Source organism: Roseomonas sp. E05 (assembly GCF_030063475.1).
Lineage (GTDB): Bacteria > Pseudomonadota > Alphaproteobacteria > Acetobacterales > Acetobacteraceae > Pseudoroseomonas.
The window spans coordinates 1-222,221 of sequence record NZ_JASIRT010000002.1; the positions used below are offsets into that span (position 1 = coordinate 1).

Annotated in this window: 206 protein-coding genes, 2 pseudogenes and 1 riboswitch (1 of these 209 running past the window's edge); of the genes and pseudogenes, 87 read left to right on the forward strand and 121 right to left on the reverse strand. The window is 70.8% G+C overall.

Annotated elements, in window-relative coordinates; all coding sequences use genetic code 11:
* A pseudogene (locus tag QMO56_RS02445) lies at positions 1–102 on the forward strand (IS5/IS1182 family transposase); the annotation flags it as partial.
* 79 nt (positions 103–181) lie between these two features.
* Here the strand turns inward: QMO56_RS02445 and pcaB are convergent.
* Positions 182–1,558: a 3-carboxy-cis,cis-muconate cycloisomerase gene (pcaB, locus tag QMO56_RS02450; protein ID WP_283523448.1), complete on the reverse strand. Its 1,377-nt coding sequence runs from the start codon at positions 1,556–1,558 to the stop codon at positions 182–184.
* A 72-nt stretch (positions 1,559–1,630) separates the two neighbouring features.
* On the opposite strand from pcaB, the gene QMO56_RS02455 reads away from it, so the two are divergent.
* Positions 1,631–2,392 carry a GntR family transcriptional regulator gene (locus QMO56_RS02455; protein ID WP_283523449.1) on the forward strand — a complete coding sequence of 254 codons (762 nt, stop codon included), beginning with the start codon at positions 1,631–1,633 and terminating at the stop codon, positions 2,390–2,392.
* Positions 2,393–2,532: 140 nt separating this feature from the next.
* Complete coding sequence (locus tag QMO56_RS02460) at positions 2,533–3,624, forward strand: FkbM family methyltransferase (RefSeq protein WP_283523450.1); 1,092 nt, start codon at positions 2,533–2,535, stop codon at positions 3,622–3,624.
* A 356-nt stretch (positions 3,625–3,980) separates the two neighbouring features.
* Here the strand turns inward: QMO56_RS02460 and QMO56_RS02465 are convergent, their stop codons facing one another.
* From QMO56_RS02465 to QMO56_RS02500, 7 genes are all read right to left on the reverse strand, one after another.
* Positions 3,981–5,603, reverse strand: coding sequence for a serine hydrolase (locus QMO56_RS02465; RefSeq protein ID WP_283523451.1), 1,623 nt, complete (start codon positions 5,601–5,603; stop codon positions 3,981–3,983).
* Positions 5,604–5,666: 63 nt separating this feature from the next.
* Positions 5,667–6,683, reverse strand: coding sequence for an ABC transporter ATP-binding protein (locus QMO56_RS02470; RefSeq protein ID WP_283523452.1), 1,017 nt, complete (start codon positions 6,681–6,683; stop codon positions 5,667–5,669).
* Positions 6,683–7,705, reverse strand: a complete 1,023-nt coding sequence (locus tag QMO56_RS02475; RefSeq protein WP_283523453.1) for an ABC transporter ATP-binding protein — start codon at positions 7,703–7,705, stop codon at positions 6,683–6,685. Before QMO56_RS02475 ends, QMO56_RS02470 begins: the two co-directional genes overlap by 1 nt.
* Positions 7,698–8,615: an ABC transporter permease gene (locus QMO56_RS02480; protein ID WP_283523454.1), complete on the reverse strand. Its 918-nt coding sequence runs from the start codon at positions 8,613–8,615 to the stop codon at positions 7,698–7,700. Before QMO56_RS02480 ends, QMO56_RS02475 begins: the two co-directional genes overlap by 8 nt.
* Entirely contained in the window at positions 8,612–9,544 is a 933-nt protein-coding gene (locus tag QMO56_RS02485) for an ABC transporter permease (RefSeq protein ID WP_283523455.1), read from the reverse strand. The genes QMO56_RS02480 and QMO56_RS02485 overlap by 4 nt, the downstream gene beginning before the upstream one ends.
* The gene (locus QMO56_RS02490; RefSeq protein WP_283523456.1) at positions 9,541–11,115 is read right to left on the reverse strand and encodes an ABC transporter substrate-binding protein; all 1,575 of its coding nucleotides are present in this window, start codon (positions 11,113–11,115) and stop codon (positions 9,541–9,543) included. Before QMO56_RS02490 ends, QMO56_RS02485 begins: the two co-directional genes overlap by 4 nt.
* 943 nt (positions 11,116–12,058) lie before the next feature.
* A complete protein-coding gene (locus tag QMO56_RS02500) occupies positions 12,059–12,586 on the reverse strand; it encodes a hypothetical protein (RefSeq protein ID WP_283523457.1) in 528 nt (175 codons plus the stop codon).
* Between the two features lie 273 nt (positions 12,587–12,859).
* Here QMO56_RS02500 and QMO56_RS02505 point away from each other — a divergent pair, with 273 nt between their 5' ends.
* Positions 12,860–13,645, forward strand: coding sequence for a GGDEF domain-containing protein (locus tag QMO56_RS02505; protein ID WP_283523458.1), 786 nt, complete (start codon positions 12,860–12,862; stop codon positions 13,643–13,645).
* Positions 13,646–13,900: 255 nt separating this feature from the next.
* Here the strand turns inward: QMO56_RS02505 and QMO56_RS02510 are convergent, their stop codons facing one another.
* Positions 13,901–14,617: a hypothetical protein gene (locus QMO56_RS02510; protein ID WP_283523459.1), complete on the reverse strand. Its 717-nt coding sequence runs from the start codon at positions 14,615–14,617 to the stop codon at positions 13,901–13,903.
* 221 nt (positions 14,618–14,838) lie between these two features.
* On the opposite strand from QMO56_RS02510, the gene QMO56_RS02515 reads away from it, so the two are divergent.
* The 3 genes from QMO56_RS02515 (at position 14,839) to QMO56_RS02525 (ending at position 16,623) form a co-directional block, all read left to right on the forward strand.
* Positions 14,839–15,459, forward strand: a complete 621-nt coding sequence (locus tag QMO56_RS02515) for a CreA family protein (protein WP_283523460.1) — start codon at positions 14,839–14,841, stop codon at positions 15,457–15,459.
* A 161-nt stretch (positions 15,460–15,620) separates the two neighbouring features.
* Positions 15,621–15,899, forward strand: a complete 279-nt coding sequence (locus QMO56_RS02520; protein ID WP_283523461.1) for a putative quinol monooxygenase — start codon at positions 15,621–15,623, stop codon at positions 15,897–15,899.
* A 37-nt stretch (positions 15,900–15,936) separates the two neighbouring features.
* Complete coding sequence (locus tag QMO56_RS02525) at positions 15,937–16,623, forward strand: MBL fold metallo-hydrolase (protein ID WP_283523462.1); 687 nt, start codon at positions 15,937–15,939, stop codon at positions 16,621–16,623.
* Here QMO56_RS02525 and opgC read toward each other — a convergent pair.
* Positions 16,620–16,898, reverse strand: coding sequence for an OpgC domain-containing protein (gene opgC, locus QMO56_RS02530; protein WP_283523463.1), 279 nt, complete (start codon positions 16,896–16,898; stop codon positions 16,620–16,622). The two genes, QMO56_RS02525 and opgC, sit on opposite strands and share 4 nt — an antisense overlap.
* A 224-nt stretch (positions 16,899–17,122) precedes the next feature.
* Here opgC and nth point away from each other — a divergent pair, with 224 nt between their 5' ends.
* Entirely contained in the window at positions 17,123–17,794 is a 672-nt protein-coding gene (gene nth / locus QMO56_RS02535; RefSeq protein ID WP_283523464.1) for an endonuclease III, read from the forward strand.
* A gap of 109 nt (positions 17,795–17,903) precedes the next feature.
* On the opposite strand, the gene QMO56_RS02540 is transcribed toward nth, so the two are convergent.
* From QMO56_RS02540 to QMO56_RS02595, 12 genes are all read right to left on the reverse strand, one after another.
* Positions 17,904–18,938: a 5-methyltetrahydropteroyltriglutamate--homocysteine methyltransferase gene (locus QMO56_RS02540; RefSeq protein ID WP_283523465.1), complete on the reverse strand. Its 1,035-nt coding sequence runs from the start codon at positions 18,936–18,938 to the stop codon at positions 17,904–17,906.
* 3 nt (positions 18,939–18,941) lie between these two features.
* A complete protein-coding gene (locus QMO56_RS02545) occupies positions 18,942–19,322 on the reverse strand; it encodes a nuclear transport factor 2 family protein (RefSeq protein WP_283523466.1) in 381 nt (126 codons plus the stop codon).
* Positions 19,323–19,342: 20 nt separating this feature from the next.
* A complete protein-coding gene (locus tag QMO56_RS02550) occupies positions 19,343–20,353 on the reverse strand; it encodes an NAD(P)-dependent oxidoreductase (RefSeq protein WP_349362336.1) in 1,011 nt (336 codons plus the stop codon).
* Positions 20,259–20,990, reverse strand: coding sequence for an ABC transporter ATP-binding protein (locus QMO56_RS02555; protein ID WP_283523468.1), 732 nt, complete (start codon positions 20,988–20,990; stop codon positions 20,259–20,261). Before QMO56_RS02555 ends, QMO56_RS02550 begins: the two co-directional genes overlap by 95 nt.
* The gene (locus QMO56_RS02560) at positions 20,980–21,693 is read right to left on the reverse strand and encodes an ABC transporter ATP-binding protein (RefSeq protein ID WP_283523469.1); all 714 of its coding nucleotides are present in this window, start codon (positions 21,691–21,693) and stop codon (positions 20,980–20,982) included. The genes QMO56_RS02555 and QMO56_RS02560 overlap by 11 nt, the downstream gene beginning before the upstream one ends.
* Complete coding sequence (locus tag QMO56_RS02565; RefSeq protein WP_283523470.1) at positions 21,690–22,670, reverse strand: branched-chain amino acid ABC transporter permease; 981 nt, start codon at positions 22,668–22,670, stop codon at positions 21,690–21,692. Before QMO56_RS02565 ends, QMO56_RS02560 begins: the two co-directional genes overlap by 4 nt.
* Positions 22,667–23,548, reverse strand: coding sequence for a branched-chain amino acid ABC transporter permease (locus tag QMO56_RS02570; protein ID WP_283523471.1), 882 nt, complete (start codon positions 23,546–23,548; stop codon positions 22,667–22,669). Before QMO56_RS02570 ends, QMO56_RS02565 begins: the two co-directional genes overlap by 4 nt.
* Positions 23,548–24,693: an amino acid ABC transporter substrate-binding protein gene (locus tag QMO56_RS02575; RefSeq protein WP_283523472.1), complete on the reverse strand. Its 1,146-nt coding sequence runs from the start codon at positions 24,691–24,693 to the stop codon at positions 23,548–23,550. The genes QMO56_RS02570 and QMO56_RS02575 overlap by 1 nt, the downstream gene beginning before the upstream one ends.
* Before the next feature lie 181 nt (positions 24,694–24,874).
* Positions 24,875–25,780: a dioxygenase gene (locus tag QMO56_RS02580; protein ID WP_283523473.1), complete on the reverse strand. Its 906-nt coding sequence runs from the start codon at positions 25,778–25,780 to the stop codon at positions 24,875–24,877.
* Between the two features lie 77 nt (positions 25,781–25,857).
* Entirely contained in the window at positions 25,858–26,838 is a 981-nt protein-coding gene (locus QMO56_RS02585) for a tripartite tricarboxylate transporter substrate binding protein (RefSeq protein ID WP_283523474.1), read from the reverse strand.
* Positions 26,835–27,497: a polysaccharide deacetylase family protein gene (locus tag QMO56_RS02590; protein WP_283523475.1), complete on the reverse strand. Its 663-nt coding sequence runs from the start codon at positions 27,495–27,497 to the stop codon at positions 26,835–26,837. Before QMO56_RS02590 ends, QMO56_RS02585 begins: the two co-directional genes overlap by 4 nt.
* 87 nt (positions 27,498–27,584) lie before the next feature.
* Complete coding sequence (locus tag QMO56_RS02595) at positions 27,585–28,448, reverse strand: fumarylacetoacetate hydrolase family protein (protein ID WP_283523476.1); 864 nt, start codon at positions 28,446–28,448, stop codon at positions 27,585–27,587.
* Between the two features lie 115 nt (positions 28,449–28,563).
* Between QMO56_RS02595 and QMO56_RS02600 the strand changes: the two genes are divergently transcribed.
* From QMO56_RS02600 to QMO56_RS02610, 3 genes and pseudogenes are all read left to right on the forward strand, one after another.
* Complete coding sequence (locus QMO56_RS02600; RefSeq protein WP_283523477.1) at positions 28,564–29,259, forward strand: GntR family transcriptional regulator; 696 nt, start codon at positions 28,564–28,566, stop codon at positions 29,257–29,259.
* Between the two features lie 526 nt (positions 29,260–29,785).
* A pseudogene (locus QMO56_RS26955) lies at positions 29,786–29,957 on the forward strand (DapH/DapD/GlmU-related protein); the annotation flags it as partial.
* A gap of 314 nt (positions 29,958–30,271) precedes the next feature.
* Positions 30,272–31,108 carry an alpha/beta fold hydrolase gene (locus QMO56_RS02610; protein ID WP_283523479.1) on the forward strand — a complete coding sequence of 279 codons (837 nt, stop codon included), beginning with the start codon at positions 30,272–30,274 and terminating at the stop codon, positions 31,106–31,108.
* Positions 31,109–31,151: 43 nt separating this feature from the next.
* On the opposite strand, the gene QMO56_RS02615 is transcribed toward QMO56_RS02610, so the two are convergent.
* Positions 31,152–33,503 (reverse strand): xanthine dehydrogenase family protein molybdopterin-binding subunit, encoded by a 2,352-nt coding sequence (locus tag QMO56_RS02615; RefSeq protein WP_283523480.1) that lies wholly within the window; start codon positions 33,501–33,503, stop codon positions 31,152–31,154.
* Between the two features lie 304 nt (positions 33,504–33,807).
* On the opposite strand from QMO56_RS02615, the gene QMO56_RS02620 reads away from it, so the two are divergent.
* Positions 33,808–35,016: an LLM class flavin-dependent oxidoreductase gene (locus QMO56_RS02620; RefSeq protein ID WP_283523481.1), complete on the forward strand. Its 1,209-nt coding sequence runs from the start codon at positions 33,808–33,810 to the stop codon at positions 35,014–35,016.
* A gap of 9 nt (positions 35,017–35,025) precedes the next feature.
* Here the strand turns inward: QMO56_RS02620 and QMO56_RS02625 are convergent, their stop codons facing one another.
* The 8 genes from QMO56_RS02625 to acnA all read right to left on the reverse strand — a co-directional run bounded on the left by QMO56_RS02625 (position 35,026) and on the right by acnA (position 45,852).
* Entirely contained in the window at positions 35,026–36,060 is a 1,035-nt protein-coding gene (locus tag QMO56_RS02625; RefSeq protein WP_283523482.1) for a GTP-binding protein, read from the reverse strand.
* Positions 36,057–37,658 (reverse strand): amidohydrolase family protein, encoded by a 1,602-nt coding sequence (locus QMO56_RS02630; protein WP_283523483.1) that lies wholly within the window; start codon positions 37,656–37,658, stop codon positions 36,057–36,059. The genes QMO56_RS02625 and QMO56_RS02630 overlap by 4 nt, the downstream gene beginning before the upstream one ends.
* Positions 37,659–37,778: 120 nt before the next feature.
* Entirely contained in the window at positions 37,779–38,606 is an 828-nt protein-coding gene (locus tag QMO56_RS02635) for an ABC transporter permease (RefSeq protein ID WP_283523484.1), read from the reverse strand.
* A 3-nt stretch (positions 38,607–38,609) separates the two neighbouring features.
* Positions 38,610–39,641 (reverse strand): extracellular solute-binding protein, encoded by a 1,032-nt coding sequence (locus tag QMO56_RS02640; protein ID WP_283523485.1) that lies wholly within the window; start codon positions 39,639–39,641, stop codon positions 38,610–38,612.
* A 27-nt stretch (positions 39,642–39,668) separates the two neighbouring features.
* Positions 39,669–40,727: an ABC transporter ATP-binding protein gene (locus tag QMO56_RS02645; protein ID WP_283523486.1), complete on the reverse strand. Its 1,059-nt coding sequence runs from the start codon at positions 40,725–40,727 to the stop codon at positions 39,669–39,671.
* A gap of 34 nt (positions 40,728–40,761) precedes the next feature.
* Positions 40,762–41,571, reverse strand: a complete 810-nt coding sequence (locus tag QMO56_RS02650) for an ABC transporter permease (protein ID WP_283523785.1) — start codon at positions 41,569–41,571, stop codon at positions 40,762–40,764.
* 69 nt (positions 41,572–41,640) lie between these two features.
* Positions 41,641–42,873: an amidohydrolase family protein gene (locus tag QMO56_RS02655; protein WP_283523487.1), complete on the reverse strand. Its 1,233-nt coding sequence runs from the start codon at positions 42,871–42,873 to the stop codon at positions 41,641–41,643.
* A 327-nt stretch (positions 42,874–43,200) separates the two neighbouring features.
* Positions 43,201–45,852 carry an aconitate hydratase AcnA gene (gene acnA / locus QMO56_RS02660; protein WP_283523488.1) on the reverse strand — a complete coding sequence of 884 codons (2,652 nt, stop codon included), beginning with the start codon at positions 45,850–45,852 and terminating at the stop codon, positions 43,201–43,203.
* A gap of 118 nt (positions 45,853–45,970) precedes the next feature.
* On the opposite strand from acnA, the gene QMO56_RS02665 reads away from it, so the two are divergent.
* Together QMO56_RS02665 and QMO56_RS02670 are read left to right on the forward strand one after the other, a co-directional pair.
* On the forward strand, positions 45,971–46,891 hold the full coding sequence (locus QMO56_RS02665) for a GntR family transcriptional regulator (RefSeq protein WP_283523489.1): 921 nt from the start codon (positions 45,971–45,973) through the stop codon (positions 46,889–46,891).
* A gap of 87 nt (positions 46,892–46,978) precedes the next feature.
* Positions 46,979–47,365, forward strand: a complete 387-nt coding sequence (locus tag QMO56_RS02670) for a VOC family protein (RefSeq protein WP_283523490.1) — start codon at positions 46,979–46,981, stop codon at positions 47,363–47,365.
* 50 nt (positions 47,366–47,415) lie between these two features.
* Here the strand turns inward: QMO56_RS02670 and QMO56_RS02675 are convergent, their stop codons facing one another.
* From QMO56_RS02675 to QMO56_RS02685, 3 genes are all read right to left on the reverse strand, one after another.
* The gene (locus QMO56_RS02675; RefSeq protein ID WP_283523491.1) at positions 47,416–47,766 is read right to left on the reverse strand and encodes a hypothetical protein; all 351 of its coding nucleotides are present in this window, start codon (positions 47,764–47,766) and stop codon (positions 47,416–47,418) included.
* Positions 47,767–47,918: 152 nt separating this feature from the next.
* Complete coding sequence (locus QMO56_RS02680; RefSeq protein WP_283523492.1) at positions 47,919–51,218, reverse strand: PAS domain S-box protein; 3,300 nt, start codon at positions 51,216–51,218, stop codon at positions 47,919–47,921.
* Between the two features lie 419 nt (positions 51,219–51,637).
* The gene (locus QMO56_RS02685; protein ID WP_283523493.1) at positions 51,638–53,134 is read right to left on the reverse strand and encodes an SH3 domain-containing protein; all 1,497 of its coding nucleotides are present in this window, start codon (positions 53,132–53,134) and stop codon (positions 51,638–51,640) included.
* A gap of 711 nt (positions 53,135–53,845) precedes the next feature.
* On the opposite strand from QMO56_RS02685, the gene QMO56_RS02690 reads away from it, so the two are divergent.
* From QMO56_RS02690 to QMO56_RS02700, 3 genes are all read left to right on the forward strand, one after another.
* The gene (locus QMO56_RS02690; protein WP_283523494.1) at positions 53,846–54,763 is read left to right on the forward strand and encodes a hypothetical protein; all 918 of its coding nucleotides are present in this window, start codon (positions 53,846–53,848) and stop codon (positions 54,761–54,763) included.
* Between the two features lie 5 nt (positions 54,764–54,768).
* A complete protein-coding gene (locus QMO56_RS02695) occupies positions 54,769–56,292 on the forward strand; it encodes an MBOAT family protein (protein ID WP_283523495.1) in 1,524 nt (507 codons plus the stop codon).
* A gap of 142 nt (positions 56,293–56,434) precedes the next feature.
* The gene (locus QMO56_RS02700) at positions 56,435–57,853 is read left to right on the forward strand and encodes an MFS transporter (RefSeq protein WP_283523496.1); all 1,419 of its coding nucleotides are present in this window, start codon (positions 56,435–56,437) and stop codon (positions 57,851–57,853) included.
* A 10-nt stretch (positions 57,854–57,863) separates the two neighbouring features.
* Here QMO56_RS02700 and QMO56_RS02705 read toward each other — a convergent pair whose 3' ends face one another.
* From QMO56_RS02705 to rpsU, 4 genes are all read right to left on the reverse strand, one after another.
* A complete protein-coding gene (locus tag QMO56_RS02705) occupies positions 57,864–59,462 on the reverse strand; it encodes a glycosyltransferase family 39 protein (RefSeq protein WP_283523497.1) in 1,599 nt (532 codons plus the stop codon).
* 402 nt (positions 59,463–59,864) lie between these two features.
* Positions 59,865–62,945: an efflux RND transporter permease subunit gene (locus QMO56_RS02710; RefSeq protein WP_283523498.1), complete on the reverse strand. Its 3,081-nt coding sequence runs from the start codon at positions 62,943–62,945 to the stop codon at positions 59,865–59,867.
* A 13-nt stretch (positions 62,946–62,958) separates the two neighbouring features.
* Positions 62,959–64,098, reverse strand: a complete 1,140-nt coding sequence (locus tag QMO56_RS02715; RefSeq protein ID WP_283523499.1) for an efflux RND transporter periplasmic adaptor subunit — start codon at positions 64,096–64,098, stop codon at positions 62,959–62,961.
* Positions 64,099–64,398: 300 nt separating this feature from the next.
* Positions 64,399–64,602 carry a 30S ribosomal protein S21 gene (gene rpsU / locus QMO56_RS02720; RefSeq protein WP_007006360.1) on the reverse strand — a complete coding sequence of 68 codons (204 nt, stop codon included), beginning with the start codon at positions 64,600–64,602 and terminating at the stop codon, positions 64,399–64,401.
* Between the two features lie 192 nt (positions 64,603–64,794).
* Here rpsU and def point away from each other — a divergent pair, with 192 nt between their 5' ends.
* The 5 genes from def (at position 64,795) to QMO56_RS02745 (ending at position 68,943) form a co-directional block, all read left to right on the forward strand.
* Positions 64,795–65,331 (forward strand): peptide deformylase, encoded by a 537-nt coding sequence (def, locus tag QMO56_RS02725; protein WP_283523500.1) that lies wholly within the window; start codon positions 64,795–64,797, stop codon positions 65,329–65,331.
* Entirely contained in the window at positions 65,328–65,912 is a 585-nt protein-coding gene (locus QMO56_RS02730) for a COQ9 family protein (protein ID WP_283523501.1), read from the forward strand. Before def ends, QMO56_RS02730 begins: the two co-directional genes overlap by 4 nt.
* 140 nt (positions 65,913–66,052) lie before the next feature.
* Complete coding sequence (gene purE, locus QMO56_RS02735; protein WP_283523786.1) at positions 66,053–66,508, forward strand: 5-(carboxyamino)imidazole ribonucleotide mutase; 456 nt, start codon at positions 66,053–66,055, stop codon at positions 66,506–66,508.
* A complete protein-coding gene (locus tag QMO56_RS02740; RefSeq protein ID WP_283523502.1) occupies positions 66,505–67,659 on the forward strand; it encodes a 5-(carboxyamino)imidazole ribonucleotide synthase in 1,155 nt (384 codons plus the stop codon). The genes purE and QMO56_RS02740 overlap by 4 nt, the downstream gene beginning before the upstream one ends.
* Before the next feature lie 168 nt (positions 67,660–67,827).
* Complete coding sequence (locus QMO56_RS02745; protein ID WP_283523503.1) at positions 67,828–68,943, forward strand: OmpA family protein; 1,116 nt, start codon at positions 67,828–67,830, stop codon at positions 68,941–68,943.
* A gap of 124 nt (positions 68,944–69,067) precedes the next feature.
* On the opposite strand, the gene QMO56_RS02750 is transcribed toward QMO56_RS02745, so the two are convergent.
* A complete protein-coding gene (locus QMO56_RS02750; RefSeq protein ID WP_283523787.1) occupies positions 69,068–69,268 on the reverse strand; it encodes a DUF465 domain-containing protein in 201 nt (66 codons plus the stop codon).
* Between the two features lie 228 nt (positions 69,269–69,496).
* Between QMO56_RS02750 and QMO56_RS02755 the strand changes: the two genes are divergently transcribed.
* Both QMO56_RS02755 and QMO56_RS02760 read left to right on the forward strand, forming a co-directional pair.
* Positions 69,497–69,667, forward strand: a complete 171-nt coding sequence (locus QMO56_RS02755) for a YdcH family protein (RefSeq protein ID WP_283523504.1) — start codon at positions 69,497–69,499, stop codon at positions 69,665–69,667.
* A gap of 197 nt (positions 69,668–69,864) precedes the next feature.
* Entirely contained in the window at positions 69,865–70,119 is a 255-nt protein-coding gene (locus tag QMO56_RS02760) for a DUF3126 family protein (RefSeq protein WP_283523505.1), read from the forward strand.
* Between the two features lie 66 nt (positions 70,120–70,185).
* Here QMO56_RS02760 and QMO56_RS02765 read toward each other — a convergent pair whose 3' ends face one another.
* Positions 70,186–70,749 carry a DUF1013 domain-containing protein gene (locus tag QMO56_RS02765; protein WP_283523506.1) on the reverse strand — a complete coding sequence of 188 codons (564 nt, stop codon included), beginning with the start codon at positions 70,747–70,749 and terminating at the stop codon, positions 70,186–70,188.
* 172 nt (positions 70,750–70,921) lie between these two features.
* On the opposite strand from QMO56_RS02765, the gene QMO56_RS02770 reads away from it, so the two are divergent.
* From QMO56_RS02770 to QMO56_RS02785, 4 genes are all read left to right on the forward strand, one after another.
* Positions 70,922–71,875 carry a complex I NDUFA9 subunit family protein gene (locus tag QMO56_RS02770; protein ID WP_283523507.1) on the forward strand — a complete coding sequence of 318 codons (954 nt, stop codon included), beginning with the start codon at positions 70,922–70,924 and terminating at the stop codon, positions 71,873–71,875.
* Positions 71,876–72,112: 237 nt separating this feature from the next.
* Positions 72,113–73,555: an NAD(P)-dependent oxidoreductase gene (locus QMO56_RS02775; RefSeq protein ID WP_283523508.1), complete on the forward strand. Its 1,443-nt coding sequence runs from the start codon at positions 72,113–72,115 to the stop codon at positions 73,553–73,555.
* 5 nt (positions 73,556–73,560) lie between these two features.
* Complete coding sequence (gltB, locus tag QMO56_RS02780; protein ID WP_283523509.1) at positions 73,561–78,102, forward strand: glutamate synthase large subunit; 4,542 nt, start codon at positions 73,561–73,563, stop codon at positions 78,100–78,102.
* A 137-nt stretch (positions 78,103–78,239) separates the two neighbouring features.
* Entirely contained in the window at positions 78,240–78,908 is a 669-nt protein-coding gene (locus QMO56_RS02785) for a glutathione S-transferase family protein (RefSeq protein ID WP_283523510.1), read from the forward strand.
* Between the two features lie 13 nt (positions 78,909–78,921).
* Here QMO56_RS02785 and QMO56_RS02790 read toward each other — a convergent pair whose 3' ends face one another.
* Complete coding sequence (locus QMO56_RS02790) at positions 78,922–79,809, reverse strand: polysaccharide deacetylase family protein (protein ID WP_283523511.1); 888 nt, start codon at positions 79,807–79,809, stop codon at positions 78,922–78,924.
* A gap of 99 nt (positions 79,810–79,908) precedes the next feature.
* Here QMO56_RS02790 and cydD point away from each other — a divergent pair, with 99 nt between their 5' ends.
* From cydD to QMO56_RS02805, 3 genes are all read left to right on the forward strand, one after another.
* Entirely contained in the window at positions 79,909–81,591 is a 1,683-nt protein-coding gene (cydD, locus tag QMO56_RS02795; protein ID WP_283523512.1) for a thiol reductant ABC exporter subunit CydD, read from the forward strand.
* Entirely contained in the window at positions 81,588–83,252 is a 1,665-nt protein-coding gene (gene cydC, locus QMO56_RS02800; protein WP_283523513.1) for a thiol reductant ABC exporter subunit CydC, read from the forward strand. The genes cydD and cydC overlap by 4 nt, the downstream gene beginning before the upstream one ends.
* 82 nt (positions 83,253–83,334) lie before the next feature.
* Entirely contained in the window at positions 83,335–83,931 is a 597-nt protein-coding gene (locus QMO56_RS02805; RefSeq protein WP_283523514.1) for a YidB family protein, read from the forward strand.
* Between the two features lie 31 nt (positions 83,932–83,962).
* Here QMO56_RS02805 and QMO56_RS02810 read toward each other — a convergent pair whose 3' ends face one another.
* The 3 genes from QMO56_RS02810 to QMO56_RS02820 are packed head-to-tail and all read right to left on the reverse strand — an operon-like array spanning position 83,963 to position 86,949.
* Positions 83,963–84,751, reverse strand: coding sequence for a tetratricopeptide repeat protein (locus QMO56_RS02810; RefSeq protein WP_283523515.1), 789 nt, complete (start codon positions 84,749–84,751; stop codon positions 83,963–83,965).
* A 57-nt stretch (positions 84,752–84,808) separates the two neighbouring features.
* A complete protein-coding gene (locus QMO56_RS02815; RefSeq protein ID WP_283523516.1) occupies positions 84,809–85,750 on the reverse strand; it encodes a hydroxymethylglutaryl-CoA lyase in 942 nt (313 codons plus the stop codon).
* Positions 85,747–86,949, reverse strand: coding sequence for a CaiB/BaiF CoA-transferase family protein (locus QMO56_RS02820; protein ID WP_283523517.1), 1,203 nt, complete (start codon positions 86,947–86,949; stop codon positions 85,747–85,749). Before QMO56_RS02820 ends, QMO56_RS02815 begins: the two co-directional genes overlap by 4 nt.
* Before the next feature lie 55 nt (positions 86,950–87,004).
* Here QMO56_RS02820 and QMO56_RS02825 point away from each other — a divergent pair, with 55 nt between their 5' ends.
* Positions 87,005–87,670 (forward strand): IclR family transcriptional regulator, encoded by a 666-nt coding sequence (locus QMO56_RS02825; RefSeq protein ID WP_283523518.1) that lies wholly within the window; start codon positions 87,005–87,007, stop codon positions 87,668–87,670.
* A gap of 9 nt (positions 87,671–87,679) precedes the next feature.
* On the opposite strand, the gene QMO56_RS02830 is transcribed toward QMO56_RS02825, so the two are convergent.
* The 5 genes from QMO56_RS02830 to QMO56_RS02850 all read right to left on the reverse strand — a co-directional run bounded on the left by QMO56_RS02830 (position 87,680) and on the right by QMO56_RS02850 (position 93,371).
* The gene (locus QMO56_RS02830; RefSeq protein WP_283523519.1) at positions 87,680–88,501 is read right to left on the reverse strand and encodes an ABC transporter permease; all 822 of its coding nucleotides are present in this window, start codon (positions 88,499–88,501) and stop codon (positions 87,680–87,682) included.
* The gene (locus tag QMO56_RS02835) at positions 88,498–89,442 is read right to left on the reverse strand and encodes an ABC transporter permease (protein ID WP_283523520.1); all 945 of its coding nucleotides are present in this window, start codon (positions 89,440–89,442) and stop codon (positions 88,498–88,500) included. Before QMO56_RS02835 ends, QMO56_RS02830 begins: the two co-directional genes overlap by 4 nt.
* Positions 89,427–91,088, reverse strand: coding sequence for a peptide ABC transporter substrate-binding protein (locus QMO56_RS02840; RefSeq protein ID WP_283523521.1), 1,662 nt, complete (start codon positions 91,086–91,088; stop codon positions 89,427–89,429). Before QMO56_RS02840 ends, QMO56_RS02835 begins: the two co-directional genes overlap by 16 nt.
* A 64-nt stretch (positions 91,089–91,152) precedes the next feature.
* Positions 91,153–92,496 (reverse strand): Nramp family divalent metal transporter, encoded by a 1,344-nt coding sequence (locus QMO56_RS02845; protein ID WP_283523522.1) that lies wholly within the window; start codon positions 92,494–92,496, stop codon positions 91,153–91,155.
* Positions 92,497–92,645: 149 nt separating this feature from the next.
* On the reverse strand, positions 92,646–93,371 hold the full coding sequence (locus QMO56_RS02850) for an orotate phosphoribosyltransferase (protein WP_283523523.1): 726 nt from the start codon (positions 93,369–93,371) through the stop codon (positions 92,646–92,648).
* 51 nt (positions 93,372–93,422) lie between these two features.
* On the opposite strand from QMO56_RS02850, the gene QMO56_RS02855 reads away from it, so the two are divergent.
* From QMO56_RS02855 to QMO56_RS02865, 3 genes are all read left to right on the forward strand, one after another.
* A complete protein-coding gene (locus tag QMO56_RS02855; protein ID WP_283523524.1) occupies positions 93,423–94,352 on the forward strand; it encodes a mitochondrial fission ELM1 family protein in 930 nt (309 codons plus the stop codon).
* Between the two features lie 192 nt (positions 94,353–94,544).
* The gene (locus tag QMO56_RS02860; RefSeq protein WP_283523525.1) at positions 94,545–95,618 is read left to right on the forward strand and encodes a tartrate dehydrogenase; all 1,074 of its coding nucleotides are present in this window, start codon (positions 94,545–94,547) and stop codon (positions 95,616–95,618) included.
* Between the two features lie 99 nt (positions 95,619–95,717).
* Complete coding sequence (locus tag QMO56_RS02865) at positions 95,718–95,957, forward strand: hypothetical protein (RefSeq protein WP_283523526.1); 240 nt, start codon at positions 95,718–95,720, stop codon at positions 95,955–95,957.
* A 63-nt stretch (positions 95,958–96,020) separates the two neighbouring features.
* On the opposite strand, the gene ggt is transcribed toward QMO56_RS02865, so the two are convergent.
* Positions 96,021–97,706 (reverse strand): gamma-glutamyltransferase, encoded by a 1,686-nt coding sequence (gene ggt / locus QMO56_RS02870; protein WP_283523527.1) that lies wholly within the window; start codon positions 97,704–97,706, stop codon positions 96,021–96,023.
* Entirely contained in the window at positions 97,703–98,443 is a 741-nt protein-coding gene (locus tag QMO56_RS02875) for a gamma-glutamyl-gamma-aminobutyrate hydrolase family protein (RefSeq protein ID WP_408906500.1), read from the reverse strand. The genes ggt and QMO56_RS02875 overlap by 4 nt, the downstream gene beginning before the upstream one ends.
* 157 nt (positions 98,444–98,600) lie before the next feature.
* On the opposite strand from QMO56_RS02875, the gene QMO56_RS02880 reads away from it, so the two are divergent.
* The gene (locus tag QMO56_RS02880) at positions 98,601–99,128 is read left to right on the forward strand and encodes an ankyrin repeat domain-containing protein (protein WP_283523529.1); all 528 of its coding nucleotides are present in this window, start codon (positions 98,601–98,603) and stop codon (positions 99,126–99,128) included.
* Positions 99,129–99,173: 45 nt separating this feature from the next.
* Here the strand turns inward: QMO56_RS02880 and QMO56_RS02885 are convergent, their stop codons facing one another.
* Both QMO56_RS02885 and QMO56_RS02890 read right to left on the reverse strand, forming a co-directional pair.
* A complete protein-coding gene (locus QMO56_RS02885; RefSeq protein ID WP_283523530.1) occupies positions 99,174–99,914 on the reverse strand; it encodes an aspartate/glutamate racemase family protein in 741 nt (246 codons plus the stop codon).
* Positions 99,911–100,723, reverse strand: coding sequence for a sulfite exporter TauE/SafE family protein (locus tag QMO56_RS02890; protein ID WP_283523531.1), 813 nt, complete (start codon positions 100,721–100,723; stop codon positions 99,911–99,913). Before QMO56_RS02890 ends, QMO56_RS02885 begins: the two co-directional genes overlap by 4 nt.
* A gap of 41 nt (positions 100,724–100,764) precedes the next feature.
* On the opposite strand from QMO56_RS02890, the gene QMO56_RS02895 reads away from it, so the two are divergent.
* Positions 100,765–101,595, forward strand: coding sequence for a sulfite exporter TauE/SafE family protein (locus QMO56_RS02895; RefSeq protein ID WP_283523532.1), 831 nt, complete (start codon positions 100,765–100,767; stop codon positions 101,593–101,595).
* Positions 101,596–101,728: 133 nt separating this feature from the next.
* Here the strand turns inward: QMO56_RS02895 and QMO56_RS02900 are convergent, their stop codons facing one another.
* Positions 101,729–103,054 (reverse strand): FAD-binding oxidoreductase, encoded by a 1,326-nt coding sequence (locus QMO56_RS02900; RefSeq protein ID WP_283523533.1) that lies wholly within the window; start codon positions 103,052–103,054, stop codon positions 101,729–101,731.
* 220 nt (positions 103,055–103,274) lie between these two features.
* On the opposite strand from QMO56_RS02900, the gene QMO56_RS02905 reads away from it, so the two are divergent.
* The 12 genes from QMO56_RS02905 to QMO56_RS02960 all read left to right on the forward strand — a co-directional run bounded on the left by QMO56_RS02905 (position 103,275) and on the right by QMO56_RS02960 (position 116,500).
* The gene (locus QMO56_RS02905; RefSeq protein WP_283523534.1) at positions 103,275–104,216 is read left to right on the forward strand and encodes a glyoxylate/hydroxypyruvate reductase A; all 942 of its coding nucleotides are present in this window, start codon (positions 103,275–103,277) and stop codon (positions 104,214–104,216) included.
* Positions 104,216–104,998: a class II aldolase/adducin family protein gene (locus QMO56_RS02910; protein ID WP_283523535.1), complete on the forward strand. Its 783-nt coding sequence runs from the start codon at positions 104,216–104,218 to the stop codon at positions 104,996–104,998. Before QMO56_RS02905 ends, QMO56_RS02910 begins: the two co-directional genes overlap by 1 nt.
* Before the next feature lie 6 nt (positions 104,999–105,004).
* A complete protein-coding gene (locus QMO56_RS02915; RefSeq protein WP_283523536.1) occupies positions 105,005–106,084 on the forward strand; it encodes an ABC transporter ATP-binding protein in 1,080 nt (359 codons plus the stop codon).
* A 109-nt stretch (positions 106,085–106,193) separates the two neighbouring features.
* The gene (locus QMO56_RS02920) at positions 106,194–106,790 is read left to right on the forward strand and encodes a hypothetical protein (RefSeq protein WP_283523537.1); all 597 of its coding nucleotides are present in this window, start codon (positions 106,194–106,196) and stop codon (positions 106,788–106,790) included.
* 270 nt (positions 106,791–107,060) lie between these two features.
* Complete coding sequence (locus tag QMO56_RS02925; protein WP_283523538.1) at positions 107,061–107,837, forward strand: class II aldolase/adducin family protein; 777 nt, start codon at positions 107,061–107,063, stop codon at positions 107,835–107,837.
* Positions 107,834–109,495, forward strand: coding sequence for an amidohydrolase (locus QMO56_RS02930; protein ID WP_283523539.1), 1,662 nt, complete (start codon positions 107,834–107,836; stop codon positions 109,493–109,495). The genes QMO56_RS02925 and QMO56_RS02930 overlap by 4 nt, the downstream gene beginning before the upstream one ends.
* Before the next feature lie 4 nt (positions 109,496–109,499).
* The gene (locus tag QMO56_RS02935; RefSeq protein ID WP_283523540.1) at positions 109,500–110,441 is read left to right on the forward strand and encodes an ABC transporter permease; all 942 of its coding nucleotides are present in this window, start codon (positions 109,500–109,502) and stop codon (positions 110,439–110,441) included.
* Positions 110,442–110,443: 2 nt separating this feature from the next.
* Positions 110,444–111,337: an ABC transporter permease gene (locus tag QMO56_RS02940; RefSeq protein ID WP_283523541.1), complete on the forward strand. Its 894-nt coding sequence runs from the start codon at positions 110,444–110,446 to the stop codon at positions 111,335–111,337.
* Positions 111,338–111,359: 22 nt separating this feature from the next.
* Positions 111,360–112,985 (forward strand): ABC transporter substrate-binding protein, encoded by a 1,626-nt coding sequence (locus tag QMO56_RS02945; protein WP_283523542.1) that lies wholly within the window; start codon positions 111,360–111,362, stop codon positions 112,983–112,985.
* A gap of 16 nt (positions 112,986–113,001) precedes the next feature.
* On the forward strand, positions 113,002–114,435 hold the full coding sequence (locus QMO56_RS02950) for an amidohydrolase family protein (RefSeq protein WP_283523543.1): 1,434 nt from the start codon (positions 113,002–113,004) through the stop codon (positions 114,433–114,435).
* On the forward strand, positions 114,435–115,436 hold the full coding sequence (locus QMO56_RS02955; RefSeq protein ID WP_283523544.1) for an ABC transporter ATP-binding protein: 1,002 nt from the start codon (positions 114,435–114,437) through the stop codon (positions 115,434–115,436). The genes QMO56_RS02950 and QMO56_RS02955 overlap by 1 nt, the downstream gene beginning before the upstream one ends.
* Complete coding sequence (locus QMO56_RS02960) at positions 115,433–116,500, forward strand: ABC transporter ATP-binding protein (protein WP_283523545.1); 1,068 nt, start codon at positions 115,433–115,435, stop codon at positions 116,498–116,500. Before QMO56_RS02955 ends, QMO56_RS02960 begins: the two co-directional genes overlap by 4 nt.
* 67 nt (positions 116,501–116,567) lie before the next feature.
* Here the strand turns inward: QMO56_RS02960 and QMO56_RS02965 are convergent, their stop codons facing one another.
* The 5 genes from QMO56_RS02965 to QMO56_RS02985 all read right to left on the reverse strand — a co-directional run bounded on the left by QMO56_RS02965 (position 116,568) and on the right by QMO56_RS02985 (position 121,418).
* Entirely contained in the window at positions 116,568–116,951 is a 384-nt protein-coding gene (locus tag QMO56_RS02965) for a response regulator (protein ID WP_283523546.1), read from the reverse strand.
* Between the two features lie 30 nt (positions 116,952–116,981).
* On the reverse strand, positions 116,982–118,430 hold the full coding sequence (locus QMO56_RS02970; RefSeq protein WP_283523547.1) for an ATPase domain-containing protein: 1,449 nt from the start codon (positions 118,428–118,430) through the stop codon (positions 116,982–116,984).
* Between the two features lie 232 nt (positions 118,431–118,662).
* Positions 118,663–119,841 carry a lipid-A-disaccharide synthase gene (lpxB, locus tag QMO56_RS02975; protein ID WP_283523548.1) on the reverse strand — a complete coding sequence of 393 codons (1,179 nt, stop codon included), beginning with the start codon at positions 119,839–119,841 and terminating at the stop codon, positions 118,663–118,665.
* The gene (locus QMO56_RS02980) at positions 119,838–120,737 is read right to left on the reverse strand and encodes a carbon-nitrogen hydrolase family protein (protein ID WP_283523549.1); all 900 of its coding nucleotides are present in this window, start codon (positions 120,735–120,737) and stop codon (positions 119,838–119,840) included. The genes lpxB and QMO56_RS02980 overlap by 4 nt, the downstream gene beginning before the upstream one ends.
* An 84-nt stretch (positions 120,738–120,821) precedes the next feature.
* Positions 120,822–121,418, reverse strand: coding sequence for a GNAT family N-acetyltransferase (locus tag QMO56_RS02985; RefSeq protein WP_283523550.1), 597 nt, complete (start codon positions 121,416–121,418; stop codon positions 120,822–120,824).
* Positions 121,419–121,571: 153 nt separating this feature from the next.
* Here QMO56_RS02985 and QMO56_RS02990 point away from each other — a divergent pair, with 153 nt between their 5' ends.
* The gene (locus QMO56_RS02990; protein WP_283523551.1) at positions 121,572–122,327 is read left to right on the forward strand and encodes a carbonic anhydrase; all 756 of its coding nucleotides are present in this window, start codon (positions 121,572–121,574) and stop codon (positions 122,325–122,327) included.
* Between the two features lie 30 nt (positions 122,328–122,357).
* Here QMO56_RS02990 and QMO56_RS02995 read toward each other — a convergent pair whose 3' ends face one another.
* Entirely contained in the window at positions 122,358–123,065 is a 708-nt protein-coding gene (locus QMO56_RS02995) for an SDR family oxidoreductase (protein ID WP_283523552.1), read from the reverse strand.
* Positions 123,066–123,202: 137 nt separating this feature from the next.
* Here QMO56_RS02995 and QMO56_RS03000 point away from each other — a divergent pair, with 137 nt between their 5' ends.
* Entirely contained in the window at positions 123,203–124,000 is a 798-nt protein-coding gene (locus tag QMO56_RS03000; RefSeq protein ID WP_283523553.1) for an amidohydrolase family protein, read from the forward strand.
* On the opposite strand, the gene QMO56_RS03005 is transcribed toward QMO56_RS03000, so the two are convergent.
* The 3 genes from QMO56_RS03005 to hisI form a co-directional block, all read right to left on the reverse strand.
* Positions 123,966–124,616, reverse strand: a complete 651-nt coding sequence (locus tag QMO56_RS03005; protein ID WP_283523554.1) for a GPP34 family phosphoprotein — start codon at positions 124,614–124,616, stop codon at positions 123,966–123,968. The two genes, QMO56_RS03000 and QMO56_RS03005, sit on opposite strands and share 35 nt — an antisense overlap.
* Before the next feature lie 70 nt (positions 124,617–124,686).
* Entirely contained in the window at positions 124,687–125,775 is a 1,089-nt protein-coding gene (locus tag QMO56_RS03010; protein WP_283523555.1) for a GTP-binding protein, read from the reverse strand.
* Positions 125,765–126,172, reverse strand: a complete 408-nt coding sequence (gene hisI / locus QMO56_RS03015; protein WP_283523556.1) for a phosphoribosyl-AMP cyclohydrolase — start codon at positions 126,170–126,172, stop codon at positions 125,765–125,767. Before hisI ends, QMO56_RS03010 begins: the two co-directional genes overlap by 11 nt.
* A gap of 65 nt (positions 126,173–126,237) precedes the next feature.
* Here hisI and QMO56_RS03020 point away from each other — a divergent pair, with 65 nt between their 5' ends.
* Entirely contained in the window at positions 126,238–126,756 is a 519-nt protein-coding gene (locus tag QMO56_RS03020; RefSeq protein ID WP_283523557.1) for a Fur family transcriptional regulator, read from the forward strand.
* A gap of 30 nt (positions 126,757–126,786) precedes the next feature.
* On the opposite strand, the gene glgX is transcribed toward QMO56_RS03020, so the two are convergent.
* The 5 genes from glgX to QMO56_RS03045 all read right to left on the reverse strand — a co-directional run bounded on the left by glgX (position 126,787) and on the right by QMO56_RS03045 (position 132,552).
* Complete coding sequence (gene glgX, locus QMO56_RS03025) at positions 126,787–128,991, reverse strand: glycogen debranching protein GlgX (RefSeq protein WP_283523558.1); 2,205 nt, start codon at positions 128,989–128,991, stop codon at positions 126,787–126,789.
* Between the two features lie 129 nt (positions 128,992–129,120).
* Positions 129,121–130,332: a cystathionine beta-lyase gene (gene metC, locus QMO56_RS03030; protein WP_283523559.1), complete on the reverse strand. Its 1,212-nt coding sequence runs from the start codon at positions 130,330–130,332 to the stop codon at positions 129,121–129,123.
* Positions 130,332–131,174, reverse strand: a complete 843-nt coding sequence (locus QMO56_RS03035; protein WP_283523560.1) for a sulfurtransferase — start codon at positions 131,172–131,174, stop codon at positions 130,332–130,334. The genes metC and QMO56_RS03035 overlap by 1 nt, the downstream gene beginning before the upstream one ends.
* Positions 131,175–131,179: 5 nt before the next feature.
* On the reverse strand, positions 131,180–131,908 hold the full coding sequence (locus QMO56_RS03040) for an alanyl-tRNA editing protein (protein ID WP_283523561.1): 729 nt from the start codon (positions 131,906–131,908) through the stop codon (positions 131,180–131,182).
* Positions 131,908–132,552: an NUDIX domain-containing protein gene (locus tag QMO56_RS03045; protein WP_283523562.1), complete on the reverse strand. Its 645-nt coding sequence runs from the start codon at positions 132,550–132,552 to the stop codon at positions 131,908–131,910. The genes QMO56_RS03040 and QMO56_RS03045 overlap by 1 nt, the downstream gene beginning before the upstream one ends.
* Before the next feature lie 40 nt (positions 132,553–132,592).
* On the opposite strand from QMO56_RS03045, the gene QMO56_RS03050 reads away from it, so the two are divergent.
* Positions 132,593–133,525, forward strand: a complete 933-nt coding sequence (locus tag QMO56_RS03050) for a DMT family transporter (protein ID WP_283523563.1) — start codon at positions 132,593–132,595, stop codon at positions 133,523–133,525.
* Between the two features lie 36 nt (positions 133,526–133,561).
* Here the strand turns inward: QMO56_RS03050 and parC are convergent, their stop codons facing one another.
* Positions 133,562–135,799, reverse strand: coding sequence for a DNA topoisomerase IV subunit A (parC, locus tag QMO56_RS03055; RefSeq protein ID WP_283523564.1), 2,238 nt, complete (start codon positions 135,797–135,799; stop codon positions 133,562–133,564).
* Positions 135,800–136,055: 256 nt separating this feature from the next.
* Between parC and QMO56_RS03060 the strand changes: the two genes are divergently transcribed.
* Positions 136,056–137,474, forward strand: a complete 1,419-nt coding sequence (locus QMO56_RS03060) for an Nramp family divalent metal transporter (protein ID WP_283523565.1) — start codon at positions 136,056–136,058, stop codon at positions 137,472–137,474.
* Positions 137,475–137,597: 123 nt separating this feature from the next.
* Here the strand turns inward: QMO56_RS03060 and QMO56_RS03065 are convergent, their stop codons facing one another.
* A complete protein-coding gene (locus QMO56_RS03065) occupies positions 137,598–139,073 on the reverse strand; it encodes a PLP-dependent aminotransferase family protein (protein ID WP_283523566.1) in 1,476 nt (491 codons plus the stop codon).
* A gap of 75 nt (positions 139,074–139,148) precedes the next feature.
* Here QMO56_RS03065 and QMO56_RS03070 point away from each other — a divergent pair, with 75 nt between their 5' ends.
* A complete protein-coding gene (locus QMO56_RS03070; protein ID WP_283523567.1) occupies positions 139,149–139,772 on the forward strand; it encodes an FMN-binding negative transcriptional regulator in 624 nt (207 codons plus the stop codon).
* Positions 139,773–139,800: 28 nt separating this feature from the next.
* Here QMO56_RS03070 and QMO56_RS03075 read toward each other — a convergent pair whose 3' ends face one another.
* Positions 139,801–140,358: a DUF1003 domain-containing protein gene (locus QMO56_RS03075; protein WP_283523568.1), complete on the reverse strand. Its 558-nt coding sequence runs from the start codon at positions 140,356–140,358 to the stop codon at positions 139,801–139,803.
* Positions 140,359–140,598: 240 nt separating this feature from the next.
* Between QMO56_RS03075 and QMO56_RS03080 the strand changes: the two genes are divergently transcribed.
* Positions 140,599–141,129, forward strand: coding sequence for a DsrE family protein (locus QMO56_RS03080; RefSeq protein WP_283523569.1), 531 nt, complete (start codon positions 140,599–140,601; stop codon positions 141,127–141,129).
* A 35-nt stretch (positions 141,130–141,164) separates the two neighbouring features.
* Here QMO56_RS03080 and QMO56_RS03085 read toward each other — a convergent pair whose 3' ends face one another.
* The 8 genes from QMO56_RS03085 to QMO56_RS03120 form a co-directional block, all read right to left on the reverse strand.
* Positions 141,165–141,689, reverse strand: coding sequence for a mismatch-specific DNA-glycosylase (locus tag QMO56_RS03085; protein WP_283523570.1), 525 nt, complete (start codon positions 141,687–141,689; stop codon positions 141,165–141,167).
* On the reverse strand, positions 141,682–142,443 hold the full coding sequence (gene recO / locus QMO56_RS03090; RefSeq protein ID WP_283523571.1) for a DNA repair protein RecO: 762 nt from the start codon (positions 142,441–142,443) through the stop codon (positions 141,682–141,684). The genes QMO56_RS03085 and recO overlap by 8 nt, the downstream gene beginning before the upstream one ends.
* Positions 142,444–142,580: 137 nt before the next feature.
* On the reverse strand, positions 142,581–143,519 hold the full coding sequence (gene era, locus QMO56_RS03095; RefSeq protein WP_283523572.1) for a GTPase Era: 939 nt from the start codon (positions 143,517–143,519) through the stop codon (positions 142,581–142,583).
* The gene (rnc, locus tag QMO56_RS03100) at positions 143,516–144,232 is read right to left on the reverse strand and encodes a ribonuclease III (RefSeq protein ID WP_283523573.1); all 717 of its coding nucleotides are present in this window, start codon (positions 144,230–144,232) and stop codon (positions 143,516–143,518) included. Before rnc ends, era begins: the two co-directional genes overlap by 4 nt.
* Positions 144,233–144,245: 13 nt before the next feature.
* On the reverse strand, positions 144,246–144,998 hold the full coding sequence (gene lepB / locus QMO56_RS03105; RefSeq protein ID WP_283523574.1) for a signal peptidase I: 753 nt from the start codon (positions 144,996–144,998) through the stop codon (positions 144,246–144,248).
* 87 nt (positions 144,999–145,085) lie between these two features.
* Positions 145,086–146,123, reverse strand: a complete 1,038-nt coding sequence (locus QMO56_RS03110) for an LLM class flavin-dependent oxidoreductase (RefSeq protein WP_283523575.1) — start codon at positions 146,121–146,123, stop codon at positions 145,086–145,088.
* A 56-nt stretch (positions 146,124–146,179) separates the two neighbouring features.
* Positions 146,180–146,818, reverse strand: a complete 639-nt coding sequence (bluB, locus tag QMO56_RS03115) for a 5,6-dimethylbenzimidazole synthase (RefSeq protein ID WP_283523576.1) — start codon at positions 146,816–146,818, stop codon at positions 146,180–146,182.
* Between the two features lie 3 nt (positions 146,819–146,821).
* Complete coding sequence (locus tag QMO56_RS03120; RefSeq protein WP_283523577.1) at positions 146,822–147,889, reverse strand: lysine-2,3-aminomutase-like protein; 1,068 nt, start codon at positions 147,887–147,889, stop codon at positions 146,822–146,824.
* Between the two features lie 37 nt (positions 147,890–147,926).
* On the opposite strand from QMO56_RS03120, the gene epmA reads away from it, so the two are divergent.
* A complete protein-coding gene (epmA, locus tag QMO56_RS03125; protein ID WP_283523578.1) occupies positions 147,927–148,988 on the forward strand; it encodes an EF-P lysine aminoacylase EpmA in 1,062 nt (353 codons plus the stop codon).
* A 4-nt stretch (positions 148,989–148,992) separates the two neighbouring features.
* Here epmA and QMO56_RS03130 read toward each other — a convergent pair whose 3' ends face one another.
* On the reverse strand, positions 148,993–149,754 hold the full coding sequence (locus QMO56_RS03130) for an arginyltransferase (RefSeq protein WP_283523579.1): 762 nt from the start codon (positions 149,752–149,754) through the stop codon (positions 148,993–148,995).
* Positions 149,755–149,820: 66 nt separating this feature from the next.
* Positions 149,821–152,223: a penicillin acylase family protein gene (locus QMO56_RS03135; protein WP_283523580.1), complete on the reverse strand. Its 2,403-nt coding sequence runs from the start codon at positions 152,221–152,223 to the stop codon at positions 149,821–149,823.
* A 77-nt stretch (positions 152,224–152,300) separates the two neighbouring features.
* Here QMO56_RS03135 and QMO56_RS03140 point away from each other — a divergent pair, with 77 nt between their 5' ends.
* Positions 152,301–152,705 carry a YraN family protein gene (locus QMO56_RS03140; protein WP_283523581.1) on the forward strand — a complete coding sequence of 135 codons (405 nt, stop codon included), beginning with the start codon at positions 152,301–152,303 and terminating at the stop codon, positions 152,703–152,705.
* A gap of 114 nt (positions 152,706–152,819) precedes the next feature.
* On the opposite strand, the gene QMO56_RS03145 is transcribed toward QMO56_RS03140, so the two are convergent.
* Positions 152,820–153,203, reverse strand: coding sequence for a lysozyme inhibitor LprI family protein (locus tag QMO56_RS03145; protein WP_283523582.1), 384 nt, complete (start codon positions 153,201–153,203; stop codon positions 152,820–152,822).
* Between the two features lie 217 nt (positions 153,204–153,420).
* Here QMO56_RS03145 and QMO56_RS03150 point away from each other — a divergent pair, with 217 nt between their 5' ends.
* Positions 153,421–154,350, forward strand: a complete 930-nt coding sequence (locus QMO56_RS03150) for a bifunctional helix-turn-helix transcriptional regulator/GNAT family N-acetyltransferase (protein ID WP_283523788.1) — start codon at positions 153,421–153,423, stop codon at positions 154,348–154,350.
* Between the two features lie 9 nt (positions 154,351–154,359).
* Here QMO56_RS03150 and acpS read toward each other — a convergent pair whose 3' ends face one another.
* The 10 genes from acpS to QMO56_RS03200 all read right to left on the reverse strand — a co-directional run bounded on the left by acpS (position 154,360) and on the right by QMO56_RS03200 (position 163,666).
* The gene (gene acpS / locus QMO56_RS03155; RefSeq protein ID WP_283523583.1) at positions 154,360–154,773 is read right to left on the reverse strand and encodes a holo-ACP synthase; all 414 of its coding nucleotides are present in this window, start codon (positions 154,771–154,773) and stop codon (positions 154,360–154,362) included.
* A 31-nt stretch (positions 154,774–154,804) separates the two neighbouring features.
* Positions 154,805–157,171: a bifunctional (p)ppGpp synthetase/guanosine-3',5'-bis(diphosphate) 3'-pyrophosphohydrolase gene (locus tag QMO56_RS03160; protein ID WP_283523584.1), complete on the reverse strand. Its 2,367-nt coding sequence runs from the start codon at positions 157,169–157,171 to the stop codon at positions 154,805–154,807.
* A complete protein-coding gene (rpoZ, locus tag QMO56_RS03165) occupies positions 157,086–157,487 on the reverse strand; it encodes a DNA-directed RNA polymerase subunit omega (protein WP_283523585.1) in 402 nt (133 codons plus the stop codon). The genes QMO56_RS03160 and rpoZ overlap by 86 nt, the downstream gene beginning before the upstream one ends.
* Before the next feature lie 87 nt (positions 157,488–157,574).
* The gene (folK, locus tag QMO56_RS03170) at positions 157,575–158,060 is read right to left on the reverse strand and encodes a 2-amino-4-hydroxy-6-hydroxymethyldihydropteridine diphosphokinase (RefSeq protein WP_283523586.1); all 486 of its coding nucleotides are present in this window, start codon (positions 158,058–158,060) and stop codon (positions 157,575–157,577) included.
* A 30-nt stretch (positions 158,061–158,090) separates the two neighbouring features.
* The gene (locus QMO56_RS03175; RefSeq protein ID WP_283523587.1) at positions 158,091–159,737 is read right to left on the reverse strand and encodes a molybdopterin-binding/glycosyltransferase family 2 protein; all 1,647 of its coding nucleotides are present in this window, start codon (positions 159,735–159,737) and stop codon (positions 158,091–158,093) included.
* Positions 159,734–160,435: an XdhC family protein gene (locus QMO56_RS03180; RefSeq protein ID WP_283523588.1), complete on the reverse strand. Its 702-nt coding sequence runs from the start codon at positions 160,433–160,435 to the stop codon at positions 159,734–159,736. The genes QMO56_RS03175 and QMO56_RS03180 overlap by 4 nt, the downstream gene beginning before the upstream one ends.
* 1 nt (position 160,436) lies before the next feature.
* Positions 160,437–160,766: an XdhC family protein gene (locus QMO56_RS03185; protein ID WP_283523589.1), complete on the reverse strand. Its 330-nt coding sequence runs from the start codon at positions 160,764–160,766 to the stop codon at positions 160,437–160,439.
* Positions 160,763–161,953, reverse strand: coding sequence for a VWA domain-containing protein (locus QMO56_RS03190; protein WP_283523590.1), 1,191 nt, complete (start codon positions 161,951–161,953; stop codon positions 160,763–160,765). Before QMO56_RS03190 ends, QMO56_RS03185 begins: the two co-directional genes overlap by 4 nt.
* Before the next feature lie 34 nt (positions 161,954–161,987).
* The gene (locus tag QMO56_RS03195; RefSeq protein WP_283523591.1) at positions 161,988–162,920 is read right to left on the reverse strand and encodes a MoxR family ATPase; all 933 of its coding nucleotides are present in this window, start codon (positions 162,918–162,920) and stop codon (positions 161,988–161,990) included.
* Positions 162,921–162,922: 2 nt separating this feature from the next.
* Positions 162,923–163,666 carry a carbon monoxide dehydrogenase subunit G gene (locus tag QMO56_RS03200; protein WP_283523592.1) on the reverse strand — a complete coding sequence of 248 codons (744 nt, stop codon included), beginning with the start codon at positions 163,664–163,666 and terminating at the stop codon, positions 162,923–162,925.
* A gap of 201 nt (positions 163,667–163,867) precedes the next feature.
* Between QMO56_RS03200 and QMO56_RS03205 the strand changes: the two genes are divergently transcribed.
* From QMO56_RS03205 to QMO56_RS03215, 3 genes are all read left to right on the forward strand, one after another.
* Positions 163,868–165,325 carry a sodium:proton antiporter gene (locus tag QMO56_RS03205; protein ID WP_283523593.1) on the forward strand — a complete coding sequence of 486 codons (1,458 nt, stop codon included), beginning with the start codon at positions 163,868–163,870 and terminating at the stop codon, positions 165,323–165,325.
* A 19-nt stretch (positions 165,326–165,344) separates the two neighbouring features.
* Entirely contained in the window at positions 165,345–166,271 is a 927-nt protein-coding gene (prpB, locus tag QMO56_RS03210; RefSeq protein WP_283523594.1) for a methylisocitrate lyase, read from the forward strand.
* Between the two features lie 164 nt (positions 166,272–166,435).
* Complete coding sequence (locus QMO56_RS03215; protein WP_408906495.1) at positions 166,436–166,993, forward strand: ABC transporter ATP-binding protein; 558 nt, start codon at positions 166,436–166,438, stop codon at positions 166,991–166,993.
* Positions 166,994–167,035: 42 nt separating this feature from the next.
* Here QMO56_RS03215 and QMO56_RS03220 read toward each other — a convergent pair whose 3' ends face one another.
* The gene (locus tag QMO56_RS03220) at positions 167,036–167,854 is read right to left on the reverse strand and encodes a glycoside hydrolase family 19 protein (protein ID WP_283523595.1); all 819 of its coding nucleotides are present in this window, start codon (positions 167,852–167,854) and stop codon (positions 167,036–167,038) included.
* Between the two features lie 205 nt (positions 167,855–168,059).
* Here QMO56_RS03220 and QMO56_RS03225 point away from each other — a divergent pair, with 205 nt between their 5' ends.
* Positions 168,060–169,775, forward strand: a complete 1,716-nt coding sequence (locus QMO56_RS03225) for a PAS domain-containing methyl-accepting chemotaxis protein (RefSeq protein WP_283523596.1) — start codon at positions 168,060–168,062, stop codon at positions 169,773–169,775.
* A gap of 72 nt (positions 169,776–169,847) precedes the next feature.
* Here the strand turns inward: QMO56_RS03225 and QMO56_RS03230 are convergent, their stop codons facing one another.
* The 3 genes from QMO56_RS03230 to QMO56_RS03240 all read right to left on the reverse strand — a co-directional run bounded on the left by QMO56_RS03230 (position 169,848) and on the right by QMO56_RS03240 (position 172,329).
* The gene (locus tag QMO56_RS03230) at positions 169,848–170,846 is read right to left on the reverse strand and encodes an ABC transporter substrate-binding protein (RefSeq protein WP_283523597.1); all 999 of its coding nucleotides are present in this window, start codon (positions 170,844–170,846) and stop codon (positions 169,848–169,850) included.
* The gene (locus tag QMO56_RS03235; protein WP_283523598.1) at positions 170,843–171,601 is read right to left on the reverse strand and encodes an ABC transporter permease; all 759 of its coding nucleotides are present in this window, start codon (positions 171,599–171,601) and stop codon (positions 170,843–170,845) included. The genes QMO56_RS03230 and QMO56_RS03235 overlap by 4 nt, the downstream gene beginning before the upstream one ends.
* A complete protein-coding gene (locus tag QMO56_RS03240) occupies positions 171,598–172,329 on the reverse strand; it encodes an ATP-binding cassette domain-containing protein (protein ID WP_283523599.1) in 732 nt (243 codons plus the stop codon). Before QMO56_RS03240 ends, QMO56_RS03235 begins: the two co-directional genes overlap by 4 nt.
* Positions 172,324–172,435: riboswitch (TPP riboswitch) on the reverse strand. Its footprint overlaps the gene before it by 6 nt.
* Before the next feature lie 90 nt (positions 172,436–172,525).
* Between QMO56_RS03240 and QMO56_RS03245 the strand changes: the two genes are divergently transcribed.
* On the forward strand, positions 172,526–173,662 hold the full coding sequence (locus QMO56_RS03245; RefSeq protein ID WP_283523600.1) for an acetoin utilization protein AcuC: 1,137 nt from the start codon (positions 172,526–172,528) through the stop codon (positions 173,660–173,662).
* Between the two features lie 8 nt (positions 173,663–173,670).
* Positions 173,671–174,150: a DUF192 domain-containing protein gene (locus tag QMO56_RS03250; protein WP_283523601.1), complete on the forward strand. Its 480-nt coding sequence runs from the start codon at positions 173,671–173,673 to the stop codon at positions 174,148–174,150.
* A gap of 153 nt (positions 174,151–174,303) precedes the next feature.
* On the opposite strand, the gene QMO56_RS03255 is transcribed toward QMO56_RS03250, so the two are convergent.
* Together QMO56_RS03255 and QMO56_RS03260 are read right to left on the reverse strand one after the other, a co-directional pair.
* Complete coding sequence (locus QMO56_RS03255; protein WP_283523602.1) at positions 174,304–175,314, reverse strand: MBL fold metallo-hydrolase; 1,011 nt, start codon at positions 175,312–175,314, stop codon at positions 174,304–174,306.
* Complete coding sequence (locus QMO56_RS03260; protein WP_408906496.1) at positions 175,311–176,192, reverse strand: ATP-binding protein; 882 nt, start codon at positions 176,190–176,192, stop codon at positions 175,311–175,313. Before QMO56_RS03260 ends, QMO56_RS03255 begins: the two co-directional genes overlap by 4 nt.
* 117 nt (positions 176,193–176,309) lie before the next feature.
* Between QMO56_RS03260 and yajC the strand changes: the two genes are divergently transcribed.
* A complete protein-coding gene (gene yajC / locus QMO56_RS03265) occupies positions 176,310–176,657 on the forward strand; it encodes a preprotein translocase subunit YajC (RefSeq protein WP_283523603.1) in 348 nt (115 codons plus the stop codon).
* 96 nt (positions 176,658–176,753) lie between these two features.
* Here yajC and QMO56_RS03270 read toward each other — a convergent pair whose 3' ends face one another.
* On the reverse strand, positions 176,754–177,392 hold the full coding sequence (locus QMO56_RS03270) for a superoxide dismutase (RefSeq protein WP_283523604.1): 639 nt from the start codon (positions 177,390–177,392) through the stop codon (positions 176,754–176,756).
* A gap of 156 nt (positions 177,393–177,548) precedes the next feature.
* Here QMO56_RS03270 and QMO56_RS03275 point away from each other — a divergent pair, with 156 nt between their 5' ends.
* Positions 177,549–178,388, forward strand: a complete 840-nt coding sequence (locus QMO56_RS03275) for a squalene/phytoene synthase family protein (RefSeq protein ID WP_283523605.1) — start codon at positions 177,549–177,551, stop codon at positions 178,386–178,388.
* A 31-nt stretch (positions 178,389–178,419) separates the two neighbouring features.
* Here the strand turns inward: QMO56_RS03275 and QMO56_RS03280 are convergent, their stop codons facing one another.
* The gene (locus QMO56_RS03280; RefSeq protein WP_283523606.1) at positions 178,420–178,893 is read right to left on the reverse strand and encodes an Lrp/AsnC family transcriptional regulator; all 474 of its coding nucleotides are present in this window, start codon (positions 178,891–178,893) and stop codon (positions 178,420–178,422) included.
* Positions 178,894–179,041: 148 nt separating this feature from the next.
* Here QMO56_RS03280 and QMO56_RS03285 point away from each other — a divergent pair, with 148 nt between their 5' ends.
* Positions 179,042–180,298, forward strand: a complete 1,257-nt coding sequence (locus QMO56_RS03285; protein ID WP_283523607.1) for a D-amino acid dehydrogenase — start codon at positions 179,042–179,044, stop codon at positions 180,296–180,298.
* 12 nt (positions 180,299–180,310) lie between these two features.
* On the opposite strand, the gene QMO56_RS03290 is transcribed toward QMO56_RS03285, so the two are convergent.
* The 5 genes from QMO56_RS03290 to QMO56_RS03310 all read right to left on the reverse strand — a co-directional run bounded on the left by QMO56_RS03290 (position 180,311) and on the right by QMO56_RS03310 (position 184,596).
* Positions 180,311–181,039: a hypothetical protein gene (locus tag QMO56_RS03290; RefSeq protein ID WP_283523608.1), complete on the reverse strand. Its 729-nt coding sequence runs from the start codon at positions 181,037–181,039 to the stop codon at positions 180,311–180,313.
* Positions 181,040–181,170: 131 nt separating this feature from the next.
* The gene (locus tag QMO56_RS03295; protein ID WP_283523609.1) at positions 181,171–182,001 is read right to left on the reverse strand and encodes a MetQ/NlpA family ABC transporter substrate-binding protein; all 831 of its coding nucleotides are present in this window, start codon (positions 181,999–182,001) and stop codon (positions 181,171–181,173) included.
* Positions 182,002–182,012: 11 nt separating this feature from the next.
* Positions 182,013–182,816: a MetQ/NlpA family ABC transporter substrate-binding protein gene (locus QMO56_RS03300; RefSeq protein ID WP_283523610.1), complete on the reverse strand. Its 804-nt coding sequence runs from the start codon at positions 182,814–182,816 to the stop codon at positions 182,013–182,015.
* 23 nt (positions 182,817–182,839) lie between these two features.
* On the reverse strand, positions 182,840–183,505 hold the full coding sequence (locus QMO56_RS03305; protein WP_283523611.1) for a methionine ABC transporter permease: 666 nt from the start codon (positions 183,503–183,505) through the stop codon (positions 182,840–182,842).
* A gap of 2 nt (positions 183,506–183,507) precedes the next feature.
* On the reverse strand, positions 183,508–184,596 hold the full coding sequence (locus tag QMO56_RS03310) for a methionine ABC transporter ATP-binding protein (RefSeq protein ID WP_283523612.1): 1,089 nt from the start codon (positions 184,594–184,596) through the stop codon (positions 183,508–183,510).
* Positions 184,597–185,117: 521 nt separating this feature from the next.
* Between QMO56_RS03310 and QMO56_RS03315 the strand changes: the two genes are divergently transcribed.
* Together QMO56_RS03315 and QMO56_RS03320 are read left to right on the forward strand one after the other, a co-directional pair.
* The gene (locus QMO56_RS03315; protein WP_408906497.1) at positions 185,118–186,791 is read left to right on the forward strand and encodes a DEAD/DEAH box helicase; all 1,674 of its coding nucleotides are present in this window, start codon (positions 185,118–185,120) and stop codon (positions 186,789–186,791) included.
* A gap of 159 nt (positions 186,792–186,950) precedes the next feature.
* Positions 186,951–188,249, forward strand: coding sequence for a M20 family metallopeptidase (locus QMO56_RS03320; RefSeq protein WP_283523614.1), 1,299 nt, complete (start codon positions 186,951–186,953; stop codon positions 188,247–188,249).
* Between the two features lie 39 nt (positions 188,250–188,288).
* Here QMO56_RS03320 and QMO56_RS03325 read toward each other — a convergent pair whose 3' ends face one another.
* Both QMO56_RS03325 and QMO56_RS03330 read right to left on the reverse strand, forming a co-directional pair.
* Complete coding sequence (locus QMO56_RS03325) at positions 188,289–189,059, reverse strand: FadR/GntR family transcriptional regulator (RefSeq protein WP_283523615.1); 771 nt, start codon at positions 189,057–189,059, stop codon at positions 188,289–188,291.
* A 173-nt stretch (positions 189,060–189,232) separates the two neighbouring features.
* Positions 189,233–190,801 carry an ABC transporter substrate-binding protein gene (locus tag QMO56_RS03330; RefSeq protein WP_283523616.1) on the reverse strand — a complete coding sequence of 523 codons (1,569 nt, stop codon included), beginning with the start codon at positions 190,799–190,801 and terminating at the stop codon, positions 189,233–189,235.
* 105 nt (positions 190,802–190,906) lie between these two features.
* On the opposite strand from QMO56_RS03330, the gene QMO56_RS03335 reads away from it, so the two are divergent.
* Together QMO56_RS03335 and QMO56_RS03340 are read left to right on the forward strand one after the other, a co-directional pair.
* On the forward strand, positions 190,907–192,112 hold the full coding sequence (locus tag QMO56_RS03335) for an amidohydrolase (protein ID WP_283523617.1): 1,206 nt from the start codon (positions 190,907–190,909) through the stop codon (positions 192,110–192,112).
* Complete coding sequence (locus QMO56_RS03340; protein WP_283523618.1) at positions 192,109–193,032, forward strand: nucleoside hydrolase; 924 nt, start codon at positions 192,109–192,111, stop codon at positions 193,030–193,032. The genes QMO56_RS03335 and QMO56_RS03340 overlap by 4 nt, the downstream gene beginning before the upstream one ends.
* 126 nt (positions 193,033–193,158) lie before the next feature.
* Here QMO56_RS03340 and QMO56_RS03345 read toward each other — a convergent pair whose 3' ends face one another.
* The 4 genes from QMO56_RS03345 to QMO56_RS03360 form a co-directional block, all read right to left on the reverse strand.
* Positions 193,159–194,301 (reverse strand): hybrid sensor histidine kinase/response regulator, encoded by a 1,143-nt coding sequence (locus QMO56_RS03345; protein ID WP_283523619.1) that lies wholly within the window; start codon positions 194,299–194,301, stop codon positions 193,159–193,161.
* Positions 194,298–196,091: a PAS-domain containing protein gene (locus tag QMO56_RS03350; RefSeq protein WP_283523620.1), complete on the reverse strand. Its 1,794-nt coding sequence runs from the start codon at positions 196,089–196,091 to the stop codon at positions 194,298–194,300. Before QMO56_RS03350 ends, QMO56_RS03345 begins: the two co-directional genes overlap by 4 nt.
* Position 196,092: 1 nt before the next feature.
* Entirely contained in the window at positions 196,093–197,172 is a 1,080-nt protein-coding gene (locus QMO56_RS03355; RefSeq protein ID WP_283523621.1) for a TRAP transporter substrate-binding protein, read from the reverse strand.
* 77 nt (positions 197,173–197,249) lie between these two features.
* Positions 197,250–197,522 (reverse strand): hypothetical protein, encoded by a 273-nt coding sequence (locus tag QMO56_RS03360; RefSeq protein ID WP_283523622.1) that lies wholly within the window; start codon positions 197,520–197,522, stop codon positions 197,250–197,252.
* Positions 197,523–197,607: 85 nt separating this feature from the next.
* On the opposite strand from QMO56_RS03360, the gene QMO56_RS03365 reads away from it, so the two are divergent.
* A complete protein-coding gene (locus QMO56_RS03365; protein ID WP_283523623.1) occupies positions 197,608–198,357 on the forward strand; it encodes a glycerophosphodiester phosphodiesterase family protein in 750 nt (249 codons plus the stop codon).
* Positions 198,358–198,370: 13 nt separating this feature from the next.
* On the opposite strand, the gene mepA is transcribed toward QMO56_RS03365, so the two are convergent.
* The 6 genes from mepA to QMO56_RS03395 all read right to left on the reverse strand — a co-directional run bounded on the left by mepA (position 198,371) and on the right by QMO56_RS03395 (position 203,694).
* On the reverse strand, positions 198,371–199,216 hold the full coding sequence (gene mepA, locus QMO56_RS03370) for a penicillin-insensitive murein endopeptidase (RefSeq protein ID WP_283523624.1): 846 nt from the start codon (positions 199,214–199,216) through the stop codon (positions 198,371–198,373).
* A 12-nt stretch (positions 199,217–199,228) separates the two neighbouring features.
* The gene (locus QMO56_RS03375; RefSeq protein ID WP_283523625.1) at positions 199,229–199,528 is read right to left on the reverse strand and encodes a hypothetical protein; all 300 of its coding nucleotides are present in this window, start codon (positions 199,526–199,528) and stop codon (positions 199,229–199,231) included.
* Positions 199,529–199,546: 18 nt separating this feature from the next.
* Positions 199,547–200,935, reverse strand: a complete 1,389-nt coding sequence (locus tag QMO56_RS03380; protein ID WP_283523626.1) for an HlyD family type I secretion periplasmic adaptor subunit — start codon at positions 200,933–200,935, stop codon at positions 199,547–199,549.
* Positions 200,932–202,704, reverse strand: a complete 1,773-nt coding sequence (locus QMO56_RS03385) for a type I secretion system permease/ATPase (RefSeq protein WP_283523627.1) — start codon at positions 202,702–202,704, stop codon at positions 200,932–200,934. Before QMO56_RS03385 ends, QMO56_RS03380 begins: the two co-directional genes overlap by 4 nt.
* Positions 202,705–202,711: 7 nt before the next feature.
* On the reverse strand, positions 202,712–203,140 hold the full coding sequence (locus QMO56_RS03390; RefSeq protein WP_283523628.1) for a hypothetical protein: 429 nt from the start codon (positions 203,138–203,140) through the stop codon (positions 202,712–202,714).
* Between the two features lie 128 nt (positions 203,141–203,268).
* Positions 203,269–203,694, reverse strand: a complete 426-nt coding sequence (locus tag QMO56_RS03395) for a GtrA family protein (protein ID WP_283523629.1) — start codon at positions 203,692–203,694, stop codon at positions 203,269–203,271.
* Positions 203,695–203,860: 166 nt separating this feature from the next.
* Between QMO56_RS03395 and QMO56_RS03400 the strand changes: the two genes are divergently transcribed.
* From QMO56_RS03400 to QMO56_RS03425, 6 genes are all read left to right on the forward strand, one after another.
* Positions 203,861–205,453: an ABC transporter substrate-binding protein gene (locus tag QMO56_RS03400; protein ID WP_283523630.1), complete on the forward strand. Its 1,593-nt coding sequence runs from the start codon at positions 203,861–203,863 to the stop codon at positions 205,451–205,453.
* 651 nt (positions 205,454–206,104) lie between these two features.
* Positions 206,105–207,706, forward strand: coding sequence for an ABC transporter substrate-binding protein (locus QMO56_RS03405; protein ID WP_283523790.1), 1,602 nt, complete (start codon positions 206,105–206,107; stop codon positions 207,704–207,706).
* A gap of 9 nt (positions 207,707–207,715) precedes the next feature.
* The gene (locus tag QMO56_RS03410; RefSeq protein ID WP_283523631.1) at positions 207,716–208,657 is read left to right on the forward strand and encodes an ABC transporter permease; all 942 of its coding nucleotides are present in this window, start codon (positions 207,716–207,718) and stop codon (positions 208,655–208,657) included.
* 59 nt (positions 208,658–208,716) lie between these two features.
* Positions 208,717–209,580 (forward strand): ABC transporter permease, encoded by an 864-nt coding sequence (locus QMO56_RS03415; protein ID WP_408906501.1) that lies wholly within the window; start codon positions 208,717–208,719, stop codon positions 209,578–209,580.
* 4 nt (positions 209,581–209,584) lie between these two features.
* Entirely contained in the window at positions 209,585–210,577 is a 993-nt protein-coding gene (locus QMO56_RS03420) for an ABC transporter ATP-binding protein (RefSeq protein WP_283523633.1), read from the forward strand.
* Positions 210,574–211,629 carry an ABC transporter ATP-binding protein gene (locus tag QMO56_RS03425; protein ID WP_283523634.1) on the forward strand — a complete coding sequence of 352 codons (1,056 nt, stop codon included), beginning with the start codon at positions 210,574–210,576 and terminating at the stop codon, positions 211,627–211,629. Before QMO56_RS03420 ends, QMO56_RS03425 begins: the two co-directional genes overlap by 4 nt.
* Before the next feature lie 45 nt (positions 211,630–211,674).
* Here QMO56_RS03425 and QMO56_RS03430 read toward each other — a convergent pair whose 3' ends face one another.
* Positions 211,675–212,610, reverse strand: coding sequence for an isopenicillin N synthase family oxygenase (locus QMO56_RS03430; protein WP_283523635.1), 936 nt, complete (start codon positions 212,608–212,610; stop codon positions 211,675–211,677).
* 232 nt (positions 212,611–212,842) lie between these two features.
* On the opposite strand from QMO56_RS03430, the gene QMO56_RS03435 reads away from it, so the two are divergent.
* The 7 genes from QMO56_RS03435 (at position 212,843) to QMO56_RS03465 (ending at position 220,786) form a co-directional block, all read left to right on the forward strand.
* Positions 212,843–213,346 carry a (2Fe-2S)-binding protein gene (locus tag QMO56_RS03435; protein ID WP_283523636.1) on the forward strand — a complete coding sequence of 168 codons (504 nt, stop codon included), beginning with the start codon at positions 212,843–212,845 and terminating at the stop codon, positions 213,344–213,346.
* Between the two features lie 83 nt (positions 213,347–213,429).
* Entirely contained in the window at positions 213,430–215,835 is a 2,406-nt protein-coding gene (locus tag QMO56_RS03440) for a xanthine dehydrogenase family protein molybdopterin-binding subunit (RefSeq protein ID WP_283523637.1), read from the forward strand.
* A gap of 13 nt (positions 215,836–215,848) precedes the next feature.
* Positions 215,849–216,643: a xanthine dehydrogenase family protein subunit M gene (locus QMO56_RS03445; RefSeq protein ID WP_283523638.1), complete on the forward strand. Its 795-nt coding sequence runs from the start codon at positions 215,849–215,851 to the stop codon at positions 216,641–216,643.
* 88 nt (positions 216,644–216,731) lie between these two features.
* The gene (locus QMO56_RS03450) at positions 216,732–218,024 is read left to right on the forward strand and encodes an FAD-binding oxidoreductase (RefSeq protein ID WP_283523639.1); all 1,293 of its coding nucleotides are present in this window, start codon (positions 216,732–216,734) and stop codon (positions 218,022–218,024) included.
* Positions 218,025–218,108: 84 nt separating this feature from the next.
* Positions 218,109–218,873, forward strand: coding sequence for a cold-shock protein (locus tag QMO56_RS03455; protein WP_283523640.1), 765 nt, complete (start codon positions 218,109–218,111; stop codon positions 218,871–218,873).
* A 158-nt stretch (positions 218,874–219,031) separates the two neighbouring features.
* Positions 219,032–219,712 (forward strand): hypothetical protein, encoded by a 681-nt coding sequence (locus QMO56_RS03460; RefSeq protein WP_283523641.1) that lies wholly within the window; start codon positions 219,032–219,034, stop codon positions 219,710–219,712.
* 84 nt (positions 219,713–219,796) lie between these two features.
* A complete protein-coding gene (locus QMO56_RS03465; RefSeq protein ID WP_283523642.1) occupies positions 219,797–220,786 on the forward strand; it encodes a tripartite tricarboxylate transporter substrate binding protein in 990 nt (329 codons plus the stop codon).
* 52 nt (positions 220,787–220,838) lie between these two features.
* On the opposite strand, the gene QMO56_RS03470 is transcribed toward QMO56_RS03465, so the two are convergent.
* From QMO56_RS03470 to QMO56_RS03480, 3 genes are all read right to left on the reverse strand, one after another.
* Positions 220,839–220,973, reverse strand: coding sequence for a hypothetical protein (locus QMO56_RS03470; RefSeq protein WP_283523643.1), 135 nt, complete (start codon positions 220,971–220,973; stop codon positions 220,839–220,841).
* A gap of 6 nt (positions 220,974–220,979) precedes the next feature.
* Positions 220,980–221,126, reverse strand: a complete 147-nt coding sequence (locus QMO56_RS03475; RefSeq protein ID WP_283523644.1) for a hypothetical protein — start codon at positions 221,124–221,126, stop codon at positions 220,980–220,982.
* Positions 221,127–221,261: 135 nt separating this feature from the next.
* Positions 221,262–222,011, reverse strand: coding sequence for an SDR family oxidoreductase (locus QMO56_RS03480; protein ID WP_283523645.1), 750 nt, complete (start codon positions 222,009–222,011; stop codon positions 221,262–221,264).
* Positions 222,012–222,110: 99 nt separating this feature from the next.
* Between QMO56_RS03480 and QMO56_RS03485 the strand changes: the two genes are divergently transcribed.
* Positions 222,111–222,221 carry the beginning of a hypothetical protein gene (locus QMO56_RS03485; RefSeq protein WP_283523646.1) on the forward strand. It continues 495 nt past the right edge of the window, so only the first 111 of its 606 coding nucleotides appear in the window; it begins with the start codon at positions 222,111–222,113; the stop codon falls past the right edge of the window.

The window sequence follows — 222,221 nt, forward strand, 5'->3', positions numbered from 1 at the left end:
AACCTCAAGCAGTTCCGTCGCGTCGCAACCCGCTACGACAAGCTCCTCGCCAACTTCCGCGGCTTCGTTCTGCTCGCCTCAATCGCCATCCTACTCCGCTGAAATCGTCACCACCGCCTGGCCGATTATTTTGACGAGCATCTTCACCCGTCCCGATGATGCCATCGGAACGGGATCTGCTCTAGGAAGCCTGCCGCCGCGAGGCGGCGACGGCGCGGTCCACCATCCGCGGCGCCATGCCGAGATAGTTGGCGGGGTCGGTCAGGCGGTCGATGGCGGCGCGATCCAGGTGGCGGGTGACCTCGGGATGGCGCGCCAGCGCCTCGGCCAGGGTGCCGCCCTGCTCGTTCACCGCGCGGCAGACGTCATAGACGATGTCATGCGCCGCATCGCGGCCGGTATGGGGCGCGAGCCCCATCATCACGGCCTCGGCGACGATCAGGCCTTTGCTGGCGGCAAGGTTCTGCCGCATCCGCGCCTCGTCCACGATCAGGCCGCCCAGCGCAAACTTCGCCTGGTGCAGCGCGCTGGCTGTGAGAAGGAAGCTCTCGGGAATGGCCATCCACTCGGCGTGCCAGGGTCCGGTGGCGCGCTCGAAGTCCTGGATCATCGCGTCCATCATCAGCCCCGCATGCTGGCGGACGCCCTTGGCGGCGGCGAGCATCAGCTCGGAGGAGATGGGGTTGCGCTTCTGCGGCATGGTCGAGGAGGCGCCGCGGCCCTTGACGAAGGGCTCATAGACCTCGGCGAACTCGGTGGAGGCCATCAGCATGATGTCGTAGGCGATCTTGCCGAGCGAGCCGGTGATCAGGCCCAGCAGGTTCACCGCCTCGGCGAAGCCGTCGCGGGCGACATGCCAGGTGGTGACCGGCACGCCAAGGCCCAGCTCCTCGCAGAGCGCCTGCTGCACCTCCAGCCCCTTGTCGCCGAGCGAGGCCAGCGTGCCCGCCGCGCCGGCGAACTCGCCCACCAGCACGCGGGGCTTGAGCTGCTGCAGGCGCTCGGCATGGCGGTCGAACATCGCCAGCCAGATTGCCGCCTTGTAGCCGAAGGTGACCGGCAGGGCCTGCTGCAGATGGGTGCGCCCGGCCATCGGCGTGTCGCGGTGCCGGGTCGCCAGCTCCGCCAGGATGCGCCGGAGGGCGGCGATGTCCTCCTCGACGATCTCCAGTCCGGCGCGGACCCGCAGCACGTCGGCCGTGTCCATGATGTCCTGGGTGGTGGCGCCCCAGTGGACGTAGCGGCCAGCCTCCCCGCACTGCTTCACCAGCTGGTGCACCAGGGGCAGGATGGGATAGCCGACATTGTCGGTCTCCTGGCGCAGCAGCTCGAAATCCAGCGCCGCGATGTCGCAACGCGCGGCGATCTGCTCGGCCGCTTCGGCCGGGATGACGCCGCAACGCGCCTCCGCCTGTGCCAGGGCGATCTCGACCTCGATGTAACGGGCGATCAGGGCATGGTCCGAGAAGACCTCCCGCATGCGCGGGGTGCCGAAGGCGTCGCGGAACAGGGCAGAGTCGAATACGGTGGTGGCGGAGGCTGGGCTTGCCGGGGGCACGGAGCGTCTCCTTGAGAGTTGCCGGCTGAGGGCTTGGATCTTGTATATGTTCGAACAAAACGGCAGCTAAATATGTCCGAACAAACCGTCAAGGAGAAATCCGCCACCGGCACTCAGCACGCTGCGCTCACGCGCGAGTTGATGGAGGGGATCTCGTCGGGCCGGTTCCCGATCGGCTCCCTTCTGCCGACCGAGTTCGAACTCTGCGACCTCTACGGCGCCAGCCGCTATGCAGTCCGCGTTGCCATCAACGAGCTTGTCGAGCTTGGCCTCGTCTCGCGGCGCAAGCGGGCAGGCACGCGGGTCGAAGCCCGCACGGCGCCGCGGAACTACCGGCAGTCGCTGGCCTCGCTGGACGATCTGGTACAGTTCGGCACCTCCCATGTCCGCGCGGTGCAGGAAACTGGCGAGGCGGTGCTGGACCGCGCCCTGGCGGAGACGTTCGGGGCCACAGAGGGGACGCGCTGGCTGCGCATCTCCAGCCTCCGGCTCGACGGCGGCCCGAAGGCCGTCCCGCTCGGCTGGACGGACGTCTACCTCGACCCGGCTTACCCCGACATCATCGACCTGGTGCGCGCCTCCCCTGACACCCTGGTCGTCTCCCTCGTCGAGGCGCGGCATGGGCGGCATGTCGCCGAGATCCGCCAGGACATCACCGCAGCGACCGTGCCGGAGCGGATCGCGGCGCCCCTTCAGGTCGACCCGGGCTCACCCGCCCTGCGCATCATCCGGCGCTATCTCGACCACGCCGGCGTCGCCTTCGAGATCTCCGACACCATCCATCCGGCCGGGCGCTTCACGGCGTCGAGCCGTCTGCTGCGCAGCCGGGAATAGGCGGTCGGGGCTATTGGTTCTGGGGTTGGTCAGGGTGGAAGCCCCATCAGGAATCGCCTTGGGTGGGGGGGCCTGGGAGGAGCCAGCCTCTGGAGTGCCAAGACATCGGACCGAGCGGAGGGCGCCATGCGGGCCCATCCGTGTTCCGGCCTTGGCCTTGCACTTTCACCGGCGCTCCGCTGCTGGTCGGCCTCGATGCCGGTCGGGTCACGATCATCCTGCCCGACACCGGACGGCGCTTCATGTCGATGCAGGTCGTGTCGGAAGATCACCACATGCCCGATGTCGTCTATGCGCCGGGCCGCTTCACGATCACCAGGAACGAGATCGGAACGCGCGAGGTCCAAGGCCTTGACGCCTACTCGGTCAACAGCGTGACCACGATGCCGGGCGTGGACAAATCTTTCGCCGCCCAATTCTCTGATTGGGACCCCACCGGATTGAGGGGCTTGTGTTGCCTGATCCGGCAACGCCAAACTACGGTGCAAAGGATCGGGACGGGCGCGATGGATGAGCTTCGTTTCCTGACAGCCTTGCACCGGCCCGGCAGCCTGGTGGATGTCGGCGCGCATGACGGCCTGATCGCCTTGCCGCTGAGCCGCCTTCCCGGAGCGCATGTCCTGGCCTTCGAGCCGCTCCCCGCCGCCTTCGTCCGGCTCTCCGCCGCTTGTGCAGGCGTCACGTCGATCAGGCCGATCCCGCTGGCACTGGGTGATGCACCCGGCCGGCTGACGCTCTCCGTGCCGGTGGTGGAGGGTGTCCGGCAGGAGCAATGGGCTTCCCTGCTCAAGACCTTCGAGGGCTATGGCCCGCATGTCGGTGCCGAGCAGGTCCAGGTGCCGGTTGCCACGCTGGACAGCTTCGGCCTGCGTGACCTGACTGCGATGAAAATCGACGCGGAAGGTGCGGAGTACGAGGTCCTGCGGGGCGCACGCGACACCCTGCTGCGCTGTCGTCCGGTCCTGACGCTGGAACTGGAAGAACGACACAGGGAAGGCTCCACCTGGGCGGTGCCCGCCTTCCTGGATGCGCTGGACTACACCACCCGCTTTGCCCTGGAGGGGCGATGGTGGCCAGCCTCCGTTCTGAACCGCGCGACCATGCAGCGGGCCAGCCCGGATCCCTCCGACTATGCGGCGTCCGACCCTTACGTCTTCAATTTCTTCGCCTGGCCGCGGGAGCGGGAAGCCGAGGTCCGGCAGTGCCTGCCGGAGATCCAGGCTGCGGTTTGAGAGCCTTCACGCTCCTTTGGCCAATGCACCGCGCTGTCTGGCCGCTCCCCTTGCCCGGACGAGACCGGATGCGCTCCGCTTCCTCATCCCACCAGGGCCCCGCGAGCCCCGCTCTCCACCAGATCACGGGCGGCTGCATTCGCCTCCTCCGGGGGCGCAGTTGTGCGTCGGAGGCATCCCTGTGAGAGGCAGCCACGAAGCGCATCGTCGTCGGACTCCTCGACAAAGATCCACCTCCGCACCAACGCCCATGGGTTGCCGATCGGCCTGACGCTGGCGCCGCGTCGCCACCCGCTACGACCACACCGCCAGCAGCTTTCTCGGCCTCGTCCAACTGGCCGCCATCCGCCTATGGATCAGCTTTGTCCACGCCGCCCAGGGCTTTCGGCAGCGTCAGGCTCGTGGCGGGTATAGCGCGCGCGCTTGACGCGGCCGCCGCTCGCTTCCAGCCCGGCGATCCGCCCGCCCTCGCGCAGCACGCGCACGTCCAGCCAGCCGCGGAACAGCGTGCCCGGCACATGCACGCGGAAGAGATCACCCTGGACCGGCTCGAGCTCCCAGAGCGGCCCCGTCACCACCGGACCGGCGGCGCGGATGCAGGTCTTGCCCTCGGCCTCCGTCACGGTCCAGGTCGTCGCCATCTCTGGGCTGTGATAGATGCCGGGCAGCCCTTCCGGCAGGCTGCTTCCGGGCGTGACGCGGCGCCAGATGCCGACCACCCCGGCATCCTGCTCGACCTCGAGGGCATCCGGCCCCGCCGCCCGCAGCGCGAAGACGCTGCTGCCGCGCGGCGAGGCGAAGCGGCCATCCTCCGTGGCCTCGGCGGTCACGGTCAGGCCGTTGGTCGTCATCGTCAGCTTGCTGCGGTCCGAGACCGCCAATTCCAGAGTCGCGCCGGTCTCCGGGTCCAGGTAGCGGCCGGCCAGCTTCTCCAGTGCCTCCCGTCCGGGCAGGGCGGGCACGGGGTGCACGCCCGGGCGCCCCTCCAGCACCGCGTCCAGCGCCTGGTGCGCCAGCAGGTTGGGGTCGGAGGCGCCGGAATTGGAGATGGCGATCACCGTCACCTCCTGCGCCGGCACGCGCAGGAATTCGGTGCGGTAGCCCGGCCACAACCCGCCATGGCTGATGGTCTCCAGCCAGCGATAGGGCCGCACCACCAGGCCGCGCGCATAGCGGTTGACGGTGCCGTTGTTGAAGGGCGTCTGCCGCGCCAGCTCGTCCAGCCAGCCAGCGCCGATGCGCCGGGTGGTGAAGTTGCGCGCCCAGAGCGCAAGGTCCTGGACCGAGGAGGCCAGCCCACCTTCCCCATGCAGCGGGAAGGCGTGCGGGGCGCGCACCCAGCCGCACTCGTCGTCCGGGAAGTAGCCGGTCGCGAGGTTCGGGATCGCCGCCTGGACGTTCTGCGTCACCCGGGTGTCGCGCATGCCCAGCGGGGCGAAGATGCGCGCCTCCAGGAAATCGTCCAGCGTCTGGCCGGAGAGGCGCTCGACGATCAGCCCCAGCAGCAGGAAGTTGGAATTGCTGTAGAGGAAGCGGCTGCCGGGGGTGAAGTTCAGGGTGCGCTGGCGGCAGATGCCGTCCACCAGGTCCTGCAGCCGGATCGGCGTGCCGAGGTCGGCGCCGCCGTGCCGCATGATCTCCAGCATGTCGCGGATGCCGGAGCTGTTGTGCATGAGGTGCGCGACCGTCACGCGCTGCGGGTATTCCGGCAACTCGGGCAGGTAGCGGCGCGCCTCCTCCTCCAGCGACAGCTTGCCCTCGGCCGCCAGCATCAGGATGGCGGCGCAGGTGAACTGCTTGGAGACGGAGGCGATGCGGAAGCGCGTGGCCGGGCCGATCGGCACGCCGTGCTCGACGCTGGCCAGGCCGGCATGGCGGTGCACGGCGAGCCGGCCCTCCAGCACCACGCCGATGGTGACGCCGGGGCCGCGCCCGCCGGCCCAGGGGGCCAGCAGCGCGTCCACGCGGCGTTCGATCAAGCTCAGATCCAGATCAGTCACGGCGCCATGCGTCCTTTGTCCTGGCGGGGTCCCGGCAATCTCTCAGGCCCCGCGCGCGGCCCAGCAGGCGGCGCGGTGGCCCTGGCCGAGGTCGAGCAGCGGCGGCTCCTCCGCCGCGCAGCGCGGCATGGCCAGCGGGCAGCGCGAGCGGAAGCGGCAGCCGCTGGGCAGGCGCGCCGGGTCCGGCGGCTCGCCGGCCGGCGCCGCCACGCCACCGCGCTGCGCCGGGTCGGGCGAGGGCACGGCGGCCAGCAGGGCGCGGGTATAGGGGTGCTGCGGATCGGCGTAGAGCATCTCACGCGACGCCAGCTCGACGATGCGGCCGTAGTACATCACGGCCACGCGGTCGGCCATGTGCTCGACCACCGCGAGGTTGTGCGAGATGAACACCATGCCGAGGCCGCGCTCCGCCTGCACGTCCTTCAGCAGGTTCAGGATCTGCGCCTGCACGGAGACGTCGAGCGCCGAGACCGGCTCGTCGCAGACCAGCAGGCGGGGTTCCAGCACCAGGGCGCGGGCGATGCCGACGCGCTGCCGCTGGCCGCCGGAGAATTCGTGCGGGAAGCGTTCCGCGTGCTCCGGCCGCAGCCCGACGCGGCGCAGCACCTGCGCCACCGCCGCCTCCCGCTCCGCCCGCGTGCCGATGCCGTGCAGGTCCAGCCCCATGCGCACGGAGCTGCCGACGGTGCGGCGCGGGTCCAGCGAGGCGACGGGGTCCTGGAACACCATCTGGGCGTGGCGGCGCAGCGCCTTCAGCTTCGCGGGCGGCAGCTCGAAGACGCGCTGGCCCTCGATCTCGACCGAGCCTTCATCGGCCCGGCGCAGCGCCAGCAGGGTGCGGCCGAGGGTGGACTTGCCGCAGCCGGATTCGCCCACCAGCCCCAGCGTCTCCCCGGCCTGCACGGTGAGATCGACGCCGTCCACCGCATGCACCCAGGCCTTCGGCCGGCCCATGACGCCGGCGCGGACGGGAAAGCGCACCACCAGCCCGGCGGCGCGCAGCAGCGGCACGCGGCTGGCGGCGCCGCCCGGGCGCGCGGGGGAGAGGGCCGCGCTCATCACGACCACCCCGCCGGCGCCGGCTGCGCGGCCGGCGCGCCATCCTGCAGCCAGCAGCGCGCCTCCCGCCCAGGGGCGGGGATGAAGGGGGGCGGGGTCTGCCCGTCGCAGCGGGCGGGGCCGGCCTGGCGCCGGCCGTCGCAGCGCGGCGCGAAGGCGCAGCCGCGCAGCGGGCGCGTCAGGTCGGGAATGCCGCCGGGGATCTCCTGCAGCCGCGCCTGCACCGCGCCCATCACCGGGGCGGAGCGCATCAGGCCGCGGGTATAGGGGTGCGCCGGGTCGCCCAGGATGCGCGCGACCGGCGCGTTCTCCACCACCCGCCCGGCGTACATCACCGCCACCCGGTCGGCCATCTGGGCGATCACGCCGATATCGTGCGTGACCAGGATCAGCGCGGTGCCGAGCGCGCGGCAGCGCTCCCGCAGCAGCTCCAGGATCTGCGCCTGCACCGTCACGTCGAGCGCCGTGGTCGGCTCGTCGGCGATCAGCAGGCGCGGCTTCAGCGCCAGCGCCGTCGCGATCATCACGCGCTGCGCCTGGCCGCCGGAGATCTCGTGCGGATAGGCGCGCGCCTTCTCCTCGGGGTTGGGGATGCCGACGGCGCCCAGCAGCTCCACCGCCTCCCGCCAGGCCTCGGCGCGGGTGCGGCCGCCGCGCAGCCGCAGCGGCTCGGCGATCTGCTGGCCGATGCGCATCACCGGGTCGAGGCTCGCCTTGGGCTGCTGGAAGATCATGGCGATGTCGCGTCCGCGCAGCGCCGTCAGCGCGCGCGGGCGCATGGCCAGCACGTCCTGCCCCTCGAACAGCACCTGGCCGGAGACGATGCGCCCGGGCGCGTCCACCAGCCGCAGGATGGACAGCGCCAGCACCGTCTTGCCGCAGCCGGATTCGCCGACGATGCCCAGCACCTCGCCGCGATCGACGGAGAGGTCGACGCCGTTCACCGCCCGCACGGCGTCCGGGCCGGTGCCGAAATGCGTGCGCAGATCGCGCACCTGCAGCAGGGGGGCGTTCTCAGACATCGCGCGGGTCCAGCACATCGCGCAGGCCATTGCCCAGCAGGTTCATGGCGAAAATGGCCACGAAGATCGCCAGGCCCGGCGCCGCGACCGCCCACCAGGCGGTGAACAGGAAGGAGCGGGAATTGACCAGCATGGCGCCCCATTCCGGCGTCGGCGGCTGCGCGCCGAGGCCCAGGAAGGACAGCGCCGCCGCCGAAAGCGCCGCGATCGGCGTGGCATAGGAGAGATAGACGATCAGCGGCGAGATGGTGTTGGGCAGCACCGTGCCGAGGATGATCTGCGCCTCGGAGGCGCCGAGCGCACGGGCGGCCTCGACATATTCCTCGCGCTTCACGGTGAGCGCCACGGAGCGGATCAGCCGCGCATAGCCGGGAATTCCGGCCACCCCCACCGCCGCCATGGCGGTCCAGAGGCTGGGGCCGAGGATCGCCACGATGGCCAGCACCAGCAGGATGTAGGGGAAGGCCAACAGCATGTCGGTGAAGCGCATGATGACCGTATCGGCCAGCGCCGAGCCGGCGCCGGCCACCAGTCCCAGCAGGATGCCGAAGCCCGCCGAGATGGAGGCGGCGATCGCGCAGATCAGCAGGAAGTAGCGCGTGCCGAAGATCAGCCGGCTGGCGAGGTCACGGCCGACCTCGTCGGTGCCGAGCCAGTTGACGGCGCTCGGCGGCTTCAACCGGCCGAGCGTGTTCACTGCCAGCGGGTCGTGCGGCGCGATCCAGGGCGCGAAGGCGGCGCAGAACAGGATCAGCAGCAGCACGCCGCCGCCGATCCGCGCCGAGGGGTTGCGCAGCAGCCGCCCCAGCAGCCAGCGCCAGCCGCCGCGGCGCGGGCGGGGCGCGGCAGCCTCGGCGGCGGGCAGCGCCTCGGCACCCGCCGTCTCGGTTTCCCCATGCAGCAGACTCACGTGTCGTAATCCACTCTGGGGTCGATCCAGGCATAGAGCACGTCGACCACGAGGTTGGCGCCGATATGCGCGCCGGCGCTGATCAGGATGATGGCCTGCGTCAGCGCGAAGTCGCGCCACTGGATGGCCTTCACGCCCAGCTCGCCGATGCCGCGCCAGCCGAAGATGACCTCGATGATGAAGGCACCGCCGAGCAGGTTGCCGAACTGCAGGCCGATCACCGTCATGACGGCCAGCAGCGTGCCCGGCAGGGCGTGCCGCAGGATGACCGACATCTCCCCCATCCCGCGCGAGCGGGCGGCGCGGATATGGTCGCGCCGGAGGAGCTCGATCATGGCCGAGCGGGCGATGCGCGACAGCGGCGCCGCCTCGATCAGGCCCAGCGTCAGCGCCGGCAGCAGCAGCGCCGCGCCGCCGCGCGGCACCACCGGGATCCATTGCAGCCAGACCGCGAAAACCAGGATCAGCAGCAGGCCGAAGAAGAAGGCGGGCATGGAGATGCCGAGCAGCCCCACCGTCATCGCCCCCAGGTCAAGCCAGGTGTCCTTCTTGGCGGCCGAAAGGATGCCCATGGGCACGCCGACCAGGATGCCGATCAGCAGCGCCGCGCCGGTCAGTTGCAGCGTGTTGATGAAGCGGTAGCCGATCTCTTCCGAGACCGGCCGGCGCAGGCGGATGGATTCGCCGAAATCGCCATGCAGCACATTCCCGGCGTAGCGGGTGAACTGGATGTACCAGGGCTGGTCCAGGCCATAACGCTCGCGCATCGCGGCGATGGCCTCGGCCGCCTCCTCCTCCGTCGTCTGCCCCTCATACATGGCGGAGACGGCATCGGTCGGGATCACCGCCTGGATCATGAAGGTGACCAGCAGGATGCCGATCACCACAGGCAGCGCCATCAGGAGGCGGCGCAGGACGTAGCGGCTCACCAGTCGCTCATGCGGACATCGCCGTGCAGCACCTGGTTCAGGTAGTCGAACCGGTAGTTCTGCAGGCCGGCCTGGGTGATGGTGACCTGGTGGTTGGTCAGGATCGGCACCATCAGCCGCCGCTCCAGGATCGCCTTCTGCGCCTCGGAGACCACCTTCTGCCGCTCGGCCGGGTCGAGGGTGGAGTCGACCGCGGTCAGGATGCGGGTCAGCTCCGCATCCTCCGGCAGGGTGCGGCGGTGTCCCGGTGGGCGGAACAGGTTGGTCAGCACCAGCGGGTCGCTATAGGTCCAGCGGTTGAGGTCCATGTCCCAGCCCTCGCGCAGCAGCGAGGGATAGAAGGTGCCCCAGTCGGCGGTGGAGATGCTGATCCCGACGCCGAGATCCGCGAGGTTGCTCTGGATCACCGCCAGCGCGCGGTCGGTGACGGGGTTGGCGTAGGAGCGGACGGCGAACTTCGCCTCCTTGCCGTCCTTGACGCGCAGGCCCTCGGGGCCGGGCTTCCAGCCCGCCTCGTCCAGCAGTGCCTTGGCCTTGGCGGGGTCGTAGGGCGTGCCGTACTGGTCGGCCACCGCCTGGTCGTAGCCAGGGATGCCGCGCGAGAGCGGGCTGAGGTCGATGGCGCCGTAGCCGCTGTAGGAGGCGCGCAGGATCGCCTCGCGGTCGATGGCGTGGCTGATGGCGTCGCGCATCGCCCGCTCGTCGAAGGGCGGGCGGAAGGAGAATTCCAGGAACAGGATGTTCTTCGCCTTCTCGTCGATGACGACGGCGAAGCGCTTGTCCTGCCGCAGCCGCTCCACCGTGTCGGTCTGGAGCTCCGCCGCGCTCAGCTCGCCGGTCTGCAGGGCGGAGAAGGCGACGCCCTCCTCCGGCAGCACGCTCAGCGTGATCTGGTCGGCATAGGGGGCGCCCTTGTTCACCGCGTCCGGCCGTAGCTGGCGGTAGTGCGGATTGCGCACCAGCACCAGCTCGGTGCCGGCCGACCAGGACTTGAACATGTAGGGCCCGGTGCCGACGGGGCGGCGGCCGTATTGCCGCCCCGCCTTCTGCACCGCGGTGGGCGAGTTGACGCCATAGGTGGCGCTGGAGAGCAGGATCATCGCCGCGGCGAAGGGGCGACTGAAGGTGAGGCGGAAGCGCAGCGGGTCCAGCACCTCGCAGCTTTCCAGCGCCGAAATCTGGCCGCGCACCGGCGAGGCCATCTTCGGGTCGAGGATGCTGTCGAAGTGGAACTTCACCGCGGCGGCGTCGAGCTCGGTACCGTCGTGGAACTTGGTGCCGGGCCGCAGCGTGAAGGTGATCTGCCTGTTGTCCTCGCTGAAGGACCAGGACTCCGCCAGCCAGGGCTGCGGCTTGCCCTCGTTGTCGATGTAGATCAGGCGGTCGTGCAGGAAGTTGAGGCAGGTGTTGACGGTGAGCGAAACGCTCTGGCCGCTGTGGAGCGACTCCGGGTCCTCGGTCAGGCGGTAGCGCAGCTCCTTCAGCGGCGCGGCGCCGGCGCGCCGCGGCAAGGCAGCCAGACTGGGGGCGGCCAGGGCGGACAAGGCCATGAAAGAGCGGCGAGTCGGCATTGGCAGCAGTTCTCCCGGATTCGGCGCTCGGCTGCGAAGGACAAGGTGCAGCCGGCTGCACAGAGAGAAGCAACATGCGTGCCATTGCGCGCAGTGCCGCCTTCCCTTGGAACGCGACCACTTTGGAAAGCGGGGAGGGGATATGCGTGCTCCGCAAATAGGCGGGGCTGGTGCTCCTGGGCATCCATGCGGCAAGCCGGGCACTGTATTCGCCAGGGTCCAGCCAGGGGGGCGATACAACCCGCTGGATTTCTCTGGATTTTCTTCGCCCGAACGGGCTTGGGGGGCGGGGGGACTGGGACGGTGCGGTTGTTCCTGGCTGTCGGATGAAGTCTGGGCGGCAATCAATCCGCACCTGCCATATTGCCGGGCCGATGATCGCCGCCGGCCCTTCACCTTACGTCCCGCGGCGCCGGTGTCCGGGCCACTTTTCGCCTGAGGTCCGGGACCGGCGGTGCGGATGGTGCCGGAGCCAGACCTCACGGGAGGCGATCGGCTCGATTGCAGTCAAGCTGCCGTTGCCCGGCGGAGGCGCTGCGGCAATGGGCCGGGCAAGCCGAGCGTGACGGTGGCCCGTGCCCTGAGCCAACGGCAGCGGGGCGCGAGCGCGTCAAGGCACTGGAACGCGAGAATCGTGAGCGCACCAGTGAGATTCTGAAGGCGCCCGCCTATTTCGCGATGGCGGAGCTCGACCCCCGCTCGAAGCCATGCTCGCCGTCACTGACCATCAGCATGCGCCCTGGGTGTTGGGCGGCATGGAAAGCCGGACCCCTGACGATGTGGGGAACAGGCCCCTTTCCTGAGCGAGGAGATCCTGATGGACGTGACGATGATGGACCCTGCTGGCGTTGGAGAGGTCAGTCAGGGGGCTGACCGGCTTCACGAGAGAAGGCCGGGGGCATTCAGCGGATGCGCCTGAGCGGCGGCTCACGAATTCAGCGCCTCAGGGCGCTGCCGTCCTGATCCTCTCCAGGTCCAACTCGCCCTTGGCGCCCCAGCCCCGGACATCGGTCGGCACCTCGGGGCGGAAGTGCTCATAGAGCCTGAAGCCGATGCGGTTCAGGTCCTCCGGTCCGTATTGAATGGCCAGCGCCTCCATGGCCGCGCGGACCTCCTCCAGGCGCTTGCCGAACGCCCGGGCGACATAGGCCTGCGCCGGGGCGGCGGGGGCGGGCTTGCCCCCGCCCGCATCGGCCAGCACCACGCCATCCGCGTCGTGGGTCAGCACCACCTCCTTGCCGAGAAGCCTGGTTGTCTCGCTCGGCTTCACCGGTGCCGCCTCCTTCTGGTGCTCGCCCTCATCGGCGATGCCGAGGCGTCGTGCCTTGGCCCGGGCGGCAGTGCCCGCCACATGGCTGGCGAGGCTGAAAGCGGTGTCTGGCGGGTGGCCCAGGCGCTCTGCCACCACCGCGGCCCACAGGGTCAGGACGGGCGCCCGGTTGACGCGGATGAGTGTTCCGGAAGGGCTCATGAAGGCGGGCACCGTAAAATGTCATTCTGGAGGGAACGGCATAGGTCGGCCCAGGTTGTTCGGCGCGCCATCCGGCGCTCAGTCCGGGCCTCTCAGGAATTCCTTCTCCGTCCTGCCGGCAGAGGGGGCGCCTCCATGGCGATTCCGACGGCACATGCTACGGGGCTCCACCCCGGAGGCGTCATTCGGTGGCGGCTTCACCTTCCCGTGTGCTAAATGCCTTCGGCTCCACGGCCCTGAGGCGGAGCTGACCCAAGTATGCGGGGTAGACCTGTGAGCAGGCTGTGGAAGCTCGTAACGGCACCGGAAATCAAGGATCGCCGGGACCTGGTCCGGTATGTCTTCCTGGCAACAGCGCTCTCGGTGGCCATGGCGCTGGCGCTGGACGTGGCCAATCAGCTCACCTTCTTCTTGGGCTGGCCCGCCGCGTTCAGGTCGTGGATCGTCACGATCGGCGTTGCGCTGGTGATCGCCGTTCCGATCCTGTCTTGGATCGGGAGAGCGCATCTGGCCCTTTACCACGCCAAGCAGCAGGTTGAGACCCTCAGCCGCACGGATCCGCTTACGAGCCTGCCGAACCGGCGGGCGCTGCTGGAAAGGGCAGAGCAGTCGGATGTGACCTTGATGGTGCTGGTCATCCTCGATATCGACCACTTCAAGAAGGTGAATGACATCTACGGCCACCGGGTCGGCGACGCGGTCTTGCGCGAAGTGAGCCGGATCATGGCGGCGTCCCTGAAGGGCCTCGGCATGCTCGCCCGCATTGGCGGAGAGGAGTTCGCGCTGGTTTCCAGCGGCGTCTCTCCCGAGGATGTCATAGAGCGCCTGAAAGCGCTGCGCCGCCAGGTCGCGGCTCACCCGCTTTTGGCAGCAGGGCAGGCGGTCGCGGTGACCATTTCGGCAGGAGTGGCGGTGCGGAACAGCAAGACGCTGGACGAGTTGTACACGGAGGCTGACCGCGCCCTTTATGTCGCAAAGCATGGCGGCCGGAATCAGATCCGGTTGTCGGACGAGTTGCGGGCGATGCTCGGCATTGAGGCACCGCGCTCTGTAGCCTGAACCGGCGGCCGACGGAGGGAGTGTATCCGGGCAAGGAGGGCATTCTCCAGGCGGCTGCGCAGGCCTGCGCGACCCGGACAATCCCGGTTCCGTCAAATTGTGCCTGCAAGGCATCCGAGAGCCTCGTCTGCGTCAGCCTCTGCCGCGAGCGGTTTTTTCGCGGGCATTTCCTCCGGCACCCCTGCAGAGTCCCAGCCCTCATCCGCGCTTCAGCCGGCAGGCAGGCGGCACCACCGCGGCTGCCAGCCAGCTGTGTCATCCCAGCACGAGCAGGAGCGCCCCATAGGCCACGACGCCGAGCAGGAAGGCATTGAAGCGGCTCTTCCGTTCCTCCGGCAGTTCTTCCTTCATGACGTTCAGGACCACGCCGCCCGCCAAAAAGGCGAAGAGCCCATCCACGATCGGGCGCGGCACCTCGATCAGCCGTCCCGCCAGCCAGCCCAGGAGAATGGCCGCAGCCAGGATCCAGCGTGCAGTGCGGTTGTAGGCCTGCGGATGATCAAGCTGCATGCCGTAATCATTGGACAGGAAATGCAGGCCCATGGCGCTGCCATACAGCAGGAGGGAGGCGAGGCCGGCTTCCTCGCGGTGCAGCAGCAGATAGCCGATGATGAGGTTGTAGAGGGTCAGGCTTCCTGCATGCAGCCAGAATACCCCCGCGGCACTGTCATCGGCTCCCGCATGCCCGGCGGGCGCCCTGGCGAGGCGCACCCGGCGCTCCACGCCGTAGAAGGCGACCAGTCCGACCAGGGCAATGACGAAGTAGACGGTTTCCGACTCAACCCCGGCGCGCCGGTGGGCCGCTGCCAGGTCCGGCAGCAGGTGCAGGAAGATATAGGCCACCGCCGCACCGCCCGCGGCGGAGAGCCAGCGGCTGCGCGGGACGCCCCGCAGGATTCGCATGCGGCTGACGAAAAGGTGGATCGCCGCGAGGCAGGCGGCGATCAGCAGGGCGGTGAAGGAAAGGGTCATCGGGCTCTCTCCGCCAGGGGAGGAGAAGCCAACCCTGGCGGAAGCCGGCGGTTGCGGCACGGCGCCCGAAGGGCCAGCGTCCGGCTCAGGACAGAGTGCGGCGAAACCCTGGCAGGCCGCTGCGGTTAGCCCGGCATGCAGCGTCGGGGGCTGCACGGCACCGGCTAGGGCAGGTGGCACGACCGCGCACCGGCACGGCAGGATCCGGGAAGCCAAGCGTCATGGCCATTCCCGTCAGGCGACCGCACGGGAGGTCCGGCCATTTCTGGAATCCGCCCGCAACCGGCACAGCCGGCACCTGGCGCCGTAGCAGTGATTTTCACCGGCGCCGCGGCGCCAAAGCCATGCGAGAGCAAACCATGAAGCGCCTTGTCCTTGCCGCTGCAGCCGTGTTGCTCGCCGCCGCTCCGGCCGGAGCCAAGCAGGTCGGCGAGATCAGCACTGACTGGACGGGCAATGACATCGTCGTGGAGGCGGTCAACGATCCGCAAGTGCAGGGCGTGACCTGTCATCTGACCTATTTCAGCCGCGGCCTCATCGACCGCATGTCGAAGGGCAACTGGTTCGAGGATCCTTCCAACTCCTCGATCGCCTGTCGTCAGACCGGGCCGATCACTATCGGCGACATCGAGACGGACGAAAATGGAGAGGAGGTCTTCAGCGAAGGCCGCAGCCTCATCTTCAAGTCGCTACGGGTCCGCCGCATCTACGACCGTGAGAACAACACGCTGATCTACGTCTCCTATTCCCGTCAGATCAAGGATAGCAGCGCGAAGATGGCCATCTCGACCGTGCCGCTGTTCGATCGGCAGGTTTCCTGGAGCAAGGGGCGGCCCGAGTAAGCTGAAGTTCGCGGCACCGGCCTGCTGCCGTCGTGCACCAGGTGTGTTCATCGCCTTGTGGCAATTTCCGCACGCTCCCTTACATGGACACTGCATCGCCGGACGAGGCGTCCAGAGAGGGGCCTCCACGAACAACAGGCAAGGGAGGAGAGATGATGCCGTTGGCTGTTGTCGCCAAGCTCAAGGCAAAGCAGGGATGCGAGGAGCAGCTCGGCGCGATGCTGAAAGGGCTCGTCCAGCCGACCAGGGCTGAGCGAGGCTGCATCAACTACGACCTGCACCGGTCACACGAGGATCCCGGCCTCTTTGTCTTCTACGAGAACTGGGAGGACCGGCCGCTCTGGGAGGCTCACATGAACTCTCCGCATCTGGTGGAATTCAATGAAAAGCAGGGCGCCGTGACGGAGAGCTGGGAATTGTTCGTGGGCGAGAAAATCTAGTCCGCGCGCCGTGGCCTGATCATTTTCGGAGGCAACCGTGAAGATCACGTTCTATGCTCATGCGAGCTTTCGCCTGGAAGCGAACGGCCTGGTGGTCATCACCGACCCTTACACGCCCGGCAAAAGCGGCTTCGATCCCATCAACGAACCCGCCGACATCGTGATCATGAGCTCGGCCACGGACGACTTCCATTCCGATCCGAGCCATGTGGAGGGCGCGCCGGTTGTCGTCAACGCACTGGAACTCCCGCCGGAAGGCGCCGAGATGCGCGGGATCACCATCCGCCCCTTTCCGGCTTACGAGAGCCTGACCTTCGACTACCAGGCGGCAGCCGGGCGGGACCCGGATGCCAATGCCCTCTATCACTTCACCCTGGGTGGACTGCGCGTGCTCCACATGGGCGACATCGGCAATCCGGTCGCGCCCGAGCATCTGGAGGCGCTGCGCGGGCAGGTCGATATCCTGTTGGCCCTGACGGGCGAGCACGCGACCATCGCGCTCGACGACCTGGATCAGGCGATCAAGGCAATCGGGCCGCGCGTTATCATCCCCATGCACTATTTCAGTCCGCGCGGTGTGCTGAAGATCGAACCGGTGGACCGGTTCATCGCGCGCTTCCCGCCGGAAGCCGTCACGCGGGTCGGCGGCCCGGAACTGGAACTGACGCCCGAGACGCTGCCAAGCGATGCCCCGCACATCTATGTGCTGGAACAGTCCCGTTAGAAAAGACTTTTTCTGGTGGAGCGGCTTTCGGGGGGGGGGGCATAGCCCAGCACGCGCCCCGCGAAGAACAGGACCTGCCAGGCCAGCGGGTTCAGGAACCAGCCGCCGCCGATCCGGTTCGGCAGGTTCACCCCGCTGACCCGCACCGCGATGTAGCCGGCGCCCGACAGCGCCATCAGCAGGATAGGGCGCCGCCGCAGCGCCACGCCACGCGCCAGATCGACGCGCAGGTCCCGATGGGCGCTGATGCCGTACTGTCGGCCGATGGGATGCACCACAATGGCCGGGGCTATGAATGCCTCGCCGCGGCGGTGACGGACGCCATCCTGGCCGCGACCGGCGGGCCGGAGATCGCCTCGCCGCGCTAGGCATCATCCCCATGGGCGCTTTCGCCCGACCAGGCGCCTCCACGGGCGGGAACCGCCGTCTGCCCTGCTGAGGCTGAACCACGGCGCCCGAACGGCGTTCATCTCCCATGACCTCCGCAGCACCAGCCGCCTTGGCCCCGCAGAAGGAGCCTTTTGATTTCGACGAGGTGTTCCGCCGCCTGCGCGCCGCCGTCGCCAGCCTGCGCAAGGCCGCAATGTTCGAACTGCAGGACCGCGGCCATGGCAGCCTGTTCGAACAGCTCGTGGCCAGCCTCATCTCGGCGCGCACCCGCGACGAGACGACAATTCCCGTCTGCCTGCGCCTCTTCGCCGTGGCGCGCACACCCGAGCGAATGGCCTCCCTGGACGAGCCGGCGCTTGTGCGCCTCCTGCACGGCGCCACTTTCCCCGAACCCAAGGCGCGCGACATCCTCGCTTTGTCGCGGCGCATCATGGGCGAGCTCGGCGGGGTGGTGCCGGACACGTCCGAGGGGCTGATGGCCTTCCACGGCGTCGGCCCGAAGATCGCGGCGCTCACGCTCGGGGTTGCGCTCGGCCAACCGCGTATCGCCGTGGATGTCCATGTCCACCGCATCACCAACCGGTGGGGGATCGTGGCGGCATCCACGCCCGAGCGCACGCAGGCTGCGCTGGCGGCGGTGCTGCCCGAGCGCTACCGGGTGGAGATCAATGAGCGCCTGGTTCCCTTCGGCAAGCATGTCTGCACCGGCGAGCGGCCGCATTGTTCCCGCTGCGCACTGCTGAGCATGTGCCGCCAGGTCGGCGTGACCGCGCATCGCTGATCCCGGGGGCGAGACTTGGCTGCGCGGAAGACGGCGGGCATCCGGACCCGCGCATCGCTCCGGAAGAGGGGAGGGGGGCCTCCCGCGCGGGCGGCCCGCCCGGCTCCCCTCAGCCCTGCAATTCGCGCCGGACGATCGCCGCGCCCTCCACCATGGCCCGCAGCTTGCCGAAGGCACGGGGCCGGGGCAGGTACTTCATGCCGCAATCCGGCGCAACGACCAGCCGCTCCGCCGGCAGCCTTTGCAGCCCGGCCCGGATGCGCTGAGCCACCGTCTCCGGCGTCTCCACATCGGTGCTGCCGAGGTCGATCACCCCGAGCATGATCCTCTTGCCCGGCAGGCCGTCGAGCACGGCGAGGTCGAGCTTCGGCTGCGCCGCCTCGATGGAAATGGTGCCGGCGGTGCAGTCGGCGAGCTGCGGCAGGAAGGAATAGCCGGAGGGCTTGTCCTTCACGACGGCCGCATAGCCGAAGCAGACATGCACGACCGTTTCGCCCTCCAGCCCCTCCAGCGCGCGGTTGAGGGCCTTCACGCCGAAGCGGGCGGCGGCCTCGGGCCGGGCCTGCATCCAGGGCTCGTCGAACTGGATGACGTCCACGCCGGCGGCCAGCAGGTCCTTCGCCTCCTCGTTCACCGCGGCGGCATAGTCCATCGCCATGGCTTCCTCGTCCCGGTAGTACTCGTCCGAGGCCTGCTGGGACAGGGTGAAGGCGCCGGGCAGGGTGATCTTGGTGCGGCGATCGGTGCTGGCGACGAGGAACTCGACGTCCCGCACCTCCACCGGGCGGTTGCGGCGGATTTTCCCGATGACGCGCGGCACCAGCGTCTCCTTGCCGGCGCGGCCCATGGTGCGGGCGGGGTTGTCGACGTCCACCCCATCCAGCGCCAGGGCGAAGCGGTTGGAGTAGCTCTCCCGCCGGATCTCGCCATCGGTGATGATGTCGAGCCCGGCGCGCTCCATGTCGCGGATGGCGACCAGGGTCGCATCATCCTGCGCCTGTTCCAGCGCATCCTCGGCGACGCGCCACATCTGCTTCATCCGCACGCGGGGGACGAGGTTCTGCGCCAGCACGTTGCGATCCACCAGCCAGTCCGGCTGCGGGTAGCTGCCGACGACGGTGGTGGGCAGGAGGGTATTGGTCATGCGTCAGACCTTCAGGCCAGGGGGCAGAGCGGTGGGCTGGTAGGCGAGGAGGCGCCATTCGCCGCCCTCCCGCGCCCAGAGCGCGAGGGTGAGGCTGGCGATACGCTTCTCTGCGCCGTTGCGGATGATGCGGGCGCTCATGCGGCCAAGCGCGGCGGCGCTGTCCGGCCCCGCTTCGAGCACCGTCTCCGTCTCGTGCCCGACCTCGAGATAGCGGAGGCTGCCGTCGGAAAGGCTGGCGAGGTATTCGGCCTTGCTGTCGCGCGTCGCGTCGGAATGCGCGTAGACGGCACGCTCGGAGAGCAGCGCGGCAAGGGCCGCGACATCCCCGCGCAGCATGGCGTCATAGCGCCGCGCCTCCAGGGCGCGGATCTCGTCCTGCATGGGCACCTCCCATCATGGGTTTAACGTGGGTTGGGCGCGAGCAGCCGCTCGGGCCAGGTGGCGAGACGGAAGAAATCAAGCTCGCCCTCGCCGCTGGCCTGATAGGCCGTGGCGAACTGGCGCGCGAGCGCGGCGAGCGGCATCGGCGCGCCCTCCCGCTGCCCCACGGCGAGCGCGAGGTCGAGATCCTTGGCGATGAGGTCGAGATCGGCGGTGGGCGTCCAGTCGCGCGCCTTCAGCATCTCGGCCTTGTAGGCCAGCAGCGGCGAGGCGATGACGCTGTGCGACAGCGCCTCCACCATCGGCTCCCAGCCGAGCCCGAGCCGCCCACCGAAGGCCAGCGCCTCGCCGATCACCGCCGGGGTGAGGGCGACCACCAGGTTCACCATCAGCTTGACGGCCCGTGCCTCCTCGGCGGCGCCGCAGCGCAGCGTCTCCTTGCCCAGCACGCCGAGCAGTGGCGCGCAGCGCTCCAGCGCGATCTCGGGGCCGGAGGCGAAGAGGGTCAGCGCGCCGGCCGCCGCCGTGCTGGTGCTGCCGGAGACGGGGCAGCGCAGATAATCCGCCCCGCGCGCCGCCATCGCCTCCGCCACCTGCGCGGAACTGGCCGGCGAAACAGTGCTGAGGTCGATGAAAACCTGACTTGGCCGGATCGTCTCGGTGAGGCCGCCAGGGCCGAGGGTCACCGCCAGCAGCGCGGCATCGTTCGGCACCATGGAGAGGATGATGTCGGCCTCATCCGCCAGGGCCGCCGCGGTGGCGGCGGGGCGCAGGCCGGCACCGGCCAGGGCGGCGAGGCGCGCGGGTTCGGTATCCGTCGCCGTGACGCTCGCCCCCGCCTCCAGCAGGCGGCGGCAGAGCGGCGTGCCCATCCTCCCGACGCCGATCCAGCCCAGCTTCCAGCCCTGCAGCGCGCCCATGCTCACCGCCTCCCTCTCACAGGCCGAGATAGAATTTGCGGACCAGCTCGCTGTCCCCGAGCGCGGCCGGGGAGTCGCCCTGGAACGCCACCTGGCCGTGTACCAGGACATAGCCGCGGTCGGCGATGCGGATGGCCTGGTGGAAGTTCTGCTCGGCCATCAGCACGGTCAGTCCCAGCTTCTCCTTCAGCTCACCGATCTTCTCGATGGTGCGCGCCACGAGGATGGGCGCGAGACCGACGGAAGGCTCGTCCACCAGCAGGATCTTCGGCGCGCACATCACGGCGCGGCCGAGCGCCACCATCTGCTGCTCGCCCCCGCTCATGCTGCCCACCGGCTGCGCGCGCCGTTCCTTCAGCCGCGGAAAGGCGTCGTAGCAGAAGTCCAGGTTGCGCCGGATGGCCGCGCGGGCGGTGCGGCGATAGGCGCCGAGCAGCAGGTTCTCCTCCACCGAAAGCCGTGGAAACAGCCGCCGCCCCTCCGGCACCAGGGCGATGCCGAGATCGACGATCTCCTCCGGCGAGCGGCCCACCAGCTCCACCTGCCGGCCCTCGATGGTGGCGAGGATGCGCCCGCGCGCCGGTCGCAGCAGGCCGAGGATGCAGCGCATCAGCGTCGTCTTGCCATTGCCGTTGGTGCCGAGCAGAGCGACCGTCTCGCCTGCCGCCACGGAGAGGGAGACGCCGTCCAGCGCGCGCACCGCGCCATAGCCGGCATCCAGATCCTCGATGAGCAGGCTAGCGGCCAAGATAGGCCTCCTCCACCTCGGGCAGGGCAAGCACGGCGCGCGGCTCGCCATCCGCCACCTTGCGCCCGGCCACCAGCACCGCAAGACGCTGGGAGAATTCGGTGACGGCGCGCATGACGTGCTCGATCATGATGATGGTGGTGCCGCCCGCGTTCAGCCGGAACAGCAGGGCGAGGATCTGGTCCACCTCGGTGTGGGACAGCCCGGCCATGGCCTCGTCGGCGATCAGCAGTTCCGGCCGCAGGGCGGTGGCACGGGCAAGTTCCAGGCGGCGCAGTTCGACCTGGGTCAGTTCCTTCGGCATCCGGTGCGCCTTGCCGGCCAGTTCAACGGCCTCCAGGCATTCCATGGCCCGCGCCTCGGTGGCGGCCTCGCGCCCCGCATAGGCGAGGGGGACGCGGATATTCTCGATCACCGTCAGGCCGCGGAAGGGGCGCGGAAGCTGGAAGGTGCGCGCCAGCCCGCGCCGGGCGCGCTCATGCGGCTTCAGCCCGGCGAGCTTCTGGCCCTGGAAGGTGAAGGCGCCGTCATGGCTGGCGAAGGCGCCGGCGAGGCAATTGGTGAAGGTGCTCTTGCCCGAGCCGTTCGGCCCGATCAGCCCCAGCCGCTCCCCGGCGCGAACTTCCAGGTCGACGCCGGACAGTGCGGTGAAGCCGCCGAAGCGCTTGCCGACACCCTCGGCGCGCAGGACGATATCGTTCATCGCCGCCCCCGGAACAGCCCGATGATGCCGTGCGGTGCGATGCAGACGAAGACCACCAGCACGCCACCCACGATCAGCAGGTTGGCGGCGGAGGAAATCGTCACCGTCGCTGCCTGCTGCAGCGAGGCGAGCAGCACGGCGCCGATCAGCGGCCCCGCCCAGCTCGCGGTACCGCCGATCAGCGGCATGGCGATGGCGTTCACCGCATAGGCCAGGCCGAAGGCCGAGTTGGGCTCCACATAGGAACCGAGATAGGGCAGGGGAGCGCCGGCCACCGCCATCATGGCGCCGCTGATCGTCGTCGCCACCAGCTTGAGGCGCAGCGTCGGCACGCCGGCTGCTTCCGCCGCCGCCTCATCGTCGCGCAGGGCGGCGAGGCCGAGGCCGAGGCGGGACTTCTCGATGGTCCGCGCGATGGCGACGGCCAGCGCTGCCAGCACCACCGCCACGGCGCAGAGAAGCCCGCTGTAGCTGTCGAAGCCGAGCGGCACCTCGCGCGGCCGCAGCACATAGGCGCCGCGCGATCCGCCGACATAGCTCCAGTTCACCACCAGGGTCTGCAGCACCACGGCGAGGCAGAGCGTGGCGATGGCGAAATAGGCGCCGCGCAGCCGCAATGTCAGCACGCCGGTGCCGAGGCCGAGCGCACCGCCCACCACCGCTGCGAAGCCGATGCAGGGCAGCAACCCCAAGCCCAAGGCCTTGCCGATGGCGACGGTGGTATAGGCGCCGGCGGCGAAGAAGGCGGCGGCGCCGAAATTCACATAGCCCGCATAGCCGCCCAGGATGTTCCAGGCGGTGGCGAGCACGACGTATTGCAGCACGAAGGTGGCGGCGAAATAGGCATATTCGCTGCCGAGGCCGCGCAGCGCCAGGATCAGCAGCAGCGCCGCGACGGCGGCGGCCAGCCAGAAGCCGGCATGGCCCAGGCGGCGCGGGGCCGCCAGCGGCACGGCACGGAGCGCGGCGCCGCTCATGCCGCGCGCCCGAACAGGCCCTGCGGCCGGATCGCCAGCACCAGCAGCAGGCAGCCGAAGGCCACGGCAGGCGACCAGGAGGGGCCGTAGAAGGTGGCCGTCACGTTCTCCACCACGCCGAAGGCCAGCGCCGCCAGCACGCAGCCGCCCAGCGAGGCCAGCCCGCCCATGATGACGATGGCGAAGACGCGGCCGATGAAGACATGGCCGGACCAGGCATCCACCGGCTGCACCACCACCAGCGCACCGCCGGCCAGCGCCGCCATGGCGATCGAGATGCCGAAGGCGAGGCGCTTGATGCGCACGGGATCGATGGCCAGAAGCCGCAGCGCCTCGCGGTCCTGCGCCACGGCGGCGATGGCGCGGCCGGTGAAGGTCCGGCGCAGGAAGAGCGCCAGCGCACCGATCGCCGCGAGCGCTACCGCTGCCGGCACCAGCATGCGCAGCGGCAGGTCGATCTCCCCCAGACGCCAGGTGGTGCCGGCATAGGCAGCGTCGGCGAAGTGCTGCTCCGGCCCGACCGCGAGCACCAGCCCGACCTCGATCAGGAACATCACGCCGAAGAAGAAGGCGAGGCCCTGGATGGCCTCGTCGCCGCGCCGCTCGAAGAAGTGGTGGTAGGCGACGTAGATCGCCGCGCCCAGTGCCCAGAAGGCCGGCGCCAGCAGCAGGGAGAGCAGCAGCGGGTCGAGCCCTGTCGCCGACCAGAGCAGCGCAACGAGCAGCGCGCCCAGCACCATGAAGGCGGGATGGGCGATGTTGACCACGTCCAGCATGCCGAAGGAGACGGAGAGGCCCGCCGCCGCCGCGGCATAAAGGCCGCCCAGCAGCAGGCCCGAGACGACCCCGTTCAGGAGGAGGGCGAGGCCCGGGTCCATCAGGCGCCCGCCGTATAGGGCTTGCGCAGCTCGCCGGACTTGTAGCGCGGCGGGTAGAGGATCACCTGCGTGCCCGGCTTGCGGAACTGCTCGATGCCGTTGCCCTGTACGCCCTGATACTGGGTGTAGAGATTGCGCTCCTCGGTCCATTCGCCCATTGCGTCGAAGCGCAGAGGGCCGATCACCGTGTCGAACTGGTTGGCGTGCATGTCGGCCGCGAGCGCCGCCTGGTCCAGGCTGCCGACGCGCCGCACGGCCTGTTCCAGCACCTGCATCTGGGTATAGGCCAGCGGCGGCACGTAATGGCCGAGCGCGTCGGCGCCTTCCTTGGCCGCCAGCGGCTGGTAGCGCTCGATCAGTGCCTGGGTGCCGGGAAACTGCAGCGTCGGCTCCGGCGCATAGACGTCCCAGACCACCAGGTTGTTCAGGATCGGCCCGAGCTGCAGCTTCTGCGCGGTGATGTGCGGCCCGATCATCGGCCCGCCGAACAACTGGAAGTTCACCCGCAGCTCACTCGCCGCGCGCAGCATGCCCGCGGTGTCCGGCGGGTAGGAGCCGACGAAGACGATATCCGGCCGCGCCGCCTGCACCGAGCGCAGGATGGGCGTGAAATCCACCGTGCTCGGCGGATAGGCGCGGTCATAGACCACGCGCAGCCCATGCTGCTTCGCCAGGTAGCGCGCGCTCTCGGCGGTGCGCTGGTGGAAGTCGCTGTCCAGGTTCACCAGCGCAATGCTGCGCGGCTTCGGGTCCATCGCCATGGCGATGTCGAGAAAGCCCCTGGCGAAGGTCTCCTTCACGTCGGAGCCGGCAGGATTGATGGAGAAGTAGCGGTCGTACTTGAAGTCGCTGTTCACGCCGGTGCCGAAGAGCGACACGAAGGTCATGTTCCGCTGCATCACGACCGGCATGGCCGGCGCGATGATGGCGGTGGCATAGCCGGAGACGACGAGGTCCACTTTGTCCACGTCGAGCAGCTTGGTGTAGATGCCCGGCACCTGGGCGCCGGTGCTCTGGTCGTCGTAATAGACCAGCTCGACGGGGCGGCCGAGCAGTCCGCCCCTGGCGTTCACCTCCTCCGCCCAGATTCGGTGCGCCAGCAGGGCAGGGCGCCCATTGCCGGCCAGCCCGCCCGAGAGCGACATGGAATAGCCGATGCGGATCGGCGGACCCGAAGGCGCCGTCTGCGCGCACAGTGGCCGGCACGGCCGCCGCCGCCGCCAGGGCGAGGCGGCCCAGGTCGCGCCTGCTGATGTCTCTCATGGAACCTCCTCCTGCGGCCCGGTTTCTCTGCCCGTGGCTCGCGTGTCGTGTCGGGTGGCGCGGCTACTCCGCCGCGACTTTCGAGGGGTCCGCCCCCACGCGGGCCGAGGTGTCGTGCGGGGCGCGGCGCGCGATGCGGAAGTCGTAGCGCACGCTCGGCAGATCCGGCGCGGGCGAGCCTTCCAGGCCGGTTTGCAGCCGCACGACAAGGGATTCCGAGACGCCGAAGACCGTGTCGGAATCGATATGCGGATCGTCGCCGAGATAGAGCGCCGTCACCAGCTCGCGGTAGCCCTCGGCACCGATCAGCATGTGGATGTGGGCGGGGCGGAAGCCGTGGCGGCCCTGCTTCCGCACCAGTTCGCCCACCGGCCCGTCCATCGGGATCGAATAGCCGAGCGGGACGAGCGTGCGGATGGCGTAGCGGCCCTCGGCATCCGTGCGGAACTGGCCGCGCATGTCCATCACATCGGGGTCGTTGGTTTGCAGGTCGTAGGCGCCGTCGGCATCGGTCTGCCAGATCTCGACTACGGCATTGGGCACGCCTTCGCCGGCCTCGTTCAGCACCCGCCCGAAGAGCATCATCTCCGGCCCCTTGGCATGCGCGGCGATGCTCTCGCCATAGCCGTATTGCGGCGAGGCCTCGCGGTAGAAGGGGCCGAGCAGGCTGGTCTCGGTGGCTTCGCCGGTGCGGTTGGCCTGGTCGTCCATCAGGTTGACCAGCCGTGACAGGCCGAGCGTGTCCGAGAGCAGGATGAACTCCTGCCGGATCGGCGTGCAGGCCTGACCCACGCGGGTGAGGAAGCCGATGGCGGCGAGCCATTCGGCGGGGGTGAGTTTCACCTCGCGGGCGAAGTCGTGCAGGTGCCGGACGAGGCTTTCCATCACCTCCCGCAGGCGCGGGTCGGAGGTGGAGGCCATCTGTGCGATCACCGCGTCCGTGACGGTGCTCTGGTCCAGGTCAGCCATCTCTTGTGTCCTCCATCCGGGGCGGCTTCTCCGGCTCGCCCTCGGTCGCACGTCTTGGTGGGGCGCGTGCCCTGCCCTCAGTCCGGCCGGATGTTGGCCGCGGCGATCACCGGCCGCCACTTGGCGATTTCGTCCCGCGTCATCGCCGCGAGCTGTTCCGGCGAGCCACCCACCGGCTCCACGCCCTGCATGCGAAGATGCGCCAGCGCCTCGGGGTCGGCCAGCAGGGCGTTGATGGTGCGGTTCAGCCGGGCGACGATCTCCGCCGGCATCCCGGCCGGACCGTAGACCGACCAGCGCCCCTCCACCACGAAATCCTGCACCCCGCCCTCCTGCATGGTCGGCACGTCCGGCAGGATGCTGATGCGCTTGGGCGAGGTGACGGCCAGCGCCTTCAGCGTGCCGGCCTCCAGGTGGGGCTTCAGGCCGAGCGGATGGTAGAACATCGCGTCCACCCGCCCGGCGATCAGGTCGGTGATCGCCTGGCTGGCGTTGCGATAGGGAATGTGCTGCGTCTCCAGGCCCGCCCGCAGGTTGAACAGCGCCTGGGAGAGATGCCCGGTGGTGCCGTTGCCCGCCGAGGCGAAGCTCAGCGGCTTGGCCTTGGCCAGGGCGATCAGCTCCGCCAGCGAGTTGGCCTTGAGGGCGACGGGCACGCCCAGTACGGAGGGCGTGGTGACATAGGGCGCGATCGGGGTGAAGTCCTTCACCGGATCGAAGCCCAGGTTGGGGAACAGGCTGCTGTTGATGCCGTGCGTGCCGTTGGTGCCGAGCAGCAGCGTATAGCCATCACCCGGCGCCTGCGCGACGGCCTGCGCGCCGACATTGCCGCCCGCGCCGGCGCGGTTCTCGACCACGACAGGCTGCCCCGCCTCCTTCGCCAGCGCATCGGCGAGGATGCGGCCGAGCGCGTCGGTGGTTGTCCCGGCGCCGAAGGGCACCACGAGCCGGATCGGGCGGTCCGGCCAGGTGGCCTTGTCCTGCGCGAAGGCGCGGCGGCCCAGCAGCGGCACGGCGGCGAGGGCGCCCAGCAGGGCGCGGCGCGAGGCGAGGGTCATACGGAGGCTCCTGCGCGATGGGTGACGTAGTCCGCGACCGGTCCTGTCGCCACGCCGCGGCGCAGCGGGACGCAGACAGCGGGAAAATCCTGCGTGAAGCGGGCGCCCTGATCGGCGAGGCGGCCGAGAAAGCGGTCCAGGTGGCGCATGGCGCCGTTCGGCAGGTCATGCAGCACCAGCGCCACCGGCGCCGGGCCGCGGCACAGGTCCAGCGCCCGCTCCACCCAGCCTTCCGGGTCGCGGAAGTCGCCCGGCACGGCGTTCCACAGCACGCAGGTGAAGCGGCCGCGCGTCAGGAGATCCAGCGCGGCGCTGCTCAGCAGGTGCGGGCCGAGCGCGCCGCCGCCACCCTGCGGACGGAACAGCCGGTCAGGGTGCGAGAGGTCGCCGATGACGTCCTGGGTGCGGCTGATCTCCGCCTCGGCCTCCTCGGGCGGCCTCTCGCCCAGCGGGCCGGAATGATTCCAGCTGTGGTTGCCGATCCAGTGGCCCTCGGCATGGGCGCGTTCGGCCAGCGCGCGATGCGGCGCCAGCTTGCGGCCGATGACGAAGAAGGTGGCGTGGAGGCCGCGCGCGCGAAGAACATCCAGAACGCCCGGCGTCGCCTCCGGCTCGGGGCCGTTGTCGAAAGACAGGGTGACGCAGGGCGCTCCGGTCATGACCCGCCGGGCTCCCCGGCGGGGCACGGAAGAGCGCGGCCCCGGAGGCGAAGCAGCCCACTGCCTGCTGCCGTGCCGCGCATCGCCTCAGGCCTCGTCCTCGACCGGATTGACGAGGGTGCCGATGCCCTCGATCTCGATCTCCACCGTGTCGCCCGCCTTCATGAAGACCGGCGGCTTGCGCGCATAGCCCACCCCGCTCGGCGTGCCGGTGGCGATCACGTCGCCCGGCTCCAGCGTCATCACCTCGGAGAGGATGGCGAGGATGCGCGGCACGGAAAAGATCATGTCCGAGGTGTGGCTGTCCTGCATCGTCTCGCCGTTCAGGCGCGAGGTGATGCGCAGCGCGTTCGGCCCCTGCGGCAGCTCGTCCGGCGTGACGATCTCGGGGCCGAGGCCGCCGGTGCGGTCGAAGTTCTTGCCCATCGTCCACTGCGCCGACTTGCGCTGGTAGTCGCGGATCGAGCCTTCGTTCATGCAGGTGTAGCCGGCGACGCAGGCCAGCGCATTCGCCTCCGTCAGGTGCCGCGCCCGCTGGCCGATCACGATGGCCAGTTCGGCCTCATAGTCGAACTTGTCGGAAACCCTGGGGCGGATCAGCGCCTCGCCATGCGCGGCGAGCGAGGTGGGGCCGCGGAAGAACACCGCCGGGTATTCGGGGATCGGGTTGTTCCCCTCCTTGGCGTGCAGCGCGTAGTTCAGGCCGATGCAGATCACCTTGCCCGGGCGTGGCACCGCCGGCAGCAGGGTCAGCCCCTTCAGAGGCCGGCGCGGGGCGCCTTCCAGCTTCGCCGCCAGGGCCGGGGCGGCCTCGGGCAGGCCAAGGGCGGCCAGGGCCTGGACGGGGTCCTGCGGCAGGCCCGGCACCACATCGGCCAGGGCCACGACGTCCTCGCCCAGACGGGCGCCGAGGGCCGCACGGCCCTCATGCTCAAACGCGATCAGGCGCACGCGCCGTTTCCTCCGAAGTTCTTCACGAGAGGTTTTATCGAAATTCCCACAGCGTCAAGCCGGATTTCCGCAAAGTCTTGCGCGGCCCGGGCGGCCGGCCGATGATGGCCATGCCATGTCTCAGGCCATGCCTCTCGCCGATGCGCGCGACCCCACCCTCGCCACCGCCGTCCATCGCCGGCTGCGCGAGGACATCCTCTCCGGACGGCTGGCGCCGGGACAGAAGCTCAAATTGCGCGACCTCGCCGAGAGCTATGGCGCCGGCGCCTCACCGATGCGGGAAGCCCTCTCCAAGCTGGCCGCGGAGGGACTGGCGGAGCGGCTGGAGCATCGCGGCTTCCGCGTGGCGGCGGCGGCGCCGGGCCAGCTCGACGGGCTGATCCGCAGCCGCGTGCTGGCGGAGTGCGCGGCGCTGCGGGAATCCATCCGGCGTGGCGACGCCGCCTGGGAGGAGGCGCTGGTCCTGGCCGAGCACCGGCTGAACCGCATCGCCCGCTCGCTGGACCCGTACCGCTTCGTCGCGAATCCCGAATGGGAGGCCTGCCATCTGCGCTTCCATCAGGCGCTGCTGGCTGCCTGCGGCGCGCCGCCCCTGCTGGCCTTCTGCGACCGGCTGCGGGAAGAGGCGCGGCGCTACCGGGCGCTTTCCAACACCCTGGCCTATCCGGGCCGCGACGTGGCGGCCGAACATGCCGCGATCGCCCGTGCCACGCTGGATCGCGATGCGGAGAAGGCGGCCGCCCTGCTGGCGCAGCACTATGAGCGGACCGGCGCTTTCGTCGGCGCTGATCTGGGCCGCGGCATGGAGTGAGGGCGGCGGGCCGCCTGTCCCGCAGGGTGACCTGCCGGCTGCCTGGGTTCTTCGTCCCGGCTTGGCCCTGGCCGTCATTGTCGCCTTCCCCGGGCCTGCTCTATCCTGACCGGCAGCTAGGAGGCGGCGCATGAAGATCAACCTTACCGAGGCGGCGATCACCTGGCTTCGTGACCGAAGGGTGTTCTTCGAGAACAAGCTGGAAGTCCGCCGCCTGCGGCCGGGGCAGATCATCCACTTCAAGGACGACACGGAAGTCGAGCCGCATACCGGCTTTCTCAGCGGGAACGCCCTCTGCGAGATGGGAGCCTTCTCCTATTCCTGGAGCCATCTTCCGCCCGGGCTGCGCGTCGGGCGCTACTGCTCCATCGCGTCTGACCTCTCGATCCCGCGGCCCAGGCATCCGCTGGACCGGGTCAGCACCTCGTCCTTCATGTACGACAGGAACTTCTCCATCATCCGCTCGCATGTCGAGGACACGGGGAAGCCGTTCCACAACGCCCAGCCGAACCCGCAGAAGGCGCTGCCGGTGATCGGCAACGACGTGTGGATCGGGGCGGGCTGCACCCTGATGCCGGGGATCGCCATCGGCGACGGTGCGGTGATCGCGGCCGGCGCCGTCGTGACCCGGAGCGTCGAGCCCTACACGATTGTCGGCGGCAACCCGGCGAAGCCCATCCGGCTGCGCTTCCCGGTGCCCGTGGTCGCCAGGCTGATGGCCTCGAAGTGGTGGCGCTACAGCTTCACGGACTTCGCCGACCTGCCGCTGAGCGATCCGGAGGCCTTCGCCGAGCGCATCCTCGCCCTGGGCGACACCCTGCAGCCCTATGAGCCGGAGCGCATCCGGCTCAGGGATTTGCAGCAGTTCCAGGAGGGGGCGGCCTTGCCGGCGGGCGCTCTCCATGTGCCCGGAGCGGCCTAGACTGAAGGGAGGGCGGTCCATTCGCGGCCGCTGGAAGGAGGCATGTTGGACCGGGATGAGACGAGGCTCGCTTCAGGCTGGAGCGGCGGGATGGACGAGGTTCCCCCCCTGGTGGCGCGCCTGGAGGCGGCATCCCGCCGCGCCGAGACACCCTGCGGCAGGGGCGGCATGGTCTGGCATCTCTGGGGCGAGGGGCCGCCGCTGGTGCTGCTGCATGGCGGCGCCGGCTCCTGGCGGCACTGGGCGCGGAACATCGAGGCCCTGTCGCGCAACCGGCTGGTGCTGGCGGCGGACCTGCCCGGGCTGGGCGAATCCGACCTGCCGCCGCTGCCGCCGACGCCGCAGGGCGTCACCGCCGTGCTCTCCGCCGGCCTGGACGCGCTGCTCGGCCCCGGCACGCGCTTCGACCTGATGGGCTTTTCCTTCGGCGCAGTGCTCTCCGGCGGGCTGGCCGCGCTGCGCGACCGCGACCTGCGCTCGCTGACCCTGGTGGGGGCGGGCGGCCTCGGCCTGCCGCGCCCGCCGGTGGTGCTGGAGAAGATCCGCGACAAGCGGGGCGAGGAGCGCGCCGCGGCGCACCGGACCAACCTGGCGCGGCTGATGCTGGCCGACCCGGCGCGGATTGACGCCACCGCGCTGGCCATCCAGAGCTGGAACAGCGACCACACCCGGATCAACTCGCGCAGCTTCATGTCGCCGACCTGGCTGCGCGATGCGCTGCCGGGCGTCACGGCGCCGCTGAACGTCATCTTCGGCGAGCGCGACGCCATCGCCTGGCCGCAGCTGGAGGCACGCTTCGACCTGATCCGCGGCATCCGGCCGGATGCCCGCTGCCGGGCCATTCCCGGCGCCGGCCACTGGGTCGCCTATGAGGCGGCCGAGGCCTTCAACCAGGCGGTGGAGGGCATGCTGCCACCCGCCGCATAGCGGTCCCGGCGGGAGGGCGGCGCGGCGCCGCCCTCTCATCCTCTCAGGCCGCGGGGACGCCGCCCCGCTCCTGGATCGCCTGCCAGATCTTCGTCGGCGTCGCCGGCATGTCGATGTGGTGGGTGCCCCGCTCCGCGAGGGCATCCACCACCGCGTTCATCACCGCCGGCAGCGACCCCGCGCAGCCCGCCTCGCCACAGCCCTTGGCCCCGAGCGCATTGGTCCGCGCCGGCACGGGATGGCTGTGGAACTCGAAGAGCGGCGCATGGACGGCACGCGGCAGGCCGTAGTCCATGAAGGAGCCGGTGAGCATCTGGCCCTCCGTGTCATAGGCGGTCAGCTCGGTCAGCGCCTGGCCGATGCCCTGCACGATGCCGCCATGCGCCTGCCCCTCGACCAGCAGCGGGTTCACGATCACGCCGAAGTCGTTGACCATGACGTAGCGCACCACCTCGGTCTCGCCGGTCTCCGGGTCGATCTCCACCTCGGCGACGTGGCAACCGTTGGGGAAGGCCGAGTCCTCGTATTGCTCGGCATGCGAGACGTCGAGCGTGCGGGGCAGGCCGCTTGGCAGGTCGCCCGCCGTGCGCAGCCGCTCCGCCAGCTCCATGATGCCGATGCCGCGGTCGGTGCCGGCGATGGTGAAGCGGCCGCCGGAGAACTCGATGTCCTCCGCCGAGGCCTCCAGGAAGTGCCCGGCGAGCTGCCGGCCCTTCTCGATGACCAGCGCGCTGGCGCCGGCGATGGACTGGCCACTGGCCATGATCGAGCGCGAGCCGCCGGTGCCGCCGCCGGCGATCAGCTCGTCGCTGTCGCCCTGCAGCAGGTTGATCTTCTCGAAGGGAACGCCGAGCCGGTCCACCAGCACCTGCGCGAAGGGCGAGGCGTGGCCCTGGCCGTAGTCCAGCGTGCCGGTGATGATGGTCACGCTGCCATCCGGCTCGAAGCGGATGCCGCCCATCTCCTTCGAGGGCGGCGCGGTCACTTCCAGGTAGTGGCCGATGCCGCGCCCGCGCAGCTTGCCGTTGCGGCGGCTCTCGGCGCGGCGGGCGGCGAAGCCGTCCCAGTCGGCGGCGGCCAGCGCCTCGTCCAGGATGGCCGGGAAGTCGCCGCTGTCATAGGTGGTGCCGGCCGGGGTCTTGTAGGGGATCTGGTCGGGCTGGATCTGGTTGCGGCGGCGCAGCTCGACGCGGTCGATGCCCATCTCGCGGGCCGCCGTGTCGATCAGGCGCTCCATGTAGTAGTTCCCCTCCGGCCGCCCGGCGCCGCGATAGGCGCCGACCGGCGTGGTGTTGGTGAACATGCAGCGCGTGGCGACCTCCACCAGCGGCGTGCGATAGACGCCGACGACGTTCTTCACCGTGTTTCCGGTGGAGGGCAGGGTGGTGGCGTTGCTGAGATAGGCGCCGAGGTTGGCGTGGCCGCTGATGCGTACCGCGAGGAAGTGCCCCTCCGCGTCCAGCGCCAGCTCGCCGGTCATGTCGTGGTCGCGGCCGTGGCTGTCGGAGAGGAAGCTGCCCGAGCGCTCGTCGGTCCACTTCACCGGGCGGCCCAGGGTGCGGGCGGCATGCAGCAGCGCGATGTACTCGGGATAGACGGAGGCCTTCATGCCGAAGGAGCCGCCGACATTGCCGGTCAGGATGCGCAGCTTCTCCGGCTCGATCCCCATCACCTTGGCGATGTTGCCGCGCATGCCGAACACGCCCTGGCTGCCCATGCGCAGGACGTAGCGGTCCTCGCCCGGCTCGAAGGTGGCCAGCGCCGAGCGCGGCTCCATCGGCGCGACGACCACCCGGCTGTTGCGCAGCGGCACCTTCGTGACATGCGCGGCGCGGGCGAAGGCCTCGGCCACCTTCCCGGCGTCGCCGTAGTGGAAGTCCACCACCACGTTGCCGGGCACGTCGTCGTAGAGGGCCGGGGCCTCGGCGGCCTCGCGCGCCTCGGTGACGGCCGGCAGCGGCTCGATGTCGAGGATCACCGCCTCGGCGGCGTCGCGTGCCTGCTCGACCGTCTCGGCCACCACGATCGCCACGGGGTCGCCGACATAGCGGACGCGGTCGGTGGTCAGCGGCGCCTGGCGCGGCGTGCGGGCCTCGGAGCCGTCGCGGTTCTTCTGGCTGACCGCCGCCAGCATCGGGCCAAGGCCCGCCGCCTCCAGGTCGTGCCCGGTGTAGATCGCCAGGACACCGGGCATGCCCTTCGCCTCGGCGGTGTCGATGCCGCGCAACACGCCATGCGCATAGGGGCTGCGCACCATCACGGCACGCGCCTGGCCGGGGAGGTTCAGGTCGTCGCTGTAGCGGCCCTCGCCGCGCAGCAGGACGGGGTCCTCCTTGCGGGAGACCGGCTGACCAATGCCAAACTTCACCTGGGCCGGATCAAAGGGAGAGTTCATGCGTCTCGGCTCGCTTGATGTCTGGGGGCGGCCCGGAGCCAGGGGGCGGCGGGCGGCCGGGAAGGAAGGAATGACCCGCCCAGAATGGACGCCATGGGCGCGGCTGAAAAGCCCGCCGGGCCGGATGGCGGGGTCGGCGGCAGGGGGCGCCGCTCACGTTGTCGAGCCGCCGCAGGCCGCTCCGGCCCGGTCCAGGGCCGGCGGAACGGTGCGGATGGCCTCTTCCGCCCGGGCGGCGCGGCCTGTGCTTGGCAGCGACCCGCATCTGCGCGAAGCTTCCCACAACCGGGGAGAACGGACAACCATGGCGAAGCGTGGCCTGCAATTCGGCATCTTTCTCGCGCCCTTCCACCGGCTCGGGGACAATCCCACCCTCGCCATGGCGCGGGACATCGAGATGATCGAGTGGCTCGACCGGCTCGGCTATGACGAAGCCTGGATCGGCGAGCACCATTCCGCCGGCTGGGAGATCATCGCCTCGCCCGAGCTGGTCATCGCCGCCGCCGCCGAGCGGACGAAGCACATCCGCCTCGGCTCGGGCGTGACGAGTCTGCCCTACCACCACCCCTTCCTGGTGGCACAGCGCTTCGTGCAACTCGACCACATGACGCGCGGCCGCGCCATGCTGGGCTGCGGCCCCGGCGCCCTGGTCTCCGACGCCTACATGCTGGGCATCGACCCCGCCACGCAGCGCCGCCGCATGGACGAGGCGCTGGAAGCCATCATGGCCCTGCTGGCCTGCGACAGGCCGGTGACGCGCAAGACGGACTGGTTCGAGATGAACGAGGCCCGCCTCCATCTCCGCCCCTACAGCGACCCGCATTTCCCGATCGCGGTAGCCAGCACCCTAACCCCGTCCGGCCCCACCGTGGCGGGCAAGCACGGCGTCGGCATCCTCTCGCTCGGCGCCGGCATGCCGGGCGGACCGGCGGCCTTGCCTGGCCAGTGGCGCATCGCCGAGGAGGCGGCGGCGAAGCATGGCAAGACCGTCAGCCGCGCCGACTGGCGGCTGGTGATGAACGTCCATGTCGCCGAGACCGACGAGAAGGCGATGGAGGAGGTGCGCGTCGGCGAGCGCATGGAGACCGTCACCTATTTCGAGGATGCGCTCGGCCGCCCCCCCGGCCGCTCGGAGGACCCGCTGACCGATGGCGTGAAGTCCGGCAGCACCCTGGTCGGCTCGCCGGAGACGGTGGCGCGCGGCATCGAGAACCTGATCGAGAAGAGCGGGGGCGGCTTCGGCGGCTTCCTGTTCCGCGCCAATGACTGGGCGGACCGGGAGCAGACCTGGCGCAGCTATGAGCTTTTCGCCCGCTGGGTGATGCCGCGCTTCCAGCAGTCGCTCGACACCGTCCGCTCCTCCCATGCCTGGGCGGTGGAGAACCGCAAGACCATCTTCAGCCCGAACGTGGAGGCGCTGCGCAAGGCCTTCACCGACGAGGGGCGCGCGGTGCCGGAGGGCTTCGACGCCCGCGCCTCCGGCGCGCGGGACAGCAGCCGCGCGGCGGATTGAGGCGCCGCCTCAGTCCAAGGAGGGGGCGGCCGCCTGCGCGCGCAGCGGCGGTCGGCCGGGCTGCAACCCGCTGAAGCTGACGGGCGCGCCGGCGAAGGCCGCGCGCAGCTCGGAAAGCGGCAGGTCGCGGCTGATCAGCACCACCGCCTCCTCGGCGCCCTTGGCGGCGGGAAGGGTGGCGGGCGGGGTGAACAGGCTGCCCACCGCCTGCACCAGCAGCGGCGCTGCCGAGGCGTGGGGATAGAGGAAGCCCTTCACCCGCAGCAGCCGCTCCCCGGCGAAGGCGGCGAGGTTCTCCAGGAAGTCGAACTTGTCGTCCAGCGTCGCCGCATCGGTGAAGCGCGCCAGGGCGGTGGCGATGCGCGGATGCGGCTGCGCGGCCGCCGCCGTGGGGGAAAGCGCCGCCCCGGAGGGCAGCGGCGCGGTGAAGGCCAGGGCGGCGCGGCGGGCGCGGTCCGCCTCCTCCACCAGCGTGGCGAAGGGGTTGGCCGTGCCGACCAGGGCGCGCGCCTCGGCCAGCGCCTGCGGCGCCGCGAGGTCGAGCCGCGTCAGCACGATGGTCGCCGCGGCGGCGAGCTGCGCCGCCACCTCCTCGAAATGCTTCGCCCGCTCGGCGGCCTGGCCGGCGTCGCAGGTGGCCAGCACCCGCACGCGCATGCCGAGCGGCGCCAGCGCGCCCAGCGTTCGCAGGATGGGGCCGGGCATGGAGAGGCCGCTGCATTCCAGCACGATCCGCCGGAAAGGCGGCGCGCTGCTCTCCGCCCGCGCCTCCAGCAGCGCGCCCACCGTCTCCACGAGGTCGTTGTTCAGCGAGCAGCAGACGCAGCCATTGGAGAGCATCGCCATCGGCAGGCGGCCGCTGGTGGCGATCACCGCGCCGTCGATGTCGATCTCGCCGGCCTCGTTGACGATGACCGCGGTGTCGGCCGCCTCCGGCAGCGCCAGCCAGTCCAGCAGCAGGCTGGTCTTGCCACTGCCGAGGAAGCCGGCCAGCAGCACGAACTCGCCCGGGGGAGCGAGCGCCAGGGCAGGGGCCTCGCTCATGCCTGTTCCGTCTCGCGCTCCTTCTGCGCCGCCACCGCGTCGCGGATATCGGCCAGCAGCGCATGCACGTCGAACACCACGCCGGCGCGGATGGTGTGGCGCAGCGCCTGCCGCCATTCCACCTGGCCGGTCTCGTCGTTCAGCCGCATCGCGCCGGTGCCGTAGAGCAGCTTGAAGTCGTTGAGCGGGTTCTCGTCCAGCACCAGCAGGTCAGCGGCCTTGCCGACCTCGATGCTGCCCGTCTCGTGCTCCAGCCCGCAGAGCGCGGCGCCCTGGATGGTGGCGCTGCGCAGCACCTCCAGCGGATTGAAGCCGGCCTCCTGCAGCAGCTCCAGCTCCCGCACATAGCCGAAGCCGAAGGTCTGGTAGATGAAGCCGGAATCGCTGCCGGTGCAGACGCGGCCGCCGCGATTCTTGTACTCGTTGAGGAACTGCATCCAGAGCCGGTAGTGCTGCTTCCACTCGATCTCGTTGGTGGTGGACCAGCGGAACCAGTAGGAGCCATGCCCGCCGCGCGCCGGCTGGAAGAAGCGCCACATCGAGGGCCAGGTGTAGGTATCGTGCCAGTCGGCGCGGCGGTAGCGCATCACGTCGCGGTTGGCGTCGTAGATGGTGTAGGTGGGCACGAAGGTGAAGTCGAGCTCCAGGAACTGCTCCATCACCTCGTTCCACTTGGCGCTGCCGGGCTCGGCGGCCTGCGGGAAGGTGCGGCCCGCGGTGGAGAAGCGGTAGTACTCGTCGTTGTAGTTGTACTCGGGCGCGTAGTCGCCGACGATGCGGCGCTCGTAGAGTGCTTCCGGCAGGCCGTAATAGTGCTCGGCGCTGGTCATGCCCCAGCGCGCGGTGGTCAGCGCGTTCATCCGCGTCACCGCCTGCTGCGCGTGGTGGCAGCCGGTGCGCAGGCCGAGCGCCTTGGCCTCGGCCAGCGCCGCCTGCATCAGCGCGGGCGGCGCGCCGAAGAACTTCACGCCATCGGCGCCGCGCTCGCGGATCGCCGCCAGCCAGGCGCGCGCCTGGTCCGGCGTGTGGATCGTCTTGAGCATGTCGTTGACGCCGGGGAAGTAGGGATGCGCCAGGATGCGCGGCGCGGCGATCTCGTTGGCCGCCGAGGCCTGCTTCTGCTGCAGCACCCAGCCCAGGCCGTTGAAGCAGCCCATCTCGCGGATGGTGGTGACGCCGTGCGCCAGCCACAGCTTGTAGACGTAGCTCGCCGGGGAGGCGCCGCCATGCAGCCCGTGATAGGGCACGCCGATATGCGCGTGGCAGTCGATCAGCCCGGGCGTGACGAAGCGGCCATGGCAGTCGATCTCCTCGGCGCCATCGGCGGGCGGGCGGCGCGTCGGGCTGATCGGCTTGCCCGGCACGCCGACCGGCACGATGGCGGCGATGCGGTCGCCCTCGATGACGATGTCGGCCGGACCCCAGGGCGGCGCGCCGGTGCCGTCGATGACCGTGGCGCCGCGCAGGATCAGCCGGCGGAAGGGACCGGTGCCGTGCTCCATCGCGGTGGCCGGCGCCAGCGGCGGCATGCCGTTCTTCGCGTTGCGGGCGGTCATTTCCTCGCCGGGAGCGGCGGCGGCGATCGGGTCGTCGGTCATGGACGGTTCCTCCAGAACTAAGGCCGGGGCCAGGGGCGCTGCCCCTGGACTCCGCTGGGGGAACTGAGTTCCCCAGCCCCCAGCGGGGAAGTTCAGAAGGGGCGGTGCCCCTTCTGGTGGTCAGCGCCGGTAGCGGCGCCCGATCAGTGCCGAGCCGACCAGCGTCAGCACCATGGTGGCGAAGAGCAGGATGAAGGCCAGTGCCGCGCCGAAGGGCCAGTTGTTGCCACGCACGAACTGGTCGTACACCGCCGGCGCCATCATCTTGAACTGCGGCCCGCCGAGCAGCACGGGCGTGGCATAGGCGTTCATGCACAGGATGAACACCAGCACCGAGCCCGCCGCCACGCCTGGGATCGCCAGCGGCAGCACCACGCGGCGGAAGGCGGTGAGCGGCCGCGCGCCGAGATTGGCCGCCGCCTCCTCCGTCTGCCGCGGGATGCCCTCGATCACCGCCGAGAGCGTGAGGATCATGTACGGCAGCACCACCGCGACGATGCCCACCACCACCGCGAAGGCGTTGTAGAGCAGCGGCAGCGGCGCTTCGATCAGGTGCAGCCCGCGCAGCGCGGCGTTGATCGCGCCCTCGTTGCCGAGCAGCGCGATCCAACCGGCCGAGCGCACGACATTGCCGACCAGCAGCGGAAACAGGATCAGAATGGTGGCGATGCTCTTCCAACGGCTCTGCATCCGCGCCAGCCAATAGGCGGTGGGGAAGCCGAGCGCGAGGCAGAGCAGTGTGCAGCCCAGCGCCACCACCATCGTGGTGAGCAGGACCGAGCGGTAATAGGGGTCCTGCACCGCACGGATGTAGTTCTCGGGGCTCATCGCCTCCACCATCATCTCGGTGGGGCTAAACTGGTTCAGCGAGATGCGGGCCAGCAGCAGCATGGGCGCCACCATGAGCAGCACCACCAGCAGCCCCGCGGGGAGGATGAGCGCCGCCATGCCTCAGGCCTTGAACTGCTTGTTCCAGAAGTCGAGATACTCGTTCAGGTGCTGCTGGAGATATTCGTAATCCGGCGTCACCAGGCGGTTCTGCTCCTCCTCGGAGAGGCTGATCTCCTGCGCCAGGTCCGCGTCCAGCTTGGCGTCCTTCACCGTCGGCAGATAGCCCATCTGGCGGGCGAAGCCGGTCTGTGCCTTCGCGTCCAGCATGGCGTCGAGATAGGTGTAGGCGTTGTCCAGGTTGCGGGCGTTCTTCGGAATGGCCGCCTCGAAGACGATGGAATAGGCGCCTTCCTTCGGCACCACATGCTTCACCGGAATGCCGCTCTGCTTCCACATGAAGCCGCGCGCCAGCCACATCGGCGTCAGCCAGACCTCCTCGGACTTCAGCGCGGCCGCCAGCGCCTCGTTCGACGGATAGACCTTCGCGTCGAGCTTGCGCATCTCCATCAGCATCTTCTCGGCGGGCTTGTAGTCGTGCACGCCGCCGCCGCCGGCCATCGCCGCCGCCAGGGTGTTGGTGTTGTAGAGGATGTCCGAGAAGCCGACGCGGCCCTTGTACTTCGGGTCCCACATGTCGGCGAAGGCGGTCGGCTTGGTCGTCACCTTGGCCGGGTTGTAGAGCAGCACCAGCGCCGAATAGATGTGCGGGATGGCGTAGGGCTTCTTCAGTGCCGGGATGATCGCGTCCGCGCGGCTCAGCTTGCCCATCTCCAGCGGCTGCAGCGCGTTCTGCTGCGAGATCAGGTACATGTCGGTGTCGGAGAGGCAGGCCACGTCGAAGGTGCCGCGGCGCGTCTGGCGCTCGGCCAGCAGCTTGGTCTTGCGCGGGTCGGCATTGGCGACGTCCTGCAGCACCTCGATGCCCTTGGGCTGCACGATCGGCTCGTCGATGTTCTGGCGCAGCAGGTTGCCGTAGTCGCCACCCCAGGTGCCGATGACGACGCGGCCATCGGCGGCGCGGGCGATGCCCGGCAGGCCGGCGGTGAGGGCGGCGGCGCCCCCGGAAAGTGCCAGACGGCGGGTGATGGTCATGTCTCTTGTCTCCCTGTTATCGGCGATTCATTGGGCCGGCAGCAGCCGGGCGGCGGCGGGATCCCAGGTGAGCGCGACGGCATCGCCCGGGGCCAGGCGGCGCAGCGGGTCGCCCTCCGGCGGGGTCGCCCGGATCACCACGAGCGACGTCCCGGCATAGTCCACCACATATTCAGTCTGCGCGCCCAGATAGGTGACGGCTTCCAGCCGCGCGGCGCCCTCGCCGGGCGCGGCGGCGGCCAGGGCGATGCGCTCCGGCCGCAGGGCCAGTACCCCGCCGGTGCCGACGGGCGCCGCGGCGGTGGTGCAGGGCAGCAGGGCGCCGCCCCTGGCGCGGAACCCGGCTGTGCCCTCGGGCTGGCCCTCGATCAGGTTGCAGCGGCCGACAAAGCCGGCGACGAAGGGGTCGCGCGGGCTTTCGTACAGTTCCTCGGCGGTGCCGACCTGCCGCACCCGGCCGCGCTCCATCACCACCAGACGGTCGGCCATGGTCAGCGCCTCCTCCTGGTCGTGCGTGACGATCAGGGTGGTCAGGCCGAGGCGCTGCTGCAGGCTGCGGATCTCCATCCGCACCTCGCCGCGCAGCTTGGCGTCCAGGTTGGAGAGCGGCTCGTCCAGCAGGAACACGGCAGGGTTCACCACCAGGGCGCGGGCCAGCGCCACGCGCTGCTGCTGCCCGCCCGAGAGCTGGCCGGGCAGGCGGTCGGCCAGGTGGTCGAGCCGGACCAGCCGCAGCGCCTCCATCACCCGCGTCTCGCGCTCGGTCCGGCCGACGCGGCGCATCTCCAGCCCGAAGGCAACGTTCTGCGCCACGCTCATATGCGGGAACAGCGCGTAGGACTGGAACACCATGCCGGTGTCGCGCGCATAGGGCGGCCGGCGCGTCACGTCCTGCCCGGCGATGCGCACATGGCCTGCACTCGGGGTGATGAAGCCGGCCACCATGCGCAGCGTCGTCGTCTTGCCGCAGCCGGAGGGGCCGAGCAGAGCGACCATCTCGCCCTGCCGCACCTCCAGATCGACGTCCTCCACCGCCACCGTGCCGCCATACCGCTTGGTCAGCGCCTCCAGCACCAGATCTCCCATCAGCGCGCTCCTTTGGTGCGGGTCACGGGGCCGGTCATACGACCCTCGACAGTTTCACGAAGCGGTCGGTCAGCAGCATCAGCGCGGCCACCAGCACGATCTGCACGGTGGCGACGGCGGAGAGCGTCGGGTCCATGCGGAACTCCAGGTAGCTCAGCATGGCGACCGGCAGGGTGGTGCGCCCGGGCCCGACCAGCAGCAGCGTCAGCTCCAGGTTCTCGAAGCTCTGGATGAAGGAGAACAGCGCGGCGGCGACGATGCCGGGCCGCATCATCGGCAGCGTCACGCGCCAGAACACCGTCAGCGGCCGGGCGCCGAGATTGGCCGCCGCCTCCTCGGCCGAGCGGTCAAGCCCGGTGAGGCTGGCCGAGACCAGCCGCACCGACCAGGGGATGGTCAGCAGCACATGCGCGGCGACCAGCCCCTCCAGCGTGGCGGTGATGTCGCGGTCGAGCCAGAACTCGGCGCGCAGGTAGAACATGAACAGCGCCGTGCCGCCGACCACGCCGGGCACCGCCAGCGGCCCGAGCAGCAGCGCGTTCAGCGCGCCCTTGCCGCGGATGCGGCTGCGCTGCAGCGCCAGCGCGGCGGCGGTGCCGAGCGGCACGCCGATCAGCGTCGCCAGCGCCGCCACTTGCAGGCTGGTGACGAAACCGCGGGCGAATTCCTGCTGGCTCCACGCATTGACGTACCAGCGCAGCGTCAGCGCCTCCGGCGGAAAGGTGACGATCTCCTGCCGGAAGAAGCTGATGGTGATGACGGTCAGGACCGGCGCCAGCATCAGCAGGAAGGCGAAGGCGATGCTGCCGCGATAGAACGCGCGGCGGAGCAGGAGCGAGCCCATCACGGCCGCTCCCGCACGACCGGGCCACGCGGTGCAAAGGGCTGCTTCGTCATCGGCTGCACTTCCGCCTCACCACCGCGCCTGCTTGACCACGGCGCCGCCCTTCAGGATCAGCGGCATGTGGCGGCCCTGACCGGTCAGCAGCGAAAGGTCCGCCAGCGGGTCGCCGTCCACCACGATCAGGTCGGCATGCGCGCCAGGCGCGACGCAGCCGATCTCGCCCTCCATGCGGCAGAGCCGCGCGGCAATCCAGGTCGCCGAGGCGATCACCGCCTGCGCCGGCATCACCCGGCCGCGGATGACGAATTCCTCGGACTGGTGGCGGTGCATCGGCCCGAGCAGGTCGCTGCCATAGGCCATGGGCAGTCCGGCGCGCTGCATGATGGCAAGCGATTCCATCCCGGCGAGCCGCACGTCGTCCACTTTCGCCACCGCCTCCGGGCCGATGCCCAGCGCCTCGCCCTCCTCGGAGAGCTTGTCGTAGGTGACGAGGGTCGGCACCGCCACCGCACCGCGCTCGGCGGCGAGGCGCGCTGTCGCCGCGGTAATCAGGTTGCAGTGCTCCAGCGAATGCACGCCGCACTCGACGGCGCGGCGGATCGCCGCGTCGGTGTAGAGATGCGCCGAGACATAGGTGCCGGCATTGCTTGCCTCCTCCACCACCGCCGTGATCTCCTCGCGGGAGAAGCCGAGGAAGTGGATCGGGTCGGTGGGCGAGGCGACGCCGCCATTGGCCATGATCTTCACGAAGCGGGCGCCGGCCTTGATCTCCTCGCGCGCCGCCTGCCGCACGGCCGGCACGCCGTCGCAGAGCCGGCCGAGCGCGCCGAGGCGGCGGGAGAAGCGCGGCGGCGTGTCGTCGAAGGGGCCGCGGAAGTCGCAATGGCCGCCGGTCTGGCTCAGCGCCTTGCCGGAGATGATCAGGCGCGGGCCGAGCACCGTGCCTTCCTCCACCGCCAGCGCTTGGCCGAGATCGGCGCCGCCGACATCGCGCACGGTGGTGAAGCCGCGCATCAGCATTTCGCCCTGCAGGCGGATGGAGCGGGCAGCCACCAGCGAATCCGGTAGCATGGCGTTGCGTGCCAGGCTGGCCTCGACCGCCACAACATGCACGTGGCAGTCGATCAGCCCGGGCATCAGCACACGACCGCCGAGGTCGATCGTCTCGGCCCCCGCCGGCGGGCGCGCGCCGGGCGAGACCTCACGGATACGGCCGCCTTCGATCACCACCCCCTGCGGGGGAGTCGGCTCGGGCGCGGTGCCGTCAACGATGCGGGCATTGGCAAGAAACATGGCGGGCATGAGCAGACTCTGTCTTCCGAAGTCAATGGGCCGGGATGAAGCAGGGCGTGCGGCGGACGATTCGCCCGCCGTGCTTCCGCTCCGCCCGTCATTCCCTGTCCTCTTGCCTGCCTCCCTGGCGGGCGGGCCGCATGGGAGCCGCCGGGACACAAAGAGGCAAGCCGGTTTTTCCCTTTTGAGGCGCTTTCGCGGGCGGGCTTTGCCACAAGGCTGGGCACCGGCTGCGCCGGATGGAGGCAGCCGGGCGCCTGGAGGGTCTGTACGCCCCGGGGCAGCGGCGCCGGAGCACACTGCCCGGCGGCCGCCTCGCTGCAGCCGGCCCGGCGGTCAGGCCGGGCGAGCTGCAGCGGCCCGGCTGGCCTCCAGTGCCCGGCGGAGAATCAGCGGGATCATGCCGCCGGCCTGCACCAGCGTGACCTCGCGGGCGGTGTCGAGCAGGGCGGTGGCGACCGCCGCCCGCCGCTCGCCGGAGGCACGCCGCAGGACGATCGGAACCTCCGCACGCGGCGCGAGCGCCGCCAGATCCCAGCGCAGCTCGATCGTGTCGCCGGGTGCGAGACCCAGCGCCTCGGGGTGCCAGTCGGCGGGGAGCTTCAGCGGCAGCACGCCCATGCCCACCAGGTTGGCGCGGTGAATGCGCTCGAAGCTGCTGGCCAGCACCGCGCGGGCGCCGAGCAGCTGCGCGCCCTTCGCCGCCCAGTCGCGCGAGGAGCCGGTGCCGTAGCGCTCGCCGGCCAGCAGCACCACGGGCAGCCCGGCCTCGGCATAGCGGGCGGCGGCACGCCAGACCGGCAGCACCTCGCCGCTGGGGGCAAACACCGTCTGGCCCGGCTTCAGCCCGGCGCGCAGATGGTTGACCACCGTGCGGTTCACGAACAGCCCGCGCAACATCACCTCCCAGTTGCCGCGGCGGGCAGCATAGACATTGAGGTCGCGCGGGTCCTCGCCATGCTCCACCAGCCAGGCCGCCGCATCGCTCGTGGGCGCGATGGCGCCGGCGGGGGAGATGTGATCGGTGGTGATGTCGTCGCCGAGCACCATCAAGGGGTGCGCCTGCAGTGTGCCGCTCGCCGCAGCCTCACCCCGGGCGAAGCGCACGAAGGGCGGACGGCGCAGATAGGTCGAGGCCGGGTCCCAGGGAAAGCGCGGCGTCGCCGGGGCCTCCAGCGCCGCCCAGCTGGCGGAGGCATCGGCCGCGGCCCCGGCCTGGGCGATGTCGGCCGGGTCGAGCCCGGCGGTGGCGGCCTCGATCTCGCTGCTGTGCGGCCAGAGATCGCGCAGAAAGACCGGGTGCCCGCCGGCGTCCCGCGCCAGCGGATCGCGGGTGACGTCGAGGCACGCCCTGCCGGCCAGCGCATAGGCCACCACCAACGGCGGGGAGGCGAGCAGCCCCGCTTCCAGTTGCGCGTGCACGCGGCCAGGGAAGTTGCGGTTGCCGGAGAGCACCGCAACCGGCTTCAGGCCGTTCTGCTCCATCGCCCGCTGCAGGGCGGGCAGCAGCGGGCCGGAATTGCCGATGCAGGTGGCGCAGCCATAGCCGGCGATGCCGAAGCCCAGCGCCTCGAGGTCCGCCAGCAGCCCCGCCCGCCGCAGCCGCCGCTCGGCCGAGGGCGAGCCGGGGGTGAGGGAGGTCTTCACCCAGTCCGGCACCGCCAGCCCCCGTTCCCGCGCGCGCCGGGCCACCAGCCCGGCGGCGGCCAGCAATGCGAAGTCGGAGGTGTTGGTGCAGGAGGTGATCGCCGCGATCGCCACGGCATCGGAGGGAATGCCGCCGGACGGCTCGCCACTGGCGGCGGTGCCGTTCGCCGCCAGCGCGGCGGGCACTTCGGCGGGCGCCAGGCGGTCCTGCGGCCGGCGCGGCCCGGCGAGGGAAGGGCCCAGCGTCGAGAGGTCCAGCTCCAGGGTCCTCGTGTAGCGTGGCGCATTGGCCGGGTCGTGCCAGAGGCCCTGCGCCTTCGCATAGGTCTCGACCAGGGCGACCTGTGCGGCGTCCCGCCCGGTGGCGCGCAGATAGGCCAGGGTTTGCCCGTCGATCGGGAATATGCCGGTCGTGGCACCGTATTCCGGCGCCATGTTGGCCACCACCGCGCGCTGCCCGGCCGTCAATGAGCCCAGCCCCGGCCCGAAGAACTCGACGAACTCGCCTGCAACCCCTGCCTTGCGCAGCAATGCCGTCACCGCGAGCGCCAAGTCGGTGGCGAAGCTGCCCTCCGGCAGCGCGCCGCTCAGCCGCACGCCGAACACTTCGGGCACCCGCAGCGAGACCGGCACGCCGAACATCACCCCCTCGGCCTCGATGCCGCCGACGCCCCAGCCCAGCACGCCGATGCCGTTGATCATCGGCGTGTGGCTATCGGTGCCGACGAGCGTGTCCGGCACCGCCCAGGTGGCGCCGTCCCGCTGCTCGGTGGTGATGACGGTGGCCAGCCGCTCCAGGTTGATGGTGTGCATGATGCCGGTGCCCGGCGGAAAGACGCGGAAGCCGCGCACCGCCTGCGCCGCCCACTTCATGAATCGGTAGCGCTCGGCGTTGCGCTCCATCTCGCGCGCCATGTTGCACGCGAGCGCATCCGGCGCGGCGGAGATGTCCACCGCCAGCGAGTGGTCGGTCGAGGTCGCGACCGGCACGGAAGGGTTGAGCAGGGCGGGATCGCCGCCGGCCTCGGCCAGCGCGTCGCGCATGGCGGCGATGTCCACCAGCGCCGGGCCGCAGGTGGTGTCGTGCATCAGGATGCGGAGCGGCGCGAAGGGGATCTCCGCCGCGCTGGTGCCGGTCTCCAGCCAGTCCAGCAGCGCTTGGCGGCCGGTGGTGCGCACCTCCGGCTCGGGTTGCCGCAGCAGGTTCTCCAGCAGAACGCGGTGGCACCAGGGCATGCGCGTCAGGGCAGGGCCGGCGGCGGCGCGCAGGTCCACGATCCGGCACCGGCCGAAGATGCCCTCCAGAAGGGTGGTGGGAACGGCGGATGGGCTGGACGGCATGCTTCCTCCGGGGCGGGCCTCGGCGGCCGCATCGCTGGCATCCTGTAGTTTATCGGTATAGAAGGCACAAGGCGGTGGCGGCATGCGTCGCCCGCGCCGCCGATCCGCCGGGGCTTTCATGTCGCGTCCGCCTGCCGTCACGTTGCACCGCAAGCTCGCCCGCGCCATCCTCGCGCATCTGCGGACCAGTGCGGCCGAGCCCGGCCTGCGGCTGACCGAGACCATGCTCGCCGGCGCCGTCGGCACCTCCCGCGCACCGGTGCGCGGCGCCATTGCCCTGCTGGCCGAACTGGGCGTGCTGGAGCGGGAGGCGCGCCGGCTGGTGCTGCGGCGGCTGCCCGAGGCGGGCGAGGCGGCCATTCCGCTGGATGCGGAGGAAGCGGAGGCGGAACGCCTCTACTGGCGGCTGGCGCGGGAGCGGCTGGCCGGCGCACTGCCGGAGCTGGTCGGCGCCGCCGATCTCGCGCGTCGCTACGGCGCCCCGCGCGCCGTCATCGAGCGCGTGCTGCAACAGGCGGCGGGCGAGGGATGGATCGAGCGCAGCCCGGCGGGCGGCTGGCGCTTCCTGCCGCTGATCGAGGGGCAGGCGGGCCAGGACGAGGCCTACCGCTTCCGTCGCGCCATCGAGCCCGCGGCGCTGCTGGACCCCGGCTTCGCCCTGCCGGCCGCTGTCGCCGCGCGGCTGCGGCGGGAGCAGGCGGCGCTGGCGGCGCGGGACCCCCGCAGCCTCGGGCCGCGTGAGGCCTTCGAGGCCAATTCCGGCTTCCACCTGGCGCTGATGCAGGCCTCCAACAACCGCTTTTTCGCCGATGCGGCGCAGCGCCTGACGCGGCTGCGGCGGCTGATCGGCTATGTCATCGCCGCCGACCAGGAGCGGCTGGTGAGCCAGTTCCGCGAGCACCTGGCCATCCTCGACCGGGTGGAGGCAAGGGAGATGGAGGCCGCGGCCGCGCTGATGCGGCGGCACCTCGACGCCGGCCGCGCCGCCAAGGACCGCCTGCTGGCCCAGGGGCTGCCGGAACCGCGCGGCGGTGCCTGAACGCGGCGGCGGCTTCCCATCCGGCCCGATCGCCGGGACACTCGCCGGGCGAATCCGCCAGTCCCACCCCACGGAAGGAACCGCCGCATGGCACGCTTCAAGAGCGATCACATCCATCTCCGCAGCCCCGACCCGGAGGCGGCGGCCCGCTTCTACGCCGAGGTGCTGGAGGCCACCGAGGTCACCCGGGTGAAGAACGGCGAGGCGCTGCGCATCGTCATGGACCTGGGCGGCCTGGCGCTGTTCATCGAGCAGGTGCCGGCCAGCACGGTGGCGGCACCGCCCGCGCCCTTTGTCGGCATCGAGCATATCGGCCTCGCCGTCACCGGCTTCGACGGCATCGTCGCCGAGCTGAAGGGCAGGGGCGTGCGCTTCCTCGCCGAGCCGAGCAGCCCGCGCCCCGGGATCAAGATCGCCTTCATCGAGGGCCCGGATGGCGTTCGCATCGAGTTGCTGGAGCGCAGCGCCGGCTAGTGTCCCGATCGCGAAGTTCGCGTAGTCCGAAGGACTGTGCGATCAGGACACTAGGGTTCCGGCGCCACCCGCGTCGGCAGCAGGGCACCCGCGCTGCGCAGCACCGGATAAGCCGCGGCCTCCACCAGATGCGCGTTGACGCGCTTGAGGTCGCGGATCAGGTCCAGGTGCAACGTATCCACCTCGGCGAGGCCGCCACGGCCGCCACGCAGGGCGGCGAAATGCGCCTGCATCGCCGCCAGCTCGATGGTGCGGAACTGCTCCTTTTCCTCCGCCAGCCGCCGCGCCGCCCGTTGATCCTCGGTCAGGAACAGCGAGGCGGCGAGACCGAGATTGGCGCCCAGCACCAGCACCGCCTCCGGTCCCACCACGCCACGCCCGCCCAGCGCCGAGGCCAGCACCCCCCCCAGAGCAGCAGCGCCACGATGCCCGCCAGGTCCAGCAGCGTCAGGATGATGGTCATGCGCGCCTCCCGCTCCGCCGGCCCCCCCCCCGGAGGGGCCGTGCCATGAACCCAGGCGCTGCGGCGAGGCCGGCGCGGTCCGGGCGGCGGTCAGCGCCGGCTTCGCCGCAGCGCTGCGCCTATCTTCGCCGCGAGGTCCCGCATGGTGAAGGGCTTGGTCATCACCTCCATGCCAGGGTCCAGCGTGGCGCTGCCGACTGCCGCCTTCTCGGCAAAGCCGGTGATGAACACCACCTTCAGCTCGGGGCGCCGCACCCGCGCGGCATCGGCGAGCTGCCGTCCGTTCATTCCCCCGGGCAGGCCGACATCGGTCAGCAGCAGATCCACCCGTGCATCCCCTTCCAGGATGAGCTGGGCGGCCGCCCCGTCCTGCGCCTCGAGAACCGTGTGGCCAACCTCGCGCAGCGCTTCCGCCATCAGGATGCGGATGACCGGTTCGTCATCCACGATCAGCACGGTCTCGTTGCGCCGGGCCCGCCCGAGGGGTGCCGCGCCCTTGCCGCTGCCCTGATCGCCGGCGGTGCCGCGGTAGCGCGGCAGGTCAATCTCCACCATGGTGCCGCGGCCCGGCTCGCTGGCGATATGGACCTGCCCGCCGCTCTGCCGCGCGAAGCCGTAGACCATGGAGAGCCCGAGCCCGGTGCCCTGGCCGAGCGGCTTGGTGGTGTAGAAGGGGTCGAAGGCGCGCTCGACCACCTCCGGCGGCATGCCGGTGCCGGTGTCGGTCACGCGGAGGGCGACATACTGCCCGGGCTTCAGGTCCCGCGCCGGCGGCCTGCCATAGCGGAAATCGGCGTTCTCCGTGCCGATGACCAGCCGGCCGCCGTCCGGCATGGCATCGCGCGCGTTGATGCAGAGGTTCAGCAGGGCGTTCTCGATCTGGTGCCGGTCGCAGTGCGTCAGCCAGAGATCCGCGGCGGTGGCGATCTCGACCCTGATGGCCGGCCCCACGGTGCGGCGGATCAGCTCCTCGATCTCCCTTACCAGCCGGTTCAGGTCCGTCGGCTGGGGATCGAGCGCCTGCCGCCGCGAGAAGGCGAGGAGGCGATGGGTGAGGGCGGCAGCGCGGTCGGCGGCACCGCGGGCGAGGCGGATGTAACGGTCCAGCTCCTTGAACCGCTCCTGGGCGACGCGCGTCTGCAGCATCTCCAGCCCGGCGATGATGCCGGCGAGCAGGTTGTTGAAGTCGTGCGCCAGCCCGCCGGTGAGCTGGCCCACCGCCTCCATCTTCTGCGAGTGCCGGAGCTGCTCCTCGGCCTGGGCCAGGGCGAGCGCCTGGTCCTTTTCCGCCGTGACGTCCCGCCCGACCAGGTAGAGCAGCCCGCTCTCGGCGGAAGCGCTCCAGGAGACCCAGCGATAGTCGCCGGAGGCGGTGCGCAGACGGCTCTCGTGGTGCAGCGCCTCCTCGCCGGCCAGGAGGCGCGCGATCTCGGCATGCATCGCCGCGCGGTCCTCCGGATGGGTCAGGCAGTCCGGGTTGCGCCCGAGAAGCTCGGCCTCGCCCCAGCCGAGAATCCGCGTCCAGGCCGGGTTGACGCTGAGCAGGGTGCCGCGCGCATCGGCGATGCCGAGCATGTCGCGGCTGAGCCGCCAGATGCGGTCGCGTTCCCGGGTGCGCTCCTCGACGCGCTCTTCCAGCGTGTCCTTGAGTTGCCGGATGGTTTCCTGCGCGCGGTGCTCCGCATCCACATCGGTCGAGCCGCCGAACCAGCGCAGGATCTCGCCGGTATGCGGGTCGCGGTGGGGTTCGCCGACAGTGAGCAGCCAGCGATAGTCGCCGGTGGCGGTGCGCAGGCGGTGGTTGACGCGGAAGCCGCCGCCCGCCGCCTGCGCTTCCCGCCAGGCATCCAGCGTCGGCGCCACGTCGTCGGGATGCAGGAGGTCGAGCAGGCAACGGCCCGCGAGGCCCTCCTCGACCGAGAGGCCGGTGAACTCCGTCCAGCGCCGGTTGAGGAAGTCCAGCCGCCCCTCCGCGTCCGCCTGCCAGACGATCTGCGGCACGCTGTCGGCCATCAGGCGCAGCCGCGTCTCGCTGTTCCGCAGCGCCTGGAGGAAGTGCTCCTCGGCCAGGCTGCTCAAGCCGCCGCTGATGATGCCGACCAGGAGTTGCGCCAGCGCGGCATCCTGCTCGGTGAAGGCGTCGCGCCGGCTGGAGGCCAGCTTCAGCACCGCGGCGAAGCCGTCGCGGCGTGGCACGGGCACGGCGATGACCGCGCTGATCGCGAGCTTCCGGTGCAGGGCGTGGTCGAGGCGCGCATCGGCCAGGACATCGTTGCACAGCAGCATGCGGCGTTCGTCCAGGCAGCGGCCGGACAGGGTTCCCTGGCGGGGGATGCGCGTCCCCACGGCGCAGGGACCGCCCACCGCGCGGTAGATCAGCTCGTCACCTTCCGGCGTCTCCACGCAGGCGCTTTCCGCCGCGCCGATCACCCCCATGGCGGCGGAGACCACCGCCCGCCAGATCGTCAGTGCGCTTCCAGGGCCGCGCATCACCACCTGCTGGGCGGCGAGGAGCGTTTCGTAGTCCGCCGTCCGCGGCGCCTCGCCGCCGGCATGCAGCATCTTGACGTGGCCGGCATGCTCGCCTTCCGCACTGCGCAGCGACGTCACCTCGCTCCCGGCCCAGAAGCGGCCGCGATCCTGCCGCAGGCGCCGGTCGTGCTCTGCGCGCGCGCCTTCCTCGGCAGCCCGGCGCATCCCGGCCTGCGGCCGGTCTTCCTCGACATCCTCGGCACTGAAGAGGCGGCTGATGCCGCGCCCCAGCATCTCCGCACGGCTCCAGCCGAAGAGCTGCTCCGCGCCGGGGTTCCAGCCCGTCACGCGGCCGTCCAGGTCGGTGGTGATGATGGCGTACTCGGATGCGCTGGCGGAGCGGGGCTGCCCCGGCACCGCGGGTTCGGCGCCGCGCTGCGGCGCGAGCAGAGTGCTGGCCTGCGCAGCGAGGCCCCGCAGCAGCCGGACCTGCCGTGCGCTCAGGCCGCCGGGGCGTGGCTGCGTATCGAAGACGCAGAGGGCGCCGACCGGCTGCCCCTCCCGCTCCAACGGTGCCCCCGCGCAGAAGCGGATGGCCGGCACGCCGGCCGCCTGGGAATTCGTGGCCCGGCGGGGACCCTGCCCGGCGTCGGTCACGACCAGGAGCTTCGCCTCGCGCAGGACCCGTGCGGCGAAGGCGGCCGCCTCCGGCAGGTCGGCCTGATGCAGCCCGACCCAGGCCAGCACGGCCGGCCTCGCCCCGGGAGGCAGATGGATGGCGGCCATCGACAGATCGAAGGCGTCGGCGGCCAGTTGCGCCAGTGCGCCGAAGGCGGCCTCGCCGGGTGTTCCTGGCGGGCCGGATCGCCCACCCCGGGCGGGGTGCTGCGCCCCGGTGGCGGCCGATGAGGAGCGCAACCCTATCATCCGCGGCCACCCCGCAGGCCGGGCCACACCTTGGCGGGACTCTGTAGGGCAGGAGAGCCGGGCATGTCCCCCATGGAAACTTCTGGACCTCCCCGGACTGTGTGTACCCGCGATCGCCGCTTCCCCCGCAGGGCGGAGCCGCCTTGTGGCCTCCTTGCGACGCGCGACGCACGCCGCGCATTGCGCTGAGCCCCCTTCGGGCGGTCCCGTAAAAGCTGGCCGGGGCGGGAGTCTCTGCTGCCTTCCCCGGCGTGCTGGGAAGTGTAACGGATTCGTGGGCCGTTGAGGCAGAGAATCATGACCCCATCGGGGTAGCCCGCATGGGATTCGCCGCCGGTGGCGGCGCGAGCACCAGTCTCCTTCGCTGCCGGAGGCGAGGAACTCGCCGCCCCAGGCGCCTGGCCTGCCCCCTACTGGATCAGGCCGCCATAAACCCAGCCAAGCATGGTCCCATCCGGCAAGGCGACACGCAGCCAGCCCTCGCTGTTCTCGATGATGCGGACCGGGGTTCCGCCCGGCACGACCCGCAGGATCGGCGCTCCCCCGAAGGGCGCCGCGCGCACGTTCGAGTCCTGGGTGACGATCCCGGGGCGCCACATGCCGCCGAGCTGGCCGCTGACAGGGGCCTGGGCAGCCGGGGGCGGCTCGCTGGCAGGAGTCTGGGCGGCCGGGGGTGAGGACGGCGCCGGCTCGGGTTGCACCGGCGCCGGGCTGGGCGCGGGGGCCGGGCTGGGTGCCCCCGTGGCGAGATCGGGTGGGGGAGGCGCGGGCGGGGGCGGCAGCGGAAGATCCGCCTCGCCGCCGCGCGACGAGGGCGGCGTGGCCAGGGTTGCTTCCGGCGCGGTGGGCGGCGCCGCGGGGCGCTCGGGCTCGGCCGGCAGCGCGCGCGGCGGCGGCGCTTCAGCGGCGGGCGGCCGCGCGGGCACGGCGGGGGCGGGCGGGGCGTCCTGGCCGGTGGCCAGCATTCCCAGCAGATAGGCGGCGGCCAGGGCGGGAGGCACGGCCAGCCAGCCCCAGACCAGGCCGGGGTGGCGGCCAGGCTCCGGGGTGGAGCGGCGCGCGCTCAGGGGGGCCGCCGGGCGCGGGGGCGCAGGCCGCGGCGGCTGCGGTTGCTGCGGCTGCACCTGGCTGGCCGCAGGCACGGCGACGGGCGCGCTGAGCTGCCGATAGGGATGCAGCATCTTGTAAGGGCAGCCGGCCAGCACCTCGATATAGGCGCGATAGGCCACGACGAAGGCGCCTCCCAACGCCGCATTGCTGATGGCCAGCGATTTCAGCAGCCCATCGCCGCTGACGTCGATGCGCATGTACTGCGCCAGCGGCCCGGCCTCGGTCTGGCCGACGATCTCGGCATCGCCGGAGGGCGTGCTCTCGACGAAGCGGAAGCTGCCGACATCCATGGCGATGCGGCGGCCCTCGATCACCCGCTCGCTGCCATAGAAGAAGCCGGGCAGGAATTCCCAGAAACCCACGCCCATCAGCACGACCGTGAGGCAGTCCTTCTCGATGCCTGCCTCGGGCACCGCCGCCACGGAGAGGCCACGCGGCTCGCGGGGGGCCATTTCCCCGTCCGGGCCGCTGCGATGCACCATTTCGAACACCATGCCGGCCTCGGCGAGGTCGGTGGCGGCGCGCACGAAAGCTTCGTAGGCCTGCCGCAGGGCCGGGTCCTGCAGGGCGGCGCGGGCCTGCGGCAGGATGGCGCGGCGGCGCTCGCTGGTGGCGGGCTGCGGGCCGAACTCGCCAGTGAGCGCAGGATCAAGCGGATGCTGCGCGGTCGCGGGCTCGGGGGCAGGCTTCGGCAGCTCCGGCTTCGGCGGGGCGGGGCGTGCTTGCCGCGCCGGTCCGGCAGAATCGGCCCCCGGGCGGGGCTGGGAGCTGTCAGGCGTATGCAGGCGGGAGAGCATGGCGAACCCTTCGCACAGAAGATTCCCGCGTCAAGACGCCGGCTTGGCGGAGTGACCGTGATCGCGTGCAAATCATTGCCAGCACCGCGCCGCTCCCCGCGAGAGAGACGCCGCACCACGGAAGCAAAAGGCAAGGCCGAGCTTGCCGTGAATTGTTCGGCCTCGCGACCGCTTTCTTGTCCGTGAGGTGCAGGCCATCCTCACATCCTCGTTAGGACTGCCGGAAGGTCATGAGGAACTCTCTGGCGAGCAGGCCGAAAGCCTGACCTGGTGACCGGAGGGTATTGCTCCCATGAACGTGTCCGTACAACGCGTCCTGGGCGCAGAGTGCCGATTGAGCAATTCTGTCCATAATGTTAGAAAAATTCCATGGAACATCCATGTTTCCCGGCGACCGCCTCCGGGGCGGCCAGTCCGCCATAGATCACCCGTTCCAGTCGTCGCGTGGCCAGGAAAGGGCAGGCATCGCCTGCCTCCGGCGGGGCTGATCCGCCGCGTCGAGTCCACTCCCTCCACACCGACGACCCTGTGCGCCGCCAATGCGATGGCGCCCGCTTCTTCCGATTCCGCCGACCCGAACCGAGATGCGCCGCGCAGCTCTGCTGCATGCGCGCCCGACCGAAGGGGCCGACAGTGTCCGATCAAGGATCTTCCCTGCGCAACGGAACCGCTTCCGCCGACCGGGCGCCGCGCCGCGCCGGCCGGCCGGCCATGCGCTTCCTCTCTGCCTTCCTGCTGCTGGTGCTGGGCGGGATCGCCGCCGCCGCTGCGGCGCATGTGGCGCTGGCACGCAAGGGGCTGCTGCCGCCGCCGCCACTCGCCGCCACCTGGTGCATCGACGAGAAGTTCGCCTATTTGCGTGAGGTGCCGCTCGAGCAGTTCACGCTTTTCGCCATCGGTTCCTCGGCCACCTGGCGCAACCTGGACATGCCGCTGCTGGAGCGGCGCCTGCCCGGCACGCGGGCGCTCAATGCCGCGCCCTGCTACCTGCATATCGACCAGACCGCCTATATGGCCGAGTTTCTGCTGGAGCGCATGCCGCGGGTGGACACGGTGCTCGCCGTCGTCGCGCCGCGCGACTTCGAGGCCTGCCCCGCCAGCCAGCGCGCCTTTTTCGACCCGCATCTCGGCGGCGCCTATCTCGGCGGTGAGGTGCCCTCCTGGCTGCCCTACATCACCGGCCTCCGCCCGATCTATCTGGCGCGCGAGGCGATCGAGCAGGAGAACCTGCCGCCCGGGCCGGAGGCCGTCGCCTTGGACGGCCGCGGCTCCAGCATCCTGCGCAAGCCGCATTTCTGGCGCCCCGCGCCGGCCTTCGATCCGGTCTGCTACGAGGGGCTCGCCGCGTTGGAGGAGGCGGTGACGTCACGGGGGGCGCGGCTGGTCGTTGCCAGTCTGCCCGTGATGCCGGAATGGGGCGAGCGTTTCGACCCTGACGGCACCCTGGTCGAGACCTGGCTGCGCGACATGCGGGCGGCGCTGCGGCAACCCGAGACCCTGCTGCTGGATGGCCGTGCGCTGGATTGGGGTGACGAGCGCTTCGCCGACCCGGTGCATCTCCTCTATCCCCACCATACGCCCTTCACCGAGTTCATCGCCCGCGCCATGGCCGGACAGGCGGGGAGCTGAGCGCCATGCTGTTCAACTCCCACGTCTTCATCCTGCTCTTCCTGCCGGTGACCCTGGCCGGGTTCTTCCTGCTTGGCGGCCTGCGGGACATGCGGCCGGCGCGGCTCTGGCTGCTCGCGGCCTCGCTGGTCTTCTACGGCTGGTGGAGCCTGACCTATCTCGGCCTGCTGCTCGGCTCGCTGCTGGTGAACTATGCGCTGGGCCGGCGCATCGGCGCCATCCGCGCGCGCGCGCCGGGGCAGGCGAAGACGCTGATGCTGCTCGGCGTCGCAGCCAATGTCGGCCTGCTCGCCTGGTACAAATACGCGCTGTTCATCGCCGACAACGTCACGGCGCTGACCGGGCTGGAATTCGCGGTCGGCGGCGTGGTGCTGCCGCTGGCCATCTCCTTCTACACCTTCCTGCAGATCGCCTATCTCGTGGACACGCGGAACGGCCGCGCCGAGGACTACAGCTTCCTCGACTATGCGCTGTTCGTGACCTTCTTCCCGCACCTGATCGCCGGCCCGATCGTGCACCACCACGAACTGATCCCGCAGTTCCACCGGCGCGCCATCTACCGCTTCCAGCCGGAGGACGTGGCGGCGGGGGTGGCCTTCTTCGCCATCGGGCTGCTCAAGAAGCTCGTCATCGCCGATCCCGTCGGGGCGTTGGCCACGCCAGTCTTCCAGGGCGCGGCGGCGGTGCCGCCCGGCCTGCTGGAAGCGTGGCTCGGCACGGTCGCCTTTTCCGTCGGGCTCTATTTCGACTTCTCCGCCTATTCCGACATGGCGATCGGCCTCGCCCGCATGTTCGGCGTCCAGTTCCCCTACAACTTCAACTCGCCCTACAGAGCGACCTCCATCATCGACTTCTGGCGCCGCTGGCATATGACGCTGTCGCGCTTCCTGCGGGACTACGTCTACATCGCGCTCGGCGGCAGCCGGCGCGGCGCGCTGCGGCGGCACGCCAACCTGATGGTCACCATGCTGCTGGGAGGGCTGTGGCACGGCGCGGGCTGGACCTTCGTGATCTGGGGCGGGCTGCACGGCGCCTATCTGCTGGCGAACCATGCCTGGCGATCGGCCGGGCAGGGCGGGCGTCTCGGCCCGCGCGCGGCGCAGGCGCTGACGTTGCTGGCGGTGATGGTCGCCTGGGTGTTCTTCGCCGCGCCGGACCTTGGCGCCGCGATGGCGGTGCTGGGCGGCATGGCCGGGCTGAACGGCACCCTGCAGCCCGGCACGGCCGCGCTGCTCGGCGCCGCGCTGCAGGACGGCCCGGGCGGGGTGGTGGCGATCACCGGCGGCATGGCGCTGCTGAGCGGCACGCTGAGCCTGCTGATCCTGGGCGGCGCGCTGCTGGTGATCTTTGCCGCGCCCAACACGCAGGAGATCGTGGACGGCCGGGCGGCGGCGCCAGACGAGCCGCAGCGCTGGCGCGCCTTGCGCTTCCGGCCGCGCGTCGCCTCCGCCTGCACCGCCGCGGCCGCCTTCCTGCTCGCCCTGGCGCTGATGGCCGACGTCAAGGAGTTCGTCTACTTCCAGTTCTGAGGGGAGGTCCGGGAACCTCAGGTTTCTGGCGGAGGGGCCGGGAGGCGGAGCCTCCCGGAGGCCGGGGCCCCGTGCGGCGTGCATTGCGGCCCGCCGCCGGTGGGTCATGGCCGCCGCCGCCGCCGCGGCGTAGCCTGAGCGCGTGCGTGACGATTCGACACCCCCCGAGCCCAAGCTTCCCGATCCCCGGGTGATGGCCGCCATCGTGGCCAGCGCCCTGTTCATGCAGAACCTCGATGGCACCGTGGTGGCCACCGCCCTGCCGGCGATGGCGCGCTCGCTCGGCGAGGACCCGCTGGTGATGGGGGTGGCGATCACCTCCTACCTGGTGGCGCTCACCGTCTTCATTCCGCTCAGCGGCTGGGTGGCGGACCGCTTCGGCGCGAAGCAGGTCTTCATGGGGGCGATCGCCACCTTCACCCTGGCCTCGGCCTTGTGCGGCCTGTCCGGCGGGCTGGCGGAGCTGGTGGCGGCGCGCGTGCTCCAGGGCCTGGGCGGGGCGATGATGGTGCCGGTCGGGCGCCTGCTGTTGCTGCGCCGCATCCGCAAGGAGGAGCTTCTCTCCGTCACCACCTGGCTGACCATGCCCGGCCTGCTCGGCCCGCTGCTCGGCCCGCCGGTGGGCGGCCTGCTGACCGACCTGATCTCCTGGCGGGCGGTGTTCTGGATCAACATCCCGGTGGGCCTGCTTGGCCTCCTGCTGGTCTGGCGCATCATCCCCGCGCTGCCGGCCAGCCTGCCGCCGCCGCCGGACCTGCGCGGGCTGACGCTGGTCGGCGCCGCGCTCGCCTGCCTGATGTTCGCCTTCGAGACGCTCGGCCGCGGCCTGGTGCCGGGCGGCGTGGCGGAGGGAATGCTCGTGCTCGGGCTGGTGCTGACCGTCATCGCCGTGCGGCACTGCCTGCGGGCGCGGAACCCGGCGCTGGACTTCAGCCTGATGGCCATCCCCAGCTTCCGCGTCCCCAATGTCGCGGGGGTGATCTTTCGCGTGGGCGCCGGGGCGGTGCCCTTCCTGGTGCCGCTGACACTGCAGCTCGGCTTCGGCGCCAGCGCGGCGCAGAGCGGCATGATCAGCTTCGCCACCGCGCTCGGCGCCTTCGCCATGAAGCCGATGGCGAAATTCGCGCTCGGCCGCTTCGGCTTCCGCAACGTTCTGGTCTGGAACGCGGTCTGTGCCTCGGCGGCGATCGCCGCCTGCGCCGCCTTCCGGCCGGGCTGGCCGACGGCGGCGGTGTTCATGGTGCTGCTGGTGGGCGGCCTGTTCCGCTCGCTGCACTTCACCACGCTCAACACCCTGGCCTATGCCGACGTCCCCCAGGAGAAGCTTTCGGCCGCCACCAGCCTCTACAGCACGGCGCAGCAGCTGCCGCAGGCGCTCGGGGTGGCGGTGGCCTCGGCGGTGCTGCAGACGAGCGTCGCGCTGGGCGGGCGGACAATGGCGGCCATGCCGGACTTCACCGCCGGCTTCCTGGTGGGCGCGCTGCTGACCCTCAGCGCCGCGCCGCTGGCCGCCCGGCTGCCGAAGGATGTCGGCGCGGGGATCGTCCGCGGGCGGCGTTGAGAAGCCGCGCTCAGCGGCGGCGCCAGATTTCCACCGTGCCGCCCGCCGCCTCCACCATGCCCGCCTGGACATAGTCGTTCGCGAGCGCTTCGGCGATCAGCGCTGCGGAGCGGGGGCGCAGGAAAGCCCAGCGGCCACGATGCAGCACGATGGCGCGGGGGCGCTCGCCAAGGATGCGCGCGACCTCCGCGTCCTGGTCGATCATCGCGGGATTGGACTCCTCGCCCAGCCGGCTGTCCGTCTGATCGGCGAGATGTTCTGCGAAGACGTAAGGGGTCGGTACGGCGGCCTGCGCCAGGATGTAGATGATGGGATCTTCGTTCACCACGTAGATCGGATCACCCGGGCGGATCGCCGCAGCGACGCTCTTCGCCACCTCCACCACCGGATTGCGCAGCCCGAAGCCGGTGCGGACCCGCTCGGCCAGGCCTGAGGACCAGGGCGAGAGTGTTGCGGTCAGCACCACCACAGCGAAGGCGAGGGTCGCCGGGGCCGGCTGCAGGCTGCGTGCGAGCTGCCGCGCGCCGACGGCGCCGAGCAGCGCGAGCGGCGGCAGCCAGGTCAGGAAGTAGTGGTCGTAGAATTTGCGCGGCGCGATGACCCCGAGGGTAGCGGCGGCGAACCAGAGCAGGCCGGCGAGCACCAGCAGCCAGGCGGCCACCGGGCGCCGCTCCCGGCTGGTCTTCCAGGTCAGGGTGAGCAGCGCCACCGCCCCCAGGGCGAAGACCCAGGCACAGCCGAGCAGGGCGAGGGCGGTCTGGCGGAGCGCCTCGGAGCGCGAGGCGCCGTCCGAGAGGTAATGCGCCGGCGCGACGAAGTTGGCATGCACATAGGCGGCCAGCTCGCCCCGAAGCAGATAGGGCAGGCCCGCCAGCAGCGTCGGCGTGGCGCAGATCACGGCATAGCAGAGCGCCAGGCCGAGCAGCCGCGGCACCGACAGGGCCCCGCAGCGCCAGGCCACGCCGACAACCAGCAGGAAGGCCGCGGAGCCTTCCATCACCACGATGCTCTTGATCACCAGGGCGAGGCCGATCGGCAGGCCGATCAGCAGCATGTCCTGCCAGCCCGGCGGGGCGCCGCCCTGGAGGAGCCGACGGCAGCTGCGCAGCGCCGCCGCCATGCCCAGCGTGACGAAGGGTGCGAAGAGAATTTCGGTATTGGTGGGAGAGCCGTTCAGCAGCAGGGAATGGCCGCCATAGATCAGCCCGGCGGCGAAGCCGGTGCCGCGCGAGCCGCCGGCCGCCCGCACCGCCAGGATCAGGGCAAGGGCAGTCGCGGTGACTGAGAAGACGCCGAGCAGGCGAATGCTGAACAGGCTTTCGCCCAGCAGGGCGAAGGTGGCGGCGAACAGGGCGGGCGCGCCCAGCGGGTGCATGTCCCAGACGGCGACGTAGGGCCAGCCGCCGCGCAGCCATTCGCGCGCCTGCACCATGTAGAGCCCTTCATCCGGTGTCAGCCCGACCGGGAAGAATGCGGGGATCCGCAGAACGAGCGCCGCCGCCAGCAGGCAGGCCAGCGCGCCGAGCCACCAGCGCACCCCCAGCCGCGCGCCGGTGCGCCACGGCTTCGGCGCGGCGCGGCGCGGCAGCTTGCCGGCTTCCTCGGGCATCGCGCCAGAGCCTCTGAGCCAGGTTGCGATCCCAGGCACGTCATTCATGTCTTACGACTCCACCGACCCGATGGCCACGTGGCTGGTAGCCGCACGGAGGCTGCCGGCCAGGTTCAGATAATTGGATCAATGTTCAATCTTTGTCCGCAATGCACATCTTTGTTTGCGACCGTTGCGGCTCTCTGGGGATAATCTCTTTGAAACCAAGATCTTGAGCAGGTTTCCTGCAGCGTCGGACCAATTTTGGGGGCGCATATATAATCGAGATCACCACAAAAAATTAGACAGGCTTCGCGTGCGCCTGCGCCGCTCGTCCGGCGCTGCGATCCGGAGAGGGCAGGGCGGCAGGCGGCGGAGAGCCTGTACTCGGGGGCGGAAAGCGCGGCGCGACGCCGCGCCCGCTTACTCGGCCGCCTGCGGCACCGCCGGGCTGCGGCTGAAGCGCCGCGCCAGCCCTTCGAAGGCCAGGAACAGCACCGGCGTCACGAACAGCGTCAGCGCCTGCGAGACGGCCAGGCCGCCCACCACCGCGAGGCCCAGTGGTTGCCGCAACTCCGCCGAGGCGCCCCAGCCGGCGGCGATCGGCAACGCGCCGGCGGCGGCGGCCAGCGTCGTCATCATGATCGGGCGGAAGCGCAGGATGCTGGCCTCGCGCACGGCCGTCAGCGGGTCGTCGCCGGCGCGCTGCCGGGCCAGCGCCACATCCACCACCATGATGGCGTTCTTCTTCACCAGCCCGATCAGCAGCAGCACGCCGATCACGGCGATGACCGAGAGCTCCAGCCCGAAAAGCCAGAGCGTCGCCAGCGCACCGAGGGCGGCGGGCGGCAGGCCGGAGAGGATGGTCAGCGGATGGACCAGGCTCTCGTAGAGCACGCCCAGCACCACATACATGATCAGCACGGCGGCCAGCAGCAGCATGCCCTGGCCGGCCAAGGCCTCCTGGAAGATCTGCGCCGTGCCGGCATAGCCGGAGACGATGGTCGGCGGCAGGCCGAGTTCCCGCTCGGCCTGCGCGATGGCCTGGGTGGCATCGCCCAGCGCCACGCCGGGGGCGGTGTTGAAGCCGATGGTGACGGCGGGGAGCTGGCCCTGATGCGCCACCGTCAGCGGGCCGACACGCCGCTCGATGGTGGCGATGCCGGCCAGCGGCACCAGCCGCCCGGAGGAGGAGCGAAGATAGACCTTGGTGAGCCCTGCCTCGTCCTGCTGGTCCCGCGGCAGCGCCTCCAGGATGACGGCATAGCTGTCCGAGGCACCGAAGATGGTGCTGATCTGCCGTGCGCCATAGGCGGAATAGAGCGCCTGACGCACCTGATCGACCGTGACGCCGAGGGCGGCGGCGCGGTCGCGGTCCACGTTCACCGAGAGGATCGGCGCAGCCATCTGCAGGTCGCTGTTGACGTCCTGCAGCTCGGGCAGCTTGTGCAGCGCCTCGGTCATCCGCTCCGACCAGTCGTACAGCTCATCCGCCCGCAGCCCCTGCAGCGTGTACTGATAGAGGGTGCGGGAGGAGCGGGCGCCGAAGTTCAGGTTCTGGATCGGGTTGAGGAAGACCCGCATGCCCGGGATGCCGGCGGTCTGCCGCCGGAGCTGCTGGATCACCTCGCCGACCGGCGGGCGCTCGGCGCGCGGCTTGAGCTGCACGAACATGCGGCCCTGGTTCAGCGCACCGCTGGTGCCGCTGATGCCGATGATCGAATTGACCAGCTCCACCGACGGGTTCTTCGCGATGATCTCGGCCACCCGCGCCTGGCGCGTGGCCATGTCGTCGAAGGAGGTGTCCTGCGGCCCCTGGGTGCCGACGCTGAGCAGGCCGGTATCCTCCACGGGAAAGAAGCCCTTGGGGATGGCGATGGCGAGCCAGGCCGAAAGCCCGATGGAGGCCAGGAACACCAGCCAGACCGCCGGGCGGAAGCGCAGGGCCTTGTCCAGCAGCCAGCCATAGCCGCGCTCCACCGCGCGGAAGCCCGCCTCCAGCGCCGCGTCGAAGCGGGAGGGGCGGCCATGCGCCGGCAGGCGGCTGGCCATCAGCGGCGTCAGCGTCAGCGAGACGAAGCAGGAGACGATCACCGCCAGCGAGACGGTGGCGGCGAAGGCGTTGAAGACGCGGCCCACCACGCCGCCCATCAGCAGGATCGGCAGGAAGACGGCGATCAGCGAGAGGGTGATGGAGATGATGGTGAAGCCGATCTCCTTCGCGCCACGCACCGCGGCGGCGAAGGGCTTCATGCCCTCCTCCATGTGCCGGACGATCGCTTCCAGCATCACGATGGCGTCGTCCACCACCAGGCCGACGGCCAGCGTCAGGCCGAGCAGGGTGATGTTGTCGATGCCGTAGCCCAGCGCGTACATCAGCCCGAAGGTGCCGGCGAGCGAGATCGGCACCGCGACGCCCGGGATCAGGGTCGCGCTGAGCTTGCGCAGGAAGAGGAAGATCACCAGCACCACCAGCCCGACGGCGATCATCAGGTGGTGCTGCACGTCATGCACGGCTTCGCGGATCGAGACGGAGCGGTCGAGCATCACCGTCAGCTCGGCGCCGGGGGGCAGGGCGGCCTGCAGGGCGGGGAGGGCGGCCTTCACCCCGTCCACCACGTCCACCGTATTGGCGTCCGGCTGGCGCTGCACCGCCAGGGTCAGGCCACGGGTGCCGTTCATCCAGGCGGCGAGGCGGTTGTTCTCCACCCCGTCCACCACCTTGGCGACGTCCTGCACCCGGATCGGCACGTTGTTGCGGCCGCCGATGATCAGCCGGCCGAACTCGTGCGCGTCCTGCAACTGGTCGTTGGCGCGCAGCGTGAGCTGCTGGCGGGGGCCGTTCAGCGTGCCGACGGGGGTATTGCTGTTGGCCGCCGCGATGGCGCGCTGCGCCTCGTCGAAGCCGAGGCCCAGGGCGGCCAGCCGGTCCGGGTCGAGCTGCACCCGGACGGCGTATTTCTGCTCGCCATAGGTGATCACCTGCGCCACGCCGGGGATGCGCGAGAGGGCAGGGGAGATCAGCACCGCCGCCACCTCGTTGAGGCGGTAGAGCGGCACGTCGCCGCCGCGCAGGTTCAGCAGCACGACCGGCGCGTCGGCCGGGTTGGACTTCCGGAAGGAGGGTGGGGTGGTCATCTCCTGCGGCAGCCGGCGCTGCGCGCGGGAGAGGGCGGACTGCACGTCCAGCGCCGCCGCGTCGATGTCCCGGCCGAGCACGAACTGCAGCGTGATCTGCGTGGTGCCCTGGCCGCTGGTGGAGGACATCTGATCGATGCCGGCGATGGTGGAGAACTCGCGCTCCAGCGGCAGCGCCACCGAGTTCGCCATGGTCTCCGGGCTGGCGCCGGGAAGCTGGGCGGAGACGCTGATGACCGGGAAGTCCACCCTTGGGATGGCCGCCACGGGAAGCTGGAAATAGGCCACGATGCCGGCCAGGACGGCGGCGGCGGCCAGCAGCCCGGTCATCACCGGGCGGCGGATGCAAAGCTCGGAGAGGTGCATCGCGGCGGGCTCCTCAGCTCTGCCGGTCGGGCGCGGCAGGGCGGCCCGGGCGTTCGGCCACCCGCGTGCCGTCGGTGAGGAGCTGCGTGCCCTCGATCACCACCTTCTCGCCGGCGGCGATCTCGGCCTGCAGCACGGCGCGGCCGGAGACCACGCGCTCCAGCTTCACCGGGCGCCGCCGGGCGCGGCCCTCGCCATCCACGACATAGACGAAGCGGCTGCCCTCGCTGCCGGTCTGCACCGCCTGCACGGGCACGCTGAGGGCGTCGGGCTCGACGCGCGGCACTAGCACCACGTTGACATACTGGCCGGGCCAGAGATGGCCCTCGGGATTGGCGAAGCGGGCCTTGAGCTGGATGGTGCCGGAGGTGGTGTCCACCTGGCTGTCCACGAAGACGAGCTTGCCACGTACCGGCGCGTGCCGGTCGCCGGGCGGGTGGGCGGCGACCTCCGGCTGGCCGGTCTGCATGGCGGCCTGGATCTCCGGTAGCCAGCGCTCGGGGACGGCGAACTGCACCTGAATCGGGTCGGTCTGGGTGATGGTGGCGAGCGGGCTGCTATCCCCCGCGCGCACCAGATTGCCCTCCTTGGCGGGCAGGGCGCCGAGGCGGCCGTCGATCTCGGCACGGATGGTGGCGTAGTCCAGCGTCAGCCGGGTCTGGGCGACCAGCGCCTCCATGGCGCGGACGGTGGCCTCGCTGGCGGCGGCGTCGGCCTGGGCCTGCTCCAGCCGCTGAGCGGCCGCGAAGCCCTCGCCCCGCAGGGCCGAATAACGGGTGGCATCCTGCCGCGCCCGTAGCGCGAGCGCCCGCTCGCGGGCGAGTTGCGCCTCCTGCTGGGCAAGCTGCGCCTCGGCCATGCGGGCGTCGAGAGTGAACAGGACCTGGCCGCGCTGCACCCGCTGCCCCTCGGCCACATGCACCTCGCGGATCTGCCCCTCCACCCGGCTGCGGACGGAAACCGAAGCCTCGGCGACCACATTGCCGTTGGCGGTGATCTCCACCGGAAGAGGGCCGCGCTGGGCGGGGCTGACGACAACGGGGACCGCAGGCGCCCCGGCATTCTGCGCCCTGGCAGGGGCGGAATGCAGCGAGAGGCCAAGGGCGGCGCAGAGCGCGCCCGCCAGCAGGGGGAGATGCGAACGCGATGCCATCGTGATGTCCCGAGTCAGGGGGCGCTCAGTCCCGCTTAATGCGGCACCGCATGATGGCATAGGCGACGTTACGCTGTGTTGCTTTTCTCTTCCTGCGCCGATCATCTGCGCGGCGGCCCGGGGAAGGAAGCCCGTTTCCTCCGCGCCTCGGCGGGGCCGCGTGCAAAGCTTCGCGAGCTTTCCACCAGAACAAGAAAACCGCGACAGGCGAGCCGAATTGCCCGCCGCGCGGTTATCACTGGCCTTCGCCTGCCCCGCGGGCGCCCCGATGCCGGGGCGGCCGCGCCGGGCAAGGGGCGATCAGAAGCCTTCGCGCTCCAGCCGCTTGCGCTCGACCTTGCGGGCGCGGCGGACAGCCTCGGCGGCCTCGCGGGCGCGGCGCTCAGAGGGCTTCTCGTAGTGGCGGCGCAGCTTCATCTCGCGAAACACACCTTCGCGCTGCAGCTTCTTCTTGAGGGCCTTGAGGGCCTGATCGATGTTGTTATCCCGAACGACGACCTGCACGCTGTGCGGTCTCCTCTTTGAGCCAGGGCCTGAAAGCCGGGTGATTGGGGACGCAAAAACGCAAAGCGCCGGCAGACGCCGGTGCCTCCTGCAAGGAGCGCAGCGAATAACACGCCTTCGCGCCGGATTGGAAGCCCTTCCACGCGCCCTTCCGGCAACCAAATGTGAGGCTTCCTGCCACGGAGACGGCGCATGGCCATTCTGAAGATCGCCCGCATGGGTCACCCTGTCCTCCTGCAGGTCGCTGAGCCGGTGGCCGACCCCACCGCGCCGGAAATCCAGGACCTGCTTGAAAACATGGCTGAAACCATGCTCGACGCCTCGGGCCTTGGCCTGGCGGCGCCGCAGGTGCACGTGCCGCTGCGCATCTTCGTCTGGCGCAACGGCGACGATGTGGCGGCGCTGATCAACCCCGAAATCGAGCTGCTGACCGCGGCCGACCAGCGCGGCTGGGAGGGCTGCCTCTCGATTCCCGGCCTGCGGGGCAATGTGGAGCGTGCCGCCCGCGTCGGCTTCCGCGGCCTGGATGCCGAGGGCCGCGCGGTCGAAGGCGAGGCGGAGGGCATGCTGGCCCGCGTCATGCAGCACGAGTTCGATCACCTGAACGGCATCCTCTATCCGACTCGGATGAGCGATCTTTCCCTGTTCGGCTTCACTGATGAGTTGGCCCGCGCCGCTGCGGCCGCGCAGCAGCAGCAGCAGCAGCAGCAGGCGGAGCCGCCCCGATGAGCCTGGAGCGCAGCGCCGAGCGCGATGCTGCCCTGCGCGCCATGCTGCCGCAGGTGCCGCGCCTCGGCTGGAGTGCTGAGGCGCTGCGTGCCGGACTCGCCGCCCGTGGCGGCAACCCGGATTCGGCCGACTGGCTCTTCCCGCGCGGGCCGCTCGGCATGGTCGAGGCCTGGTGCGACCTGGCCGACCGCGACATGGTGGCGGAAGCGGCCGGCGCCGGACTCGACGACATGCGGATCCCCGCGCGCATCCGAACGCTCATCGCCATCCGGCTGCGCCAGCAGGCGCCGCACAAGGAGGCGGTGCGCCGTGCCCTGGCGCTGCTGGCTCTGCCCTGGAATCTGGGCGCCGCCAGCCGCGCCACCGCCCGCACGGTGGACGCCATGTGGCAGGCCGCCGGCGACAGCTCGGCCGACGTCTCCTTCTACACCCGGCGCGCCACCCTGGCCGGGATCTATGCCGCCACGCTGGGCTTCTGGCTGCAGGACCCGGATTCCGAGGCCGCCCCGACCCTCGCCTTCCTCGATCGCCGACTCGGCGAACTGGGCCGTCTGCAGCGCTGCCGGCGCAAGGCGGCCTGAGCGCCCCGGGGGTTGGGAAGGGGCAGAAAAGCGGTGGACAATCCGCCCGGGGCGCGGCACAGGCCGCTCACCCCGGCCTTTTCTGCTGCAGGATCCCGCGCGTGACCGAAACCGAATCCGCGCCGCTCGTCGGCATCATCATGGGCAGCCGCTCGGACTGGGAGACGATGCGCCACGCGGCGGAGACGCTCGCCCGCCTCGGCATCCCGCACGAAACCCGGGTGGTCTCGGCGCACCGCACGCCGCAGCGTCTCTATGACTATGCGCAGGCCGCCGCCGGGCGTGGCCTGCGCGCCATCATCGCCGGGGCAGGGGGCGCGGCGCATCTGCCCGGCATGGCCGCGGCCATGACCCGCCTGCCGGTGCTCGGCGTGCCGGTCGAGAGCCATGCGCTGAAGGGGATGGACAGCCTGCTCTCCATTGTCCAGATGCCGGCCGGCGTGCCGGTGGGCACGCTCGCCATCGGCCGGGCCGGGGCGGTGAACGCCGCGCTCTTCGCGGCCGCTATGCTGGCCACCACCGACCCCGCCCTGGCCGGGCGGCTGGAGGCCTTCCGGGCCGAGCAGACCGCCTCTGTCGCGGAGGCGCCGGAATGAGCGAGGCCAGCACCGCCGGCCGCTTCCCGCTGCCGCCAAACGCCACGATCGGCATCCTCGGCGGCGGGCAGCTTGGCCGCATGTCCGCCCTGGCGGCGGCGGAACTCGGCTACCGCTGTCACGTCTATGCGCCGGATGCGGATTCGCCGGGCATGCAGGTTTCCGCCGCGCAGACCGTCGCCTCTTATGAGGACGCCGCTGCCCTGGCCGCTTTCGCCGGGGCAGTGGACGTGGTGACCTTCGAGTTCGAGAACGTGCCGGCCGCCACGCTGGAGGTGCTCGCGCCACTGGTGCCCTGCCGGCCCGGCCGCAAGGCGCTGGCGATCTGCCAGGACCGGCTGCAGGAAAAGCGTTTCCTTGCCCAAGCCGGGGTTCCCGTCGCGCCCTGGCGCGCGGTGGAGAGCCTGGAAGAGCTGGAATCGGCCATTGCCGGGATCGGCCTCCCCGCCGTGCTCAAGACCACCCGGCTCGGCTATGATGGCCGCGGCCAGGCGGTGCTGCGCGCGCCGGAGGAAGCCGCCGCCGCCTTCGCCCGGCTGGAGCCGAAGCCGCTGATCCTGGAGGCCTTCGTGCCCTTCACCCAGGAAATCTCGGCGGTGGCCGCGCGCGGCGCAGATGGCGCCACGGCGGTTTATGACGCGGTGGAAAACCGGCATCACCACCACATCCTTGACCTCTCCTTCGCTCCCGCCCGTGTGCCGGAGGCGGTGGCGGCGGCCGCCCGAAGCCACGCCGCCCGCGTGGCGGCCGAGCTGGAACTGATCGGCGTGCTGGCGGTGGAGTTCTTCCTGCTGCCGGACGGCACCCTGCTGGGCAACGAAATCGCGCCGCGTCCCCACAATTCCGGGCACTGGACGATGGATGCCTGCCAGTCCAGCCAGTTTCACCAGCATGTCCGCGCGGTGGCGGGTCTGCCGCTGGGGGGTACGGAGCGGCATTCCGACGCGGTGATGCGCAATCTCGTCGGCCCTGGGGGGATGGCCCTGCTGCCGGACCTCCTGGCGGATCCCGCCACGTCCGTGCATCTTTATGGCAAGGCCGCCGCCCGCCCGGGGCGCAAGATGGGGCATGCCAACCACCTTCTACCCCGGGGTGCGCTGGGCGGGCCCGAAGCGCTGGCGATGCTCACGAGATTGCGAGTAACGCCTTGAAAACAACTGTGGCGCGCATGCCACATGTGGCAGAAATCACAGCAGCACATACTGCGCTATTTCCTTTGGAGTGCTACATCGTCTGTACGCGGCGCCCGGACTCGAAGGCTCGACTTCTTCGTGACCAAGCGCAGCGAGCATGCCTCTGAAGGATCGAGGAGAATTCTAATGAGCCTCAAGAAGGCGCTTCTGGCCGCGACCGTTCTGGCGCTGCCGCTCGCGGCTCAGGCGCAGCCTGTCACGGGCGTGTATGTCGGTGCCGGCGCCGGCTACAACTATCTCCAGAATGGCAAGATCACGGCCCCTGACGACCGCGATTTTGACGTCGGCAGCGACGATGACACCGTTCTCGGCGAGATCGAGTTCGAGCATGGCTTCGGTGGCGTGGTGAGCCTCGGCTGGGGTTTCGGCAACGGTCTGCGTGCTGAAATCGAGGGCAACTACCGCCAGAACGACGTGGACACCATCTCGGCCGGCGGCACGCTGCCCGGGATCGGCGGCACGGCCCGCACCTATGGCGCGATGGTGAACGCGCTGTATGACTTCAACCTCGGCCTGCCGGTCGTTCCCTATGTGGGCGCTGGCGTCGGCTATGCCTGGACGGACTATGACACCGTCCGCAGCCGCTTCACGCCGGGCAATGCCAACGTCAACAGCGTGACGATCGACGACGAGAACGGCCAGTTCGCCTTCCAGGGCATCGCCGGCCTCGCCTTCCCGATCTCCGCCGTGCCGGGCCTGGCGCTGACTGCCGAATACCGCTTCTTCGGCACGCTGGAGCCGGAGATGACCGTGGTCACCCGCGGTCCGACCGGCGTCGCGACCAGCTCGAAGGTTGATACGGAGAACTACAACCACTCCGTCTTCGTGGGCCTGCGCTACGCCTTCAACCAGCCGACCCCGCCGGCCCCGGTGCCGGTCGTGGCCCCGGCTCCGGCCGCCGCCCCGGCTCCGGCCCGCACCTACCTGGTGTTCTTCGACTTCGACCGCGCCGACCTGACGGACCGTGCCCGCCAGATCATCGCCGAGGCCGCGCAGAACTCCGGCCGCGTGCAGAGCACCCGTATCGAGGTGGCCGGCCACGCCGACCGCGCCGGTACGCCGCAGTACAACCAGCGCCTGTCCCAGCGCCGCGCCGACGCGGTCGCCGCCGAGCTGGTCCGCCTGGGCGTGAGCCGCTCCGCCATCACCGTGCAGGCCTTCGGCGAGAGCCGCCCGCTGGTGCCGACGGCCGACGGCGTGCGCGAGCCGCAGAACCGCCGCGTCGAGATCGTGCTGCGCTAAGCAGCACGGGCTTTCGGCCGGAAATGGGAAGGGGCGCCGCGAGGCGCCCCTTCTGCTTTCAGCCCTCCCCTGCTTCCGCCGGGCGGTGCGCTGGCGGGCCGCCCGGCGGCCCGCGATCTGTCCTTCAGGCGATGATGTCAGGCAGCAGCCGGCTCTCCAGCCAGGCGATCTCGTCCTTCAACTTCAGTTTGCGCTTCTTCAGCCGTTGCAGCTGAAGCTGGTCCAGCAACGAGCCTTCCATGTGCGCGATCACGGTATCCAGATCACGGTGCTCACTGCGGAGCTCGTGCAGGCGGCGGAGCAGGCTGTCTCGGTCGGCCAGGATGGGCCTCATGGGTTGGTCGGTTTGAGTCGCATCTGAACGCGAAAGCGCCATATCATGCCAGGGCGTGGTCGCACAGCATGCTCTGATCATCCGGCTCGTTCCGGTTGCGGCCGGGACAGAGAAGGAGAGGATCAGGGTTGCCGGCCCCGCTCCGCGCGGAACGGCTCGGCCGCCTCGCAGGCCGGCTTCGTCCCGCGGGACCGCAACCTATCGGAGGATAGCGCGTCGATGATGCAACAGCCCCGCCTGCGCAGCCTGCAGCAACGACATGCGACACTGGAGCGGCAGATCGCCAATGAAGGCGCACGGCCGCAGCCCGATACTGGCGCCCTCGGCCGACTCAAACGCGCCAAGCTGCGGGTCAAGGACGAGATGGAGAGGCTGCGCACCGGCCGCTGATTCGCACCGCGCCCGCCCCGCGCCCCCATGGCCTCGCGCCATGGGGGCGTTCGCATTCCGGAGGGCTGTCACGCATGCGTGAAAAACATTTGCGCCCTGGCGCCGGAGCGCGCAGAAGGCCGCGAGGGCGCTCCGCGCCGGGAAGCACGGCTGGGACGGCTTCCCCATGATTCACCAGGAAGGAGCTTTGGCGCCGTATGGATGCCTCTGATATCGCGCGCGTGCAGACCTATCTGCGCCGCCTCTTCGGGACCGACCGCATCAGCCTCGTGCGCCCTGCGCGGCCGGGCCTTTCGGTGGAGCTGGCGGTGGAGGATGAGGTGATCGGCACAGTGCACCGCGACACGGATGAGGGGGAGGTGTCCTATGCGGTGCACCTGACGATCCTTGAAGAGGATCTGCCTCCCGCCCCCAAGGCGGCAGCCGCGGCGCCGGGCCGCCGCCGCATGTGAACCGGGGAGGGGCCAAGGCCCCTTCCCGCAACCGGGCAGCCGCCGGAGCGGCCGCCCGCCAGAACCTCAGAGGGCTTCCTCGTCCTCGCCGAGGCCGGCCGGCGCGGCCGGGTTGCCGCCGGCGGCCGTGACCGCGGCGTTGAGGTCGGACTGGCTGCACAGCCCCAGGATCACCGGGTCGCGCGGCTTGATGTTGGCGCTGTTCCAGTGGGTGCGGTCGCGCACCTTGGCAATGGTGTCCTTGGTGGTGCCGAGCAGCTTGCCGATCTGCGCCTCCGAGAGCTGGGGATAGTTGCGCAACAGGAAGGCGATCGCGTCCGGCCGGTCGTTGCGCTTGGAAATGGGCGTGTAGCGCGCCCCACGGCCCCGGCTCTTCGGTGCGGGCGTGGTGGTCTCCAGCAGGCGCAGGCGCGCGTCCGGGCTCCCCTCGCAGCGGGCGATCTCCTCCCGGGTCAGCTGGCCGTTCTGCACGGGGTCGTAGCCGACGATCCCCTGCGCGACCTCGCCGTCGGCGATCGCCTGGACCTCAAGCGGATGCATGCCGACAAAATCGGCGATCTGCTCAAAGCTCAGGGACGTCTTCTCGATCAGCCACACGGCGGTGGCCTTCGGCATCAGCGGCAGTGGCATCGGAAACCTTACCAGTCGGGTCGGGCGGATCGCTCGAACCGCCCCGGATACTCTGCATATAGAGAGGGGGAGGAAGAGGGTCAAAGCCCGAGCGGGGACGGCACCCCTGAACGCTTGGCGAGGCCCGGGGCGCCCCATATCGTCAGTCTAGGCGACTCAGCAGGGGTTGGACATGGCCATACGACGTCTCGCAACGGTCTTTGGCGGAACCGGCTTCATCGGGCAGCACCTGGTGCCGCGGCTGGCGCGGCTGGACTACGAGGTCCGGGTGGTCACCCGGAATCCGGATTCGGTACGGCCGCTGGCCACGCAGGGGAATGTCGGGCAGGTCAAACCGCATTTCGCGCGGCTCGGCTCGGACCCCGATATCGCCGCGGCGGTGGCAGAATCCTGCCTCGTGGTGAACCTGATCGGTATCCTGTCCGAGAAGCGCCCTGGCGACTTCCAGCGGCTGCAGGGCGAATTGCCCGGTCGCATCGGCCGTGCCGCGGCGGCGGGCGGCGTGGCGCGGGTGGTGCATGTCTCGGCCATCGGCGCCGACCCTTCCAGCCCCAGCGCCTATGCGCGCAGCAAGGCGGCGGGGGAGGTGGCGCTGCGGGAGGCCTTTCCGGCGGCGACCATCCTGCGCCCGTCCATCATCTTCGGGCCCGAGGACCACTTCTTCAACCGCTTCGCCGCCATGGCGCAGTGGATGCCCTTCATGCCGGTGGTCTGCGGCGCCACCCGGTTCCAGCCGGTCTATGTCGCCGATGTGGCGGACGCCCTCATCGCGGCGGCGCAGCGGAACGACAGCCAGGGCCGCACCTATGAGCTGGGCGGGCCGCGCGTCGTCACCTTCCGTGAACTGATGGCCTATGTGCTGGAGGTGACTGGCCGCCACAAGCGGCTGGTGGAAATGCCGGACGGCCTGGTGCGCCTGCAGGCCGCGATCGGCGAGCACCTGCCCAATCCGCCCCTGACCCGCGACCAGCTCGCCCAGCTGCGGCGGGACAATGTGGTGGCGCCGGATGCCGCGGGCTTTGCTGCCCTCGGGCTGACGCCGAAGGCGATGGAGGCGATCGTGCCGGCCTATCTGGCGCGGTTCCGCCGGGGTGGCGGCCGCCGCAACCGGGCCTTTGCAGGATAGACCGATGCGGACCTATTAGTCGGGAGTCTTGGCAGAGATTTTCCACGCCTGGAGAGAGTTCATCATCAAAAGGACAGTATTACTGTCATAATAGGTGATTTAGGACTCGCGCCTCTCCGGCAAGTGTGGCACTCCTACGCTCGCCGGAGAGGAAGAGCGCCTGCGCAGGCTCCCTGCTGCTCGCACGCCTGCCTTTCCGGCTTCTGCCTGACCTTCCTGCCCGAAGGACCTTCGCCGATGGCCGATCGCATGCTGCAGTTCGTGCGCCTGTCGCAACACCAACCCGACAAACGCGCCGCGGCCACGCGCCGGACCGATTTCGGCGAGATCTATCAGCGCTTCAGCGCCGAGCGGGCCTCGGAGCAATCCAGCCGCTGCTCGCAATGCGGCGTGCCCTTCTGCTCGATCCACTGCCCGCTCAACAACAACATCCCGGACTGGCTGAAGCTGACGGCGGAAGGCCGGCTGGAGGAGGCCTACGAGATCGCCTCCGCCACCAACACCTTTCCCGAGATCTGCGGCCGCGTCTGCCCGCAGGACCGGCTCTGCGAGGGCAACTGCGTCATCGAGAAGGGCTTCGAGAGCGTCACCATCGGCGCGGTCGAGAAGTACATCACCGACACCGCCTGGGAGAAAGGCTGGGTGAAGCCGCCCTCGCCGGTGCGGGAGGTGGCGCATTCCGTCGGCATCATCGGTGCCGGCCCGGCGGGCCTCGCGGCGGCCGAGCGGCTGCGCGGGCGCGGCTGGAAGGTCACGGTCTATGACCGCTACGACCGCGTCGGCGGGCTGATGATCTACGGCATCCCCAACTTCAAGCTGGAGAAGGAGGTGGTGCTGCGCCGGGCCGAGCAGTTCGCCGCCGGCGGCATCGAGTTCGTGCTGAACTGCCAGGTCGGCCGCGACATCTCCATGGAAGAGCTGCGCGCGAAGCACGACGCCGTGCTGATCGCCACCGGGGTCTACAAGGCGCGCGACCTCGGCGGCCCTGGAGCCGAGCTTGCCGGCATCGTGCCCGCGCTGGACTACCTCACCGCCTCCAATCGGCAGAACCTGGGCGATGCCGTGCCAGCCTATGAGGATGGCACGCTGAACGCCGCCGGCAAGCGTGTGGTGGTGATCGGCGGCGGCGACACCGCGATGGATTGCGTGCGCACCGCCATCCGCCAGGGCGCCACGAGCGTCACCTGCCTCTACCGCCGCGACAAGGCCAACATGCCGGGCTCGATGCGCGAGGTCTCGAACGCGGAGGAGGAGGGCGTGCGCTTTGCCTGGCTCTCGGCGCCGGAGGGCTTCGAGGGCGAGGGCGGCAAGGTGAGCGGTGTGCGCGCGGTGAAGATGCATCTCGGCCTGCCCGATGCCACCGGCCGCCAGCAGGTCGAGCCGATCCCCGGCAGCGCCTTCAGCGAGCCGGCCGACCTCGTCATCAAGGCGCTCGGCTTCGACCCCGAGGACCTGCCGACGATGTTCAACGAGCCCGGCCTGACGGTCAGTCGCTGGGGCACGCTGAGCATCGACCGCCGCAGCATGATGACCAAGCTCGACGGCGTTTTTGCCGCCGGTGACATCGTGCGCGGCGCCTCGCTGGTCGTCTGGGGCATCCGCGACGGCCGCGACGTGGCCGACCAGATCGAATCCTACGTGCTGGCGAAGGCTTCCTCGCCGGCCCTCGCCGCGGAGTGAGCGCGATGGACATCATCGAGAACGGCACGGCTTTCGCCGAGGGCTACCAGCGCAACGCCGCCGCGCTGGCGGCCGCGGCGCATCTCGACCTGACGGAGCACGATGCCTGCGGTGTCGGCCTCGTCGCCGCGCTGGACGGCAAGCCGCGCCGAGACGTGGTGCAGGCCGGCATCGACGCGCTGAAGGCCGTCTGGCACCGCGGCGCGGTGGACGCCGACGGCAAGACCGGCGACGGCGCCGGCATCCATATCGAGATCCCGCAGGACTTCTTCGCCGAGGTGGTGGAGCGCGGCGGCGACCGGCTGCGCCCGGGCCGCATCGCGGTGGGGCAGGTCTTTCTGCCCAAGACCGACCTCTCGGCGCAGGAGCGCTGCCGGCAGATCGTCGAGACCGAGATCCTGAACGCCGGCTACAACATCTATGGCTGGCGCCAGGTGCCGATCGACGTCGCCTGCATCGGCGAGAAGGCGAACGCGACGCGCCCGGAGATCGAACAGATCCTGATCTGGGACCCGGAGCAGCGCGAGACCGCCATCGTCGAGCGCGACCTCTACGTCATCCGCCGGCGGATCGAGAAGCAGGCGCTGGCCGGGCAGGTGGCGGAGCTGTACCTGTGCAGCCTCTCCAGCCGCTCGATCATCTACAAGGGCATGTTCCTGGCGGAGAACCTGACGGACTTCTACCCGGACCTGCTGGACGAGCGCTTCGTCAGCCGCTTCGCCATCTACCACCAGCGCTACTCGACCAACACCTTCCCGACCTGGCGCCTGGCGCAGCCCTTCCGGATGCTCGCCCACAACGGCGAGATCAACACCGTCAACGGCAACATCAACTGGATGAAGTCGCACGAGACGCGGCTCGCCCATGAACTGCTCGACCCGTTCATGGAGGATATCAAGCCGGTGATCCAGGCCGGCGGCTCCGACACCGCGACGCTGGACAACGTCTTCGAGCTGCTGGTGCGTGGCGGGCGCGACGCGCCGATGGCCAAGGCGATGCTGATCCCCGAGAGCATCGGCAGCAACGCCACCATGCCTGAGGCGCACCGCGACCTGTTCATGTACTGCAACGCGGTGATGGAGCCCTGGGACGGTCCGGCCGCCCTTTGCGCCACCGATGGCCGCTGGGCGATCGCCGGGCTGGACCGCAACGGCCTGCGCCCGATCCGCTACACCGTCACCACCGACAAGCTGCTGATCGTCGGCTCCGAGACCGGCATGGTGAAGGTTGCGGAGAGCGACATCATGGCGAAGGGCCGCGTCGGCCCCGGCCAGTGCATCGCGGTGGACCTGGACGCGGCGCGCTTCTATGCCGATGGCGAGCTGAAGGACATGCTGGCCGCGCGCCATTCCTTCGGCGACTGGGTGAACCGCACCACGCGGATCGACGGCATCCTGCGCCAGGAGGTGGACGAGACCCCAGCGCTGGTCGGCGACGCGCTGCGCCGCCGCCAGCTCGCCATGGGCTTCACCATGGAGGACCTCGAGACCATCCTGCACCCGATGGCCGAGGACGCCGCCGAGGCCATCGGCAGCATGGGCGACGATACGCCGATCGCCGTGCTGTCGAAGGAGTATCGTGGGCTGCACCACTACTTCCGGCAGACCTTCAGCCAGGTCACCAACCCGCCGATCGACAGCCTGCGCGAGACGCGGGTGATGACCATCAAGACGCGCCTCGGCAATCTCGGGAACATCCTCGACGAGGACCCGACCCAGTGCGACATGCTGATGCTGGACAGCCCCGTGCTCTCCAACGCCGAGTTCACGGCGATGCGGGAATACATGGGCGACACCGTCGCGGTGGTGGACTGCACCTTCGCGGTCGCCGACGGCGAGGCCGGGCTGCGCCGCGCGCTGGAGCGCATCCGGCGCGAGGCGGAGGAGGGGGTCCGCTCCGGCTGCGCCCATGTCATCCTCACCGACGAGGACCAGGGCCCCGAGCGCGCCGCCATCCCGATGATCCTGGCCGTGGGCGCGGTGCACACGCATCTCGTCAAGCACTCGCTGCGCACCTTCACCAGCCTGAACGTGCGCGCGGCCGAGTGCGTGGACGTGCACTACTTCGCCGTGCTGATCGGCGCCGGGGCCACCACGGTGAACGCCTATCTGGCGCAGGAGACCATCGCCGACCGCCACCGGCGCGGCCTGTTCGGCAGCCTGACGCTGCATGACTGCATTGCGCGCTACCGCAAGGCGGTGGACAAGGGCCTGCTGAAGATCATGTCCAAGATGGGCATCTCGGTGCTCTCCTCCTATCGCGGCGGCATGAACTTCGAGGCGATCGGCCTCTCCCGCGCACTGGTGGCCGAGTTCTTCCCGGGCATGCAGTCGCGCATCTCCGGCATCGGCCTCTCCGGCATTGCGCGCCGGGTGCTGGCGCTGCACCGCAAGGCCTGGACGGCGGCGGGGCAGGCGGCGGTGCTGCCGGTGGGCGGCCTCTACAAGCTGCGCCGCCGCGGCGAGGCGCATGCCTTCGACGGCAGCCTGATCCACCTGCTGCAGAACGCGGTGGAGAGCGACAGCTACCAGACCTTCAAGCGCTATTCCGAGGCGGTGCGGCGCCTGCCGCCGGTGGCGCTGCGCGACCTGCTGGACTTCCGCATCGAGGGCCGTGCGCCGGTCGCCATCGAGGAGGTCGAGAGCATCACCGAGATCCGCAAGCGCCTCGTCGCGCCCGGCATCTCGCTCGGCGCCCTCTCGCCCGAGGCGCATGAGACGCTCTCCATCGCCATGAACCGCATCGGCGCCCGCTCCGACAGTGGCGAGGGCGGCGAGGACCCGGAGCGCGCCAAGCCGCGCGCCAATGGCGACAATCCGAACTCCGCCATCAAGCAGATCGCCTCGGGCCGCTTCGGCGTCACCGCCGAGTACCTGAACAACTGCAAGGAGATCGAGATCAAGGTCGCGCAGGGCGCCAAGCCCGGCGAGGGCGGGCAGCTGCCCGGCTTCAAGGTCAGCGGCATCATCGCCAAGCTGCGCCACGCCACGCCGGGCGTGACGCTGATCTCGCCGCCGCCGCACCACGACATCTACTCGATCGAGGATCTGGCGCAGCTCATCTACGACCTGAAGCAGATCAACCCGGATGCCACGGTCTGCGTGAAGCTGGTGTCGCGCTCGGGCATCGGCACCATCGCGGCGGGCGTCGCCAAGGCGAAGGCCGATGCCATCCTGGTCTCCGGCCATTCGGGCGGCACCGGCGCCTCGCCGGTCTCCTCGATCAAGTATGCCGGCCTGCCCTGGGAGATGGGCCTCTCCGAGACGCATCAGGTGCTGATGCTCAACCGGCTGCGTCACCGCATCAAGCTGCGCACCGATGGCGGGCTCAAGACCGGGCGCGACGTCGTCATCGCCGCCATGCTCGGCGCCGAGGAGTTCGGCATCGGCACCGCCTCGCTGGTGGCGATGGGCTGCATCATGGTGCGGCAGTGCCACAGCAACACCTGTCCGGTCGGCGTCTGCACGCAGGACGAGGAGCTTCGCAAGAAGTTCGAGGGCACGCCGGAGAAGGTCATCAACCTCTTCTCCTTCGTGGCGGAGGAAGTGCGCGAGATCCTGGCCAGCCTCGGTTTCCGCCGCATCGAGGAGGTGATCGGCCGCACCGACCTGCTGAAGCAGGTCAGCCGCGGCTCGGAGGACCTCGACGACCTCGACCTGAACCCGCTGCTGGTGCAGGCCGATACCGGCCCCTATCCGCGCTTCTCTACCCTGGAGGGCCGCAACGAGGTGCCGGAGACGCTGGACGCCGACATGATCCGCGACGCCAGCGCGCTGTTCGAGCGGGGCGAGAAGATGCAGCTCGCCTACAACATCCGCAACACGCACCGGGCCATCGGCACCAAGATCAGCAGCAAGATCACCCGCAAGTTCGGGATGAGCGGGCTGCAGCCGGGCCATCTGACGGTGCGGCTGCGCGGCTCGGCCGGCCAGTCGCTGGGCGCCTTCGCGGTGCGTGGCCTCAAGCTTGAGGTTCTGGGCGACGCCAATGACTATGTCGGCAAGGGCCTCTCGGGCGGCACCATCGTGCTGCGCCCGGCGCCCTCCTCCTCGCTGGTGTGGAACGAGAACGCCATCATCGGCAACACCGTGCTCTACGGTGCGACGGCGGGCGAGCTCTTCGCCGCCGGGCAGGCCGGCGAGCGCTTCGCGGTGCGCAACTCCGGCGCCACCGCGGTGGTGGAGGGCTGCGGCGCCAATGGCTGCGAGTACATGACGGGCGGCGCGGTGGCGATCCTCGGCCCGGTGGGGGACAATTTCGGCGCCGGCTTCACCGGCGGCCAGGCCTTCATCTACGACACGGACGGCACCTTCGAGCAGCGGCTGAACCCGGACACGCTGCTCTGGCGCCGCCTCGGCTCCGCGCACTGGGAGGAGTTCCTGCAGCGGCTGATCGCGCGCCACGTCGCCGAGACCGGCTCGCGCCTGGCCGCCCGGCTGCTGAACGACTGGGCCTCGGAGCGGGAGCGCTTCTGGCACGTCGTGCCGAAGGAGTATGCCAAGTACCTGCCGCAGCCGATGGAGGCGGTGGCCATCGCGGCGGAGTGACCGCCGGCCAGGGTGCGGCCCGCCCGGCGAGGGCGGGCCGTGCTGTCACAATTTGTGAGTTCCTGATGCGGTCGCCTTTCCGCTCAGCGCCCCCCGTGCCATAAGCGCCCCCCTTGTCACGGCTCGGCTCTCCGCGAATGCGAATTCTCTACCATCTGCCGTTGTCCCCCTATGCGCGCAAGGTGCGCCTGGTCCTGAGCGAGAAGCGCATTCCCTTCGAATTGCGGATCGAGCGCGTATGGGAGCGGCGGGAGGAGTTCCTTGAGCTGAACGCAGCCTGCACCGTGCCGGTGCTGGTGGAGGAGAACGGCCTCGTTCTCGCCGACAGCTACCCCATCTGCGAGTATCTCGACGAGGCCTACCCGGACGTGCCGCTGCTTGGCCGCACCCTGGGCGAGCGGGCCGAGGTGCGCCGCCTCGTCGCCTGGTTCGACGGCAAGTTCGCCCGCGAGGTGACGGGCAACCTGCTCTACGAGAAGCAGATGAAGCGGATGATGGGGCGTGGCAACCCGGATGCGGGCGCGCTGCGCGCCGGCTACGCCAACCTCAAGCCGCATCTCGACTATCTCGGCTGGCTGGCCGAGACGCGCATCTGGCTGGCCGGCAACACCCTCTCGCTGGCCGATCTGGCGGCGGCGGCGCATCTCTCCTCGCTGGACTACATCGGCGACATCGACTGGTCGCTGAACGATGCCGCCAAGGACTGGTATGCGCGGGTGAAGTCCCGCCCGGCCTTCCGCCCGCTGCTGGCCGACCGGGTGAGCGGCGTAAACCCGCCGCCGCACTACCCCGACCTCGACTTCTGAGGCGCAGCCCGGCTCAGGACACCATCCCGTCCGGCATGGTCGCCACGTGCTCGGCGATCTGCCCGGCGGTGGCGAACCAGACCAGGTCCTGCCGCGCCGCGATATACTCCAGCGCGCCGCGCAATGCCCGCAGCCGGTAGGGCTGGCCGACCAGATAGGGGTGCAGGGCAATGCCCATCACCTGCGGCCGGCCGTCCTGGATCTGCCGCAGGCGCTCCTCGAAATCCGCCATGATCATCGCCGCGAACTGCTCCGCGCTGTCCTTGCGGACGGCGATGGCGGGGATGTCGTTGACCTCCTGCGGGTAGGGCACGGCCAGCAGGCGCCCGGCGCGGGTGCGCAGCCAGATCGGCTGGTCGTCGGCGCACCAGTTGAGGGTGTAGCGGTAGCCGGCCTCGGCCAGCAGGTCCGGCGTGTGGTGGCTCTCGGCGATCCAGGGGGAAAGCCAACCATTCGGCCGCGCCCCCTCGGCGCTGGCGATGGCCGCCGTCACCTCGGCGATCATGGCGCGCTCGGTGGCCTCGTCCATGGTGCTCTGCCGCTCGCTGTTGGTGCGGCCATGGGCGGCGATCTCGTCGCCGCGGGCGCGATGCGCCGCCACCAGGCTGGGTGCGTGGTCGTACATGGCGCTGTTCAGCAGCACCGTGGCGGGCAGGCGCAGCGCATCCAGCAGCTCGATCAGCCGCCAGGCACCGACGCGGTTGCCGTAGTCGCGCCAAGCGTAGTTCAGCACGTCGGGCTGCGGACCGCCAGGAGCCAGCTCAGCGCCCAGCCCCTCGCCGAAGGCGAAATGCTCCAGATTGATGCCCAGATAGACCGCCAGCTTGGCTCCACCGCGCCAGGAATAGAGCGGCCGCTCGGGCCAGGGGTGGTAGTCGTAGCGGTTATGGCTGGGCAGCATCTGGGGGGCCTTTTCCTCGTCTCATCCAGCGGCAGGCAAAGCATAGGCCAGAACCGGTCTGCGGTTTTCGTGCGGCACGAAACCGGCTAGAAGGTGTCCATGTCCAAGCCCCCGCCGGCCGAGGCGGCCCGGGCGCGCGCCCTGCTGTCCGCCACGGCCCGAGAAGGCCGCGCGCGGTTGTCGCGCCCCATCCTGCTCGGCCTCGCCTCGATCGCCTGCGGCCTGGCCCAGGCCTGGTTCATGTCGCGCCTGCTCGCCGCTTTGCTCGGCTATGGGCCGTCGGGCTGGCCGGAGCTGGCCGCCGCCGCGGCGCTGGCCCTGCTGGGCATCGCGCTGGGGGTTGCGCAGGAGCGTGCTCAGGCCGCCGCCGGCGCCGCCGCCCGCGCCGGGCTGCGCCGCCGCGCCTTCGACCGCCTGCTGGCCGCCGGCCCCGCTGACGACCGCCCGGTGGGCGAGCGTGCCGCGCTGGTGGTGGACCGTATCGAGGCGCTGGACGGCTATTTCGCCCGCTGGCTCCCCGCCGCCGCGCTGGCCGCCGCCGGGCCGCTGCTGATCGCCATCGCCGTCGCCCTCGAGGACCCGCTGAGCGGCGTCATCCTGTTCGTCGCCGGCGCGCTGGTGCCGGTCGGCATGGCCATCACCGGCATCGGCGCCGCGCTGGCCAGCCGGCGCCAGTTCGACGCCCTGCAGCAGCTCTCCGGCCGCTTCCTCGATCGCATGCGCGGCCTGCCGCAGCTCGTGCTGTTCCGCCGCCAGGAGGCCGAGGCCCAGGCGCTCGGCGCCGCCGCCGACGAGCTGCGCCGCCGCACCATGAAGGTGCTGCGCGTCGCCTTCCTCTCCGGCCTGTCGCTGGAGGTGATCGCCGCCGCCGTGCTGGGCTGCCTCGCCTGGCGGCATGGCAACATGCTGCAGGGAGGCCACCCCGACCCGCAGGCGGCGCTGTTCTGTCTGCTGATGGTGCCGGGCTTCTTCGCCCCGCTGCGGGCCTTCTCCGCCGCCTATCACGAGCGCATGGCCGCACAGGGCGCCGCCGCCGCGCTGGCGCCGCTGCTGCAGGGGCCTGCGCCCGCCGAGACCGGGCTGCAACTGGCCGAGATCCCGCCCAGCGTCGTCGTCACCTTCGAGCATGTCAGCCTGACCTATGACCCGGCGCGCGGGCCGGCGCTGGCCGACCTTTCCTTTCGCGTCACGCCCGGCGAGGCGCTGGTGCTGGCGGGGCCGTCCGGCTCCGGCAAGTCCTCCGTGCTGCGGCTGCTGATGGGCTTCCGCCGCCCGGAGGCCGGGCGCATCGCGCTGAACGGGCGGGATGCCACCACCCTGCGCCCGGACGAGCTGCGCCGCCTGACCGCCTATGTCGGCCAGAAGGCCCACCTGTTCCGCGACAGCATCCGCGAGAACATCCGCCTCGCGCGTCCCGAGGCGAGCGAGGCCGAGGTGGAGGCCGCCGCCCGTGCTGCGCAGGTGAGCGATTTCGCCGCCGCGCTGCCGCGCGGGCTGGATACGCTGGTGGGCGAGGGCGGTTTCGGCCTGTCGGGGGGGCAGGCACAGCGCGTGGCCATCGCCCGCGCCTTCCTGCGCAACGCCCCGCTGGTGCTGCTTGACGAGCCGACCGTGCATCTCGACCCCGGTACCGAGGCGCAGGTGCTGGACAGCCTCCGCCGCCTCTGCGCCGGCCGCACGGCGATCATCGCCACCCACTCCCCGGCGCTGCGCGCCCGCTTCGCCCGCGTGCTGGAGCTGGAGCATGGTCGCGCCCTTACCTCCCGGATGGCCGGCGAATGACCGCGATGCTGCGTGACCTCCTGCGCGTGCTCGGCCTTTGGCGGGCGCGCAGCACCTGGCTGGTGGCCGGCGCCCTGGTGGCGATGCTCGCTGCCCTGGCCGGGGTGGCGCTGCTGGCGCTGGCCGGACGCGGTGTCTCCGAAGGCCTGCGCCACGGCGCCCTGACCGGGATCGCCGTCGGCTCGCTGCTGCTGCTGCGCCCGCTGATCCTGGTGCGTCCCGCCGCCCGCTACTTCGAGCGGCTGGTGACCCATGCCGCCACCTTCCGCGCCCTGGCCGACACCCGCATCTGGTTCTTCCGCCGCCTCGCCGAGCGGCTGCCCTCCGGCCTTGGTCTCCGCCGCGCGGGCGACCTGCTGGGCCGGCTGGTCTCCGATGTCGAGGCGCTGGACGGGCTCTATCTGCGCGCCCTGGTGCCGGGCGCCGCCGCCCTGGCGGTGGTGCTGGCGCTGGCGGTGCTGCTGGGCTTCGCGGGGCCGGCATTGGCCGCGGTGGTCGCGCTGCCGCTGGCACTCGCCCTGCTGCTGCCGCCGCTGCTCGCCCCTGGCGCCGCCCGCGCCGCCGCCGAGGTGGCGGAAGCCCAGGGCCGCCTGCGCGCCGCGGCCGTGGACCCCCTGCTGGGCCTGGAAGATACGCTCGCCGCCAATGCGGAGGGTCGGGCCGCCGCGCGCCTTGCTTCGGCCGGCGAGGATCTCGCGCGCACCCAGGAATCCCTGGCCCGCCGCGCTGCCTGGGGCGGCGCCAGCGGCACGGTGCTGACCCAGGCGGCGCTGCTCGGCGCGCTGGGCTATGGCCTGGCGGGCGGGCCGGGCGCCGCCACGGGCACCGTGATGGGCCTGTTCCTGGCGCTCGCGGCCGGCGAGGTGCTTTCCGGTCTGCCGCGCGCCGGCACCGCGCTGGCCGCTGCCGGTGCCGGCGCGCGCCGCCTCTTCGAGGCCGCCGACACGCCGCCGCCGGTCACCGAACCGGCGCAGCCGGCGGCGCTGCCGCCCGGCCATGCCATCCGAGCCGAGGGGCTGCGCTTCGCCTGGGCGGAGGACCGTGCGCCGGTCTTCGAGGATCTGAACTTCGAGCTTCCGGAGGGCGGCCGGCTGGCGCTGCTCGGCCCCTCGGGCGTGGGCAAGTCCACTCTGGCCGCGCTGCTGCTGAAGCTGGCCGCGCCGCAGGCCGGGCGGATCACCCTGGGCGGGGTGGATATCGCCGCGCTTTCCGCCGACGCCGTGCGCAGCCGCATCGCCTGCCTGACCCAGGATGCGCGGCTGTTCGACGACAGCATCGCCGCCAACCTGCGCATCGCCGCGCCCGAAGCCGATGAGGCGGCGCTCTGGCAGGCGCTGGAGCGGGCAGGCGTGGCCGATATGGTGCGCGCCCTGCCGGAAAGGCTGCAGACGCAGTGCGGCGAGGGCGGCGCCCGCTTCTCGGGCGGGCAGGGGCGGCGGCTGGCCCTGGCCCGCGCGCTGCTCTCCCCCGCGCGCGTGCTGATCCTGGACGAGCCCGCCTCCGGCCTCGACGCGCAGGCCGAGCGTGCCTTCCTGGAGACGCTGGAAAGCGCCACCGAGGGCCGCAGCGTCATCCTGATCACCCACCGCCTGCTCGGGGTGGAGCGGCCGACGCGCATCCTGCGGCTGGTCGGCGGTCGCGCCATGCCGGCCATGGGGTGAGCGGCAGGCTCCGCGCCGCCCTGGCAACAGGGCGGGCCGTGGGGCGTTACCCCCTCCGAACCTTACGGATGGGAACGGTCAGATGAGCGGATTGTTTTCCGGGCGCTCCGGCGGCGGCCTTGCGGGCGGCCTGTCGGGCGGCGTCAAGATGGCGGCCATCGCGCTGCTTGCCCATCAGTTGATGAAGCATGCGCGCCAGGACGGCGGCCCCGCGGCGACGCAGGGAAGCGCCTCCGGCTCGACGGGCATGGGAGGTCTTGGCGGCCTGCTGGGTGGGTTGCTCGGCGGGAGCGCGGCCAGCACGATGGGCGGCGGCGGCCTGCTGGGTGGCCTTGGGGGTCTGCTCGGCGGACTGCGGAACCAGGGGATGGGCCCACAGGTGGATTCCTGGGTCGGGCATGGGGAGAACCGGTCCGTTTCTCCGCAGGAGCTGGAGCGGCATTTCGATCCGCGGGAACTCGACCAGGCCGCGCAGCAGGCCGGGACGGACCGCCAGAGCCTGCTGGAGGAGCTGAGCCGCACCCTGCCGCATTTCGTCGATCGCGCGACGCCGCAGGGCAATGTTCCACAGCACGAGGAGGAGATCGGCGGCGGTGGGATCGGCGGCCTGCTGAGCGGCCTGCTGGGCGGAGGGCAAGCCTCCGGCGCCGGGGACGACTCCACGACGCGCCGCCGCTGATCCTCTCCAGACCCAGCCGGGGCTGAGCGCGTCAGGGGGCGGCGGTTTCCAGGCGCGCCTCGATTTCCGCCGCAAGGGCGCGCAGGGCCGGCTCGGGTCGCGCCGCGAGGCGCTCGGCCATGCTGCCGAGGAAGCCCGGTGAGCCCGCAACGGCCGCCTGGCGGAACCAGTGCAGCGCCGCCTCGGAGCGACCCTCGGCCAGGGCGAGCGTGCCCATGTTGAACTGCGCGCGGAAGTCGCCCGCCTCGGCGGCGCGGGCATAGAGCGCGAAGGCCGCCTGCCGGTCGGGCGGACCTTCCCAGCCTTCCTCCAGGAAGCGGCCCAGCACGGTCAGCGACTTGGCATGCCCTTGCGCGGCGGCGCGGCGGAACCAGCGCAGCGCCTCGGCGCGGTCCTGCGCCACGCCGGCGCCGCGGGCGAGCAGGGTGGCGAGGTTGTACTGCGCCCAGTCCAGCCCCTTTTCCGCGGCCTCACGGTAGAGAGCGGCGGCGCGGGGCAGGTCCACCGGCACGCCCCAGCCCAGCTCGTGGCATCGCCCGGTCATGTTCAGCCCTTCCAGGCTGCCGGCCTCGGTGGCGGTGCGGAACCAGGCGAAGGCGGCGGCGCGATCCACCGGCACGCCGCGCCCCTCCAGCAGGATCTGGCCATAGAGGAGCTGCGCCCGGATCAGCCCGGCGCGGGCGGCGGCGGCGATCCAGCGCGCAGCCTCCTCGGGCGGCCCGGCGAAGGCCGCCTGAAGCTCCTCCGCGCTGGCGGCACGGATGGCGGCGAGAGGAACTGGCGGCGGCGGGGCGGGGCGGGCGGAGCGGCGGCGGAGCATGCGCCGGTTATGCAACTAAGAACCGTTTGCAACAATCCCTCCCGAGACGAGAAGCGCCTATCCGTGCGCCACCAGCCGGCCGCCCTGCTTCACACGGCCGGGCAAGGGATGGCCCACCACCGCCTCGGCCAGCCGTCCGGCCTCGATCAGCCGGTCGAGGTCGAGCCCGGTCTCCACGCCGCATTCGGCGCAGAGCAGGGCGAGATCCTCGGTACAGAGGTTCCCGGCGGCGCCGGCATGCCTGGCGAAGGGACAGCCGCCCAGACCCGCGATGGCGGCGTCGAAGCGGGCGACGCCCATGCGCATGCCCTCCCAGGCGTTCACCATGGCCATGCCGCGCGTGTCGTGCAGGTGCAGGGAGAGTTCGAGGTCCGGCCACTTGTCCCGCACCGCGCCCACCACCCGCTGGATGGTGAGCGGCGTCGCCCAGGCCATGGTGTCGGCCAGCGAGATCACCGGCCGCTCCAGCCCGGCGCCACCGGCGAGGGAGAGGATCGCCGCGATGCGGTCCAGCACCGCGCTGATGGGCACCTCACCCTGGAAGTTGCAGCCGAAGGCCGCCATGATCGTGGCGCGGGCAAAGGGGATGCGGTGCTCGGCATAGAGCGCCATCAGCGCTGCGGCGGCGGCCAGGTCCTGCTCGCGGTCGCGGTTCTGGTTGCGCTTGCCGAAGAGTTCCGAGGCGGAGACCGAGACACTGCCATCCAGCGTCAGGTTCGGCGCCACCAGGGCGCGCAGGAAGCCCTTGGCGTTGAGCCAGAGCGCGCCGAAGGTCACCCCTGGCGGCGGCTTCAGCCCGGCGCAGACGGCCTCGGCATCCGCCATGCCCGGCACCCGGCGCGGATCGACGAAGGAGACCGTCTGGATGCGCTTCAGCCCGGTCTCGGCCAGGGCGTGGATGAGTTCGAGCTTGCGGGCGGTGGGAATTTCGCCCTTCTCGAACTGGAAGCCCTCGCGCGGGCCTTCCTCGCGGATCTCGATGCGGCTGGGCAGGCTCATGCTTCGACCTCCGTCTCGGGCAGGGTGAGGATGCCATCCCGGCGCAGCGCCGCCTGCTCCTCCGCTGAGAGGCCGAGGCTGGCGAGCACGGCGGCACCGCCCTCGCCGACATGCGGCGGCTGGCGGCGCAAGGTGAGCGGCGTGCCCTCGAAATGCAGCGGCGTCATCGGCAGGGGCGCGCGCACCGTGTCGGTGAGCGCCGTCTCGCCCATGACGCCGCTGGCGAGCAGATGGGGATCGGTGAACAGGTCCTCGGGATGCGCCACCGGGGCGCAGGGGATGAAGGCGGCGCGGCAACGGCGCAGCACTTCCTCCACCGGCCATCCGGCGATCAGCTTCTCCAGCACGGGCATGATGCGGTCCCGCCCGGCGACGCGCTGGCCATTGCTGGCGAGGCCGGGATCGGCGCCCAGCTCGTCCAGGCCGAAATGCTGGCACAGACGCTGCCAGTGCTGGTCGCTGGTGATGCCGACAAAGACCTGCCCGTCCTGCGCCTGGAACACGTCGTAGATCGCCCAGGTGATGCGGCGCGCGGTCATCGGCGGCACGCGCTCGCCGGCGATGGCGCCGGCCGCCATGTGCTGGCCGACCATGAAGGCCACGCTCTCGAAGAGCGAGGCCTGCACCTTCTGGCCCTGGCCGGTCTGCTCCCGCTGGCGCAGCGCCGCCAGGATGCCGACCACGCCGAAGACGCCGCCCATGATGTCCACCACCGAGGTGCCGGCGCGCATCGGCCGGCCGGGCAGGCCGGTCATGTAGGCCAGGCCGCCCTGCATCTGCACCACCTCGTCGAGCGCCGGCAGCTTCTCGTAGGGGCCGGGCAGGTAGCCCTTCAGTGCGCAGTAGACGAGGCGCGGGTTGATCGCCCGCAACTGCTCCCAGCCCAGGCCGAGCCGCTCCATGGTGTCCGGCGCGAAGTTCTCCACCAGCACGTCGGCGGTGGCGACCAGCTTCTCCAGGATGGCCTTGCCGCGCGGGTCTTTCAGGTCCAGCGCCAGGCTGCTCTTGTTGCGGTTGTAGGTGGCGAAGAAGCCGGTGCCGAAGCCGCCCAGCTTTCGCGTGCGGTCGCCCTGCGGCGGCTCGATGCGGATGACCTCGGCGCCCAGATCGGCCAGCACCACCCCGCAGGAGGGGCCCATGACGGTGTGGCCGAAGTCCAGCACGCGCAGGCCGGCGAGGGGGAGGGTGTTGGTTGACACGGCAGCGTTCCGTTGGACAGAATGGCGTTCTGTTTTCAGCATGGAACTCTGGGGCATGGCGGTCAAGCCGGAAGCGCCGGTCGAGGGCGTCGGCGCGGTGGATCGCGCACTCTCCATCCTCTTCGCCTTCGCGCCGGGGGAGGGCGCGCTCACCCTGGCCGAGCTGTCCCGCCGCACCGGCCTCTACAAGAGCACGCTGCTGCGGCTGATCGCTTCGCTCGAGCGGGCGCGGATGCTGGTGCGGCCGGGGCCGGAGGCGCGCTGGCGGCTGGGTCCCGCGCTGATCAGCCTGGGCCTGCAGGCCGGGCAGGGCAGGGAGCCACTCCGCGAGATGGTGCCCTCCGTGCTGCGGCGGCTGGCGGCGGAGACCGGGGAAAGCGCCAGCTTCTATATCCGCGAGGGAAATGCCCGCCTCTGCCTGTTGCGCGAGGAGGGGCACCATGCCGTGCGCGACCATCTCCTACCCGGCAGCCTGCTGCCGCTGGATCGCGGCGCCGCCGGCCATGTCCTGCGCGGCGCCGGGCTCTCCGTCAGCATCGGCGAGCGGGACCCGGAGCTGGCCGCCATCGCCGCGCCGGTGCGGGGCGCGGGCGGCGCGCTGCTCGGCGCGCTCTGCCTCTCCGGCACGGCGACGCGCTTCGGCGACATCGTCCGGCAGCAGGTCCTGGCGGCGACGCTGGAGCGCGAGGCGGCGCAGCTCTCCCGCCTGCTCGGCGGCTGAGGCGCCCGCTCAGGAGCGGGAGACGCCGTCCGCCACCAGGGTGCAGCCGGCGATGGCCAGCAGGATCGCCAGCCCCGGCCAGAGCGCGGCCAGCGGCGCGGCGAAGACCGCCTCCTGCGCATTGGCCAGCATGTTGCCCCAGGAGGGTGTCGGCGGCTGGATGCCGAGCCCGAGGAAGCTCAGCACGCTTTCGGCCAGGATGGCGCCGGCCACCGCCAGTGCGGAGGCCACCGCCACCGGCGCCGCCAGCCCCGGCAAAACGTGGCGCCACAAAAGGCGTGTCTCCGTCACGCCCAGCGCCCGTGCCGCCCGCACATAGTCGCTGGCCAGGATGGTGAGCGCCCCCGCCCGCGCCAGCCGCGCCACGCCGACCCAGCCGAACAGCACGAGGATGGTGACGATGCGCAGCATGTCCGTGGCGGCCTCGCCACGCGGCAGGCCGAGCTTCGCGGGGTCCATGGCCGCCAGCAGCACCAGGATGGGCAGGGCGGGCAGGGCGAGCAGCCCATCGGCAAGGCGCATCAGCACGGCATCCACCCAGCCGCCGCGCCAGGCCGCCACGAGGCCGACGGCCGTGCCAAGAACGGAGGCGGCGAGCGCCGTCGCCAGCCCGACGCCGAGCGAGATGCGCGCGCCATAGAGGAGCCGGGTGAACAGGTCGCGCCCCAGCTCGTCGGCACCGAGCGGGAAGCCGGGCGAGGGCGGCGCATAGCGGGCGAAAAGGTCCGGGGCGAAGGGGTCCTTGCCCAGCCAGCCGGCGGCGAAGGGTGCCAGCAGCGCCGCCACCGCCAGCAGGCCGAGCAGGATCAGCCCGAGGCGCAGCCGGGTCATCGCTCGCCCAGCCGGGGGTCGAGCCAGCGCTGGGCGAGGTCGGCGGCGAGGGTGGCCAGCATGGTCACCAGCGCCACCAGCAGCAGTGCCAGCAGGGCCAGGTTGTAGTCATTGCCCATGACGGCGTCGTAGAGCAGCTTGCCCATGCCGGGGCGGGCGAAGACCGTCTCCGTCACCAATGCGCCGGAGACCAGGCTGCCGGCATCCAGCGCCAGCAAGGTCAGCAGCGGCACGGCGGCATTGGGCAAAGCGTGGCGCCAGAGCACCCGCGGCTCCGACCCGCCGCGCGCGCGGGCGCTGGTGATGTGCGGCCGCGCCAGCTCGGCGGTGAGGGCGGCGGTGGCGTGGCGCGCATAGGCCGCCATCTGGCCGAAGGCGATGGTCGTCACCGGCAGCACCAGGAAGGGCAGGGCGGAACCGCCCGGCTCCGGCGCACCGCCCGCCGGCAGCCAGCCCAGCCGCACGGCGAAGAGGATGATCAGCAGGATGCCAAGCCAGAAGGAGGGCACCGCCTGGGCCAGCAGCGTGGCGGCATCCACCAGCGGGGCCGCGCGCGGCTTCAGCGCCGCCAGCGCGCCGAGCGCGACGCCGATCGCCGCCGCCAGCACCACCGCCGAGCCGACCAGCGCAAGGGTGGAGCGCAGGGCCGGCCAGAGCACCGCCGTCACCGGCTGGGCGAAAAGGCGGGAATAGCCGAACTCGCCGCGCAGCAGGCCGGCGCCCCAGGCGAGGTAGCGTTCCAGCAGCGGCTGGTCGAGCCCATGCAGCGCGCGCAGCCGGGCGATGTCCTCCGGCGTCAGGCGCGGGTCGGAGAAGAGGGCGAGCGAGACCGGGTCACCCGGCATCAGGCCGATGGCGAGCCAGGCGGCCAGCGAGAGCAGCAGCAGGGTCAGCGCGATCTGCGGCAGCCGCAGCGCGGCCAGCCTCAGCGCGCCCGCCATTCCGTCACCCAGAGCGAGGAATAGTTCTGGTGGCCGGTGGGCGTCACGCCCTCCAGCCAGCGCGGCCAGATATGCGCGTCCGAACGGTGCCAGAGCGGCAGCACCGGCAGGTCCTCGGCGATGCGCCGCTGGAGGTCGAACCAGAGCGGCCTGCGCTTCTCCGCGTCCAGCGTGACGGGGATCTCCTCGATCAGCCGGTCCACCTCCGGGTTGCTGTAGCCGGTGTAGTTCTGGCCGGACCAGTTGCGCTCCAGGCGCGGGATCTCCTCGGAATGGAAGGTGGAACGCGGCACGTTCTCCGGGCTGCTGACCCAGGCGAACATCGCCAGGCCGGTGAAGCGGCGCCTCGTCACCGTCTCGCTGAAGAAGACCCGCGGCGGCTCGTTGCGGATGCGCGCCTCGATGCCCACCGCCCGCCACATGCCCGCCAGGATCTGCTGCACCTGCTCGCGTGCGCGGTTGCCGGCGGTGGTCATGAACTCCAGCGAGAGCTTCTCGCCGGCGGCGTTGCGGCGGATGCCATCCGGTCCCGGGCGCCAGCCGGCCTCGTCGAGGAGCCTCGCGGCGCGAGCGGGGTCGAAGGGGTATTTCGGCGTGTCCGGGTCGTACATGACGTCGCGCGGGTGCACGCCGCCTGCCGCCACCTCCTGCCGCCCCTCATAGAGCCGCGCCACGATCTGCGCCCGGTCGGCCGTCAGCAGCAGCGCCTGCCGCACGCGCCGGTCGGCGAGGACCGGATTGCCGAGCATCAGGTCGATATGCTCGTAGGTCAGGCCGGGGACGAAATCGAAGCGGAAGCGGTCGCCAGTGCGGCGTTGCAGGGCGATGGCCTGCTCCAGCGGCAGGCCCAGCTCGCCGGCGACCATGTCGAGCTGCCCGGCGAGAAGCTGCGCCTCCAGCGCCGCCGTGTTCTCCACCGCCCGCACCTGGATGCGGTTGAAGGCCGGCGCGGGGCCGGACCAGTGCGCATTGCGCTCCAGCGTCACCCCGGCGCCGGGCTGCACGGCGCTGACGCGGTAGGGCCCGTTCCACAGCGCCGGGTTGGTGGTTTCCGTCTCGTAAGCCGAGCGGGTGCGGTAGTTGGCGCGGTCGGCCTCCCAGCGCGGCCGTTCGATGCGCGCCGGCAGCGGCTGGAACTGGCCGAGGCTGGCATAGTCGAAGGTCACCTTGTCGAAGCGCAGGGTGAAACGGTGCGGGTCGTCGCTCAGGAACTCGTAGGCCGAGCGGTAGAACTCGGCGGGGCCGAAGCCGGTCTCGAAGGCGCGGCCGGCCTCCCAGGCGAAGCGCAGGTCCTCGGCGGTGACGGGGGTGCCGTCGCCCCATGTCCAGTCCCTGCGGAGCCGCCAGGTGATGCGGATGCCCGGCTTGCCGTCCGGCGTCCGCTCCAGCACGGCGTCGCCGTTCTCCAGGCTGGGCAGGCGCTCGCAGCCGATGCAGGCGAGCTTCCAGTCCGCGCCATAGGCGGTGACGGGGTGCAGCGCGAAGCCCTCGATATAGGCCTTGGCCGCCATGTTCTCGATGTTGGGGTGGAAGTTCGCCGGATACTGGCTGAGGCCGATGGTCAGGCTTTCATGCGCTCCCTGCGCCTGGACGGGCGCGGCAAGCGGGATGGCGGCGAGGGCGATGAGGAGGGAGCGGCGCAGCATCCGGCGATGATGCCGCCGGGCGCGCCCGCGCGGTAGGGCAAATGCGGCACCGGCGCGCCCCGCCTCATTCGAGGAGCAGGCTGCCGAGCATCCACAGGTTCAGCCCGACGATCACCAGCGAGGCCGCCCAGCCGGTCACCAGCTGCCAGTTGGGCGTGACCAGCGCCCCGAGGCGCTGCCGGTCGCCGGCGAAGATCATCAGCGGAATGGCGGCGAAGGGCAGTTGCAGCGAGAGGACCACCTGCGACAGCACCAGCAGCTCCGCCGTGCCGCTCTCGCCGTAGAACCAGGTGACCAGCACCGCCGGCACCACGGCGATCAGCCGCGTCACCAGCCGGCGCACCACCGGCCGCAGCCGGAGTCGGATGAAGCCCTCCATCACCACCTGGCCGGCGATGGTGGCGGTGACGGTGCTGTTCAGTCCGCAGGCCAGCAGCGAGACGGCGAAGAGGATGGGCGCCGCGGCACCGAGCAGCGGCGCCAGCAGGGCATGCGCCTGGCCGATCTCGGCCACCTCGGTCTGCCCGCGCACATGGAAGGCGGCGGCGGCGGTGATCAGGATGGCGGAGTTGATCAGCAGCGCCAGCACCAGCGCCACGCTGCTGTCGATGCTGGCGAAGCGGATCGCCTCGCGCTTGCCCGCCTCGTCCTGTCGCGTGGCGCGGGACTGCACGAGGGCGGTGTGCAAATAGAGGTTGTGCGGCATCACCGTGGCGCCAAGGATGCCGAGCGCCAGGTAAAGCTCCGTCGGGTTGGTGACGATGGAGGTGGAGGGGAGATAGCCGCGCAGCACCTCGCCCCAGGCCGGATCGGCCAGCACCACTTGCGCCAGGAAGCAGCCGGCGATCAGCGCGATCAGCCCGATGACGAAGGCCTCCAGCCAGCGGATGCCTTTGTGCTGCAGCCACAGGATCAGGAAGGCGTCGAGCACCGTCAGCAACACGCCCTCCAGCAGCGGCAGGCCGAACAGCAGTTGCAGGGCGATGGCGGTGCCGATCACCTCGGCAAGGTCGGTGGCGACGATCGCCGCCTCGGCCAGGAGCCAGAGCGGGATGGCGGCGCTGCGGGGGAAGCGCTCGCGGCAGAGCTGGGCGAGGTCGCGCCCGGTGGCGATGCCGATGCGCGCGCAGATCGCCTGCAGCAGCATGGCGATCAGCGAGGAGAGCAGGGCAACGACCAGCAGCTTGTAGCCGAAGGCCGAGCCGCCGGCGATGGCGGTCGCCCAGTTGCCCGGATCCATGTAGCCGACCGCGATGAGGTAGCCGGGGCCGACGAAGGCCAGCAGGCGGCGCAGCCAGTGCCCGCCGCGTGGCACGGCGACGCTCTGGTGGATCTCGGCCAGGCTCGGCGGGAGGTGGTCGGCAGTCCGGGCGCGAGCGGTGCCGGCTTCAACGGAGCAGTCGTTCATCGGGCATCCTTCTCTTGCCCGCCATGAAACCTGTAGCCTTGGCTACATTCAAGGGGGAATCCGCCCCAACCGAAAAAGGCAGCGCCCCGCCGCGCCTGGCGCGGAGGAGCGCCGCCCTCGGAATAGTCCGTGCCGGTGCGCGGCCGCGCTTAGCCGGCGCTGGCCTTGTACTGTTCGGCTTCCTCCAGGCTGCCGACGCCGCCGCGCTCACGGCTCCAGCTGACCGGGTCCTCCAGGAACTTCCGCACTTCCTTGAGGGCGGCTTCGGAGAAGTAGGGGCGCTCGCGGCAGACCTCCAGCACGTCCCACCAGGTGGCGAGATGCAGCAGGTTCAGGTTCATCGCCTTCAGCTTGTCCTGTCCGCCGGGGAAGACGCCGTAGTAGAAGACCACGAAGGTGTCGTCGCAGATGGCGCCGGCATCGCGCAGGGCCTGGGCGAAGCGGATCTTGCTGCCGCCATCGGTGGTCAGGTCCTCCACCAGCAGGGTGCGCTTGCCCTCGGGCACGTCGCCCTCGATCTGCGCGTTGCGGCCGAAGCCCTTCGGCTTCTTCCGGACATAGGACATCGGCGCCATCATGCGGTCGGCGATCCAGGCGGCGTAGGGAATGCCGGCCGTCTCGCCGCCGGCGATCGCCTCGATCGTCTCGTAGCCGATGTGGCGGCCGATCTTCTCCACCGCGAGCTCGCAGATACGGTTGCGGGCACGCGGGAAGAAGATGATCTTGCGACAGTCGATGTAGACGGGGCTCTTCCAGCCCGAGGTGAAGGTGTAAGGCTCCTCCGGCCGGAAGTTGACGGCCTTGATTTCCAGGAGGATGCGGGCGGTGGTCAGCGCGGCGTCGCGATCCCAGTCGGAAGCGTGCGTCGAGGGCATGGCGGAAGCTCCTTTTGGGGCGGTTCGTAACCCTCGCGGGGCGGCGCGTCCATGACGGATGAGAGCAAGGTCTGGGTGCTGGCCGATCCGCGCGCCGGCACCGCCGCGCAGGCGCTGGGCATCGCCGAGCGGCTGGAGGTGCCGTTCCGCACGGTCCCGCTGGCCTGGAGCGGCCTGGCGAGAATACCCTGGCCCTGGCCGACCCTGGCCGGGCTGACCCCCGAGGCGCAGGCGCAGCTCACGCCGCCCTGGCCGCGGCTGGTGCTTTCCGCAGGGCGCCGCTCCGCCCCGGTGGCACGCTGGCTGCGGCAGCGCGGGGCGCGCGCGGTGCATGCCATGCGGCCTGGGCTCGGCGCGAAGGGCTTCGACCTGCTGGTGATCGGCCAGCACGATGCGCCGGCGGCGGTGCCGGGCATCCTGCCGATCCTCGGCGCCACGCACCGCATGAGTCCGGAGCGGCTGGCGGCGGCGCGCGCCGAATGGGCCGGACTCGCGGCGCTGCCCAGCCCCCGCGTGGCGCTGCTGCTGGGCGGCCAGGTGCGCGGGGAGGGGATGGAGCCGGCGGTTGCCGCTGAACTGGCCCGGCAGGCCGCTGGTTTCGGCGGCAGTGTGCTGGCCAGCACCTCCCGCCGCACCGGAGCCGGCGCGCGGGAGGCCGTGGCGACGGTGCTGCAAGGCGTGCCGCACCGCCTCTTCGGCTGGGGGGATGCGGGGCCGAACCCCTATGCCGGCTTCCTGGCCTGGGCGGATGCGGTGGTCGTCACGGGCGACTCCGTCTCCATGCTCAGCGAGGCCCTGGCCACGGCGGCGCCGCTGTTCATCGCCGAAACCACCGAGGCGCCGCGCCACCGGCGGCTTTGGCGCAGCCTCTACGCCGCCGGGCAGGCGCGGCCCTTCGTCGCCCCCGCGCTTTTCGCGCGCGCGCCGCTGGATGAGCCGGCGCGCGTCGCGCGGGAGATCCGTTCGCGCGGATGGGTGTGAAAAAGCCCGGGAGAAGGAATTCCCCGGCCCCCCCATCTTCCTTCTTCTCGTTTCCCGCGCGGGTGGCGGGCCCCGCCGCCAACCGGCAGAAAAAAGAAGGGGGTTCGGGGGAATTCATTCCCCCGACCTGCTTGCCCTGGGCCGAGGCTGCCGCCACCCTCCGTGGGTTACGCGCCTTGGAGGAAGCCCCGCATGTCCCGCTCCTATCGAATCGCCGTGGTGCCCGGAGATGGCATCGGCAAGGAAACCGTGCCCGAAGGGCTGCGGGTGCTGGATGCCGCCGCGCGCCGCTTCGGCTTCGATCTCAAGCTGTCGCACTACGACTGGTCCTGCGAGACCTACCAGAAGACCGGCCGGATGATGCCGGAGGACGGCATCGACCAGCTGCGCGACAGCGACAGCGTCTTCCTGGGCGCCGTGGGCTGGCCCGGCGTGCCGGACCATGTCTCGCTCTGGGGCCTGCTGATCCCGATCCGGCGCGAGTTCGACCAGTATATCAGCCTGCGCCCCTGCAAGCTGATGCCCGGCGCCAAGACGCCGCTCGCCAACCGCACGCCGGCCGAGATCGACTTCTACGTGGTGCGCGAGAATACCGAGGGCGAGTATTCCTCCGCCGGCGGCAAGATGTTCGCGGGCACCGAGCGCGAATTCGTCATGCAGGAGAGCGTCTTCACCCGCAAAGGCGTGGACCGCGTGCTGAAATACGCCTTCGAGCTGGCACAGACGCGGCCACGCAAGAAGCTGACCAGCGCCACCAAGTCCAACGGCATCACCTTCACCATGCCCTACTGGGACGAGCGCTTCGCGGCGATGGCGAAGAACTACCCGCAGGTCACCACCGATCAGTTCCACATCGACATCCTCTGCGCGCAGTTCGTGCAGCACCCGGACTGGTTCGACGTGGTGGTGGGCTCCAACCTGTTCGGCGACATTCTCTCCGATCTCGGCCCTGCGGTGGCTGGCTCGATCGGCATCGCGCCCTCGGCCAACATCAATCCGGAGAAGGCGCATCCCTCGATGTTCGAGCCGGTGCATGGCAGCGCGCCGGACATCGCCGGCAAGCACATCTGCAACCCGATCGGCCAGATCTGGTCCGGCGCGATGATGCTGGAGCATCTCGGCGAGAAGGACGCCGCCGACTGCATCGTCCGCTGCATCGAGAAGCTGCTGGCGGAAGGTGGCCCTCGCACCCGCGACATGGGCGGGCAGGCCGGTACGGCGGATGTCGGCAAAGCTCTCGCCGAGGCGGTCGCGGCGGGCGGGTGACGCAGAGGAAACTTGAACGCCCGTTCAGATGAGCCTATAAAAACTGTCAGACAAGTTGCGAGTGATTCTCATCTCTCTCGCGACTGCAGGAGGATGCTGATGGGCATTGACTTCAGCCACATCACACGCCGTTGCGAGCGAGCGGTGGTGACCGCGTACCGGGAGCTGCGCGAAACGGGGAATGACGACCTGTCGTCCTTCCGCGCCTGCACGGCTCTCTACCGGATCCATCATCCCGAATCCTCGGTCAGCGAGGCGCGGCGTCTGGTGTCGGAATGGATCGACCATCACATCGTCCGCGGCGAGACCGGCCCGACCGACGGCTGCGACTGCCCCTGAGCTGAACGGTTCGGGCTGAGCGTTTCAGGCCTGGAAGGGCGCCCTTCCAGGCCTTTTCTGCGTTCAGCGCCGGATAAGATCCGGGTTGAAGCGGACATCCGGCCGCGCCAGACCGCCGGAGATGCCGACCGGCGTGCCATCGGCGCGCCAGCAGGCGGCGCCTTCCAGCATTCCGTCGGCATGGAACCGGACGGCACCCATGCCGCCGCCGATATGCTTCACCCGCTGCACGCGATGGCCGAGTGCCGAGAGCTTTGCATCGACGTCGGCGGCGATGGTCGGCTCCAGCTCCAGCGTATGGCCGTTGGTCCAGATGCGCGGCGCCTCCACGGCATCCTGCAGGTCCATGCCGTGGTCGATCAGGTTGATCACCGCCTGCATGGCCGAGCCGAAGATGCGCAACCCGCCCGGCAGGCCCAGGGCGAAGGCCGGCTTGCCGTCCTTCCGCACGATGGTGGGCGCCATGGACGTGAAGACCCGCTTGCCCGGCGCGACGGAGAGCGCCTTGCCCGGGTGCGGATCGAAGTTGAACATGTAGTTGTTGGCGATCAGCCCGGTGCCGGGAATGCTGAAGCGGGCGCCGAACAGGCTGTTGATGGTCTGCGTGGTGGCGACGATGTTGCCGGCCGAATCCGCCACCGTGACATGGGTGGTGTTGGCCGACTCCGCCGGCGGGATGCCCGGCGCCCAGTCCTGCGCCGCGTCGCGCCTCAGCAGGGTGCGGCGCTCGGCGGCGTAGTCCTTGCTGGTGAGCTTCTCCACGGGGACGTTGATGAAAGCCGGGTCGGCGGTGGCCACGGCGCGGTCGGCGAAGGCCATCTTCAGCGCCTCGGCCAGCAGGTGCACCGTCTCGGCGCTGCCGGATCCGAGCGCCGCCAGGTCGAAGCCCTCCAGCAGGTTCAGCATCTGCGTCATATGCACGCCGGAGGAGGAGGGCGGCGGCGGCGCCAGCACCTCGAAGCCGCGGTAGTGGCCGACCACCGGCTCCCGCTCGGCGACGCTGTAGCCCTCCAGGTCGCCGGTGCCGATCAGCCCGCCGGTGGCGGCCATATGGGCCGCCAGCGCGCGACCCAGTTCACCGCCATAGAGGGCGGTCGGACCCTGTTCGGCGATCAGGCGCAGCGACTCGGCCAGCACGGGCTGGCGCAGCAGCGTGCCGACGGCCGGCGGAGCGCCATCAGGCAGGAAGGTGGCGGCGAGGCCGGGGTCCTGCGCGAGATCCGCCGCCGCATCCAGGATGGCGCCGGTCAGGTAGGCGGTGACGCGGAAGCCCTCGGCGGCGGCGCGGATCGCGGGGCGCAGCACCTCGTCGAGCGGCAGGCTGCCGTGCTCGGCCAGGGCCTTGCACCATCCGGCCAGCGCGCCCGGCACGGCCATGGCCAGCGCACCCACCGCATTCTCGCGGCCTTCCGTCTCCTGGTAGTCCGGCAGGCTGTCGGAAAGGGTGCGGTACATGTCCGGCCGCGCCGCCGCGGGGGCGGTGGAGAGCCCGTCCAGCACGAGGTGCCGGCCATCGGCGAGGCGCAGATGCGCCACCCCACCGCCGAGCGGGCCGACCATCATCGGCTCCACCACCGTCAGGGTGAACAGCGCGGCGATGGCGGCGTCGATGGCGTTGCCGCCGGCCAGCAGCATCTCCGCCCCCGCCGCCGAGGCGACGGGGTGGTTGGTCACCACCATGCCCTTGCTGGCCAGCGCCGGGCGCTTCTCGCAGGCGAAGGGACTGCCGGCGCGGTTTTTCCAGCTCATGGGGCAACTCCCTGGCAGGCGGCGCCGAAGGCGCGGAACAGGGCGGTGCTGGCGGCGTCCTCACCGAAGCGCCATTCCGGGTGCCACTGCACCGCCAGCTGGAAGCCGCGCGCGCCGGCGGGGCGGACGGCCTCCACCGTTCCGTCCGGCGCGACGGCCTCCACCGCCAGCCCCCCGGCGACGCGATCAATGCCTTGCATGTGCACCGAATTCACCCGGATCTCCTTCTTGCCGGTCACCGCCTGCAAAAGGCCCTCGGCGGTGATGTCGTGGCGGGGACGGTAGCGTTCCGTCAGCGTCTCGCCATGGCCGCGATGGTCCTCGCGGCCGGGCAGCAGGTGGAGGCGGCTGTGCAGCGTGCCGCCGAGCGCCACGTTCATCTCCTGCAGTCCGCGGCAGATGGCGAAGACGGGCATCCCACGTTCCAGCGCGGCGCGGATCAGCGGCAGGGTGGTGGCGTCCCGCGCCGGGTCCTCCAGCTCGCCCTCGGGGGCGGCCGGGCCACCATAGAGGGCGGGCTGCAGGTTGGAGGGGGAGCCGGGGATCAGCAGGCCATCCAGCCGGTCGAGATAGCCCTCGACGTCCAGTGCACCGCCCAGTGGCGGGATCAGCACCGGGCGGACACCGGCACCCTCGGCCAGCGCGGCCATGTAGCGGGAGGGGGTGGCATGCTGGGAATGGCCAGCCAGTTCGCGGCAGCAGGCGGGGACGCCCACCCAGGGCCGGCGTGGCGTCATCAGGCGAGACAAGGCGGCGTGCTCCGAAAGCGGCAAGAGGTGGTCAGGCTCGCGCCATGCGGGAAGCTTGTCCAGAGGGGCGGCCGGGGTCTGGGCGCGGGGCCGGATGGTCCCATATGGCCGGGACAGGACCCACCCCGCAGCAGGAGAGCCGCCCATGCAGAACGACAATACCCGAAGCCCACCGGAGATGGACGAGGAGTTGATCGCCTTCGCCGGCCGGGTTTTCCAGTGCGCGCGCGGCGGCGATGCAGCGATGCTGGAAGACCTTCTGCGCCAGGGCCTCCCGCCCAACCTGCGCAACGACAAGGGCGACACGCTGGTGATGCTGGCCGCCTATCACGGCCATGGCGAGGCGGTGCGGGTGCTGCTGGAGCACGGTGCCGACCCCGACAGCCTGAACGACCGCGGGCAGACGCCGCTCGCCGCCGCCGCCTTCAAGGGCGCGGGCGAGGTGGTGGCGCTGCTGCTGAAGCATGGCGCGGCGGTCGATGGCTGCGGCCCCGATGGCCGCACGCCGCTGATGCTGGCGGCGATGTTCAACCGCGTCGAGATCCTTCAGCAGCTCCTGGCGGCGGGCGCCGACCCGGCGGCGCGGGACGCGGCGGGGCACACCGCCCGCGCGGCGGCCGAAACGATGGGCGCAGCCGACACGCCCGCCCTGCTGCCCGCCGATCCGGCCTGAGAGCCAGCGCGCTCCCCTGGCGCGGTGCCGGGAGCGCCGCCCCTTTCAGGCCGGGTCGCGCCCGGCCCAGCGAAGCGCGGCGAGGGCCAGCGCGTCGATCGTGTCGATCAGCGGCAGGCCGATCTCCGCATGGGGGCCGGCCTGGATGCCGAGCGGGATCTCGGTGCAGCCCAGCACCACCGCCGCCGCGCCGCGCGCCTTCAGGTTGTGCGCCGCCTCGGCCAGCGGCGGATAGGCCTCGGCCACCCGGTTCGCCTTCACCAGCGCGATGCCGGGGGAGACGAGGGAAGCCATCTCGGCCTCGTCCGGCACGATGCATTCGTAGCCGCGCCCCTCCAGCCTCTCCTGGTAGAGCCGCATGGCAAGGGTTCCGGCGGTGCCCATCACGCCGATGCGGCCGCCGCGGATGCCCTGGCGCGCCAGTTCCTCGCCCGCCGCGTCCACGATGTGCAGCACCGGCAGCTTCGTCGCCGCCGCCATACCGTCATACCAGCCATGGGCGGTGTTGCAGGGGATGGCGATGGCGCCGCAGCCCGCCGCCTCCAGCCCGCGGATGCCGCGCAGCAGCCAGGGCAGGGGGTCCTCGCCGCCGGCGAGGCGCGCCGCCGTGCGGTCGGGCACGCGGGGGTCGGACCACAGCACGGCGGGCAGGTGGTCCTGGTCGCGCGTGGCGGGGGTGAGCAGCGTCAGGCGCAGCATGAACTGGGCGCTGGCCAGCGGACCCATGCCGCCGAGCACGCCGAGCATCGGGGCCTCGTCGCCCGGAAGGGGAGCGGCGCGGCTCACAGGCCCAGCCCGTCCCAGACCAGCTTCACGCCGGTGATCGCCAGAAGGGTGTAGATCAAGCGGTAGAAGACCTTGTCGCTGATGCGGCGCTGGAGCCAGACCCCGAGCCGCACGCCAATCGGTGCCAGCGGCAGCAGCACCAGGCTGGTGAGCAGATTGGCGAGCCGGAACTCGCCGAGCGCCGCATAGGGAATGAGCTTGATGTAGTTCACCGTGCCGAAAAACACCACGGTGGTGGCGGCGAGCTGGGCCCGCTCCATCCGCAGCGGGTAGAGATAGACCGCCAGCGGCGGTCCGCCGGCATGGGCGATGGTGCTGGTGAAGCCCGAGACGGCGGACCAGAAGCCGCCGCGCCAGCGACTCGGCCGCGCCGGCTCCACCGCCGCCCCGCGTCGCGCCAGCCAGAGCGAGCGGGCCAGGAAGGCGAGGGTGATGACGCCCACCATCATCTTCGTCATGCGGTCGGTCATGGCGCCGAAGGCGAGGGCGCCGAACACGATGCCGAGGATGCCGCCGGGAATGATGATGCCCATCTCGTGCCGGTTCCAGCGGCCCCACCAGGCGCGCAGCCCGGCGAGGTCCATCAGGCAGAGCACGGGCAGGGTGATGGCGGCCGCCTGGGGGGCGGGCACCAGCAGCGCCATGGCGGGCACGGCCAGATTGCCGCCCCCCGAGGCGAAGCCACCCTTGCTGATCCCGGTGATCAGCAAGGCCGGGATGGCGAGGGCGTAGAAGCGGGGATCGGTGATCAGGAGGTCGCCGGGAGGCAGGGGCACGGGCTGACGGGACCAGGAGGTGCGTGTAAGCACAGGCTGCATCCCTCCTTCACCGCCGCCAAGGTCTTCTCCGCATGAACCATATGTCCGACCCGCTCTGGCTTGCGGGTCTCGCCGTCGCGATGGCGCTGACCGGCCTGTTCTCCGGCACCCTGGCCGGGCTGCTCGGCGTGGGCGGCGGCATCGTCATCGTGCCGGTGCTCTACAACGTGTTCCCGCTGCTCGGCATCCCCGAGGCGGTGCAGATGAAGCTGGCGGTGGGCACCAGCCTCGCCACGATCATCCCCACCTCGATCGTCTCGGCGCGCAAGCACCACGCCCGCGGCGCCATCGACACCGGCCTGCTGCGCGCCATCTGGCCCTCCATGGTGATCGGCGTGGCGATCGGCACGGTGCTGGCGATCTGGCTGCACGGGCAGGCGCTCTCGGCGGTCTTCGCCACCATTGCCCTGCTGGTGGCGCTGAACATGGGCTTCACCGGTGTGGACTTCAAACTGCGTGACATCACCCCGCGCGGGCCGGGGCTCTGGGGCATCGGCACCTTCATCGGCGGCATCTCGGCCATGATGGGCATTGGCGGCGGCACGGTGGGGGTGCCCATCCTGTCCATGTTCGGCACGCCGATCCGCTCGGCGGTCGCCACCTCCTCGGTGTTCGGACTGATCATCTCCATCCCGGCGACGCTCGGCCTGATCTGGGGCGGCTTCGGCAACCCGCTGCTGCCGCCCTTCTCGGTGGGCTTCATCAACCTGATCGGCTTCGCGCTGATCGTGCCCAGCTCGATCCTGGCGACGCCCTGGGGCGTGCACCTGGCGCACACCATCCCGCCGCTGGCGCTGAAGCGCGCCTTCGCCGTGTTCCTCGCGATCACCGCGATCCGGATGTTCTACAGCCTGATCTTCTGAAAAAACCTGGGGGAAGGAATTCCCCCAGGCCCTCATCTTTTCTCTTCGAGTTCCCCGCGCTTGGGGGAAGCAGAGCGCCAAACTGACAGAAAGAAGAAGGGGGTTCGGGGGAATTCATTCCCCCGACCTTCATTTATCCCCGGAGCCGCTCCATCCGGTCCCGCAGCCGGTACCAGCCGCCCACCAGCGGCAGGAACCAGGGATTACCGTCATAGCCCGGCATGGTGGGAAAGTTCAGTCCGTCCAGCGCGAAGGGTTCGTTCGCCGCGCCGGCGATCTTCAGCGCCACGTTGTGGCCGAGCCAGCTCGCCATGGCCACCCCGGAGCCCTGGCAACCGGCAGCGTAATAGACGCCCTCCTGGTGGCCGATATGCGGCAGCTCGTCGAAGGTGAAGGCGACATTCCCGGTCCAGGCATGCGTCAGCCGCACCGTCTTGAGCTCGGGGAAGACCTTGCGCATCATGTTGTGCAGCACTGGCGCGGCCGCCTCGGGGGAGGTCGGGCCGAAGCTGGCGCGGCCGCCCCAGAGCACCCGCGTGCCGTCCGGCGAGGGGCGGAAGTAGCTCAGCACGCGCCGGCTGTCGCTGATCATCCGGCGGCCGGGGAAGAGTTCGTCGATGGTCTCCTCCGGCAGCTCCTCGGTCGCGATGATGTAGGAGCCCACCGGCACGAGCCGCCGCGCCAGCCAGGGCATCGGGCCCTGGCCATTCTCGCCCCGGGTGTAACCATTGGTGGTGACGAGCACGGCGTCGGCGGCGATCTCGCCCTTGTCCGTATCGAGACGGAAGCCGGCCCCCTCGGGGCGGATGCCGTTGACGCGAACCCGGTCCACCAGCGCGGCGCCGGCGCGCTCGGCCGCGTCGGCCAGGCCGCGCGCGAACTTGCCGGGATGCAGGCTGCCGGTGGCGGCGACGGTCATGCCGCCATGATAGTAGTCGCTGCCCAGCACCTCGCGCTGCTCGGCGCGCGGCACCATGCGCACCGGCATGCCGGTCAGCTCGGCCAGCCTGGGCGCGCGCAGGGCCAGCTGCGTGTAGTGGCGGGGCGTCCAGGCGGGCGTGAAGCGGCCGCAGCGGATGTATTCGCAGTAGATCTCCTCGCGCTGGAGCAGGTCCTCCAGGAAGCGGAAGCTGGCGGCCGCCGCCTTGGCGATGGCCTCGGCCTGCTCGGCGCCGAACCGCCGCTCCAGCTCGCCGCCGGCCACCTTCAGCCCGCCCGAGACCATGCCGCCATTGCGCGAGGAGGCCCCCCAGCCGATCCGCTCCGCTTCCAGCACGACGGGACGGTGCCCCATCTGCGCCAGGGTCAGCGCCGCCGAAAGCCCGGCATAGCCGCCGCCCACGATGGCGACGGCCGCATGCTCCGGCAGCGGCGTCTCGCGCGGTTCGGGGTCCGCCTCCTCCCACCAGTAGGGTGCGGAGCTGAAGCCTGGGGCGAAGAGGCGCTCGTAAGGGTTCATCCGGTCCTCGGCCATGACGCGCAGGAGGGGCAGTTTCTCCCATGACGGTGCCGTGGCAAGAGCCTGCCTGCCTCTTGCGCAGCGTGAACAAACCGGTAGCTCCGGAGCCCTTACCGGGAGGTTATCGCCCGGTGCCGGGGCCGCGTGACCCCTGGACGCCGCCCCGGGGGCGGCGCAGGCTTCGCACCGGCATCAGGAATGGCAGGGGATCGGCGGCAAGGTGGCGACACTTCTGGTGAAGTCGGGCGGCGAAAAGGCGGTGGCGGAGTGGCGCAGCGCTTTCCAGGCGGTGGATCAGCGCTTCCGCGTGCACTGGTGGGAGGACCCCGCCGTGCCGCCCGAGGCGGTGGACTATGTGCTGGTCTGGGACCCGCAGCCGGGCTGGCTGCGCAGCCTGCCGAAGCTGAAGGTGGTGTTCTCCTCCGGCGCCGGGGTGGACCACATCACCCGTGACCCGGACTGGCCGCGCCAGCTTCCGCTGGTCCGCATGGGCGGGACCGAGACGGAGCAGCGCATGAGCGAGTACATCGCCTGGGCCTGCCTTTCGCTGCTGCGGGAGGCGCGGGCCTTCGCGCGCGCCCAGGCGGCCGGGCAGTGGCTGGGGCGGGATGCCTGCCCCTCTGCCGCCGGGCGCCGTGTTGGCATCCTGGGGCTGGGCAATCTGGGCCGCCGGGCGGCGGCGGCGCTGCAGGCCATCGGCTTCCCGGTGCAGGGCTGGTCGCGCTCGCGCAAGGACATCCCCGGCGTGCGCAGCTTCGCCGGGCCGGAGGAACTGCCGGATTTCCTTGCCGGCACCGATATCCTGGTCTGCCTCCTGCCTTCGACGCCGGAGACGGCCGGGCTGATCGACGCCCGCCTGCTGGCGCGGCTGCCGCCCGGGGCACAGGTGGTGAATGCCGGGCGCGGCTCGCACCTCGTCGTGCCGGACCTGCTCGCTGCGCTGGAGTCCGGCCAGCTTGACGGCGCCGTGCTCGACGTGTTCGAGCAGGAGCCGCTTCCGCCGGAGAGCCCGCTCTGGGCGCATCCGAAGGTGACCGTCACGCCGCATGTCGCCTCGCTGCCTGGCCGGCCGGAGCGCGCGCGCTACGTCGCGGCCGCCATTGCCGATTTCGAGGCGGGCCGGCCGCTGCCCAACCTCTACGACCCCGAGCGAGGATATTGATGCCGCTTCCTCCGCCCCCTGTCCGCCCCGATCCGGCCCACCAGCCCAGCGAGCGTGAGCTGCGCGAGGACCTCGCCTGCGCCTACCGGCTGCTGGCGCATTTCGGCATGACGGACCTCGTCTATACCCATCTCTCCGTGCGCGTCCCGGGGGAGGGGCACCGCTTCCTGGTCAATCCCTACGGCCTGCTGTTCGAGGAGATCACCGCCTCCTCGCTCGTGGTGGTGGATGCCGAGGGCGAGCCGGTCCAGCAGACGCGCTGGCCGGTGAACCCGGCAGGCTTTGTCATCCATTCGGCGGTGCATCGCGCCGTGCCGCGCGCGCAGTGCGTGATGCACACCCACACGCTGGCCGGCATGACGGTGGCGGCCCAGCGGAACGAATATCCGGGCGGGCTGCTGCCGCTCAACCAGATGAACATGGAGCTGCATGGCCGTGTCGCCATCCATGAGTACGAGGGCGTGGCGGCGGAGGACAATCTGGGCGAGCGCGAGCGCATCGTGCGGGACCTGGGCGACAGGACCTGCCTGATCCTGCGCAACCACGGCCTGCTGACCATCGGCCGCACCGTCGCCGAGGCTTTCTACTGGATGTACTATCTGGAGCAGTCCTGCCGCATCCAGGTGGCGGCGCAGGCCAGCGGCGTGCCGCTCGCCATGCCGGCGCCCGAGGTGGTGGAGCGGGTGCGAGGCCAATCCGGCGACTCTCCGGTGAAGGGCTGGCTGCCCTGGCAGGCGCTGAAGCGGAAGATGGACCGCGAGCAGCCGGACTACCGGGAGTAAGGCGCCTTGAGCGGAGCAACCGGCCACGCCCTGGCCCTGCAGGGCATCGCCAAGCGCTATGGCGGCTTCACCGCCGTGGAGGATGTGGACCTCGCGGTGGAGCGCGGCGAATTCCTGACCCTGCTCGGCCCCTCCGGCTCGGGCAAGACGACGCTGCTGATGATCATCGCCGGCTTCGTCGTGCCCAGTGCCGGCAGCGTGCTGCTCGACGGGCGCGACATCACCGCGCTGCCGCCGGAGCGGCGCGAGTTCGGCATGGTGTTCCAGGGCTATGCGCTGTTCCCGCACATGACGGTGGCGGAGAACGTCGCCTTCCCGCTGCGGGTGCGCCGCATGGGGCGCGCGGAGCAGCAGGCGAAGGTGCGCGCGGCGCTCGACCTGGTGCAGCTCTCGGCCTTCGCGGAGCGGCGGCCGGCGCAGCTCTCGGGCGGCCAGCAGCAGCGCGTCGCGCTCGCCCGCGCGCTGGTCTTCGACCCGGCGCTGCTGCTGCTCGACGAGCCGCTCTCCGCGCTCGACAAGAAGCTGCGCGCCGAGCTGCAGGAGGAGCTGAAGGCGCTGCATCGGCGCATCGGCCGCACCTTCGTCAACGTCACGCATGACCAGGAGGAGGCGCTGAGCCTCTCCGACCGCATCGCCATCCTCAACCGGGGCCATGTGGTGCAGCAGGGCCGCCCCTCGGAGCTGTACGAAGGCCCGCGCACCCGCTTCGTCGCCGATTTCCTCGGCAAGTCCAACTTCCTCCAGGGTGTGGGGGAGGGTGGCGGTGTGGTGCGGAGCGGCGGCACCCGGCTGCGCGTCGCCACGGCCCCGGCGGGTCCGGTGCTGCTCTCGCTGCGGCCGGAGAAGATCGCGCTGCTGGCGGAGGGATCGGAGGCCGAGAACAGCATCGCCGGCCGGATCGCCAACTGGTCCTATCTCGGCGCGGGCTTCAGCCTGACGGTGGCGACCGACGATCTGGGCGAGCTGCGCGTCACCGTGCCGAGCTGGGGCGCTGCGCTGGCGCCGGCGGAAGGGCTGCCCGTGCGGCTGGGCTGGAACGCCGCCGCCGCCGTGCCCGTGGAGGAGGACCGGCCGTCGGCGGCCTGAGGTGGCGCGCGACGGTGCGGTCCGTTCCGTGGGGGGGGCTGCGCCAGATCAATGCGGCACCGGCGGCGGTGTGATCTCTCGACGGCGTGGAAGCACCGGAGAGACCATCATGCCTCGTTCCTTCCTTGCCCTTGCCGCAGCCCTCCCCCTGGCACTGACCCTGCAGCCCGCGGCCGCCGGGGAGCCCGCCACCGTGAAGGTGGCGCTCACGGACATGTCCAGCACCATGGGCGCAGGGCGCGGCCCTGGCGGCGGGCCGGGATGGGGCATGATGGGGCCGGGCATGATGGGCTGGGGCTGGGATGCCCCGGGCCGCGGCGGCGGCTGGACCATGGGCCCGGGCATGATGATGGCGCACGGCATGATGGCCATCCGCATCGACCACGACACCGTTCCCGCCGGCGAGGTCCGCTTCGACGTGACCAACTGGTCGCGCGGCCTCGTCCATGAGCTGCTGGTGATCCCGGTCGCTGATCCCGCGGCCCCGCTCCCCTACGACCATGCGGAGGGGAAGGTCGCCGAAAGCCAGGTGCGGGTGCTGGCCGACAGCGGAGACCTGCCGCCCAGCGCCTCCCACCTGCTGGAGGTCACGCTTGCGCCGGGGACCTACCTGCTGGTCTGCAACCTGCAGGGCCACTATGCCGCGGGGATGGTGGTGCCACTGACGGTGGTCCCCGCCGGCGGCGGTACTCCCGGCCGCTCCTGATGGGCAGGCGATCCACCTCACCGCGTGGGACGAGGTAGGGGCCAAAAGCTCCCGCGAGGCCACGGAAGAATGTTTTGCGATTAGATGGTATCGCAATGCGATCAACTGGCTCGCGGGAGGAGCTGCCGCAGCCCAGAGCCTGTGCAGCACCTGCGGGATTTTGCCTTGCGGCGGAGCAGGCTGTGCGTCGGTCGGCCATTTGGTGCATGACAGATGATTGACGGGTTTCGCGGCGACTGATGACATCAGCCGGAGCTGAGGGAGCCGGCCATGAACGTCGCCACCGCATCAACCCGGATGACCTGTTCCGAGGAGGAATGGCGCGTCCGCTGCGATCTCGCCGCGCTGTACCGCCTGATCGCGCATTTCCGCATGACGGACTTCATCTACACCCACATCAGCGCGCGGGTGCCAGGGCCGGAGCACCACTTCCTCATCAACCGATACGGCGTGCTGTTCGACCAGATGCGCGCCAGCGACCTGGTGAAGATCGACCTCGACGGCAACATCGTCGAGGAAGGCGCGGAGACCAAGCAGGTCAATGCCGCCGGCTTCACCATCCATTCCGCGCTGCACATGGCGCGGGAGGATGCCATGTGCGTCGTGCATACGCACACCGCCGCCGGCATCGCCGTCTCCGCGCAGAAGGACGGGCTGCTGCCGATCAGCCAGCACGCGCTGAAGTTCTACGGGCATCTCGCCTATCACGGCTATGAGGGCATCGCGCTCGACCTCGACGAGCGCGAGCGGCTGGTGGCCGATCTCGGCCAGCACCGCGCGATGATCCTGCGCAACCACGGCCTGCTGGTGGCCGGGCGCAGCATCCCTGAGGCCTTCAACCTGATCTACTACCTGGAGCGCGCCTGCCAGGCGCAGGTGGCGGCCATGTCGGGCGGCGCCGAGCTGGTCTTCCCGCCCGAGGAGGTACGGCAGAAGACCGCCGCGCAGTTCAACGGCAACCCCGAGCGCTCGCTGGCGCACAGCGAATGGGCCTGGGGCTCGGCGCTGCAACTCATCGAGGGCAGCAAGCTGGACTGGCGCGCATGAGCGCCGATCTGCTGATCACCGGCGGCCGTATCTTCCGCGGCCTCAAGAGCGGCTTTGCCGAGGCGCTGGCGGTGAAGGATGGCCGCGTGCTGGCCGTCGGCACCGTCGATGATGTGTCGGCGCAGGCCCGTGCGGGCACGCGGCGCATCGATCTTGGCGGCCGGGTGGCGATGCCCGCGCTGAACGAGGCGCATATGCACCTGCTGCCCTACGGCCTCGGCCTGGCGCAGGTGAACCTGCGCGCCGAGGAGGTGCGCTCGCTGGATGAGGTGCTGAAGCGCATCGCCGCCGCCGCGCGCAACACGCCAAAGGGGCAGTGGATCCTCGGCCGCGGCTACGACCATGGCGAGCTGGACATCCGCCGCCACCCGCTGGCCGAGGAGCTGGACCGCGCCGCGCCGGACCATCCGGTCTTCATCGTCCGCACCTGCGGGCATGTCGGCGTCGCCAACACGGCCGCGATGAAGCTGGCCGGTGTCGGTCATAACACGCCCGATCCCGAGGGCGGCGCCATCGAGCGCAAGAACGGCAGGCTGACGGGCCTGTTCCAGGAACGCGCCATGCGGCTGGTGCGCGACAAGGTCCCCATGCCCTCCGAGGCACAGATGGTGGAGGCCATCGAGGCGGCCGGGCGCAACCTCGCCGCGCTGGGCTTCGCCTCGGCCAGCGACATGAATGTGGGCATGACGGCAGGCATGGCTGAGATCGGCGCCTATCGCCGCGCCGAGGCTGACGGCCGACTGTTGCAGCGCATGTGGCAGGTGCTGGCGGGCAATCCGGAGGGCATCGCGAAGGACGCCTGGGAGGAGGGGCTGCGGCCGGGCGTCGCCGCCGGCCCGACCGCCGAGGCGCTGCTCGCCTGGGGTGCGGTGAAGACCTTCGCCGACGGCTCCGCCGGCGGGCTGACGGCAGCCTTCTTCGACCCCTACCTGGAAAGCGCCGGCGGCGGCACCGGCATCTTCTGCTTCCCGGATGAGGCGCAGTACGAGATGCTCGCCCGCTACCACCGGCAGGGCTGGCAGCTCGACATCCACGCCATCGGCGACGCCGCCATCGAGCAGGTGCTCACCGGCATGGAGAAGGCCGACGCGCCCGACGCGCCGATCGCCGGCCGCCGTCACCGCATCGAGCATTGCGGCTTCCTCAACCGCGACCAGCGCGCGCGGATGCTGAAGCACGGCATCATCCCCGTGCCGCAGCCCGCCTTCATGTGGGAGTTCGGCGACCTCTACGTCACCAATCTCGGCAAGGCGCGCACCGAGGCGGCCTATCCGATGCGCACCTGGCTGCATGAGGGTCACCACCCGGCGGCCTCCACCGACAGCCCGGTCTGCTCGGTCGATCCCTTTCCGAACCTCTACACCATGGTCACGCGCAAGACCTCCAAGGGCACCGTGCTCGGCGCCGAGGAGACGCTGACGGTGGAGGAGGCGGTGCACTGCTACACCTGGTGCGGCGCGCACAGCCAGTTCGCCGAGGGCGAGCGCGGCACGCTGGAGCCGGGCATGCAGGCCGACATCGCCGTGCTTTCACGCGATATCTTTGCGACTGCGCCGGAAGAGATCCTGACCACCCAGGCGGATCTCACCTTCCGCGGCGGCCGCGCGCTCTTCGACCGCCACGGCGAGGCCGCCGCGCTCGCCGGCGCCGCGGACTGAACCGATGCTCCGCCATGTCCTGCAGCGCCTGCTGACGACGGTGCCGGTGATGCTCGGGGTGCTGCTGATCGGCTTCCTGCTGATGCAGGTGGTGCCGACCGACCCTGCCATCGTCCGCGCCGGCCCCACCGCCACCGCCGACGTCATCGCCGCCATCCGCAGCGAGCTGGGCCTCGATCAGCCGCTCTACGTGCAGTTCGGCATCTATCTCTGGCGACTGCTGCAGGGCGATCTCGGCGTCTCCATCATCAACAACATGCCGGTGACGCAGGAACTCGGCGGCACCATCGGCCCGACGCTGGAGCTGATGTTCGCCTCGCTCTTCTGGGCCATTCCGCTTGGCATCGGCCTCGGCACCGTCGCCGCCTATTTCCGCGGGACGGTGCTGGACCGTGCGATCACCGCCTTCTCCGTGGCGGGCGGCTCGGTGCCGGTGTTCTTCCTGGGCTTGATGCTGATCTGGTTCGTCGGCTTCCAATGGCAGTTGCTGCCCTTCACCGGGCGCGGCGGGCCGCTCTGGACGGCCGAGGGCTGGCAGGCCATCGCGCTGCCGGCGCTGACGCTGGGCGGCGTCTTCGTGGCGCCGGTGGCGCGCATGACGCGCACCGCCGTGCTGGAGGTGCTGAGTGCCGAACATGTTCGCACCGCCCGCGCCAAGGGCCTTTCCGAGCGCGCCGTGGTGCTGCACCACGCGCTGCGCAACGCGCTGATCCCGGTGGTGACGCTGATCGGTCTGCAGATCGGCTTCCTGCTCGGCGGCGCGGTGGTGACGGAGACCGTGTTCTCCTGGCCGGGCGTCGGGCGGCTGGCGGTGGGCGCGATCCTCTCGGCCGACTTCCCGATGGCGCAGGGCACCATCATCGTGCTTTCGCTGGGCTTCATTCTCGTCAACCTGGTGGTCGACGTGCTTTACGTCGCGCTCGATCCGCGCATGCGGGGGGCCTGAGCATGGCCAGCGCGAATTCCGCCGCCGCGGCTGCCGCCACGGCCGTCGCCGTCAGCGCGCCGAAGCAGCCGGGCACGCTGCGGCGCCTGCTGCGTGAGCCGGTCGCGGCCATCTCCTTTGCCCTCGCGGTGCTGCTGATCCTGGCGGCGGTGCTGGCGCCGCTGCTGGCGCCGACGGACCCCTTCGACAACAATCTCTCCACCGCCATGGCCGTGCCGGGCACGCCCGGCCTGCCGCTCGGTGCCGACGGGCAGGGAAGGGACATGATCACCCGCCTGCTCTACGGCCTGCGCGCGACCCTGGTGATGGGCGCCGCCTCGGTGCTGCTCGGCGGTATCACCGGCGCTTTCGTGGGCTTCGCCGCCGCCTATTACCGGCGGCTCGACGGGCTGCTGATGCGGCTGATGGATGTGCTGCTCTCCTTTCCCGCCATCCTGTTCGGCCTGGCGATCGCCGCGATCTTCGGCCCTGGCATTCCGTCGGTGGTCCTGGCGCTTTCGGTCGCTACCGTGCCGCTGATGGCGCGCATCGTGCGCGGCGCCGCAATGGTGGTGATGCGGCAGGATTACATCGAGGCGGCGCGCGCCACGGGCATGGGCGATGCACGGCTCATCCTGCGCCATGTTGCGCCCAATTGCCTCTCGCCGATGTTCGTCTTCGCCACGCTCCGCTTCGGGCAGGTGATCCTGCTCGGCTCCGCGCTCTCCTTCCTCGGGCTGGGCGCGCAGCCGCCGCTGGCGGAGCTGGGGGCGATGGCCGCGGAGGGCCGCACCTTCCTGTTCTTCGCGCCGCATGTGGCGGTGCTGCCCTGCGTGCTGATCTTCATCGTGGTGCTGACCTTCAATCTGCTGGGCGATGCGCTGCGCGACGCCCTCGACCCGCGTCTTCGCGTCTGAACCGAACAAGAAAGGGCCAAGGATGTCCGGATTCCTCAAGGCGGGGCGCCGCCGCACCGCCGCGCTGCTCGGCGGCACCATGCTCTCCCTCGCCGGGCTGCTTCCCGCCGGCCAGGCCGCCGCGCAGATGGCGCCCAAGGGCGCGCTCGTCGTGCTGCGCGAGATCGATGCCGACCGCTACGATCCGCACCGCACCACCGCGACCGCGGCCGGCGAGGCGCTGTTCCTGCTGACCGACACGCTGGTCTCGATGGACTGGGACCAGAAGACCATCCGCCCCGGCCTCGCCGAAAGTTGGACGGTCAGCGAGGACGGCAAGCTCTACACCTTCAAGCTGAAGCAGGGCGTGAAGTTCTGCGACGGCAAGCCCTTCACCGCGAAGGACGTCGTCTACAGCATCAACCGCTGGATCGATCCCGCGACGCGCAGCCCGGTGAAGTGGCGCGCCGGCCCGGTGAAGGAAATTCGTGCGGTTGACGACCACACTGTCGAGTACGAGCTGAAGGAGCCCTACAGCGAGCTGCTGCTCCAGCTGGCGCAGTACTTCGCCGGCATGGTTGATCAGGCGACGGTGGAGAAGCTCGGCGACAATTTCGGCGTGCAGGGCTTCAACGGCGTCGGCCCCTACTGCTGGGCGAGCTGGACGCCGCGGCAGGAGATGGTGCTGACCAAGAACCCCGCCTACAACTGGGGTCCGCCGATCTACAAGAACCCCTCGCCGCAGCTGGACCGCATCATCCTGCGCGTCATCCCCGAGGCGAACACGCGGCTGGCGGCCATCCAGTCCGGCCAGGGCGACGTGACGCAGTGGATCCCGTATTTCGCGCTGGACGGGCTGAAGCGCATCCCGAACCTGAAGCTGGTGCAGCAGCCGAACTACTTCTACGACAACTTCATGGGCTTCAAGGTCGACAAGCCCGTGATGAACGACCCCGTCATCCGCGAGGCCATCAACATGGCCGTGGACAAGGCGGCCATCAACAAGGCCGTCTGGTTCAACGCCGGCGAGGTTGCGGATTCCTACATCAATCCGAACGCGCTCGACTACAGCGCCAAGGCGGCCTCGGAGATGCCGGAATACAGCCCGGACAAGGCGCGCAAGCTGCTGGACGACGCGGGTTGGAAGCCAGGCAGCGACGGAGTCCGCGAGAAGGACGGGCAGCGCGCGAGCTTCCTGCTCTACGGCATCCAGCAGACCTACAACAACGGCATGATGCAGGCGGTGCAGGCTGACCTCCGGCGCATCGGCATCGAGATGCGCATCCAGCTCTGGGACGCCACCGTGGCCTGGGGCAAGCTGGCGACGCAGGAATTCGACGCCTTCGTCATGTCCTATCCCTACGCCTCGGCGACGGATGCGCTCTCCCTCTACTTCCCGAGTGGCAACCGGCCGACGCCGAACCGCATGAACTGGAACAACCCGGAGACCGACCGCCTGATCTCCGACGCCAAGACCGCGCTGGAGCCGGCGGCGCGCGCGGAGGCGATCGGCAAGGTGCAGGAGCAGCTCACCCAGGCCTATCCGTGGGTGCCGCTGATCCGGCAGCCGCTCTGGGTGGTGTCCGGCCCGCGTGTCGAGGGCGTCCGCCCGCACGGCATCTACGGTGTCGCCCTCTACAAGGGCCTCGACATCCGCCTGACGCGCTAAGGGAAGGGCAGGGAGCATGGCCACCACCGTCATCCGCAACGCCGATCTCGTCATCGCCTGGGACGCGGCCGAGCAGCAGCACATCTACCTGACCGATGCGGAGGTGGCCTTTCGCGACGGAGCGATCACCTTCGTCGGCCGCGGCTATGACGGCCCGGCCGAGGAGGCGATCGACGGCAAGGGCATGATGGTCATGCCCGGCCTCGTGAACATCCACTGCCACCCCTCCAGCGAGCCGATGAACAAGGGGCTGATCGATGAGATCGGCTCGCCCGGCCTCTACAACTCGTCGCTCTACGAATACATGCCGATCTTCCGTGCCGATGCGGAAGCGGTGCCGCATTGCGTGCGGGTGGCGCTGTCGGAGCTGCTCCTCTCCGGTGTCACCACCGTCGCCGATCTTTCCATGGCGCATCCGGGCTGGCTGGATCTGCTGGGTGAGAGCGGGTTGCGCGTCTGCGTCGCGCCGATGTTCCGCTCGGCGCGCTGGTTCACCAGGAATGGCCATGTCGTCGAATACGAGTGGGACGAAAAGGCCGGCGAGAAGGCGATGGACGAGGCGCTCGGCCTGATCGAACGCGCCGAGCAGCATCCCTCCGGCCGGCTCTTCGGCATGGTGGTTCCGGCCCAGATCGACACCTGCTCCGAAACGCTGCTGCGCGAAAGCTTCGAGGAGGCCACGAAGCGCGGCCTCTCCTGGCAGATCCACGCGGCGCAGAGCGTCGTCGAGTTCCACGAGATCACCCGCCGCAGCGGCTTCACGCCGATCGGCTGGCTCGACGGGATGGGCCTGCTCTCCGAGCGCTCGATCATCGGCCACGGCATCTTCCTCGATGACCATCCGAGCACGCGCTGGCACACCGAGACCGACCTCGACCGCCTTGCCGCCACCGGCACAACGGTCGCGCATTGCCCGACCGTCTTCGCCCGGCGCGGCATCACGCTGAAGCATTTCGGCCGCTACCGGAAACGCGGCGTCAACATGGGCATCGGCACCGACACCTATCCGCACAACATGCTGGACGAGTTGCGCCTCGTTTCCTATCTCGCGCGCACGCAGTCCGGCGATCCGCGCAGCCTCTCCTCCACCGACCTGTTCGAGGCCGCCACCATCGGCGGCGCCAGGGCCCTTGGGCGCGACGATATCGGCCGCCTCGCGCCCGGCTGCCGCGCCGACTTCGTCATGGTGGACGTCACGCATCCGCAGATGCGCCCGGCGCGCGACCCGATGCGCAGCCTGATCTACGCCGCCGGAGACCGCGCCATCCGCTCGGTGCATGTGGATGGGCAGCAGGTGGTGAAGGACGGAAAGCTGCTCACCATGGACTATGAAGGCGCCGCCGCCGCGCTGGACGAGGCGCAGAAGCGCATCCTGGACCGCGCGCCGCAGCAGGACTGGGCGCACCGCCCCGTCGAGAAGATCTCTCCCCCGACTTTCCGGTGGGCGTGATGGCGGAGGATCTTCTGCGCGTGGAGGGGCTGCGGACCGTCTTTCGCAACTCCTCCGGGCTGATCCGGGCGGTGGACGGCATCGACCTCTCCGTGCCGCGCGGCCGCACGCTCGGCATCGTCGGCGAGAGCGGCTGCGGCAAGTCCATGCTGTCGCTCTCGATCATGCGCCTGGTGCCGCCGCCGGGCCGCATCGCCGAAGGCCGCGTGCTTCTGGAGGGGCGGGACCTGCTGCAGCTTTCCACCGCCGAGATGCGGCAGGTGCGCGGCGGGCAGATCGCCATGATCTTCCAGGAGCCGATGACTTCGCTGAACCCGGTGCACAGCATCGGCCGGCAGATCACGGAAGCGATGCGCGTGCATTCCCCGAAGGAGAGCGCCAGCGCGCTGAAGGAGCAGGCGATCGCCGCGTTGAGGCGGGTTCGCATTCCGGCCCCCGAGCGGCGCTTCGATGAGTACCCGCACCAGCTTTCCGGCGGCATGCGCCAGCGCGTGATGATCGCCATGGCGCTGGCCTGCCGCCCGCGCCTGCTGATCGCCGACGAGCCGACCACCGCGCTCGACGTCACCGTGCAGGCGCAGATCCTGGACCTGCTGCGCGAGCTGCAGGAGGAAACGGGCATGTCCATCATCCTCATCACGCACGACCTTGGCGTGGTGGCGGAGATGGCCGACGAGGTGGCCGTGCTCTATGCCGGCAAGGTGGCCGAACGCGCGCCCGCCCGCGCGCTGTTCGAGGACCCGCAGCACCCCTACACGCTGGGCCTGCTCGGCTCGGTGCCGCGGCTCGACGAGGAGCGCGACCGGCTGCTCGCCATCGATGGCACGGTGCCGCCACCCTTCGCCTTCCCTGAGGGCTGCCGCTTCCATCCGCGCTGCCCTTTCGCCATCGGGCCGTGCCGGGAGGGTCAGCCGCCGCTGCGTGAGATCGCCTCCGGCCATCACGCGGCCTGCATCCGTGCCCCGATCGAGACCTCGCTGGCGATGGAGGACGCGGCATGAGCAACCTGCTGGAGGTCTCCGACCTTGCCCGCCACTATCCCGTGAAGCGCGGCGTGGTGCTGCAGAAGCAGGTCGGCACCGTGCGGGCCGTCGATGGCGTCTCCTTCGCCGTGGGGCGCGGCGAGACCCTTGCGCTGGTGGGCGAGTCCGGCTGCGGCAAGTCCACCACGGCGCGGCTGGTCATGCGGCTGATCGAGCCCTCGGCCGGTACCATCCGCTTCGGCGGGCAGGACGTGACGAAAGTCGGCGGTGCCGCGCTGCGCGCCCTGCGGCGCCGCGTCCAGATCGTCTTCCAGGACCCCTATGCCAGCCTCAACCCGCGCCTCACCGTGGGCGAGGCGATTGCCGAGCCGATGGCCGTGCACGGCATCGGCGACAGCGCCAGCCGCCGCGCCAAGGTAGAGGAGCTGCTGCGCCTGGTGGGCCTCGCCCCCTTCCATGCCGCGCGCTATCCGCACGAGTTCTCCGGCGGCCAGCGGCAGCGCATCGGCATCGCGCGCGCTCTCTCGGTGGAGCCGGAGCTGGTGGTCTGCGACGAGCCGGTCTCCGCGCTCGACGTCTCGATCCAGGCGCAGGTGGTCAACCTGATGAAGGACCTGCAGGCGCGGCTCGGCCTGTCCTATCTCTTCATCGCGCATGACCTGGCTGTCGTGAAGCACATGGCCGACCGCGTCGCCGTCATGTATCTCGGTCAGATCATGGAGATCAGCGACAAGCGCAGCCTGTTCGCCGATCCGCGCCATCCCTACACCCGCGCCCTGCTGGCCGCGATCCCGCACCCCGACCCGGCGCGGCGCGGCCGTGTCACGCCGCTGGGCGGCGACGTGCCGAGCCCGATGGCGGTTCCACCCGGCTGCCGCTTCCACACGCGCTGCCCCTTCGCGCAGGAGCGCTGCCGCCAGGAGGTTCCGGCGCTGCGGGAGATCGCGCCCGGCCACCGTGCTGCCTGCCATTTCGCGGAAGCCCTGCCCGATCCCGGGCTGGACTATTCCGGCGGCCTGACGGAGGCGGCGGCCCGCCGGCTGGCGCTCTATGACGCGGCGCGCCGCAAGGCCGCGGCCTGAGCGATGCTGCGATGAGGTGCCGGGCCGGGTGAAGCCGCCCCGGCGGGCGCCTCGCCGGTGCGGCGGTTCAGCCCCCCTCACCGGCGAGGCGGGCAGGCCCAATCAGGGCGCGTATCGCCTGTGAGAGACGCCAGAGTTCGATGGGCTTGTCATAGACGGCAGCGAAGAGTTCCGGGTAGCGCCGGGCGATGGCTCCTTGCGCGCCGCTGAGCAGGATGATCGGCAGATCCCTGTACTGGGGCTGTGACTTGATGGCCTGGGCCATCTCCAGCCCGTTCATCAACGGCATCATGAAATCCGTCACGATCAGCGCTGGCCGCTCATGGGCAAGGATTTCAAGCGCCTTCTTGCCATGATGCGCCTGCAGCACGCGGTAGCCCTGGTCCTCCAGCTCGGTGGCGAGAAGATCCGCGATCAGGAATTCATCGTCCACCACGAGGATCGTTGTCATACCGGAGTCCCGCCTCCCCTGGAGGGAATGTCACAAGGGAAGATCGCCGGACACCGCCATTCCGGCCAGCGCTTTCACAGCACCCGATGGCGCCTCAGCCAGCTGAATGCCCTGCCTCGTGATGATGAATTCGCGCGGCAGCGGGTCGAAAGCGCTGTCACGCACCTTGATGATCAGCAGCTGGCGCAGGAATTGCGCGTTCCGCTCGGCGAAGCGCACCAGGAGCAGGTTGTCCACCATGCTCCCGATTTCAGGCGGTGAGAGCGTGACCTGCGGCCCGTGCAGGCTGTACGGCTCGCAGGTCGCCAGGACTGTCACGCCCCGGGCGCGAAGCTCGTTGATCAGCGCGGTGAAAAATTCGGTCAGCCGGTTCGGGTCCACGGCCGCGCGCGTGAAGCCGGCGAAACTGTCGAGGAACAGGCGCTTCACGCCATGGCGGCGGACCGTTTCCAGCAGGCGCTGGCCCAGCCCGTCCAGCAGGTTCGCCGTCGGCGCCTGCCAGAGGATGTGCAGCCGGCCGGCATTCAGCAGGGGAGACAGATCCATTCCGAGCGCCTGCGCCTTGCGTTCCAGCCGCGCTGGCGTCTCGTAGAAGCCGAAATGCAGCGCCGGCTCGTCCGGTGGTGACTGCGCCAGGAATTGCAGGCCGTAGGATGTCTTGCCGGTCCCGGAGGGTCCGGTCAGCAGCGTGATGGAGCCGACCGGGAGGCCGCCGCCGAGAAGCCGGTCCAGGGTCTCCACCCCGCTGGTGGTGCGCGCCTCGCTCGGCTGGTCCGGCACCGAAGGTTGCGCCAGGAGAGCCTCCAGCCGCGGATAGGTCACCATCCCGCGACTGGTGATCTCGCACTGATGCGTCCCCGTCAGGGCGGCGCTTCCGCGTGACTTGCGGACGCGGAGGCAGCGCACCGCGCGTGCCCCGAAGGCCTCCTCGCGCAGTTCGAGCACGCCGTCCACCATCGTGTACTCACCGCTGCCGTCATCGAAGTTCGAGCTTGTCAGCAGCAGGGCCGTGCAACTGGCGAAGGCCACATGCCCCTGCAGGGCGGCGATGAAGGTCTTCACGTCGAGCGTCGTCGCGGCTTTCTCGCGGGCGTTCAGCAGACCGTCGAGAATGAGGAGGCTGGCCTTCTGCCGCGGGATCTCCCGCCGCAGCAGCCGCACCACGCCGTCGAGGCCTTCCTCCTGCATGGTCTGGAAGGCGCTGACATAGTTGAGGCGGCTTCCCACCTGGGCCGGATCGTAGAAGTCCATCGTCGAGAGGAACTGGAACAGCCGCTCATGCGACTCCGCAAGCAGCGTGACGTAGAGCGCACTGTCCCCGCCGGCGGCGCGGTGGAAGGCCACCTGGTTGGCCAGGATCGTCTTCCCGGATCCGGGATGGCCCTGAACGATATAGGTGCTTCCCTCGACCAGGCCGCCGCCCAGGATGCTGTCCAACCCCTCCACTCCGCTGGTGAGGCGCCTCAATGACCGGGGCATATCCACTCTCTCCTGCGGCTCGGCCGCACGTCTGACCTCTTGGCCGCGGACGCGCCCGGGGCCTCATGCCTCTCCGAGCGCTGCCGCCTGCCGGGCCTCCGCAGCGGGCAGGAGAAGCAGCGCATTGCCGGCGTGCCGAGCACGCCAAACCACCCGTATAAACTCTTGCGGAACGCTGGTCTCCCCGCAGTCGCGGCAAAAACGGCAGAATGCGCGGTGGAGTGAGGGCGGCTCAGGACTGTCGCGCGGCGGAGGGGTGGCCTTCGATCATCTCCAGCACCGCGGCGGCGGCGGCTTCGCTGGAAAGCCCCTCAGGTGGCCGCAGCATCGTCAGCACGCGCGCGAAGCCGGCGCGCTGCGCGGCGGCGGCCTCGCGGTCCGTCAGCAGGCGCACGAGCTCGGCCGCGAGCAGCTTGGGCGTGCAGCGCTCCTGCAGGTATTCCGGGATGATCGCCGCATCCGCCAGCAGGTTGACGATGGAGACGTGTCTCACCTGGATCAGCCGCCGTGCGATGGCCGCCGAAAGCGGGTTGACGCGGTAGCCCACCACCATCGGCACGCCCGCCAGCGCCACCTCCAGCGAGGAGGTGCCGGACTTGATCAGCCCCGCCCCGCCGCTTTCCCGCGCGGCGGCGAAGGCGTCGTATTTCTCCCCGACGCCGTGCAGCAGGATCGGCGCCGGGTGCCAGTGCGCGGCGACGGCCCGCACCGCCTCCTCCACCGGCCCGGCGAGCGGCACCACAGGGCGCAGGCCGGGCACCCGCTCCGCCGCCAGCCGCAGCGCCGCGCCGAAGACGGGCAGCAGGCGCCCCACCTCGCTGCGCCGGCTGCCCGGCATCACCAGCACGACGCGCTCCTCCGGCCCGATGCCATGCGCGGCGCGGAAGCGGGCGGCGTCGCCCTGGTCGGCGCCGGATTCCAGGATCGAGTGGCCGACGAAGCGCACGGGAATGCCCGCCTTCTCGAAGAAGGGCGCCTCGAAGGGCAGCAGGGCGAGGATGCGGTCCACCTGCCGCGCGATCTTCTTCACCCGGCCCGGACGCCAGGCCCAGACCTGCGGCGCGACATAGTGCAGCACGCGAAAGCCCTGCGCCCGCGCCCGTGCGGCGACGCGCAGGGTGAAGCCGGGGCTGTCGATCGTCACCACCAGGGCCGGGCGGCGCGCGGCGATGTCGGCCGCCGTCTCGTCCAGCCGGCGGGCGAGGCGGCGGATGTTCGGCAACACCTCCAGGAAGCCCATCAGCGCCAGCTCGCGCATCGGAAACAGGCTTTGGAAGCCCTGCTCGGCCATCCGCTCGCCGCCGACGCCGGCGAAGGCGAGGTCCGGCCGGGCACGGCGCAGCGCGGCGATCAGCCGCGCGCCCAGCATGTCGCCCGAGGCCTCGCCGGCGACGAGATAGACCAGCGTCACGCGAATTCGGCCGGGCTGGGGCGGGGGAAGCTCTGGCGCGGCCAGTCCCGGTGGTTGAACACCGCGCCCTCGCGCCGTACCGCCTCGATGCGCGCCGGGTCGAGATCGGCGAAGACCCACTGCGCCTGGTCCAGCGCGCCCCGGGCGATCACGCCATCCTCCGGGAAGCCGCGGTCGATCGGGCCAAAGACGGCGGCAAAGCCGCGGTTATGGTCCAGCGCCGCGGACCAGTCCGCATCCCCGACCGTCGGCGCGATGCCGACAAAGCATTGGTTCTCCAGCGCCCGCGCGGCGGCGGAGAAGCGCACGCGGTTGAAGCCGTGCAGCGTGTCCGTGCAGGTCGGCACCAGCACCAGCCAGGCGCCGGCCTCCACCTGGGCGCGGACATGCTTGGGGAACTCGCTGTCGTAGCAGATGGAGAGGCCGATGCGGCCCCAGGGCGTGTCGAACACCACCGGTGCCGCCCCTGCCGAGACGCCCCAGCGCTCCGCCTCGAAGCGCGTCATGGCGTGCTTGTCCTGGAAGGCGAGGCGGCCATCGGCGGTGATCAGCGGGGCACGGTTGCGGATGGCGCCATCGGCGTCCCGCATCGGCAGGGAACCCGGGATGAGCCAAAGCCCCGCCCGCCGTGCGGCGCCGCGCATCGCCTCCAGGATGGCGGGCGCCGCCTCGACCATGGCCTCCAGCTCCTCGCGCTCCTCGGCCGGGGACTTGCCGGCAAGCGCCGAGCCCAGTTCGACGCAGGCATATTCCGGCAGCACGGCCAGTTCGGCGCCGCCCTCCCGGGCCTCGGCCAGCCAGTGGTCGAGCTTGGCGGCCCAGGCGGCGACGCTGCCCGGCCGCTCGACGCGGTATTGCAGCAGGGCGAGGCGCAGGGGGTGGGGAGCGGTCGTCATCACGGCGGGCTGGGCTTCCATCTCGGGGGCGTCGTCGGGGTCGCGCCGCCAACTGCATCGGGGCGGCGGGCAGGGCGCCCTGGCTCAGAGGCGCTTGTGCCAGAAATCCAGGCGGTGCGGGGTTTCCTCAGCGGTGCCGACCTCCTGCCATTCCATCACGCAGGACAGCCCTTCGAGCGGCGTGTAGCCGCGCTTGCGCCAGAAGGCGTCGAGCGGGGCATAGCCGACGGGCCTGCGCGGATCGGCGGGATCGCGGCGCACGCCGCAGAATGTGGTGTATTCCGCGCCGGTTTCCACCGCATGCGCCTCGCGCAGGGCGAAGAAGCGCACCCCCGCGCCCTGGCCACGATAGGCAGGCAGCAGCACGCTCTCGCCGAAATAGCAGTAGCGGGCCGGGTCCAGGCCGGCGGCGAGGAAGGCCTCCCGCACCGTGCCATGGGTTTCCGCCATCGGCTCGCAGGTGGCGGCGCCGACCGGCCGGTTGCCATCGAAGGCGACGATCACCGCCGCCCCGGCACCCTCGGCATAGGCCTGCAGGTAGCGCGCCTCATAGGCCGCGTCGCCTTCATAAAGGTAGGGCCAGTCGCGGAACACGGCGATGCGCAGGTCCGCGAGCGCCGGCAGCCAGGGACGCAGCGCCGGGCCACGCAGCGTCTCGAAGCGGAGCGGAGCAGGGGCCATGCCTCTCTGGATAGAATGGAAGCCGGCGGAAATCGAGAGCGGTGCCGGTGGCCGGCCTGCGGCGTGTGGCTGCGCAACCCGCGGCATGGCCTCCGGTTGGTGCACCCAATGGGCGGAATGTCGCCGCCGGAACAACCAGGGGGAAGCCACGCCATGCAGACCTTCCATTGCCCGGACTGCCAACCGCGGCGGCCCGCGCCGGGGCGCCGAGCGCTCCTGGCCGTGGCGGGCGCCACGCTGGCCTGCACGGCGGCGGGCCTTCCGCCCCTGGCGGCGCCCGCCCGCGCCGCGACCGGAGCGCGTACCAGCCTGACCGCCGAGCAGGCGCTGGAGCGCCTGAAGGAGGGCAATCGCAGCTATGTCTCGTCCGGTCCCCTGCACCAGGAGGAGATCGGGCGGGAGCGCCGCCTGGCCATCGCGCAGAGCCAGACGCCGTTCTGCGTGATGATCGGCTGCTCGGACAGCCGCGTGCCGCCGGAACTGCTGTTCGGCCGCGGCCTCGGCGAACTGTTCATCGTCCGCAACGCCGGCAATACGGAGGGCCATACCAGCCTCGGCAGCGTCGAATATGCCGTTGCCGCGCTGGGCGTGCCGCTGGTGGTGGTGCTGGGCCACGAGCGCTGCGGCGCGGTGGCCGCCGCGATCGACGTGGTGGAGCGGAACGCGGTCCTGCCGGGTGTCATCAGCGAGGTGGTGGAGCCGATCATCCCGGCCGTGCTGAAGGCACGCAGCGACGGGCACAGCGGCACGGCTCTGCTCGACCAGGCGGTTGAGGAGAATGTGCGCCGTGTGGTCGCGCGGTTGCAGACCGCCTCGACCATCATCAGCGAACCGCAGCGAGCCGGCCGGCTGAAGGTGGTGGGTGCCCGCTACGACCTGGACAACGGCGAGGTCACCTTCTTCAATTAGGCCCAGGCGCCTGGCGGAGGTCAGGTCCGGCTACTCGGCGTAGATCATCTTCCGCGTCATCCCACCGTCGGAGATGAACTCGCTGCCGGTGACGAAGCCGGATTCCGGCCCCACCAGCCAGGCGACCATCGCGGCGATGTCCTCCACCCGCCCGACGCGGCCTGCCGGGTGTTGCGCATGGTCCTCGGGGCGCAACTCCTCGCCGGCCACGTCGATCCAGCCGGGGCTGACGCAGTTGGCCCGCACCTCCGGCCCCAGGCTGACCGCCAGCGCATGGGTCAGCGCCAGGATGCCCCCCTTGCTGGCCGAGTAGGACTCGGTATCGGCCTCCGACATATGCGCCCGGGTGGAGGCGATGGTGACGATGGCGCCGCGCGCCTGCTTCAGCAGCGGCGCGGCGGCGCGGGTGAGCAGGAAGGCGCTGGTCAGGTTGGTGGCGAGCACCCGGTTCCACTCGGCGAGGGAAAGCTCCGTCACCGGCTTGCGGACCATGATGCCGGCGTTGCAGACCAGGGCGTCCAGCCGCCCCTCCCGGGCGGCGACCCCCTCGACCAGGGCGCTGACCGCCGCCTCGTCGGCCACATCGGCCAGGACATGGCGGGTGCCGGCCGCGCCAGGGTTGAGGTCGGCGGTGACGACGCGCCAGCCGTCCTGTTTCAGCCGGCCGGCGATGCCGGCACCGATGCCATGGGCGCCGCCGCTGATCAGGGCGACCGGGGGGGAATGGATCTCGTTCATGCTGCGCCAGAAACACCGGGGCGGGAGGCGGGTGGCATCACAAGGCAGGGCGTGGCCATGCGCGGCCCGGCGCCCCCTCCACCGGGGACGCTGGAGCCGCCGCCCCGTCCGTGCTTTCCTGGCTGCGCGAGCACCCCATGACTGCGATCTTCGACGCCCATTTCCACATCTTCGATCCGCGCTTCCCTGCGCCGGGCCATGGCGGCTATGCGCCGCCGACCTTCACCGTGGCGCAGTACCGCGCCGCCACCGCCGGACTTGGCGTGACAGGCGGCGTGCTGGTGGCCGCCTCGACCCACGGGCTCGACCCGGTGCCGCTCCTGGCGGCGCTGGAGGAGCTGGGGCCGGGCTTCGTGGCCGTTGCCGCCGCCGACCCCGCCATGCCCGAGGCCCGGCTCCGCGAACTGGCGGCGCGCGGCGTGCGCGGGCTGCGCTTCAACCTCTATCGCGGCATGGTGGAGGACAGCCCGGAGGCGGCCCTGGACTTCGCCGACCGCGCCCATGCCGCGGCCGGGCTGCATGCGCAGATCTATGCCGACGCCGCCACGCTGCGCCCGCTGCTGCCGCGGCTGCGCGCCATGGCCGGCCGCCTGGTCATCGACCACCTTGGCATGACCGAGGCGGGGCTGCCGGTGGTGCTGGAACTGGCGGCGGCGGGGGCGAGGGTGAAGGCCACCGGCTTCGGCCGCGTGGACCTGGAGGTCGCGCCGGCGCTGGAGCGGATCGCGGCGGTGGCGCCCCGGGCGCTGATCTTCGGCACGGACCTGCCCTCGACCCGCGCGCGCCGCCCCTTCGCGCCGGAGGACATGGCGCTGCTGCGCCGTATCGCCGGGGCGGCGCCTTTCCATGAGAACGCGGCGGCCTTCTACGGCGCCGCCGCGCACGGGCGAGAGGCCGCCCTCAGATCACCGGGCCGACACGCGCCAGGTCGGTGAAGATGTCGCGCACCGCGTCGGTCAGGGTGCGACTCAGCTCCTGCTGCTCGGACACGGCGTCGATGCGCGGCTGCACGTGATCCAGCTCGTGTGAGGCGAGCAGCAGCGGAAAGAGGCCGGCGGCGCGCACCAGCCCGATCAGCAGCGCGTCGCGTGGGCTCGGTGTGTGGTCGTCGAAGATCACCGCCATCAGCCGCGCCTTCACCTCGCGCTCTTCCTTGCCGGAGATCTGCGGGTAGCGGCGCTCCGGGAAGATCCAGAGGAAGCGGCCTTCCTCCAGCTTCAGCACGCCACGCTCGACCAGCCGGTCGAAGTAGCGGTCGCGGAAGCCCTCGGCCTCGCTGCCGAGCGTTTCGATCCACCAGCGCGTGCCATGCGGCGTGGTCTCGCTGCGGATGCGGCCCAGCACCTCGTCCAGCACCGCGTCGCCGGTCGGCTCCGCGTTGGTGACGGCGAGATGCTCGGGGTCGGTGTGGATGCGGCCCTCCAGCAGCAGCTCGGCGAGCACGCTGGCGGCCAGCGCGTAGTCGCCGGAGGGCGCCGCGCGATCGAACAGCCGGCCGGTCCCGTCATCGAGCATGAGGAGCAGCAGCTCCTCCGGCATGGTCAGCGACATGGTGGCGCACTCCGGGTTGAGTTTCTCGGCCCAGAGGGAAACGCGCCGGCGGCGGCCCGTCAACGGCTGGCTAGCGGCCGGTGAGGGCGCGCCGGCTGCCGGCCGCATCACAGAAGGCGGCGATGCCCTCCTCGATCACGCTGCGCGGCAGGTCGCGCAGGATGAAGACAAGGCTGGAGCGGCGCGGCAGCCCTTCCGGCCAGGCCGGCAGCAGGGTGGGCATGTGCCAGACGCTCTGCACGCCATGGATCGCCACGGGCCGCTCCTGCCCCTCCAGGTCGAGGATGTCCTTCACCCGCAGCACCGCGTCGCCGCGCGTGGCGGCCAGCATTTCCAGCCAGGTGGCGAGGCCATCCCAGGGCAGCGGGCGGTCGAAGCTGAGGCAGAAGGCGTGGATGCGCGCATCGTGCCGGTTCGGGTCATGCGCGTGGCGATGGCCGTGGTCATGGCCGTGGTGGGGATGCGCGTGCGCGGGGTGCGGTTCGCTCCAGGCTTCCGCATCCAGCCAGCGGCGGAGGTCCGCCGCGCGCTGCGCCGGGTCGAAGGGGGCGCAGCCCACAAGATCCGCCGCCCGCACCGTGCTGGCGGGCAGCGGCCGAACGCCCGGGTTCAGCGCGCGCAGCTTCGCGCGGAGCGTCTCCAGCCCTGCCGCATCGGCGAGGTCCGCCTTGCTGATCAGCAGCCGGTCGGCCACGGCGACCTGCCGCTCCGCCTCCGGCTGACGCGCCAGCGTGACGAGGCCATTCACCGCGTCCACCAGCGTCACCACGCCATCCAGCACGAAATGGCGGCTGGTGCCGGGATCGGCCATCAGCGTCTGCAGGATCGGCAGCGGATCGGCGAGGCCGGTGGTCTCGATCACCACCCGGCGCAGCTCCTGGCCATTCCGCACCCGCTCGGCGATGCCCTCCAGGGCGCGGGCGAGGTCGCCGCGGATGGTGCAGCACAGGCATCCGGCCTGCAGCAGCACGGCCTCCTGGTCCAGCGTCTCCACCAGCAGGTGGTCCAGCCCGATCTCGCCGAACTCGTTGATCAGCACGGCCGTTCCGGCCATCTCCGGCTGCTTCAGCAGGTGGTTCAGCAGCGTCGTCTTGCCGGCGCCGAGAAAGCCCGTCAGCAGCGTGACGGGGAGCGGGAAGGCCGGGGCATCAGCGGCCATAGAGCACCGCCGGGTCCATCTCGGGCGCCGTGATAGCCACCAGTTCGCCCTCGCGCAGCGCCTGGTAGAAGCAGGAGCGCCGGCCGGTGTGGCAGGCCACGCCCTGCTGCTCGACGAGGGCCAGGATGGTGTCCCCGTCGCAGTCGAGCCGGAGGTCCCGGAGCCGTTGCACCTGCCCGGAGGTCTCCCCCTTGCGCCAGAGGGCGTTGCGGCTGCGGCTGAAATAGACCACACGCCCGGTGGCGAGGGTTTCCTCCAGCGCCTCGGCGTTCATCCAGGCCATCATCAGCACCTCGCCGGTGTCGTGTGCCTGGGCGATGACAGGGACGAGCCCCTGCTCATTGAACCGGGTGGCGGCCAGGAAACGGGCGCGGGCGGCGGGATCGGCAACCGGCATGGACGGCTCCTCGAAGAGGGGTTCAGTTACTATATAACACGCGGCGGCAAGCAGGAGGTCCAGGCATGACGACAGGGCAGGGCAGCGCGGCGGAAATGCCGGAGGAGCTGGCGCGGGCACTGGCGGGGGCCGAGGCGCGCTGCCTGCGCGCCGGCGCGCAACTGACGGAGCTGCGCCGGCAGGTGCTGGCCCTGGTGCTGGAGGCGGAGCAGCCGCTCGGCGCCTATGCGCTGCTCGACCGGCTGAAGGCGCAGCGGCCCGGCGCCGCGCCCCCTACCGTATATCGCGCGCTGGATTTCCTGCTGGAGCAGGGGCTGATCCACAAGGTGGAGCGGCTGAACGCCTTTGTCGGCTGCGTCGAGGCCGGGTACGATCATGGCGGCGGGCATGACCACCACCATCCCCACCAGTTCCTGATCTGCCGCGACTGCGGCGTGACGGTCGAGATCAGCGACCCGGCCGTGGCGCATGCCCTGGCGGATGCGGCGGCGCGGGTCGGCTTCCGGGTTGGCAATGCGACGGTGGAAGTGGAAGGGTTCTGCGCTGCCTGCGCGACCCGGCCGCCGGAGGCGGCCGGGGCTTAGCTTCCCGCGGCGGCCAGGCCGGCGCTCAGCTCAGCGCTTCGGCTGCGCCTCGGGCAGCGAGGCCGGCGGCGCGTTCTTCTCCGGCTCCTTCCTTGACCGGCGGCGCTTCAGGCTGAACAGCAGCAGGGACCGCCCGGTGACCGTGTAGGTCCCGCCGATCGGGAACTCCGGCTCCTCCTCCTCGTCCTCGCCATTGACGTTGGTGTCGAGCAGCCGCACCCAGCACACGCCGTCCGAGCTTTCGGGCAGGGTGAAGTCCACCGCCTCGTGATAAGCGTTGAGGATCAGCAGCAGCGTCACGTCATGCGCGGCGACGCGGATGCCGCTCTCCTGGGCACGCCCATCCAGTATGCGGGCGAAGCAGCGCGTGTTGGGATCGTCCCAGTCGGCGCTCTCCATCTCCTCGCCGCCGGGCTTGTACCAGGAGAGCCCCTTGACGCCGCTGGCCTCGTGATGCTGGCCGGACAGGAAACGGGACCGGCGCAGTATCGGGAAACGGTTGCGCAGATCGGCGAGGCGCTGGGTGAAGGCAACGAGACGCTTGCCCTTGTCGTCCCAGTTCCAGTCGAGCCAGGAGATCTCGTTGTCCTGGCAATAGGCGTTGTTGTTGCCCTGCTGCGTGCGCCCGAACTCGTCGCCCGCCAGCAGCATCGGCGTGCCCTGCGAGAGATAGAGCGTGGCGAGCATGTTCTTGATCTGCCGCTCGCGCACGTCGTTGATCTCGGGGTCGTAGGTCGGCCCTTCGGCGCCGTAATTGTAGGAGTAGTTGTGCGAATGGCCGTCGCGGTTCTCCTCGCCATTCGCCTCGTTGTGCTTCTCGTTGTAGCTGACGAGGTCGTTCAGCGTGAAGCCGTCATGCGCGGCGAGGAAGTTCACGCTGGCCCAGGGACGGCGGCCATGATGGTCGAACAGGTCGGCCGAGCCGGAGAGCCGGCTGCCGAGATCGGCGGCCTTGCCTTCCTCGCCCACCCAGAAGGCGCGCACCGTGTCGCGGTACTTGTCGTTCCACTCCGCCCAGCCCGGCGCGAAATTGCCGACCTGATAGCCGCCCGGTCCGATGTCCCAGGGCTCGGCGATCAGCTTCACATCGGCCAGCACCGGGTCCTGCATGCAGGCCTTGAGGAAGGCCGACTGGTCGTCGAAGCCGTGCGGCTCGCGTGCCAGGATGGTGCCGAGGTCGAAGCGGAAGCCATCGACATGCATTTCGTTGACCCAGTAGCGCAGGCTGTCGTTCACCATCTGCAGCACGCGCGCGTGGCTGAGGTTCACCGTGTTCCCGGTGCCGGTGTCGTTGATGTAATAGCGCTTCTGGTCGGGCAGCAGGCGGTAGTAGCTGGCGTTGTCGATGCCCTTGAAGGAGAGCGTCGCGCCGCGCTCGTTGCCCTCGGCGGTGTGGTTGTAGACCACGTCCATGATGACCTCGAGCCCCGCGTCATGCAGGCGGGCCACCATCTCCTTGAACTCGGCGAAGGCGAAGTCCGGCGTGCGGGCATAGCGGCGGGCGGGCGCGAAGAAGCCCAGGGTGTTGTACCCCCAGTAGTTGGTCAGCCCCTTGTTCAGCAGATAGTCGTCGTTCAGGAAGAAGTGGATCGGCAGCAGCTCGACCGCGGTGACGCCCAGCGACTTGATGTGCCGGATGACATCGCGGGTGGCGAGCCCCGCATAGGTGCCGCGCATTTCCTCCGGGATCAGCGGGTGCCGCTTGGTGACGCCCTTCACATGCGTCTCGTAGACCAGTGTGCGCTCCCAGGGGATGCGCGGGCGGCGGTCGTTGCCCCAGGTGAAGGCGGGATCGACCACGCGGCACTTCGGCATGAAGCGGGCACTGTCCCGCTTGTCGAAGGAGAGGTCCTCGTCCTTGTGGCCGATCGTGTAGCCGAACAGCGCGTGGTCCCACTTCAGGTCGCCCACATGGGAGAGGGCGTAGGGGTCCAGCACCAGCTTGTGCGGGTTGAAGCGGTGGCCTTCCTCCGGCTCATAGGGCCCGTGCACGCGATAGGCATAGACCGTGCCCGGCCGCGCATCCGGCAGGAAGCCATGGAACACCTCATTGGTGTATTCCGGCAGTTCGATCCGCTCCAGTTCCGTCTTGCCGGAGGCGTCGAACAGGCACAGCTCGACCTTGGTGGCATTGGCGGAGAACAGGGCGAAGTTGACGCCCAGGCCGGTCCAGGTGGCACCGAGCGGGTTCGGGCGTCCTTCGGAAATTCGGGAAACGTTAATGGCAGGCGGCACGGGGGGGATACCTCGGGTGAAAGCGCAACGGAATAGACGCGCCAGAGGCCGTCGGGTTGCCGCAGCTTCATCCTTCCCACGCGGAGGTGCGCGCGGGGCGGGGAGGCGGCCGGCCTCCCCGCCGGTGCTTCAGCGCGGCAGGCCGTCCAGCCCGGCTGCGAGGTCGGCGATCAGGTCGTTCGTGTCCTCCAGCCCGATATGGAAGCGCACGGTCGGCCCCTCCAGTTCCAGCGCACCGGCGGCGGTGCGGGTGATGTGGTTGGTCGTGGGCAGCGCCAGGCTCTCATAGCCGCCCCAGGAGGCGCCGATGCCGAACAGCTTCAGCCCGTCGACCACGGCGTTGATCTGCTCGGGCGTGTAGCGCGGCTGGAACACCACGCCGAAGAGCGAGCAGGCGCCGGTGAAGTCGCGCTTCCACAGCGCGTGCTGGGGATGGCTGGGCAGGGCGGGGTGCAGCACCCGCAGCACCTCGGGGCGGCCCTCGAACCACTTCGCCACCGTCAGGCCGGCCTCCTCCTGGTGCTTCAGCCGCACCGCCAGGGTGCGCAGGCCGCGCAACGCCAGCCAGCAGTCATCCGGGCTGGCATAGTGGCCGATCTCGCGCGCGGCGCCGGCAATGGTCGCCCAGTCCTCCGGCGTGTTCACGGTCACGCTGCCGAGCAGCACGTCCGAATGGCCGCCGACATACTTGGTCAGCGCCTGGATGGAGACGTCCACGCCCTTGGTGAAGGGCTGGAAGTGATGGATGCCCCAGGTGTTGTCCATCAGCACCTTGGCGCCATGCGCATGGGCCGCCTCGGCGAGCGCCGGGATGTCCTGCATCTCGAAGGTGTGGCTGCCCGGGCTCTCCATATAGAGAACCTTGGTGTTCGGCCGCAGCAGGGCGCGCAGCCCCTCGGCGTCGATGGCTGGATCATAATAGGTGGTCTCGATGCCGAAGCGGGCCAGCATGCCGTTGGCGATGCGGCGCACCGGGCCATAGACGGAATCCGGCACCAGGCAGTGCTCGCCGGCCTTCAGATAGGCCATCAGCGGCAGGCTGCAGGCGGCGAGGCCGGTGCCGACGATCAGGGCGCGCGTGCCGCCCTCGATCTCCGCCACCATGTCCTCCAGCGCGTAATGCGTCGGGCCGCCGGCGGTGCCGTAGGTCATCACCTGCTCCAGCGAGCGGGCACCCAGCGCACCGCGCGCCTCGCAGGAGGGGTAGAGCACGGTGGAGCCGCGATGCACCGGCGGGTTGACGAAGCCATGCACGCGGGTGCCGGCGCGGCCGCCATGCGACATGCGGGTGGCGAAGCTTTCACCCTTGTGCTTCGCGTCGGGGGGCAGGTTGTCGGGCATCAGGGCGTGCTTTCCTTCGGCGTTTCGGGGCGGCTGGCCCACTCGGTCCAGGAGCCGTCATAGACGGCAGGCTCGGGCAGCCCGGCACGCACCAGGCCGAGCGCCAGGATACAGGCGGTGACGCCGGTGCCGCAGGAGGTGACCAGCGCCTTGCTGCCGTCCGCTCCGGCCTGGGCGAAGCGGGCGCGGAGCTGCTCGGGCGGCAGCATGGTGCCGTCCGCGGCCAGCAGGTCGGTCGCCGGCACGCTGGCGGCGCCGGGCATGTGGCCGGAGGGCAGGCCGGGCCGCGGCTCAGGCGCCGTGCCATCGAAGCGGCCCTTGGCGCGCGCGTCCAGGATCAGCGCCGAGCGGTCCGCGACGATCTGCTTCACGTCGCCGATGCCGGCGAGGCGGCGGGCGATGAAGTCGGCCCAGAAGTCCTGCTGCGGCACCGCGTGCGCCGGGCCGGTCTCGGTCTGGCGGCCTTCCTTCAGCCATTTGGGCAGGCCGCCATCCAGGACGGCGGCCTGCTCATGGCCGAAGAGGCGCATCAGCCACCAGCCGCGCGCCGCCGAGAACAGACCTTTCTGGTCGTAGAAGACCACGCGGTGGCGGTTCGAGATGCCCAGCGCGCCGAGCTGGCGCGAGGCCCGGCCCGGCGTGGGCGCCATGTGCGGCAGGTCGGTCTCCGGGTCGGCGACCGCGTCGATGTCGAAGAAGCCGGCGCCGGGGATATGCGCCCGCGCGAACTCGGCCAGCGCGTCCTTCGGCTCGTTCGGCAGGTATTTGGTGGTGTCGAAGACCAGCAGGTCCGGCGCGCCCAGCTCGGCGGCCAGCCATTCGGTGGAAACGAGGTCCTGCATCGCCCTTACCCTTCCAGCACCAGATAGACCCGGCGGTTCTGCCTGCCCTTGTTCTCAAGCTTGGTGACGGTGATGGCGCCGATCTCCCCGGTGCGCCGCACATGCGTGCCGCCGCAGGGCTGCAGGTCCACCGGCGTCTCCTCCGGCCCGATGCGCACCAGCCGCACCTGGCCGGCGCCGCGCGGCGGCTTCACCGAGAGGGTGCGCACCAGGCCGGGATTCTCGTCCAGCTCCGCCTCGGTGATCCAGCGCTCGCCCACCGGATGGTCGGCGGCGGCGAGGGCGGTGAGCTGCTCGGAGAGCCACTCCTTCGTCGGCGGCTCGGCGAGATCGAAGTCCAGCCGCGAGCGGTCGGCGCCGATCTGCCCGCCGGTGACGCCAGCGCCGGGAATCAGCGAGCAGAGCAGGTGCAGGCTGGTGTGCATCCGCATCAGCCGGTGGCGGCGCTCCCAGTCCAGCGCGGCGGTCACCTCGGTGCCGGGGGCGGGCAGGGGGGCGCCCTCGGCCGGCTTGTGCAGCACGGTGCCGCCCTCCCCCTTCACGGCATTGGCGACCGGCATCTCCCCATCGGCTTCCCCATTGGCCCAACGGAGCCAGCCGGTGTCGCCGGGCTGGCCGCCGCCCTGGGCGTAGAAGACGGTGCGGTCCAGCACCACCCCGTCCGGGCCGGCGGAGAGCACCTTGGCGCGGCATTCGGCGGCATAGGCGTCGGTGCGGAACAGCATTTCGGTCATCAGTCGGACGTCCATTCAGCGTTGAGGCGCGGCGCGTTGATCTGCAGCCACATCAGGGCCAGCGCCGCGGGGCTGTTGCGGATCTCGTTGCGCGCGACCTGGGCGAAGGCCTCCTCGGCCGGCAGCAGCACGAGGCGGGTCTCCTCATGCTCGTCGGCGAGGCCCCGCGTACCGGGGGCGGCGGTCTCGGGCAGGCGCACGCGGCCGCAGAAGAAGTGCAGCACCTCGTCGGCGCCGCCCTGCATGGTCATGAACGCGCCGATCTTCTCGATCCGGTCGGCGGTGAAGCCGGTCTCCTCCTGCAGCTCGCGCCGTACGGTGGCCTCGGGGTCCTCGCCCTTCTCCAGCAGCCCGGCCGGGCATTCCCGCATGATCGGCTCCTCGCCCGCAGCCAGGGCGGGCAGGCGGAACTGCTCGATCAGCGCGATGCGGCCGCTCCAGGGGTCATAGGGCAGGATCAGCGCGCCATTGCCGCGCCGCCACATCTCCCAGGTGAGCAGGCCGGAGGGCGTTCCGTCGGCGCGGCGATAGCGGAAGCGCACGCGCTGCATGGGGAAGCGGCCGTCCCAAACCACCTCGTCGCTTTCGGGGATGTAGAGCGGATGCGCCGGCACCGGGGGTGCCTTCGGCGGTCTGGCCTTCATGCGGTGGGCAGCCTAACCTCGACAGTGAAACGCCACGATCATGAGCCGCCCCATCCCCATCGTCCATGCCCCGCCGCCCGAAAGCGACGCGGGCGCCGCGCGCCGCCGGGCCATTCTCTCCGTGATGGGCGCCGCCGCAACCTTCGCCCTGGCCGCCGCGGCGGTGAAGGCGCTGGGTGGGGCGATTCCGGTCATGCAGGTCATCCTGTTCCGCAACCTCTTCGCCGTTCCCGTCCTGCTCGGGCTGGCGCTGGCCTCGGGAGTGCCGGGGCAGCGCTGGCGCGTGCTGGCCACCCGGCAGCCATGGGCGCATGCGCAGCGCACCTTCTATGGGCTGGTGGGCATGTTCGGCAGCTTTTACGGCTATGTCCACCTACCGCTCGCCACCGTGACGGCGCTCGGCTTCACCATGCCGCTGTTCCTCACCGCGCTCTCGGTGCCGCTGCTCGGGGAGAAGGTGGGCTGGCGCCGCGCCAGTGCGGTGCTGGTCGGCTTCCTCGGCGTGCTGGTGATGCTGCGCCCCGGCCTCGGCACCGCGCAGCTTCCGCTGGCGGCGGTGGCGGGCGTGCTGGCCGGGGCGGTGGCCTGGGCCATGGCGATGATCACCATCCGCCGCATGGGCGAGCGCGGTGAATCCGGCGCTACCATCGTGCTTTGGTTCGCGCTCGGCGGCTGCCTGATAGGTGGCGCGCTGGCGGTGCCCGACTGGGTCTGGCCGACGTCCGCGCAATGGATGCTGCTGGCCTTCATCGGGCTGGTCTCCGCCCTGGCGCAACTGCTGATGACGGCGGCCTACCGCAGCGGCGAGACGACGCTGATCGCCCCCTTTGAATACTCCGGCATCATCTGGACGATGGGCCTGGGCATCCTGCTCTGGGGCGAGCAGCCGGTGGCCTGGGACTTCCTCGGCATCGCCGTGCTGGTCGTCTCGGGCCTCTACATCTGGCAGCGCGAGGCGCAGCTGCGTGGCTGAGGTCGGGGGAGGGCACGCCTCCCCCGGCCTGTCCGCTCAATTGCCGAAGCGGTTGGACTTCGGGAAGCCGTTCGGCGGCAGCTTGCCCGCCCCGGCGCGGTTGCCGCGCCAGGTGGTGAGGTCGCTCTCCATCCGCACCCGCTCGCCGATCCGCCAGGTCAGGCCGGCGCTGGCGGTGAAGACCTTCACATCGGCCATGCCACCGTCGCGGTAGCCCTGCAGCGCCACGCCGCGCCCGCGCACCATCTCCGGCACCTGCTCCAGCGGGAAGACCAGCAGCTTGCGGTTCTCGCCGACGATGGCGACGGTATCCCCCTCGACCGGCACGCAGGCGGCGGCCTCGTTGGGCGGGTCCACCGTCAGCACCTGCTTGCCCGTGCGCTTCTCGGCCAGCAGGTCTTCGCTCTTGACCACGAAGCCGCGCCCGTCGCGCGCGGCGACGAGGTACTTGCGGCTCTCCTGCCAGACGAAGAGGTCCACCACCTCGTCCTCGTTGGTAAGGTCCACCATCAGGCGCACCGGCTGGCCGTCGCCGCGGCCGCGCGGCAGGGCGTCGGCCTTGATGGTGTAGCACTTGCCGTTGGTGGCGAAGAGGCAGAGCCGGTCGGTCGTCTCGGCATGGAGGGCGATGCGCAGCCGGTCGCCCTCCTTGAACTTGTGCTCCGTCTCCATCGGCACATGGCCCTTGAGCGCGCGGATCCAGCCCTTCTCCGAAAGGATCACGGTGATCGGCTCGCGCTCGACGAAGGCGCGCTCGTCGATCACCACGGCGGCGGGAGCGGCGTCGATGGTGGTGCGGCGCTTGCCGAGCGCGGTCTCCTCGCCGAACTTCTGCCGGGTCTCCTCGATCTGCTCGGCCAGCTTCTTCCAGCGCGCCTTCTCGCTGCCCAGCAGCGCCTGCAGCGACTTCTGCTCCGCCGAGAGCTTCTTGTGCTCCTTGCGGATCTCCATCTCCTCCAGCTTGCGCAGGCTGCGCAGCCGCATGTTCAGGATCGCTTCGGCCTGAACGTCGGTCAGCCCGAAGGTCTGCATCAGCACCGGCTTCGGGTGGTCCTCCTCGCGGATGATGCGGATCACCTCGTCCAGGTTGAGATAGGCGATCAGGTAGCCGTCCAGGATCTCCAGCCGGCGGGCGATGGCGTCCAGCCGGTGCTGGCTGCGGCGCACCAGCACCTCGTGCCGGTGGTCGAGCCAGGCGCGCAGCACCGCCTTCAGCCCCATCACCTGCGGGGTCCGGCTGGCGTCCAGCACGTTCATGTTGAGCGAGACGCGGGATTCCAGCGGCGTGGCGCGGAACAGCGTCTCCATCAGCACCGCGGGCTCCACCGTGCGGCTCTTCGGCTCCAGCACGATGCGGACGACATCCGTGCTCTCGTCCCGCACATCGGCCAGCAGGGGAAGCTTCTTCTCCTCCATCAGCGCGGCGATCTGCTCGATCAGGCGCGACTTCGCGATCTGGTAGGGGATCTCGGTGACGACGACCTGCCAGGTGCCGTTCTTCAGCGCCTCCTTCTCCCAGCGGGCGCGGATGCGGAAGCCGCCGCGCCCGGTGGCATAGGCCTCGCGCACCGCCTCCGCGCTCTCCACCAGCACGCCGCCAGTGGGAAAGTCCGGGCCGGGCAGGTGGCGCAGCAGGTCGTCGATCTCGGCCGCCGGGTTGCGGATCAGTTCCAGCGCGGCGGCGCAGAGCTCGCCCGCATTGTGCGGCGGGATGGAGGTCGCCATGCCGACCGCGATGCCGTTGGCGCCATTGGCCAGCAGGTTGGGGAAGGCGGCGGGCAGCACGATCGGCTCCCGCTCCTCGCCATCATAGGTGGCGCGGAAATCGACGGCGTTCTCCTCGATCCCCTGCAGCATCACCTGGGCGATCTCGGTCAGCCGCGCCTCGGTGTAGCGCATGGCCGCGGCGTTATCGCCGTCGATATTGCCGAAATTGCCCTGGCCCTCGACCAGCGGGTAGCGCGCCGCGAACTCCTGGGCGAGCCGCACCATGGCGTCGTAGATCGCCGCGTCGCCATGCGGGTGGTATTTGCCCATGACGTCGCCGACGATGCGGGCGCATTTCTTGAAGCCCGCCGCCGGGTCCAGCTTGAGCTGGTGCATCGCCCAGAGCAGGCGGCGATGGACCGGCTTCAGCCCGTCCCGCACATCCGGCAGCGAGCGGGCCGTGATGGTGGACATGGCATAGGCCAGATACCGCTCCGACAGGGCCGCCGAGAGGGTGGTCGGCTTCACGGCCCCGCCTTCGGGCAGCGTCGCGATGTCGTCGGGCATGGGCGGAACTCCTGGCAGTCTCGGCACGATCTCGGCGGGCCCGGGCTAGCGCAGCGGCGCCGCGCGCGCCAGGGGCAAGGCGTGCGGGCCAGAACATAGCAAGAACTCAAGGTCAGGCAAGCAGTCTCACGATTTCGCAAGAAGCGGCCGGGAGCGGATGACGAGCTTGGCCGAAGCGGCCATTGTCCTGTGATCGTACACGCAGGCGCCGTGACCAAGAAAACCAAGAATTGCAGCGGCGCACGGGAGAAACGGAATGAGTGCAAGCGTCGAAGGCATTGCGCGCCCGGAGCGGGCGCCCATCGACGATCCCTACCACCTCACGCCTGACGCCGTCATGGAGCCGCCGGTGGGCTGGGCGCATTCGCTGCGCCATCTCGGCCCGGGGCTGATCCTCAGCGCCTCCATCGTCGGCTCCGGCGAGCTGATCGCCACCACCACGCTGGGCGCCACGGCGGGCTTCGCCCTGCTCTGGATGGTCATCTTCAGCACCTTCGTGAAGGTGGCCGTGCAGGTCGAGCTGGCGCGCTGGACCATCTCCACCGGCCAGCCGGCGCTCACCGGCTACAACAAGGTCGGCCCGCATCTCGGCCGGCTCGGCTGGGTGAACGTCCTCTGGGCGCTGATGGCCCTCTCCAAGGTGTTGCAGATGGGCGGCGTGGTCGGCGGGACCGCCATGGCGCTGTCCATCCTGCTGCCGCTGGGCGGCCCTCCGCTCGGCATGGTCTCGCTCGGCCTCTGGACGGTGATTGTCGCCGGCGGCAGCATCGCGCTGCTCTATTCCAACAGCTACAGCCTGATCGAGCGCGGCGCGACGGCGCTGGTGGTGATCTTCTCCTTCGTCACCATCGTCATCGCCGCCGGGCTGCCCTTCACGCCCTACGCCTACTCGATGTCCGACATCGCCAGCGGCCTCACGCTCAGCATCCCGGCGGGCGCGATCGGCGCCGCCATCGCCATGTTCGGCATCACCGGCGTCGGCGCCGACGAGCTGACCTTCTACACCTACTGGTGCGTCGAGAAGGGCTATGCCCGCCATGTCGGCCCGAATGACGGCAGCGAGGCCTGGCAGCGCCGCGCCAAGGGCTGGATCGGCGTGATGTACAAGGACGCCTTCGTCTCCTGGTGCATCTATACCTTCGGCACCCTGGCCTTCTTCATCATGGGCGCCTCGGTGCTGGCGCCGCAGGGTCTGGTGCCGCAGGGCAACGAGATGCTGACCGCGCTCGCCCGCATGTACACGGACACGCTGGGCGAATGGGCCGGCACGGTGTTCCTGGTGGGCGCCGTCGCCGTGCTGGGCTCCACCCTCTGGGCGGCGGTGCCGAGCTGGGCGCGGATGTACACCAACCTGCTCGCCGTGATGGGCGTGCTGGAGTGGCGGAACACCGGGGATCGCCTGCGCTGGATCCGCATCTTCACCATCGGCCTGCCGATCGTCTGGGGCGCGGCCTACCTGTTCATCCGCTCCCCGGTGCTGATGATCCAGATCGGCGGCGCGGCGACCGGCATCTTCCTGCTGGCGGCGGTGGTGGCGGTCTGGCATCTGCGCCGCACCGAGACGGACCCGCGCCTGCATGGCGGCCCGGCCTTCAACGGACTGCTGGTGGTGAGCAGCATCGCCATCGTGGTGCTCGGCTTCTACACTGCGCTGAGCGCCGTGGGCGTGGTGTAACGCCCCGCGGGCATGGCAGGGGGGGCGGGGCACCGCCTCCCCCCCTTTCCCTTTCCGGCCGGGTACCCTCTTGCCGGGTGCATCACCCCGGAGAGGCGCGAACCTGCCACTCCGCCAGCCCCGCTAAATCCGGTGAGCCGGGCCAGCGGCGCGCATCTCCTCCAGCACCGCCGCCAGCCGGCGCACACCGCCCCTGATCTCCCGCTCGTCCAGGCTTGCATAGCCCAGGATGAGGCCCGCCCGATCCGGCCGCTCCGTCGCCGCGGAGGGATCATAGAGCGGCGTGACGGGATGGACCCCGAGGCCCTGGGCGCTGGCTCGCAGCGCCAGTTCCACCTCCTGCCGGCGGGGCAGATCCGCCAGCCAGGCGACGAGGTGAAGGCCCGCATCGGCGCCTTCCACGGCAACGCGGTCCCCCAGTTCCGCCGCCAGCGCCGCCAGCAGGGCGGCACGACGCTCGGCGTTGCGGCGGCGCATCCGCCGGACATGGCGCTCATAGGCGCCGCTGGCGATCAGCGCGGCCAGCGCGTCCTGCTCCAGGCCGGGCGCCTGGCGATCCGCCAGCCGCTTCGCCGTGGCGAAGGCCGGCCGGAGGGCGGCCGGCACGACGAGGTAGCCCAGGCGCAGCAGCGGTGAGAGGGTCTTGGAGAAGGTGCCGAGATAGATCACGCGGGAGGCGCCGCTCAGGGCCTGCAGCGCCTCGACCGGGCGGATGTCGAAGCGGAACTCGCCATCGTAGTCGTCCTCGATGACATGGGCGTCCATGCGCGCCGCCCAGGCCAGCAACTCCTGCCGGCGGGCCACCGACATGACGCTGCCCAGCGGAAACTGGTGGGAGGGGGTGACGTAGGCCAGCCGCGCCGCCGCCGGCAGGCGATCCGTCCGCATTCCCTCCCGGTCCACCATGATCGGCAGCAGTCTGGCTCCGGCCGCCGCGAGCGTCTGCCGGGCGAGGAGATAGCAGGGATCCTCGATCACGGCCCGGTCGCCGGGGTCGAGCAGCAGCCGGGCGCACAGGTCCAGGCCCTGCTGGGAGCCATTCACGACGATGATCTGGTCCGGCTCGCAGCGCAGGCCGCGCGCCCGCCAGAGATAGCCCTGCAAGGCCACCCGCAACGCGGGCGTTCCGCAGGGATCGCCGTAGCGGAGGCGGTCGGGGCGGTGCAGCAGGGCGGCGTTCAGCGCACGTCTCCATGCCAGCGTCGGGAAGTCCGCCGCGGCGAGATCGCCATAGCGGAAGTCGATTGCCGGCTGCCGGCCGGGGAAGGGGCCGGGGGCGCCAAAGCCGGCGATGCGCTGGCCGAAGGCGGAAAGGCGGGCCGGGCCGGCGGGCGGGGACAGGCCAGGCGCTTGCGCATGCGGGCGCAAGCCGCGCGCGACACGGGTATGCGCGCCCGGCCTGGTTTCCAGGTAGCCTTCCGCCAGCAGCTGCTCGTAGGCCGCCGTGACGGTGGTGCGGGAGACGCCCAGCTCCATTGCAAGCGCGCGGGTGGAGGGAAGGCGTGCGCCGGGGCGGTAGGTTCCAGCCGCGATCTGCGCCTTGATCGCCTCGCCGATCCGCTGCCGCACCCTGTCCTTGCCGCCGCCCGACTGGCCCACGCGTTCTTCCCGAAACTGGCCTTCGCAGATGGGCCAGTCTGAAGGTATTGCAGGAGGGCAGCAAGGAGAGGCGCCATGTACATCCCGCCCGCTTTCCGCGAGGACGATCCTGCGGCCCTGCATGCCCTGATCCGGGCAGCGCGCCTGGCGAACTTCATCACCGCCACCCCGGCGGGGCTGATGGCGACGCCGCTGCCGCTCTTTCTCGACCCGGAGGAGGGAATGCATGGCGTGCTCTACGGGCATCTCGCCAGGGCCAATCCGCAGTGGAAGGCCGCTCCGGCGGGTGACGCCATGGCCATCTTCATGGGGCCGGAAGCCTATGTGACGCCCTCCTGGTACGCCACCAAGCGCGAGACAGGGAAGGTGGTGCCGACCTGGAACTACGTGGCCGTGCAGGCCTGTGGGCCCGTGGAGTTCTTCGAGGACACGGACCGGCTGCTCGGGGTGGTCACGCGGCTGACGGAGCGGCACGAACAGCAGCGCGCCGGGCCCTGGGCGGTGAGCGACGCGCCGGAAGCCTTCATCCGCGCGCAGTTGCGGGGCATCGTTGGGCTGCGCATGCCGATCACGCGGCTGGAGGGCAAGCGCAAGATGAGCCAGAACCGCAGCGCCGAGGATCGCGCCGGGGTGCGCGAGGGCCTGGGCGCCAGTGACAATGTGGCGGAGCGCGCCGTGGCCGCGCTCATCCCGCGATGACGGGCAGCGGGCGTGTCGCCGACAGGTGTCAGCGTCGCGCCTGCGCCTCTTCCAGCAGCCGGGTGAGCAGCTCGATCTGCCGCTGCTGCTGTTCCAGCAGGGCGGCGATCTGTTCGGCGCGCATCCGGTCGAACTTCTCGTGCAGCGCCATGATCTCGATTTCGGCCTTCAGGTTGACCTCGTAGTCGTGCGCCGCGTCCAGCCGGTCCTTCGCCACCTGCCGGTTCTGGCTCATCATGATGATCGGCGCCTGCAGGGCGGCGATCATCGAGAGGATCAGGTTCAGGAAGACGAAGGGGTAGGGGTCGAAGGGCTGCCGCAGCAGCGCCGCGTTCACGCCCACCCAGATGCCCAGCAGCAACAGGCTGAGCAGGATGAAGGTCCAGGAACCGCCGAAGGCCGCAACCTTGTCGGCCACCCGGTCGCCGAAGCTCAGCCGCCCGGAGAAGACCTCGTTGGTGTCGCGCGAGAGCGGCCGCCGCTCCAGCGCGCCGGTGAGGGCGCGGTGCTCCGCTTCGCCGAGGGTCCGCCCGGCGCCGAACCAGCGCCGCGCGGCGGTGGCGAAGTCAGGGTGGGTCTGCTGCATCGTCGCGCTCTCCGCCGGCCTGGCGAGCGCGGTTTATTCCAGCCGCCCCGGCTGCCTGCAAGCGCCGCCGCGAAGGCTGGGGCGTCTCTGCTGGCCAAGAATTGACAGGTTTACCTTCCAGCCGAGCCTGTACCTCGCGGCCCATGCGCTCCACACCCTCCGCTTGCGGCGACCAATGCCCCGGAAAGCCGGCGGTTGAGCCGTGGTGAGACAGTGGACTGATCCGGTAAGGAGAGAGGCATGAAGGCTGTCCTGACGGCCGCGGTAATCGTCGCGTCGCTGGCATGGTGCGGGCCATCGCATGCAGCGCCCCCACCTTCCGAGCGCTATGCCGACCAGAAGGTCGTCTATCATAACGATGGCGGCCCGAACACCATGTCGATCGTCAAGCGGCTCTACCTGATGGTCCGCGGGCTCGTGTCCCAGGAGGACGTCACCGGCGAGGCGAACGAACCGTACTTCCAGGGCCTGCTCGGCAACATCCGCAACCACATCAATGCCGTCGGGAAGGATCACGTGCAGATCCGCGTGGTCGATCATTCCTCCGGCGTCGAACTGTTCAAACTTGCCAACCACGATAAGGCCCTGGCGGCCAAGATGGACGCGCTCCGCGCCGACGGCGTGCGCTTCCTGATCTGCGCCAACACGCTGAATGCCGCCCATATCGACTGGCACCAGCTCCATGGCGTCAGCGAGGAGGACATCGTGCCGAGCGGCGTCGCCGAGATCGCCAGGCTGGAAGGCATGGGGTACGTCTACATCCACCCCTGAGCGGTCGCCCCTGAGCGGCGCCCGTCCCCGTCGGCTCAACCGGCCGGGATGACGTGGCCTTCGCGGAACCAGGCGCCGAGCGCCAGCCAGGGCCGCGCATCCCAGAAGCGGCTGGCCTGGCCGGAGGTGGAGGGCAGCACCCAGACCGGCGGGAAGCCCGCCGGTCCCTCGTTCCGCCCGTATTGCAGAGCGCCGGTGCGGCGGCCGAGGAAGGCGGCGGCCGGCGCCTTGGCGGTGAAGGCCAGCGCCGCCGGCCGCACCGCCCGGATGCGCGCGGCGAAGCCTGCCGGATCATAGGCGCCGGGCGGCAGTTCGTCGTCATTGCCGGCGGCGTGCTTGGCCATGTCGGTCAGCCCGATGCCGAGGCCGAGCAATGACGGATACTCCGCCGGCGCCAGCCTGCGGGGCGTGAAGCCGGCCTGGTGCAGGATGGACCAGAAGCGGTTGCCGGGATGCGCGTAATAGGCCCCCCGCGCGGCGGAAACCGCCCCGGGCGCCGAGCCGCAGAAGACCAGCCGCAACCCGGGGGCCAGCAGGTCCGGCAGCACCGGCTCAGGCATTGGCGGCGGCCTCCTCGGCGGGCGGGGGAAGCAGGGCGGCGATGCGCGCCTCCAGCCGCTCGCGCGCCGGCGGCAGCGGATGGTGCCGGGCGCCGAAGGCGTCGCGGGCCAGGAAATGGCCGGTCAGCCGCAGCCCGGCGAGCCATTGCGCCGGGTCCGTCTCCGCCTGCCCGCCGAGCAGGAAGGAGGGCAGGGGCAGCAGCCGGTCACGGTAGGGCTCGGCCGCTTCGGCGCTCACCACCCGCCCGCTGCGGGGGGAGACATGGGTCAGGTGCTCGCGGCTGCCGGTGACGGCACAGGCGGAGAGATCCAGCCCATAGCCCAGCACCTCCAGCAGCAGCGCCTCCCACCGCACATAGTCCGCCAGCAACGCCGTGGCGCCGCGGCTGAGATGCGCCATCAGCGTCAGCAGGCCGGCGAAGACGCGCGGCTGCGCCTCCCGCTCGGGCAGGGCGCCGGCGGCCAGGGCGCAGGCGGAGTTCAGCAGGGCGAGGCTGAGCGGGTCATCCATGGCCAGCGCGGCGGAGGGATGCACCATCTCGCCGGTGAAGGCGCCGAGCTGCTCGGGCAGGCGGCCGATCCAGCGGACCTCCACCAGGTTGCCCGGCTGCCACAGCCCGACCTGGGCGCGCGAGCCGCCACCCTTGGCCAGCCCGGCATGCCGCCCATGCTCCTCGGTGAGCACCGAAATCACGGCACCACCCTCGCCATGCGGCCGGGTTTCAAGCACGATGGCGGGGGCCTGCCATTCCATGGGGTGCCTCAGCGCACCACCGGAACGGAGGCGCCAGGTGCCGCAGGAATCTCGCAAGCCGTCATCGGCGCAGGCCCTTCAGGTGCTCGTCAGGCCCCAATGTAGGCCGCCGCGGCGCAGAAGCCACGGAGCGGCGCTCAGCGGGTGTCGTCCAGCCCGATGGCGCGAAGCCGGGCGCGCTCCTCGTCCCAGCCCTGGCGCTCCTTGACGTTGAGGAAGAGATGGACGCGGCGCTCCAGCAGCTTCTCCAGCTCTGAGCGCGCGCGGCGGCCGATCTCCTTCACCCGTGTGCCGCCATCGCCGATGATGATCGCCTTCTGCGTGGCCCGGCCGACATAGATGGTGCAGTCGATCCGCACCGAGCCGTCCTGCCGCTCCTGCCAGGCCTCGGTCTCGACCGTGGTGTGGTGCGGCACCTCCTCATGCGTCTGGCGCAGGATCTGCTCGCGCACGATCTCGGCGGCCAGCATGCGGTCCGGCAGGTCGGAGAGCTCGTCCTCCGGGAAGAGCCAGGGGCCATAGGGCACGCGGGCCGCGAGCTTCTCCAGCAGGCGGTCCAGCCCGTCGCCCGTTTCGGCGCTGACCATCAGCGTCTCCTCGAAGGAGAGCTGCTCGTTCAGGCTGGCGGTCAGCGGCAGCAGGCGCTTGGTGTCGATCAGGTCGGACTTGTTCAGCACCAGCCAGATCGGCACCTTGCTGCGCTTCAGCACGGAGATTATGGACTGCACCGCCTCCGTCATGCCGGCGCGGGCATCGACGATCAGCAGGGCGAGGTCGGCGTCCTGCGCCCCTTCCCAGGCGGCGGCGACCATGGCGCGGTCCAGCCGGCGCCGCGGCGCGAAGATGCCGGGCGTGTCGGTCAGCACGAGTTGCGCCTCGCCCTGCATCACCACCGCGCGGATGCGGAAGCGCGTGGTCTGCGGCTTGGGCGAGACGATGCTGACCTTGGTGCCGGCGAGCCGGTTCACCAGCGTGGACTTGCCGGCATTCGGCGCCCCCACCACGGCGACGATGCCGCAGCGGGTCTGCCCGCCGGCCGCGCCCCCGGGAGGGGCGGAGGGAGTGTCTTCGGTCATGTGCTCTCGCGCCCCGCCTGTTTCGCCAGCGCCAGCCAGGCCTCGGCGGCCGCCTGCTCGGCCGCGCGCTTCGACTCGCCGCGCCCTTCCGCCTCCCGTCCCGCGGCATGGACCGCGACGACGAAGACCGGCTTGTGCGACGGCCCGGTGGTGGAGACCAGCCGGTATTCCGGTAGCCCTTCGGCGCGTCCGAGCGTGTGTTCCTGCAGGCGGCTTTTCGCCGACATCGGCGGCGTCAGGTCGGCCTCCAGGAAGCCCCCCCATTCACGCCGGATGAAGCCACGCGCCGCCTCCAGCCCGCCATCGAGATAAAGCGCGCCGATCAGCGCCTCGGTTGCATCGGCGATGACGGTGACGCGCCCGCGCAACCCGGTTCGGCCCTCGGCCGGCGGCACGCGGAGCGCGGCGGGCAGGCCGATGGCCTCGCCCACCTTCGCCAGCGTCTCGGCCGCCACCAGCACGGAGAGGCGCTTGCCCAGCGCGCCCTCGCGCTCGTCCGGGAAGCGCTCGGCCAGCCATTCGGCCATCACCAGCGCCAGCACGCGATCGCCCAGGAACTCCAGCCGCTCGTTGGAATCGAGCATGCCCCGCCGCGGGTCGGCGGCGGAGCGGTGGGTGAGCGCCTGCGACAGCAGTGCCGGATCGGCGAAGCTGTGCCGGAGGCGCGACAGGAAGCCGGCCCCGGCCGGCGTGGCGGGACCCTTCCCACTCATGCACCGTGCTCCGTCACCGGACGAACTGGAACAGCCGGCTCCAGCGGATGGCGAAGGGCCAGTCCCACACCTCCCACCAGGCGGCGCTGCCGTCCACGCTGAAGAAGATCATCTCGGCGCGGCCGACCAGGTTCTCGACCGGCACGAAGCCGACGCCACGGTCCATGTCGCGGCTGTCGAGGCTGTTGTCCCGGTTGTCGCCCATGGCGAAGACATTCCCGGGCGGCACGACGAATTCCGGCGTGTTGTCGTAGGGCCCCTCGTCCGAGGCCTCCAGGATGCGGTGCTGCACCGGATGGCTGCCGGGCGAGGCAGGCAGCGTCTCGCGGAACAGCCGCACCGTCATGCGCGGGCCGTCGCCCTCGACGGTGTAGAGGCCGAGGGATTCGCGCGGCACTTCCTGGTTGTTCACGTAGAGCCGGCCGCTGCGCATCTGGATGCGGTCGCCGGGCAGGCCGATGATGCGCTTGATGTAGTCGGTCGTGTTGTCGCGGGGGAACTTGAACACCGCGACGTCGCCGCGCTCCGGCAGGCTGCCGAGGATGCGCCCCTCGAACAGGTCCGGGCTGAACGGGATCGAATGCTTCGAGTAGCCGTAGGCGTATTTCGAGACGAACAGATAGTCGCCCACCTGCAGGGTGGGGATCATGCTGCCCGAGGGAATGTTGAAGGGCTCGAAGGCCACCGTGCGGATGCCGACGGCGATGAGCCCGGCATAAACCACGGTCTTGATGCTTTCGAGCCAGCCGCCCGTCTTCTTGCTCATCGGTGGGATCGCGCGAGGCCCTGGTTCGGATCGTCGCGCCAGCCGCCGCGACCGTGGAAGGGGGTAGAGCGCGGGGTGTCTCGCCTGTCAAGGAACGGCCGCCTCCGCGCTCCCCGGAAGGTCGAAGGCGCGGGCCAGCAGCCGCACGGATTCACGGCGCGCGGCAGGGTCATGCACCGGGGTCAGCACCGCCATCTCCTGCGCACCCAGCTCGGCGGCCAGCGACTCCAGCCGTGCCCGCACCTGCTCCGGCGTGCCGATGATGGCGCGCGCGCGCATCCGCTCGATCTTCGCCGCCTCGGCTGAAGTGGCGGGATAGGCCTCCGCCTCCGCGACACTCGGCAGCGGCGGGTAGATGCCGCGGTCGCGCGAGAGGCGCCAGACCGCGCGCGAGAGGAACAGCCGGTTCGCCTCCGCCTCCGTCTCGGCGCAGAGGGCGAAGACGCCGAGCGCGGCATGCGGCGCGGCCAGCCGGCCCGCCTCGGTGCGGAAGGTCTGGTGGTAGAGCGAGAGCGCCTCCGCCGCGCCGGCGCCGTCGGTGATGAAATGCGCGAAGCAGTAGGGCAGGCCGAGATAGGCAGCGAGCTGGGCGCCATACTCGGAACTGCCAAGCATCCAGACCTCCGGCCGGGTCGGCCCCTCGGGCTGGGCGCGGATGGCACGGAAGGGGTGGTTCTCCGGCAGGCCCTCGCCGAGCCAGCCCAGCAATTCCTGCACCTGGGCGGGGAAGCGGTCGGCGCCCTGCTGCGCCGCCATCGGGTTCAGCGCATAGGCGGTGCGGCCATCGCTGCCCGGAGCGCGGCCGACGCCGAGATCGACGCGGCCCGGTGCCAGGGCCTCCAGCACGCGGAACTGCTCGGCCACCTTCAGCGCGGAATAATGCGGCAGCATCACCCCCGCCGAGCCGAGGCGGATGCGTCGCGTGGTGGCGGCGATGGCGGCCAGCAGGATCTCGGGCGCGGCGCCGGCATGGCTCTGGCTGTTGTGGTGCTCGGCCAGCCAGTAGCGGGCATAGCCGAGGCGATCGGCAAGCTGCGCCACCGCGAGGGTTTCGCGGATCGCCGCGTCGGCGCCGCGGCCGGAGGCGATGGTGGACTGGTCGAGGATCGAGAGGGTGAGCGCCATGCCGGCAGGGTAGAGCCTTTCCGGCCCTGCCGTGCAGCCGGAAATCGCGCGCTCCCTCAGCGCCGCAGGCGCAATGTCGCGGCGGCGCGGCGGTGCTCCCACCCCTCGCGCTCCAGCTCGGGCTGTTCCTCCACCTGCTGTGGCCAGCCCAGGCAGAAATAGCCGACCAGCCGCCAGGAGGCCGGAACCTCCAGCGCCGTCAGCACCGCCTGCGGCTCCAGGATCGAGACCCAGCCGAGGCCCAGCCCCTCGGCACGGGCGGCCAGCCAGAGCGTGTGCAGCGCCATGACGGCGGAATAGGCCACCGTCTCCGGCATGGTGGCGCGGCCGAGGCCATGGCCCTGCGCCGGGTCCGGCTCGACACAGAGGGCGAACTGACAGGGCGCCTGGTCCAGCCCTTCCAGCTTCAGCCGGGCATAAAGCGCGGCGCGCGCGCTCTCCTGGCCCGTCAGGGCCGCCGCATTGCAGGCGAGGAAGCTGGCGCGCACGGCGGCGCGGCGCGCCGGGTCCTCCACCGTGACGAAGCGCCAGGGCTGGCTGAGGCCGACCGAAGGGGCGAGCGCGGTCAGCTCCAGCAGCCGGTCCAGCAGCTCATCCGGCACCGGATCGGCGCGGAAGTGCCGCACATCGCGCCGCCAGGCGAAGAGGGCCCGCAGCTGCCGGCGGAAGGCATCGTCGAATTCCGGCGGGGGCATCGCCTAACCCCCGGCAGGCGGGTGGCGGTGCGGCCGGTGGTCGAGCGGCCCTTCCACCAGCCAGTCCGCGCCCTCGGCGGTGGCGAAATCCGGCCCCAGCGGCGCCTTGCCGGACCCGCCGGGCAGGTCGAGCACATAGGTCGGCCAAGCCAGGCCGGTCAGCCGCCCGCGCAGCGCCCGCAGGATGCGTCGGCCCTCCGCGATCGGCACCTCGAAGCGGGCGGTGCCGGGGGCGCGGTCGAGCTGGTGCAGGTAGTAGGGCTTCACCCGCGCCGCCAGCATGGCGCGGAACAGGCCTTCCAGCGCCTCCGGGCTGTCGTTCACGCCGCGCAGCAGCACGCTCTGCCCGAGCAGCGCCACGCCCGCCCGGGCGAGTTGCCGCAGTGCCGCGCGGGCGGGGGCGGCGAATTCCCTGGAATGGTTGGCGTGTACGCAGAGGAACAGCGCCTTTTCCGTCTCCAGCGCCCCGGTCAGGGCCGGGGTGATCCGCTCCGGCGCCGCCACCGGCACGCGCGAGTGCAGGCGGATGATGTCGAGATGCGGCATGGCCGAGAGCCGCCCGACGATATGCGCCAGCCGGCGGGGCGAGAGCATCAGCGGGTCGCCGCCGGTCAGGATCGCCTCCCGCACCTGGGGCGTGCGCGCGAACCAGTCGAGCGCCGCCTCCAGCTCCGCTTCCGTGAGCAGCCCACCATCCGGCCCCACCACCTCGCGCCGGAAGCAGAAGCGGCAATAGACCGGGCAGGCCAGCAGCGGCTTCAGCAGCGCCCGGTCGGGGTAGCGGTGCACCACGCCCTTGACCGGGGTGAAGGAGGCGTCGCTGGTGGGGTCGCTGCGCTCCTGCGGCAGCGTGACCATCTCGGCGGCGTCAGGGATGTATTGCCGCGCAATGGGGTCGGCCGGATCGGCGCGGTCGATCAGCGCCTGCACCGCGGCCGGGACGGCGACGGCATAGGTGCCGGACAGGGCTTCCAGCCCGGCGCGGGCCTCGGGGGGAACCAGCCCGGCCTCGACCAGGGCCTGCGCGTCCCGCAGCGTGCGCGGCTTCAAATGGGGGGAACCGTCGGGCATGGTCGGGCGGCTTACGCCCGGAGGCCCCGCGCCCGCAATGCCCGATCCCGCCGACCTGCCATCCCCGCTCCCGTCCTGGCACCCCGCGAGTCTCGCCGCCCGCCTGCCGGCGCTGCGCCGCCGCGCCCGCCTGACGGCCGAGACCCGCGCCTTCTTCACCGCGCGCGGCTACTGCGAGGTGGAGACGCCCGCTCTGGTCCCGGCACCGGGGATGGAGGTCCACCTCGCCGCCTTCCGCAGCGAGTTCCGCCCGATGCTGGGGGAGGGCAGCTTCCCGCTCTGGCTGCGGACCTCCCCGGAGCTGGCGATCAAGCGGCTGCTGGTGGCGGGCGCCGGGCCGGTCTTCGAGATCGCCCGGGTCTGGCGCAACGGCGAGGTCAGCGCGCGCCATTCTCCCGAATTCACCATGCTGGAATGGTACCGCCCCGGCGCCGGACTGGAGGGGCTGATGGAGGAGACGGAGGCCTATCTCCGCGCCGTGCTGCCGCCACGCGTGGCCCATGCCGGTGTGGAGACCGACCTGACGCTGCCCTTCGAGCGGCTGAGCCTGGCCGAGGCCTTCCGCCGGCACTGCAATGGCCTCGACATCCTGGCGACGCTGGGGCCGGACGGGGAGGGGGATGCCGCCGCCCTGCAGGCCGCCGCCCGCGCCGCCGGGCTGAGCCCGCGCCCCGGCGAGGGCTGGGAGGACCTGTTCTTCCGCCTGCTGCTGGAGCGGATCGAGCCGCATCTCGGCCGCGGGCGCGCCACCTTCCTGACCCACTGGCCGGCGCCGCAGGCCGCGCTGGCCCGGCGCGACCCGGCCGATCCGCGCGCCGCGCTGCGCTTCGAGCTGTTCGTCGCCGGGCTGGAGCTGGCCAATGCCTTCGACGAGCTGACCGATGCTGCCGAGCAGGCGGAGCGCTTCGCCCGCGACGTGGCGGAACGCCAGCGCCTCTATGGCGAGGGCTGGCCGGTGGACCAGGACTTCCTCGATGCCCTGGCACAGGGAATGCCACCGACGGCGGGCATCGCGCTCGGCTTCGACCGGCTGGCCATGCTGGCGGCCGGGGCGGAAAGCATCACGGCGACGCTCTGGCTGGGGCGCTGGCCCTACTGAGGGCTCAGCCGCTGGTGAGCATCTCCGGCTCGGCCGGCGCCAGCGCCTCCAGCGGGCGCCAGGTGCCGCCGGTGAGGACTTCGCTGGGCCGGAAGCGCGCCTTGTAGGCCATCTTGCGGCTCTGCGGCACCCAATAGCCGAGATAGACGTAGGGCAGACCCATCTCGACCGCACGCCGCACCAGCCAGAGCACGGCGAAGGTGCCGAGCGAGCGCTTCTCCAGCGCCGGCTCGTAGAAGGAATAGACGGCGGAGAGCCCGTCGCTGAGCCAGTCCGTCAGGCAGGCGCCGAGCAGCTGGCCGGTCGCGCTGTCGCGGAACTCGACCAGCCCGGTGGTGATCGGCGTGTCCTCCACCATGGCGCGGTAGTCGTAGAAGCCCATCGCGGCCATGTCGCCGTCCTGGTGACGGGCGCGCTGGTAGCGCTGGAACAGGGCGAACTGCTCGGCGGTGGCGCGGGCGGCGGCGGCCTCGCCGGCGACGCCCTCATTGGCGCGGAGGATGCGGCGCTGGGTGCGGTCCGGCGCGAAGCGGGCGGCGTCGATGCGGATCGGGATGCAGGCCTGGCAGCCCGGGCAGACCGGCGAATAGGCGATGTTGTGGCTGCGGCGGAAGCCGGCGCGGGAGAGGCGGTCATGCAGCGCCTCGGCGTCCGGGCCGGTGAGTTCGGTCACGATCTTCCGCTCCATCCGGCCGGCCAGATAGGGGCAGGGCAGCGGGGCGGTCGTGTAGAAGAAGTGCGGGCGGCGGGCCGAGCGGTGGAGCATGTTTTTCCTACTTTCCCCGCCCGCGCGGCCGGATGCAACCATCCATGCGCCACATCCTGCGGATCATCAGCGTGGCGCCAGCGTGAGCTGGCCTCCCGGCGGCTCGGCCGCGCGGCCGAGATGCAGCAGAAGCTGCCCGTCCTCCGCACGGCCGGCCCAGAGCGGCGCCTGGTCCGCCCAGTGGCCGGAGAGCGGATTGCCCGACTGGCCGGTGCCGATCACCGCCCAGATGCCCTCGGGGCCGGAGAGGTCGAACACCGCGCGCAGCCCGGGGCCGTGGACATGCGCGAAGTTGCCGCCAAGACCGCCGCGGTTGACTGTCTCGCCGTCGCCCGGGGTCGGGACGGCGATGGTGCTCCAGTCGCCCAGCACGGGCAGGAAGCGCAGCAGCGGGTGCATGAAGCGCGCCTCGTGCGCGGCGCCCCAGCGCCAGGCGGCGGGCTCCGGGCCGAAGCGGCCGGAGAGCTCCGCCACCGCCGCCTCCAGCGCGCGGGCAGCGAGCATGGCGCAGGCGCCGCCGGGCGCGAAGGGCGGGACGGCGGCGGGCTGGCCGGCTTCCGCCCGCGGGCGGCACCAGTGCGCGCCGGCGCCGTCGGGGCGCAGCACGAGGCGCAGGAACTCCGGCGTGACGGGCCAGCCGCCCGGCGGCACGCCGCCATTGGCGAGTGCCAGCCGCGCCGCCGCGCGCCACCAGGCGTTGAAGATCAGCGGCTGCGGCCGGTCGATGGCCATGTCGCCATCCCAGGAGAGCAGCAGGTCGCGCGCCGCGCCGGCCATGCCGGCGGGGCGCGGCAGGCCGCGCAGCACCGGCAGCGCCTCCCGCGCGAAGAGGCTGACCGCATCCCGCTGGATGGCCGCGAAATCCTGCGGCGCCTGCCGCTCGCGCTGTGCCAGGAGGTCCTGGATGCGGCGGAAGCGCCAGTCGCCGGGCCAGTCGCGGCCGAGATAGGGCTCTTCCCCCTCCGGCTGCACCCGGTTGTTGGCATTGACCAGCATGCCGCCCGGCGGGTTCTCGCGGTGCGGCATCTCGTCGAAGGGCACGAAGCCGAGCCAGTCATGGCCGCCATCCCAGCCAGGGGACGGCTGGCTGCCATCCCCGGCGCGGCGGACCGGCGTGCGGCCGGTCAGGTACATGGCGACGCCGCCTGCCGCATCGGCCACCATCAGGTTCTGCGGCGGCGAGGTGATCAGTGCCGCCGCCGCCCGCGCCCCGGCGAGCGAGGTGGCACGGTTCAGCGCCAGCAGCCCGGCGGCGGCGCTATCCTCCGGCTCCAGATTGGCCATGCGCACGGCCAGAACCGTGCCTTCGGGCGCCTCGCCCTCCAGATCGCTGACCACCGGCCCGTGCCGTGTCTCGCGCACCCGCAGCGTCTCGGGCTCCTGCCCGCGGATGCGGATGGTCTCCTCACGCCGTGTGAAAGGCAGGGGACCGCCTGGCGCCGCGTAGTGGTCCGGCCCGGCGAGGCGCTCGATGAAGACGTCCTGCGTGTCGGAGGTGGTGGTGGTGAAGCCCCAGGCGATCCGCTCATTGCGGCCGATCATCACGAAGGGCACGCCGGGCGAGGTGGCGCCGGCGCGGAAGCGGCCATCCGGCAGCTCGATGCGCACGAGGTACCAGAGGATCGGAGCGTTGAAGCCGAGATGCGGGTCGGAGGCCAGCAGCGGCGCGCCCGTCACCGAGCGTTCCCCGCTCACCGCCCAGATGTTGGAGGCGGTGGAGGGCAGTGGCGCATCCTCGGGGAAGTGCGGGATGGCGGCGGCCAGTCGTCCAAGCCGCTCCGGCGCGAGGGCGGCGCGCTGGTCGGGCCGGCCGGGGCTGGCATCGGCGGGCCACAGCTCGGCGAGCCAATCCGGCGGCAGGAGCCCGGTGAGGCGGGCGCGGTCGATCTCCGTCCGCCAGTTGCTGGAAAGCCATAGCCCCATCGTTTTGGCCCAAAGCAGCGAATCCGCGGGGCGCCAGGGCTCCGGCAGACCGAGTGCGAGGAATTCCGGCGCCGCGAGACGACCCTTGGCATCGATCCAGGCATTCACCCCATTGGCATAAGCCTGCAGCAGGTCGCGGGTTTCGGCGGGAAGGGCGGCGAAATCGGCCTCGGCGCGCTGCCGCAGCCCGAGGGTGCGATGGAAGCGGTCCAGCCGCAGGGCGGCGGGGCCGGCCAGCTCCGCCAGCCGGCCGCTCGCATTGCGGCGCATCAGCTCCATCTGGAACAGCCGGTCCCGCGCGTGCAGCCAGCCCAGCGCGACGGCCGCATCCCGCTCGTTCGCGGCAGTGACGCGGGGGATGCCGAAACCGTCCTCAACGATGCTGACGGGGGCCGAGAGGCCGGGCAGGTCGAAGCGCCCGGAATGCGGCGGCAGGCTGGCCCAGAGCAGGCCCGCCACCCCGGCCACTGCCAGGATCAGCAGCAGGGCGGCCGTCAGCAGGCCCCGCATCAGGAAACGGCGGAGCCGCCCGGGTCGTCGTTGCATGCGACCGATGTAGAGGAAAAGCCGCCACGTCCACAGCCCGGGTTGCGCTCCGTAGCGCCCGCGTGAACAGTGGCCGCATGCCTGCATCCGACGCCGCTGCCGCCCCGCCCGCCCGCCGCGCCGCCGAGGCGCGCGGCCGCGTGGCGGAGGATCGCGTCGCCGCGCGGCTGGAGGCGGAGGGATGGTGCGTGCTGGCCCGCCGCTGGCGGAGCGGCGCCGGGGAGATCGACCTGATCGCCGAGCGCGAGGGCCTGCTGGCTTTCATCGAGGTGAAGGCGCGGCCACGGCTGGCGGAGGCGGCCTCCGCACTCGGCCCCCGGCAACAGGCGCGGCTGCTCGCTGCCGGCGAGGCCTGGGCGGCGATGAACCCCGGCCATGGCGTCGCCGGCATCCGCTTTGACCTGGTGCTGGTGGACGGGGAAGGCCGGATGCGCCGGATCAAGGATGTGCTGCGGGACGGGCAAGGGGGGCGGCCTGCCTAGTGTCCTGCCCGCGAAGTCCGCGGGGTTGCCCGCGCACGTCGCGGACAAGCAGGACACTGAAAACAAAGGCGAATGCCCTGATCGGGTAGTCTGAAGGACTTCGCGATCAGGAGACTAGTGGGCCGGCATTGCCGCGTCCAGTTCGCGCGCACGGCTGCGCGTCATGTCGCGCCGGCACAACGCCACCTCGATCTGGCGAATGGAGCCATCCTGCGCTCCATAGAAGCGGCAGTTCGCGTCGCGGTAATGAATCCAGAGGCGTTGCGCGGCGCGCAGTGGCTCGCGCTGTTGTGGGAAGATGCGTTTCTGCAGGGCCGCATAGGCGGTGTTCAGTCTTTGGTCCCAGGCCTCGGCCTCGGTGTCCAGGCAGGTGACGATCGCCGCCGTGTTGAGCGGGGCGAGACAGCCGTCAGTCTCCTGTCCGGCAGGTTCGGCGAGCGGGAGGTGAGCGCCGGAGGCAATGGAGAACAGGATTGCAAGAGGCAGCGTCTTTCGCACGGCGTAGCTCCCTTTCTTGGCGGGCGGCGTAAGGCCGACGCAGGATAACGGCGGACCCGCGCACCACGACGGCTGGAGCATCACGAGCGGCCAGCAGCGTGGGACCGGGAGGGGCGGCAGGACGTTCTGCTTGCGCCACGCGCCTCCCCCGTATCAGTTGCTGAAAGCAGGAAAATACCTGACATTGGCAGCTAACGGAGGGAGAGAGGCCGTGTCAATGAAGGATCAGGATGAGGTGGTTTCGGCGGTCCGGCGCTTCAGCCGCTTCTACACCCGGCGCCTCGGGTTGCTGCATGAGGGGCTGCTCGGCGGACCCCTGCCGCTGACCGAGGCCCGCATCATCTACGAGCTGGGTGAGCGAGGTACCGCCACCGCCACTCAGCTCGGAGCCGAGCTCGAACTCGACTCCGGCTATCTCAGCCGCCTCCTGCGCGGACTCGAGGAGCGAGGCCTCATCGACCGGCGCCCCTCGCCGGAAGATGGCCGGCAGGTCCTGCTTTCGCTGACCCCGGCGGGCCGCACGACCTTCGCCGGGCTCGACGCGCGCTCCCGCGAGACGGTGGCCGAGATGCTGCGGCGCCTGCCGTCACAGGACCGCCAGCGCCTGACCGAAACCCTCTCCGCCGCCGAGGGGTTGCTGAGCGGCGGCACAAGCGAGGCACCGGGCGCGCCCTTCCTGCTCCGGCCGCCGAACCCTGGAGATTATGGGTGGGTGGTGCACCGCCATGGTGCGCTCTACGCGCGGGAATATGGTTTCGATACCAGCTTCGAGGCGCTGGTGGCGGAGATCGTCGCGCAGTTCGTCCGCGCTTTCGATCCGCAGCGCGAGCGCTGCTGGATCGCCGAGCGGCAGGGCGCCGTGGTGGGCTCGGCCTTCCTGGTGCGGGAGTCCGAGGCGGTCGGCAAGCTGCGTCTGGTCTATGTGGAGCCGGAGGCGCGCGGCCTCGGCATCGGCCGCGCCATGGTCGGCACATGCGTCCGCACCGCGCGCGCGCTCGGCTATGCACGGCTGACGCTCTGGACCAACGACGTGCTGGTGGCGGCGCGCCGGATCTATCAGGCGGAAGGCTTCCGCCTGGTCTCGGAGGAGCGGCACCACAGCTTCGGGCGCGACCTGGTCGGCGAGTACTGGGCGCTGGACCTGTAGCGTGCCGCCTCAGAGCGGCGCGAGGCGCACCGCGGCGATGATGACGATGGCCTGGGCATAGGGATATTCGTCGGTCATCGTCAGGCTGACCTGCGCGCCATGGCCAGGGGGCGTGATGGCGTCCAGCCGCTTGGCAGCACCGCCGGTCAGCCGCAGCGAGGGCTGGCCGGTGGAGAGATTGATCACGCCGAGGTCGCGCCAGAACACGCCGTTGCGGAACCCCGTGCCGAGCGCCTTGGAGGCTGCCTCCTTGGCCGCGAAGCGCTTGGCATAGGTGGCGGCGCGCAGCTTCTCGGTGCGGCTCTCCGCCTTCTTCCGCTCCAGCGGCGTGAAGACGCGCTCCAGGAACCGCTCGCCATAGCGCTCGATGGAGCGCTCGATGCGGCGGATATCCACGATGTCGTTGCCGAGGCCGATGATCATGCCGCTGCCTTACCGCTGACGCCGGGCGGCGTCACCCCTTGCTGCGCTCCACCTGGATGATGCCGGGGCAGGCGCGCAGCGCGGCGACGACGTTGGAAAGGTGCCGCAGGTCGGATACTTCCAGGTCCACCACCACCTCGGCGAAGTCGGCGCCGCGATGGGCGAAACGGAGGTTGTGCAGCCGCCCGTTCTGCTTGGCGATGGCCACCGTCATGGCGGCGATGGCGGCATCGTCGTTGCTCGTCACCACGTCCAGCCGGCCGAGATGCGCGCCGCCCGAGCCGGCCTCGTAGTCCCAGTCGATGTCGATGAAGCGCTCCGGCGTGGCGGCCAGGGCTTCGAGGTTGTGGCAATCCGCCTTGTGGACCGTCACGCCCTTGCCGGTCGTGACGATGCCGACGATACGGTCGCCCGGCACGGGGTGGCAGCAGCCGGCGAACTGCACCGCCATGCCCGCCACCAGCCCGGTGATGCCGGAGCTGGCCTCGCGCCGCCGCTCGGTGCGGACCACCGTCGAGCCCGGCTTGCCGCGGGCACGGGCGAGGGGCAGGTGGTCGAGCGGCCGCGGCGGCCCGCGCAGCTCGGGGATGGCGGCGTGCAGCACCTCGCGCCCGGTGATGTGCCCGGCGCCGACGGCGACGCAAAGCTCCTCGAAGCCCGGATACTTGAAGACCTTGAGCGCCGGCTCGACCAGCTTCTCGGAGAAGTCCACCCCTTCCTGGCGGAAGGCGCGTGCGATGGCGCTGCGGCCCTGCTCCTGATACTCGGCGCGCTGCCGGGCCAGGGCGAAGCGCTTGATGCGCGCCTTGGCCTTGCCGGTGACGACGAAGCGCTCCCAGGCCGGGTTCGGCGTGCCGCCGCGCGCGGTGATGATCTCGACCTGGTCGCCATTCTCCAGCTGATGGCGGAGCGGCACGATGCGGCCGTTGATCTTGGCGCCGACGCAGGCATCACCGACCTGGCTGTGCACCTGGTAGGCGAAGTCCACCGGCGTGGCGCCGCGCGGCAGGGCGATCAGGTCGCCCTTGGGCGTGAAGCAGAAGACCTGGTCCTGGTGCAGGGCGAGCTTGGTGTGCTCCAGGAAGTCCTGCGGCTCGGCGGCCGTCTCCAGGATTTCCAGCAGCTCCTTCACCCAGGGATAGCGGCGCTGCTTCGGCTTATCCTCCGGTGCGCCGCCCTGCTTATACATCCAGTGCGCCGCCACGCCGTATTCCGCGATCTCGTGCATCTCCGGCGTGCGGATCTGCACCTCGATCTTGGCGTTGCGCCGCTCCGGCACCGTGACGCCGGTGTGCAGGGACTGGTAGCCGTTCGGCTTGGGCGTGCTGATGTAGTCCTTGAAGCGCCCGGGCACCACGCGATAGGCCGAGTGGATGGCACCCAGCGCGGCGTAGCAGTTCGCCTTGTCCGTGGTGACGATGCGGAAGGCCATGATGTCCGAGAGCTGCTCGAACTCGACCTTCTTCTCGTGCATCTTCATCCAGATCGAGTAGGGCGACTTCTCGCGCCCGTTCACCTCGATCACCGGCACCTCGGCCGCCACCAGCTTGGCGCGCAGGTCGGCGGCGATCTCGTCGATCAGGTCGGCGCCCTGGCCGCGCAGAAAGGCGAGGCGGGCGGTGATGGTCTGGTAGGCGTCCGGCTGCAACTCGCGGAAGGAGAGGGACTGCAGCTCGGTCTTGACCGCGTCCATGCCGATGCGCTCGGCCAGCGGCGCGTAGATCTCCATCGTCTCGCGGGCGATGCGGGCGCGCTTCTCGGGCTGCGGCTTGAAATGCAGCGTCCGCATGTTGTGCAGCCGGTCGGCCAGCTTGACCAGCAGCACGCGGATGTCCTCGCTCATGGCGAGGACGAGCTTGCGGAAGTTCTCGGCCTGCTTGGTGCGCTCGGACTGCAGCTCCAGCCGGGTCAGCTTGGTGACGCCGTCCACCAGCCGGGCGATGTCGCTGCCGAAGCGCTTTTCGAGATCCGCCAGCGAGACGCCGGTATCCTCCACCACGTCATGCAGCAGGGCGGTGGCGATGGTGGCGGTGTCGAGCCGGTAGCCCGCCAGGATGCGGGCGACGGCGAGCGGATGGGTGATGTAGGGGTCGCCGTTCTCGCGCGCCTGGGAGGCATGGGCGGTGGCGGCGAGGTTGTAGGCGGCTTCCAGCAGCGCGACATCCGCGCGCGGGTCGTAGGCGGCCACCTGCCGGGCAAGCTCGGTGCCCGGTGTCTCGATGACGGGCACGGCCGGCACGGGACCGGCCGGCGGCAGCGGCGCCGGGTTGAGGAGGCCGGTCCCGGCGTCCGGCTTCAAGCGCGCCTCCGGCTCAGCGGCGGTTCCCGCCGCCGAGCTCGGCCGCGATGGCGGCCTCGATGTCGTCGGGCGAGAGGTCCTCGCCCGCGCCGCCTTCATTGCCCTGGTCCTCGTTGACGTCCATGACGCCGAAGATGTTCTCGTCGGTGGCGATGAGGTCAATGACCTCCTCCTCCACCGGCTCGGGCTCGGGCGCGCGCAGCAGGGACTTGATCAGGTCCTGCTCCAGTGCGGCCGTCTCGACCGTGTCATCGGCGATCTCGCGCAGGGCAACGACCGGGTTCTTGTCGTTGTCGCGATCGATGGTCAGCTCCTCGCCGCGGCTGATGTTGCGCGCGCGCTGCGCCGCAAGCAGGACCAGCTCGAAGCGGTTCGGGATCTTCAGGACGCAGTCTTCGACCGTGACGCGGGCCATAGGTGGCCTCCAAATTCCAGTTGCGTGCCGAACCTCCCAGATAGCCATCGCAGGTGCGAAAGGCAAGCTTCGCGGGAGGAGGGTGGGCTAGAGCCGCCGCATCGGCGCCGGCGGCAACTCCGCCAGCAACTCCTCAACGCGGCGGCCGAGCCGCGGATGCACCCAGCCCGGCGCCACCTCGGCCAGCGGTTCCAGCACGAAGCGGCGCAGATGCGCGCGGGGGTGCGGCAGGACCGGGTCCGGCGCGTCCCGCAGCGTGTCGCCCATGGCGATGATGTCGAGGTCGAGAGTGCGCGGCGCGTTGGGATAGGGGCGCTGCCGTCCCGCCACCTGCTCCAGCCCCTGCAACGCCGCGAGCAGCGCCGCCGGCTCCAGCGCCCCCTCGCAGCGGGCCACGCCGTTGACATACCAGGGCGCGCCGGGCGCGGGCGGCTCCGGCGCCGTCTCCCACCAGGAGGAGAGGGCGGTGACGCGCAGGCCGGGGATGCCGTCCAGCGCCGCCGCCTGGCAGCTGGCCAGCGGCGCCGACCCGTCCAGGCCCGGGAGGTTGGCCCCGAGCGCGATCAGGATCATATGCGCCGCCGGAGCATGGGCCGCCGCGCCTCAGATCTTGCCGGCGAAGTCGGGCGCCAGGCGCAGCGCATCGGTGGTGTCGAAGTCACGCAGCACGGCGTCGTTCGCCATCTCCACCTCGGCCACGCGGTCGGCGTATTTCCCGACCAGGTGGCGGGCGCCGACATCGCCGGTGATCTCCATCATCTCCGGCAGGAACTCGCGCGACCACAGCATCGGGTTGCCCTGCTTGCCGCGGAAGGTCGGCATGACGATGGCGCGGCCCTCCTCCGGGTCGAAGGCGCTGATCAGCCGGTCGAGCATGGCGCCGGTCACCAGCGGCATGTCGCCGAGGCAGACCAGCACGCCCTCGGTCTCCGGTGGCAGCGCCCCCAGCCCGGCCTTGAGCGAGGCGGAGAGGCCCTCGGCATAGTCCTCGGTATGGGCGAAGATCACCGGCCTGCCGGCCAGCGCCTCCTCCACCCGCTCGCTCTCATAGCCGGTGACGACGATCACGGGGCGGGCGCGGCTTTCCAGCGCGTTGCCGACCACGCGGGCCACCATCGGCACGCCCTTGTCGTCGGATACCAGCAGCTTGTTCAGCGGCGCCATGCGGCGGGAGCGGCCGGCGGCCAGCACCAGCACCGCCACCTGGCGCGGCCGGCGCGGCGCGAGCGCCTGCACCGCCTGCCGGGAGGCGGCCTCACGCGGTAAAGGGCGGCTGTCGATCTCCTTCAGCAGCCCGCCGACGCCCATGCCGGCGATGTCCTTCCCCGTCACCGGCAGGCCGGCGAAGAGGCGCTGCAACACCCAGTCGAAGCCGTTCAGCTTGGGGCTGCGGGCGCAGCCGGGCAGCACCAGGGCGGGAATCTCGCCGATCCGGCCGAGGCAGATCAGGTTGCCGGGATCGACCGGCATGCCGAAATGCTCGATCCGCCCGCCGGCGCGGACGATGCCCGCCGGGCCGGCATCGCGCCGGTCCACCACGGCGGAGGCGCCGGCCACCAGCAGCATCTCCGCCCCGGCCTTCTTCAGCTTGCCCAGCGCCTCGGCGATGGCGCCCTCCTCGTGCCGGCAGCGCTCGGGCGGCAGGAGCTGGCCGGCGAGGGCCGCGACGCGCGCCTCGGTGGCCTCCACGGCGCCTTCCATGATGCTTTCCTTGAGGCCGGGCAGCTCGGTCAGCACCAGCCCGACCTTCAGCGGCCGGAAGGGATGGATGGCAAGTGCCCTCCCGCTGCGCGCCACCACCTCCGCCACCTGCAGCACGCTGCCCGGCACGGAGAAGGGGATGACCTTCACCGTCGCCAGCATCTCGCGCGCCGAAACCGGCGTGTAGTTGGGGAGCGTGGCGAGCGTCAGCCCCTCGTCCAGGGCGTTCAGGCGGTTGACCAGGGTGGTGTCCACCACCAGCAGCCCGGCGGCATCGGCCTGGATGTTGACGCGGCCGGTGGCGGCGCGGGTGCGGGCCAGCAGCGGCCCGAGCAGCGCCTCGCCGAGGCGATGGGCGGCCTCGTTCTCCGGCACGTCGCCGGCTTCCAGCCGGGCGGCGATCACCTCCGCCTTGTTGGCCTCGCGCAGCGCGGCGATCGCCTCCTCGTCCAGCACCGTGCCCTTCTTCAGGACACGGCCCGGCAGGCGGAGCGTGTGGGCCAGGATGGCGCCCTGCGCCTCGTTGAGCGGTGTCGGGCCGAACTTCATGCGGAAACCCTGTCGGCCAGCGCGGCGCCGCGGCGGCGGGCGACGATCTCGGCCAGGATGGAGAGCGCGATCTCGGGCGCGGTCACCGCGCCGATGGACAGGCCGACCGGAGCGGCAACGCGGCCGATCTCGGCCTCCGTCAGCCCGGCCTCGGTGAGCCGGGCCACCCGTTTGGCATGGGTGCGCCGGCTGCCCAGCGCGCCGATGTAGAAGGCCGGGCTTCGCAGCGCCACCTCCAGCGCGGGGTCGTCCAGCTTGGGGTCGTGGGTCAGCGTCACCACGGCGGTGCGGGCGTCGGGGGCGAGCTTCGCCATGGCCTCGTCCGGCCAGTCGTCCACCAGGGTGACGCCACGGCCGAAGCGCTCCTCGGTGGCGAAGGCCCGGCGCGGGTCGATGACGGTGACGGCGAGGCCGAGCCCCGCCGCCATCGGCACCAGCGCCTGGGCGATGTGCACGGCGCCTACCACGATCAGCCGCATCGGCGGGTTGTGCGGCTGGATGAACCAGGCCGCCTCCTCATGCTGCAGCGTGGTGGCGGCATCCTTGGCGAGGGCGGCATCGGCCGCCCCGGCCAGGGCGGTGGGCGCGGCCTCGTCCGGATAGAGGAGCTGGGCGCCATCGGTCAGCCGCGTCAGCACCGCGACGGCACGGCCCTCCACCCGTGCGGCCTGCAGCCGCTTGAGGAAATCGGCCTCCATCTCAGCGCTTCCCGTCCAGCCGCTCGACGAAGACCTTCAGCTTGCCGCCGCAGGCGAGGCCGACCTCCCAGGCGCGCTCGTCGCTGATGCCGAAGTCGAGCAGCTGCGGCTTGCCGCTCTCCATGGTCTGGCGGGCGGCATCGGCCACCGCGCCCTCGATGCAGCCGCCGGAGACGCTGCCCGCCATTCGCCCGGAGGCGGTGACGGCGAGCTGCGAGCCGGCCGGACGGGGCGAACTGCCCCAGGTCTCGACCACGGTGGCGAGCGCCACCGTCTCGCCATGGGCGAGCCAGCTGGCGGCGGTGGAGAGGATGTCCTCCTGATCGCTCATCGCATTCCTCCCGAAACAGGGCGCGGCGCACGGGCGGAGAGGGTCTCGACCAGGGCGCGCAGGCTGTCGATGTTGTGGACCGGGCGATGCTCATGCACCAGGGGGAGCATGACACGGATGCCCTGCGAGCGCGGCTGGAATCCGGCGAAACGCAGCAGCGGGTTCAGCCAGACCAGCCGGCGGCAGGAGTTGCGCAGCCGCTCGGTGGCGGCGCCGAGCCGCGCCAGCTCCTCTGCGCCGCCGCGCTCCAGCCCGTCGGTGATCAGCAGCACCACCGCACCCTGGCCGAGCACGCGGCGGGACCATTGCTTGTTGAACAGGTCGAGCGCCTCGCCGATGCGGGTGCCGCCGGACCAGTCCGGCACGATATGGCTGACCATCTCGAAGGCCATCTCCGGGTCGCGGTGGCGGAGCTGGCGGGTGATGTTGGTCAGCCGCGTGCCGAACAGGAAGCTCGCCACACGGTCGCGCTCGTTGGTCACGGCATGCAGGAAGTGCAGCAGGATCTGCGCGTAGCGCGCCATGCTGCCGGAGATGTCGCAGATCACCACCAGCGGCGGCGGGCGGACCACCCGCTGGCTGCGGCGCAGCTCCAGGATCTCGCCGCCCTGGCGCAGGCTGGCGCGCAGCGTGGCGCGCAGATCCGCCCGGCGGCCGGCCGGGTTGGGGCGGAAGCGGCGGGTCGGGCGGGCGTCGAGCGGCAGCACCAGCTTGCGGATCTCGGCCTTGGCGGCGGCGATTTCCGCGGCGCCCATCGCCTCGAAGTCCATCCTGCGCAGCGCCTCGCTGGCGCTGACGGTCAGGGTGGCGTCGAACTGCCGCTCCTCCCTGGGCGGCTCAGGCGGGGGCGGCGGGCGGTTGCCGGCCATGGCCTCGGCCAGCCGGCGGCTGCCCGGCCCCGGCTTCGGCGGCGGCTTGCCGGCCTGCATCGCCTCCATGGCGGCGGCATGCTTCCCCGCGTCGGGGTCGCGCCAGTAGATCAGGAAGGCATGGTCGAAGATCTCGCCATGCTCGCGCCGGCGCACCAGCGTCGCGCGCAGGGCGGCGCGCACCTCCTGGCGGTTGCCGATATCCACCAGCGTCAGCGCCTCGGCGGAAGCCAGCATCTCGGCCGGGCCGACCGGCAGGCCGGCGCGGCGCAGCAGGCGGCCGAAACCGAGCAGGTTGGCGGCGAGCGCCCCGCTCATGGCGCGCGCGCTGACCGTCTCGGAAGGCGCCGCATCAGAACGGCATGGCCGGCCGCGGCGCCGCGGCTTCCTTGGCCACCTCGACCAGCCGTGCCGCCTCGGCGCCGCGCAGCTTGGCGATGTCGTCCTGGTACTTCAGCAGGGCGCCGATGGTCTCCTCCACCAGCGCCGGCTCCAGCTCCTTCGCGTCCAGCGCGCGCAGGGCGGCGGCCCAGTCGATGGTCTCGGCCACGCCGGGATATTTGAAGAAGTCGCCGGAGCGCAGCGCCTGCACGAAGGCCACCACCTGCGCCGACAGCGTCTCGGAAAGCCCGGGATGCCGGCTGGCCAGGATGGCCCGCTCGCGCGCCGCGTCCGGGTAGTCCACCCACTGGTAGAGGCAGCGGCGGCGGATGGCGTCATGCACCTCCCGCGTGCGGTTGCTGGTCAGCACCACGATGGGCGGCGTGTCGGCGTGGATGGTGCCGAGCTCGGGGATGGTGAGCTGGAAATCCGCCAGCACCTCCAGCAGGAAGGCTTCGAAGGGCTCGTCGGCGCGGTCCAGCTCGTCGATCAGCAGTACCGCCGGCGGGCCGGCGAGGGCGGCCAGCAGCGGCCGTTCCTGCAGGAAGCGGCGGTCATAGATGCCGCGCTCCAGCTCCGCGCGCCCTTCGGGCGTGTTCGCCGCGCCCGAGGCCTCGGCGAGGCGGATCGCCATCAGCTGCTGGGCGTGGTTCCACTCATAGGCGGCGGCCGAGAGGTCCAGCCCGTCATAGCACTGCAGCCGCACCAGCCGCCGCCCGAGGCCCGCGGCCAGCACCTTCGCGATCTCCGTCTTGCCGGTGCCGGGCTCGCCCTCCAGGAACAGCGGCCGGCCCATGACCAGGGCGAGATGGATGGTGGTGGCCAGCGCCCGGTCGGCGACATAGCCCCCGGCCGCGAGCAGGTGTTCGGTCGCCTCGACGGTGCGGGGGAGCGTGCCGCTCATGCTCAGCCCAGCACGAAAAGCAGGAAGAGGATCACCAGCCAGACCAGCGAGCCGAACCAGAACACCACCGGCAGGCCGAAGATGTCCCGCGGCAGCATCGAGAAGAGTGAGAGCTGCGGCGGCGAGCCGGGCGAGGAGCCGGGCACGGCGGCCGGCGGCGAGGGGCGCGGACCGGCGGCGGCGTCCACCTTGGCCACCTCGGGATGCAGCGGACCGGTCTCGCCCAGCACCCTGTCGCCCATGCGCGGGGCGGAGAGGGTGGCGGCGGCCAGGCGCTCCTCGGCATCGGCGGCGGCCACCGGCTGCACCGCGACATTCTCGGCGAAGCGGGTGAAGAACTGGTCGGCCATGGACTTGGCGGTGCTGTCGATCAGCCGGGCGCCGAGCTGCGCCATCTTGCCGCCGACCTGCGCCTTCACGGCATAGCGCAGCAGGGTGGCCTGCGGGCCTTCCTCCTCCAGGCTGACATCGGCGCCGCCCTTGGCGAAGCCCATGGCGCCGCCATTGCCCTCGCCGCTGATCGTGTAGGAGGCGGGCGGGTTGAGGTTGCTGAGCTGCACCTTGCCGGTGAACCGCGCGCTCATCGGCCCGATCTTCATGGCCACGCGCGCCTGGAAGGCGTCATCGCCCACGCGCTCGACCGACTCGCAGCCGGGAATCGAGGCGCGCAGGATCTCGGGGTCGTTCAGCCCCTCCCAAACGGTCTGGCGGGGCGCCTCGATACGCCGTTCACCGGTCATCTCCATGCGGCATTCTCCCTCTCTGCGGGCTGAAGCTAGGACGTGCGGGCCTCAGGGGGAAGTCCACCCCCTCCCGAGGAGACCCGGGCGGGCCGCTGCGGGCGGCCGGCCGGGTTGGCGCCCTGGGCAGGGCTGGTGTAGGGCAGGGACCCGGGAAAACGGACGGCCCCGCCTCCGCGGCGGCTGCGCTGACAAAGAGGAGAGGCCATGCCAGGAGGCGCGTTGCGGCGCTGGGCCGCGTCGCTGGGGGCGATGCTGCCCGTTCTGTTGGTCGCCGGGCCGGCTCTGGCCGCAACGGGGGAGGAGGCCGCGCCCTCGCTGCTCTGGGGTGTGCCCTTCGCCGGCATGCTGCTGTCCATCGCGCTGATGCCGCTGCTGGCCGGCCATATCTGGCACCACCACTACGGCAAGATCGCCGCCGGCTGGGCGGCGCTGTTCCTGGTGCCCTTCGCCGCGCTGCACGGGCCTGACGCCGCCTGGCATGAGTTCACCCACGTGCTGATCGGCGAGTACCTGCCCTTCATCACCCTGCTCCTGGCGCTCTACACCGCCGGCGGCGGCGTGCTGCTGCGCGGCACCCTGGTGGGCACGCCGGGCGTCAACACGGCGCTGCTCGCGGCCGGCACGGTGCTGGCCAGCATCATGGGCACCACCGGCGCCTCGATGGTGCTGATCCGCCCCATGCTGCGGGCCAATGCGGGACGGCGCCGGAAGATGCACAGCTTCGTCTTCTTCATCTTTCTGGTGAGCAATATCGGCGGCAGCCTGACCCCGCTGGGCGACCCGCCGCTCTATCTGGGCTTCCTGCAGGGCGTCTCCTTCTTCTGGCCGACCGAGCACCTGTTCAGCGAGTTCCTGTTCTCCGCGATCCTGCTGCTGGCGGTCTACTGGGTGATGGACAGCTGGCTCTATGCCCGCGAGCGCCGGGAAATCGTCGAGGAGGCCGCCGAGGAGGCCGCTGAGCACGACCACGTGGCCGACAGCGACCACGAGCCGCTCGGCATCGCCGGCTGGATCAATGTCGGGCTGCTGGCGCTGGTGGTGGCCGGCGTGCTGATGCAGGGCCTCTGGCTGCCGGGCGAGGTGACGCTGCTCGGCCAGCCGATCGGCCAGGAGCGGATCGCGGCGATGCTGCTCTTCCTGCTGATCACCGCCGCCTCGGTGCTCTGGACGCCGGCCGGCATCCGCGAGACCAACGGCTTCACCTGGGGCGCCATCCTGGAGGTGGCGAAGCTCTTCGCCGCCATCTTCCTGACCATGGCGCCGGTGCTGGCCATGCTGAAGGCGGGGCTGGAGGGGCCGCTCGGCGGGCTGGTGGCGATGACCACCGACCCGAACGGACAGCCGATCCCCGTGGTCTATTTCTGGCTGACCGGAGGGCTCTCCTCCTTCCTGGACAACGCGCCGACCTACCTCGTCTTCTTCAACCTGGCCGGCGGCGACGCCGCCCACCTGATGAGCGACGGCGCGCTGACCCTGGCCGCGATCTCCTGCGGCGCGGTGTTCATGGGCGCCAACTCGTATATCGGCAACGCGCCCAACTTCATGGTGAAGGCGATCGTCGAGGAGCAGGGCGAGCGGATGCCGAGCTTCTTCGGCTATGTTGGCTGGGCGCTGGTCTTCCTGGTGCCGACCTTCATCCTGGTCACCCTGCTGTTCTTCTGAAGCGAGAGAGGATGCGCCCATGCCCTACGTGATCGCCGACGACCTGCCGGACGCCCCCGCCGGTCAGCGCTTCCGCGCCCTGCTGGAGCGGCCGCAGATCCTGCGCATGCCCGGCGCGCATCTCGGCATCGCCGCGCTGCTGGCCAGGCGGGCCGGCTTCGAGGCGCTCTACATGTCCGGTGCCGCCATGTCCGCCGCCATGGGCCTGCCCGACCTCGGCATGATCACGGTGGACGACGTCGCCTGGCACATCCGCCAGGTGGCGCGCGCCTCCGGCCTGCCGGCGCTGGTGGATGGCGACACGGGCTATGGCGAGGCGCTGAACGTCATGCACATGGTCCGCAGCTTCGAGGAGGCGGGTGCCGGGGCGGTCCACCTGGAGGACCAGCTGCTGCCGAAGAAGTGCGGCCACCTGAACGACAAGAAGCTGGCCGATGCGCGCGACATGGCAGCCAAGGTCGCCGCCGCCCGCAAGGCACGCCGGCACCTCTACCTGATCGCCCGCACCGACGCCGCCGCGAGCGAGGGCATCGACGGCGCCGTGGCCCGCGCGAAGCTCTACCTGGAGGCGGGGGCGGACGCGATCTTCCCCGAGGCGCTGACCAATGCCGAGATGTTCCGTGAGTTCGCCCGCCGCATGCCCGGGGTGAAGTTGCTGGCCAACATGACCGAGTTCGGCCGCACGCCCTTCTTCACCGCCGAGGAGTTCGAGGCGATGGGATATGCCATGGTGATCTGGCCGGTCAGCCACCTGCGCGTCGCCGCCAAGGCCATGGAGGAGCTGTACGACGCCATCAACCGCGATGGCGGTACGCAGAACATGCTCTCCCGCATGCAGACCCGGGCCGAGCTCTACGACACCATTGGATATCACGAGTACGAGGCGTTGGATTCCACGCTGGTGCGGACCGTGGTGCCGCAGGGCATGCCCGACCAAAAGGGGTAAGTCGCCCCGGCCGTTGCTGATCGGGACGGGCGCAGGCGCAAAATACGATCACTCCGCGTTATTCGTCCGAGCGGCCCCGCCAGCAGATGGCGGGGCCGCTTTTGCGTTGTGGAGCCAGCCACATCCATGCTTCGCCCGCTGCAACGAAGCCGCTGCCGAGGCTCGTGCGGTCATGTCCGCCGCCGCGCACCCGGCCCGACCCCTCCCGCGTGCTGGTGGTCCCGGACCCGACCCTCTACCCCTGGCGCATCGTGCGGGCGAATGTCGCCCTCGGGCCGGAGGCGCGCGGCCTGCTGAAGCGGCAGGGCCACCGGGCGCAGCAGGCGATCGACACGGTCGGCCTGACCGGCTTCGAGCAGGCCTATCCGCACCAGCTCTCCGGCGGCATGGCGCAGCGCGTGGCGCTGGCCCGCGCGCTGGTGAACGATCCGCGGCTGATGCTGCTCGACGAACCCCGGGGCAAGCTGGACAGCCTCACGCGCCTCGCCATGCAGGGAGAACTGGTTCGGCCGTGGCAGCGCTCGGGCATGACGGCGCTGCTGGTGACGCATGACGTCGAGGAGGCGCTGATGCTGGCGCAGCGGGTGGTCATCTTCGGGCCACGGCCGGCACGGATTGTCGGCGAGCTGGTGGTGGACCGGCCGCATCCGCGCCACCGGGATGACCCGCACCTCATCGCCCTGCGCCGCGAGGCGCTGGCCCTGCTCGGGCTTTCCGGCTGAAGGCGTTGCGGGGCAGGGCGCTTCCCGTGCCCCGCGCGACCGTCATCGCAGGCCCAAGGCCTCCAGCACGGCGAGGTCCACGCCGCTGCCGGCGGGCAGACCCTCCTCGGCGCGCAGGGTGGCAAGCGCCGCCAGGCTGCGCCGGCCGATGATGCCGTCAATCGAGCCGTCATAGAGGCCGCGCGCCCGCAGCGCCCTCTGAACGGCCTTCAGATCCTCCACTTTGGGAGCGAAGGACCCCGGCTCCTCCCAGGGCACGCAGCGCTGCGCGCGCTCCAGCCAGGCGAAGCGGTCCTGCAGCCCCACCAGTCCGCCATTGATGCGGCGCGTCACGCCGGCGAAGTCCCCCTGGTCGCAAAGCGGGTTGAGGCGCTTCCAGTGCCAGAAGGCACAGGCGACGGCCAGCGCATGGGCCGGGTCATTGGCAAGATCCGGCCATTCCTCCAGGGGCAGCCCGGCCAGTCCGCCGACCTGCCGGTAGGCGTCCCGTCCGGTGAGCTGGATGTAGCCCCGGCCGCGGTAACGGAAACCGTCGCCCGGACGGTCATTGCCCATGCGGCCGCCATACACGGCTTCAGCCAGCTTCTCCGGATCGCGCGCATAGGGTTCGGCGGCGGCAAGGATGGGGAAGCGGCGCGGCCAGACCTGCATCAGTCGTGCCGCCGAATAGCTGAGGCATTCCTCCCGCGCCTGCAGGCCGACGGACTCGTGGCCGAGCTGCGCGAGGAAGAAGTGGCAGCGTTGCCGGCCCGCATCCAGCCCGCTCCGGCGGAACAGCGCGGCGGCGGTGGTGGCGAAGGCAGCGAGGTGGTCCGGGTGGGCTTCGGTGTAGAGGCTGCGGAGTTGCGGAAGGGAGAGCATGGCGGGGCCCCTTGGCAGGAATAAGTCTTTATTCCTATAATCTGCCCAAGGGCGATTTGAAAGGAATTTTTTCCTTAAAAAAAATGCCTGCGGCGGCGCAGGTCTCACCAAGCAGCCACTCACGGCAGCGTGATATTCGGGTTTCCTTAGGAATTGGAGGCTATTTTGGGAACACCTCAGCCATTCCTCCCAAGGCGAAATCTTGATGCTTTTCCGCGATCTTTTCGGCCGCCGGAACCGTGCCATCCTGCATGCCGCGACCCGCTCCCTGGCGGTCATCGAATTCGCCCTTGATGGCACGATCCTTGATGCGAACGACAACTTCCTGCGGGCGATGGGCTACACTCTCCCGGAGATCCGCGGAAGGAAGCACGCGATCTTCGTCGATCCCGCCCAGGCTGCGAGCGCCGAGTATCGTGTCTTCTGGGAGGAGCTGCGACAGGGCCGGCACAAGGTCGCAGAGTTCCGCCGGCTGGCCAAGGGCGGGCGGGAGGTCTGGATCCAGGCTTCCTACACTCCCATCCTGGACCGCGGCGGCAAGCCCGTGGGGGTGGCAAAGTTCGCAATGGACGTGACGCAAGCCAAGCTGCAGGCAATTTCCGATCAGGCTCAGGTTGCCTCCATCTGCAAGTCGCAGGCGGTTATTCGCTACGCGATGGACGGCACCATCAAGGATGCCAACGAACTCTTCCTGAAGGCGGCGGGCTACTCGAACGAGGAGATCGTCGGCCAGAACCATCGCATGCTCGTGTTCCCCGAGCAGGCTGCCAGCCGCGAGTACTTCGAGTTCTGGGAGAGGCTTCGCCAGGGCGAGTACGTGGCTGGAGAATACAAGCGGCGTGGCAAGCACGACCGGGAGATCTGGATCATGGCGGCCTACACGCCCATCCTGGGCCTGGACGGGAAGCCTACCGAGGTCGTGGCCTTCGCCACCGACATCACGGAAAGCAAGCTCCGCAACGCCGACTTCCAGGGGCAGATCGAAGCCATCAACCGGTCGCAGGCGACCATTGAGTTTAAGCTGGATGGAACCATCCTGGCGGCCAACGGCAACTTCCTCAGGGCAATGGGCTACGACCTCGCGGAAATCCGCGGCAAGCATCACAGCATCTTCGTCGAGCCGGACTATGTCGCCACGCCCGACTACAAGGCCTTCTGGGCCAAGCTGCAGCGCGGCGAGTTCCACGCGGCCATCTACAAGCGCCTGGGCAAGGGCGGGCGGGTGGTCTGGATCTCCGCCAGCTACAACCCGGTCCTCGACCTTGATGGCAAGCCCTGCAAGGTGGTGAAATTCGCCACCGACATAACGGTGCGCATGGAGGCCCGCAGCAGGGCCATCCGCTTCGCCGATGAGACCCTGAACAAGGTCCGCTCCGTCGCTGCCGCGGTCGAGGAAATGAGCGCCTCGGCCGCGCAGATCGCCGAGACCATGCAGCGGTCGCACACCGTCGTCGATGAGATCACCCGGCAGGCCGGCGATGCCAATCTCGCGACGCAGCGCCTGCGCTCGGCGGCGAGTTCGATGGATCAGGTGGTGCAGCTGATCCGCTCCATCGCCTCCAACATCAGCCTGCTGTCGCTGAACGCGACGATCGAATCGGCGCGCGCCGGTGAAGCCGGCAAGGGCTTCGCCGTGGTGGCGAACGAGGTGAAGCAGCTGGCCAATCAGACCACCGCCGCGACCCAGCAGGTGGCGCAGGAAATCGAGGCCATGCAACTCGTCTCCAGCGAGGTCGCGAGCGCTCTTGGCGCGATCGGAACCTCCGTCGAATCCCTGCTCCAGTTCGTCAGTGCCGCCAGCGGTGCGGTGCAGGAGCAGAGCTCGGCGACGCTCGACATCTCGTCCAACATGCAGGCCGCTTCGACCGATGTCGCCGGAATCAGCCGCAGCCTGAGTGAGGGTTCCGAGCAGGTCGCCTGAGGCTCCGGGGCAGCACCCGCGGAAATGGTTGCCGGCGGGCCGCAAGGCCGCCGGCAACCGGGACCCCGGGCGTCAGGCCGGCGGCAGCTCCACCGCGTATTGCGCCAGCGGCGGCACGCTGCGGATCATCTTCTTCTCTGCCAGAAAGCGGGCGAAGCGCTCGTAGCGGTTGCTGTCGAGCGCCGCGGGGCTGAGGGAGAAGCGGTTCAGCGTATCCTGGAAGGCGCGCCTGTTCAGCTCGTTGTCCAGCTCCTTGCGCGGACCCTCGATGAACATCTTCCAGCTTTCCTCGGGATTGTTGACGAGGAAGGTGGTGGCGCTCTCCACCGCGTCCATGAAGCGGCGCAGCGTGGCATCCTTCGCGCGGTCGCGGTGGGCGACGTAGATCAGCTCGTCATAGATCGGGAAGCCGTGCTGCTCCGGGTAGAAGGCGCGGCCGGGGCGGCCTTCGAGTTCCATCTGGTGCAGCTCGAAGTTGCGGAAGCCGCCGAGGATGGCGTCCACCTGCCCGGACATCAGCGCCGAGGACAGGCCGAAGTTGACGTTCACCAGCGTCACGTCCTTCACCGACAGGCCGACCGTGCCGAGGATGGTGCCGACCGCTACCTCCTCGAAACCCGCCGTGCTGAAGCCGATCTTCTTGCCCTTCAGGTCCTCCAGCTTCTGGATCGGCCCGTTGCGCAGCACGGAGAGGGTGGAGAGCGGCGTCGCCACCAGCGTGCCGACGCGGATCAGCGGCAGGCCCTGGTCCACGGCGAGGTACAGGCTCTTCTGGTAGTAGACGCCGAGATCCGCCTGCCTGGCCGCCACCAGGCGCGGCGGGTCGTTCGGGTCGGCGGGCGCGACGATACGGACGTCGAGCCCGGCGCGGGTGAAGTGCCCACCCTCGCGCGCGATGATGATGGGCGCGTGATCCGGGTTGACGAACCAGTCCAGCATCAGGGTCAGGGAGGTGGGCGTGCCGCCGGCAGGGGCGGCCGCATTCCCGGGCGTGGCGTTCTGGGCACGCGCGGCGGCGGGCAGGGCGAGCGCGGCCAAGGCCGGCAGCGCGCGGCGGGTGAGGCCGGTCATGGGGTTCCTCCGTCGTGTTCGGAAAGGGCGTCGGGCTGCCAGGGCAGCAGTGCCCGCAGCAGCCGGTCGGTGGCGAACCACAGCGCCATGGCCATGCTGGCCAGGATGGCGAGGGCGGCGAACATCATGTCCGTCTGGCTGCGGCCATTGGCCTGCAGCATGACGTAGCCGAGGCCGGAGGAGGCGCCGACCCACTCGCCCACCACGGCGCCGATCGGCGCCACGGCGGCGGCCACGCGCAGCCCGGAGGCCAGCGCCGGCAGCGCCGCCGGCACCCGGATGCGCCAGAGCGCCGCGGTGCGGCTGGCGCCCATGGTGGCGGCGAGGTCGAGCCAGCCCGGCTCGGTGCGGCGCAGCCCGTCATAGAAGGCCGTCGCCACGGGGAAGAAGATGATGATGGTCGCCATGGCGATCTTGCTCGCCGTGCCGAAGCCCAGCCACAGCGTCAGCAGGGGCGCGATGGCGAAGACCGGGATGGCCTGGCTGGCGATCAGCAGCGGCAGCAGCCAGCGCCGCCCGCCGCGCCAGGCGGTGAGCAGCAGCGCGACGGCGATGCCCAGCAGTGCCCCGATCACCAGCCCGAGCAGGATTTCCGTCGCCGTGGTGAGCGCATGGCCGGCCAGGATGTCCCAGCGCCCGGCCAGCACGGTGGCAACGCGGGTGGGCGCCGGCAGCAGGAAGGGCGGCGTGCCGCTCCAGCGGACGAAGCCCTCCCAGACCAGCAGCAGGCCGAGCGCGGCGAGCAGCGGCCTCATGCGGCCTCCGCCAGCCGTTCGAGCAGATCCGCCTGCGCCGCCAGCACGGCAGGGTCATGCGCGGCGCGGAGGGGGGGAGAGGAGGGCATCGGCAGGTCCTCCGGCACGGCGCCCCGCGGCCCCGGCCGCAGCACCAGGATGCGATGGGCCAGCCGCAGCGCCTCCAGCGGGTCATGCGTCACCAGCAGCACGGTGCGGCCATGCAGCAGCCCGGCGGCGAGGGATTGCAGGCGATGACGGGTGGGGGCGTCCACGGCCGAGAAGGGCTCATCCATCAGGACGAAGGGCCGGTCCTCCATCAGCGTCCGGGCCAGGGCGGCGCGCTGCCGCATCCCGCCGGACAGTTCCGCCGGACGGGCACCCTCGCGCCCCTCCAGCCCGACGGCGGCGATCAGCGACCGCGCGCGGGCGAGGTCCGGCCGCTCGCGGCGCAGCCGGGCGCCGAGGCAGACGTTGTCGAGCAGGGCAAGCCAGGGCAGCAGCAGGTCCTGCTGGCCCATCCAGGCGATGCGGCCGGCCAGCGGGGCGCCGTCGCCGGGCGCGATGCGTGCCCCGGCGGGAAGCGGCAGCAGCCCGGCCAGAAGCCGCAGCAGGGTGGACTTGCCGACGCCGGAAGGGCCGAGCAGCGCCGTCACCTGCCCGCCGGCGAAGTCGAGCGCGGCGGCGCTGAGCACCGCGCGTCCGCCAAGGCGGATTTCGGGAAGCGACACGCCCAGGCCAGGCGCCATGCGGACCTCCGATCCCTTCGCCGGCATGACCCGGATCAGGTTCAAGGGGTCGCGGGGCCCATCCCCGCCTCTCAGCCCGCAGAATCGGGCTCCCCCCGGACAATGCGGAGCATTAAGGGCGTGTGGCGATTTTGCGCAAGCGCCCGCGCGCAGCCGCGCCTTGCCGAGTTCGCGACCCGCACCCATTCTGCGGGAAATGAGCGCCGCGCCTCTGCTGATCGGGTCCGAGATCTACCGGAACTCCACCTATGGGCCGAAACACCCCCTGGCGATCCCGCGCGTCTCCACCGCGCTCGACCTGATCCGGGCGCTCGGCTGGCTGGACCCGGCGCGCTACCTCGACAGCCCGCGCGCGACCCCGGAGCAGCTCGCCCGCTTCCATCACCCGGACTACGTCGCCGCGCTGCAGGCCGCCGAGATGGCGCAGAGCCTGCCGCCCGAGCAGCGCGAGCGCTTCCACATCGGTGCGCGGGGCAATCCGATCTACCGCGAGGTGTTCCGCCGCCCCGCCACCAGCGCCGGCGGGGTGATGCTGGCGGCGCGGATCACGGCCGAGCGGGGCGGCATCGTGCATGTGCCGGGCGGCGGCACCCATCACGGCCGGCCGGACCGCGCCAGCGGCTTCTGCTACCTGAACGACGCGGTGCTCGGCCTGCTGCAGTGGCTGGACCTGGGCCTGACCAACATCCTCTATCTCGACATCGACGCGCATCATGGCGACGGCGTGCAGGACGCCTTCCACGACGACCCGCGCGTCTTCACCCTCTCGATCCACGAGGCCGGGCGCTGGCCTTTCACGGGGGCGCTGGAGGACCGGGCCGGCGGCCATGCCCGCAACATCCCGGTGCCGCCGGGGCTGAACGATAACGAGTTCGCCTATCTCTGGCGCCAGGCGGTGCTGCCGGTGGCGCGTCACCTGCGCCCGCAGGCCATCATGCTGCAATGTGGCGCCGATGCGCTGGAGGAGGACCCGCTGGCCCGTCTCTCGCTCTCCAACAACGCCCACTGTGAGGCGGTGCGCACGGTGATGGGCCAGGCGCCGCGGCTGATCGTGCTGGGTGGCGGCGGCTATAATCCCTGGTCCGTCGGGCGCTGCTGGGCCGGCCTCTGGGGCGTGCTGAACGGCCATGCTCTGCCGGAGCGGTTGCCCGCCGCCGCCGAGGCTGTGCTGCGGGCGCTCACCTTCCATCGCGCCGCCGGGCGCAGTCCGCCGGAGCACTGGTTCACCACCCTGCGCGACGCGCCGCGCCCGGGGTCGGTGCGCGGGGAGATCCGGCATCTCGCGGCCGCCACGCTGGAGGGACTGCCGGAACCCTTCCTGGGCGTGGCATAAGACATGCCATGCACCGCCGATCCCTGCTGGCCCTGCTGGGCCTCGCCGCCATGATCCGCCCCGCCACCGCCCAGGACAAGCCGCAGCCACGCCTGCCGACCGAGCCGCTGACCATCGTCACGCGCGACGGCAAGCGGCACGACTTCACCGTCGAGATGGCGCTGACACCCGGGCAGCAGCAGGTCGGGCTGATGTTCCGCCCCGTGGTGAAGCCGGATGAGGGCATGCTCTTCGACTGGGGCAGCCCGCGCGAGAGCGACATGTGGATGAAGAACACCCTCGCCTCGCTGGACATGGTGTTCATCAGCGCCGACGGGCGCATCCACCGCATCGCCGAGCGCACGGTGCCGCAGAGCCTGGCGACGGTCGAGAGCCACGGCCCGGTGCGGGCGACGCTGGAACTGGCGGCGGGAACGGCGGAGCGGCTGAACCTGCGGGTGGGCGATCAGGTCATCCAGCGGATCTTCGGCAACGCGAAGGGAGGCTGAAGGCGGCGCCGCAGGGAACGCAGGACGAACGCCGGAGATGGCGACTTATCCCCAGATTCAGGGAGCAAGTCTGTGGATATGCGCGTGGACGGCCTGCACTTCCCCTTGAGTTGAAAGGCTTCTGAAGCCGCCCGCCCGCTCACGGCCACTGCCTCAGGCGCCGAGCGGCACCAGCACCGTCTCGCCACAACCGGGGACGCGGAACCGCTCTTCCGCCAGGCCGGCGGCCTCCCGCGCCGCACGCAGCGCGGTCTCGGGCGCGTCGATCCCCTCCTGGGTCAGCTTGAAGGTGCCGAAATGCATGGCGAGGGCCTGGCGGGCGCGCAGGTCGAGGAAGGCGCGCACGGCCTCCTCCGGGTTCACATGCACCACCTGCATGAACCAGCGCGGCTCATAGGCGCCGATCGGGATCAGGGCGAGGTCGAAGGGACCGCAGCGGGCGCCGATCTCCCAGAAATGCTCGCCCCAGGCGGAGTCGCCGGTGAAGCAGAGGCGCCCGCCCTGCGGCCCGGCGATGGCAAAGCCGCCCCAGAGGCTCTGCGCCCGGTCATGCAGCCCGCGGGCGGAGAAGTGCCGCGCCGGGAGGAAGCGGGCGGTGCCGCCCTGCGGGAGGGGCGCCTCCTGCCACCAGTCCAGCTCCGCCACCTCCTTCATGCCGTGCTTCGCCAGCAGCGAGGCGTTGCCCAGGCCGGTCAGGATGCGCGGGCGGAAGCGGCGGTGCAGCCGCTTCAGGGTGGGGATGTCGCAATGGTCGTAGTGGTTGTGGCTGAGCAGCACGGTGTCGATCGGCGGCAGCGCGTCGAAATCGAGTCCCGGAGGCCGGACCCGCTTCGGCCCGGCGAAGCGGAAGGGGCTGCAACGCTCGCTCCAGATCGGGTCGGTCAGCAGGGTGGGGCCGCCATGGAAGCGGATCAGGAAGCTGGCATGGCCGATGAAGGTCACCGCCGCATGGCCGGGCGGCGGCGGCGCAGGCGGCGGAAAGGGCGGATTGGCCACCCGCTCCGGCCAGGGCTGGCCCTTGCCCTCGCGCATCATCCGCCAAAGCGCTTGGAAGGGCTGGCCGGGAATGGAGCCATCAGGATTGAGGAAGGTCCGCCCCCGCCGCTGCGCGCCCTTCGGCGCGGTCAGGGCGGGCTGGCGCGGCTGCGGGGCGTGGTCATTCATCCCGGAAGGGCTACGCCGAGCCGCCCCGCCAGGTCCAGGATGAACTGCCAGGCGACGCGCCCCGAGCGGCCTCCGCGCGTGACGGACCATTCCGTCGCCGCCTTGTGCAGCTCCTCCGGGCCGATCGGCAGCTGCAGCGCCGCCGCATAGCCTTCCACCATGGCGAAGAAGGTGGGCTGGTCGGCGTTGTGGAAGCCGATCCAGAGGCCGAAGCGGTCGCTGAGGGAAACCTTCTCCTCCACCGCCTCGCCGGGGTTGATGGCGGTGCTGCGCTCGTTCTCGATCATGTCGCGCGGCATCAGGTGGCGGCGGTTGCTGGTGGCGTAGAACAGGACATTGGCCGGCCGCCCCTCGATGCCGCCGTCCAGCACCGACTTCAGCGCCTTGTAGTCCTGGTCCTCGCGCTCGAAGGAGAGGTCGTCGCAGAAGACCAGGCAGCGGCGCGGCGCCTCGCGCAGGATGTTCAGCAACTCCGGCAGGGTGCGGATGTCCTCGCGCTGGATCTCGATCAGCGCCAGGCTGCCCGGCCGCTGGGCATTGGCGGCGGCATGCGCGGCCTTGACCAGGGAAGACTTGCCCATGCCGCGCGCGCCCCAGAGCATGGCGTTGTTGGCCGGCAGGCCGCGGGCGAAGCGCAGCGTATTCTCCAGCAGCAGGGCTTTCTGCCGCTCCACCCCCTGCAACAGCCCGATCTCGACCGCTGCCACCCGCGGCACCGGCACCAGCCGCGCCGGCACGCCATGCTCGCCGGGATGCCAGACAAAGGCGTCCGCCCCCTCCAGGCTGGGATGGGCGGGGGGCGGAGGGGCAAGGCGTTCCAGGGCCTCGGCGATGCGTTCCAGGGTCGGCAGGAGCGGGTGGATCTCGGTCACGGGCAAGGCGGGGACGCTCCAGGAGGGCCGCCGGGGGTTCACCCCCGTGCAGGGCCAGGTGTTGACGGCAAGGGCCGGGAGGCTAGTTTCGCCCGCCACACCCGGCAAGACGGAAGCACCGCCATGTTCATCTCGACCGCCTATGCCCAGGACGCCGCAGCCGCCGCCGGCGGTGCCGGCGCCATCGTTATGCAGCTCGCGCCGCTGGCCCTGATCTTCGTCGTCTTCTACTTCCTGCTGATCCGCCCGCAGCAGAAGCGTGCGAAGGAGCACCGCCAGATGCTGAGCGCGCTGAAGCGCAACGACCGCATCATCACCGCGGGCGGCATCCTCGGCACCGTCACCAAGGTGAAGGAGGGCTCCGAGGAGGTCGAGGTCGAGATCGCGCCGAATGTCCGCGTCATGGTGGCACGCAGCACGATCAGCACGCTGGTGCGCCCGGTGGCCGCGAACGACAGCAAGCCGGCCTGAATGCCGCCGCCCCCGTGCGGGCGTCAAAACCTGCGGGCATGAAAAAGGGCGCCGGGGCTGATGCCCCGGCGCCCTTCGCGCGTCCAGAGGGGCGAATTACGCCGACTGGCCGGACTTCATGCCGCCCGCGTTCATCAGCTCCTCGACCTTCTCCCAGTTCACCAGCTTGTTCAGGAAGTTGTCGAGATAGCCCGGGCGGACGTTGCGGAAGTCGAGGTAGTAGGAGTGCTCCCACACGTCCACGCCGAGGATCGGGGTGCCCTCGCCGGTGGCGACCGGGTTGGAGCCGTTCGGGGTCTTGGTGACCTTCAGCTTGCCGCTCTGGTCCATGACCAGCCAGGCCCAGCCGGAGCCGAACTGCGTCACGCCGGCCTGCTTGAACTGCTCCTTGAACTGGGCGAGGCCGCCGAAGTCCTCGTTGATCTTGGCGCCGATCTTGCCCGGCAGGCTCTCGCCGCCGCCATTCGGCTTCATGACCTGCCAGAACAGCATGTGGTTCCAGTGCTGGCCGGCCTGGTTCAGCACCGGCAGGCCCTCGGCGCCGGCCTTGCCGGCCTCGGCGACGATCTGCTCCAGCGACTTGCCGGCCAGGCCCTTGCTCTCGACCAGGCCGTTCAGCGCGGTGACATAGGCCTGGTGGTGCTTGCCGTGGTGCAGCTCCAGCGTCTCCTGGCACATGCCGGAGCCGGCAAGGGCGGAGGTGTCGTAGGGCAGCGGCGGAAGGCTGAAAGCCATGAGCTGTTCTCCCGAAGGGATTGGAGTGGGACGGGCAAGCAACGATCAACGCCGTCACCCGGCGTCACGCGATGAAACAGCTAGGCGTGCCTCAGGGGGGCGTCAAGCAAGCACCCCTGCTGTCGTTCGGCACGGATCTGTGTTCATAACCCCGTCATGGCCGCTCCCGCCCCGCTTTCCCCGCTCGCCGAACTGGCCCGCCGCAGCGATCCGGACCGCTTCCTCTGCGCCCTCTTCGCGCCACCGGAGCGGCGTGAGACGCAGTTCCTGCTGATCGCCTTCAACCACGAGTTGGCCCGCGCCCGTGCGGTGGCGAGCAACCCGATGGCGGCGCTGATCCGCCTGCAATGGTGGCGCGAGGCGGTGGAGCAGGCCGGCGCCGGCGCGGCTCCGCGGCGGCACGAGGTGGCCGGCCCGCTCGCCGTCGCGCTCCGGGAGGAGCGGCTGGACGCCGCCGATCTGCTCGGCATGATCGACGCGCGCGAGGCGGAAACCGAGGAGGAGATCCCGAGCCGGGGGGCGCTGCTGGCTTATCTGCGCGGCTCGGCCGGTGGATTCGCGGTGGCGGCCGGGCGGTCGCTCGGCGCGCCGGCGGAAAGTCTGTCGGGGCTGCAGGGAATCGGCGCCGCCTATGGCATGGCCGGGCTGCTGCGCTCCATCCCCGCGCAGGCCGCGCAGGGACGGAGCCTGTTGCCGGCCGACCTGCTGGCCGAGCACCAGCTCACGCCTGCCGATGTGGTGCGCAGCCCGGTGGCAGCAGGAATCGCCGCCGCCGCGCGCAGCCTGGCGGAGGAAGGACTGGCGCTGCTGCGCGAGGGGGAGGCGAGGCTTGGCCCCCTGCCGCGCGGCAGCATCGCGGCAGCGCTGCCGGGCCGGCTGGCGCGGCGCGACCTTCGCCGGATGCTGGCCGCTGGCTGGGACCCCGCGCAGCCACCGCCGCCGCGCGGGCTGGGAGACCGGCTGGCGGTGATGTGGGCGGGGTGGCGCGGCGCGTGAAAAAGGTCGGGGGGAAGGAATTCCCCCGAACTCAGTTCTCGCCGGGCGCGGGGCGGGCGCGCACCACCGCGCGGATGGCGAAGGCCGACTGGATGCGTGCCACGCCCGGCAGGCGCGAGAGCTGCTCCTTGTGGATGCGCTCGTAATCCGCCGCGTCCCGGGCCTCGACCCGGAGCTGGTAGTCCGCCGCTCCACTCATCAGGTAGCACTCGCAGACCTCGGGGCACTGCCGCACCGCCGACTCGAAGCGGTTGAAGGCCTCCTCCGTCTGCCGCTCCAGCGTGATCTGCACCATCACCACCGTCCGCCCCTGCAGGGCCGGATCGGCAATGATGGCGGTGTAGCCGCGGATGACGCCACCCGCCTCCAGCAGCCGCAAGCGCCGCAGGCAGGCCGAGGGCGAGAGGCCCACGGCGGCGGCCAGCGCCGCATTGCTCATCCGCCCGTCGGACCGCAACAGGCGCAGGAGCTTGCGGTCCAGCGGGTCGAGCACAGGCGGCTGCATGATCGTCGCGGCTTTCGCAGGAAATTCGAATCCGGCCCGCTGAATTCGCATGCCGTTGCGCCGATCGCAAGCACCTGCCAGCGGATCGCTCCTAGCATGACCTTTCGCCGCCACGTCGCGTGTGGCGGCAGGGCGGAGCAGGAAGGCAATGAAGGTTCTCGTTCTTGGCGCCGGCGTGGTGGGCGTCACCTCGGCCTATTACCTCGCGCGGGCGGGCCATGAGGTGACGGTGGTGGACCGCCAGCAGGGTGCCGGGCTGGAGACCAGCTTCGCCAATGCCGGCCAGGTCTCCTTCGGCTACTCCTCCCCCTGGGCCGGGCCAGGCATCCCGCAGAAGGCGCTGAAATGGATGTTCATGCGGCACAGCCCGCTGGTCATCCGGCCAAAGATGGACCCGGTGCAGTGGTCCTGGCTCTGGCAGATGCTGCGGAACTGCACCGAGGCGGCCTACCAGACCAACAAGTCCCGCATGGTTCGCGTCGCCGACTACAGCCGCGGCGCGCTGGCCGACCTGCGCGAGGAAACCGGCATCGAGTACGATGGCCGTGAGCGCGGCACGTTGCAGCTCTTCCGCACCCAGGCGCAACTCGACCATGTCGGCGACGACCTGCGCGTGCTGAAGCAGTACGGCGTGCCCTTCGAGGTGCTGGACCGCGCCGGCTGCGTCGCCGCCGAGCCGGCGCTCGGCCGCGTGCAGGAGAAGTTCGTCGGCGGCCTGCGCCTGCCGCAGGACGAGACGGGCGACGCGCATATCTTTACCCAGCGCCTGGCCGCCATCTGCGCCGAGAAGGGCGTGGTGTTCAACTACGGCACCAGCATTGAGCGGCTGATGGTGCAGGGCGGGGACATCGCCGGCGTGGTCACCAGCGCTGGCGTCCTGACGGCCGACCGCTACCTGCTGGCGCTGGGCAGCTACTCGCCGCAGCTCCTGGCGCCGCTCGGGCTGAAGGTGCCGGTCTATCCGGTGAAGGGCTACTCCATCACCCTGCCGGTACTGGATGACGCCGCCGCGCCGGTCTCCACCGTGATGGACGAGACCTACAAGATCGCCATCACGCGCCTCGGTGACCGCATCCGCGTCGGCGGCACGGCGGAGATCGCCGGCTTCGACACGCGCCTGCGCGAGGAACGCCGTGAGACGCTGCTGCATTCGGTGACGGACCTCTACCCGCAGGGCGGCGACCCGGCGCGCGCGGTCTTCTGGTGCGGGCTGCGGCCGATGACGCCGGACGGCACGCCGATCATCGGCCCGACGAAATATCCCAGCCTGTTCCTCAACACCGGCCACGGCACGCTGGGCTGGACCATGTCCTGCGGCAGCGGGAAGCTGGCCGCCGACCTGGTGGCCGATCAGCGGCCCAACATCGAGCACGCCGACCTCGCGCTCTCCCGCTACGCGGCCTGAGCGCGGCCCGGCTCACACGCCGGGCAGGTGCGCGGCGAAGGCCGCGTAGCCCGGTGCGCCCATGGCGACGAAGCGAAGCGTCATGGCCGCCGCGAAGAGGCCGGCGCCGAGCAGCGTCGCCCAGTGCGGTCGCCCGCGGCTCCGCCAGTCCCACCAGAGGAGCGGCGCGAAGGTCAGCAGGCTCAGCAGGTTCAGGACCGCGAAGACCTCGGGCAGCGGCGGGCCGATCGGCAGGCGGCCGATCGCCGGGTCCATCATCAGCAGCGCGGCGCCGAGCATCAGCCGCTTATGCGCCTGTGGGTTGCGCCGGTACCACCAGCCGAGCGCGACCAGCACGGCGAAGGGCGGGATGAGGAAGAGCGGAATGGCCGTCCAGCCCAGCGGCGTGGCGAAGGGCGGCTGGTTGGCGCGCGCCACCTGCCCGACCGTGACGAGGTACATCAGCGGTATCATCAGCACCGCCAGCGCCATCCCCGCCTGACCGAGCCGCATGTGGAGGTCGCGCCGCCCGGCCGTCACCAGCATGGTCTGCGCCAGCAGCAGCAGCATCCAGGCCGTGAAGGCCAGGCCGTGCAGCAGCACCAGCGGCGTCAGCGTCGGGTTGGGGCGCGGTGAATAAACGACGTCGCGCAGGTAGAAGCTGGGCGCGAAGCCGATGAACACGAGCGCCAGCATGAACAGCGCCATGCTGGCATAGAAGCGCCGCTCGGCGGAAAGCCGGGCCTGAACCGCAGTCGTCATGCTGCCTCCGGGATCTCTGCGGGCGGCAGTCTATAGTCGGTTCATATCCGGAACGAAAGCGCTACTTTCATCCCCCGGAAGGAGGAGTGCCGCCGGCGCTCCAGGCGGGCCGGCGGCACCCCCGGGCCGGTTCAGGCGCCGACGATCACCGCGCCCTTGTACTTCTGCTCGACAAAGGCTTTCACCGCCGGGTCGGCATAGGCGCGGGCCAGCTTCTGCGCCCAGGGCTTGTTCTCGTCGCCGCGGCGGGTCACCACCAGCACGGTGTAGACGCTGTCCTTGTCCTCGACCGCCAGGCCTTCCTTCAGCGGGTTCAGCCCGGCGGGGACGGCGTAGTTGCCGGTGATGGCGGCGGCGTCCACGTCCTCCAGGCTGCGGGCGATCGAGGCCGCCTCCAGCTCCAGGATGCGGATGTTCTTCGGGTTCTCGGCAACGTCGGCGATGGTGGCACGGTAGTCGGCGCCCGGGCGCAGCTTGATCACGCCGGCCTTGTCCAGCAGCAGCAGGGCGCGGCCGCCATTCGTCGGGTCGTTCGGGATGGCGACGCGGGCGCCCTTCGGCAGGTCGGCCAGCGCCTTGTGCTTGCGGCTGAACACGCCCATGACAGTCAGCACGGTCTTGCCGACCGGCACGAAGTCATAGCCGCGCTGCTGCTTCTGCGCCTCCAGGAAGGGCAGGTGCTGATAGGTGTTGATGTCGATCTCGCCGGCCGCCAGCGCCACGTTCGGCTGGATGAAGTCGGAGAACTCCGTGATCTTCACGGCGAAGTCCTGCTTCGCCAGCACGTCGCGCACGACTTCCAGCACCTCGGCATGCACGCCGGCGGTGACGCCAACATGCAGCGGGCGCGCGGTGGTGCCGATCGTCGGCCCGGTTGCCCCCTGGGCGAGGGCGGGCACGCGGAGGATGGCGGGCAGCAGCAGCGCGCCGCCGGCGAGGATGAGGGAGCGTCGGGTCAGCATGGGCTATGTCCTCAGAAAGCGGGAACCGCGGAGCCGTGGAAGGTCTCCTGCACGAACTTGCGGATTTCGTCGTTCTGGTAGGCGGCGACCAGCGGCTTCAACCAGGGGGCGTCCTTGTTGTCGCGGTGCACGACGATGAGGTTGGCATAGGGGCTGTCGGCGTTCTCGATGGCGATGGCGTCGCGCACCGGGTTCAGCCCGGCCGGAATGGCGTAGTCGGTGTTGATCACCGCGGCATCCACCTCGTCCAGCACGCGCGGGATCTGCGCCGCCTCCAGCTCGACGACCCGGATGTTCTTCGGGTTTTCGGTGATGTCGGCGATGGTGGCGCGGAAATCGGCGCCCGGCGTCAGCCTGAAGACGCCGTTGGCGGCGAGCAGGGCGAGGGCGCGGCCGCCATTCGTCGGGTCGTTCGGGACGGCGATGCGCGCGCCCTTCGGCAGCGCGTCCAGCTTCTTGTACTTGCGGGAATAGACGCCGATCGGGAAGACCATCGTCTTGCCCACCGCCGCCAGCGGCAGGTTGCGGTCACGCACCATCTGCTCCAGGAAGGGCAGGTGCTGGTAGCTGTTGGCGTCCAGCTCCTTCGCCGCCAGCGCGAGGTTCGGCGTGATGTAGTCGGTGAAGGGGATGATCTTCAGGTACAGCCCGTCCCGTGCGGCGATCTCCTGCACCTTCTCCAGCAGTTGCGTGTGCGGCCCGGCCGAAGTGCCGATGCGCAGCGGGCGCTCCTTGCTGCCGATCTCCTGGGCGAAAGCGGGCAGGGCGGCGAGAGCGAGGGCGCTGCCCAGCAGGGCGCGACGGTTCAGTGACACTGGCGGTCTCCTTTTTTCCTGGTTCAGCGGCGGCGGGCGCGGCGCACCAGCCAGTCGCCCAGCGATTGCAGGCCCTGCACGAACAGGATCAGCACGACCACGACGCTCGCCATCACCTCCGGCATGAACCGCTGGTAGCCGAAGCGGATGCCGAGATCGCCGAGCCCGCCGCCGCCCACCGCCCCGGCCATGGCGGAGTAGCCGACCAGGCTGACCAGCGTGACCGTGACGGCGGCGATCAGCCCTGGCATGGCCTCCGGCACCAGCACCTTCCAAAGGATCTGCAGCCGGGTGGCGCCCATGGCGCGGGCGGCCTCCACCACGCCGCGGTCCACCTCGCGGAAGGCGGTCTCGAAGAGGCGGGCGATGAAGGCGGTGGCGGCCAGCGCCAGCGGCACGATGGCGGCGGTGGTGCCGATCGAGGTGCCGGCCACCAGCCGCGTGAAAGGCACGATGGCCACCATCAGGATGATGAAGGGCGTCGAGCGGACGGCGTTGATCAGCAGGCCGAGCGGGCGGTTGATCAGGCCGTTCTGGGCCAGCCCGTCGCGGTCCGTGGCGTGCAGCAGCAGCGCCAGCGGCAGGCCGAGCACCACCGCGACCAGCGCGGCGCCGCCCACCATGGTCAGCGTCTCGATGGCGGCGTCGATGAAGAGCTGCTGCAGCATCGGGGGAAGCCAGGGAAGCATGGTCAGGCGGCCTCCAGCGTGTCGTCGGCGATGGGCGTGACGGTCAGGCCCAGCTCGGCGAACCAGGCGAGGGCGGCCTCGATACGCCCGGCGGGCCCGTAGGCCGCCAGCGCCATCAGGCCGAAAGGCTCCCCGGCGATCTCGTCGATGCGGCCGGAGATGATGTTGAGGTCCAGCCCGAAGCGGCGCGAGGCCTCGCTGATGACCGAGCGCGTGCTGTGCGGCCCGGCAAAGAGCACCTGCAGCAGGCGCCGCGCCTCGCCCGCGCCGGGCGCCGGCAGGCGGGCCACGGTTCCCGGCGGAATGGAATGGCCGATGGTGTCGGCGATGAAGCGGCGCGTCGTCGGATGCGCGGGGCGGGTGAAGACGTCGAAGACGCGGCCTTCCTCCACCACCTGGCCGCGCTCCATGACGGCGACGCGGTCGCAGATCTCCTTCACCACGGCCATTTCATGGGTGATCAGCAGCACGGTGAGGTCGAGCTGGTCGCGCAGGCGCTTGATCAGCGCCAGGATCTCCTGCGTCGTCTCGGGGTCGAGCGCGCTGGTGGCCTCGTCGCAGAGCAGGATGCGCGGGCGGGGCGCCAGGGCGCGGGCGATGCCGACGCGCTGCTTCTGCCCGCCCGAGAGCTGCGCCGGCCAGGCATTCGCCTTCTCGGCCAGGCCCACGAGCGCCAGCGCCTCCGATACGCGCTGCGCCCGCTCGGCGCCGGGCAGTCCGGCGATCTCCAGCGGGAAGGCGACGTTGTCCGCCACGGTGCGGGAGGCCAGCAGGTTGAAGTGCTGGAACACCATGCCGATGCCGCGTCGCCGCTCGCGCAGCGCGCCGTCGGAGAGGGCCATCAGGTCCTCGCCCAGCACCCGGACCTCGCCCTCGTCCGGCCGCTCCAGCAGGTTGACGCAGCGGATCAGGGTGGACTTGCCGGCGCCCGAGCGGCCGACGATGCCGAAGATCTCGCCCGGCGCCACCTCCAGCGAAACGCCGTCCAGTGCCCGCGTGGCCACGCCGCCCCGTCCGGTGAAATGGCGCTTCAGCCCATGCAGGCGAATGGCGGCTTCGGCTTGCACCGAGGCGGCAGGAGAGGCGGGCATGGCAGTTCCGTCGGTCGTGTGCGGGGAAGGGGCGGGGTGCCGGAAAGGCGCGCCGGTGCCGGCGCGCGGTTCAGCTGTGGGTCAGCAGGGGCACATTCGATGGGGCATGGGCACTCCGTGTTCCCCTCGCGGGGTGATCTCCAACATGGTCGGATGACCCACGAAGCGGCCGGCGGCACGGGAAAAGGTCCCGGCATGCCGCTGCCCGGCTTCCTGGCGCTTTAGCACTTGGTGTCGCGGCGCAAGCTGCATCCGTCAAATCCCCGCGGGAAGGCATAATCCCCTTCCGCTGCGGAGAATGGGCAAATCACAGCACGGGTGCAAGCGGCCAATCCCTTGAGATATCCATGCATTTTCCGCATGGCTCATCTCCGTTTGCCTCTGGATGCTGCAATTTGCGCCGGGAACCTGTACAACCCTGCGGACCCTACCGCGCCGGTGCGCCCTGTCGCTCCCGCGCCTTCCAGGCTGTGCCCTCGTGCGGGCGCGCCATACCCGAGAGTCGCGGACCTTTCATAACAATGCCCTTTCCAGTGATGCCCGAAGCGCTGCTGCGCGCCCTGACCGAACGCGGTTACAGCGAACCAACCACCGTGCAGGCGGCGGTGCTGGAGCCGGAGACGGCGGAGCGCGACCTGCTGGTGTCGGCGCAGACCGGCTCGGGCAAGACGGTTGCGTTCGGCCTGGCCCTTGTCTCGGCACTGCTGGGCGAGGCGGAGCGCCTGCCGCCCGCCGGCGCGCCGCTGGCCCTGGTGGTGGCGCCCACCCGTGAGCTGGCACTGCAGGTGCGGACCGAGCTTTCCTGGCTCTATGCCCAGGCGGGCGGCCGCGTGGTGAGCTGCGTCGGCGGCATGGACCCGATGGCCGAGCGCCGCGCCCTTGCGCAGGGCGCCCACATCGTCGTCGGCACGCCCGGCCGCCTGTGCGATCACCTGGAGCGCGGCAACCTCCGCCCGCAGGCGCTGCGCACCGTGGTGCTGGACGAGGCCGACGAGATGCTCGACCTCGGCTTCCGCGAGGAGCTGGAGACCATCCTGAACGCCGCGCCGGAGGAGCGCCGCACACTGTTCTTCTCCGCCACCATGCCGCCGGAGATCGCCCGGCTGGCGCGCAGCTTCCAGAAGGACGCGCTGCGGCTGGAGGTGAAGGGCGAGGGCGGCCAGCACGGGGACATCAGCTATCGCGCCGTCGTGGTGGCGCCGCATGAGATCGAGCGCGCGGTGGTGAACCTGCTGCGCGCCTCCGATTCCCCGCGCGCCATCGTCTTCTGTTCGACCCGCGCCGGCGTGGCGCGGCTGCACGGCAACCTGGTGGAGCGCGGCTTCTCCGCCGTGGCGCTGTCCGGCGAGCTGTCCCAGGCGGAGCGCAGCCGTGCCCTCCAGGGCCTGCGCGACGGGCGGGCGCAGGTCTGCGTCGCCACCGACGTCGCGGCGCGCGGCATCGACCTGCCGGATCTCGGCTTGGTCATTCATGCCGAGCTGCCGAAGGAGCCGGAGACCATGCTGCACCGCTCCGGCCGCACGGGCCGGGCCGGGCGCAAGGGCGTCTCCGTGCTGGTGGTGCCGGTGAACCGCCGCCGCACCGCCGAGCGGCTGCTGATGGCGGCCCGCGTCGAGGCCGAATGGGGCACGCCGCCCTCCGCCGAGGCGATCCGCGGCAAGGATGCCGAGCGGCTGGCGGCGCAGGCCGCCGCGCTGCTCGCCGAGGAGCAGACCCCGGAGGATCTGGAGGTCGGGCAGAGCCTGCTCACCGCAGGGGCGGCCCCTGAGGCGATGGCGGCGGCGCTCATCCGCCTGCTGCGCGCGCCCTTGCCGGCGCCGGAGGAACTGGCCGCGCCCGACGCCGTTCGTCGCCCCGTGCGCGAGCGGCCGCCCGGCCTGCGGGAGGAGGGCGTCTGGTTCCGCATGAATGTGGGCCGCGACGGCCGCGCCGATCCGCGCTGGGTGCTGCCCTTCCTCTGCCGCCGCGGCCAGGTGGCGCGCGATGAGATCGGCCGCATCCGCATCCTGGGACGGGAGACGCAGTTCGAGGTCGCGCCCGCGGTGGCGGGGCGCTTCGCCGCCGCCGCCCGCCGCCCGGATGCCGAAGATCCGCATATCCGGGTGGAGCCGCTCACGGAGCAGGGCGGGGGAGGCCGGCACCATCCTGCCGGGGAGCGCTCACGCCGCTTTGCACCATCACATCGTCCGGCGTAACAGCAATAGGTTGCATGGCGCTGACGCGCCAAGCTTTCAAGAAGCTGTTAATTTCTCGAATCCTGGGAAACGCCTGCTGATGAGGCGCGGCAAAGCGTGTAACGGAGGCAGCGCCGCTTCCCCGGTGGGGCGGGAACTGGAACGAGGAGCTGCGGAGCGATGCCGTGGGACGAGCAGAACACGCTGGAGCGGTTCGACGACTCCCACCTTGATCGGCTGAACATGGCCGGTGCGCTGCTCAGTGCCACCGGCTGGATCGACCGGCTGGCCCGCCTGGTGGCCATCGATACCGCCTTCCCCCCCGGCGATGGCTGCGCGCCCTTCACCGATGCATTGCAGGACCTCTTCGCCCCGCTGGGCTTCGGCCTGCGGCGCGTCGAACTGCCGGAAAGCCTCTGGCGCAGCCGCTCGGCCACCGAGTGCCGCGTGAACCTGGTTGCGAGCCGCCGGACCGGACGGCCGGTCTGCTCCATCCCTTGCCATGTGAACACCGCTCCCCCGGGCGCGGGCTGGACCCGTCCCCCGCTGGCGCTGACGCGGCAGGGCAGCCGCCTCTTCGGCCGGGGCACCGTGGACATGAAGGGCGCCATCATCGCCCTCTGGGCCGCCTTGCGCACGGCCGATGCGGTCGGCCTGCCGTTGCGCTTCGATCCTCTCCTGCTGTTCACCACGGAGGCCGAGAGCGGCTGCTTCCCGGGGCTGCGGCACCTGACCGAGCAGGGCCTGCTGGAAGGCCACGTGCTGTGCCTGAACGGCAGCGCCGCGCCGCGCATTTGGGCCGGTTGCCTCGGCAGCTTCGAGCTTGAGGTCCGCATTTCCCGCTGTGCCCTTGCTGCGGAGGGCCATGGCGCCGCGCGAGCCATGCGGCCGATCCTCGCGGCGCTTGATGACCTCCAGACGGCACTGGCTCAGCGCGAATCCAGGCTGCCGGCGCCACCGGAGCAGGGGAGCGAGCCCTTGCGACCGAACCTCTCCATCATCTCGGTCGGCGCCGAGACCGAGCCGGATGGAAAGGAGCCGCTCGGCGTGCTGGTACTCAAGCGCCGCTTCACCGCCGATGAGGGGTTCTGCGCAGCGCTGGATGAGCTGAAGGCCTGCGTCGAGCAGGCGATCCGCGAGGCTGGCTGCCGTTGCACGGTGGAGTGCCGCGTGCTGCGGCGGCTGGACCCGGTGGCCGATCCGGACCAGGGGCCGAACTGGCCGAGCTGGCAGCGGGCCTTGAGCTGGGGCTTCGGCTTCTCCGCCGGGAGCTTCCGGCGCTGCGGCGGCCCTGGCGGCACGGCCCTCGGTTTCGTGCAGCAGGCCGGAATCAAGGAGATCCTGCTCGGCGGGCTGCTGCGCCCCGGGCAGCCGCCGCACGCCCCCGACGAGTACACCACGGTCGAGGATGTGGAGGCGCTGGCACGCTCCGTGCTGGCCTATCTTGCCGATCTGCCGGGCGTGCCGGACCCCTGCTGAGCGGCCGCCCGGCTGCGCGCCTCCGGCGGCGGCGCGGCTTCAACCGCCCTCGTTGACGGCGAAGCGCTCGGCCATCCGCGCGTAGCGGTCGCGGCTGGCGACCAGGTGCCGGCGCATGGCATTGCGGGCCGCCGAGGCCTGCCCGCTGGCGATGGCGCTGGCGATCCGTGCGTGTTCCTCCCGCACCCGTTGCAGGTAGGCGGTGCGCGCCTCCGGCTCCTCCAGGTAGGGCCGCACCGTCTGGCGCGGGATCAGCATCGGCCCGAGGAATTCAAGGAAGCGCGGGAAGAAGCTGTTGCCGGTGGCGGCGAAGATGGCGCGATGGAACTCGAGATCCTGCGCCACCGCGTTCTCGCCGGCATCCACGGCCTTGTCGAAGGCCGCGGCCGCCTGCGCGATGCGCTCGGAAGCCTGGACCGTGCGCCGCTCGGCGGCGAGGCCGGCCGCCTCCGTCTCCAGCGCGATACGCAGTTCGATCACCTGCAGCACGTCGTTCAGCGAGCGCATCTCGCCGGGGTCGATCCGCACATGCCCGCGGGTCGAGGGGTCGGCCACGAAGGCGCCGACGCCCTGGCGGGTCAGCACCAGCCCTTCGGCCCGGAGCGCCGCCACCGCCTCGCGCACCACCGTGCGGGAGACGCCGGCCTGGCGCATCAGCGCCTGCTCGGTGGGCAGCCGGTCGCCGGGGCGGAGCCGCCCGGCGCGGATCTCCGCGGCCAGCCGCCGCACCAACTCGGCGGTGAGATTGGCTGGCGGCGCCAGCGGCGCCAGTTCGATGCCCTGCACAGGGGCCTCGCTGCGTCCGTCCATGCTTCCGGTGTCTCCTCGCCCGCCCCGGTGTTCTGACTGTGGTGTTCTGACTGTCAGGTCATCCGATGAGGTAGGCGTGCAGCAAGGCCAGCGTCAAGCGGAACGCTCGGCGCCGCGCCGCCCGCCCTGTGGAAGGAGCGGCTGGCGCACCCCTTCCGGACGGTGCCTGACGCTCAGTTGGCGCGGCCGGCGCTGGTGGCCAGCGTCATCTCGTCCGTGCGCGCCTCGTAGGTGATGCCCTTCTTCATCGCCCAGGTGTTCACCGCGAAGTAGAGCGGGATCAGCGCCTGCTGGTCGCGGAGGGCGGCGCGGGTCGCCTGCTGGGTCAGCCGTTCGCGCTCGGCGTTGTCCATGGCCTGCCGCGCCTTCTGGATGATGCCGTCGATGTCGGTGTTGCTGAAGCGGCCGCGGTTGGCGGTGCCGAGGCCCAGCCTCGGGTTCCAGCTGTGGATCTGCGTCTCCAGCATGCCCAGCACCTCGGGGTTGGGCGAGAAGCCGGCGAAGTTCACCGAGTACTTCAGCTGCGAGGCCTCGGAGAGCCAGACGCCGCGCGGGCGGGTCTCGACATTGGTCACCAGGCCGAGGCGCGTCCACATCTGGGCGATCGCCTGCACCACCTGCTCGTCATTGACGAAGCGGTCGTTCGGCCCGTTCACCTGCACGGCGAAGCCCTGCGGGTAGCCGGCTTCGGCCAGCAGCTTCTTCGCGCCTTCCAGGTTGTAGGGCTCCGGCTTCAGGTCGGGCGAAGTGCCGAAATAGCCCTCCGGCCCCAGATCGCCGGCCGGCATGCCCTGGCCCTGCAGCACGCGGCTGGTCAGCGCCTCTCGGTTGATCGCCATGGAGAGCGCCTTGCGCACGCGGGCGTCGCGCAACGGGTTGGCGATCGGGCCGCCATCGCGCGCATGGACGTGCGGGCTGTCCTCGCGATCGCTGTCCAGCGTCAGGAAGAGCAGGCGGTTGGAGGGACTCTGCGCCACGGTGAAGACGGGGCTGGCGGAGAACTTCTTGTACTGGTCGGGCGGGACGATTTCGATCAGGTCCACGTCGCCCGCATCCAGCGCGGCGGTGCGGGAGCCGGCATTGGCCAGCGGGCGGAACTCGACGCGCTTCCAGGCCGGGGCGGGGCCGTGGAAATCCTCGTTGCGCTCGACCACCAGCGGGCTGCCGGGCTGCCAGGAGACGTGGCGGTACGGCCCGGTGCCGATCATCGCCTTGCCGGAGTTGTAGTCCGCCGTGCTCGCCCCCTCGCCATGCTTCTTCGAGACGATCATCACCAGGGAGAGATAGTTCGGCAGCAGCGGCGTCGGCGCGCTGGTGTGGATGCGGATGGTGGTCGGGTCCACCGCCTCCACCGACTTGATCGGCCGCGTGTAGACGCGGAAGGAGGAGGGCGAGTTCGGCACGTCGCCCGCACGGCTGATGGTGAAGGCGACGTCCTCCGCCGTCACCGGCGCGCCGTCATGGAAGCGCGCCTTCGGGTCCAGCCTGAACTCCCAGGTCAGGTCGTCCAGCGCCTTCCATTCGGTGGCGATGGCCGGGCGCAGCACCTGCCGCGCGTCCTGCTGCACCAGCGGCTGGAAGACGTGGCGGCTGTAGGCGATGTTGGTGATCAGGCTGGCATAGTGCGGGTCGAGGCTGGTGGGGCCGGATTCCATGCCAACCCGCAGCAGGTCCTGCGCGAAGGCGAGCGCGGGCAGGGCGGTGAGGGCGGCGGCGAGCAGGCCGGTGCGCAGGCGCGGCATGGGATGGGCTCTCCCGGAGCGGGGGTGGTGGTTCGCTGCGGCGCAAACTGGCATGGTGGCCCGCCCGCCGCAACGCGGCTGCGAGAGGACTGCAACAGGATCGCCATGCCCACGCCCGAGGACCTCGCCCCGCTCACTGCCGCCATGACCGCCTGGCGGCGCGACCTGCACGCGCATCCCGAGCTGGGCTTCGAGGAGCACCGCACCGCCGCCTTCGTCGCCGCCGAGCTGCGCGCCGCCGGCATCGAGACGGCCGAGGGGCTGGCGGGCACCGGCGTGGTCGGCACGCTGCGCGGCATGCGTCCCGGCAACCGCGCCGTCGCGCTGCGCGCCGACATGGACGCGCTGGCCATGCCGGAGATGACCGGCGTGCCCTATGCCTCCACCGCGCCGGGGAAGATGCATGCCTGCGGGCATGACGGGCACACCGCCATGCTGCTCGGCGCGGCCAGGTGGCTGGCGGCCAACCGCGACCGCTTCGCCGGCACGGTGCATCTGGTCTTCCAGCCGGCCGAGGAATCGCGCGGCGGCGGGCAGCGCATGGTGGCGGAAGGATTGTTCGAGCGCTTCCCCGCCGATGCCGTCTATGCCCTGCACAACCTGCCCGGCCTGCCGCTCGGTACCATCGCCGTGCCGAAGGGGCCGGTGCTGGCCTCCTCCGACACCTGGGAGACGCTGTTCCGCGGGCGCGGCACGCATGGCGCCAAGCCGCATCTCGGCACCGACGCGACGCTCGCCGCCGCACAGTTCATCGCCGCGCTGCACGCCATCGTCGCGCGCGAGCTGGACCCGATGGGGGTGGGCGTGGTCAGCGTCGGCCACATGGCGGCCGGCAACCCGGAGGCGCCGAACGTCATCCCCGCCGAGGTGCGGCTGCGCGGCACCGCCCGGGCCCTGACGCCCGCGACGCGCGACCTGCTGGAGCGGCGCATCGGCGCGATCGCGCAGGGCATGGCGACCACCCATGGCGTGGCGGTGGACTACACCTATACCCGCCGCCTCGGCCCGACGGTGAACCACGCCGCCCAGGCGAGGGTGATGCACGGCGCCGCCGCCGCCACGGTGGGCGCGGCCCAGGCGCTGGACGACTATCCGCCGATCACCGCCGGCGAGGATTTTTCGGCCATGCTGGAGGCGCGTCCAGGCGCCTATGCCTGGCTCGGCACCGGCGAGCCGGCGCATCCCGAGGGCTTCCACCACAACCCGCATTTCGACTTCAACGACGCCGCCCTGCCGCATGGCGCCGCCTTCCTGGCCAGCATCGTCGAGGCCGAGCTGCCGGTGGAAACAGCGGTGGAGCCGCAGGCATGAGCCGCCCCGTCCTGCTCGACTGCGACCCGGGCACGGATGACGCCATCGCCCTGTGGCTGGCGCTCGCCGCGCCGGAGATCGACCTGCAACTCGTCACCGTGGCCGGCGGCAATGTCGGACTGGAGCGGACCCTGCCGAATGCCCGCGCGGTGCTTGGCCTGGCGGGCGCGGCGCTGCCCGTCATGGGCGGGGCGGATCGGCCGCTGATCGGGGTCTTCCGTTCCGAGACGCAGGTGCATGGCATGGACGGGCTGGGCGGCGTGGTGCTGCCCGAAGGGCCGCCGGCCGCGCCTGGGCTCGCCGCGGACGCAATCCGGGAGCGGTTGCGCACGGCGGCGCCGGGGTCGGTCACGCTGGTCGGGCTTGGCCCGGCCACCAACTTCGCCCTTGCCCTGGCCACGGAGCCGGCGCTGGCCGGCCGCGTGGCGGAAATCGTGCTGATGACCGGTGCGGTGGGCGAGGGGAACTGGACCGCCGCCGCTGAATTCAATGCCGCCATGGACCCGGAGGCGCTGGCCATCCTGCTCGGCTGCGGCCGTCCGGTGACGCTTGCCACATTGGATCTCACGGCCCAGGCGCTGGTGACGCCGGAGCGCATCGCAGCGCTGCGGGCCCTGAAGGGCGGCGCCTGCCTGCACGCCTGCGCCGACATCCTCGCGGCGCTGCCGCCCTCCCGCCGCTTCGGCCATCGCGGCGCGCCGCTGCACGACCCCTGTGCGGTGGCCTGGCTCGTGGCACCGGACCTGTTCACCCATCGGGCGGTGGCGGCTTCGGTCGTCTGCGAAGGGCCGGACCGTGGCCGCACCCGCATCGATCGCTGGGGCCGCAGCAAGATCCCGGCGAATGCCCGCCTGTTGGAGACGCTCGACGCCGAGGCGTTCTTCGCGCTGCTCGGCGCGGGGATCGCCGGGCTGCGATAAAGCTTTTTCCGTCCGCCTGCGCTCGTTGCAGCGCTTTTTTTGCCCGGCCAGACGGTTCCGCCTGGCCGGGCGGTACTCTAGAGCATTTTCACCCGTTCCGATGATGCCATTGGAACGGGATCTGCTCTAGGCGGAAGCCTCGCCGCCAGGGCCGGTCCCCGGTGCAGCATGCGCCTCCACCCGCTGCGCCCATCCGCGCAGCTCCGGAAGCGTCTCCTCCAGCACATCGCGCGCGGTGATCAACCCCGGCAGCGGCGGCTCCCCGGCAGCGACCGCCTGCCGCAACGCGTCCAGCGCCTCGGACAGTCGGGCGGCACCAAGGGTGCGGGCAACCCCGGCAAGGCGGTGGGCCGCGGTGCGGATCGCCTCCGTGTCGGGCGTCGCCATCAGGGCCGCCAGGCTGTCGCGGCCATTCTCCAGCTCGGCGACGAACTGCTGCAGCACGGCCGGAGCGGCATCGGCCAGGTCGGAGACCAATGCCTTGCCGACTTCCGGGTCCAGCAGCGCGGCCGGCGCCATGGCGGGCACGAGTGGTGAGGCATCGGCCTCCTTGCCGCGCTGCTCGCCGAAGCGCTGCACCATCCGCAGCAGGGTTTCGCGGTCGATCGGCTTCGCCAGATGGCCGTCCATGCCGGCGGCATGGCAAGCCTCCACCTGTTCCGGCATGGCTGAGGCGGTCACCGCCAGCACCGGCACGTGGCTCTGTGGCGGCGGCAGCGCGCGGATGCGGCGCGTTGCCTCCAGCCCGTCCATGACCGGCATCTGCAGGTCCATCAGCACCATGTCGAAGCCATTCTGCTGCACGGCCGCCAGGGCGGCGGCGCCGTCCTCGACGCAGGTGACGTGGTGCCCGGCGCTGGTGAGCATGGCGCGCGCCACCAGCCGGTTGGCCGGCACATCATCCGCCACCAGGATGCGCATCGGCGCGGCGGTGGCGGGGAGCGGCGGCGTGGCCAGCTCCTCCTGCGGTCCGGCGAGCCGGGCCGCAGGCGCGGCGGGCAGGGGCAGCTCCACCCAGAACAGGGCGCCCTGGCCGGGCTCACTGTCGCAGCCGATCCGCCCGCCCATCAGCTCCGCAAGCTGCGCCGCGATGGAGAGGCCGAGGCCGGTGCCGAAGGCCATTCCCTCGCTGGCGGCACCCGGCGTGGCGAGTTGGACGAAGTCGCGGAACAGCAGATGGCGCTGCTCCGCCGGCACGCCGGGGCCGGTATCCTCCACCTCGACGCGGAGCCCCTCGCTGCCTGGCAGCGGCCGGACCCGCAGCGTCACCTTGCCGCCGGGGGCGTGAACTTCACGGCGTTGGAGAGCAGGTTCAGTACCAGCTGCCGCAGCCGGGTCGCGTCGGCCAGCACCGCCTCCGGCGTGCCTGGCGCGATCTCCAGGCTGAAGCGCTGTGTCTTGCGCTGCACCTCGGGGGCCAGCAGCGCCGCGCTGCGCTCCAGCAGCGGCAGCAGCGGGGTGGGGCCCGGACGCAATTCCAGCCGGCCGGCGGCGATCTTGGACAGGTCGAGCAGCCCGTTGACCAGCTCCAGCAGGTGGCGGGCCGCCTCGTGCAGGGTGCGCAGCTGCTCCCGCTGGTCCGAGGCGAGGCGGGCATCGTTCACCAGCACCTGCGCGAAGCCGAGAATGCCGTTCAGCGGCGTGCGCAGCTCGTGGCTCATCCGTGCCAGGAACTGGCTCTTCGCCTCGCCGGCCGCGGCGGCGGCGTCGCGCGCCTCGGCCAGCTCCTGCATGGCATGCTTCAGCTCGGTGATGTCGGTGCGGATGCCCACCGTGCCGCCGCCCGGCGTGGCGCGCTCGGTCACCAGCACCCAGCGCCCGTCCGGCAGCAGCCGCTCCATCGGCGGCCGGTTGCCGCGGTGCCAGTTGCGCATGCCCTGCAGGAAGGTTTCGAGGTCTTCGCCCGCCTGGGGGTACTGTCCGCGCAGGAAGCCCTCGCGCATGATGTCGTCGAAATGCGCGCCCGGCTGGATGAAGGGGGCGCTCACCCGGTAGAAGTCCTTGTAGCGGGCGTTGCAGGCCACCAGCCGGTCCTCGGCATCCCACATGACGAAGCCGTCGGTCATGGAGTCGAGGGCGTTCTCAAGCATCGCGCGCCAGCGGTTGCGCTCGGTCTCGACGCGCTCGCGCTGGCGCAGGGCGAGAATCATCGCCGCCGCCAGCGCCCCCACCAGCAGGGCGAAGCCGACCGAGATGCTGAGCGCGCGGAACCGTTCCTTCTCCCAGTCCGCCAGGGCGGCTTCGACGGACATGCTCGTGGAGATCGCCAGGGCCGGATAGAGCAGGGGCCGCTGCGCCGAGATCACCGCCGACTGGTCATAGCGGCTGCGGGCCTCCTGTGGCGCGCCGCCGGTCTCCTGCAGCCGCTCGGCGGCCGAGGGCGAGAGGCGCGTGCCGATCAGCGTCTCGTCATGCGGCAGGCTCGCCAGCAGCGTGCCGTCGTCGCGCTCCAGGGTGGTGCGCAGCCCGGCTCCGACGCCGCCGGCCGCCAGCAACGCCCCGAGCACCGGCACCGGCAGCTCGGCGACGGCCAGCAACGGCCCCAGATCCGGCAGCGCCACCCGTCGTGCCATGTAGAGCGACCATTCGCCGCTCGCGGGGTTGCGGAACGGGCCGCCGATCAGCACGGCGCCCGCGCGCGGCGCGCTGGAGAAGAAGGAGTCGGTGACCGCCGAAGGCAGCCGGCGGCGGCGGGAGACGGGGAGGCCGGCGGCGACCGGCAGTCCGTCGGCGCTCACCAGCAGGACATCGCGGAAGGTGAAATTCTGGTTGTTCAGCTCCCGCAGCACCCGGTTGGCCAGGGGGCCGTCCAGCTCGCCACCGGCGGCCAGCGGGGACAGGATGGCAGGCAGCCCCGCCAGCATCGCATCCACCTGGACGAAGTTGCGGTTGAGCGACGCCTCCACCGCATGCGCCACGCGCTGCACGGTGCTGGCGGCCGCGGCCAGTGCGGCATCCCGCGCCCGGCCGACCAGCAGGGAGGTGGCGAACCATTGGGCGAACAGCAGCGCCGCAGCGGCCAGCAGGATGGCGATCCGAATGCGGCGAAACTGCTGCATGTCAGGGGCCCGTCGCCATGATGCCCATGGCGGGGCCAAGATAGGCGTTCCACGCGTCGGCGCAGTCCTGGCCACAGCGGTCAATCCAGCGCGGCAGCACGGTGTCGGTCAGCAGCTTGCGGCGGCGGGCGATGTCCTCGGGCGTCACCGGCACCACCGTCATGTGGCCGGGGACGCCATTGACGCAGGAGGGGCGGCCGGCATTGCAGTCCAGCCCCTCGCCGGTCTCGCGGGCGGCGCCGTCCCAGATGGCGGTCTCCAGCGTGGCAAGGCCATCGCGGATCGTCTTCCGGATGTCGGCCGGCAGAGCCTTCCAGGCGGCGATGTTGGCACCGAAGACGGAGACGCCCCAGGTCACCGCCATGGCATGCACATGCGTGGTGACCTGCGGCAACCCGATATTGTTGCCGGGCAGGGTGCCGGTGACGGCGCACTCCACCACCCCCGCCTTCATGGCGGGCACGATCTCGGCGAAGGGGATCACCACCGAGGTGGCGCCGAGCGCCTCGAACATCTCGGCCTGCCCTACGGAGGAGGTGCGGATGCGGCGGCCGGCGAGATCGCCGAGGCTGCTGAAGGGGCGGGTGCACCACGTGACCTGGGCGGGATAGGTGTAGACGGCAAGCAGCTCCACGTCATAGCGCTCGCGCAGGAGCTCGCGCAGGTGCGGCCGGTAGAGCCGCACGGTCTCGCGCAGGGTGGCGATGTCGGGGTTCAGCGCCGGCAGGTCCACCGCGTTGAACTCCGGCTCCTCGCTCGACACCACGGCAATCAGGGCGGTGCCGAAGGGCACCACGCCGAGGCGCATGAGCGGCAGCATCTCCTCGGCCCGGAAGCCGGCGCGGTCGAAGGGCTGGATCTCGGCATGCACCCGGCCATGGGTCAGCTCGGCGATTCTGTTGCGCCAGAACGGCTGCTCGTAGCGCTGGAACTGCGACACGTCGGCCAGACCGCCGACGACTTTCAGTTCGATGCCGTTCTGATTCGGGTCCTGCGCCCGCGCGCGGCCGCCCGTCGCCACCAGTGCGGCGGCAAGCAGAACGCCGCTTCCGGCATGCCCCAGCGCCCGCACAAGCCGCATGGCGCGCCCCAGCCATCCTCCCTGCATCAGTCCTCCCCCATGATGCCTCCGCGTCCTGGGCCGCCGAGGCGGTCGCCTCAAGGCATGCGCGTGCGAATCCACTCCTCGGCGTCGGCGGAGAGTCCGTCCCAACTGGCGGCGGTGAGCGTCGTGACGAGGAGTGCCCCCTCGCGCCCAGCGCGGCGGAGTGCCCCGCGCAGGTGCTCAAGCAGATAGCGCGGCGAAACCGGGCTCTCCACAACCAGCGAGCCCGAAAGGACCAGATGGGATTCGGCAAGTTGCCATACGGCGTCCTCGAGTGCCGCTGCACCATCGGGCGCCTGATCGTGGGCGACCAGCAAAAGGGGCATGTCACGACCTCGTGGAGGGGGTTGCGTAATGAGGGTGCCGGGCAACATCCTTGCGCCACGCACGGCCCGGAGGCAAGCTCGGCCCATGCCGTTTCCTGTCCCGACCGCCATTGTCAGCCATCGTGGCGGCGCCTTCCTATGGCCCGAAAACAGCCTCGACGCCTTCCGCAACAGCCTGGCGCTCCCTGTCGAGCAGTGCGAGTGCGACGTTCATCTGAGTGCGGATGGCGTGCCCGTGGTGATCCATGACGCGATGCTGGAGCGGACGACGGAGGGGAAGGGCCCGGTCGCCGCACAGGGCGCCGCCGCGCTCTCCCGCCTGCGGCTCCGCGGGGCGGGTGCCAGCCGGGTGCCGCTGCTCGCCGAAGTCGCGGCCCTGTTCCGTGGCCGGGACCAGCAGCTGCAGGTGGAGGTCAAGACGGCCCCGGGCGCCGCGCCGGACCCCGCGCTGGTGCCGCGCACCCTGGCCGTGCTGGACGCCGCCGGCATCCGCGGCCAGAGCCGCATCATCGCCTTCGACGCGCCGCTGGTGGCCGAGGCCGCGGCCGCCGGCGGGCTGGCCGGCACGATCTGGCTGTTCGAGGCCGCGCTGCTGCGCCGAATCGGCGTGGCGGGGGTGATCGGCGTGGCGCGGGCGCATGGCTTCACCATGGTGGAGACCGAGATCGGCGCTCTGGACGCCGCGCTGGTGGAGACGTTGCGCGCTGCGGGCCTGGGCATTGGCGCCTGGGGCGCCAACCATGCCGGAACCATCGGCAAGGCGCTGGCACTCGGCGTGGATGCGATGGCCACCGACGACCCGGTGCTGGCCTTGCGCCTGCGGGACGGCGGCTGAGCCTCGCACGCCGTCAGGGCGCATCGAGAATGCCGGCGCAGGCGGCGGGCAGCGGTGGCGGGGGCGCGGCGGGCGCCATGGCGCGGGGCGGATGCCGGGCCTCGGCAGTGAACCACCAGTCCAGGCTGGCATCGCAGCCGTTGCCGGGCGGCACAGGCGCCTGATCGCGGCAGTCCGGCTGCCCGGCCGGGCAGCGGAGCCGCACATGCATGTGCGAATCATGCCCGCGCCACGGCCGCACCCGGCGCAGCCACGCGGCCTCCGGCTGCGCCGCGCAGAGTGCCTGCTTGATGGCCGGATTGACGAAGATTCGGTCCACCGCCGGGTGCTCCGATGCCAGGCGGATCAGCGCGGTGTGGGCGGAGGTGAAGCGCGCCGGGTCCACCGTCATGCCATCCGGCCGCACCAGCGAGGCGACCTCGACATGCTCACGCGCGGCGGCGGACAGGAGCGGCTTGGGGGAGAGATCGAACCAGATATCCGCATCCAGCCCGATCTGGTGGCTGGCATGGCCCCAGGGCAGCGGCCCGCCGCGCGGCTGGCCAAGGTCGCCAATCCAGAGGGTGGGCAGCCCCGCCATCCGTGCCCGGCCGGCGAGGTCGCGCAGATAGGCGACGAGCGCCGGATGGCCCCAGAAGCGGTTCCGCGACAGGCGGACGACCTGCCAGCCCGGGCCTTCCGGCGGCAGCATGACGGCGCCCGCGATGCAGCCCAGGCCATGCGCGCCGAGGATGCGGGGTGCGCCCGCCGCCGGCGCCGTCGCCGCCGCCCAGGGACGGGTGTCAGCGGCGCGCACCGGTCCCGCCAGGGTGGCGAGGCCGAGCGCCAGAGCAACGGCGCGCCACGGCCAGGTCGCCATGCCGGCCAGGGCTCAGCCGGAGAAGCGGAAGGAACCGGGCGGCGGCGCCTCGGGGGCGGATTCGGCCGGCGCCGCAGGGACGGCGCCCTGCTGGGCCTGCTGCGCCTGCTTCACCTTGCTGTCGATCTGCTTCAGCAGCGTCATCAGGCTGTTGGTGAAGGCCGGCAGCTGGACCACGGGAATGACGAGCTGGCCGCAGGGCACCGGCTTCCCGTCACTGCCGCTCTGCGCCAGCGTGATCCGCGTGACGCCGTAGTGCACACTGGCTTCCAGCACGCCATCGGCGAACAGAGCGGGCGAATTCTGGCTCAAGGCAATTCTCCTGAAGTCTTACTGCTCGTGGAAGGCACGGTGGAAGCTGTCGATGACCGGCTGCATCATATAGCGGAAGAAGGAGCGGGAGCCGATCTGGATCTGCGCTTCCACCGGCATGCCGGCGCGCAATTCCACGTTCTCCAGGCGGCGCATCTGGTCCTCGTCCACCGCGACCTGCACGCGATAGTAGCTCGCGCGGGTCCGCTCGTCCTGGGTCACGTCGCTGGCGACGTAGGTCACATGGCCATGCAGGTAAGGCACGAGGCGCTGCTTGAAGGCCGGCAGGCGGATCTCGGATTCGAGGCCCGGATAGACCACGTCGATGTCGTTGGGGGAGAGCTGCACCTCGGCCACCAGGCGGTCCGCGGTGGGCACCAGCTCCATCACCGTCTCACCGGGACGCACCACCGCGCCCTCGTTGAAGAAGCGGCTGGCGATGATGGTGCCATCCTCGGGGGCGACGATCTCGCGCCGGGTCTGCGTGTCGCGTGCGGCGCGCAGCTTCTCCTCCGCCTCGTTCAGCTTGGCGCGCACGTCGCGCGCCTCGGTGTTGATCTCGGCCATCCGCTGGTCGCGGGTCTGGCGCATCTGGTTGCGCGCTTCCGCGACCGAGGCGCGGGCACGCTCCACCTGACCCTGGAGGTCCACCATGTTGCCTTCGAGGGAGGCCATGTTGCGCTGCAGGCCGAGCAGCCGGGGCATCCGCTCCAGGCCCTGCTTCACCAGGGTCTCGACGTCCTGCGCCTCGCGGTTGATCAGCGCGAGCTGGCGGCGCTGACTGGCGATCTGCCCCTCGGCCGAGCTGGTGGTGGCCGCGTGCTGGGCGATGCGCGCCTCCAGCACCTGAAGCTGGCTGTTCAGGCTCATCTGCCGGGCGGCAAAGAGGGTGCGCTGGCCGGTCATCGCCTCCAGCGCGCGCGGGTCGTTGCTGTCGCGCAGCGCGGGGGGGAAGCTGATCTCGGGGGCGCCGGCGGCCTCGGCGGCCAGCCGGGCATCCTGCGCCAGCAGCGCCCAGCGCTGCACCCGCAGCGTCTCCAGCCCGACATCGGATTGCAGGTCGTCCAGGCGCATCAGCACCTGGCCGGCCTTCACCTTGTCGCCGTCGCGGGCCAGGATCTCGCGGACGATGCCGCCCTCCAGGTGCTGGATGATGCGGCGGTTGCCCTCGCTGCGGATCTGCCCGGGAGCGATCGCCGCCTCGGCCAGCGGCGCCATGAAGGACCAGGCCGAGAAGCCGCCCACGAAGACCGCGGTGGCCAGCAGGCCGAACAGCATGATGCCGCGGGTGCGCGGGCGGGGGCTGTCGAGCAGCGGCTCGGGCGCGGAAAGCGGCGGCAGGGTGGGCCCGCGCGGGCGGTCGACGGCGCCGCCCGTGCCGGACGGGGGCAGGGTGGTCACGCTCATGCGGCGTCTCCGGACTGGGGCGTGTTGAGCCGGGCAGGGGGAGGTGCGGAGGCGACCTGGGCCGGGCGCTGCGCGTTCATCAGCCGCTTCAGCACCTCGGCGCGCGGGCCGAACAGCTCGACCGCGCCATCCTTCAGCAGCAGCACCTTGTCCACGCCCTGCACCAGGGCCGGGCGGTGCGAGACCAGCACGACGGTGCAGCCGCGCGCCTTCAGCCCGTCCAGCGCACGCTGCAGCGCCGCCTCCGAGTCGCCATCCAGGTTGGAGTTCGGCTCGTCCAGCACCACCAGCTTGGGCTCGCCGAACAGGGCGCGGGCGAGGCCGATCATCTGCCGCTGGCCGCCGGAGAGGTGCTGGCCGCCCTCGCCGATCTCGGTGTCGTAGCCGGCGGGCAGGCGCAGGATCATCTCATGGCAGCCGGCCAGCTTGGCGGCGGCGAAGACCTGCTCCGGCTCGGCATCCCCCATTCGGGCGATGTTGCTGAACACCGTGCCGTCGAACAGCTCCACATCCTGCGGCAGGTAGCCCAGGTGGCGGCCGAAGTCCTCACGCTGCCAGGTATAGACGTCGGCGCCGTCCAGCCGGACCGTGCCGGAGGAGGGGGGCAGCGTGCCGATCAGCAGGCGGATCAGCGTGGTCTTGCCGGCGGCCGAGGGGCCGATCACGGCCAGGCTTTCGCCGGCATCGAGGCCGAAGCCGACACCCTTGATGATGGGCACGGCCTGGCCGGGCAGGGCATAGGAGACGCGCTCGGCGGTCAGGCGGCCGGTCGGCTCGGGCAGCGGCAGGCCGGGCGGGCGCAGGCGCGGCATGGTCAGGAAGGCGGTCAGGCGCTTCAGCGCCTGGCGGCACTGCACCAGGCCCTTCCAGCCGCCGATCAGCTGCTCAACCGGGGCGAGGGCGCGGCCCATGATGATCGAGCCGGCGATCGAGGCGCCGGAGGTCAGCTCCTGCTGCAGCACGAGATAGGCGCCGGCGCCGAGGATGGCGAGCTGGACGGTGAGGCGCAGGAACTTGGTGACGGAGAGCAGAATGGCGGCGCGGCCGGCCGCCTTCTCCTGCGGCTGCACGGCCTCCGCGGCGGCCTGCCGCCAGCGGCGCATCACCGCCGGGGCCATGCCCATGCTGTCGATCACCTCGGCATTGCGGCCGATGGCATCGGCGCGGCGCTGGCCGAGCATGGTGGCGGTGTTGGCGCGCTTCAGCAGGTCGGAGGTGGTCAGCTCGTTCAGCAGGGTGAGGGCGAACAGCAGGATGGCACCGCCCAGGGCGATGAAACCCATCACCGGGTGCAGCAGGAAGATGGCGGCGAGATAGATCGGCACCCAGGGTACGTCATAGACGGCCAGCGCGCCCGGCGAGCTGAGCCAGGAGCGGCAGAAGCCCAGGTCGCGCAGCGCCTCCATGCGATAGGGGCGGCCGCGCAGCTGCGCCTCCAGCGCCCGTTCGAAGCCCTCGGGCGCCACGCGCGCCTCGATCCAGGTGGCGGCGCGCTGCATGATGCTGCCGCGCACCGCCTCCAGCACCGCCAGCAGCAGCAGCGCCGAGACGGCGATGATGGTGAGGAAGACCAGCGTGTTGACGTTGCGGGTGGCGAGCACCCGGTCGAACACCTGCATCATGTAGACGGAGACGGTGAGCTGCAGCAGATTGACGATGCCGCTGAACAGCCCGACGGCGACAAACTCCCGGCGACAGGCGCCGATCGCCTTGGCCAGGGGCGTGGCCGGGGCGCGGTCGGCGCCAGGGGCTCGGGGGGCGAAGAGCATGGTTATGTCAGCCCGGCAGTTGCGGATGCAGGTAAGGCAGCAGCCCGAGGCGCAGCGCACCCCAGCCGATCAGCGCCGCCAGCAGCAGTGAGACCAGCCCGGCGAGCACCAGCTTGCCGAAACCGGGCGGCTGGCGCAGCCCTGCAAGTGCCTCGCGCGCGCCTTCGCGCCGGAGGATCTCGGCCTGGTTGTGAAGATGGCGGAAGGCCCATTCCTCCAGCGCCCGCTCGGCCTCGGCGCGGCGGGCGGGTGCCTCCTCCGGCCGCGGCGTGCCGTCGGCGGCCGCGAGGCCATAGGCCAGCAGGACAGGCAACCGCTCCTCCGGGCTGGCCGGGCGGAAGCCCTCGGGCAGAGTATCGGCGGGAAGAGGCGTCGGCGCGGCATCGCTGGCTGCCCTTGCCTCGTCCTCTTGCTGGAGAGGTTGCAGTGTCGGCATATCCGGCAGGTTACTCCATTGCTCAGGCTGAACTCATGACTGCGGCGGGCGGCAAGATAATGCCGATGCCCGGTCAAATAATAGTGTAATTTACAGTCTCTTCACGCGACACATTGGCGTCAAAATAATCAGCCACAAATTTTTTCGATTTTCTCTGTGGATGGACGAAACACGAAGCTGCGACTTAGCAGGAAGTTGCCCGTCATGCCCGTGAGCGAGCCTGCGGCAACGCCCAGCACCGGATGCGCCGCGGCGAGCGGCACGGTGGCCACGAGCGCGGCATAGGTGCCGTAATTGACGGCGAAGCCCAGCAGGTTGACTGCCAGGAACAGCAGCCATTGCCGGCCGGCAGCATCCCGCGGCGCGGTCCGGAAGGTCCAGGCGCGGTTCAGCGCCCAGTTCCCGCTCGCGGCCACCACATAGGACAGTGCCCGCCCGACATAGAGGCCGGCGCCGAGGGCGAGCGCAGCATAGAGGGTGAGCGTATCCACCACGAAGCCGACACAGCCGACCACGCCGAAACGTAGCATCTGCCCGAGCAGTGCGGCCCGCATGGGGCTGAGCGGGAGGGCGGGAAGGCGGGGGAGAGGCATGCGGCGGTGGATACTGCCCCCCTCCGGGGGCCGCCAAGCACGGAGGAGTGAGATGCCCTCTTGCGCGCGCGAAGGCGCTCGGCTTCCCTCACCTGCACAGGAAGGCCTCCGAGGAGAGCGAACACCAATGGACCGACGCGACTTGTTTCGTGGCGCCGCCGGCATTGCGGCGGCGGGCGCGCTGCCGCGCTTCGCGATCGCGCAGGGCAGCGCCGCGCGGGTGCTGAAATTCATTCCGCAATCCGACCTTGCGGTGGCCGATCCCATCGTGACCACGGCCTATGTGACGCGCAACCACAGCTATCTGGTCTGGGACACGCTCTACGGCTTCGACGAGGACTACAAGCCGCAGCCGCAGATGGTGCAGGGCCATGTGGTCGAGGACGGCGGCCGTCGCGTCACCATGACGCTGCGCGACGGGCTGAAGTTCCACGATGGCGAGCCGGTGCGGGCGCGCGACTGCGTCGCCTCGATCCGCCGATGGGCGGCGCGCGACGCGCTCGGGCAGGTGATGATGACGGTGCTGGACGAGCTGTCCGCGCCGGACGACAAGACCATCGCCTTCCGCTTCAAGCGGCCCTTCCCGCTGCTGTTCGACGCGCTGGGCAAGCCGGCCACGCCGGTCTGCTTCATGATGCCGGAGCGGCTGGCCAAGACCGACCCGGCCGTGGCGGTGAAGGAGATCATCGGCAGCGGTCCCTTCCGCTGGAACGCCAAGGAGCGCGTGCCGGGTGCCCGCGTGGTCTACGACCGCTTCGAGGACTACGTGCCGCGCGCCGATGGCAAGGTGAGCTGGACCGCCGGGCCGAAGCGGGTGCATTTCGACCGCATCGAATGGAACGTCATGCCGGATGCGGCGACGGCGGCGAACGCGCTGCAGAGCGGCGAGGCCGACTGGTGGGAGCAGCCGCCGGGCGACCTGCAGATCATGCTGCGCCGCAACCGCGACCTGAGCCTGGAGATCCAGGACCCGACGGGGCTGATGGGGATGGCGCGGTTCAACCATCTGCACCCCCCCTTCAACAACCCGGCCATCCGCCGGGCGCTGCTCGGCGCGGTGAACCAGGCCGACTACATGACGGCGGTGATCGGCACCGACAAAAGTCTCTGGCGTGACGGCGTCGGCATCTTCACGCCCGACACGCCGCTGGCCAATGACGCCGGCATGGAGGTGCTGACCGGGCCGCGCGACTACGAGAAGGTCAAGCGCGACCTCGCCGCCGCCGGTTACAATGGCGAGAAGGTGGTGCTCATCGCCGCCTCCGACTTTCCCTCGCTGAATGCGCTGGCGCAGGTCGGCAACGACATGCTGCAGAAGGCAGGGATGAACGTCGAGTACATCTCGACCGACTGGGGCACCGTGGTGCAGCGGCGCGCCAGCAAGGAGCCCGTCGAGAAGGGCGGGTGGAGCGTGTTCTTCACCTTCTGGGCCGGCATCGACATGATGAATCCCGGCGTGCAGCAGGCGCTGCGCGGCAACGGGCAGGCCGCCTGGTTCGGCTGGCCGACGGCGCCGAAGCTGGAAGAGCTGCGCAATGCCTGGTTCGAGGCGCCGGACCTGGCGGCGCAGAAGGAGATCGCGCGCAAGATCCAGCTCCAGGCCTTCGAGGACGTGCCGTATCTGCCGGCGGGTCAGTATTTCCAGGCCTGGGCCTATCGCCGCAACCTGAGCGGTGTGCTGAAGGGCCTGCCAATGTTCTGGAACGTGCAACGCAGCTGAGCGTCCTGCTGCGGAGCTGTGCAGGAAAGGGGGGGGCGGCCGGGCACAAGCCTGCGCCGCCCTTGTGCATTGCACGCCTTCCTCGGCTCAAAAAGCGCGGATGGCGGCGCGAGGCCTGAAAAGAGCTTCTCCCGTAATGGTTGCTGCGTGGCGATCGACGCAAGCAAAAAAGGTGTGGAGGTGCGGCGGGCCTTCCAGAATTCCCCCGCGCTTCCCTTGTATCATGCGGTCACCACCCCACCGATGCGGCCCGGGCTGCGCCAGAGATGTTTTGGAAGCGGCCATTCGGCGCTTTTCCTCCGCGGCCCACCCTCCAGGCCGGGCTCTGGAAGGAAGACAGGAAAGACCCTCCGGCTGCAGACCGTCTTTCTCGGGCGGGTGCGGCCGGCGCCCTTTCGCCGCTTATCCGGGCAAATGATTGATCCCGGGGCTGCACGCCGCCTTGAACATGGCGCCAATCCGCCCGATGCTGCCTTCCGCAACAGGCAAGAGAGCCGCCACCGAGCCCGGAACATACCGGGCCGGCTGCATTTGCTTTGGCACTGGCACGCAATGTGCTGGAGCGTCGGCAGGGTCCGCGGAAACAGGGCTGCGGACAGAACCATGAGCGGCGAGGGCAACAGCCACGCCGGGAGACGAGGGATGACGATGATGCAACGCCGATCCTTCCTGAAGTTTGCGGCAGGGGCGGGCGGTCTGGCGGCCGGGGGCGGCCTGGCCGCGCCGGCGCTGGCGCAGGGTGCCGCCGCCCGCACGCTGCGCTTCGTGCCGCAGGCCAACCTGGCCAATTTCGACCCGATCTGGGGCACCCAGTACGTCGTCCGCAACGCGGCGATGATGGTCTGGGACACGCTCTACGGCGTGAACTCCAAGCTGGAGCCGAAGCGCCAGATGGTGGAGTCGGAGGAGGTCTCGGACGATGGCCTGGTCTGGACCTTCAAGCTGCGCCCGGGGCTGAAGTTCCATGACGGCGCGCCGGTGCTGGCCAAGGACGCGGTGGCCAGCCTGAACCGCTGGGCCGTGCGCGACCCGATGGGCCAGATGATCCGCGGCATCCAGAACGAGCTGGTGGCGCTGGATGACAGCACCTTCCGCTGGTCGCTGAAGCAGCCCTACCCGAAGATGCTCTTCGCGCTGGGCAAGACCAACTCGCCCTGCAGCTTCGTCATGCCGGAGCGGATCGCCAAGACCGACCCCTTCCAGCAGATCAACGAGTTCGTCGGCTCCGGCCCTTTCCGCTTCGTGCGCGAGGAGTGGGTGCCGGGCGCCAAGGCCGTCTTTGCCAAGTTCGAGGGCTATGTGCCGCGCGAGGAGCCGCCGGACTGGATGGCCGGTGGCAAGAAGGTGCTGGTGGACCGCGTCGAGTGGGTGGTGATGCCCGACCCGGCCACCGCCGTCGGCGCGCTGCAGAGCGGCGAGGTGGACTGGTGGGAGAACCCGATCGCCGACCTCGTCCCGCTGCTGAAGTCCAACCGCAGCGTGCAGGTGGACATCGCCGATCCGCTTGGCAATGTCGGCTCCTTCCGCATGAACCACCTGCACGCGCCGTTCAACAACGTGAAGGCGCGGCGCGCCATCATGATGGCGCTGAGCCAGGAGGATTACATGCGCGCGCTGGTCGGCGACAATCCCGACCTGTGGAAGGCGATGCCGTCCTTCTTCACGCCCGGCACCTCGCTTTACACCGAGGCCGGCGGCGACATCCTGAAGGGCGAGCGCGACTACGACGGTGCGAAGAAGCTGCTGAAGGAGGCCGGCTATGACGGCCAGCCCATCACCATCCTGGTGGCGCAGGATCAGCCGATCACCAAGGCCTTCGGCGACGTCAGCGCCGACCTGCTGAAGCGGATCGGCATGAACCTCGACTTCGTGGCAACCGACTGGGGCACCGTCGGCGCCCGCCGCGCCATGAAGACGCCGCCGGGCCAGGGTGGCTGGCACATCTTCCACACCTGGCACGCCGGCGCCGACTGCATCAACCCGGCAAGCTATACCGCGATGCGCGCCAATGGCGACCAGGCCTGGTTCGGCTGGCCGAAGGTCGATGCCGTCGAGGCGGCCCGCGACAAGTGGTTCGCCGCGGCCGACCTGGAGGCCGAGAAGGCGGCCGTGGCGGAAATGAACAAAGCCGCGATGGATTCCGCCATGTGGGTGCCCACCGGCTTCTTCCTGTCCTATCAGGCATGGCGGAAGAACGTGAGCGGCGTCGTGAAGGCGCCCATCCCGTTCTTCTGGAACGTTTCAAAGAGCTGATCGGAAGTCATGTTCGCCTATATCGTCCGTCGTGTCCTGGCGACCATCCCCGTGATGGCGATCGTCGCCCTGTTCGTCTTCAGCCTGCTCTATATCGCCCCCGGCGATCCGGCGGCGGTCATCGCGGGTGACCAGGCCACGCCGGCCGATGTGGAGCGCATCCGCGCCAGCCTTGGCCTTGACCGCCCCTACCTGGTGCGGTTCGGCGAATGGGTCTGGCGCATCCTCCAGGGAGATCTTGGCACCTCCATCTTCACCAACCTGCCGGTGACGCGCATGATCGCGCAGCGCGTCGAGCCGACGCTCTCGCTGATGGTGGTCACCTTGGGGCTGGCGATCGTCATCGCTGTGCCGCTCGGCGTGATCGCCGCGTGGAAGAGCGGTTCCTGGATTGACCGCCTGGTGATGGTCTTCTCGGTGCTGAACTTCTCCGTGCCGGTCTTCGTGGTGGGCTATCTGCTGGCCTATTACTTCGCGCTGCAGCTCGACTGGTTCCCGGTGCAGGGTTACACGCCGATTTCCGAGGGCGTCGGCCCCTGGCTCCAGAACCTCGTGCTGCCGGCGGTGGCGCTGGGCGGCGGGTATACCGCGCTGATCGCCCGCATCACCCGCGCCACGATGCTGGAAGTGCTGCAGCAGGACTATATCCGCACCGCGCGCGCCAAGGGTGCGGGGCAGACCACCATCCTGTTCCTGCACGCGCTGAAGAACGCCGCGGTGCCCATCGTCACGGTCATCGGCATCGGCATCGCGCTGCTGATCGGCGGTGCGGTGGTGACGGAAAGCGTCTTCGCCATCCCGGGGCTTGGGCGCCTGACGGTCGACGCGATCCTGCGGCGTGACTACCCCGTCATCCAGGGCGTCATTCTGCTGTTCAGCTTCTCCTATGTGCTGGTCAACCTTCTGATCGACCTGAGCTACACCCTGTTCGACCCGAGGATCCGGTATTGAGCACCACCATCCTGCCCCCGGGCGCCGTTTCCCCGACGAGCGTCGCGAAAGCGGCGCCGATGCCGGACATCATGGCGGCGCGGAAGTCCCCCAAGGGCTTCATCGGCTACCTGCGGCGCTACCCGACCATCGCCATCGGCGGCTTCCTGCTGCTGGTGATGGTGTTCATCGCGGTCTTCGCGCCCTTCCTCTGGACCAAGGACCCGACGGCGCTGGCGCCGGTGATGCGCACGCGCAATCCCTCGGCCGCGGCCTGGTTCGGCACCGACATGCTGGGGCGCGACGTCTATTCCCGCGTGCTCTACGGCGCGCGCGTCTCGCTGGTTGTCGGCTTCGGCGTCGCCTTCTTCTCCTCCGTCATCGGCCTCGCCATCGGCTTGGTCTCGGGCTTCGTGCGCTGGGCCGACAGCATCATCATGCGCATCATGGACGGGCTGATGTCGATCCCGTCCATCCTGCTCGCCATCGCGCTGATGGCGCTGACGCGCGGCTCGGTCGGCAACGTCATCCTGGCCATCACCGTGGCGGAGATCCCGCGCGTCTCGCGGCTGGTGCGCGGTGTCGTGCTGTCACTGCGCGAGCAGCCCTACGTGGACGCGGCGGTGGCCGCCGGCACCCGCACGCCGGTCATCATCTGGCGCCACATCCTGCCCAACACGCTGGCGCCCATGACCGTGCAGGCCACCTATATCTGCGCTGCCGCGATGATCGCCGAGGCCATCCTCTCCTTCATCGGCGCCGGCACCCCGCCGATCATCCCCTCCTGGGGGAACATCATGGCCGAGGGCCGCGCATTGTGGCAGGTGAAGCCCTATATCGTGTTCTTTCCCGCCATCTTTCTCTCCATCACCGTGCTGGCGGTGAACCTGCTGGGCGACGGCCTGCGGGATTCGCTCGACCCGCGCCTGGCGAAGCGGGTGTAATTCCATGGCTCTGCTCGAAGTCGAGAACCTGCAGACGCATTTCCGCACCCCCGATGGCGGCGTGAACCGCGCGGTCGACGGGCTGAGCTTCAGCGTCGAGGCCGGCGAGACCGTCGCCATCGTGGGCGAGTCCGGTTGCGGCAAGTCCGTCACCTCGATGTCCATCCTGCGGCTCATCCCGGAGCCGCCGGGCAAGATTGCCGGCGCCATCCGCTTCAACGGCCGCGACCTGCTGAAGCTCTCCGACCGCGAGATGCGCGCCATCCGCGGCAACGAGATCAGCATGATCTTCCAGGAGCCGATGACCTCGCTGAACCCGGTGCTGACCATCGGCAAGCAGATCGGCGAGGCGCTGCGGCTCCACCAGGGCCTGTCCAAGGCGCAGGCGGAGGCGAAGGCGGTGGAGATGCTGACCCTCGTCGGCATCCCGGCGCCGGACAAGCGGGTGAAGGAGTACCCGCACCAGCTCTCCGGCGGCATGCGCCAGCGCGTGATGATCGCCATCGCGCTCGCCTGCAACCCGAAGCTGCTGATCGCCGACGAGCCGACCACGGCGCTGGACGTCACCATCCAGGCGCAGATCCTCGACCTGATGCGCGACCTGAAGCGCACCGTCGGCGCCGCCATCGTGCTGATCACGCATGACCTCGGCGTGGTCGCCGAGGTCGCCGAGCGGGTGATCGTCATGTATGCCGGCCGCAAGGTGGAGGAGGCGAAGGTCGAGGAGCTGTTCCGCGCACCGAAGCATCCCTACACCCAGGGCCTGCTGGGCGCGGTGCCCAAGCTCGGCTCCTCGCTGACCGGCGAGGTGGAGCGCCTGGCCGAAATCCCCGGTCTGGTGCCGAGCCTGAAGGAGCGCATCGACTACTGCGTCTTCGCCGGCCGCTGCCCCTATGCGACCGACCTCTGCCGCGAGGTGGCGCCGGCGCTGGAGGAGAAGGCGCCGGGCCATGTGGCGGCCTGCCACTATGCGGTGAAGGAGGCCGTGGCGGCATGAACATGACGATGGGAACCCATCCCCCGCACCACGCCAACCGTCCGCTGCTGGAGGTGAACGACCTGAAGAAGCACTTCCCGATCCGGGGCGGCTTCTTTGGCGGCACCACCGGCTATGTCTATGCGGTGGACGGCGTTTCCTTCCACATCGAGAAGGGCGAGACGCTTTCGCTGGTCGGCGAATCAGGCTGCGGCAAGTCCACCGTCGGCAAGGCGCTGCTGCGGCTCTTCCCGCCGACCGACGGGCAGGTGGTGCTGGACGGCACGCGCATCGACGACATGTCGCAGGGCCAGCTTCGTCCGCTGCGGCGCCGCATGGGCGTGATCTTCCAGGACCCGTTCAGCAGTCTCAATCCGCGCATGCGGGTGAAGGACCTGCTGGCCGAGCCGATCCGCAACTTCGGCCTGGCCAAGAACAGCGCCGACCTGGATGCGCGCATCGCCAAGCTGATCGACCTCGTGCGCCTGCCGCGCGATTCCGCGAATCGCTGGCCGCACGAGTTCTCGGGCGGGCAGCGGCAGCGCATCTGCATCGCGCGCGCATTGGCGGGCGAGCCGGACCTGATCATCTGCGACGAGGCCGTCTCGGCGCTCGACGTCTCGGTGAAGGCGCAGATCGTCAACCTGCTGCAGGAGCTGCAGCAGGAACTCGGGCTGGCGATGCTGTTCATCAGCCACGATCTCGCCATCGTCGAGCACATGACGCACCGGGTGGCGGTGATGTATCTCGGCCAGATCGTCGAGATCGCGCCGCGCCGCTCGCTGTTCGGCGCGCCGAAGCACCCCTATACCGAGGCCCTGCTCTCCGCCGTGCCGGTGCCGGAGCCGGGGGCCGGGCGGCAGCGCATCGTGCTGAAGGGCGACGTGCCAAGCCCGATCAACCCGCCGAGTGGCTGCCGCTTCCACACGCGCTGCCCCTATGCCTTCGACCGCTGCAAGACGGACGTGCCGCGCCTGCAGCAGACGCAGCCGGGCCAGTGGGCGGCCTGCCACCTGCATGACCTGCCGGCGGAGAAGAACCCGCTGGCGCGCAGCCTTCCGGCGGTGGCCTGAGGCGAAGGAAAGGCTCGGGGGAGGGAACTCCCCCGGCCGCGTTTTTCAGCCTGCGCGCCGGCGGTGCGCGTAGGTGGCATCGAGCCGCTCGCGCAGGTAGTCGGCGCCGGTGGTTGCCGGCCATCGCGGCGGGTTCTCCGGCGAAACGCAGCTCGGCAGTGCCTCCACCACCGCATCTGGATCAGGATCGAGGAAGAAGGCCGCCGAGAAGCGCTCCCGCTCCGGTGCGCGCACCCGGTGCGGCGTCGAGGCATAGACGCCATTCGACCAGCGCATCAGGCAGTCGCCGATATTGCAGATCAGCGCGCCCGGCACGTCCGGCGCGGCGATCCAGTCGCCATCGCGCAGGCGGATCTCCAGGCCGGGTACGCCATCGGTCGCCAGGATGGTGACGTTGCCATAGTCGGTATGGGCGCCGGCGCCGAGGGCGCTGCCACCATCGCCACCGGGGTAGCGCAGCAGGCGCAGCGTGGCGATCGGGCGCCGGAACTTGTCCTCGAAGAAGTCCTCGGGGACGCCGAGATCAAGGGCGAAGCCGCGATGCAGCAGCAGGCCCAGCTGCCAGCAGGCCTCGAAATGCCGCAGCGTCGCCTCGCGGAAGCCCGCCAGCTCGGGCCATAGGTTGACACCGCGGAAGGGCGCCCCCGCCAGCACCTCCGGGTCGTCCGGCGGCAGGTCAAGGCCGATGTTGAAGGCCTCCTTGCGGTCGGCGGTGGTGCGGTCCAGCGCCTCCTCGGCCAGGGCGACATAGCCGCGGTTGTGCGGCGAGTGCCGGATCGAGACGGCCTCCTTCGCCGCCTGCGGCTGCGCGAAGAAGCCGCGCGCCCTCTCGAACAGCGTGCCGGTCCCGTTCAGCCCATGGCCGGTCACGAGGAAGAATCCAGGACCGCGGCAGGCGGTCCCCAGTTCGGCGGCTGCGGCGCGGCGGGTCGCGGGATCGCGCAGCCGGCGCGCATCGAGAATGGGGATGGGGATGGACATTGCACCTTCCATGGGCATCGGGCGTGGCTCTGCCGGGGAGCGCATGGTTCAGGCAAGCGCCGGGCCACGAGTGCCATAGTTCTTGCGAACGCATCGCATTCGCGGCATAATCCGCCCAGCTTTTGCTCGCGCGCCGCATCCGCCCGCTTGACGCGCCGCACCCGCTGGGATGACGTTTGCCTCCAAGGCCGCCGCGCATCGCGGCGGCGTTCGCGCATGGGGGAGAAGCGGCATGCCGCAAGTCACACTGACGGTGAACGGCAAGACCCATACGGTGGATGTCGAGGGGCGCACGCTGCTGGTCGAGGTGCTGCGCGAGAAGCTGCGCCTGACCGGCACCCATGTCGGCTGCGACACCAGCCAGTGCGGCGCCTGCGTCGTCCATATGGGCGAGGACAGCGTGAAGTCCTGCACCCTCCTGGCCGTGCAGGCGGAGGGTGCGGAGATCACCACCATCGAGGGGCTGGCCGCGGCCGACGGCACGCTGCACCCGATGCAGGAGGCCTTCCGCGAGTACCACGCCCTGCAGTGCGGCTTCTGCACGCCCGGCATGGTGATGAGCGCGATCGACCTGGTGCGGAAGCATCCCTCGGGCCTGTCCGAGCAGGAGATCCGCGAGGGGCTGGAAGGCAACATCTGCCGCTGCACCGGCTATCACAACATCGTCAAGGCGATCGCCGCCGCGGCCGAGGTGATGAACGGCAAGCGCAGCGAACTGGTCCGCGCCGCCGAGTAGGCCCTGGCTTCACGGATATGCGACGACCGGCCGCCATAAGGCCGGCGTGACAAGCCCACGAACGCGGTTGGGAGGCGATTTCCATGAATGTCACGGTACCCTTCGAGGGCATCGGGGCCAGCGTGAGGCGGAAGGAGGATCTTCGCTTCCTCACCGGCCGCGGCCAATACACGGACGACCTGAACCGTCCGGGGCAGCTCCATGCCTGGATCCTGCGCAGCCCCCATGCGCATGCGCGGCTCGGGCGCATCGGCACGGCCGCCGCGGCGGCCATGCCCGGCGTGCTGGCGGTCTATACCGGCCAGGACCTTGCCGCGGCGGGGCTGGGCGGCCTGCCCTGCGGCTGGCAGGTCACCGGCAAGGGCGGCAAGGTGATGGCCGAGCCGCTGCATCCTGTGCTGGCCACCGGGAAGGTGCGCCATGTCGGCGACCCGGTGGCGCTGGTGGTGGCCGAGACCCGTGCCCAGGCGCGCGACGCGGCCGAGGCGATCGAGGTGGACTACGCGCCGCTCCCGGCGATCGCCACCATCGGGGCCGCCACGGCGCCGGGCGCGCCGGCACTGCATGACGAGGCGCCGGACAACATCTGCTTCGACTGGGAGATTGGCGACGCCGCCGCGACCGACGCGGCCTTCGCCCGGGCGCACAAGGTGGTGCGGTTCGACACCACCAACAATCGCCTGGTGCCGAACGCCATGGAGCCGCGCGCCGCGCTCGGGGAATACGACCCCAACAGCGGCGAGCACACGCTCTGGACCACCAGCCAGAACCCGCATGTCATCCGGCTGCTGATGGGCGCCTTCGTGCTGAAGGTGCCGGAGCACAAGCTGCGGGTGGTGGCGCTGGATGTCGGCGGCGGCTTCGGCAGCAAGATCTACCACTATGCCGAGGAGGCGCTGGTCACCTGGTCGGCGGCGCAGCTGAAGCGCCCGGTGAAGTGGACCGCCGAGCGCAGCGAGAGCTTCGTCTCCGACGCGCATGGCCGCGACCACGTCACCCATGCCGAGCTGGCGCTGGACCAGGAGGGGCGCTTCCTCGGGCTGCGCGTCGCCACGCTGGCCAATATGGGCGCCTATCTCTCCACCTTCGCGCCGGCGGTGCCGACCTATCTCAGCGCCACGCTGCTGGCCGGCGTCTACACCACGCCGGTGATCCATGGACAGGTGAAGGCGGTGTTCACCTCGACCGTGCCGGTGGACGCCTATCGCGGCGCCGGGCGCCCGGAGACGACCTATCTGCTGGAGCGGCTGGTGGATGTCGCCGCGCGCGAGATGGGCATGGACCGGACGGAAATCCGCCGGAAGAACTTCATCCGGCCGGACCAGTTCCCGTACCAGACGCCGGTCGCCCTGCAGTATGACAGCGGCGACTACGAGGCCACGTTGCGCATCGCGCTCGATGCCGCGGACTTCGCCGGCTTCGAGGCCCGCCGCGCGGAGGCCAGGGCGCGCGGCAAGCTGCGCGGCATCGGCATCTCCACCTATCTGGAGGCCTGCGGCATCGCGCCCTCCAAGCTGGTCGGCCAGCTCGGCGCCCGCGCCGGGCTCTACGAGGTGGCGAACATCCGCGTCCACCCGACCGGCAGCATTTCGGTCTTCACCGGCACGCACAGCCACGGGCAGGGGCACGAGACGACCTTCGCCCAGCTCGTCACCGAGAGGCTCGGCGTGCCCTTCGATCAGGTGGAGATCGTGCATGGCGACACCGGCAAGATCCCCTTCGGCATGGGCACCTACGGCTCGCGCTCCCTGGCCGTTGGCGGCGCCGCGATGGTCAAGGCGATGGACAAGATCATCGCCAAGGGCAAGAAGATCGCGGCGCATCTGATGGAGGCGGCGGTCGAGGACATCGAGTTCAGCGATGGCCAGTTCCGTGTCGCCGGCACCGACCGCAGCAAGGCCTTCGCCGAGATCAGCATGGCGGCCTATGTGCCGCATGACTACCCGATCGACGAGATCGAGCCGGGGCTGGAGGAGACCGCCTTCTACGACCCGAAGAACTTCACCTTCCCCGGCGGCTGCCACATCTGCGAGGTGGAAATCGACCCCGACACCGGCGAGGTGGCGGTGGTGAACTTCACGGCCTGCGACGATGTCGGCCGCGTCATCAACCCGATGATCGTCGAGGGGCAGATCCAGGGCGGGCTGGCGCAGGGCATCGGCCAGGCGCTGATCGAGCACACCGTCTATGACCGGGACGGCCAGCTTCTCTCCGCCAGCTTCAACGACTACGCCATGCCGCGGGCGAAGGACCTGCCTTCCTTCCAGGTCTCGACCAGCGCCACGCTCTGCACCCACAACCCGCTCGGCGTGAAGGGCTGCGGCGAGGTGGGGGCGATCGGCTCGCCGCCCGCCGTGATGAACGCGGTGGTGGACGCGCTGCGTGACTACGGCGTGACGCATGTCGAGATGCCGGCGACACCGGTGAAGATCTGGTCCATCATCCATCAGGGCCGCAGCGGGGCAGACCTGCCGGCGGCGGCCGAGTAGGGAGCCCAGCGCGATGTATGATTTCGAATACCACAAGCCATCCAGCGTCGCGGATGCGGTGAAGCTGCTGGCGGCGGACCCGGAGGCCAAGGCCATCTCGGGTGGCATGACGCTGCTGCCGGCGCTGAAGCACCGGCTGAACAAGCCGACCTATGTGGTGGACCTCTCCGGCATCGCCGAGCTGCGGGGCGTGCGCAAGGAGGGCGACAACATCGTCATCGGCGCGCTGACCAAGCACTACGAGATCGCCACCCATCCGCAGATCCTGGCGGCGATTCCGGCTCTGGCGCGGATGGCCGCGACGATCGGTGACACCCAGGTGCGCAACCGCGGCACCATCGGCGGCAGCCTCGCCAACAACGACCCGGCGGCCGACTATCCCGCCGCCGCCCTGGCGCTCGGCGCCACCATCGTCACCGACCGCCGCTCCATTCCGGCCGACGACTTCTTCCTGGGCATGTTCACCACCGCCCTGGAGCCGGACGAGCTGGTCACCGGCATCTCCTTCCCGATTCCGGAGAAGGCGGGCTATGCCAAGCTGCGCAACCCGGCCAGCCGCTATTCCATGACCGGCGTCTTCGTGGCGAAGGGGCCGAGCGGCGTGCGGGTCGGCGTCAACGGTGCCGCGCCCTGCGCCTTCCGCCAGGGCGAGATGGAGACGGCGCTCACCGCCAACTGGTCGCCTGATGCGGTCGCCGGCATCAAGCAGTCGCCGGACGAGCTGAACAGCGACATTCACGGCAGCGCCGAGTACCGCGCCAACCTGGTGGCGGTGATGGCCAAGCGCGCGGTCGCCGACGCGGGCTGAGCGGATTTCCGGCGGGCCGGCCCTTCCGCCGGCCCGCCGCTTACGGCACTCTGGCGCCCGCGACGGACGGGAGGGGCAGGGCGTGCCGATGGACGAAGCCACGAAAACAGGCACTGCGGCGCGCGGCCATGTCGTGGTGATCGGCGCCGGAATCATCGGTGCCACCAGCGCCCTTGCGGCGCTGCGCGAGGGCTTCGGCGTCACCCTCCTTGATCCGGGCGAGCCGGGCGGCGAGCAGGCCGCCAGCTATGGCAACGGCGCCTGGCTCTCCCCTCAGTCCGTGCTGCCGACGGCGGGGCCGGGCACCTGGCGCAAGGTGCCGGGCTTCCTGCGCGACCCGCTCGGGCCGCTGGCGGTGCGCTGGGGCTATCTGCCGCGCGTCGCGCCCTGGCTGCTGCGCTTTCTCTGGTCCTCCTGGACCGAGGAGAAGGTGCTCCGCATCGCCCGCGCGCTGCGGCCGCTGCTGCTGGACGCGCCGCTGCTCCACCAGGATCTGGCCGAGCAGGCCGGCGTGCCGGACCTGATCGCCCGCACCGGGCTGATGTACATCTATCCCGACCGCGCCGACTACGAGGCCGAGGCGCTGGGCTACCGCGTCCGCAAGGCGGTCGGCCTGCACTGGCGCGAAGTGGAGGCGGAGGAGCTGCGCCAGCGCGAGCCGGAGCTGGACCGGCGCTACACCTTCGGCGCGTTGTTCGAGGAGGCTGGCCACATCCGGGACCCCGGCGCCTATGTCGCCGCGCTGGTGGCCCTGGCGGAGCGGGAAGGAGCCCGGCGGGTGCGCGCCGGCGCCACGGGGTTCCGCACCGAGGGCGGCCGGCTGCGGGCGGTCGTCACCACGCAGGGCGAGATCGCGGCCGACCGCGCGGTGATCGCCGCCGGCGCATATTCCAGGAGGCTGGCCGGCATGGTCGGCCATAAGGTGCCGTTGCAGACGGAGCGCGGCTATCACGCGGTGATTGCGAACCCCGAGGCGGGGCCTCGCATTCCGCTGATGCCATCGGATGGCAAGATGGCTGTCACCATGACCAGTACGGGCCTGCGGGTGGCGGGGCAGGTGGAGATCGCCGCGCTCGGGGCGGCGCCCAACTGGAGGCGCGCGGAGATCCTGCGCGACTACCTGCTGCGCGCCTTTCCCGGCCTGCCGCGGGACCTGCCGGCGGAGCGGGTGAAGTTCTGGATGGGCAACCGGCCGAGCCTGCCGGACGCGCTGCCTTGTATTGGTCCTGCCCGCGAATGCACGGATGTGGTGCTGGCTTTCGGCCATGCACACGTGGGGATGGTGGCGGCGCCACGTACCGCACGTCTGGTCGGTGCGATCCTGGCTGGCCGCACGCCTGAGATTCCGATCGAGCCTTACAACCCCTGCCGATTCGGCTAGCTTTCGAGACGCGGGAATGCGAGGATGGAATATGCCGGCCCTGCATCCCGTCGGGCCGTGTGCTTTTTACGGATACGAGACGCAGTGTTTCCGGATAACGATTCGCAGGGCGGCGCCGGGCCCATCGAGGCCGAGGTCAAGTGGTACAACGCCCGCAAGGGGTTCGGCTTCGTGCTGGGACCCGATGGCCAGGACGTGTTCTTCCACGCGTCGGCCCTGGCGGACGCGAGGATCGAACCGCCCGAGACCGGTGACAAGCTGGTTTGCGAGATCGGCACCGACCGTCAGGGCCGCCGCCTGGTGACGCGGATCCATGAGCGGCAACCCGGCCCCGGCGCTCCGGCCGGCGGCGACCGCCCGCCGCGCCGCGACTTCGGCGACCGTCCGCCGCGCCGTGACTTCGGCGCTGGTGGCTTCGGCGATCGCCCGCCGCGCCGCGACTTCGGCGCCGGTGGCTTCGGCGACCGTCCGCCGCGCCGTGACTTCGGTGCCGGCGGTGGCTTCGGCGACCGTCCGCCGCGCCGCGATTTCGGTGCCGGCGGTGGCTTCGGCGACCGCGGTGGCTTCGGTGCCCCGCGCAGCTTCGGCGACCGTCCGCCGCGCCGCGACTTCGGTGGTGGCCGCGACGAGGGTGGCCCGACCTACGCCGTGAACGGCACGGTGAAGTGGTTCGACCAGGTGCGCGGCTTCGGCTTCGTCACGCCGGATGATGGCGGCCAGGACGTGTTCCTGCACTCCTCCGTTCTGCAGCGTGCCGGCAAGCACGATGTGCAGCAGGGCGAGAAGGTCAACCTGGAAGTGCGCGACGGGCAGCGCGGCCGGCAGGCCGTGGTGCTGAAGGGCGGCTAAGCCCCGCGCTTCTCCTGGTGGGAAGCTCGCCTGGATTCAGGCAGCCCCCGGCGCCGGATTGCGCCGGGGGTTTTTCTTTGCCTTAGCGATATGTTCAGCAGTCTGTGCCCAGACTTCCTCCCCAGTGCCGGCCAGGTCCGGCTGAGGGGAAAAATTCCATGGCACTCGATTCTTTTGCCGCGGCTGGGCCGTTATCCGCCGCATCGCTCTCCGCCAGGCCGGTGCCGCCCGGCGGCCTTCTTGCCGCCGGCCGGCTGCTCGGTGGCGCAGATGCCCTCTTCGAGCTGGTACAGCGCCTTCTCAGCACGATTGCTGGCCGGGTGTGTGGGGCACAGACCCATCTGGAGGCGCTCGCGCGGGCCGGTACACCGGCCGAGGACTGGGCGGAGGCTCTGCTGCGCTACCGGCAGGTTGCCGACGACATCCGGGCCTCACTCGTGGCCGTGCGGGAAATCGGCCAAGCCTTGCTGGAGGCCGGGTTGGAGGATGGGTTTGGCCTCGCGGATTCGCTCGACCTGCTGGAGCGCATCGCCGTGTACCTGCCGCCTGTTCCGCCGGACGTGGAGGCCGCGCAGGATGGGCTGGCCGCACTCGGCGAAATGACGGCCGCCATCGCCGCCGCGCAGATGCGCTTCACTGCGGGCCATTCCAGGGTTGCGGCGAGGCTGGCTCTCTCGCTCGACGAACCCGCCTTGGAGCCGGCCCCGCTGGAAGGGACGGATCTGCAGAAAGAGGCTGTGCGGCTGCAGGCGCTCCAGGTTCGGCAGCAACTGGCGGGCCATGCCCTCGGGCTTGGCGCATTGGTGCCGCGTTGCCTGCGGGATCTGGATGAAACCTGAAGCGGGGTCGTTGCGGTTCCGGGTTCTCGGCGCGGTCGGGGGAAGCTAGCCTTGCCGCGACCGCGTCAGAGGACAGACCCGCCCATGCCCATGCGCCGCCTTCTGCTTACCCTGACTGCCACCTGCCTGCTTGCGCCCGGCGCCCTGGCGCAGGCGGATGCATGGCCCAACCGGCCGATCACGCTGATGGGCGGCTTTCCCAACGGCTCCGGCGTGGATATCTACCAGCGCAAGCTGGCGGAACCGCTGACCAGGGCGCTGGGCGTGCCCGTCGTGGTGGACAACCGCAGCGGCGCGGGCGGCAACATCGCCAGCGAGTTCGTCGCCAAGGCGCCGGCGGATGGCTACCTGTTCCTGTTCGGCACCGCCGGCACGCATGCCATCAACGCCACGCTCTACCGCAGCCTGCCCTTCGACCCGGTGAAGGACTTCACACCCGTCGCGCATCTCGGCGACGTGCCGAACGTGCTGACTGTCAGCCCGGAGAAGCGCCCGCAGTACAAGAGCTGCGCCGATGTGGTGTCGGCCGCCCGGGCGAGGCCGGGCGCGCTGAACTACGCTTCCACCGGCAATGGCGCATCCACGCATCTGGCCGGCGCGCAGTTCATCCAGGCGGCCGGGCTCGATGTGGTGCATGTGCCCTATCGCGGACAGCCGGGCGCGCAGACGGCGCTGCTCTCGGGCGATGTGGACCTGTTCTTCAACCAGTCCGGGCCGGCGATCGGCTATATCGGGCAAGGGCAGGTGAAGGGGCTCGCCGTCACCACCGCCAAACGGCTGCCGGCGCTGCCGGATGTGCCGACCGTGGCCGAGGCCTGCGGACTTCCGGGCTTCGACAGCAGCACCTGGTACGGCATCTTCGCGCCGGCCGGCTTGCCAGAGGCGATCCAGACGCGGATGAACGCCGAGATCCAGCGCGTCATCACCGCGCCCGACTTCCAGAAGTGGCTGATCGAGACGCAGGGCATCACGCCCAGCACTATCAACACGCCTGGCGAGTTCCGCGCCGTGCAGGAGCGCGACATTGCCGGCTGGGCAGAGGTGATCCGCCGCTCCGGTGCGCAGGTGGACTGACGCGGCGGTTGGGGAAGCATTTCCCCAACCTTTCCCCAGGCATGCGGGCTGATCAGCGCATGCCGAACCGCTCCAGCGCATCCGGCAGCAAGGTCGTGCCCGCCCACAGGGCGACGTCGAGCACCGCGATGGCAAGGGGGGTGATGCCACCGCGCCCTAACCATTGCGCCGGCGGGAAGCGGTTCATCTTCCATCACAGGGCGCGGACCTCCCGCGGGTCCTCGCCAAGGAGGAGGGGGCCATAGGTCTCGCCGATGCAGGCGGCGATCAGCCGGTCCGTCGGGAGATGCGCATGGGTGCCGGTATAGCCATAGCCGGCGATGCCGGCGTCGGTGCGCACCCCCCCCGGCACGCCCCAGCGGCTCAGCGCATGTGTGCTGTCCGCGATGCCGTCGCCGGTGAGATGCCGCCGCCGGTGACGGGCACGTGCAGGATGAACGGCTCGATGGCGGTGATGCGCATGGCGCGGAGCGCCTCAGCCGCGGCCGATGAAGGGCATCTTGGTGGCCATGATGGTCATGAACTGGATGTTGGCGTCCAGCGGCAGGGAGGCCATATGCGCCACCGCCTCGCCGACATGGCGGGCGTCCATGCGCGGCTCGACCATGGTGCTGCCGTTGGCTTGCGGGACGCCCTGCGTCATGCGCTGCGTCATCTCGGTGGCGGCATTGCCGATATCGATCTGGCCGCAGGCGATGTTCCACTTCCGCCCGTCGAGGCTGAGCGATTTGGTCAGGCCGCTGATGGCGTGCTTGGTGGCCGTGTAGGGTGCAGAACCCGGACGCGGCGCATGCGCGCTGATCGAGCCGTTGTTGATGATGCGGCCGCCCTGCGGGTCCTGCTGCTTCATCATGCGGTAAGCCTCCTGGGCGCAGAGGAAGGCGCCGTTCAGGTTGGCCGCCACCACGCCGAACCAGTCGTCATGAGTGATCTCGTCGAAATCCACAGCGGGACTGCCGCGCCCGGCATTGTTGAACAGCAGGTCGCAGCGGCCCCACTTCTGCTTCACCGCCGCGAAGAGGGCGGCGACGGATGCGGCATCGCTCACATCGGTCGGCACGGCGAGACAGTTCGGCCCGGCCTGGCCGGCGGCGGCGATGGTGGCCTCCAGCGCATCGGCGCGCCGGCCCGCCAGCACCACCTTCCAGCCGGCGCCCAGCAGGGCCAGCGCGGCGGCGCGGCCGACGCCGCTGCCGGCGCCGGTCACCACGGCGATCTTGTCCATGGACCTCTCCTCATCAAGTATTTGGTCCAGTGCAGCGTGCTTCCGCCTGGGCGGAAGCGCAAGGCGTCGCCGCGTCGCGCTCCGGCGGAAGGAGATCGCATGAAACGCCTCTCACGGTTGCTCCCCGGAATCCTGGCGCTCGGCACCCTCTGGGCTGCGGCCGCCGCCCGGGCGGAGCCGGCCCATCTCCGGCCGGTGCGGGACGTGGCG

Excerpts from the sequence above, each read along its gene's own strand:
- QMO56_RS02455 (WP_283523449.1), top strand. The coding sequence starts at position 1,631 with ATGTCCGAACAAACCGTCAAGGAGAAATCCGCCACCGGCACTCAGCAC.
- QMO56_RS02470 (WP_283523452.1), bottom strand. The coding sequence starts at position 6,683 with ATGAGCGCGGCCCTCTCCCCCGCGCGCCCGGGCGGCGCCGCCAGCCGC.
- QMO56_RS02475 (WP_283523453.1), bottom strand. The coding sequence starts at position 7,705 with ATGTCTGAGAACGCCCCCCTGCTGCAGGTGCGCGATCTGCGCACGCAT.
- QMO56_RS02490 (WP_283523456.1), bottom strand. The coding sequence starts at position 11,115 with ATGCCGACTCGCCGCTCTTTCATGGCCTTGTCCGCCCTGGCCGCCCCC.
- QMO56_RS02500 (WP_283523457.1), bottom strand. The coding sequence starts at position 12,586 with ATGAGCCCTTCCGGAACACTCATCCGCGTCAACCGGGCGCCCGTCCTG.
- QMO56_RS02510 (WP_283523459.1), bottom strand. The coding sequence starts at position 14,617 with ATGACCCTTTCCTTCACCGCCCTGCTGATCGCCGCCTGCCTCGCGGCG.
- QMO56_RS02515 (WP_283523460.1), top strand. The coding sequence starts at position 14,839 with ATGGCCATTCCCGTCAGGCGACCGCACGGGAGGTCCGGCCATTTCTGG.
- QMO56_RS02540 (WP_283523465.1), bottom strand. The coding sequence starts at position 18,938 with ATGACCAATACCCTCCTGCCCACCACCGTCGTCGGCAGCTACCCGCAG.
- QMO56_RS02545 (WP_283523466.1), bottom strand. The coding sequence starts at position 19,322 with ATGCAGGACGAGATCCGCGCCCTGGAGGCGCGGCGCTATGACGCCATG.
- QMO56_RS02550 (WP_349362336.1), bottom strand. The coding sequence starts at position 20,353 with ATGTCCTGGTACACGGCCAGGTGGCGTTCCAGGGCGACTCCCCGGCCG.
- QMO56_RS02560 (WP_283523469.1), bottom strand. The coding sequence starts at position 21,693 with ATGAACGATATCGTCCTGCGCGCCGAGGGTGTCGGCAAGCGCTTCGGC.
- QMO56_RS02565 (WP_283523470.1), bottom strand. The coding sequence starts at position 22,670 with ATGAGCGGCGCCGCGCTCCGTGCCGTGCCGCTGGCGGCCCCGCGCCGC.
- QMO56_RS02570 (WP_283523471.1), bottom strand. The coding sequence starts at position 23,548 with ATGGACCCGGGCCTCGCCCTCCTCCTGAACGGGGTCGTCTCGGGCCTG.
- QMO56_RS02575 (WP_283523472.1), bottom strand. The coding sequence starts at position 24,693 with ATGTCGCTCTCGGGCGGGCTGGCCGGCAATGGGCGCCCTGCCCTGCTG.
- QMO56_RS02580 (WP_283523473.1), bottom strand. The coding sequence starts at position 25,780 with ATGGCTGACCTGGACCAGAGCACCGTCACGGACGCGGTGATCGCACAG.
- QMO56_RS02585 (WP_283523474.1), bottom strand. The coding sequence starts at position 26,838 with ATGACCCTCGCCTCGCGCCGCGCCCTGCTGGGCGCCCTCGCCGCCGTG.
- QMO56_RS02590 (WP_283523475.1), bottom strand. The coding sequence starts at position 27,497 with ATGACCGGAGCGCCCTGCGTCACCCTGTCTTTCGACAACGGCCCCGAG.
- QMO56_RS02600 (WP_283523477.1), top strand. The coding sequence starts at position 28,564 with ATGTCTCAGGCCATGCCTCTCGCCGATGCGCGCGACCCCACCCTCGCC.
- QMO56_RS02610 (WP_283523479.1), top strand. The coding sequence starts at position 30,272 with ATGGACGAGGTTCCCCCCCTGGTGGCGCGCCTGGAGGCGGCATCCCGC.
- QMO56_RS02615 (WP_283523480.1), bottom strand. The coding sequence starts at position 33,503 with ATGAACTCTCCCTTTGATCCGGCCCAGGTGAAGTTTGGCATTGGTCAG.
- QMO56_RS02620 (WP_283523481.1), top strand. The coding sequence starts at position 33,808 with ATGGCGAAGCGTGGCCTGCAATTCGGCATCTTTCTCGCGCCCTTCCAC.
- QMO56_RS02625 (WP_283523482.1), bottom strand. The coding sequence starts at position 36,060 with ATGAGCGAGGCCCCTGCCCTGGCGCTCGCTCCCCCGGGCGAGTTCGTG.
- QMO56_RS02630 (WP_283523483.1), bottom strand. The coding sequence starts at position 37,658 with ATGACCGACGACCCGATCGCCGCCGCCGCTCCCGGCGAGGAAATGACC.
- QMO56_RS02635 (WP_283523484.1), bottom strand. The coding sequence starts at position 38,606 with ATGGCGGCGCTCATCCTCCCCGCGGGGCTGCTGGTGGTGCTGCTCATG.
- QMO56_RS02640 (WP_283523485.1), bottom strand. The coding sequence starts at position 39,641 with ATGACCATCACCCGCCGTCTGGCACTTTCCGGGGGCGCCGCCGCCCTC.
- QMO56_RS02645 (WP_283523486.1), bottom strand. The coding sequence starts at position 40,727 with ATGGGAGATCTGGTGCTGGAGGCGCTGACCAAGCGGTATGGCGGCACG.
- QMO56_RS02650 (WP_283523785.1), bottom strand. The coding sequence starts at position 41,571 with ATGGGCTCGCTCCTGCTCCGCCGCGCGTTCTATCGCGGCAGCATCGCC.
- QMO56_RS02655 (WP_283523487.1), bottom strand. The coding sequence starts at position 42,873 with ATGCCCGCCATGTTTCTTGCCAATGCCCGCATCGTTGACGGCACCGCG.
- acnA (WP_283523488.1), bottom strand. The coding sequence starts at position 45,852 with ATGCCGTCCAGCCCATCCGCCGTTCCCACCACCCTTCTGGAGGGCATC.
- QMO56_RS02665 (WP_283523489.1), top strand. The coding sequence starts at position 45,971 with ATGTCGCGTCCGCCTGCCGTCACGTTGCACCGCAAGCTCGCCCGCGCC.
- QMO56_RS02670 (WP_283523490.1), top strand. The coding sequence starts at position 46,979 with ATGGCACGCTTCAAGAGCGATCACATCCATCTCCGCAGCCCCGACCCG.
- QMO56_RS02685 (WP_283523493.1), bottom strand. The coding sequence starts at position 53,134 with ATGCTCTCCCGCCTGCATACGCCTGACAGCTCCCAGCCCCGCCCGGGG.
- QMO56_RS02690 (WP_283523494.1), top strand. The coding sequence starts at position 53,846 with ATGCGCTTCCTCTCTGCCTTCCTGCTGCTGGTGCTGGGCGGGATCGCC.
- QMO56_RS02695 (WP_283523495.1), top strand. The coding sequence starts at position 54,769 with ATGCTGTTCAACTCCCACGTCTTCATCCTGCTCTTCCTGCCGGTGACC.
- QMO56_RS02705 (WP_283523497.1), bottom strand. The coding sequence starts at position 59,462 with ATGCCCGAGGAAGCCGGCAAGCTGCCGCGCCGCGCCGCGCCGAAGCCG.
- QMO56_RS02710 (WP_283523498.1), bottom strand. The coding sequence starts at position 62,945 with ATGCACCTCTCCGAGCTTTGCATCCGCCGCCCGGTGATGACCGGGCTG.
- QMO56_RS02715 (WP_283523499.1), bottom strand. The coding sequence starts at position 64,098 with ATGGCATCGCGTTCGCATCTCCCCCTGCTGGCGGGCGCGCTCTGCGCC.
- def (WP_283523500.1), top strand. The coding sequence starts at position 64,795 with ATGGCCATTCTGAAGATCGCCCGCATGGGTCACCCTGTCCTCCTGCAG.
- QMO56_RS02730 (WP_283523501.1), top strand. The coding sequence starts at position 65,328 with ATGAGCCTGGAGCGCAGCGCCGAGCGCGATGCTGCCCTGCGCGCCATG.
- purE (WP_283523786.1), top strand. The coding sequence starts at position 66,053 with ATGGGCAGCCGCTCGGACTGGGAGACGATGCGCCACGCGGCGGAGACG.
- QMO56_RS02740 (WP_283523502.1), top strand. The coding sequence starts at position 66,505 with ATGAGCGAGGCCAGCACCGCCGGCCGCTTCCCGCTGCCGCCAAACGCC.
- QMO56_RS02745 (WP_283523503.1), top strand. The coding sequence starts at position 67,828 with ATGAGCCTCAAGAAGGCGCTTCTGGCCGCGACCGTTCTGGCGCTGCCG.
- QMO56_RS02755 (WP_283523504.1), top strand. The coding sequence starts at position 69,497 with ATGATGCAACAGCCCCGCCTGCGCAGCCTGCAGCAACGACATGCGACA.
- QMO56_RS02760 (WP_283523505.1), top strand. The coding sequence starts at position 69,865 with ATGGATGCCTCTGATATCGCGCGCGTGCAGACCTATCTGCGCCGCCTC.
- QMO56_RS02765 (WP_283523506.1), bottom strand. The coding sequence starts at position 70,749 with ATGCCACTGCCGCTGATGCCGAAGGCCACCGCCGTGTGGCTGATCGAG.
- QMO56_RS02770 (WP_283523507.1), top strand. The coding sequence starts at position 70,922 with ATGGCCATACGACGTCTCGCAACGGTCTTTGGCGGAACCGGCTTCATC.
- QMO56_RS02775 (WP_283523508.1), top strand. The coding sequence starts at position 72,113 with ATGGCCGATCGCATGCTGCAGTTCGTGCGCCTGTCGCAACACCAACCC.
- gltB (WP_283523509.1), top strand. The coding sequence starts at position 73,561 with ATGGACATCATCGAGAACGGCACGGCTTTCGCCGAGGGCTACCAGCGC.
- QMO56_RS02785 (WP_283523510.1), top strand. The coding sequence starts at position 78,240 with ATGCGAATTCTCTACCATCTGCCGTTGTCCCCCTATGCGCGCAAGGTG.
- QMO56_RS02790 (WP_283523511.1), bottom strand. The coding sequence starts at position 79,809 with ATGCTGCCCAGCCATAACCGCTACGACTACCACCCCTGGCCCGAGCGG.
- cydD (WP_283523512.1), top strand. The coding sequence starts at position 79,909 with ATGTCCAAGCCCCCGCCGGCCGAGGCGGCCCGGGCGCGCGCCCTGCTG.
- cydC (WP_283523513.1), top strand. The coding sequence starts at position 81,588 with ATGACCGCGATGCTGCGTGACCTCCTGCGCGTGCTCGGCCTTTGGCGG.
- QMO56_RS02805 (WP_283523514.1), top strand. The coding sequence starts at position 83,335 with ATGAGCGGATTGTTTTCCGGGCGCTCCGGCGGCGGCCTTGCGGGCGGC.
- QMO56_RS02810 (WP_283523515.1), bottom strand. The coding sequence starts at position 84,751 with ATGCTCCGCCGCCGCTCCGCCCGCCCCGCCCCGCCGCCGCCAGTTCCT.
- QMO56_RS02815 (WP_283523516.1), bottom strand. The coding sequence starts at position 85,750 with ATGAGCCTGCCCAGCCGCATCGAGATCCGCGAGGAAGGCCCGCGCGAG.
- QMO56_RS02825 (WP_283523518.1), top strand. The coding sequence starts at position 87,005 with ATGGCGGTCAAGCCGGAAGCGCCGGTCGAGGGCGTCGGCGCGGTGGAT.
- QMO56_RS02830 (WP_283523519.1), bottom strand. The coding sequence starts at position 88,501 with ATGACCCGGCTGCGCCTCGGGCTGATCCTGCTCGGCCTGCTGGCGGTG.
- QMO56_RS02835 (WP_283523520.1), bottom strand. The coding sequence starts at position 89,442 with ATGGCGGGCGCGCTGAGGCTGGCCGCGCTGCGGCTGCCGCAGATCGCG.
- QMO56_RS02840 (WP_283523521.1), bottom strand. The coding sequence starts at position 91,088 with ATGCTGCGCCGCTCCCTCCTCATCGCCCTCGCCGCCATCCCGCTTGCC.
- QMO56_RS02845 (WP_283523522.1), bottom strand. The coding sequence starts at position 92,496 with ATGAACGACTGCTCCGTTGAAGCCGGCACCGCTCGCGCCCGGACTGCC.
- QMO56_RS02850 (WP_283523523.1), bottom strand. The coding sequence starts at position 93,371 with ATGCCCTCGACGCACGCTTCCGACTGGGATCGCGACGCCGCGCTGACC.
- QMO56_RS02855 (WP_283523524.1), top strand. The coding sequence starts at position 93,423 with ATGACGGATGAGAGCAAGGTCTGGGTGCTGGCCGATCCGCGCGCCGGC.
- QMO56_RS02860 (WP_283523525.1), top strand. The coding sequence starts at position 94,545 with ATGTCCCGCTCCTATCGAATCGCCGTGGTGCCCGGAGATGGCATCGGC.
- QMO56_RS02865 (WP_283523526.1), top strand. The coding sequence starts at position 95,718 with ATGGGCATTGACTTCAGCCACATCACACGCCGTTGCGAGCGAGCGGTG.
- ggt (WP_283523527.1), bottom strand. The coding sequence starts at position 97,706 with ATGAGCTGGAAAAACCGCGCCGGCAGTCCCTTCGCCTGCGAGAAGCGC.
- QMO56_RS02875 (WP_408906500.1), bottom strand. The coding sequence starts at position 98,443 with ATGACGCCACGCCGGCCCTGGGTGGGCGTCCCCGCCTGCTGCCGCGAA.
- QMO56_RS02880 (WP_283523529.1), top strand. The coding sequence starts at position 98,601 with ATGCAGAACGACAATACCCGAAGCCCACCGGAGATGGACGAGGAGTTG.
- QMO56_RS02895 (WP_283523532.1), top strand. The coding sequence starts at position 100,765 with ATGAACCATATGTCCGACCCGCTCTGGCTTGCGGGTCTCGCCGTCGCG.
- QMO56_RS02900 (WP_283523533.1), bottom strand. The coding sequence starts at position 103,054 with ATGAACCCTTACGAGCGCCTCTTCGCCCCAGGCTTCAGCTCCGCACCC.
- QMO56_RS02910 (WP_283523535.1), top strand. The coding sequence starts at position 104,216 with ATGCCGCTTCCTCCGCCCCCTGTCCGCCCCGATCCGGCCCACCAGCCC.
- QMO56_RS02920 (WP_283523537.1), top strand. The coding sequence starts at position 106,194 with ATGCCTCGTTCCTTCCTTGCCCTTGCCGCAGCCCTCCCCCTGGCACTG.
- QMO56_RS02925 (WP_283523538.1), top strand. The coding sequence starts at position 107,061 with ATGAACGTCGCCACCGCATCAACCCGGATGACCTGTTCCGAGGAGGAA.
- QMO56_RS02930 (WP_283523539.1), top strand. The coding sequence starts at position 107,834 with ATGAGCGCCGATCTGCTGATCACCGGCGGCCGTATCTTCCGCGGCCTC.
- QMO56_RS02935 (WP_283523540.1), top strand. The coding sequence starts at position 109,500 with ATGCTCCGCCATGTCCTGCAGCGCCTGCTGACGACGGTGCCGGTGATG.
- QMO56_RS02940 (WP_283523541.1), top strand. The coding sequence starts at position 110,444 with ATGGCCAGCGCGAATTCCGCCGCCGCGGCTGCCGCCACGGCCGTCGCC.
- QMO56_RS02945 (WP_283523542.1), top strand. The coding sequence starts at position 111,360 with ATGTCCGGATTCCTCAAGGCGGGGCGCCGCCGCACCGCCGCGCTGCTC.
- QMO56_RS02950 (WP_283523543.1), top strand. The coding sequence starts at position 113,002 with ATGGCCACCACCGTCATCCGCAACGCCGATCTCGTCATCGCCTGGGAC.
- QMO56_RS02955 (WP_283523544.1), top strand. The coding sequence starts at position 114,435 with ATGGCGGAGGATCTTCTGCGCGTGGAGGGGCTGCGGACCGTCTTTCGC.
- QMO56_RS02960 (WP_283523545.1), top strand. The coding sequence starts at position 115,433 with ATGAGCAACCTGCTGGAGGTCTCCGACCTTGCCCGCCACTATCCCGTG.
- QMO56_RS02965 (WP_283523546.1), bottom strand. The coding sequence starts at position 116,951 with ATGACAACGATCCTCGTGGTGGACGATGAATTCCTGATCGCGGATCTT.
- QMO56_RS02970 (WP_283523547.1), bottom strand. The coding sequence starts at position 118,430 with ATGCCCCGGTCATTGAGGCGCCTCACCAGCGGAGTGGAGGGGTTGGAC.
- QMO56_RS02980 (WP_283523549.1), bottom strand. The coding sequence starts at position 120,737 with ATGACGACCGCTCCCCACCCCCTGCGCCTCGCCCTGCTGCAATACCGC.
- QMO56_RS02985 (WP_283523550.1), bottom strand. The coding sequence starts at position 121,418 with ATGGCCCCTGCTCCGCTCCGCTTCGAGACGCTGCGTGGCCCGGCGCTG.
- QMO56_RS02990 (WP_283523551.1), top strand. The coding sequence starts at position 121,572 with ATGCAGACCTTCCATTGCCCGGACTGCCAACCGCGGCGGCCCGCGCCG.
- QMO56_RS02995 (WP_283523552.1), bottom strand. The coding sequence starts at position 123,065 with ATGAACGAGATCCATTCCCCCCCGGTCGCCCTGATCAGCGGCGGCGCC.
- QMO56_RS03000 (WP_283523553.1), top strand. The coding sequence starts at position 123,203 with ATGACTGCGATCTTCGACGCCCATTTCCACATCTTCGATCCGCGCTTC.
- QMO56_RS03005 (WP_283523554.1), bottom strand. The coding sequence starts at position 124,616 with ATGTCGCTGACCATGCCGGAGGAGCTGCTGCTCCTCATGCTCGATGAC.
- QMO56_RS03010 (WP_283523555.1), bottom strand. The coding sequence starts at position 125,775 with ATGGCCGCTGATGCCCCGGCCTTCCCGCTCCCCGTCACGCTGCTGACG.
- hisI (WP_283523556.1), bottom strand. The coding sequence starts at position 126,172 with ATGCCGGTTGCCGATCCCGCCGCCCGCGCCCGTTTCCTGGCCGCCACC.
- QMO56_RS03020 (WP_283523557.1), top strand. The coding sequence starts at position 126,238 with ATGACGACAGGGCAGGGCAGCGCGGCGGAAATGCCGGAGGAGCTGGCG.
- metC (WP_283523559.1), bottom strand. The coding sequence starts at position 130,332 with ATGCCCGACAACCTGCCCCCCGACGCGAAGCACAAGGGTGAAAGCTTC.
- QMO56_RS03035 (WP_283523560.1), bottom strand. The coding sequence starts at position 131,174 with ATGCAGGACCTCGTTTCCACCGAATGGCTGGCCGCCGAGCTGGGCGCG.
- QMO56_RS03040 (WP_283523561.1), bottom strand. The coding sequence starts at position 131,908 with ATGACCGAAATGCTGTTCCGCACCGACGCCTATGCCGCCGAATGCCGC.
- QMO56_RS03045 (WP_283523562.1), bottom strand. The coding sequence starts at position 132,552 with ATGAAGGCCAGACCGCCGAAGGCACCCCCGGTGCCGGCGCATCCGCTC.
- QMO56_RS03050 (WP_283523563.1), top strand. The coding sequence starts at position 132,593 with ATGAGCCGCCCCATCCCCATCGTCCATGCCCCGCCGCCCGAAAGCGAC.
- parC (WP_283523564.1), bottom strand. The coding sequence starts at position 135,799 with ATGCCCGACGACATCGCGACGCTGCCCGAAGGCGGGGCCGTGAAGCCG.
- QMO56_RS03060 (WP_283523565.1), top strand. The coding sequence starts at position 136,056 with ATGAGTGCAAGCGTCGAAGGCATTGCGCGCCCGGAGCGGGCGCCCATC.
- QMO56_RS03070 (WP_283523567.1), top strand. The coding sequence starts at position 139,149 with ATGTACATCCCGCCCGCTTTCCGCGAGGACGATCCTGCGGCCCTGCAT.
- QMO56_RS03075 (WP_283523568.1), bottom strand. The coding sequence starts at position 140,358 with ATGCAGCAGACCCACCCTGACTTCGCCACCGCCGCGCGGCGCTGGTTC.
- QMO56_RS03080 (WP_283523569.1), top strand. The coding sequence starts at position 140,599 with ATGAAGGCTGTCCTGACGGCCGCGGTAATCGTCGCGTCGCTGGCATGG.
- QMO56_RS03085 (WP_283523570.1), bottom strand. The coding sequence starts at position 141,689 with ATGCCTGAGCCGGTGCTGCCGGACCTGCTGGCCCCCGGGTTGCGGCTG.
- recO (WP_283523571.1), bottom strand. The coding sequence starts at position 142,443 with ATGGAATGGCAGGCCCCCGCCATCGTGCTTGAAACCCGGCCGCATGGC.
- era (WP_283523572.1), bottom strand. The coding sequence starts at position 143,519 with ATGACCGAAGACACTCCCTCCGCCCCTCCCGGGGGCGCGGCCGGCGGG.
- rnc (WP_283523573.1), bottom strand. The coding sequence starts at position 144,232 with ATGAGTGGGAAGGGTCCCGCCACGCCGGCCGGGGCCGGCTTCCTGTCG.
- lepB (WP_283523574.1), bottom strand. The coding sequence starts at position 144,998 with ATGAGCAAGAAGACGGGCGGCTGGCTCGAAAGCATCAAGACCGTGGTT.
- QMO56_RS03110 (WP_283523575.1), bottom strand. The coding sequence starts at position 146,123 with ATGGCGCTCACCCTCTCGATCCTCGACCAGTCCACCATCGCCTCCGGC.
- bluB (WP_283523576.1), bottom strand. The coding sequence starts at position 146,818 with ATGCCCCCGCCGGAATTCGACGATGCCTTCCGCCGGCAGCTGCGGGCC.
- QMO56_RS03120 (WP_283523577.1), bottom strand. The coding sequence starts at position 147,889 with ATGCCCGACGGTTCCCCCCATTTGAAGCCGCGCACGCTGCGGGACGCG.
- epmA (WP_283523578.1), top strand. The coding sequence starts at position 147,927 with ATGCCCGATCCCGCCGACCTGCCATCCCCGCTCCCGTCCTGGCACCCC.
- QMO56_RS03130 (WP_283523579.1), bottom strand. The coding sequence starts at position 149,754 with ATGCTCCACCGCTCGGCCCGCCGCCCGCACTTCTTCTACACGACCGCC.
- QMO56_RS03135 (WP_283523580.1), bottom strand. The coding sequence starts at position 152,223 with ATGCAACGACGACCCGGGCGGCTCCGCCGTTTCCTGATGCGGGGCCTG.
- QMO56_RS03140 (WP_283523581.1), top strand. The coding sequence starts at position 152,301 with ATGCCTGCATCCGACGCCGCTGCCGCCCCGCCCGCCCGCCGCGCCGCC.
- QMO56_RS03150 (WP_283523788.1), top strand. The coding sequence starts at position 153,421 with ATGAAGGATCAGGATGAGGTGGTTTCGGCGGTCCGGCGCTTCAGCCGC.
- acpS (WP_283523583.1), bottom strand. The coding sequence starts at position 154,773 with ATGATCATCGGCCTCGGCAACGACATCGTGGATATCCGCCGCATCGAG.
- QMO56_RS03160 (WP_283523584.1), bottom strand. The coding sequence starts at position 157,171 with ATGAAGGCGGCGCGGGCGAGGACCTCTCGCCCGACGACATCGAGGCCG.
- rpoZ (WP_283523585.1), bottom strand. The coding sequence starts at position 157,487 with ATGGCCCGCGTCACGGTCGAAGACTGCGTCCTGAAGATCCCGAACCGC.
- folK (WP_283523586.1), bottom strand. The coding sequence starts at position 158,060 with ATGATCCTGATCGCGCTCGGGGCCAACCTCCCGGGCCTGGACGGGTCG.
- QMO56_RS03175 (WP_283523587.1), bottom strand. The coding sequence starts at position 159,737 with ATGAAGTTCGGCCCGACACCGCTCAACGAGGCGCAGGGCGCCATCCTG.
- QMO56_RS03180 (WP_283523588.1), bottom strand. The coding sequence starts at position 160,435 with ATGGAGGCCGATTTCCTCAAGCGGCTGCAGGCCGCACGGGTGGAGGGC.
- QMO56_RS03185 (WP_283523589.1), bottom strand. The coding sequence starts at position 160,766 with ATGAGCGATCAGGAGGACATCCTCTCCACCGCCGCCAGCTGGCTCGCC.
- QMO56_RS03190 (WP_283523590.1), bottom strand. The coding sequence starts at position 161,953 with ATGAGCGGGGCGCTCGCCGCCAACCTGCTCGGTTTCGGCCGCCTGCTG.
- QMO56_RS03195 (WP_283523591.1), bottom strand. The coding sequence starts at position 162,920 with ATGAGCGGCACGCTCCCCCGCACCGTCGAGGCGACCGAACACCTGCTC.
- QMO56_RS03200 (WP_283523592.1), bottom strand. The coding sequence starts at position 163,666 with ATGGAGATGACCGGTGAACGGCGTATCGAGGCGCCCCGCCAGACCGTT.
- QMO56_RS03205 (WP_283523593.1), top strand. The coding sequence starts at position 163,868 with ATGCCAGGAGGCGCGTTGCGGCGCTGGGCCGCGTCGCTGGGGGCGATG.
- prpB (WP_283523594.1), top strand. The coding sequence starts at position 165,345 with ATGCCCTACGTGATCGCCGACGACCTGCCGGACGCCCCCGCCGGTCAG.
- QMO56_RS03220 (WP_283523595.1), bottom strand. The coding sequence starts at position 167,854 with ATGCTCTCCCTTCCGCAACTCCGCAGCCTCTACACCGAAGCCCACCCG.
- QMO56_RS03225 (WP_283523596.1), top strand. The coding sequence starts at position 168,060 with ATGCTTTTCCGCGATCTTTTCGGCCGCCGGAACCGTGCCATCCTGCAT.
- QMO56_RS03230 (WP_283523597.1), bottom strand. The coding sequence starts at position 170,846 with ATGACCGGCCTCACCCGCCGCGCGCTGCCGGCCTTGGCCGCGCTCGCC.
- QMO56_RS03235 (WP_283523598.1), bottom strand. The coding sequence starts at position 171,601 with ATGAGGCCGCTGCTCGCCGCGCTCGGCCTGCTGCTGGTCTGGGAGGGC.
- QMO56_RS03240 (WP_283523599.1), bottom strand. The coding sequence starts at position 172,329 with ATGGCGCCTGGCCTGGGCGTGTCGCTTCCCGAAATCCGCCTTGGCGGA.
- QMO56_RS03245 (WP_283523600.1), top strand. The coding sequence starts at position 172,526 with ATGAGCGCCGCGCCTCTGCTGATCGGGTCCGAGATCTACCGGAACTCC.
- QMO56_RS03250 (WP_283523601.1), top strand. The coding sequence starts at position 173,671 with ATGCACCGCCGATCCCTGCTGGCCCTGCTGGGCCTCGCCGCCATGATC.
- QMO56_RS03255 (WP_283523602.1), bottom strand. The coding sequence starts at position 175,314 with ATGAATGACCACGCCCCGCAGCCGCGCCAGCCCGCCCTGACCGCGCCG.
- yajC (WP_283523603.1), top strand. The coding sequence starts at position 176,310 with ATGTTCATCTCGACCGCCTATGCCCAGGACGCCGCAGCCGCCGCCGGC.
- QMO56_RS03270 (WP_283523604.1), bottom strand. The coding sequence starts at position 177,392 with ATGGCTTTCAGCCTTCCGCCGCTGCCCTACGACACCTCCGCCCTTGCC.
- QMO56_RS03275 (WP_283523605.1), top strand. The coding sequence starts at position 177,549 with ATGGCCGCTCCCGCCCCGCTTTCCCCGCTCGCCGAACTGGCCCGCCGC.
- QMO56_RS03280 (WP_283523606.1), bottom strand. The coding sequence starts at position 178,893 with ATGCAGCCGCCTGTGCTCGACCCGCTGGACCGCAAGCTCCTGCGCCTG.
- QMO56_RS03285 (WP_283523607.1), top strand. The coding sequence starts at position 179,042 with ATGAAGGTTCTCGTTCTTGGCGCCGGCGTGGTGGGCGTCACCTCGGCC.
- QMO56_RS03290 (WP_283523608.1), bottom strand. The coding sequence starts at position 181,039 with ATGACGACTGCGGTTCAGGCCCGGCTTTCCGCCGAGCGGCGCTTCTAT.
- QMO56_RS03295 (WP_283523609.1), bottom strand. The coding sequence starts at position 182,001 with ATGCTGACCCGACGCTCCCTCATCCTCGCCGGCGGCGCGCTGCTGCTG.
- QMO56_RS03305 (WP_283523611.1), bottom strand. The coding sequence starts at position 183,505 with ATGCTTCCCTGGCTTCCCCCGATGCTGCAGCAGCTCTTCATCGACGCC.
- QMO56_RS03310 (WP_283523612.1), bottom strand. The coding sequence starts at position 184,596 with ATGCCCGCCTCTCCTGCCGCCTCGGTGCAAGCCGAAGCCGCCATTCGC.
- QMO56_RS03315 (WP_408906497.1), top strand. The coding sequence starts at position 185,118 with ATGCCCTTTCCAGTGATGCCCGAAGCGCTGCTGCGCGCCCTGACCGAA.
- QMO56_RS03320 (WP_283523614.1), top strand. The coding sequence starts at position 186,951 with ATGCCGTGGGACGAGCAGAACACGCTGGAGCGGTTCGACGACTCCCAC.
- QMO56_RS03325 (WP_283523615.1), bottom strand. The coding sequence starts at position 189,059 with ATGGACGGACGCAGCGAGGCCCCTGTGCAGGGCATCGAACTGGCGCCG.
- QMO56_RS03330 (WP_283523616.1), bottom strand. The coding sequence starts at position 190,801 with ATGCCGCGCCTGCGCACCGGCCTGCTCGCCGCCGCCCTCACCGCCCTG.
- QMO56_RS03335 (WP_283523617.1), top strand. The coding sequence starts at position 190,907 with ATGCCCACGCCCGAGGACCTCGCCCCGCTCACTGCCGCCATGACCGCC.
- QMO56_RS03340 (WP_283523618.1), top strand. The coding sequence starts at position 192,109 with ATGAGCCGCCCCGTCCTGCTCGACTGCGACCCGGGCACGGATGACGCC.
- QMO56_RS03350 (WP_283523620.1), bottom strand. The coding sequence starts at position 196,091 with ATGCAGCAGTTTCGCCGCATTCGGATCGCCATCCTGCTGGCCGCTGCG.
- QMO56_RS03355 (WP_283523621.1), bottom strand. The coding sequence starts at position 197,172 with ATGCGGCTTGTGCGGGCGCTGGGGCATGCCGGAAGCGGCGTTCTGCTT.
- QMO56_RS03360 (WP_283523622.1), bottom strand. The coding sequence starts at position 197,522 with ATGCCCCTTTTGCTGGTCGCCCACGATCAGGCGCCCGATGGTGCAGCG.
- QMO56_RS03365 (WP_283523623.1), top strand. The coding sequence starts at position 197,608 with ATGCCGTTTCCTGTCCCGACCGCCATTGTCAGCCATCGTGGCGGCGCC.
- mepA (WP_283523624.1), bottom strand. The coding sequence starts at position 199,216 with ATGGCGACCTGGCCGTGGCGCGCCGTTGCTCTGGCGCTCGGCCTCGCC.
- QMO56_RS03380 (WP_283523626.1), bottom strand. The coding sequence starts at position 200,935 with ATGAGCGTGACCACCCTGCCCCCGTCCGGCACGGGCGGCGCCGTCGAC.
- QMO56_RS03385 (WP_283523627.1), bottom strand. The coding sequence starts at position 202,704 with ATGCTCTTCGCCCCCCGAGCCCCTGGCGCCGACCGCGCCCCGGCCACG.
- QMO56_RS03390 (WP_283523628.1), bottom strand. The coding sequence starts at position 203,140 with ATGCCGACACTGCAACCTCTCCAGCAAGAGGACGAGGCAAGGGCAGCC.
- QMO56_RS03395 (WP_283523629.1), bottom strand. The coding sequence starts at position 203,694 with ATGCGGGCCGCACTGCTCGGGCAGATGCTACGTTTCGGCGTGGTCGGC.
- QMO56_RS03400 (WP_283523630.1), top strand. The coding sequence starts at position 203,861 with ATGGACCGACGCGACTTGTTTCGTGGCGCCGCCGGCATTGCGGCGGCG.
- QMO56_RS03405 (WP_283523790.1), top strand. The coding sequence starts at position 206,105 with ATGCAACGCCGATCCTTCCTGAAGTTTGCGGCAGGGGCGGGCGGTCTG.
- QMO56_RS03410 (WP_283523631.1), top strand. The coding sequence starts at position 207,716 with ATGTTCGCCTATATCGTCCGTCGTGTCCTGGCGACCATCCCCGTGATG.
- QMO56_RS03415 (WP_408906501.1), top strand. The coding sequence starts at position 208,717 with ATGCCGGACATCATGGCGGCGCGGAAGTCCCCCAAGGGCTTCATCGGC.
- QMO56_RS03420 (WP_283523633.1), top strand. The coding sequence starts at position 209,585 with ATGGCTCTGCTCGAAGTCGAGAACCTGCAGACGCATTTCCGCACCCCC.
- QMO56_RS03425 (WP_283523634.1), top strand. The coding sequence starts at position 210,574 with ATGAACATGACGATGGGAACCCATCCCCCGCACCACGCCAACCGTCCG.
- QMO56_RS03430 (WP_283523635.1), bottom strand. The coding sequence starts at position 212,610 with ATGTCCATCCCCATCCCCATTCTCGATGCGCGCCGGCTGCGCGATCCC.
- QMO56_RS03435 (WP_283523636.1), top strand. The coding sequence starts at position 212,843 with ATGCCGCAAGTCACACTGACGGTGAACGGCAAGACCCATACGGTGGAT.
- QMO56_RS03440 (WP_283523637.1), top strand. The coding sequence starts at position 213,430 with ATGAATGTCACGGTACCCTTCGAGGGCATCGGGGCCAGCGTGAGGCGG.
- QMO56_RS03445 (WP_283523638.1), top strand. The coding sequence starts at position 215,849 with ATGTATGATTTCGAATACCACAAGCCATCCAGCGTCGCGGATGCGGTG.
- QMO56_RS03450 (WP_283523639.1), top strand. The coding sequence starts at position 216,732 with ATGGACGAAGCCACGAAAACAGGCACTGCGGCGCGCGGCCATGTCGTG.
- QMO56_RS03460 (WP_283523641.1), top strand. The coding sequence starts at position 219,032 with ATGGCACTCGATTCTTTTGCCGCGGCTGGGCCGTTATCCGCCGCATCG.
- QMO56_RS03465 (WP_283523642.1), top strand. The coding sequence starts at position 219,797 with ATGCCCATGCGCCGCCTTCTGCTTACCCTGACTGCCACCTGCCTGCTT.
- QMO56_RS03470 (WP_283523643.1), bottom strand. The coding sequence starts at position 220,973 with ATGAACCGCTTCCCGCCGGCGCAATGGTTAGGGCGCGGTGGCATCACC.
- QMO56_RS03480 (WP_283523645.1), bottom strand. The coding sequence starts at position 222,011 with ATGGACAAGATCGCCGTGGTGACCGGCGCCGGCAGCGGCGTCGGCCGC.